The organism is Rhodoferax sp. TH121 (assembly GCF_002251855.1).
In the GTDB taxonomy this organism is placed as follows: domain Bacteria; phylum Pseudomonadota; class Gammaproteobacteria; order Burkholderiales; family Burkholderiaceae_C; genus Allorhodoferax.
In genome coordinates, this window is the sequence record NZ_NOXW01000022.1 from 227,234 (window position 1) to 452,198 (window position 224,965).

The window sequence follows — 224,965 nt, forward strand, 5'->3', positions numbered from 1 at the left end:
TTACTGGTCGCGTCCGGCCCATTCCACCAGCGCGTCGACCGCAGGGCGGGCCTCGTTGGCATTGGCGTGGTTGACGATGGCTACCAGCACATAGCGTTTGCCACTGGCCGCCAGCACGTAGCCTGCGCGTGCCACCACATTGCTCAGACTGCCGGTTTTCAGGTGTGCGCTGGTGCTGCCCTTGACACGGCGCAGCGTGCCGTCCACGCCAGAGATGGGCAGGGACGACATCAGCTCCGACATCACCGGCGACACATAGGCACTTTGCAGCATGCGGCCCAGAGCCTGCGCGGTGATGCGCTCCTGCCGTGACAGCCCCGAGCCGTTGTCCAGCACCGGGGGTTCTTCGTTGCCCAAGCGCTCGCGCCACCAGCGTTGCACCACGGCGCGGCTAGCGTCAAAGTTGCCGGGCGCCAAGTCCGGAGGAGCTGCGACTCCCGCGGGCGGCGGAACATAGGCGGCGCGGCCCAGGGTCAAAAACAGCTGTTGCGCCATCACGTTGTTGCTGAACTTGTTGATGTCCCGAATCACCTCGACCATGGGTACCGAGCTGCTCACAAACGCCGGTTTGCCGGCTGCCAGCGCGGCCGGCACGGTACCCAGGCGCACGCTGCCCTGCAGGCTGCCGCCCAGGCTCTCCCACAGGCCCAGCACAGCGCGCTGGGCATAGGTCTTGGGGTCGGCATAGGCCACCGGCCACAACTTCTCGCCACAGCTGGCCGGGTAGTTGCCGCCAAAGCGGATGCGCAGCGGGTCGGCAAAGTCGGCCTTGAGTGTTGCGCGGTAGTCGCCACAGTCCCCAGCACCCAGCGCCACGGTGGCGGGCAGGGCCACGCCAGCCAGCGGCGGGTCGTATTGCACTTGGGCCACCTGCGCCGCACGGTCGGGTGTGAACGTCATCACCACCGATTTGAAGTTGATCAGCAGCGCGTCCGGGGTGGCGTTGTAGGGGCGCAGCGGCTCCCCGTCAAACTGGGCGGGGTCCACCTCGGGCAGGTTGAAGGCGCTGCGGTCCAGCACGATGTCACCCGCAATTGTCTTGATTCCAAGGCCCTGCACGCGGCGCAGCAGCAGCCAAAGCCGCTCCAGCACCAGCTTGGGGTCCCCCTGGCCCTTGATGTAGAGGTTGCCTTGCAACACACCGTTGCGCACACTGCCCTCAGTGTAGACCGGCGTGGCCCACTGGTAGGCCGGGCCCAGCAGGTCCAATGCTGCGGTGGTGGTGACCAGCTTCATCACCGAGGCCGGGTTCATGGGCGTCTGCGCCCGGTGGGCCAGACGCGGGGTGGCCGCCGGGTTTTGTGCATCCACCACCAGAAAAGACACCGCGTCGCGCGGCACCTTGGCGCGGGCCAGGGCGGCGTCTACGTCGGGGGGGAGGGCTTGCGCGATGGCGGTGGTGCAGCTCAGCAGGCCGATGGCCAGGCTGTGCAGAAGGGTTCGGGTGGGCAGGAGCATGGCAGGATTATCCGGGTAACCCCGATAATCAGGGCTCGCCTCGTAGGCCGCCGTCTGCACATGCATGCGCAATTGCGGAAGGTCTTCGCTCCTAAATTGGGAGCTATTTACGCAGTATTGACGAGGGCTAGAGGCCCATTTCTCTTAAAAACATGAACCTGCTGGCCATTGATTCCGGAACCGAGCATCTGTCCATCGCGGTCTGCCGTGGTGCGGCGGTGTGGCAGTACGCCGGGGCGGGTGGTGCCCGCGCCTCCACCGACCTGATTGCTGGCGTGCTGGACCTGCTGGCCCAGGCCGAGCTGCCCATGGCATTGCTGGATGCGATGGCCTTTGGCTCCGGGCCAGGGTCGTTTACCGGCTTGCGCACCGCCTGCTCGGTGGTGCAGGGGCTGGCGTTTGGCGCCAACGTGCCGGTGTTGCCCATGGACTCGCTGCTGGCCGTGGCCGAGGACGCGCGCCAGTTGGCAGCGCCCGATACCGCCACCCTGCAAGTGTTGGCGCTGTTGGATGCACGCATGGACGAGGTGTACGCCGCGCACTATGCCTATGCCCACGGGCAGTGGCGCGTGTTGCAGCCCAGCGCGCTGGTGCGCCCCGAGCATGTGCAGCTGCCAGCGCCGGCTGCGGGCCTGGGCCCGCTGTTTGTGGCGGGCAATGTGTTTGCCGTGTATGCGGACCGCCTGCCTGCGGCCGTGCAGCAGGGCGGCACGGTGGTGCCGGCCCTGCCAACGGCCGCTGCCATGCTGCGCTTGGCGCCCGCCCTGTTGGCTGCGGGCCTGGCGATCGACGCGGCCCACGCCATGCCGAGCTACATCCGTGACAAGGTGGCCAAAACCACCGCCGAGCGCCTGGCTGAAAAAGCTGCGGCGGCATCTGCTGCCTGAGCCCCACGCCATGTCCTCCCTTCCACGCGCCCCCGAGGCTGTTTTTGAACCGCTGCTAGCCGACCGGCTGGACGAAGTCTTGCGCGTGGAACAGCGCGCCTACGCCCATCCCTGGAGTCACGCCAATTTTCTGGACGCGCTGCACAGCGGCTACCAGGCCCAGATGCTGGTGGCCGACGGTTATGTGCTGGGCTACTTTGTGGCCATGAAGGGCGTGGACGAAGTGCACCTGCTCAACATCACTGTGGCGCCGGAATTCCAGGGCCAGGGCTGGGCCCGCGTCATGCTGGACGCGCTCGCCGTGTGGGCGCGTGGCCAGGGCGTGCAGTGGCTGTGGCTGGAGGCGCGCGTGAGCAATGCGCGGGCCCTGCATGTGTACGAGCAGTACGGCTACCGCCGCGTGGGCCAGCGCAAAGCCTATTACCCTGCCGGCAACGGCCAGCGCGAAGACGCGGTGGTCATGAGCCTGCCCCTGTACCCTTGACGAGACCCGTTGTCCCATGGCCCTGACCCTTGACGAACGCCAACGCGCCATGCTGCTGGAGATGGGCGTGCGCGTCTGGTTGCCCGGCACCGTGTTTGAGACCGAGCCGCCTTCGGTGGCCGTGCAGGTTGCGGCGCCCGCGGTTGCCCAGCCGGCCCCTGCAGTGGCGCCCACGGCCCCAGCGGCCGTGCCCACGCCGGCCCCGGTGCGTGCGGTGCCGGTAGCCCGTGCGCCCGCCGTGACGGCCCGCACGGCAGGTACGCCGCTGGACCTGGGCACCCTGGACTGGGAGGCCCTGGCCGACACCGCCGCCAGCTGCCAGGCCTGTGGCTTGTGCGCCGGGCGCAAACACGCCACGCTGCAGCCGGCCCCCGGCCAGCGCGACTGGCTGGTGGTGGGCGACCCGCCCGAGGAAGACGAAGACCGCAGTGCCCAGGCCTTTGTGGAAAGCCCCGGCCTGCTGCTGGACAACATGCTCAAGGCTGTGGGTGCCAGCCGTAGTGGCACCGGTGCACAGGGCGCCTACGCCACCAATGTGGTGAAGTGCCGACCACCCCACGGGCAGATTCCGCAGGCGCCCGACCTGGCGCAGTGTGCCCAGTACCTGCAGCGTGAGATTGCGCTGGTGCAGCCCAAAGTCATCCTGGCTATGGGCCGCTTTGCCATCCAGACGCTACTTGCCGAACATGGCGCACTGGCCACCCAGCCGCTGGGCAAGCTGCGCGGCACGGTGTACCAGTACCAGGGCATCCCGGTCATCGTGACGTACCACCCCAAGCTGCTGCTGCGCAACAGCGCCGACAAGGCCAAGGCCTGGGCCGACTTGTGCCTGGCCATGGATGTAAAAGACGCCTCCGTAAAATAGCCCCCATGACTTTTCTAGACCAGCTGCGCACCGCCGAGCGCCAAAACGGTTCCTTGTTGTGCGTGGGCCTGGACCCTGAACCAAGCAAGTTCCCTACCCATCTCCAGGGCGATGCCAGCAAGATTTACGACTTCTGCGCAGCTATCGTCGATGCCACGGCTGACTTGGTGAACTCTTTCAAGCCGCAGATTGCCTACTTTGCCGCGCACCGTGCCGAAGACCAGCTTGAAAAACTGATGGCGCATATGCGCCGCACCGCGCCCCAGGTCCCCATCATCCTGGACGCCAAGCGTGGCGACATTGGCAGCACCGCCGAGCAGTACGCCAAGGAAGCCTTCGAGCGCTATGGCGCCGACGCGGTGACGCTCTCGCCCTTCATGGGGTTTGACTCGGTGGCCCCCTACCTGAAGTACCACGGCAAGGGCGCTTTCCTGTTGTGCCGCACCTCCAACCCCGGCGGCGATGACTTCCAGCCGCAGCCCCTGCGGGATGTGCCCGGCCAGCCACGCTTGTACGAGCACATTGCCACCCTGGCGCAGGGTCCCTGGAACCTGAACGGCCAGCTCGGGTTGGTGGTGGGCGCCACTTACCCGGCCGAGATTGAGCGCGTGCGCGCCCTTGCGCCCACGCTGCCGCTGCTGATTCCCGGGGTGGGGGCGCAGGGTGGGGACGCCACAGCCACGGTCAAGGCCGGTTGGAGGGCTGTCGACAGCCAAACCACGGGCCCGATCATCGTGAACTCTTCGCGCGCCATCCTCTACGCTTCCGCCGGTGCCGACTTTGCTGCGGCCGCCCGCCGGGAGGCGCTGCGTACGCGCGATCTGCTGCAAACTGCCACCCGCTAGGCATCGGACGACCGGCTGTCCCTGACAGCAGTAATTGTTTGTAAGGGCGCTGGGCAGCGCGTGGGGTGGGCGATAACCTTCGCGGCCTATCCACTCCACTTTGGAGATTCCCATGCGTGACACCGTGGACGAAGCCGAGCTCGCCACGCCCCCCCAAACCCGCAGTTCCCCGCAGGACTCTGCCGCCCTGACTGCTGTGGCTTTGGCCGCAGCGGCGGCCTTGGCGGCCTGCGGTGGTGGCGGTGGAGATGGCGGCGACACGACGGAGGCGCCCGTAGGCGGGCGCACCATTTCTTTGCGGGCTTTGCCTGCGGCCATTGCCCTGAGCGGTGCCAGCATCAGCGCGGAGCAGGCCTCGCGCTTTCTGCAGCAAGCCCAGTTTTCGGCCAGCGATGCCGACATCGCCCAGGTGCGCAACCAGGGCTATGCCGCTTGGATCGAAGGCCAGGTGGCCCTGAACTTTGGCACCCGTGGCTGGGACTGGCTCAACAGCCAAGGCTATGGGGACGCCAGCAACACCAACAACTATTACGACCAAAGCTACCCGGCCGACTACATGGTGTGGAACCAGTTGCTGGCCAGCAGCGACCCCATGCGCAAGCGCATTGGGCTGGCGCTCTCCGAGTTTTTTGTGGTGTCGCTGTCGGGCTTGGATTTCCGCTGGCGCAGCCACGCCATGGCGCACTACTGGGACACGCTGTGCGCCTACGCGTTTGGCAACTTCAGGGGGCTGCTGGAGGCCGTGACCCTGCATGTGGCGATGGGCTACTACCTCAATACCAAGGGCAACAAGAAAGAAAACAACTCTGGCCGCCAGCCCGATGAGAACTATGCCCGCGAGGTGATGCAGCTGTTCACCGTGGGCCTGCACCTGCTCAACCCCGATGGCACCCAGCAACTCGACGGCAACGGCAAGCCGCAAGACACCTACACCGCCAGCGACGTGAGCAATCTGGCGCGGGTGTTCACCGGCTACGACGTGGACATGAGCCAGAACGTGAACGTGACGGTGAATGGCAACACAGTGGGCAACACCGCATTTGCCCGCCTGCCCATGGTGCTGACGGCCAGCAACCATTCCACCTTGGCCGCCACTTTTCTGGGTACCACCATCCCGGCCAATACGCCGGGGGCAGCAGCGCTCAAGACGGCGCTCGACACGCTGTTTAACCACCAGAACACGGCACCCTTCTTCTGCAAGCAAATGATCCAGCGCCTGGTGACCAGCAACCCCAGCCCGGCCTACGTGGGGCGCGTAGCGGCTGTGTTTGCTGACAACGGGCAGGGCGTGCGCGGCGATCTTGCCTACGTGTTTGCCGCCATCCTTCTGGACGACGAGGCGCGCAATGCCACCGGCCTCAGCGCGCTGGAGTACGGCAAGTTGCGCGAGCCGATGTTGCGTTTGGCGCAATGGGGGCGCACCTTTGGGGTGGGCTCTGCCAGCGGAGCCTGGAAGATTGGGGACCTGAGCAACGCCGGGACCCAGCTCAGCCAAAGCCCCTTGCGCGCGCCCTCGGTGTTCAACTTCTTTCGCCCCGGTTATGTGCCGCCCAGCACCGCGCTGAGCAATGGTGTGGTAGCGCCGGAGTTCCAGTTGGTGACCGAAAGCAGCGTGGGGGGCTACCTCAACTACATGATGGGCGTCATCGACAACGGCTTCAACAGCCGCGACATCTACGCGGCCTATAGCACCGAGCTCACGCTGGTGCTTGACCCCGCCGCGCTGGTGCGCCGCCTCAACCTGCTGCTGTGCGCGGGCCAGCTCTCGGCCAGCACACAGACCGTCATCGTCAATGCTCTCTTGGGCGTCACTGTCAGTTCCAACAGCTCCGCCGCCCTCAAGCGTCAGCGCGTCTGTGCGGCAGTGCTGATGGTGATGGCCTGCCCCGAGTACCTGATCCAGAAGTAGAGGGCCCTATGTCCATGCTGCCACCCGAATTCCAGAGCCGACGTGCCTTTTTGCGCCGCAGCGGCCAGCTTGCGCTGAGCGGCACCGCGCTGCCTTTTGCGCTCAACCTGGCCGCCATTGGCGAGGCCGCCGCCTTCAACGCACCGGCCGGGGACTACAAGGCCCTGGTCTGCGTGTTTTTGTTTGGCGGCAATGACTACGCCAATACCGTCGTGGCCTACGACGACCCGAGCTACAACCAGTACAGCACCATCCGCGGTGGTGGCGCCGGGCAAACCGCTGGTGGCATTGCGCTGGCCAAGGCGGCGCTCACGCCCACGCGCCTGGTTCCTCTCACACCGCCGGTGGACACGCTGGGTGCCACGACCCGCGAGTACGCGCTGCACCCGGCCATGACCGGCTTGGCCAATCTGTTCAACACCGGCAAGGCGGCGGTGCAGCTCAATGTGGGGCCGCTGGTGGTGCCGCTCACGCGCGCCCAGTACAACAACAGCAACCGCACGCTCTACCCGCGCCCGCCGCAGCTGTTTTCGCACAACGACCAGCAGTCGCTGTGGCAGTCGTCCTCGCCCGAAGGTTCCAAAGTGGGCTGGGGCGGCAATATGGGGGATGTGGTGCTGCAAAACAGCCTCAACAGCAATTCGCTGTTCAGCTGCATGTCGGTGTCGGGCAACGCGGTCTTCCTCGCGGGGGACACGGCCTTGCAGTACCAGGTCAGCACCTCGGGCGCCATCAAAATCCGGCCTGCTACGGACACAACTGTCTACGGCTCGTCGTCGGTGCGCAGCACCATTGACAGCTTGATCCGCCAGTCCCGCACCCACAAGCTGGAGAACGAATACAACGTGGTGACGGCGCGGGCGCTGGCGGCTGAGGCCTCGGTGACGAATGCGCTGGCCTTGAGCCCGCCAGCCTTCGGAACCGCGCCCAATCTGCGCCCCTTCCAGGCCACTTTTGGCACGGATGCATTGTCGACCCAGCTGCAAATGGTGGCGCGCCTGATCAAGGGTCGCAATGTGCTGGGCGCGCGGCGCCAGGTGTTTTTTGTGTCCATGGGCGGCTTTGACCTGCACGACAACCTGGTCGCGCAGCAGGCCACCCTGATGGGCCGCCTGAGCACGGCCATGACGGCGTTTTATGAAGCAACCAACGAGATGGGCGTGGCCAACCAGGTGACGGCGTTCACTGCATCCGACTTTGGCCGCACCCTGGCCTCCAACGGCGATGGCTCGGACCACGGCTGGGGCAGTCACCACCTGGTGGTGGGTGGTGCGGTGAATGGACAGCGTTTCTACGGTGTGGCTCCGCCCATCAGCGTGAGCGATGCCAAGGACGCGGGCGGCAACTACCTGCCCGAGAACGCCTGGCATGTGGGCCAGGGCCGCTTGCTGCCACGCACCTCGGTCGACCAGTATGCGGCGACGCTGGCCAAGTGGTTTGGTGTGACGGACGCCGAGATGCCAGGCGTTTTGCCCAAGATCACGAACTTCGGCACGGCGGCCAGCCGGCCAGACTACCCGACCGATCTTGGGTTTATGCAATAAGTGCTATTGATTTAGTAGCTGTTAATGCATATTTCATAAGGGTTAGAGGCCTAAATGGTTTGATTTTCAGGCTGCGGGCTTGTCGATGCCCAGTTCGGCCAGTTCGGCATCGGTGAACACGCGGGAGCGGGTGTGGAAGGCCTTGCCCTCGGGCCCTTCGAGCGAGAAGGTGCCGCCGTGACCTTCGATCACGTCGATGATGAGTTGGGTGTGTTTCCAGTATTCGTACTGGGCTTTGCCGATGTAGAACGGACTGCCGCCGATGTCGCCCAAGTACACGTCACCGGCACCCATGGTGATTTCACCGGGCAGGTAGCAGTTGGCCGCGCTGTTGTCGCAGCAGCCTCCGCTTTGGTGGAACATCAATTCCGGGCCGTGTTTCGTTTTCAGGAAAGCCACCAGTTCCAGGGCGGCGGGGGTGGCTACTACTTTGTCGACCATGGTTTGTCTCCTTGTGGTCTGCGCAGGTGCTTGTTGTGCCGTTGCTTTGTTGGCGCTCGCAGCTTCGCAGACTGTGCGGGCAGCCGCCTCTTACTGAGGTACCAGAAATCGGTGTCTGCCCGCACAGTCTACGAAGCTGGTTCGTTGGCGCACCACTTTCCGCATACCAAAAGCCACGTGGATTCCCAAGGGGAGACCGCCGATTTCTGGTACTCCAGTATGAGGTGGTCGCCCCTTGGGGAGCCGCGTGGCGTCCCCTCCGACGAGAAGGGGCTCAATACACTGCTTAGAAGAACCCCAGCTTGTTCTCAGAGTAAGAAACCAGCAGGTTCTTCGTCTGCTGGTAGTGGTCCAGCATCATCTTGTGGGTCTCACGGCCGATGCCGGATTCCTTGTAGCCGCCAAACGCTGCGTGCGCAGGGTAGGCGTGGTAGCAGTTGGTCCACACACGGCCAGCTTTGATGGCGCGGCCCATGCGGTAGGCCACGTTGCCATTGCGGCTCCATACGCCAGCACCCAAACCGTACAGCGTGTCGTTGGCAATCGCCAGGGCTTCGGCTTCGTCCTTGAAGGTGGTCACAGCGAGCACAGGTCCGAAGATTTCTTCCTGGAAGATGCGCATCTTGTTGTGGCCCTTGAACAAGGTGGGCTGCACGTAGTAGCCGCCTTCCAGATCGCCGCCGAGGTGGGCTTGTCCGCCGCCGGCCAGCACTTGCGCGCCTTCCTGCTTGCCCAGGTCCAGGTAGCTCAGGATCTTGGTCAGCTGCTCTTTGGAGGCCTGCGCGCCCATCATGCTGTCGGTGTCCAGCGGGTTCATGTGCTTGATGGCGGCCACGCGCTTCAAGACGCGCTCCATGAACTTGTCATAGATGGATTCTTGAATCAGCGCGCGCGATGGGCAGGTGCAGACCTCGCCCTGGTTAAACGCGAACAGGACCAGGCCTTCGATGGCCTTGTCCAGGAATGCATCGTCCTTGTCCATGATGTCGGCGAAGAACACATTGGGGCTCTTGCCGCCCAGTTCCAGCGTGGCGGGAATCAGGTTGTTAGCGGCGGCCTGGGCGATTACGCGGCCGGTGGTGGTGGAGCCGGTGAAGGCGATCTTGGCGATGCGCTTGCTAGTGGCAAGCGGCATACCTGCTTCGCGGCCATAGCCGTTGACGATGTTGAGCACGCCGGGCGGCAGCAGGTCGGCAATCAGCTCGGCTAGGATGAGGATGGAGATGGGGGTGCTTTCGGCGGGCTTAAGCACCACACAGTTGCCGGCACCTAGCGCAGGCGCCAGTTTCCAGGCTGCCATCAGAATAGGGAAGTTCCACGGAATGATCTGCCCCACCACGCCCAGCGGCTCGTGGATGTGGTACGCCATGGTGTTCTCGTCAATCTCGCTGATGCCGCCTTCTTGTGCGCGCAGAGCACCTGCAAAGTAGCGGAAGTGGTCCACGGTGAGTGGGATGTCGGCGTTCAGTGTTTCGCGGATGGCTTTGCCGTTGTCCACCGTTTCGGCGTAGGCCAGCAACTCCAGGTTTTGCTCGATACGATCGGCAATTTTCAGCAGGATGTTGCTACGGGTGGCGGCGTCAGTCTTGCCCCATTTATCGGCCGCTGCGTGGGCAGCATCCAAGGCCAGTTCGATGTCTTCGGCCGTGGAGCGAGCTGCCTTGGTGTAGACCTTGCCACTGACCGGCGTGATCACATCAAAGTACTGGCCCTTGACCGGGGCGATCCACTTGCCCCCAATGAAGTTGTCGTATTGGGCTTTGTAGGAAATCTTGGCGCCTGCGGCGCCGGGTGCTGCGTAAATTGCCATGGTTGTCGTCCTCTTGTGGTTTGCTGCCTGCGTCGGGATGTCCGGCAGGTGCAGAGGTATCTCAAGACGCGTGCCATGTGGGCGCCGAAGGCAGGCCCTTGATTTCATTGGATTTGTTGCGCCGCAGCACCCTTGCGCAAGCTGTCCGCAAGCCAGGGCTGTCACGATTCTCCACAGTGACAGGTGTCACAAAATGGAACAGTTGGGCCTGCGCGGTGGTGTGTGCCATTGCCTCGCCCAACCAGCGCCCCCATACTGTGCCAAAGCGGGGCAACCACGACCCCGCGCAGGAGACAACGTGCGACAAACCTCCCCCGTGCTGGCCTTGCGACAGGCCCGCCAACAGCTGCTGGAAACCGGCCAATGCCCTGTGGGCGTGTTGGACGAACGCTTGGCCCGCTCTTGGCACCGCAGCCTGGCCGCAGGCCTGGCACCGACGGGCCGCGCTGCCACCGACCATGCAGGTAGCGCCAGTCTGCGCCAGGCGCTGGCCAATAGCCATGCCCTGCTGGCCCACTCGCGCCCGGTGATGGAATACGTGTTTGAGCAAGTGCGCCACAGCCAGAGCGTGGTGGTGCTGGCCGACCAGCACGGCATGCTCATGCACACGCTGGGCGATGTGAGTTTTGTCGGCAAGGCCGAGCGCGTGGCGCTGACCAGCGGTGCCTCCTGGCACGAAGCGCACCGTGGCACCAACGCTATTGGCACCGCGCTGGTGGAGCGCAGCGCGGTAGAGATCCATGGCGGCGAACATTTCCTGGAACGCAATGGTTTCCTGACCTGCGCAGCCTCGCCCATCCTGTCGGCCACGGGCGAACTCATGGGCGTGCTCGACATTTCTGGCGACCACCGCCATGGCCACGGCCACACCCTAGGCTTGGCCAGCACTGCGGCCCGCATGATCGAAAACCGGCTCATGCTAGCCACCTGCAAGCGCAACATTCGCCTGCACCTGCACGCTCAGCCCGAGGGCATTGGCAGCGTCGCTGAAGGCATCGTCGCGCTGTCGGACGATGGCTGGGTGGTGGGCGCCAACCGTGTAGGACTCGCGCTGCTGCGCTTGAATACCGGTGACATTGGCGCCACCCTGTTGGAGCGCGTGCTCGATGTGCGGATGGACGACTTGCTGTCTCGCCACAAGCGCCGCCCCCAGCAGGTGCAACAGCTGCGCCTGCACAACGGAGCGGTGCTGTTTGCGCACGTGCAGATGGACGCGTCCGCGCTGCAAGCAACCGGTCTGTCGTCACCAGCGCCTGCCCCTGCAAGTGATGCCCTGGCCGCACTGGACACGGGCGACGCCCGCTGGCGCAGCGCCGCCGACAAGGCACGCCGCGTGGTGGCCAAGCCCATTCCGGTGCTGATCCAGGGCGAGTCGGGCGTGGGCAAAGAGCTGTTTGCACGCGCCCTGCACGCCAGCGGCCCACGCCGTGCGGCACCGTTTGTGGCTATCAACTGCGGCGCGATTCCTGAGAGCCTGATCGAGTCCGAGCTGTTTGGCTACGTGGCTGGCGCCTTCACCGGCGCGCGCAAAGAGGGCAGCCTGGGCCGCCTGCGCGAGGCCGAGGGCGGTACGCTGTTTCTGGATGAGATTGGCGACATGCCGCTGCCGATGCAGACACGGCTGCTGCGCGTGCTGCAGGAGCGCACGGTGACGCCCGTGGGTGCGGGCAAGGCGGTGCCAGTGGACTTTGCGCTGGTCTGCGCTACGCACAGCAAGCTGGCCGAGGCGGCAGAGCGCGGCACGTTCCGCCAAGATCTGTACTACCGCATCAACGGCCTGACCGTCCAGCTGCCCGCGTTGCGCGAGCGCAGTGACTTTGCCGCGCTGACCGAGCGCTTGTTGGCGGACCTGAGCCCGGAGCGCGAGGTGCAACTGGCGCCCGAGCTGCTGGCGCGCCTGAGCACCCACGCCTGGCCCGGCAATCTGCGCCAATACGCCAGCGTGCTGCGCACCGCCTGTGCCATGCTGCTGGACGGCGAGGACACGCTGGACTGGGCGCACATGCCCGATGACCTGGTGGACGCGTTGCAGATGGGCGACGCCGTGAGGACGGTGCCCGTGGTGCCAGCTGTGGCCCAGGCCCCGCAAAGCCTGCAGGCGCTGGGCCACGCCGCCATCCAGCAGGCCCTGAAAGCTGCGCGCGGCAATGTGTCCCTGGCCGCACGTCAGCTCGGCATCAGCCGGCAGACGCTGTACCGCAAGCTGGGTGCTTCTGGGGTGAAAATTGCTATCAGATAAATAGCTATTGACGCATATTCCATAGGGTTGAAGGTCAATTCCATACATAAACTGGCCTATGGGGAAGCCTGAGGTCGGCGCGCCTTTATGATGGTTGCAGTTCAGCGCGCAGGCCCTTCTGGGAGGGAGGGGCTGCAGTTTTCGGCCCATCTGCGGCCTTTGAGGCGGCTTGCCGCCCGCATGCACCACAACAAGAGCTATGTACATCGGCATCGACCTTGGAACCACCAACAGCCTGGTAGCGGTTTTTCGCGACGGGCAGGCCCATTTGATCCCCAACGCCCACGGGCACGTTCTGACGCCCAGCGCAGTGAGCGTGGCCGACGATGGCACGCTGCTGGTGGGGCTGGCCGCCCGAGAGCGCCTGGCTAGCCACCCCCAGCAGACCGCAATGACTTTTAAGCGCTGGATGGGCACCGACAAGCTCACGCGCCTGGGCAGCAAGGATTACCGCGCCGAAGAGCTGTCGGCCATGGTGCTCAAGTCACTCAAGGCCGACGCCGAGGCCTACCTGGGCACCGAGGTGACAGAGGCGGTGGTGACGGTACCGGCCTATTTCAACGACGTGCAGCGCCGCGCCACCAAGCACGCGGCCGAGCTGGCTGGACTCAAGGTGGAACGCCTGCTGAACGAGCCCACCGCAGCCGGGCTGGCCTATGGCCTGCAAGAGCGGCAGGACCACAGCACCTTTCTGGTGTTTGACTTGGGCGGCGGCACCTTTGATGTGTCGGTGCTGGAGTACTTTGATGGCGTGGTGGAGGTGCGCTCCAGCGCGGGTGATACGCGTCTGGGCGGCGAAGACTTCGTGGCTGTGCTGGAGACTCTGTTCCTCGAGAAATGTGAGAACTTCTCCGAGCGCGACCGGGAGCAGATTCTCGCTTCCAAGGCGCTGTGGCGCGCGGCAGAGCAGGCCAAGCGCGACCTGACGGATGCCGACACGGTGGACATGCGTTTGCAGTGGAAGGACGCCGCCTTCACCCACACGGTGAGCCGTGCCGAATTTGAAGCCGCCAGCGACGAGCTGATCAAGCGCCTACGCCGCCCCATCGAGCGCGCGCTGAGCGATGCGCGCCTGGCACCCAACGAGTTGTCGGAGGTGGTGCTGGTGGGCGGTGCGTCCCGCATGCCGCTGGTGCGCCAGACGGTGACCAAACTCTTTCAGCGTTTGCCGCTGCGCACCATCAACCCCGACGAAACCATTGCGCGTGGCGCTGCCATTCAGGCTGCCCTGAAAGCGCGCGACGCAGCGCTGGAAGAGGTGGTGCTGACCGATGTCATGCCGTATTCGTTGGGGGTGATCATCAGCGAGTTCATCAATGGTCGGCGCTTCGGCGACCGCTTCTCGCCCATCATCGAGCGCAACACGCCAGTGCCCGTCTCACGTGTGCAGGGCTACAACACCATTAGCGACAACCAACGGCAAATCTTGTTTGACATCCGTCAGGGCGAATCGCCCATTGGCAGTGAAAACATGGCCTTGGGCGTGCTGGAAATCGATGTGCCGCCCAAGCCCGCTGGGCAGGTGAGCGTGAATGTGCGGATTTCTTACGATGCCAATGGCATGCTGGAAGTGGAGGTGAAGGACGAGCGCCAGCAGTTGATGGCTTCGACCATCATCCAGCCCGCCGGTGCCAGCATGGGGGCTGATGACATAGCCCAGGCGCTGGAACGCCTGCGCGTCCTCAAGCAGCACCCGCGCGACCAACAGGAAAACATCTACCTGCTGGAGCGCGCCAAGCGCCTGTACGAAGACCGCCTGGGCGAGCAGCGCCAGTGGCTGCAGCGCTGGATTGCGCAGTTTGAAATGTCGCTGGACACGCAGGATGCCAAGGAGGTGGCCCGCGCGCGCGACGAGTTCCGCGCGGCGCTGGACAATCTGGACAAAGGCTTTGTCTTCTGATGGCGCCTTGGGACACGCTGGGCATAGAACCCACCAACGATATCCGGGCCATCAAAAAGGCCTACTCCATCAAGCTCAAGACCACGCGTCCGGATGACGATGCGGCGGCCTACCAGCAGCTACGGGAGGCGTATGAGGCGGCGCAGCAATGGGCCCCGTTTATCGCCAGTTTGGAAGCGGAGGTGCTTGTCGAGGAACCAGCCGATCCCTTGCCCGAGGTGTTCCAGCCCGTGAAGGTGGATGTCTTGCCGGAGGTCGCTGACACTACGCCTCCCGCCGAGTCAGTCGCGCCTGCAGAGTCCGTTGCGCCAGTGATTTCCCCGGCGCCAATCCTGGACCCCGTGGCGTCTGCCGAGGAAGAGGCGTGGGTGCAGCCCCAGGGACCCACGGTGGAGCGCCTGGTGCAGACCTGTGCTGCCATCCTGGAGCAAGGGGGCGAGCGGCACTTGGTGCGCATGTGGCCCGGCCTGCAGCAGCAGATCGAAGACTTGCCGATTGCTGCGCACCAGGAGGCAAGCCGCAGCTTTGCTGCTTTTGCGGTGCAGCAAGATGTGCCGGTGGAGGTGTTGATTGCATTGACACGGTATTTCCAGTGGGGCTTGGACTACCGGGTGGATACTCAGCTGGGGCATGAACTGTCACTGGCACTGCAGTCAAGATTGCAGCAGGCGCATGTGTACGCGGCGCTGAACGGGCAGACCGACCCTGGCGATGCCTGGGCGTTGGCCTTGGCCAAGTTGTCCGACCAAGGGCGGATGGTGTGGCTGCGCCTGCTGGCCGTGTGTATGGACCACAGCACCCGGCAACGGGTTGCACAAACGTCGCCGCTGCGATTGCGTGCACTCGGCGCGTCCAAAAGCGCTGGCCACACTGCTGTGGTGGCAGCAGCATCAGGGGGAATTTGGCAGGCGTTGCTGTTTCTGGTGTTGTTCATCGTGGCAGCGCACGGACTCTTTGCGTTGTCAGGGTCATACATCAAACGTCAAGAGTGGCAATTCACTGGGGCTTGGGTCGCACTGTTGCTCGGAATTTATTCCTATCTTTACCGTGAAGTCCCCTATGTGGACTACTGGTGGCTACATCTGCGGCAAAAATTGCGTGCTAAGGGCTGGATTCTCGATGGTCTGGCCCTGGTGCCGTGGGCTGTAGCTGCGCTCCTGCCGCTTGTCGTGAGCCCAGAGAGTCTGGATTCGGTGGAAGTGCTAGTTCCCGTGTCGCTCGTTTACTTCGCGCTATGGCTGGTGGTGCCAACGGACGAGCAATCGTGGCGTAAGTTGTTCTTACCCACTTTCGTTTTGTTGCTGGTGGGTTTGTCAGGTTTTTTCCCCCAGTTGTCGCATGCCACGTTGCTTGGCATCGCGCTTGGATGGACTTTGGTTGCTCATGTTTTTCTGCGGCGATATTCCCCTGTGTTTGAGACGATCTACCAAGGTTTCGGAAAAATGGGTGTTTTGAAAGGGGTTTTGCGCGAACAGCCTTTACTCATTTTCGGCATCAAGTTCATTGGAGCTGCCTGGCTCCTGTATGTGTTGACGTGCTTGCCTGCTTTCCTGTTTCGGCTGTGCGCGCAGAGCGGTTTGTTGTTTGCGCAACTGGCCATGCTGGGTGGCGTTCTGTTCAGCGTTGCCCTTCACCCTACGTCGCCCGCATCGTGGTTGTTGGCAAGCACGTTGGCTGCTGTGTTTGCCATTCAGTCTATGCAGTGGGGCCTGCAAAAGTGCGCAGATTTTCTATTGTCCAAGCTAAAGAGCTGAGTAATTGCATCTGGAAGGTAGTGCAGTTCGCTACTAAATCAGTAGCTTCTTGCGTATGTTCCACGCAGGCTAGAGGCCTATTTGGCTTAAAAATTAGCCTCTGCACCCGGTTGAAAGCAGTGCCTTCAAATACCGCCCTGTGTGGCTCTCGGGGTTGGCCGCAATGTCCTCCGGCGTCCCTACCCCCACCACGGTGCCACCGCCCGCACCGCCCTCGGGGCCGATGTCGATGAGCCAGTCCGCGGTTTTGATCACGTCCAAGTTGTGTTCGATGATGACGATGGTGTTGCCCGCGTCGCGCAGCTGGTGCAAGACCTTGAGCAGCAGCGCAATGTCGGCAAAGTGCAGGCCCGTAGTCGGCTCGTCCAGGATGTAGAGCGTGCGGCCGGTGTCGCGCTTGCTCAGTTCCAGGGCCAACTTCACGCGCTGCGCTTCGCCGCCAGACAGCGTGGTGGCGGCTTGCCCGAGGCGGATGTAACTCAGGCCCACATCCAGTAGCGTCTGCAGCTTGCGCGCGATGGTGGGCACGGCTTGCAAAAACTCGTAGGCCGCTTCTACCGTCATGTCCAGAATCTGCGCTATGTTCTTGCCCTTGTACTGCACCTCCAGCGTCTCGCGGTTGTAGCGCTGGCCGGCGCACACGTCGCAGGGTACGTACACATCGGGCAAGAAGTGCATCTCCACCTTCACCATGCCGTCGCCCTGGCAGGCTTCGCAGCGGCCGCCGGCCACGTTGAAGCTGAAGCGGCCCGGGCCATAGCCACGCTCGCGCGCGGTGGGCACCTCGGCCATCAGTTCGCGGATGGGCGTGAACAGGCCGGTGTAAGTGGCGGGGTTGCTGCGCGGTGTTCGGCCGATGGGCGATTGGTCGACGTTGATGACCTTGTCGAAGTACTGGATGCCGTCAATGCTCTCGTGGGGCGCGGGTTCATCGTGTGCGCGGTAAAGCTGGCGCGCCACGGCGGCGTACAGCGTGTCGTTCACCAGCGTGCTCTTGCCCGAGCCGGACACGCCAGTCACGCATGTGAGTAGCCCCACAGGGAAATCCGCGTTCACGTTCTTCAGGTTGTGGCCGTTGGCACCGGTGATACGGATGGCCTGCATGTCCCCCTGGGTGGCGATGTGGTGCGCCTGGCGCTCGGCCCATGCCAGTGCGGCCTTGCTGGGCGCGCCCTTGCCACCCGCGGCCTTGGCTACGGGAGCCTTTTCGGGAACCACGGGCAGCCAGGGCGTGCGGCGCTTGGGCACGTCAATTTGTAGCGTCTTGGCGAGGTATTGGCCGGTCAGTGAGTCGGGGTGGGCTTTGACTTCATCAAACGTGCCTTGCGCAATCACGCGTCCGCCATGCACGCCCGCGCCCAGGCCCATGTCGATCACATGGTCGGCGGCGCGCATCATGTCCTCATCGTGCTCCACCACCAGCACGCTGTTGCCTATGTCGCGCAGGTGCTGCAGGGTGCCGATCAGGCGGTCGTTGTCGCGCTGGTGCAGGCCGATGCTGGGCTCGTCCAGCACATACATTACACCGGTCAGGCCGGAGCCGATTTGCGAGGCGAGGCGGATGCGCTGGCTCTCGCCGCCGGACAGTGTCTCGGCGCTGCGGTCCAGACTCAGGTAGTTTAGGCCCACGTCGTTCAAAAACTTCAGGCGCAGGCCAATCTCGCGGATCACCTTGGAGGCGATCTCGCCACGGGCGCCGCTAAGCTGCAGGCTGCTGAAATAGTCAAAGCTCTCGCGCAGGGTGACGTGGCTGATCTCGTAGATGGCGCGGGCCTGGTCGCCTTCGCCCACCTTCACGTGGCGCGCCTCTTTGCGCAGGCGCGAGCCCCCGCAGTCTGGGCAGGGCTGGGTGCTGCGCAGGCGGCCCAGGTCTTCGCGCACCAGGGCCGAATCCGTCTCGCGGTAGCGCCGTTGCATATTGGGGATGATCCCCTCGAAGGGATGTTTCTTGGTGACCTTCTTGCCCTGCTGTGCGCCCGAGTCCATCACGTAGCTGAACTTGATGTCTTCTTCGCCCGAGCCAAACAGGATGGCGTTCTGCACGTGCTCTGGCAGGCTTTCGAACGATGCGTCGATATCGAACTGGTAATGCTTGGACAGGCTCTCCAGCATGCTGAAGTAATAGCCATTGCGCCGGTCCCAGCCCTTGATGGCGCCGCTGGCCAGGCTCAACGTGGGGAAGGCGACCACGCGCGTAGGGTCGAAGAACTCGTGGTTGCCCAGTCCGTCGCAGGTGGGGCAGGCGCCCACGGGCGAGTTGAAGGAGAACAGGCGCGGCTCCAGCTCGGCAATCGAGTAGTTGCACACCGGGCAGGCGAATTTGGCGTTAAACAGGTGCTCGACCCCGGTGTCCATCTCCAGCGCAATCGCTCGGCCACCGGCCAGGCGCAACGCGGCTTCAAAGCTTTCGGCCAAGCGCTGCTTCAGGTCGGCGCGCACCTTGATGCGGTCCACCACTACGTCGATGTCGTGTTTTTCTGTCTTCTTCAGTTTGGGCAGGTTTTCCGCTTCGACGGCTTCGCCGTTGATGCGAAAGCGCACATAGCCTTGGGCCTGCATGTCGGCAAACACCTCCAGAAACTCACCCTTTTTCTCGCGCGCCACGGGAGCGAGGATCATCAGTTTGGTCTCTTCGGGCAGGGCCAGCACTGCGTCCACCATCTGGCTGACCGTCTGGCTTTGTAGCGGCAAGTTGTGGTCCGGGCAAAACGGGGTGCCCGCGCGGGCGAACAGCAGGCGCAGGTAGTCGTGGATTTCGGTCACCGTGCCCACGGTGGAGCGGGGGTTATGGCTGGTGGCTTTTTGCTCGATGCTGATGGCGGGCGACAGGCCCTCGATCATGTCCACATCGGGCTTGTCCATGAGCTGCAGGAACTGCCGTGCGTAAGTGGAAAGGCTCTCCACATAGCGGCGCTGGCCTTCGGCATACAGCGTGTCAAACGCCAGGCTGGACTTACCCGAGCCCGATAGCCCCGTGATCACCACCAGTTGGTTGCGCGGGATGTCCAGGTCGATGTTCTTGAGGTTGTGGGTGCGGGCGCCCCGCACGCTGATGTTCTGCTGCTGCAGGGCCCGGGCGAGGTACTTGCCGTCGTCAGTAGGAGAGTTCAAGGGTGTGGCCGCCAAAAGAGTAACCCGCCATGATAGACAATGTTGGGCTGCGGTGTCGCCTCCTGGTTTCTGCCGCCTTTACTGCCCGAGAGTGACTGCCGTGTCTGCCCCCTCTGTTCCCGATACCTCCATGACGCCGCTGGAGCGGCGCTCCAGCGCTTCGTTGGCGCTGATTTTTGCCCTGCGCATGCTGGGGCTGTTCCTGGTCCTGCCCGTCTTTGCCCTGGAGGCGCGCAAATACCCGGGTGGCGAAGACACGGCACTGGTGGGTATGGCCATGGGCATTTATGGCCTCACCCAGGGGCTGTTACAAATCCCGTTTGGCATCGCCTCAGATCGCTTTGGACGCAAACCTGTCATGGTGATGGGCTTGTTGGTGTTTGCAGCGGGCAGCGCCGTTGCTGCCTGGGCGCCCACACTCCAATGGCTGGTGGCGGGGCGCGCTTTGCAAGGAGCTGGTGCCATCTCTGCGGCGGTGACCGCCCTTTTGGCCGACCAGACCCGCGACGCTGTGCGTACCAAGGCTATGGCGCTGGTGGGTGCCAGTATTGGCCTGGTGTTTGCGGTGTCTCTGGTGCTATCTCCTTTGCTGGCGGCCTATGTGGGTTTGCATGGCCTGTTTGCCTTGACATCCCTGTTGGCCGTGGGAGGGATTGCGGTGGTTCTGTGGTGGGTGCCACCTGAACCGGCCCAGCAGGTGGACCAGGCGCGCGGAGGCTTGCTGGCCGTGTTGCGCCAGCCTGCGCTGTTGCGCCTGAACGTGGGGGTTTTTGTGCTGCACGCCGTCCAGTTGGCGATGTGGGTGGCCTTGCCGGGCCTGCTGGTGCAGGCCGGATTGGTGCGTGATTTGCACTGGCAGGTGTACCTGCCAGCGGTGCTGGCCTCGTTTGTAGTGATGGGCGCCGTCCTGTTCCCGCTGGAAAAACGTGGGTATTTGCGGGCCGTGTTTTTGGTTGCCATCGGATTGATCGGTCTGGTGCAACTGGTGCTACTTGTGCTGAGTGGGGCGGCACCGGGCATTTGGACGCTGGGGCTGCTGCTGCTGGTGTTCTTCTGCGGCTTCAATGTCCTGGAAGCGAGCCAGCCCAGTTTGGCGTCGCGGGTGGCTCCTGCTGCGTCGCGTGGTGCAGCGCTGGGGGTTTACAACACCTTGCAGTCCCTGGGATTTTTCACTGGCGGCGCTGTGGGGGGCTGGCTGGTGAAGTCAGCTGGGCCACAGGCCCTGTTTGGCGCCTGTGCGCTGGCGATGCTGGCCTGGCTGGTGGTGGCTTGGCCCATGCGGGCTCCGGCGGCTCGGGCAGCGGCATAATCTGCGATTAATCTGGAGAAAGTCCCATGGCATCCGTCAACAAAGTCATTCTGGTCGGCAATTGCGGCCGCGATCCCGAAATCCGCTACCTGCCTTCTGGTCAGGCGGTGGCGAACGTCAGCGTGGCCACCAGCAGCCGCCGCAAGGACAAGAACACCGGCGAATCCATTGAAGACACCCAGTGGCACCGCGTCACCTTTTATGACCGCTTGGCAGAGATTGCTGGCGAATACGTGAAGAAAGGTCGCCCGATTTACGTGGAAGGCCGCCTGAAGTACGGCAAATACACTGACCAGTCTGGCGTCGAGAAGAACACCGTCGACATTGTGGCCACTGAACTGCAGCTGCTGGGTGGACGTGAAGGCATGGGTGGCCCTGGTGGGGACGGCGATGAGGGCGGTGGTTACCAGCAAGCCCCTCGCCGCCCCGCGCCGCCGCCCCGCGCGGCAGCCCCTGCACCCGCACCGCGTCAGGCGCCCGCGCCGCGGCCCGCGAGTGGCTTTGACGATATGGATGACGACATTCCGTTCTGACGCGCAGCGGCAGCGAGCTCAGCCATCTTGAAGGGGCTGCGCCACACGCAAGAAAAAAGCGACTGGGTTCCAGTCGCTTTTTTCTCTTTGGGGCTTGCTGTCCCTAGAAGGTCCGGCCCTTGGTGACGGTTTCGCGCACGATCTTCCAGCTGTTTCCAACGCGGGTGAGGGATAGTGTTTTTTCTACGCTGTCGCGGTAGTCCACCGAGCCGTATTCTTGCTTGAACGACACTTCCGCGTTATTTGCGTCACAGGACAGTGGCTTGATATCGCTGATGGCAGCTTGGATGTCGCCCTGTTTGCCGATGCGTTTTTTGCGCAGGTTTTCCCATGCGTTGCGGCTCAGGCCCATAGCTGGGACAAAGTTGTCAGCGTAGTGGCCCAAATAGCTGCTCGCATCTTTGGAGTTCCAAGCAGCAAGCCAGGTTTGCACTGCGGAGGGGATCTGGGCGCAGGCCTGAGCCACGGGGTCCGGTTTGGGCGCTACAGGTGCTGGCGCTACAACCACCGGGGTTGGCTGCGGCTCCGGCGTTACCGGCTTCGGGCTTGCCATGGGCACGGGAGTTTTTTCAATCGAGGGTAGGGTGTGGCTGCTGCATTCCATCAGGTCGTCCTTGTCCTCGGTGCCGCCTGCCGTGCTGGGCAGATCGGTTGACAGCGGACGTAATTGCAGCGCTTGCAGCAGAGAGCCTGATGAGGCCAGTACCCGTGCATGGGAGAGTTGCAGGTCGTACTCGGCGTTGGCCAGCGCGCGTCGCGCTTGGTAATACTCGTTTTCGGTATCGAGCAGGTCCAGCAGCGAGCGTTGGCCGATGTCGAATTGCTGCTGGTAGGCGACGCGGGCTTTGGAGGTCGAGAGTTCGTGCTGTTGCAGTAGCTTGATTTGCGAACCCAGACGTACCGAGTCGTTGTAGGCAATCTGTCCGGTTTGCCAAGTGTCGCGACACGCCTTGTCGCGCAAGTCGAAGGCAACATTGAGTTTGGAGGCGTACTGCTTGATCTTGGCGATATCCGAGCCGCCACGGAACAGGTTGTAGCTGAGGACCAGCTCCATGACGGAATCGCGGTAGTCTCCACTGACGCCGCTTTGGTTGGTTTCGAAGCTTTGGCGGGCTCTGAACTCCAGAGTGGGGTAGAGCGGCGATTTGCGCTGGTTCATGTCAGCGCGGAAAGCTCGCAGGGTGGAGACTGAAGCCAGGAAGTCCGGGTTTTGGGCGACTGCGCCGCGCAGAAATTCGATACCCTGGGGCATGAAGCTGACCAAGGGTTGGGGGGGCGTTAGGCTCGAGGCCGGGATGTCACCAACCAAACGCTGGTAGCGGGCTGACACGTCATGCAGGTTGCTGACTTCGGTGATCCAGTTGGATTCCGCCAGCGCCATACGGCCTGAAGCTTGTTCCAGATCCACACGCCGGCCAACACCGGCTTGTACCTTCTGGTTGAGGCGTTCGTAGACTTCGCGGTGGGTCAGCAGGTTGTCTGCGGCCATCTCCACCAGCTCGCGGTAGCGGATCACGTCCAGGTAGGCGCGTGCCGTTTCCAGTCCAATCTGGTTGCTGGCAGATTGAAGTTCGTAGTAGCTCGCTTGTTGGGTATGACTTAGCCGGCGCACCTCGTTCAGGGTGGCGAAGCCGTCAAACAGGGTTTGGCGCAGCTGGATGCTGGCCCGGTTGGCATTGTAGGACTTCGCGCTGGCCAATGAGGGTTTGACCGTTTCATTGGTCGAGGTACCCGCTTCCAGGTCTATACGGGGTAACCAAGCACCTTCGGCGGATTTGCGTTCCTGCTGGGAGGCTTCGAAATTGTGGAAGCGGTATTTGACTTCGGGGTTCTGCAGAATCGCCCGTTCTACGGCGTCCTTGAGTGTGGAGGGGGATGCAGGGGCATTTGTCGTTTGGGCTTGGGCACTCCATGCGAGTGCAATAAGCGCAATGGCTTGGCTGATGGTGGTCAGTCTGGTCATGGATAGAAACTTCTTGGGTTCCAAGCGTGCCATGCTTGTGTGGAGACGGATGCGCTATGCTAATCTTTTGCTCAGCGCTAGTCTTAGGATTATCGTGGAGTCCCGCTTTTTGGGGCACTTGCCGACCTCCATTCAACCGCTGAAAACCCGGCCTAAATGCGATGAATGTCACGTAATCCGGATTTTTTTCAGCGAAGCACTGTCCCCCCATGACCGGCACCTCACGCGCACGCTTGGTATCTCTTGCTTCATTGCGCGGGATGCTGGCTGCTTGGTACTGTTGGGTGTTGGTGGTCGGTGTCGCCAGTGGCGCGGCAGACTTTGACCGGCTGCTTGCAAGTCTGACCCAACGCTGGGGCAGCGCACCTAGTGCAAAGTTCAATGCATGGCGGGCTCTCGTGCAGGCAGGCGCTGCAAGCTCTGATCTTGAACGGATCAAACGGGTAAATGGCTTTTTTAATCAGCAGTTGCAGTTTGCCGAAGACAGTGTGGTGTGGTCCCAGACCGACTATTGGGCCACGCCGATGGAGTCGATTGGACGTGGGGCGGGGGACTGTGAGGACTTCTCGATTGCCAAGTACTTCAGTTTGCTGCAGACGGGCGTAGCCCCCGAGAAGCTGCGTCTGATATACGTGCGCGCCAAAACTGGTAGTGCAGACGGTGCCCCGACGCAAGCCCATATGGTGCTGGCTTACTACGCGCAGCCTGATGCGGAGCCGTTGATCATGGACAACCTGATTCCAGACATTCGGCCCGCTTCGCGCCGGCCGGATCTGGTGCCGGTCTTCAGTTTCAACAGTGCTGGTGTGTTTGCAGGGATTGCCGGCGGCGAGTCTGCTGCGGCCGGTGGTACGGGGCGTTTGTCGCGTTGGGAAGATTTGCTGCGGCGTGCCAAAGCAGAAGGTTTTGACTAGGTCGTTGGCCTGAGGAGATAGTTATGTCGATGTACCGTCAGTTGTGGTTGGCCATTGTGGCCAGTATGTTGCTGGCCTTGGGCGGAAGTTTGTTGGCCTCATTGCTCAGCGCTCGCGGTTATCTGGAGTCGCAGTTGTCCATCAAAAATACAGACAACGCGACAGCTTTGGCTTTGTCCCTGAGCCAGGGCAACCCGGATGCTGTGATGGTCGATCTGGTGGTGGCATCCTTGTTTGACAGTGGCCACTACGAGCTGATTCGTATCAATGACCCTGCCGGGAAGACGATGACCGAACGGGTGAGCGACGCCAAAGACGCAGGAGCTCCCCTATGGTTTATTCGCCTGTTGCCGATTACCGCAACGCCAGGACAGGCTCAGATCAGCAGCGGTTGGAAGCAGTTTGGTACTGTGTCTTTGGTAAGCCATAGCCGGTTTGCCTACGGAGCTCTGTGGAAAAGCGCCTATGAAATGGTGCTGGCCTTGTCGGTTGCTGGTGTGGTGGGTGGTTGGCTGGGTTCCATGGTGTTGGGCCGTATTCGCAAGCCTTTGGATACTGTCATTGAGCAGGCCAAGGCTATTGCCCAGCGACGCTTTGTAACGGTGGAAGAGCCGCGGGTTCCCGAACTCCAGCAACTGGCACTTGCGATGAATGTGACAGTGGGACGTCTCAAGAGCATGTTTGAGGAGGAGGCGTCGCGACTGGAGGTGGTGCGGCAAGAGGCCAATTTTGACCCCCTGACGGGCCTGGCCAATCGCTCGCATTTCATGGCACGCCTCAGACAGTGCATCGACGCGGAAGATTCGGTCGGTGGATCGCTTGTGTTGGTGCGTTTGGCCAATCTGGCAGATATCAACCGTCGTCTGGGCCGCGTAGCGACCGATGATTTTCTGAAAACTGCCGGAGCTGTGATTGCCGCCTGTGCAGACAGTGTGCCCAGTGGGTCTGGCGCACGACTTAATGGAGCCGACTTTGCGGTGCTATTGCCTGCCGAGCGTGCAGCGTTGGCCGTGGCGCAGCATCTATTGCAGCAATTGGTGCGGGTTTCGGCACCTTTTGTGGATGGTCAGGCCTGTGCTTGGCTGGGTGTTGGTCAGTTTGTGCATGGAGACGACCTGGGGAGTCTGCTCGCACGCGTGGATTTGGCGTTGGCTACTGCGGAGGCGGGGCACGCAGACGGAGTGCGTGAGGCCCCGCAGGATGCCGCTGACGAAATGCCACGCACGGCAGAGCAGTGGGCGGTGATGATTTTGCGTGCGCTGGAGCATGGTTGGGTGCGACTGATATCCTTCCCTGTTATTAATGCGGAGGGCGGTTTGTCGCACCGTGAGTGTCCTCTGCGATTGATGTTTGATGAAAAAGGGGAGTGGCTCCCCGCGGGGCGGTTCCTGCCCGTTGCAGAACGCTTGAAACTGACGCCCGCTTTGGATCTTGCTGCAGTGCAGTTGGGTTTGAAAGAGCTTCGCGCCGAGCCACAGCTAAGTGGCTTGGCGATCAATCTGTCCGCCAGCTCGTTGCAGGATCCGCAGTTTGGATCACGGTTGCTGGCGTTGATCGATACGCACAAGGATGTGGCTGGGCGCTTGTGGCTAGAGGTCTCCGAAGCTGGTGCTTTGCAGCACCTGCCTGCCTTCAAGCCGCTTTGTACGGAGTTGAAAGAGCGTGGTTGCCGTATTGGGCTGGAGCATTACGGCGATCATTTCAGCCAGATCGGTCTCTTGCATGAATTGGGTTTGGATTACCTCAAGGTCGATGCCAGTTTTGTACGCGGGGTGGACTCCAATGCGGGCAACGCTGCGTTTCTCAAAGGGCTGTGCAGCATCGCCCACAATATTGGCCTGCAGGTACTGGCTGAAGGGGTTGCCACCAGTGCAGAGTTGACTGCACTGGTGGGTATCGGTTTTGATGGCGCGACCGGGCCTGCTGTGACGAACCCCGCATAACAGTACCAGCCCCCGCTACGGATTGCTTAGTCAGTAATAAGCTTTCCCTTTGATAACAGGTCTGCAACGATCTGTTGGTCGTTCGAGAAACTGCCGACTAAGTTGACGCCCTGTAGGGTAATAACTTGGTCTTGCTTGGACTCCTGGTAGCCGCCAGCAAACTGTCCGGCACTGCTAATGTGTGCAATGGTATTGCCACCCACGTATTCAAAGTGTAGGTAGTTTGCAAGGTTCCCAGTATCTAGTCCCGTGTGTGTTTCCGCGGTCAACAGGTCGCGCAAATCAAGGACGTCACCATTGCTGCTCACCGGAGCGGCGTCGAAACCAATGATGGTGTCAGATGCCGCCGCGGCTCCAGTGGTTCCTCGGTCTGACAGCTGCCACTTGAATGTGTCGACCATCCCATCACTCAACGCAGTGCTTCCTCCATAGAGGATATCGTTTCCTGCGCCGCCACTAATCAGGTCTGCGCCGGCATCTCCACGGATGGTGTCATTTCCTTCGTTGCCGCGCAGGTCATCGTTGCCTGTACCACCCTGAATGTCATCGTCACCAGTGCCGCCTTCCACATAGTCCTTGCCGCTGCCGCCAAGCAATATGTCGTTGCCCTCATTGCCGTACAGCTGGTCATCGTCGGCACCGCCGTCGATGGTGTCATTGCCTGTGCCGCCTTTGATAATGTCTCCCCCCGCCCCGCCATTAATTGTGTCGTTGCCTGCAAATCCTGACAACGCATCGTTGCCCGTCGTTCCATTTAGTGTGTCTGCGCCGACAGTTCCTTGAATTTCGTTGGTGACAATGTGCAGAGTCAGGCTAGAAGACGAGGAGTCTCCTTGATCGTCCGTCAGTGTGTAGCCGATAGTTTGATCTGGGATATTGGTCGCCGCGCTGTTCAAGTTGACTGCGTTGAAGCGCACGCCGTCAATCATGACGCTTGCATTGCTATTGGGTTCGATGCGAATGCTGCCAATACTGCTCCAGGTGCCGGGCAATGTGACATACCCTTCGCTCGTTATGGCGATTTGTCCCAATAGGTTGCCTGCAATGTCGTAGGCAGTTACGGCGACAGCTGTACCCGTGCCTAAGTTGCTATTGCCTGAATTGATGTTCAGTTGCAGATTGGTGACGCCTTGAGCGTAGGTTGCCCGGTTAAAGGTAATCACCAAAGTCTCGAGGTTGTCGAGTCTTTGGTTGGCGCCACCTCCGTTGACACCCACGCCAGGTGAGCCTCCGAAGTTAATAGTTCCATCTGGTGCATTGACGTTGCCTGTACGGGTTACGCCTTGCAGAGTTACACCTAGACCTGAAGGGTCTGTCTCAAATCCAATTGTCTGCTGTGCGCCGGTGCTGGGAGCAGTGGTTTGTGAAGTCGGTGGCGTGTATTTGTAGTATCCGTCACTGTGGAATACTAGGGTTGAACCGTCCGTTGAGCTGGTCCAGCTCAATTCATTGGCAACATTTACGCTATAGCTTCCCCCACCCAGCGTGCCTGAGCTTGGTGTTGTCAGGTTGAATGTGGCGCCGTTGAAGGTAATAGACGTCACTTTGGCATTGTCCACCATGTTATCCGCGCCCGCGCCCAGGTTAAATACCGTGACGGCTTGTCCGGCTCCATCGGTTCCCGTAGCCGTGACTACATTCCCCTCGAAGAAGGTGTTTTTGAGGAACAACGTGTCGCGGTCTGCATTGGCAATCGGACGACCATTGACAATCTTGATACTCTCTACTGCGCTCGCGGTGTCTCCATCACGGTCAATCACACTGAAGCCGATATCTATTTGATCACCGCTGGTTGCTGAACCTTGTGTGTAGTAAGAGTAGTCACCATTTTCGAAGTTGAAAACAAGCGTTCCCTTAGTGAATCCCAGCCCACTATTCAAGGTCAGCAAAGTTGCATTCAATGTCACCGTGGTGTGTACACCCGTACGATAAAACTCATCATAGGTAATTTGGTTGGTACCATTGAAAGTGAATCGTACGGTGGTGTCAGACAGAGTGTCCGTGTCGTTGCCATCGAGCAGAACGTCAATGTATTGAACATAGCCGCCGTCTGCCCCAATCTTCACATAAGGGTTGCCTCCAGTTGTTCCGACGTTGCCGCCAAAGCTGGGTGGGATGGTCGCGTTCAGGGCTTCCGACAGCTGATTCAGGTCGTTTACCAGAATTGCAGGATCCTTTGTATTGCTCTTATCTGCATCTATGTTGTGAATGCTGTCTAGTGGCGCGGTGTTGCTTATACCGCCGCCAATGCCGATGGCATAGGATTGAACTGACGGGTTATTCGCCAGAAATTGTGTGTAGCTAATAGGGTTGGCTGGTGCGTTTGTCTCTGTCGCAGGTGTCAAAGTGCCGCTTGCGCCCACACTCACAGTTGGAACTCCATCGGAAACAAAGTACGCAATATTGGTTTTGCTGGCGTCGATAGTGCCGAACATGTCCTGAATTTTGTACAAACCATCTTCATAGTTTGTCGAGCCTCCAGATGCGGGTATGGCGTTGATTGCCGCAATCGCATCTGCCTTGGAGGTCAGCAATGTAGTTCCCGCGGTGGCTGTCCCAGAAAAATATCCAACCTTTACCGTCACGTTAGCCGATTCATCGTAGTACTTGCTCACCATATCGATGAGTGCCTGTTTGGCCACCGCCAAGCGACTGGAAATGCTCGCATTTCCATCGGCGTCTACAACACGCACGGCACCGCCGTCGCCAGTGTTAATCATGCTGCCAGAAGTATCTAGCATCAATACCAGGTTGTAACTTGTCGCAGCTCCACTTTGCGGCACCTCCACGGTGTGAGATTGCACAGCTGGTACGTCATCCACAATGGTGACTCGCAAACTTGCGCTTCCACCAGTGCGTGTGTAGGTGAACTGCTCCACCAAATTCAATGGTGTTGCTCCTGAGGCGCTGTCGTTGTCTACGCGGTCTGTGAGTGTATAGGTGTAGCTGCCCGTGGTTCGGTCCACAACCAAAGTTCCGTACGCCGTAGTCGCTGTGTAGATGTTTCCTGAGAGTGTGACCGTACTCCCGGCGGGCCCTGTAATGGCAGTAATGTTTCCGCTCAACCCCACATCGTTGGTCCACAAACTACCGCTGGCGGTACTGGCTCCGGTACCACTGCCCGTGCTCAACGCCGATTCATTGACGATAGCCAAGTCGTCGCGTGCATTGAAGGCAGATAGATTGACCGATCCGGTACTGGTTTGGCCATCTTGGTCTGTCAGTGTGTAGCTGAACGAACCAGATCCTGCTGTGGTTGGGGTATAGGTGTAAGTCTGAGTCGCGGCGTTGTACGTTAGTCCTGTCGGTAGAGTTCCATTGGCCGTGATGGTTGCATTGTCGAGCAGCAGATCGTTGGCCATCAGATCTGCACGCGTAAAGGTAACTGTTTGCCCCACCAATGCCTGATAAACATCGTTGGTCGCGATCGGTGCTCCGTCGTTGATAGGTGAGACGGTGATGGTTGCTGTGGCCGTATTTCCGGAAACTAAGCCTGCGTTGTCCTTGCTTGTGTAGGTGAAGGCCGTTGAGCCGTTCCAATCCGAGGATGGCATGAAGTAAAAGGTCCGCGCATTTGCGCTGGCTGTGTAGTCGATACCCGTTCCTGCCAGTTGAGTCATTGCGGCATCGAGGTACAAACGACCGTTGACAGGCAGACTTGTAAGGGTGAATACGCCTATGGTTCCATCCACATCACTTCCCGTTACGGTAACAGGAATGGCTGTGTCCTCGTTTCCGTTGGCCGTGGCATTGTTCGTCACTGGGGCATCGTTGACAGGAATCACTGTTACCGTAGTGGTTGCCGCATTTGAGGTTGTGGTGCCATCTGTCACAACTGCGGTGATATTGCGAGGCGTTGTGCTCGGATTCTCTAGGGTGTTGGAGAACGTGATGGCCCGCAATGCGGCTTGGTAATTTGCCAGTGAACTTGAGCCTGTCAGCGTGATGACATTTCCGGTGACGGTTGCAGAGATTCCTGCGGTCAATACACCGACGGTCAGTACGTCACCTGCCTGTGCGTTGGTCAGCGTGATGGTTGCGCCTGTTATTGCGGTCGAGTCAGTATCTGTGATAACGACATCCGTGTCGGCTATTGCTACTGCAGAACCGCCTTCTGTGAATGTGGTGAGGTAGTTTGCCCCCGTTGTTGTGCTGTTGTTGTTGTCCAGATCCAAGGTTGGTACAGCATCATTGTTGAGGATGGAGCCGCTGCCGGTGTCGCCGGTGGAGACCAAGGGGTTGGAAGAGGAACCAGCGCCCAGGATGACAGTCTCGGTGGACTCGGTGAGAGCGTCATCGATGACGGCCACGCGGACCTGCACGGCGGTGCCGGCAGCGGGCAGGGTGATCTGGTTGGAAGCAGGCACGGCGACCCAGGCCGAGCCGTTGTAGTACTGCAGGTTGTTGTAGTCAACGCCATTGGTGGCGGAGCCAGCCAGACTCAGGGTGACGGTGGTGTTGGCCGCCACGGGAGTGGACAGACTGACGTCGTAGACCAAGAAATTGCCATTGGCCTCGGCCACGGAGGTGGCGTCGGAGATGACGACGTTGGCGGTGGTCGTGGTGGCGGCAGAGCTGGGCAGTGGCGAATCTTGTGCAGCGCCACCCAACGGGTCTTCTTGCAATTCTCCGTTCTGTGGGTCTGCGGCACGTTGAATGCCTAGAGCGGTCAGTTCTTCGCTGATGCGTACCAAGCGCACAAAACTGTGTGAATCACCGCCTTCTCCCCCTCCGAGTCCGGCTGCCGTAGCTTCCAGCTCTGAAGACAGGTCGCCAGTTCCCGTAGCTAAGGCGCGCGTAATTGCCTCTGCTCCGCTGTTGAGGTCTTTCAGTGCAGCTTCCGTGGGGTCTGTGGGCGAAGTGCCGAGCAAGTTTGCATCCAGCAACAGTTCACGGCCTGAGGTAATGCTCAGAGGCTGCCCATTGGGCAAGGCAAGCTCCAGCACGGATCCATCTTCTGTGGCGACGATTTGACCTTCTTGGACCTCGTCACCGAGTTTCAATGGGCGTCGGCTGCCATCCGCATTAACGATCCAAGCCTTGCCCTGCAGGATCACAACAACGCCACGTGCTTGGGCGGTAACTTGGTTGGCAGCCATACAAACTCCAGAATTCAGCGAATTGATATTCACTGACTCTAGGGCACTCGGGCTCGTCTGCCTATTGTCCTCAAGTACAGGTTGTGTGGATTTTTACTGGATTCCGTGAACCTTGAGGGTCAGTTGCAGGCGATCTGCGATGCCTAGTTTGTCAAAAACGGCGCTCAGGTGGGCTTTGACGGTTCTCTCTGATATGTCGCATTGGTTCGCAATATCCTGGTTGGAGGCCCCCTTGGCTGCTAGCAGGGCGACCTGCTTTTCGCGAGCGGTCAAGGTCAGCGCCCAAGCGTCAGTCGTCGGTGTTCGCGCGGCGACATGGTTTGCAGTCTGTATCAGCTTCTGCATTAAATTTGTGCCAATCCAGACATGCCCCACCCGTACGACTTGTTCTACTTGGCGTAACGTAGCGGCATCAGCGTAGGCGTGGCAATACCCGGCACAACCTGCATCCAGTGCTGCAACTGCTTCTGCGTCCTTGGGATTAGAGCTCGCGGCTACCACACGCACATGCGCATGCCGCAGAAGAGGTACCCAGTCGGGGTGATTCCATGCAGGTAACCTGGGTGTGGACAAGTCGATCCAAAGCAGCGCGGATTCCGTGAGGGTGTTTGGCGCAATGGCACTCAGCGCAGGGTAGGTAGAGCTTTTGTTACCTTTCAGCGCTTTTTTCCAGTGCGACAACAGTCCCACATCTTGGCTGAGAAACAGCCCTTTGGTAGTTCCGCTCATCGCTCAGTCAATGCTCGCGCCTTGGCACGTAGGATGGGTTTGAGCAAGTAGGACAGAACCGTTTTCTTGCCTGTCAAGATATCCACCTCTGCCACCATGCCGGGAATGATCGGCAGCTTTTGCTGGCCGATGGTATTGGACAGGGTGCGAACACGGACCACGAAGTAGGCATTGCCTTTATCATCGACTACGCTATCCGCACCGATTTGTTCCAAAGTGGCTTCCAATCCTCCGTAGACCGCAAAGTCGTAGGCAGTGAATTTCACGAGGGCTTTTTGGCCTGGCCGTAAGAACGCAATGTCGCGGGGCAAGACCTTTGCTTCCAGCAGCAACGCATCATCGGATGGCACCAGTTCGATGACATCTTTGCCAGGTTGGACAACTCCACCTACCGTGTTAACTTTGAGTTGCTTTACCGTGCCATTCACGGGTGAGCGGATTTCCGTTTGTTTAACCCGGTCTTCCAGCGCTGCGCTTCCTTCTGATAACGTGCTCAGTTTGGCATTCACTTCGCTGAGCTCCGAGCGGGCTACGTTACGGAATGTGAGTTCTATCTCCTGGATCTTGCGATTGGCCTCGGCGACAGCTGACTCTAGGCGCGGTATATCGGAGTTGGCACTGTCGCGCTCTCCACGGTAGCGGGCAACATCGCGTTCCAGCCGCAGCAGTTCTACGTCCGAGACTGCGCCGGTTCGGACCAAGGGGCGAGTCATATCCAGCTCTCGTGCGGTCAGGGTGTAGCTCTGTGCGGCTTGCTCTCGGCGGGCTCGCATCGAAACCAATTCCTGGCCGCGTTGCGTAGCTTGCTGACGTGCCACGCCAATCGTGGCATCCAACTCCGCACGGCGGGACTCGTAGAGTGCACGCTCTGCTTCCACAATGTCAGGCGCCTGCTGAACCACTTCCTCTGGCGGGCTAAAGCGGGAACTTTCTGCCAAGGCGCGCAAACGCGCTCCTTTGGCTAACAAAGCCAAGTACTGGGATTGGTTCTCGCGCAAAGACGACACCATGCGTGTGGGGTCGACTTTCAGCAGCAAGTCGCCTACTTTGACGGTCTGCCCTTCGCGCGCCAAGATCTCGGACACGATCCCGCCATCCATGCTTTGCAGTATCTGGATTTGGCGGGAAGGGATGACCTTGCCCTCGCCGCGGGTCACTTCATCCAGAACTGCAAATGCGGACCACAGCAAAAGCACTGCCAATGACGCCACGCTCAGCCAGATCACAATGCGTGCCCCCTGGGGAGTTTGCTCTGCGATGGCCCAGTCCGCGTTGGCATCAAAGTCGCCATCCTGTTCACTGTGCTTGCCGACCACGGCAAGCATGCAGCGGTCTATCCAGGACGAGCAGAATGCGTAAAAACGCTCCCACGCCATTTTCCAACGCGGTTTGTCTGAGGTGACCTGCTCAGCCATCATGCGGCCCTCCCGACACGGCCACTTTGCAGCGCTTCGACGACCTGGGCCTTAGGCCCGTCCGCCATGATTTGCCCGTTGTCAATCACGATCAGGCGATCAATCAACTCCAATAGGGAGGTCCGGTGAGTCACCAGTACCACGGTCTTGCCCATGGTGAAGCGCCGCAAGCGGGCTTTGAGAAGATCCTCGCTCTGGTGGTCCATGGCGCTGCTGGGCTCATCCAATAACAGGATGGGGGAGTCATTGAGCACTGCGCGCGCGATGCCGACGGCCTGGCGTTGTCCGCCTGACAATGATTCCCCGCGTTCGCCTATCGGCATGTCAAAGCCGCGGGGGTGGCGGTTGGCAAATTCGGTGACACCCGCGATCTCGGCGGCAGCAATCACATCCTGGTCCTCAGCAAACGGGGCACCCAGTGCAATATTTTCCTTCAGCGTGCCATAGAACAGGCTCACATCCTGGGATACAAACCCGGCAGCCCGGCGCAACTCGGCTGGGTCAATCTGCCGCGAGTCAATGCCATCAATCAAAATCGCTCCCTCGGTTGGCTGGTGCAAACCGAGGATCAGGCGCTGGATGGTGGACTTGCCAGAGCCCACGCGGCCAATGAAGGCCACTTTTTCTCCCGCATGGATTTTGAAGGACACCCGGCTCAGCACGGCCTGTTGCTGTCCTGGGTAGGTGAAGCTGACGTTCTTGAATTCGATGGTTCCCTGGAAACCTGTGCGATGCAAGAAAGCTGCGTCGTCCGCCCGTTCCGGTTGGGTTTGCATGTGGGTATCAACCGAGGCCAAGCCACTCTTGGCGCTGTGGTACTGCATGAGGAGTCCAGCTACCTGACCAAACGGCGCCATGGCGCGCCCCGCCAGCATGGATGCTGCGATGATTGCCCCCATGCTGATCTGGTTGGACATCAACAGGTAGACGCCGACAATGACCGTGGTGACCGACACCAGTTGTTGCAGCATTTGCGCAAAATTCAGGGTCCCACTGGACAACAGTTTCAGTTTGGCCCCGTGCTGCGCTAGAAATACTGTGGATTGCTCCCACTTGCGCTGGAAAGCGCTCTCCGCCACCATGAATTTGATGGTTTCAATGCCTACCAAGCTTTCTACCAATGTTGCGTTGCGCTGCGCGCTCGCACGCTGAGTGACTTCCACCAGTTCCTGCATTTTTTGCTGCACGACCAAGGAAGCCAGCAGCAGCAAAGCAATGCACACCAAGGGCGGGATGAGTAGCCATGGAGATATCCACGCAATCACCAGCAAAAACACCAGTACAAACGGCAGGTCGACCAGCGTAGTGATGGATGCCGATGCCACAAAATCGCGGACTGCCTCGAAAGCCCGCAGGTTGGCGGCAAAAGAGCCCACGGAAGCCGGGCGGTCGGCCATGCGCAGGCCCAGTACCCGCTCCATGATGCGGGACGACAGCGTCACATCGATGCGCTTGCCTGCGGTATCAAGAATGTGGGCGCGCAAGATGCGCAGCACCATGTCAAAGCCCATCATCAGCAGGACACCAATTGACAGGACCCACAGCGTCTCTTCCGCCCGGTTGGGTACCACGCGGTCGTAGACCGTCATGGAGAACATGGGCATGGCCAGCGCGAAGACGTTGATCAGCAGCGCCGCCAGCAGGCTGTCACGGTAGAGGCGCCAGTTTTGAAATACCACTCCCCAAAACCAGTGCCCTGACTTGACTTGGCCGGTTTGCGGGTTGCGCGGTTCAAACTTGAAGACCGGGCGCACAAAAAATACTACGCCTGCAAACAAGGCTTCCAGCTCAGCCTTGGGGAGTACATCACTCGATTCGCCCCCCTCAGGGAAGCGGACCCTGGCCTGGCCATCTTCCATCCACTCCAGCAGCAAGCACGCCTGCTTGTCTTTGAGCAACAAAATGGCCGGCAACAAGCCGGGGCGCAGGTCGGACAGTTCCCGGCGTGCCAGGCGTGCAGTCAGGCCCGCCCGCGCTGCGGCCCGTGGAAGTAGCGCGGGAGTGACCAGATTGCCCTCCAGTGGCAAACCGGCAGAGAGAGCTTCTTGGGTGGTTGCGATGCCAAAAAGTCGGGCAATCGCAACGACGCTGTCCAGCAAGGGATCGAAGTGAAGACTGCGCTCGCCCAATCGCCAAGCGGCGGGTTTGGCGGGCGTGTGTGGTGGAGTGGGTGGAGTCACCATGTGGTTAGAGAAGACGCTCGTCGCCACCCAGCAGATTCAATGCTCCGTGCATGCGGTTGCGCAGCCCCTTGCGCAGCATGAGCTTGCGCTGGGCAGCATCGGGAAGGTCCGTATGGCGGATGACGTTTTTCATGATGAGCGTATCAATCAAGTCTTCCAGCACGCGCACAAACTCTGCGTCCGCCTCATTGAATCCTGCGGTACCGCCTCTATTGCCCAGGAAGCGCTGGATGTCCGGATGTTCGTCGGCGAGCAATTCACCTCCCGGCCGTTCGTCACGAGCCAGTGAGGCAATGGATCCGTCGCTGTTGCGGAGTACATGGAACATGGACGTGGGCTTTCAAGTGGTCCCTAGCGAACTGTATGCAATCCGCCTCTCGGGAGATGTTAGCACCGGCTTCGATAGCGCAAATGCCAAATATGTCATGAAACCGCGGTTTTTCAGCTGGGGGTATTCGCTTCCGTATGGGGCAAGGACGTTGCAATCACACCCCCACCCAGGCACACGTCGCCGTCATACAGCACGGCGGATTGCCCGGGTGTCACAGCCCACTGAGGGGCCGCAAAATGGAGCGCAAACGATGATCCAGGTTCGGCTGCCAAGGTACATGGCGCATCTGCCTGGCGGTACCGTGTCTTGGCGGCCAAGAGGCCTGCGTCAGGTGGGTGTCCGGCGATCCAGCTGGCATCTTGCGCCAGCAGCTGGCTGGATTGCAGCCAAGGGTGGTCATGTCCTTGCACCACCCACAAGGTGTTGTTCTGCATGTCCTTGCGCGCGACAAACCAAGGGGCGTGGTCGCCGCTGCCGCGCTGCGCACCCTTGGCCTTGAGCCCGCCAATGCCCAGACCTTGGCGCTGGCCGAGGGTGTAGAAGGACAAGCCCACGTGCTCGCCAATGGTGTGCCCTTTGGCGTTTTTGATGGGACCGGACTCTTTGGAGATGTAGCGGTTCAGGAACTCGCGGAAGGGACGCTCGCCGATAAAGCAGATACCGGTGGAGTCCTTTTTCTTGGCGTTGGGCAGCCCGATCTCATCCGCAATCCGGCGTACCTCGGTCTTGTGCAGCTCGCCGACGGGAAACAGCGTCTTGGACAGCTGGGCCTGGTTCAGTCGGTGCAAAAAGTAGCTTTGGTCCTTGGCAGGGTCCAGGCCCTTGAGCAGCTCGTGCTTGCCGGTAGCGCCATTCAGCCGGACCCGGGCATAGTGCCCGGTGGCGATCTTCTCGGCCCCCAGGCGCATAGCGTGGTCCAGAAAGGCCTTGAACTTGATCTCGGCGTTGCAGAGGATGTCGGGGTTGGGCGTGCGGCCGGCCTGGTATTCACGCAGAAATTCGGCAAACACGCGGTCGCGGTAGTCGGCGGCAAAGTTGACGTGCTCGATTTCGATACCCAGTACGTCTGCGACAGCAGCGGCGTCGACGAAGTCGATGTTGGAGGAGCAGTACTCGCTGTCGTCGTCATCTTCCCAGTTTTTCATGAAGATGCCGACCACCTCGTGGCCCTGTTGTTTCAGTAGGTGGGCGGTGACGGCGGAATCCACCCCGCCACTCAATCCCACCACGATGCGTTGCTTGCTCATGCCCCTGATTTTACGGGGTGTGCCAGGCCTCGTGTTTTGGGGTGAAAATGACCTCTGTAGCCCGTGGATATTGCGCAATAAGCTCCTGTTTTTATAGCATTTTTTGCGGCTGCCAGAGACTGTCATCGGCGTAGACCAGCTCCAGCGGGTAGCGCTGACCGCGCAGGTAGTCCTCCATGCACCGCAGCACCAGCGGGCTGCGGTGGCGGTCTTGGCTGTTGCGCAGTTCATCGGCCGTCAGCCACACGGTGCGTTCAATGCCGGTGTCCAGCGTGCGGCCCGCGTCAAAGGCGCCCAGGGTGCCGGCGTAGGCAAAGCGCAGGTAGGTCACGTCTTCCAGCGCATCGGCGCGCTGACGCTGGAAGCGCGACAGGTACAGGCCTACGAGAAAGGTGGGCGTGAAGGCGTAGGCCGTTTCCTCTAATACCTCTCGGGAACAACCCTGAGCGGGGGATTCGCTGGGGTCCAGGTGGCCAGCCGGATTGTTCAGGCGCAGGCCTTCGGGGGTGTGTTCTTCCACGAGCAGAAAGCGGCCCTGCTGCTCTATGACAGCGGCCACGGTGACACTGGGTTTCCATCGTTGGGTCATGCCAGATTATGGGCATGGCGGGTTGGGCTGTTTTGCGCAGGCCCGCCGTGCCAGTGCCGCCGCGCAGGCGTTTGCGTGGAGAAATTCAGTTAAAGTTGCCGCCCAGTATCCTTTCGCGAAGCTTACCGCCGCGAAAACGCCCCCAGAGCCCGCCCACCCATTAGAGGAGTCGCTTGATGCAGACGAGTGTTGCCACGGAAAAAGGACAGCGTATTGGTATCCCCCGGGAGACGTTCCCGGGCGAAAAACGCGTGGCCACGGTGCCGGAGGCGGTGGAGAAGCTGATCAAGCTGGGCTTCAAGGTCAGTGTGGAGTCGGGCGCAGGCGCTTTGGCCAACTGTGACGACGACAGCTACCGCGCAGCGGGTGCGGAGGTGGTGGCCACGGCTGCCGAGCTGTGGGCGCAATCCGATATCGTCTTCAAAGTGCGTGGTCCTTCCGTTGCCGAAGTCGGCCTGCTGCGCGAAGGTGGCACGCTGATCAGCTTTATCTGGCCCGCGCAAAACCCTGAACTGCTGCAGCAACTGGCCGCCAAAAAGGCCACCGTACTGGCCATTGACGCGCTGCCCCGTACGCTAAGCCGCGCGCAGAAGATGGACGCGTTGACCTCCATGGCGGGTGTCAGTGGTTACCGCGCCGTGATTGAGGCGGCCAATGCCTTTGGTCGTTTCTTCAATGGCCAGATCACTGCCGCAGGCAAGGTGCCTCCCGCCAAGGTGTTCATCGCCGGTGCCGGTGTGGCTGGCTTGGCCGCTATCGGCACGGCTGCCAGCTTGGGCGCCATCGTGCGCGCCAATGACACGCGCGCTGAGGTCGCGGACCAGGTGGTCTCTCTGGGCGGTGAGTTCGTCAAGGTGGACTACGAGGAAGAGGGCGGCGGCGGCGGCGGCTATGCCAAGGTGATGTCCGAAGGTTTCCAAGCCGCGCAGCGCGCCATGTACGCGCAGCAGGCCAAAGAGGTGGACATCATCATCACCACCGCGCTGATTCCCGGCAAGCCAGCGCCCAAACTCATCACTGCCGAGATGGTGCGCAGCATGAAGCCCGGCAGCGTGATCGTCGACATGGCCGCCGAGCAGGGTGGGAACTGCGAGCTGACCGAGCCTGGTCAGGCCGTCGTGAAGCATGGTGTGACTATCGTGGGCTACACCGACCTGGCCTCACGTCTGGCCAAACAATCATCCACGTTGTACGCCACCAACCTGTTCCGTCTGGCCGAAGAACTGTGCAAGACCAAGGATGGCATCGTTAACGTCAATATGGAAGACGATGCCATCCGCGGCCTGACCGTCATCAAGGACGGTACCGTAACGTGGCCAGCCCCCGCGCCCAAGGCGCCGGCAGCCCCCGCAGCCGCCAAGGCAGCCGCGCCGGTGGTGGCGAAGAAGCCTGCACACGGGCACGGTGGCGCTGGCGAACCCATGTCAGCCAAGAGCCTGCTCGTTCTCATGGCTGTTGCGGCTGTGTTGTTCTGGGTGATCGGCAGCTACGCACCCGCAGCTTTCCTGGGCCACTTCACAGTGTTTGTGCTGGCCTGTTTTGTGGGGTACATGGTGGTGTGGAACGTCAAGCCCGCGCTGCACACGCCGCTGATGAGTGTGACCAATGCCATCAGCAGCATCATCGCCATCGGTGCGCTGGTGCAGGTGTCTCCGGTGGCCGGAGCTGTCGGTCGTCCTGATGGCCTGATCACCTGGTTGGCCGCCGCCGCCATCGTGCTAACCGCTATCAATATGTTTGGCGGCTTTGCCGTCACCCAGCGCATGCTGGCCATGTTCCGCAAGTAAGGAGACCTGAAGATGTCTGCAAGTTTGGCTACGGTCTCCTATATCGGCGCGACCATCCTGTTCATCCTGAGTCTGGGCGGCCTGTCCAACCAGTCCACCGCGCTGCGCGGCAATCTGTATGGCATGGTTGGCATGGCGCTGGCGGTGCTGGCCACGGTGTTCGGCCCCACGGTAACAGCCGCCGGCCTGCCCTGGATTGCCGGGGCCATGCTGCTCGGCGGCGGCGTGGGTCTGTACGCGGCCCGAACCGTGCAAATGACGCAGATGCCCGAGCTGGTGGCGCTGATGCACAGCATGGTGGGATTGGCTGCCTGTCTGGTCGGATTCGCGAGTTATGTCGATACGTCGGTTCAACACACTGGAGCCGAAAAAGTGATCCACGAAGTGGAGATCTACATCGGCATCCTGATCGGTGCGGTGACTTTCTCCGGTTCGCTGATCGCTTTTGGCAAACTCAACGGCAAGATTGGTGGCAAGCCCTTGCTGCTGCCGGCTCGCCATTTGCTGAACTTGGTAGGTTTGTTGGTGGTGATCTGGTTTGGACGCGAATTTGTGCAGGCTGGTTCGGTGGCCGAAGGCATGACGCCGCTGATCGTGATGACGGTGATTGCCCTGCTGTTTGGTGTGCACATGGTCATGGCCATTGGCGGCGCCGACATGCCTGTAGTGGTCTCCATGCTCAATAGCTATTCCGGCTGGGCCGCTGCAGCCACGGGCTTTATGTTGTCCAACGATTTGCTGATCGTCACCGGTGCGCTGGTGGGTTCCAGCGGCGCTATCCTGTCGTACATCATGTGCAACGCCATGAACCGCAGCTTCATCAGCGTGATTGCTGGCGGTTTTGGTAGCGCACCCGCAGCCCCCAAGGTGGACGGTGGCGCGGTGCACCCAGCCGGCGAGGTGGTGCCCGTGAACGCTGGCGAGACTGCGGAGCTGTTGCGCGAAGCCAAGAGCGTGATCATTGTGCCGGGCTACGGCATGGCGGTGGCGCAGGCCCAGCACACGGTGTTCGAAATCACCCGCACCCTGCGTGAAAAAGGCGTGAACGTGCGTTTTGGCATCCACCCCGTGGCAGGGCGCATGCCGGGCCATATGAACGTGCTGCTGGCCGAGGCCAAGGTGCCTTATGACATCGTGTTTGAGATGGAAGAAATCAACGACGATTTCCCTGACACCGATGTGGTGATGGTGATTGGCGCCAACGATATCGTGAACCCCTCTGCGCAGGACGATCCGGCCAGCCCGATTGCTGGCATGCCAGTGCTCGAGGTTTGGAAGGCCAAAACCTCGATCGTGATGAAGCGCAGCATGGCTTCGGGGTATGCGGGTGTGGACAACCCCCTGTTCTACAAAGAGAACAACCGCATGTTGTTTGGCGACGCCAAGAAAATGCTGGACGAGGTGCTGGGGGCGCTGAAGACCTGATGGCGGCTGCGTGCTGCGCAGCTAAGGGAAAGCACACGCCCGCGCTGCGCACGGCACGATGACAATGCTCGGCTGATTTCAAAAAATAGGATGGAGACAAAGACATGAGTGATCGCATTTGGCTAAGTAGCTACCCCAAGGGAGTACCAGCGGACATCAACCCTGCGATGTATCCCTCGCTGGTGGGCCTGATGGAAGAGAGCTTCCAGAAACATGCCGGCAAGGTGGCTTACAACTTCATGGGCAAGGACGTGACCTATGCCCAGACGGATAGCCTTAGCCAGGCGTTTGCAGCCTATCTGCAGGGCTTGGGATTGGTGAAGGGCGATCGTGTGGCGATCATGATGCCCAACGTGCCCCAGTACCCCGTAGCGGTAGCGGGTATTCTGCGTGCGGGTTTTGTGGTGGTGAATGTGAACCCCCTGTACACCGCCCGTGAGCTGGAGCACCAGCTCAAGGATTCCGGGGCGAAGGCGATTGTCATCATTGAGAACTTTGCCACCACCTTGGAAAAATGCATTGCTGCCACACCGGTCAAGCATGTGGTGCTGTGCTCCATGGGCGACCAGTTAGGTTTGCTCAAGGGGGCGCTGGTGAACTACGTGGTGCGCAACGTCAAGAAGATGGTGCCCGCCTACACGCTGGCAGGAGCAGTTCGATTCAACGAAGCCATTGCCCGTGGTACCAAGGCGCCCTTCAAGAAGCCGGATACCAAGGCGGATGATGTGGCGGTCTTGCAATACACCGGCGGCACTACCGGTGTGTCCAAAGGGGCGGTGCTGCTGCACCGCAACGTGATTGCCAATGCGTTGCAGGCAGAGGCCTGGTATGGGCCGGCCATGGCCAAGGTGCCTGCCGGGGTGCAGCCTACATCTGTCTGTGCGCTGCCGCTGTACCACATCTTTGCGTTCACGGTCGGCATGATGCTGTCCATGCGCACCGGCGGCAAGCTGATCCTCATCCCCAATCCACGCGATATTCCTGGTGTGCTCAAGGAGCTTGCCAAGCACACGATCCACAGCTTCCCGGCAGTCAATACCCTGTTCAACGGCTTGGCCAACCACCCCGACTTCAATACCGTGGACTGGAGTCATTTGAAGGTCTCGGTTGGCGGTGGCACTGCCGTGCAGAGCGCGGTGGCCAAGCTGTGGTTTGAAAAGACTGGCTGCCCGATTTGTGAAGGGTATGGCCTGAGCGAGACATCGCCGATCGCCAGCTGCAATCCGATCACCTCCAACGAATACACCGGCACCATCGGCATTCCCGTTTCCAGTACCTTCATGAAGCTGCTGGACGACGACGGTAACGAAGTGCCTGCTGGCCAGAGTGGTGAGATTGCGATCAAAGGACCGCAGGTGATGGCCGGCTACTGGCAGCGTCCCGACGAAACAGCAAAAGTCATGACCGCGGATGGCTTCTTCAAGTCCGGTGACATCGGTGTGGTGGACGAAAAGGGCTTCTTCAAGATCGTAGACCGCAAGAAGGACATGATTCTGGTCAGTGGCTTTAATGTGTTCCCCACCGAGCTGGAGGATGTCGTCGCCCAGATGCCGGGCGTGATGGAGTGCGCGTGTGTGGGGGTGGCTGACGCGAAGTCCGGCGAGGCTGTGAAGCTGGTCATTGTCAAGAAAGACCCCAACCTCAGCGAAGAGGATGTACGCAACTTCTGCAAGGAAAACCTCACGGGGTACAAGCAGCCCAAGGTGATCGAATTCCGGGCCGACTTGCCCAAGACGCCGGTGGGCAAGATCCTGCGTCGCGAGCTGCGCGACAAGTAACCCGCTCATGCCATCTGTCGCTACAGGCGCTTGGCGTGGAACAGAGAGCGGCCTGCGGGCCGCTTTTTTGTGCCTGCTACGCTAACCTCTTTTTGCTCTTTACACCCATGTCCCGTATCGTCGCTCCCATTGCCATCTTGAGTGCCCTTGCCGAAGAACAGTCCGGATTGCTGCAGCACATGCAGGGTGCGCGTGACGTGGTGTTGGCCGGGCGCACGGTGTGGGGCGGAGGCTTGTGGGGCCAGCCGGTGGTGCTGGCTTTGTCGCGCATTGGCAAGGTGGCGGCAGCCACCACCGCCACCGCGCTGATTGCCCATCTGGGTGTGAGCCGGGTCATTTTTACGGGCGTGGCTGGTGGTGTGGGTGACGGCGTGCAGGTGGGGGACGTGGTAGTGGGTACGTCCTATGTGCAGCACGATATGGACGCCTCGCCGCTGTTCCCGCGGTATGAGATTCCGCTGTACGACCAGGCGCTTTTTGCGGGCGATGCGGGCCTGTGTGGTGCCTTGCAGATGGCCAGCAACGCCGCACTGGCCCGCATCCGTCACCAGGGGCGCGCTCCTGTGGTCCACCATGGCCTGATTGCCAGTGGCGACCGATTTGTCAGTGGCGCCGCCGAAGTGGCGGGGCTGGTTGGCCAACTCCGGGCGGCGGGTTACACACCGTTGGCGGTGGAGATGGAGGGTGCTGCCGTGGCCCAGGTGTGTGCGGACTACGGCGTGCCGTTTGCCGCTGTGCGCACTATTTCTGATCGCGCGGACGACGCTGCCCACCAGGATTTCCGCACGTTTGTGCAAGAGGTGGCCAGTGTGTACGCCCTGGGTATTGTTGAAAATTTTCTCAAATCGCTATCAAAATAATAGCTGTTTACGCATATTCCATAAGGGATTGAGCCGCATTTGGCTTGTATTTACTTCAGCCAGCCACGCTTGCGGAAGTACCACATGGGGACCAGTGCGCTGGCCACCATCAGGGCCAGTGCGTAGGGGTAACCCAGCGACCAGTCCAGCTCGGGCATGTACTTGAAGTTCATGCCGTACAGGCTGGCAATCAGGGTGGGAGGCAGCAGAGCCACGCTGGCCACCGAGAAGATCTTGATGATCTTGTTCTGGTTGATATTGATGAAACCGACCGTGGCGTCCATCAAGAAGTTGATCTTGTCGAACAGGAACGCGGTGTGGGAGTCCAGCGAGTCGATGTCACGCAAAATTTGCCGCGCCTCTTCAAACTGCTCGGCGTTGAGCATCTTGCTGCGCATCATGAAGCTCACGGCGCGGCGCGTGTCCATCACGTTGCGGCGGATGCGGCCATTCATGTCTTCATGGCGCGCAATGGAGCCCAGCACCTCACCCGCCATGGCGTCGGTCACGTCCCCGGACAGCACCTGGCTGCTGACTTTTTCCAGCTCGTCGTAAATGCCTTCCAGTGTGTCGGCCGAGTATTCGGCGTCGGCGTCAAACAGCTTGAGCAGCACCTCTTTGGCGTCTTCGATCAGACCCGGTGCACGGCGCGCGCGCATGCGCAATAACCGGAACACAGGCACGTCTTCGTCGTGAATGGAGAAGAGTACACCCTTGCTCTTGAGGTTGGCGTTGACCAAGTTCAGGATGAAGGCGACGCGTACTGTGCGGGGCTCGTTGTCATCGGCCACCAAAAAGTCACTGCGGATGTGGACATCGCCGTTGTCTTCAGCATAGAAGCGCGCGGACTCTTCAATGTCCTCGTCCATCGCATCGTCCGGGATGGACAGGCCATAGTACTGTTTTACCCAGCGCTTTTCTTCCAGCGTGGGTGATTCAAGGTCCACCCAGATGGGCTGGAATTTGGAGAGCTCCTCCAGCGACTCGATTTCTTCCTGAAAGAGTCGACCGTTGGCGAGCGTAAAGATATTGAGCATGGCTCACTCCCGAGGTGTTGGTGTCTGCGGTGGGGGTTGGGTGCTTTCAACCCCGCTGCAGTGCTGGGAGTCGAAAGCTACCGACTGGGGTAGGTTTCCAAGGAGCTTTCTCCGAGAGTGACGTTGTACAAATTATCGCACCGAGAATGGGGTGGTAGAGTGTTCTCCCCTGCATTCCCATGCACTTCTTTTTGGTCTTGTCGCATGTCCACCGCTCTATCGCCGCGCCGCGAACTATGGCTCTTGATCACCCTCGCCGGGATCCAGTTCACCAACATCCTAGACTTCATGATCATGATGCCGCTGGGGCCTGCTCTGACGGCACTGTTCCAGATCAGTGATGCCCAATTTGGCATGCTGGTGTCGGCTTACACGCTCGCGGCAGGGGCCTCGGGTCTGGCGGCTTCCACTTATATCGACCGATTCGACCGCAAGCGCCTTTTGATGGTGTTGTACGGCTTGTTTGCCCTGTCTACATTAGCCTGTGGCTTGGCGCCGACTTACGGCAGCCTGATGGCGGCCCGTATTGCAGCCGGCATTTTTGGTGGCGTGCTCTCCGCCTTGAGCCAGACCATTGTGGGCGACGTGATTCCCTACGAACGCCGTGGACGCGCTATGGGGGTGGTGATGACTTCGTTTTCCGTGTCGACCGTGGCCGGTGTGCCTTTAGGCTTGTTTCTGGCGGCCCACTTTGGCTGGCACCTCCCCTTCATCCTGATTGCTGCGCTCAGTGTGGTGCTCATGGTATTTGCCCATCTTTCCATGCCATCGTTGAGCGACCATGTAGCGGCCCAAGTGCACAGCTCATCCTGGAGTCGTATCCGCGATGTGGTGGTAGACCGCAACCACCAGCAGGCGTTTGTCTTTTCGGCCTTGCTGATGTTCGCAGGGTTTACTGTCATACCCTACATCACCATTTACATGCAGGCCAATGTGGGCATGCGTGCAGACCAGGTCCCCTATATCTACCTGTGCGGTGGTGTGGCAACCCTGCTGACTGCACGCGTAATCGGGCGTCTGGCCGATGGGTGGGGCAAATTCAAGACTTTTCGGGTGATGGCCGCCATTGTGCTGCTGCCCATGCTGGCGATTACGCAGCTGGAGCAGGTTGCCATGGGGTGGGTGTTGCTGGTCTCCACGCTGTTTTTTGTGTGCATGAGCGGGCGCATGATCCCCGGTATGGCCATGCTCACCTCTGCAGCCAATCCTGCGTTGCGGGGTACCTTTATGACGCTGAACTCTGCAGTTCAGTCTGCGGCCATGGGGCTGGCCGCTTTGGTGGGGGGGTACATCATCAGTCGCGATTCCGCTGGACTGGTTCAAAACTATGGATGGGCTGCAATCGTGGGCGGGTGTGCGAGCTTGTTGACAATTGTGGTGGGCGCGCGTTTGCGGCTCCATCAAGCTGCTGTGCCAGTCTTCAAGTAAAGAGTCCCTGCATGTTGCAATGCATTACAAAAACCGATTGCAATCACTTTCAAACGGGCGCATAGTCGTTCTCAAGACGACCGCAAATAGGGTTCAGAAGTTTCGGATTTTTAGTGTGAGCGCCGACCACCGCAAGTGGAAGGCTTTGTCAACCCTGAGAGCAACTGGAGGCTATTTATGAATTTGACGATCAGCGGTCATCACCTTGAAGTTACCCCCGCACTGCGCAGTTATGTCACGACCAAGCTCGATCGCATCATGCGCCACTTTGACCAAGTGGTCGACGTCAAGGTACTACTCACCGTTGAGAAGCAAAAAGAGAAGGAGCGACGGCAGCGTGCCGAATGCAACATCCACGTCAAGGGCAGCGATATGTTTGCGGAAAGTGCCCATGCGGATTTGTATGCGGCCGTAGACGAGTTGGTCGACAAGCTGGATCGCCAGGTGGTTCGCCACAAAGACCGTTTGCAGAACCACCACCACGAGGCACCGAAGCGTTTGATGTGAGGTCCCGCGTAACTCCAAAGCGCTAGAGACAGCCACCCAAAAACCGCCCTTTCACGGGCGGTTTTTTTGTGTGCATAATTCGCTCCACACCATGAACCGACTCGCGTCCATCCTCTCCGCTTCGCAAGTTCTTGCGCAAGTCGATGTCACCAGCAAAAAGCGTGCTTTTGAAGAAGCCGGCCTGCTGTTTGAGAACCTCCACGGCCTGAGCCGTGCCTTGGTGACGGACAGCCTGTTTTCCCGGGAGCGCCTGGGTTCCACAGGTCTGGGCCATGGTGTGGCGATTCCCCATGGACGGATCAAGGGTCTCAAAGCCCCCATGGCAGCGGTGTTTCAGCTTGCCAAGCCGATTGGTTTTGACGCTCCGGACGATGTTCCGGTCAGCCTGCTCATTTTTCTGCTGGTGCCCGAGGCTGCAACGCAGAAACATCTCGAAATCCTGTCCGAAATCGCGGAGTTGCTCAGTGATGCGAGCTTGCGTGAGCAGCTCACGGTCTGTAGCGATTCCATGCAATTGCATGGCTTGATTGCAGGTTGGCAGTCGGCTCGTGCTGCCTGATTTTTCCAGCCGAGTCGCGTTGTGAAACCCACCGCGGTCAGTGCAGACGCCCTGTTCGAAGAATTTCGGGCCTATCTGCGCTGGGAGTGGGTGGCTGGCTTGGGAGCTTCCGAGCGTCGCTTTGATGAAGTCGCAATCAGCGCCGCCCGCTCTGGCGCAGACTTGGTCGGCTACCTGAACTATATCCACCCCTACCGCGTCCAGATACTCGGTGAGCGGGAAATCACCTATATCACCAATGCGACGCCCGAGGATTGTGCGCGCCGCATTGCGCGTATCGTGACGCTGGAGCCGCCCGTGCTGGTGCTGGCGGATGGGCAAGTGGCGCCCCAGGCCTTGCTGTCCATGTGTGAGCGGGCGCAGATCCCCATGTTCGCCACCAAAGAGTCGTCGGCCTTCGTGATCGATGTACTGCGCGCCTACCTCTCCAAGCATTTCGCGGAACGCATGTCCATGCATGGCGTATTCATGGACATTTTGGGATTGGGCGTGCTCATCACCGGAGAGTCTGGTCTGGGCAAGAGCGAGTTGGGTCTGGAGTTGATCTCTCGTGGCAACGGCTTGGTGGCCGATGACGCGGTAGATCTCTACCGCATTAACCAGACTACCATTGAGGGACGGTGCCCCGAGCTGCTGCAAAATCTGCTGGAAGTGCGCGGCATTGGCCTTTTGGACATTCGCGGCATTTTTGGTGAAACCGCAGTGCGCCGTCGCATGCGGCTCAAACTCATTGTGCATTTGGTGCGCCGCGAGACGCTGGAGCGCGAGTATGAGCGTATCCCCTACGAGCCACTGACCCAAGATGTGCTCGGTATACCCGTGCGCAAAGTGGTGATTCAGGTGGTCGCCGGTCGCAATATTGCGGTGCTGGTCGAAGCCGCTGTCCGCAATACCATCCTGCAGCTGCGCGGCATTGATACCTACCAAGAGTTTGTCGAGCGGCACCGCAAGGCGATGTCGGAAGGCTGATTCGGTCCGGTACCTCAGTTGGCAGGGCTATTGCGGTGGGGGCACTTGTCCTTGGTGCAGGTGGCGTACAAGCTCAGCGCATGGTCTGCAATGGTGAAGCCCTTGGCTTTTGCGACAGCATGCTGGCGTTTTTCGATTTCAGCGTCGTAAAACTCTTCCACTTTGCCGCAATCCAGGCACACCAGGTGGTCGTGGTGCTGGCCCTCGTTGAGCTCGTACACGGCCTTGCCACTCTCAAAATGGCTGCGGCTCAGAATGCTGGCTTGTTCGAACTGCGTCAATACCCGGTAGACGGTGGCCAAGCCGACGTCTGAGCGTTCTTGCAGTAAAACACGGAACACGTCTTCGGCTGTCATGTGGCGTTGCGTGCCACGCTGAAAAACTTCCAGGATTTTCAGGCGAGGAACGGTGGCTTTGAGGCCTGTATTTTTGAGTTCGTTGATGTTGCTCATGGCATTCTCCGGGCGCAGGCGCCAGTCTGGCTGGCGCAGGCCAACCGCTACAATCGAGTGATCATATCGTTCTTGACTTTTCATGCCCAACAACCTGCTACGCGGTTCACGTTTTCCCTTGGTGGTGGTGCTCTTGGCTGCATTGGCAGGATGCAGCACGCTCAGTAGCACCGGCGAAACGGTGGCCAAGGCCGCACAAAGCGTGCAGCCCTACAAGATTGATATCGTGCAGGGCAATGTGGTAACGCGTGAGCAACTCGCCGTGCTGCGCCCAGGTATGCCGCGCGCCATGGTGCAAGACGTTCTGGGGTCATCCTTGCTTGCGAGCGTGTTCCATGCCAATCGCTGGGACTATGTGTTCACCCTGAAGCGCCAGGGTGCGGAACCCCAGTCGCGCCGCGTGACCGTGTTCTTCACCAATGACGCATTGGAGCGCATCGAAGCGGATGAGCTCCCCAGCGAATCGGAGTTTGTGGCCACCCTGAAGTCTTCTTCCAACAAGGGGCCTTTGCCGGCCCTGACTGCGCCGGAGGACAAGCTGCAGAAATTCCCGGCGCCAGCCACACCTGACACCGCGACGACCCCAGCCACTACACCTGTGGCCTACCCGCCACTGGAGCCCGCAGGGCAATAACGTTTTTCTCTACAGGACAGGGACATGACCCACACCATCGCCATTGCTGGCGCTTCCGGCCGCATGGGCCAGATGTTGATTGATGCGGTACGTGCCGCAGACGATTGCCGCTTGGGCGGCGCGCTGGACATTGCCACTAGCCCTGCCTTGGGCCTGGACGCTGGGGCTTTCGCCGGTCAACCCACTGGCGTGCTGATTACTTCAGACTTGCACCAGGGGCTACGGGGGTGTGACGCGCTGATCGACTTCACCCGTCCAGAAGGCACCTTGGAACATCTGCGGGTATGCCGCGAATTGGGTGTGTCAGTGGTGATTGGTACTACCGGCTTTACCGACGCGCAGAAGGCCGAGATTGCAGAGGCGTCCAAAGACATTGCCATCATGATGGCCCCCAATATGAGTGTGGGCGTGAACGTCACCCTGAAGTTGCTGGAAATGGCGGCCAAGGCCTTGTCGACCGGATATGACATCGAGATCGTCGAAGCCCACCATCGCCACAAAGTGGATGCACCCTCGGGCACTGCCTTGAAGATGGGTGAGGTCATTGCCGACGCGCTGGGCCGTGATCTGAAAGAGTGCGCCGTTTACGAGCGGTATGGCGTGACCGGAGAGCGTGATCCCTCCAGCATCGGTTTTGCCACCATCCGCGGTGGCGACATCGTGGGCGATCACACCGTACTGTTCGCTGGCACCGGCGAACGCATTGAAATCAGCCACAAGTCCTCCAGCCGCGCCACCTACGCACAAGGCAGTTTGCGGGCTGTGCGCTTCCTGGCGGGACGCAAGTCGGGCTTGTTTGACATGTTCGATGTCTTGAACCTCAAATGAATACCAACCTGCTGTTTCAAGGTGACCCGCTCAGTACCACGGTGTCTGTGGTGCTGCTGGGCATGTCGGTATGCAGCTGGGTGGTGATTGTGTGGAAGGGCTGGTTGTTGCAGCGCGCTGTTCGTGACGTGGGGCGCAGTACGGCTGCATTCTGGCAGGCGCCCGACTGGGCGCAGGCCCAAACGGCGGTGCGTGCTTTCGATAGGGAGCTCTTGGTGATCCCATTGGTCGAAGCAACTCAGCAGTGTTTGCCAGGGACGCTGGGCGCCAGCGGTGATCGCTCCCAACAATTGACCCGTGTGTTGCGCGACGCCTTGCATGGTGTGCTGCGGCAGTTGCAGGCTGGTCAGGTGTTGCTGGCCACGGTCGGTTCCACCGCACCTTTTGTCGGTTTGCTGGGCACCGTTTGGGGCATTTACCACGCGCTCATGGGCATTGCCGGTTCAGGTCAGGTCAGCATCGACAAGATCTCTGGCCCCGTGGGGGAAGCCCTGATCATGACGGCTGCAGGCCTGGCGGTCGCCATTCCGGCGGTGCTGGGGTACAACATCCTGGGGCGTCTCATTGGCCGCATCGAGGCGGATCTCGAAGGCTTTGCGCGCGATCTGCGCGAATTGTTGGTGACGCAACCCCGATGAGCTTCGGTCGCCTGGAGCGCACGGCCAGCGCGCAACCCATGAGTGAAATCAACATGACGCCGTTGATCGATGTCATGTTGGTGTTGCTGGTGATCTTTATCATTACAGCACCACTCATGGTGAGCGCCGTCAAGGTGGAATTGCCCCAAACTGAGGGTGCCCAGGCTGCCGAAGCGCCTCAGTTTGTATCGCTGGCACTCGACAAGTCCGGTCAAGCCTACCTGGCGGACCAGCCGATTGCTTTGCCAGAACTTGCGGACGCCCTGCGTAAGTCTGCTGCCCAAAACCCGCTCACCGAAGTGCAATTGCGTGCGGACGCCTCCGTGCCTTATGGCCGGGTGGTTGAGGTTATGGGATTGGCGCATGCGGCTGGTCTGAGCCGCATCGGGTTTGTTGCCAATCCTGAGCCACCAGCAGCCACGCCCTAGGCGCCCAAAGTGGGGCGCCAGCGCAGCGCCTAAAATCGCCTTTCGCCCTTTCCATTGGCAGCCCGGCGCTGCCCATTCCCCATGCAAGACAAGTACCAGCACCTCGACGTAGAACAATCGGCCCAAGCGCATTGGTCGCAACCCCTGTGGAATGGCCAGAACGCTTACCGCGTGGCCGAAAACACGCTGGATGCCCAGGGCAAGCCCAAGAAAAAGTTCTACGCTTGTTCCATGCTGCCCTACCCCAGCGGCAAGCTGCACATGGGCCATGTGCGCAACTACACCATCAATGACATGTTGGCGCGGTATCTGCGCATGAATGGGCACAACGTGCTCATGCCCATGGGCTGGGATGCATTTGGTCTGCCCGCCGAAAACGCGGCGCTGAAGAATAAGGTGCCACCCGCGAAGTGGACTTTTGAGAACATCGCGTACATGAAGGGCCAGATGCAGGCCATGGGCCTCGCGATCGATTGGAGCCGCGAGGTGGCTACCTGTGACCCGCAGTACTACAAATGGAACCAGTGGCTGTTCCTGAAAATGCTGGAAAAAGGTATTGCCTACCGCAAGACCCAGGTGGTGAATTGGGACCCTGTGGACCAGACCGTGCTGGCCAACGAACAGGTGATTGACGGCAAGGGCTGGCGTACCGGCGCGGTGGTGGAGAAGCGCGAGATCCCCGGTTACTACCTCAAGATCACCGACTACGCGCAAGAGCTCTTGGACCACGTGCAGATGGGCAACGACAAGGCCACGCTGACCGGCTGGCCCGACCGCGTGCGCCTGATGCAGGAAAACTGGATTGGCAAGAGCGAAGGCGTGCGCTTTGCCTTCCCGCACGATATCAAGGATGCATCGGGTGCCTTGATTGGCGAAGGCCGCATGTACGTGTTCACCACCCGGGCCGACACCATCATGGGTGTGACCTTCTGTGCGGTGGCGCCTGAACATCCGCTGGCTGCCCACGCAGCGGCTGCCAACCCCAAGCTGACAGCGTTTATCGAGGAATGCAAAACCGGTGGCACCACCGAAGCCGAGCTGGCCACGCAAGAAAAGAAAGGTCAGCCTACAGGCTTGTTTGTCACGCATCCGCTGACTGGCGCGCAGGTTCCCGTGTGGGTCGGCAACTACGTGCTGATGGGCTATGGCGATGGCGCTGTGATGGGTGTGCCTGCGCACGACGAGCGTGACTTTGCATTTGCGCTCAAGTACGGCATCGAGATCAAACAGGTGGTGGCGGTGGACGGCGAGTCGTTCTCGACCAGCGCATGGGCCGATTCCTATGGCGACAAGCAACGTGGCGTGACCGTGAATTCTGGCAAGTACGACGGCCTGGCCTACAAGGCGGCCGTGGACGCCGTCGCCGCCGACCTGGCCGCCAAGGGCCTGGGCGAGAAGAAAACCACCTGGCGCCTGCGCGACTGGGGCGTGAGCCGCCAGCGTTATTGGGGTACGCCGATCCCCATCATCCACTGCGAGGAACACGGGGCGGTCCCGGTGCCAGAGAAAGATCTGCCCGTCGTGCTGCCGCAGGATTGCGTGCCCGATGGCTCCGGCAACCCGTTGCACAAGCACGAAGGTTTCCATGCCGGCGTGGTCTGCCCAGTGTGCGGCAAGTCCGCACGCCGCGAAACGGACACCATGGACACCTTTGTGGACTCATCCTGGTACTTCATGCGCTATTGCGACCCCACCAACGCCGAGAAGATGGTGGCTGGCGGTACGGACTACTGGATGCGGGACCAAAGTGCCGCTACCGGTGGCAGCGGCATGGACCAGTACATCGGCGGCATCGAGCACGCCATCCTGCACTTGCTGTACGCCCGCTTCTGGACCAAAGTGATGCGTGACCTGGGCCTGGTGAAGGTCGACGAGCCCTTCACCAAGCTGCTGACCCAGGGCATGGTGCTCAACCATATCTACTCCCGCAAAACCGCCAAGGGCGGCAAGGACTACTTCTGGCCGCACGACGTGGAGCATGTGCTGGACGGGGCTGGCAAGGTGGTGGGCGCCAAACTCAAGAACGAGGCAGAGAGTGGCGATGGCCTGCTGCCCGTGGGCACACCCATCGACTACGAGGGCGTGGGCACCATGTCCAAGTCCAAGAATAACGGTGTGGACCCGCAGGCGCTGATTGCCAAATACGGTGCTGACACGGCGCGCATCTACACCATGTTCACCGCGCCACCCGAAGCCACGCTAGAGTGGAACGATGCGGCCGTGGAAGGCAGCTACCGCTTCCTGCGTCGCGTCTGGAACTTTGGCTACAAGTTGTCTGCTATGGATTCCGTAGCTGCTCGCGCAAGTGTGGTGGGGGCTAGCAGCCTAAAAGATGTCGAATTTGGCAAGGAAGCCAAAGCGCTGCGCCTGGAAATGCACAGCGTGCTCAAGCAGGTGGACTTTGACTACCAGCGCATGCAGTACAACACCGTGGTGTCCGGTACCATGAAAATGATCAACGCGCTGGAGGGCTTCAAGGCCATGGACAGCGCAGGTGCCCAGGTGGCGCTGATCGAAGGCTTTGGCATCCTGTTGCGCTGCCTGTACCCCGCCACGCCGCATCTGGCGCATGCGCTCTGGTCCGAGCTTGGCTACGCGGGCACCTTGGGTGACTTGTTGGATGCCCCTTGGCCGCAGGTGGATGCTTCTGCCTTGGTGCAGGACGAGATCGAGCTAGTGCTGCAGGTCAATGGCAAGCTGCGGGGCGCGGTGCGGGTGCCTGCCGGTGCCAGCAAAGAAGCCATCGAGGCGGCAGCCCTGGCGAGTGAGGCTTTCATGAGCCACGCAGCCGGTGCCACGGCCAAAAAGGTCATCGTGGTGCCCGGCCGTTTGGTCAACGTGGTGATCTAAGGCCGTGATGCAGCGTCGCCACTTCTTCGCCCTTCCCGTAGTGGCTCTGCTTGCCAGTTGCGGCTTCAAGCTGCGTGGCCAGCAGACCTTTGCGTTTGATACCATTGCGGTCACGCCCGAGCGCGGTGGTGCGGTGGCGTCCGAACTGGCGCGTTACCTGGGTGGTGCGGTGCGCCCGTTGGTGCCGCCTGCGGGCGGTCAGCCACCCCAGGTGGTGGTGGACATCCTGCAAGAGCTGCGCGAGAAAACCGTGGTCGGTGTGAATGCTTCGGGCCAGGTGCGGGAATTCCAGTTGCGCATCCGTGTCAAATTCCGCATGCGCACGCCGCAGGGGCGCGACCTGATTGATGAGACCGAAATCATCCAGCAGCGCGACATCAGCTTCAACGAATCCGCTGTGTTGGCCAAGGAGGCTGAAGAAGCGCTGCTGTACCGCGACATGCAGTCCGACATCGTGCAGCAGTTGCTGCGCCGTATTGCCGCAGTTCAGACACTGGATTGAGCATGGCGCTGGATCGCGTGGACCAAACCCTGCTGGAGCTGCTGCAGCGTGATGGGCGCATGAGCGCCCAGGCCCTGTCCGAAGAGGTCAACCTTTCGGCCCGCGCTACGCTCAACCGTATCCGCAAGCTTGAAGACGACGGCCTGATCGCTGGCTACCGCGCGCTGCTGGCACGCAAGGCATTGGGTGAGCATGTGTCGGTGTTTGCCGAGATTGCACTCAAGGACCAGCGCCAGGCGACCGTGCAGCGCTTTGAAGCCGCCATGGTGGCCTGCCCTGAGGTGATTGCCTGCCATTTGGTCAGCGGCCGGTTTGACTATCTGGTGCGCCTGGCTTGCCGCGATCTGGCCCATTACCGCGACCTTACCAACACCTGGATCGACGACGTGGGGCTGGGCATCGACAAGGTGGTCACCAGTACCGAGCTGCAAACCGTCAAGGAATTTGCCGGATTTCCGCTCATGGTCCGAGAGGACGGTTAATTTTCAATAGGTGATTCCGAAACGGAATCGTTCGGTCGCCGGTTCGGCGCTTTGCGCGCTTAGCCTGCTGTGCTTCGACGCTTACAGCGCCCACCCTCTGTCTAAACTTCTTGGAATGCCGGGCTGCGGATTCCGCAGCGATGTCGGCGACCTGAGGAGAGGAGCATGACCCGCTATATCGACGTCCATGACATGCAGCAACTGGTGCGCCAGCACGGCTTGGCGCCCATGATGTCCGAGATGGCCCAGACCATCCGTGAAGACTTTCTGCGTTGGGAGGACTTTGACAAGTCCCCGCGCACCGCCAACCACAGCCGTGATGGTGTGATCGAACTCATGCCGGTGTCTGACAGCGCGCTCTACGCCTTCAAGTATGTCAACGGCCATCCCAAGAACCCGCTGCAGGGCCTGTCCACCGTCATGGCCTTTGGCGTGCTTGCCGATGTGGCGACTGGCTACCCTGAGTTGCTGAGCGAACTGACCATCACCACCGCGTTGCGCACGGCCGCTACTTCCGCCATGGCAGCCAAGGTCTTGGCTCGGCCTGATAGCAAGACCATGGCCCTGATTGGCAATGGCTCCCAAAGCGAATTCCAGGCGATTGCCTTCATGACCCAACTGGGTGTCACGACGCTACGCGTGTTCGATGTGGATGCGGCGGCCACCGACAAGCTGGCCGCCAACCTGCGTCCCTACACCGAGTCAGGCGCCCTGACAATTGTGCGCTGCACGTCTACGCGCGAAGCGGTGCGCGGTGCCGACATCGTCACCACCGTGACCGCTGACAAGACCAATGCCACCATCCTGACGGCCGACATGATTGAACCTGGCATGCACTTGAACGCCGTGGGTGGCGACTGCCCCGGCAAGACCGAGCTGCAGGCCGAAATACTGAACCATGCCAAGGTATTTGTGGAGTTCGAGCCTCAAACCCGCATCGAGGGCGAGCTGCAACAGATGCCGGCCGATTTTGTGACGCACGCTTTGTGGAAGGTGTTGGCTGGCACGGCAGTGGGGCGGGACAACGCTGCGCAGGTCACGCTGTTTGATTCGGTCGGCTTTGCGCTGGAAGACCTGTCCGCCCTGCGCTATGTGCATGCCCTGTCGCAAGAGCTCGGTGTGGGTAGCACCGTGCAACTGGTGCCCGATCTGCCGGACCCCAAGGACCTGTTCGCCTGCGCCATGGCCGCACGTCCCGTTCTGCGCAAAGCTGCATGAGCGCGCCAGTGTTGCATCTGGTCGGCGCCGCCGTGGGCGAGGGCGCCAGTGATGGCGGTTGCAAGTGGGGTGCTGCCGCCTTGCGCGAGCACGGCATCGTCAACGCACTGGCTGCCACGGGTCGTACCGTGACCTGGGGTGAGACCGTCACTGCCCAGCCGAAGCTGGCGGCCAGTCGTCTGGACGCCATCGAAGGTTTTTCCGAGCGCCTGGCGAGCACGGTGGCGCAGGTGCTGCGTCAGAACCAGCAGCCCTTGGTGCTGGGCGGCGACCATTCCTGCGCTGTAGGCACCTGGAGTGCGGTGGCTGAGCACCTGCGTCCCCGGGGCGCCTTGGGGCTGGTTTGGATCGATGCCCATCTGGACGCCCACACCCCCGACACCTCGGACAGCCAGGCGCCGCACGGCATGCCCGTGGCAGCGCTGCTCGGTTATGGGTCGGCGGGCCTGACGGACCTGTTTGGCTGGCGCCACAAGCTGCAGCCTGAACATCTGGTCATCATCGGCGCGCGCAGTTACGAGCCAGCAGAAAAGGCCTTGCTCGACAGCGTGGGTGTGCGCGTGATGTTCATGCCCGAGGTGCTGGAACGCGGTTTTGCGGCTTGTTTTGACGAGGCGCGAGCCCGCGTGCAAGCCGGTACGGCCGGTTGGGGCATCAGTTTTGATCTGGATGGCTTGGACCCCGGGGACGCGCCGGGTACTGGTACGCCGGTGGAGCAGGGCATACGCCTCGCTGATGCCCTGCAGGTGCTGACGGGGTGTAGCCACGACCCGCGCTTTGTAGCGTTGGAGCTGACCGAGTACAACCCCTTGCGCGACTTTGGCGGTCAAACCGCCCTAGCTGCCACGGAGTTGGTGTGCTCGGTGCTGGCGCCGCAGTCCCAGGCGCTGGAACTTGCAGCCTGATGGGCGGGGGCTGAGCAGGCTCGCGGGCTAAACTCAGGGCATGCAAGTCGCGGTCAACCAACTCCACAACCACCTGCAGCGCGGGCTTAAAAGCCTGTACACACTGCACGGCGACGAGCCGCTGCTGCAACAAGAGGCGCTGGATGCGATCCGCGCCCATGCCCGCGCCAATGGCTACACCGAACGCACTTCGCACACCGTGGCTGGCGCCCATTTCGACTGGAGTGAGGTGCTGGCGGCCGGCGGCTCGCTGAGCCTGTTTGCAGACAAGCAGATCGTGGAGATCCGCATTCCCAGCGGCAAGCCCGGCAAAGACGGCAGCGTCGCCCTGCAGCAGCTGGCCGAAGGTGCACCGGGCAATGACTCCACGCTCACCATCGTTTTGCTGCCGCGCCTGGACAAGATGACCAAGTCCACGGCCTGGTTTGCGGCCTTGGATGCGAACGGCATCACGCTCGAAGTCAGCCCCGTGGAGCGCGGCGCTCTGCCGCAATGGATTGCCCAGCGCCTGGGCGCCCAGGGCCAACGTGTGGCGGCGGGTGAAGAAGGCCAGCGCACGCTGCAGTTTTTTGCCGATCGTGTGGAAGGCAACCTGCTGGCCGCACACCAGGAAATCCAGAAGCTAGGCCTCTTGTATCCGGCCGACGCCAATGGTGGCGTGCTGACCTTCGAGCAGGTGGAGAGCGCCGTGCTCAATGTGGCACGCTACGACGTGTTCAAGCTGTCCGAGGCTGTGCTGGCCGGTCAAGCCCAGCGCGTGCAGCGCATGCTCGACGGACTGCAGGCCGAAGGCGAAGCCGAGGTGCTGGTGCACTACACGCTGGCCGAAGACATACGCGCCTTGAAGCGCGTGAAAGACGCCATGGCCCAGGGCCGCCCGCTGCCCATGGCGCTGCGCGAGAACCGCATCTGGGGTGTGAAAGAACGCCTGTTCGAGCGCGTGTTGCCCAAGTTGTCCGAATCCAAACTGGCCGAACTTCTGCAGTCCGCCCATCTGGTGGACGGCATCGTCAAAGGCCTCAAGCAAGCCGACTGGCCCACGACCGGTTGGCAGGCCTTGCACCGGCTGGCACTGCAGCTGTGTGCGCTGTGTGCTGGTTCTGGTAAACCCACTTTGCCGGCCTCGCGGCCCAACTGAGACGGCTTGCGGCCGGGTCAAGTCCTGCCGTTGAGCGTCCACAATGAAACTAGGGAGCCGAGGCTCCCTTGTTGTTGTGAGTGGCGAATGCGCTTACGCAGCTTTGGCCTTGCGGCGGCGTACCACGGCACCCATCAAGCCCAGACCGGCCAGCATCATGGCGTAAGTCTCAGCTTCGGGAACGGGGGACACCGAGCCGATAGGCAAGGAAGAGTAGCGAATGGTGCCGCCAGCCACCAGGTATTCTCCGTAGCCGTCGCCGTAGAAGGTGACGGTTTTGAATGTCTTGCTGGTGTCGATGCCTGCCACGAAATTAAGGAAGCCTTCGCCAGCTACAACTCCTGGGTTGTCTCCAGCGGTCAATGCAGTAGCGACCTTCAATACGGAGCCGCCGTCAAAGGCGATGTACAAAGAGGAAGGTGCGCAGCAGGTGGCCCAGTCACCGATTTCCAAACCAAAGGCGTTGATGGCGTTGGCGAAGGTGAAGGTCAAGCCCGAGCCAGAGAAATCGGAGTAGGACGGGTTAATTCCAATCGCGCTTCCAGACGGCAGGTAACCGGTGTCGATACTCCGGTAGTCGCCGGCGGTCGACGTGATGGTGAAGTCGGCAAAGGACCACGAAGTACCACCGCTGATGCCGGTCAAGCTCTGGGTTTTTACCGTGCCGCCGACGCCGGTCACGGTGGCGTCGAACGCTGCGGTGCCCGCTGCGATGGAGTTGTTGTAAATGTTCGGTGCCGCAAATGAAGCGGCGCTGGCCAGCGCGACCACGAAGGACGCGACGATTTTGTAAGCTTTCATGGAATCTCCCTTAAAACGCACCAAAAATGTGCTGCGTTATTCTCGAGATGCACTTCCGGGGCTTCAATAGTCCGTTCGGGCTATTCCTGTAAGCAAGTGTTTCAGCATGGTGCCCAAGCCTTGGTGGTGCGATCTGCGAAAATCCCGTCATGAACGCGTCCAACACCACTGAATACACCCTGGCCCTTGGTTCTCAAGCAAAAGTGGCATCGGCCCTGATGGCGCGTGCGCCAGCAGCTACTAAAAACGTAGCGCTTCGTGCTCTGGCCCGTCTACTGCGCGAGAACACCCAAGCCTTGCAGGTAGACAACGCCAAGGACATTGAGCGCGCCGTGGCCAACGGCCTGGCCGCGCCTATGGTGGATCGCCTCAAGCTCACCCCCAAGGTGCTGGAAACCTGCGCTGAAGGCTGCGAGCAGCTGGCCGCGATGGCGGACGTGATTGGTGAAATCATCGGCATGAAGCAGCAGCCCAGCGGTATCCGCGTGGGACAAATGCGGGTGCCCATCGGCGTGTTCGGCATGATTTTCGAGAGCCGCCCCAATGTGACCATCGAGGCGGCCAGTCTGTCGATCAAGAGTGGCAACGCCTGCATCCTGCGCGGTGGCTCGGAGGCGATCGACTCCAACAAGGCGCTGGCCCGGCTGGTGCAGCAAGCGTTGGTCGAGGCCGGCCTGCCCGCAGATGCGGTGCAACTGGTGCAGACCACGGACCGCGAGGTGGTGGGCCAGTTGATTGCCATGCCGCAGTTCGTGGACGTGATCATTCCGCGCGGCGGCAAGAGTCTCATCGAGCGCATTAGCCGCGATGCCAAGGTGCCTGTCATCAAGCACCTGGATGGCAATTGCCACACCTATGTGGACGACCCCTGTGACATCGCCATGGCGGTCAAGGTGGCCGACAACGCCAAGACCAACAAATACAGCCCTTGCAATGCCACCGAAGGTCTGCTGGTGGCGCGCGGCGCGGCGGCCCAGTTTTTGCCATTGATCGGCGCCGTCTATGCCGCCAAGGGCGTGGAAATGCGCTGCGACCCTGAAGCACTGGCTATTTTGGAGGCAAATATGCCTCTGGTCCCCGTAGATACTGCGCAAGCAGCTCCTGATTCAGGAGCAAAACTAGTGCCTGCCACCGAGCAGGACTGGTACGAGGAATACCTTGCCCCCATCGTCAGCGTGAAAGTGGTGGCGGGTGTGGACGAGGCGATTGCCCACATCAACCAGTACAGCAGCCACCACACCGACGCCATCCTCACCACCAACCATGTGCACGCCCAGAAGTTTTTGCGCGAGGTGGACTCGGCCAGCGTGATGGTGAATGCCAGCACCCGCTTTGCCGACGGGTTTGAGTATGGCCTGGGGGCTGAGATCGGCATTAGCACCGACAAATTCCACGCCCGCGGCCCGGTGGGCATTGAGGGGCTGACTTCACTCAAGTACGTGGTGCTGGGCGAAGGTGAAGTGCGCACCTGACGGGCGCGGGCAAAAGACGTTTTTGCGGTGAGGTGCAGGGAGGAGGGCTTGAAATCGGTGGGAACTTCTCCACCTGATGGAGCCCCCTAGAATGGCAAATCTCTCTTAGAAAGCGCCGCATGGTTCCGCATCTTGTCACCGCCCTCACGGGCCCCATCAATGAACTCGAACAGCGGGTTCTGGACTCCATGCCCGCGATCGAACGCTGGTTTCGCCTGGAGTGGATGGAGCACACCCCCCCCTTCTACACGGCAGTCGATGTGCGCAACGCCGGCTTCAAGTTGGCGCCGGTGGACACCAACTTTTACCCCAGCGGCTGGAACAACCTGACCCCCGCCATGCTGCCCTTGGCGGTGCAGGCCGCGCAGGCAGCGATTGAGAAGATCTGCCCTGAGGCCCGCAACCTGCTGATCGTGCCCGAGAACCATGCGCGCGGTACCTTCCACCTGAGTAATCTCGCCCAGATGCGCCGCATCTTCCACATGGCTGGGCTGAATGTGCGCATTGGCTCCATCAGCCCCGAGATCAAGAAAAGCACCACCATCGAGCTGCCGGGTGGGGAGTCCATCACGCTGGAGCCGGTCATCCGCACCAAAGGGCGCTTGGGAGTCAAAGATTTTGACCCCTGCACCATTTTGCTCAACAACGACCTGCGTGCCGGTGTGCCCGGCATTCTGGAAGAGGTGCACGAGCAGTACCTGTTGCCGCCTCTGCACGCCAGCTGGACCACACGGCGCAAGAGCACGCACTTCAAGGCTTACGAAGAAGTGGCCAAGCGTTTTGGCAAGCTCATTGGTGTGGACCCTTGGCTCATCAACCCCATGTTTGACAAGTACGGGGTGGTGGACTTGGTCACACCAGCGGGTATTGATGCCCTGGTGCAGCGCGTGGACGCCATGCTCACCAAGGTCAAGAAGAAGTACAAGGAATACGGCATCAAGGAGCGGCCCTTTGTGGTCATCAAGGCCGACAATCGCACCAGTGGCAACGCCATTCTCTCGGTGCGCGACACCAAGGACCTGGAGGCCAAGCTGCGCAAGATGGGCGCGGGTCTGGACGCCGCACCGGCACCGCTGGAGCTGATTCTGCAAGAAGGTGTGTTGACCAACGAGCGCGTGAACGACGCGGTGGCTGAGCCTGTGGTCTACCTGATGGACCGGTATGTGGTGGGGGGCTTCTACCGCATGCACGCTGAGCGTGGCGAAGACGAAAACCTCAGTGCGCCTGGTTCCGCCTACGTGCCACTGGCGTTTGCCGAGAGTACGCACTTACCTCAGCCTGGTGTGCGCCCGGGTGCAAGCGCCCCCAACCGCTTCTACATGTATGGCGTGATTGGCCGCTTGGCCATGCTGGCCGGCAGCTATGAGCTTGAAGCGACCGACCCCGACGCAGAACGCTACGACTGAGGCGCGTCAACCCAATAGGGGCACCAAGTTGCTGCGCTGCAACACGGCTTCAAATTCCGCGTAATTTGCAGATTTGGAGCTTGCAGGCTGAGGCGCCAGGAGCAAAATAGCGATCCCTTCAGGAATGGAACCCGGCGGCTCCTGCGCGCCGGGTGATCTCGTGTCAGCATCAAAATCGTCTCTTGCGGCGCTCACCCTGGGCGCCATCGGCGTTGTGTACGGCGACATTGGCACCAGCGTGCTGTACGCCATGAAAGAAGTGTTTGGCTCCGGTCACGTGCCTTTCACCCCCGACAACGTCTACGGCATCCTGTCGATCTTCTTCTGGACCCTCACGGTCATCGTCTCCATCAAGTATGTGGTACTGGTGTTACGGGCCGACAACCATGGCGAAGGTGGCCTGGTTGCCATGTTGGCGCTGGCCTCGCAGTCGGTGAAAGACCGGCCCGAGCTGCGTCGCGTGTTGCTCATCATCGGCATCTTCGGCACCTGCCTGTTTTACGGGGACGGGGTCATCACCCCTGCCATTTCGGTGCTCTCGGCCGTCGAAGGTCTGGAAGTCATTTCGCCCGCCTTCAAGCGCTATGTGATTCCCATCACCCTGGTCATCCTGTTTGGTCTGTTTGCAGTACAAAAGCGGGGTACTGCGGGGATTGGCAGATTTTTTGGCCCCATCACCGTCGTGTGGTTCGCGGCGCTTGCGCTGCTGGGCGTGAGCCACATCGTGGACCACCCGGAGATCTTGTGGGCCATCAGCCCGCACTATGCGCTGGGTTTTATGTGGAACAACCCCGGCACAACCTTCATCATCCTGGGGGCTGTGGTGCTGTGTGTCACGGGCGCCGAGGCGCTGTACGCCGACCTCGGGCACTTTGGCAAAAAACCAGTGCGCCTGGCCTGGTTTTCGGTGGTAATGCCAGCACTGGTGATCAACTACTTTGGCCAAGGCGCGCTGCTGCTGGCCAATCCCGCCGCCGTCAAAAACCCTTTCTACATGATGGCGCCCGATTGGGCCCTGCTGCCTTTGGTGGGCCTGGCCACCATGGCCACCGTGATTGCCTCGCAAGCACTGATCTCCGGGGCCTTTTCGGTCACCAAACAGGTCATTCAACTAGGCTACCTGCCACGCCTGCAAATTGAGCACACCAGTGTCAAAGACACCGGCCAGATTTACATGCCCTTTGTGAACTGGGGCCTGTTCGTGGCCATTGTGTTGGCGGTGGTGATGTTCAAGTCATCCAGCAACCTGGCGGCGGCCTACGGCATTGCCGTGTGTACCGACATGCTGATCACCACCATCCTCACCTTCTACGTCATCCGCCACGGCTGGAAGTACCCGCTGTGGCTCTGTATAGTGGCGACCGGCTTTTTCTTCATCGTTGACTTTGCGTTCTGGGCATCCAACCTGCTCAAGCTGTTTGACGGCGGTTGGTTCCCGTTGGCCATCGGAGGTGCGGTGTTCACGCTCATGATGACCTGGAAGGACGGCCGCCGGCTGCTCAATGACAAACTGCGTGCCGATGCTTTGGACTTGCCCAGCTTCCTGGAGGCGGTGTTTGTAAGCCCGCCTGCGCGCGTCGAGGGCACGGCGGTGTTCCTGACCTCCGAGATGGGCACCGTGCCCAACGCGCTGCTGCACAACCTCAAACATAACAAGGTGCTGCACACCAGCAACCTGTTTGTCACGGTGAAGAACCACGAGGTACCCTGGATCGGGCTGGACAAACGCTTGCAGATCGACTCGCTGGGCCATGATTGTTGGCAGGTAGTGATTAACTACGGTTTCAAAAATGACCCAGATGTGCCCAAGGCGCTGGAACAGATCAAGGGCCGTGGTTGCGACCTGGACGCCATGAGCACCAGCTATTTCCTGTCGCGCGACACCGTGGTTCCCACGCTGGGTGAGGGCATGGCGCCCTGGCGCGAGAAACTATTCGCGCAAATGCACCACAATGCCAGTGCGGCGGCGGACTTCCTCAACCTGCCGAACAACTCGGTGGTGGAGCTAGGCTCCAAGATCGAAATCTAAATCTCTCGGGGCCGCGCAGCGGCCCCACTTCATTCTGGCTGTCATGCGATTTTTCAAAGACCTGAGTCTCTCGGCCTTCACCGCTGGTTTTGTGGCTGTGTTGGTGGGCTTCACCAGTTCGGTGGCCATCGTGTTCCAGGCCGCACTGGCGCTGGGCGCCACACCGGCCATGGTGGCGTCGTGGATGTGGGCGCTGGGCATTGGCATGGGTCTGTGCTCCCTGGTCCCATCGCTCTGGTTGCGCAAGCCGGTCATGGTGGCCTGGAGCACGCCGGGTGCGGCGGTTCTGGCCACCGCCGCCACGGCCGGTGGTTTTGGCATGGCGGAGGGCGTGGGCGCTTTCATCCTGTGTGCCGTGCTCATCACCCTCGCGGGCGCCACGGGTTGGTTTGAGCGTGTGATGAACCGTATTCCGCTGGCGCTGGCCTCTGCCTTGCTGGCCGGGGTGCTGGCGCGCTTTGGTCTGTCGGGCTTTGCGGCTGCCCAGACGGCGCTGCCTTTGGTGGTGCTGATGCTGCTGACCTACCTGCTCGGCAAGCGCCTGGTGCCGCGCTATGCGGTGCCGCTGACCTTGTTGGTTGCTATTGTTTTCGTAGCTGCTCGCGCAGAATTCACGGGGCCTGAGATCCAGTTTGGCTTGACAATGCCGGTCTGGGTTACGCCCACTTTCTCCTTGGCGGCATTCATCAGCATGTCGCTGCCCCTGTTCGTGGTGACCATGGCCTCGCAAAACCTGCCCGGTGTGGCCGCCATCCAATCCGCAGGCTACGCCGACCGCCGCCAAGAGGGCGGCGACGCTGGCATCCCCATCTCCAAGGTCATCACCCTCACGGGGCTGGTCACGCTGGTGCTGGCGCCGTTTGGGGCATTCGCGCTCAACCTCAGCGCCATCACCGCCGCCATCTGCATGGGCCCTGAGGCCCACAGCAACCCGGCGCGGCGCTACACGGCGGCGGCTTCGTGCGGTGCCATCTATATCGTCATCGGCCTGTTTGGCGCGGCCATCACCGGCGTGCTCACCGCGTTTCCCAAAGAGCTGGTGGCCGCCATTGCGGGGCTGGCGCTCTTGGGCACCATTGGTGGTGCGCTGGCCGCTGCGCTCAAGGACGAGACCCACCGCGAAGCCGCGCTCATCACTTTTCTGGTCACGCTCAGCGGGGTCGTAATAGCCGGAGTCGGCTCAGCCTTTTGGGGAGTGGTCGCAGGTGGCGTTGCGCTTTTGGTGCAACACTACGGCCGCAAGCCCGCTGTTACTTGAGCGGCCCCTGACCGAGAAAGAACCCCATGGACATTCTGTTTGTTGCCGACCCGCTGGAATCCTTCAAGACCTACAAGGACACCACCTTCTCCATGATGCGCGAGGCGCAGAAGCGCGGTCACCGCATCATCGCCTGCGAACCCAAGCACCTGGTCTGGCAACGCGGTGGCGTGGTGCAGGCCGCCGTGCGTCGCATCACACTCACCGGGCAGGCAGACGCATGGTTTACCGAGGCCGAACCCGCCACCGTCGCGCTGAAGGACCTTGACGCCATCGTCATGCGTAAGGATCCGCCGTTTGACAGCGAATTCTTTTACGCCACCCACTTGCTTGAGCAGGCTGAGCGGGAAGGCGCCAAAGTGTTCAACAAGCCACGCGCCCTGCGCGACCACCCCGAGAAGTTGGCGATTCTGGAGTTCCCCGAGTTCATCGGCCCTACGCTGGTCACGCGCGACCCGGCCGCGGTGCGAGCCTTCCACGCCGAGCACCGCGACATCATCTTGAAGCCGCTGGACGGCATGGGCGGCATGGGCATCTTCCGCGTGAAGGACGACGGCCTGAACCTGGGCGGCATCATCGAGACGCTGAACAAGGACGGCGCTGAAACCATCATGGTGCAGAAGTTCCTGCCCGCCATCAAGGACGGCGACAAGCGCGTGCTGGTGATTGGCGGCAAACCGGTGCCCTACTGCCTGGCCCGCATTCCGCAGGGCGGCGAGGTGCGCGGCAACCTCGCGGCCGGTGGCAAGGGCGTAGCCCAGCCGCTCAGCGATAGTGACCGCCGCATTGCCGAAGCGCTGGGGCCTATCCTGGCCACACGCGGCTTGCTGCTGGTGGGGCTGGACGTGATTGGCGATTCGCTCACCGAGATCAACGTCACCAGCCCGACCTGCTTCCAGGAGATCAGCGACCAAACCGGTTTTGACGTGCCCGCCATGTTTGTGGATGCGCTCGAAGCCGCGGTGGCTGAAGGGCGCTAGTCAGCCCGCTCTTGGGGGCGCCCCCCCCCGCGGCAAAGTTCACACATTGCTGCTTTATTGCGGCAGATCAGGGTGTGCCTTGTGTTGTGTGCTTGCCAACGGCGCACAATGGCTCTGCGTGGTCCGCTGCCACGCTTGGAGCGGCGGCACGACACAACGGAGAGACATCCCATGACAACACGCATGCCCAATGCCACCCTGCTGGTCGCCGCTTTGTTGGCGGGTGCGGTCCACGCCCAGGTGCTGGGGACCATCACGGCATCCAGCACCACGGTGAAAGTCGGTGAGCCGGTCACCATCACCGCCAATATCGATGTGATCAACGCCAACTACTGTGGCTTTGTAGTCGGCTTTGGTGACGGCACGTTCAAAGACGCAGTTAGCGATGTGAGCACCCCGGTGCCGCTGGTCGTGACGCGCACCTATGACAAACCCGGCTCCTACCACGTGACCCTGGGCGGCAAAAATGTGCAAAACCACCCCAACTGCGGCGGCCCCGAGCGCGCAGTCGACATCACCGTCACCGGCGCTGCCAAAGCGGTAGCACCTGCCAAGCCGGGTGACGTGTGCGAAAAACCCTGGAAGCTGTCTGGCAAGTACAACGCCAAGACAGGCGCCTTCACCTGTGCCGCCAAGTCCGGGACGGCACTGCCGGCAGCCAAGCCCACATGCCGTGGGGACCTCAGCTACTTTGAAAATGTGAAAAAAGGCCAGTACGGCTGCAAGCCCTGAGGACGTCAGCCCGCCCGCGCTGCGGCAATTAGCCCCCTTGGGGGGCAGCGACCCGCACAGCGGCGGAGCGCGGGGGCATGTGTCGGGTCGCCTCTTCGGCTTCGCGCTGGGCCGCTGCCGCAGCAGCGGCGGCAATCAGCGTGGCCTTGCACATGGTGCGGGCCAAGGGCTGGCCGTCGGCAAAGGCGTGCAGCTCACCGGCCTCCATGGCCACCCATGCCTCGTTGGTGGTGAGCGGCTCTGTCACCACGATGACCAGCCGGTCCTCGGGGCCGTTCAGTTGCGACAGGTCCACCGTCACATCCTCGTCCTTAAGCTGTACTTCGCTGAAGGGGTGCTGGCGCACCACGTAGCAGAGCTTGGTGCTGGCGTGTGCCCACAGGGCCTGGCCGTTGCTTAGCAAAAAGTTGAAGGTGCCGTGTCGGGCGATCTTGGGCACCAGCTCCGACAGGGTGTGCGTCAATTCCTCGATGCTGGGCACCGTGGCGTGGGACTTGTTGAGCTCTTGCAGCAACCAGCAGAAGGCCAGCTCACTGTCGGTGGTTCCCACCGGCTTGAAGCTGCCGTGCAGCGGCGGGTTGAATTCTTTCAGGTCGCCGTTGTGGGCAAACACCCAGTAGCGGCCCCACAGCTCGCGGGTGAAGGGGTGGCAGTTCTCCAGCGTGACCGCCCCCACCGTGGCCTTGCGCACGTGGGCCACCACGTTGTGGCTCTTGATGGGGTAGGACTTGAGCATCTTCGCGATCGGCGAAGTCGATGCACTTTCCTTGTCCACAAAGTGCCGCGCCGCCTTGCCGGGCAGGTCGCCTTCGCTCTCAAAGAAGGCGATGCCCCAACCATCCGCATGGTGGTCGGTGCAGCCGCCGCGCTGCGAAAAGCCGGTGAAGCTCAGCGTCAGGCTGGCCGGCAAATGGCTGTTCATTCCAAGCAGTTGGCACATGGAAACAGTTTACTCCGGGGTGGTGGCAAGGGACGATGCGCCTTATGCGAAATCGGTGCGCGTTTATGCGCGTGGCTCGCTCCAGAACTTGCCGCCCGTGGCCCAGTTGTCGCGCTTCACGTCCACGATGATGATGTCCACCGCCTCGGGCGAGCAGCCCAAGGTTTCAACGGTGACGCGGGTCACTTCGTCCACGAGTTTTTTCTTTTGCTCTTGGGTACGGCCTTCCAGCAGTTCAACATGGTAGGTAGGCATGGGGCTCCTTGGTGTGGGGGGAAAGGGGCGCAGATTAGACTGCGGGAGTTTCCATTTTCCTCCGACTTCTCCCTTGCAACTTTTGTTCCCGCCTTCTGCGCGTGACCGTACCTCTTGGGTGCTGGCACTGGTGTTTGGTCTGCACGCCGTGCTGGGTGCCGTGATCGGCCTGTCGGTAGATGAGGCGCACTACCTGCTCTACGCCGTGCACCCTGCGCTGAGCTACTTTGACCACCCGCCGCTGGTGGGCTGGGTGCAGTGGCCCCTGGTGGCACTGGGTGCGCCCGTCGGCGTGTTGCGGCTGATTCCAGGCGTGTTGTGGCTGGCCACTGTGTGGGGCGTGTACCGCCTCACGCTGCGTTGGCTAGCAGGCCAGGCGCATGCGGCCCCGTCCGCGCTGGGCGCCGTGCTGGCCTTGGTGTTGGCGCCCCTGCTGCATGTGCTGGGCATCGGCTTGTTGCCTGACACCTTGCTCATGGCACTGACGGTGGCCTTGGTGCACCAGACCTGGACGCTGATGCAGCCCGGGGCCGCCGGGCGCACCGCGCCTTGGTTGGTACTGGGTTTGCTGCTGGGCCTGGCTGGCTTGGCGAAATACACCGCCGCGTTCACCGCTGTGGCGGTGGCGCTGTGCATCGTGGGAGCCCAAGGCTGGGGCGTGCTGCGTCGCCCGGCGTTGTGGGCCGCGGTGGGCGTTGCGGCCCTGTTGATCACTCCCGTGCTGGTGTGGAATGCGCAGAACCATTGGATCTCATTCACCTACCAGCTGGCCCACGGCAAAGGCAGTGTGTGGCAAGCCAGCCATGTGCTGCGTTTTGTGCTCACCCAGCTGTTGGCGTTTGGTCCCTTGCTGTGGTGTGCGGTGGTGGGCTGGCGCCAAGCCGACCGGCGGCTGCGGCCGCTGGCTTGGTTGTTTGTGATTCCTTTTGCCATCTTCACCTATATGGCCGGTGGCGGGACTGCGCTGCCGCACTGGACGGCCCCCTCCTGGGTGGCGTTGGCGCCATTTGCAGGCATGGGGCTGGTAGCGCTGTGGCGAGGAGCGACACGTTGGCTGCTGGCAGCACTGGGGCTGGCCCAGGCTTTGGCCTGTGCAGGGCTGTTGGGCCTGATGGCCAGCGCCGGTTGGCCGGTGGTGGCGGGGAGCGATGCGGCCGTGGCACCACAAGCCAACCCCTTTGCCGATTTGCATGGTTGGGATGTGGCAGGTGCGCGCGCTATTGAGTTGGCCCAACAGCAGGGGCTGCAGAGCGTGGCGGTGCAAAACTGGACGCTGGGCAGCCGCCTGGCTTGGTATGCGCGCCCGCTGCCGCTGCACGTGCTGGAGGATGGCGATTCGCAGTTCCAACTCTGGACCGGCGCACTGCCGCAGGGCGGCAATACCTTGCTGGTGGATTGGTCGTACATGGCCTACGACCCACCCCTGGGCGCCCAGGGCTTTGCCAGCTGCACCTTGCTGGACAGCCTGCCGGTCGCGCACTGGGGCCGGCCGTTGGCCCGCTTTCGCTTCCATGACTGCCGCGACTGGGCGGGCGCCACGCCGCAGCCACGGCTTACACTCGCGCCCTTGCCCTGAATCCCGTTTGCCATGCTGCCACCCGCTTCCACGCCCCACGCCCTGACCAGCCCCGTCAACGCCCGCACCTGGTGGTGGCCGCTGGTGGTGTTTGTGCTGGGCACTCCCTTGTGGTTGCAGCTGTGGGAGCCCCGCCTCTTCATCACCATCAACCAGTGGTGCGCGCCGCTGGCGGCCGAGTTCTGGACCGGCTTGTCCCTTTTGGGCAACGGCTGGGGGGTGCTGGCGGTTACTGCACCCTTGCTGGTGCTGGCCCCCCGTTTGATGGTGGCGTGGTTGTGTGCGGCGCCCTTTGCCGTGCTGTTTGCGCGCACCGGCAAGTTCTTCATTGAAAGCCCGCGCCCGGCAGCGGTGGTGGACAACACGCAGATGCGTGTGGTGGGCGAGCTGCTGCATAACGTCTCCATGCCCTCGGGCCACACGCTGACGGCGTTTGCCGTGGCCTCCGGCATCTACTTTGCGCTCAGCGCGGCCCAGCGCCGTCGCCATTGGTGGCTGTTGGTGCTGGCGGCTGGCGCCGGCCTGGCGCGCATTGCGGTGGGCGCGCATTGGCCGGGCGATGTAGCGGTGGGCGCCAGCCTGGGCCTGCTCTCGGGTTTGCTGGGGCACCAGATCTGGATCCGTTTGCCTGAGCGCCAGTTTGCGCCTTCGGGCTGGTGGTTGCGCATTGCCGCCGTGTTGGTGGCCTTGTCCGTCTACCACCTGCTCACCGAGGAGCTGGATTTTGCAGAAAACCACGTCGCCCAACAGGTGCTGGCGGTGGTGGCGGTGGGCAGCCTGCTGGCGTATGTCTGGCGTCTGTTGCGCGAAAGACTCAATGCAATATAGGCCTCTGACCGGCGTTAAATATGCGCGAGCAGCTATTGAATTGATAGCTATTTGATGCGCCGCAAGCCAATTCGATTTGTGGGGACATTGCAGTTTCTGCCATGATCCGCGCACCTTTAGGGGAGTAGCAATCCCGGCGCGCAGGTGTCGGGTTTGCATGTTTCGTCAGTACGTCGCGGGTGGTTTTACTGCCCCGGCCGGAACATGCAGAGGCGCCAACGGCGCTCTCCCGCAAGACCTACAGGGAATGTTCAACCATTTCTGGGTCTTGCATATGCAAACAATTGCACCGCTGTGGCTATGGGCCACTTTCGTCGGCATCGTTCTGGTGTCACTCTTCGTTGACTTCGTCGTGCTCAAAAAGCAGGGCGCGCACGACATTGGCGTCAAAGAGGCGCTCAACTGGTCCCTGATCTGGATCGCCTTGAGCTTCTTGTTCAACGGTTTGTTCTGGTGGGCGGTCAAAGACACGACTGGGTCGACCGAGCTGGCCAACACCAAATCGCTTGAATTCCTCACCGGCTACCTCATCGAGAAGTCGCTGGCCGTGGACAACATCTTCGTGTTCCTGATGATCTTCACCTACTTCGCAGTGCCCACGCACTACCAGAAGCGGGTGCTGATGATTGGCATCATTGGTGCCATCGTGTTGCGCACCATCATGATTCTGGTGGGTGGCTGGTTGCTGGCCGAGTTCCACTGGATCCTGTACGTGTTCGGTGCCTTCCTGATCCTCACCGGCGTGAAGATGTGGTGGGCTGCAGGCCAGGAACCCAGTCTGGACGACAACCCAGCCTTGAAGCTGCTGCGCAAGATCTTGCCCGTAAGCAAGAACTACGATGGTGAGAACTTCTGGACCGTGGAGAACGGCAAGAAGATCGCGACCCCCTTGTTCATGGTGATCTGCCTGGTGGCCCTGACGGATGTGATCTTTGCCGTGGACTCCATCCCCGCGATCTTCGCGATCACCAGTGACCCCTTCATTGTGCTGACCAGCAACGTGTTTGCGATCCTGGGTCTGCGTGCCATGTACTTCCTGCTGGCGGCAGTGGCCAACAAGTTCCACCTGTTGAACTACGGCCTGGCTGTGATCCTGGTGTTCATCGGTACCAAGATGTGCCTGATTGACATTTACAAGATTCCGGTGGGTGTGTCCCTCGGCGTGGTGGTGGGCATTCTGGCCGTCACCATGTGGCTGAGTGTGCGTTCCAGCAGCACGCGCAGCAGCGCTTGACCATGGACCCCATGCAAGCCCGGCGATTGCGGGCAGCGGCTGACGCGCTGGAAGACCAACCCTTGCGCTTGCAGCAGCTGTTCCGGCTGCATGGCCGGGGAGGGCCGGGAGCCTTGCTGGTGGTGCTGACCGTGCCGTGCCTGCTGCCCTTGCCGGGCGCAGGCACCCTGATGTCTCTGGGCCTTGCAGCGCTGGCGTGGATGATCTGGCGCTACTTTCCCCGGTTGGTCATGCCCCGCAGGGTGGGGCGGCTGCAGCTCTCGGCCCCCATGGCACGCCGGGCCCTGCACACCCTGGCCTGGCTCTACGAGCAGGCGGCGCGGGTGATGCGGGCCCGTTTGTGTTGGTGGGTGCAGCCCGGCCACCGCATCTGGCTGGCACCCTTGGTGGCTGCCATGGCCGGAGCCATTTTTCTGCCCATCCCGTTTGGCAATGTGGTACCTGCAGTGGCCCTGCTGTTGCTGGGCTTGGGGCTGGTGTTTGACGACGGCTTGGCCGTGTTGGCAGGTGCCATGCTCGGGGTGGTTTGGGTCCTGGCGCTGTTGGCCCTGGTGGTGGGCGGTGCCCAGTGGCTACCGGGCGTGTGGGAGGCCTGGCAGGCTTAGTCCCCGTGCCCGGCCAGGCGCAGCGCCAAGGTGCTGAGGGCCCGGTAGGCATCACCACTGGGCGCATCCCATGCGTGAACGACGGCGGCTTGCTGCTCAATTGCCGCCACATCACCGCGTGCTGCGGGCCCGGTCAGGGCGCCTGCCGGGCCCTGGCGCGTGATGTTCTCTACCGCATTTCGCAGCAGCTGAGTGCGCAGCTGCGGCAGCAGGTCCGGCGGCACGCCGCTGCGTACCCAGGCTGCTTCCGCCACGGACTGCAGCACGGGTAAAAAGTTGGTCGCAAACACCGCCGCGGCATGGTAGAGCACCTTGTCTTCTCCCGCCACCCGGAAGCAATGGCCACCAATGGCTTGGAAAGCGGCCTCCAGTGCCGCACACGCGTGGGCATCTCCTTCGAGGGCACAGGCGGTTCCCGCAAATTGCTGCACTGCCGCCTCGACCTCGGCAAAGCTCAGGATGCAATGTGCGCTGGCGGTGCGCCAACCCCTGTCGGCCAAGGGTTGCAAGCTGCCAGCGTTCTGGGCCCCGCTGCAATGGAAGACGATGGGGCTGTTTGCGTCACCAAGGTGGGCGGCCGCAAGGGTGGCGGCCACTGTGGCAATCCGTGCGTCTTGCACGGCCACCATCCACACATCGGCGGGGCGCATGTCGCCGAACCAAGCTACCGGTCGCCCGTGGCCCAGGGCCGCACACGCCGCCACAGCACTTTCCGGGTTGCTGGTCAGTACATCCTGAATCTCCAACACGCCATGCCGCGCCCACAAGGTGGCCAATGTGCGGCCGACACGGCCGGCACCTACCAGGTTCAAGGTTGTCACGCGCGCTTCACTCCAGGTACGGTTGGCGCCGCTACCATGGCGCCATGAAAAAAATTCTGGTTACAGGCGGCACCGGTGCCGTCGGCAAATACATTGTGGACGATCTGGTGCAGCACGGGTACACCGTGGGGGTGCTGGACTTGGCGCCCCCGGCGCGCAGCGATGTGACCCACCATGCCGTGGATGTGCTGCAGCTCGATGCCGTGCTGCAGGCCATGACCGGCTACGAAGCCGTCATGCATGTGGCGGGCATTCCGCACCCGCTCAACGACCCGGCCAAGCGCGTGTTCGATGTCAACGTGAACGGCACCTTCAATGTGCTCGAAGCGGCGGCCCAGCTGGGCATTGGCAAGGTGGTATTCACCTCCAGCGAATCGACCATGGGCTTTGCGTTCGCCACGCATCGGCTGGCGCCACTCACCATCCCCGTAGACGAAGCCCACCCTGCCCGCCCGCAAGACCCCTATGGCCTGAGCAAGGTGGTGAGCGAGCAGATCTGCAAGACCTACACCGAGCGCACCGGCATGCGCACGGTGTGCCTGCGCATGCCTTGGGTCTGGCTGCCCGACGATGCGCAGCGCCCCTTCTACCGGACGCTGGTGGCCGAGTACGCCAACTGGTACAAAAACCTTTGGACCTTTGTGGACGCGCGCGACGTGGCTACGGCCCACCGCCTGGCGCTGGAGGTGGAACTGGAGAACAAACACGAGGCCTTCTTCATCACCGGACCGCACAACTGGACCGGGCAGGATGGCCGCAAGCTGATGGCTGAGTTCTGGCCCGAGGTCACCGAATTCGCGCCCGGCTTCGCTGGCACGGCACCGCTGATCTCGCACGCCAGGGCGGCCAGACTCTTGGGTTACGCGCCCCAGTACGGTGTCAAGGACGTGCTGGGCTGAGCAAGTCGGGCGCGTGCCCATGCAAATGCGCCCGCGTGTACGGTGTGGTCCGGCCTGAGAGCCAGAGCGCCATGCGTACCTCCCAGCTGTGGGATGGCAGGTAGGTGGCCGACGGGGTGTGCAAGGAACCCAGCAGCAAGAACGGCGCCACGACAAGGGCCGGATGGCGCAGGTGCACGCGGCCAAGCGTTGCCAGCACCGCAGCCGCCACCATGCCGCCGAGTAGCCAGGCAGCCAGCACTTCGCTGGGGCTGTGCGCTCCCACTACCACCCTGGAAACTCCCACCGCAATCGCCAGACCCGCGCCCGCCACAGCACCCCACACCCCCAGGCCCGGCATGCAGCGCAGCAGCAGGGGCAACAGGGCCGCTGCCAGCAAGGTGTGGCCACTCACGCCGGTAAAGTCCCACGCGGCTACGCCCAGGCCCCAGCCATAAAAAGCCAGCTTGCTAAGCAAGGTGACGCTGACTGCGCCGCCCAGGGCCAGCACCAGCCATTGCAGCGTGCGGGTGTGACCGGTGCGCCACAGCCCCCACATCAGCAACAGGCAGGCGGGCAGTAGCAGGCTGGACGAGCCCAAGTGTGTGATGGTCCACCAGGCGCCTCCCACCAATCGTTCCAGGCTCATACGACCAGCGGGTCTTCCTGCATGGCTTCACATTGGTCGTCCAGCATCTGGATCTGGCCTTTCCAGTAGTCGCTGCTGCCAAACCAAGGAAAGTTGGCGGGAAAGGTCGGGTCGCTCCAGCGCCGGGCGAGCCAGGCGCTGTAGTGGATCAGGCGCAGGGTGCGCAGCGGCTCGATCAGCGCCAGCTCGGCGCGGTCGAACTCGCGGAACTGCTCGTAGCCGTCCACCAGCATGCCGAGTTGGCGCGTCTGCTGCTGCCGGTCGCCGCTGAGCAGCATCCACAGGTCTTGTACGGCGGGGCCGGTGCGGGCGTCGTCCAGGTCGACAAAGTGCGGGCCCGGGCCGGCCGCTGCTGTCGCGTCGGTGGGGGTCCAGAGGATGTTGCCGGGGTGGCAGTCGCCATGCAGGCGCAGCTGGCGTATTCCGCTGGAATTAGACTTGTTTTGGCCTGTTGCGCCCGCCATGTCTGCGCGAGCAGCTATCAAATCAATAGCATTTTGACAGGCGCTGCTCCAAGCGCTTTGCACGTCCATCGGTACCATGTTATTGGCCAGCAGCCACTGCATGGGTTCGATGGCAAAGGTCTGCACGTCCAGCGCCGGGCGGTGCACAAAGGGGTGCTTGGCGCCCACGGCGTGGATGCGCGCCAAAAAGCGGCCAATCCACTCCAGCACCTCGTCATCGTCCAGCTCCGGCGGGCGGCCGCCGCGCCGTGGGCTGACGCTGAACGCAAAGCCGCCAAAGTGGTGCAAGGTCTGGCCCTTCAACACGAGGGGCCCTACCGCCGGAATTTCATCGGCCATCAACTCAGCTGCAAAGTCGTGCTCCTCCTGGATCTGCGCATCGCTCCAGCGTTCTGGCCGGTAGAACTTGGCCACCACGGGCGCACCGTCTTCGAGCTGCACCTGGTACACGCGGTTTTCGTAGGAGGACAGGGCGGTCAGGCGGCCATCGCCGCGCAGGCCCACGCTGTCCAGTGCGTCCAGCACCAGGTCGGGGGTCAGGGATTCAAAGGGGTGAAGGGCGCTGCCCGTGGTGCTGTGCATACCCCGATTGTCGTCGGCAGACTTGCCCCTGCTGGGCAGGTGGCTTCCCCGGCTCAGCCCAGTGGGCCCAGGTCGTCGCCGTAAAGCGCGGTGGCCGGTGCTGCGGCACTGTCGGCGTCTGAGTCGGAGTAGCCTTTGGCAGGGGCCGGGCTGGCCTCGGTGCCCAGCTGTTCAAACGGCAGGTTTTGCTTGACCAGGATGACGGTACAGGGCGCGTCCATGGCCACCTTGATGGGCACGGTGGCGACAAAGCGCTGCGTTTTCAGGCCGTGCGTGGCGGCCCCCATGACGATGACGCTGACGTGGTTGCCGCGCGCGTAGTCCAGCAGGGCCTGGGCCACGTCGCCGCTCTCCAGCACGTGGCACGAGGTTTGGTGGCCCGGGTGGTCCAGCGGCTGGGCCCACTGGCGTAGCGCGGTCAGGTAGCGGCGGTGCACATTCGTTTCGCTGCGAGACTCATCTGATGCGCTGGTTTCGCTGCTGGAGATGACGGTGACGCAGGCCAGCCGCGCGCCGGGGCGAGTGCCCAGCGAACGGGCCACGGCCTGGCGCAGGCTGTACAGCGTGGTGTCACTCGCATCCTTGTGCGGCACGGCCACCATGACGATCGGGACTTCTTGCACCTGCTGGGCAGACGCCAGCGGGCTGGGCTGGTAGTGCATGCCCGCCGCCTTGAGCCAGCGCTTGAAGTGGGTGCGAAACGGCGTGCCCACGACATTGGTGCCCCGGTGGGTGACATGCACCTGTGTGGGGTGCATCAGGTCAAACGCGAGGTGGGCGGCCGAGGGGTAACGCTTGGCCGCCTCGGGCTCCAGGCAGCGCAGAACCACTTCTTGCAGCCAGGCCGGAATGTCCGGGCGCAGCTTGCGCGGTGGCGTGGGGTCCACCCAGAGGCGCTGGCGCAGGCCGGCCGCCGTTTGCGGCGCGCCAAAGGGCAGTTCGCCGGTGCACAGCTGGTAGAGCATCACCCCGATGGCAAACACATCACTGCGCGGGTCGCCACGCACCCCCACCACCTGCTCGGGGGCAATCCACCCCGGTGAGCCTACCGCCTTGCGCAGCTGTTCGGCCAGCAGGTCCGGGTAGTGCGCATGGCACGACAGGCCAAAGTCCAGCAACACGGCACTGCCGTCATCACGCAGCAACACGTTGGCGGGTTTCAGATCCAGGTGCACGGTGTTTTGCTGGTGCAGGGCATGGGCGGCACGGGCGGTGGCGGCGCCCAGCTGCGTGATGATCTCCACCGCCAGGGGCTGCGGGCCATCGAGCCAGTGTTGCAGCGTGTGGCCATGCACGTACTCCATCACCAAGTAGGGCGTGCGTTGCAGGTCGCCTGCGGCCACAAAGCGCGGGGTGTACTTGCCCTGTAGCACCTGCATGATCTGGCATTCCACCTCGAAGCTGACGATGTTTTCGGCCCCGTCGCCTGCGGTCATGCGGGGGATCTTCATGGCCATGGAAAAGCCGGGTCCGGGGCGGCCATCGGCGTACACCACGCGGTAAATATGGGCCATGCCTCCAGAGTGGATGCATTCCTCGATGGTGAATCCGTCCAGTGTCGCACCGGGCTCCAACAGCTTCATCGCCCTTCCTCCAGCCGGTGGGCAAAGAACTCGGGCAGGCCGGCGCGGCGGATGGCTGCGGCAGCACTGTAGTGGTCGTAGGGCACGCGGTGGAAGGTGAGCTGCGCACGTTCGGTGTCCAGCACGGTGTACATGGCCTGTGGGTTGCCGTCGCGTGGCTGCCCGACCGAGCCCACGGTGGCCAGCCACTGCCGATGTTTGGGCACCGGCACGGCTACGCCGGGCTGCGGGGTGAACAACATCAGCCCATCGGTGGCACCGCGGTAGTACAGGGTTTGCAGGTGCACATGGCCGCCAAACACATAGCGCACACCGGGCCACTCGCAGGCCGCGTTCAGGCTGGCGGCGGCGGCGCGCTGGTCGTACACATAGCGCCAGAGTTCCGGGCCATCGGCGCTGGCGTGCACCAGCAGCACCGTGTCCAGGTGGTGGGTGAAGGGCAGGCTGTCTATCCACAGGCGCTGGACGGGGCTGAGCTGTTGGTGGGTCCAGGTGGCGGTGCTGTCGCCCACGGTTTTGATGGTGGCTGGCGGGCGCACGGCCATGTCGTCGTGGTTGCCTTTGAGGACGATAGCGCCTTCTTCTGTCAGCAGCGACACGCGCTCCACCACCTCGGCCGGGTTGGCGCCGTAGCCCACCAGATCGCCCAGAAAGGCAAAGCGCTGCACCTGCTGCGCGCGGGCATGGGCGAGGCAGGCGTCCAACGCCTGGATATTGCCGTGAATGTCCGACAGCAAGGCCAGTCTCATCAGGTCTCCGAGTTCATGGTTGTGGGCCCGCCATCATGCGCGATACGCCTGACGACAAGTTTGCAGGCGTGGGTTTCCCGCGCTTTGACGAAGGTCAACTCCGCCGATGTTGCGGGTTTCAGAGCGACAGCATGTGGCCGGTGCGTGGGTTGCTATCGCCTGCCAGGAGGGCCACGTAGGCCGCCTGCACCGCCGCTGGCCCTGTGTGGTGCTGCACCTGCAACCACGGCGCTGGTGCCTGCTGCACCCGCGCCACAAAGGCCTGCCACGACTGTGCGAGTCGCCGGTTCAGCTCGGCACCGCCCCATTCGCTGCTGCGCTTCTTGATTTGGGCGGGCGCAAAAAACAGCGTGGGGCGGGGGCCAGGCAGGTCCTTGCCACTGCCCAGCTCGGCCACATGCGTGCCACCAATGGAGCTGCTGTAGACCAGTGCCGTGCAATGCGTGTGCAGCGCCTTGCGAAACGCCGCATTGCCCGCAAAGTCCACATAGATGGAGGGTGTGCCGGGTGCTACCTGGTCCAGCTGCGCATAGGTCAGAACACGGTGGTACACGCCCAGGCTTTGGCAGAACGCCACATTGCGCTCCGAGGTGAGGCCCACCACCTCGATGCCCGCCCGCTGCGCCAGCTGGAAAGCAGTGCCATAGGCCGTTTTGCTGGAAGCACTGGAGAGCAGGATGCAGGGCGTACCGATATCACCTGCGCCAAACCAGGCGTTGTCATCCAGAAAGTCGTCGATCAGCCAGGAGGTGATGAACAACGGCCGCAGCAAGGCCTGCAGGTCTTCGGTGTCGGCGGTGTAGAACGGATCGGTGGCGCAGCGGGTGTACTGGTTGTAGACCGCGTGCAGCGGCGCGCGGTGCGGCGCCACATCGGCCCAGCCCTGGGCGTGCACCTTGCCCGGGGTCAGGTCCACCGCGCTGGCCATAGGAAAGTAACCGTACACGCGCTCGCCCACTGGCACCTCCGGGTGGCGGCTTTGCAGCACGGTGGCAAATCCCCAGACTGGGATCTGGCCCCACTGCTCAACATCCGGCACGCCTTGCACCGGGAAAAACTGCCAATACTGCATGGCCTCGCCAAAGGCGGCGTAGGTGATGTTGTTGGAGGTGAGGGCAAAGCGGTCAATGTGTACCCGCACGGCGCCATCGGCCAGCGCTGGCAGCGGGTAGGTGTGCAGCAGGGTCTGGCCGAGCTGGGCTTTGCGGATGAGAAGGGAGGTGGTGTCCATGCGCGGCACCATAAGACAAAAGGCCAGCCCCGCCAAGCGGGACCGGCCTCCGAGGTGACAGGGCTGGGGGCCCTGCCCACGCTGCCGATTTAGACCACGGTGATGGTCACGTCGATGTTGCCGCGGGTGGCATTGGAGTAGGGGCACACCTGGTGGGCTTTGTCCACCAGCGCTTGTGCTGCGGCCTTGTCCATGCCGGGGATGGAGACTTCCAGTTGCACTTCGATACCGAAGCCCTGGGGGATCTGGCCAATGCCGACTGTAGCGTTGATGCTGGTGTCTGCAGGCAGGGCAATCTTTTGCGTGCCGGCCACAAACTTCATGGCGCCGATGAAGCAGGCGCTGTAGCCGGAGGCAAACAGTTGCTCGGGGTTCACGCCGTTGCCGGGGCCGCCCATTTCCTTGGGCACCGCCAGCTTGAGGTCCAGCAGACCATCGGAAGTGCGGGTCGTGCCATCGCGGCCGCCGGTGGACTTGGCGTGGGCTTGGTAAATCACTTTTTCGATCTTGTTGCTCATGGCGCTTCTTTCATAAAGTGCTGCGGGGTATTGCAGCGGGGTGGGTAATTCAATGTGGCGGTCAGTCGGTCAGTCGGCGGTGAGGCGCTGGCGCAAGGCCTGCACCTGCTGGGTCAGGTCCATCAGTTCGTCCAGCGGGCAGTCAGCTGCTGCCAACACGCAAGCTGGGATGCGGGCAGCCTGCACTTTCAGGGCGCGGCCCTTGGCGGTCAAAAACACCTCTACACGGCGCTCGTCAGCGGCACTGCGCTGTCGGCTCAACAGCTCGGCCTGCTCCATGCGCTTGAGCAGGGGGGTGAGCGTGCCGGAGTCAAGGTAAAGGCGCTCGCCCAGGGCCGAAACACTCAGGCCATCTTGCTCCCACAGCACCATCATCACCAGGTATTGCGGGTAGGTCAGTTGCAGTTCTTCCAGCAGCGGCTTGTAGAGCTTGGTCATGGCCAACGAGGTGGAATACAGCGCAAAGCACAACTGGTTGTCCAGACGCAGGGCAGCGTCGTTGGCAGAGGTGGTGCGTGGGTTCAGCATGGGATGAATTGTAGTCAACAATTTAATTGCGTGCAATATAAATTTACAAAATTCTTTTTAGGGATAGAACAAGGGTAAACCTCGGCTTGGCAGGCTAGTGGCCGATGGGGTAACGTTAACGTCACCCCGAAAGAGGAGGCCGTACGTGTTCGACTACATCATCATTGGCGCCGGCTCGGCTGGCTGTGTTTTGGCAGCCCGCCTGAGCGAAGACCCCGCCGTGACGGTGGCCCTGCTAGAAGCTGGCCCACCCGACAGCAGTGTGCTCATCCATTGCCCTGCGGGGCTCGCGGTGCTGGCCAAGAACGGCCAGGCCAACTGGAAGTTCGACACCACCGCGCAGCCCGGCCTGAACGGCCGGCGTGGCTACCAGCCGCGCGGCAAGGTGCTGGGTGGCTCCAGCTCGGTCAACGCGATGATCTATGTTCGTGGCCAAAAAGAGGACTACGACCACTGGGCTGCTGAGGGCAATCCCGGGTGGAGTTATAACGAGGTGCTGCCTTACTTCAAGAAGGCCGAAAATAACGCCCGGGGGGGCGACGCCTTCCATGGCCAGGGTGGCCCCCTGCATGTGCAGGACCTGACAAGCCCGAACCGACTGGGCACGGTATTTGTAGAGGCGGGGCGCCAGGCCGGCTATGCCGTGAACCCCGACTTCAATGGTGCCAGCCAAGAGGGGGTGGGCGTTTATCAGGTGACCCACAAAAACGGTGAGCGTTTTAGCGCCGCCAAGGGCTACCTCACCCCCAACCTCGGGCGGCCCAATCTGCATGTGTTTACCGGCGCGCACACCACGCGCATCCTGCTGGAGCACAAGCGCGCCGTGGGCGTGCAGTTTCTGCACGAGGGTGAAATGAAGGAGCTGCGCTGCAGCCGCGAGGTGCTTCTCAGTGCGGGAGCTCTGCAGTCGCCGCAAATCCTCATGCTCTCGGGCATAGGCCCGCACAAGCACTTGGTAGAGAACGGCATCGCCACGCTGCACGACCTGCCCGGCGTGGGGCAACACCTGCATGACCATATCGACATCGTGCAGCTGGTGAATGCACCGCAACTGACGGAGACATTTGGCGTGTCCTTCACTGGCATGGTGAATGCGCTGCGCGGCATCTTCGAATGGCGCAAGCAGCGCACCGGCATGCTCACCACCAACTTTGCCGAGGCCGGTGGCTTTATCAAGAGTCAGCCCGACGAGCGCACGCCTGACCTGCAGTTCCACTTTGCCATCGCCAAGCTGGTGAACCACGGCCGCACCACGGTGCTGGGCCACGGGTATTCTTGCCACGTCTGCCTGTTGCGCCCCCACAGCCGCGGCAGTGTCACGTTAGCAAGCAAGGACCCGTTTGCGGCGCCTGTGATCGACCCCAACTTCCTGGGCGAGCGTGACGACGTGGATCGTCTGGTGCGCGGCTTCAAGCTGATGCGCACCGTGTTGCAGCAAGCAGCGCTGACCGGCTTGGGCGGCAAGGAGGGGCCGAAGTCAGCCGCGGCCCGCAACGATTTTGAGATCGAACAATTCATCCGCGAGAACGCGGACACCGTCTACCACCCCGTCGGCAGCTGCCGCATGGGCCCAGGCCGCATGGACGTGGTGGACCACGAACTCCGCGTTCACGGCATCCAGGGCCTACGCGTCGTCGACGCCTCCATCATGCCCCGCATCGTCAGTGGCAACACCAATGCGCCGACCATCATGATTGCGGAGAAGGCGGCGGATTTGATCAAGGCAGTGCGGTGACTTGTCATCTGATTTGCTATTGATTTAGTAGCTGCTTGCGCAGTATTTACGGGGTATAGAGTTGGTTTATGTGCAAAAATCTTGCTGGCACTTGGTTCGCACACGGCGGGCGGCGTGGCCCGCCTTCTCCGGCTCGCGTCGCGGGCGCCCGTTTCTGGTGGGGTGGGCTTGCTGCGTTAACGCCCTAATCGGTGCGCTTGCTCTGTGGCAACCGCAAGTGCGGCCTGCGCCCGCAGGCCCCACCACCCGCCTAGGTGGTGGGCTGGGGTGCAATTTGGAACTTCGGTTTCAGATTGAAAGCGGACATGAATCTCGCCTGAGAAGCTAGGCTCTTCATCATTGCTTTCCATCCAATTTCATGAGAATTTGTAAGGCAATAGGGTCCCCCAAATCTGCAGCCTTTCGAAGCCAAAAGATGGATTTATTCTGATCTTTGGCTACCCCAAGGCCCTTTGCATACATGTAGCCCAGCGTCGTTTGAGACGAGGCATGTCTCGCATCTGCAGCAACCTGAAAAAGTGATATCGCCCGCTCGTAGTTAACTGGGACCCCTTCTCCGTTTTTATAAAGCAAACCTAGGTTGTGGTGGGCTCCGATATGACCGCCATCAACGGCCTGCTGGTAGTACCTTGCGGCTTCAGCATCATTTTTCTCAACGCCTCGCCCCCAGTAGTACATAAGCCCCAAGTTGTAGGCAGCGGTTTTATGCCCTTTTTTTGCGGCTTCACCGAACCACTTGGCGGCTTGGGTATCGTCTGGTGATACGCCATCACCGTCTTGCAGAATTTGCGCTAAATTGAACTGGGCATCCGAGTATCCCTGCTCTGCAGCCCGTCTAAACCAGACAGCCGCGACGGCATCGCTCTTGGGAACGAATTGACCTTCCATATGCATTAGGCCGAGCATGAATTGTGCGTGGGGTTCGTCGGCGCTAGCGAGCTCTTCAAACAAAGCGTAGGCTTGTTTGAAATCCTCTGGCCCGCCTTTTTTCCACGAATCCAATGCTTGTTGTCCCTTGGCCTGTATGGCTGTGTCTTGCAGCGCAGACACGGCCTGACTCGTCGACGGTACTGGTGCCTGCACAAGTCGGCGTATTTGAGGCACTGCATAAAGGCAGCTCAGCACCGTGAGCAGCAGCAATGGCCAACGCCAACGCGCTCGGCGCCACTGCGAATAGAGAGGTTCCCTAATGAAGTGCCAGCGTTTCAATCTCTTGTTGTGTTCCATAGTTGAATTTCGCCTCGTCACAATAGGGCGTTCTATGAATGTCGGCTTCTGCCGAAAACAGCCGTCACCTCACTTCGCAAACCGCTTGCGCGTAAGCGCCAGTGCCACCCAGAACGCACCAACGGCATACACCGCCAGCACCGCCAAATGTCGCAGGGCATCCGTCGGCCACTGGTCCATGAACAGAGGCCGCACCAGGGCTACTGCGTTGGACAGCGGCAGCCAGTCAGCCACCACGCGCACCACCACGGGCAACTGTTCGAGCGGGAAAAAGACGCCACTCAGGAACATCATGGGCGTGAGGAAAAGGGTGAAGTAGTAGGTAAAGAAGTCGTAGCCTTTGGCCAGCGCATTGAAGATGAGCGCGATGCAGCTGAAGGTGATGCCCACGCCGAACAGGATGGGCCAGGCCACCAGCAGCTTGGGGCTGTGGCTGATGCCCAGCGCGAGCATGACGCCCAGGATGGCGGTGACGGTGAACAGGGACTTGAAGGCAGCCCAGAGCATTTCGGCCAGCACCACGTTGTCCAGACTCACCGGGGCGTTCATGATGCCGTCCCAAGTCTTTTGCACATGCATGCGGCTGAAGGCGGAGTACAGCGCCTCAAACGAGGCGGCCTGCATGGCGCTCATGCAGATGGAGCCGCTGGCGAGGAACAGAATGTAGGGCACAGCCACGTTGCCGGCTGGGCCAGCTACATTGACCTCGCCCACCAGGGCGCCCATGCCATAGCCAAAGGCGACCAGCCACATGAGGGGTTCGGCAATATTGCCGACAAGGCTGGGAATGGCCAACTTGCGCCAGACTAGCAGGTTGCGCAGGAACACGGGCCAGAAGCGCAAGGACACCTCCGGCGCGCGCCAGATGGATTGGGGCTTGGGCTGAACGTAATTAGCGGTGGTCATGGGATCAACCTTCCTCGCGGATCTGGCGTCCGGTCAGTTTCAAAAACAAGTCTTCCAGATTGGCCGGACGGTGCAGGGTGCGCAGCTGCGGATGAGCGGCCAAGCCCTGCAGCAGGGCGCCGGCGTCTTGCGTGTAGAAAAACACGGTCTCGCCGCTTACCTCGATGCGCGCGGCCAGGTTGCGCAAGGGGCTGTCTACCAGAGCCAGCGCGCCAACGCCGAACACCTCAACAACGTCCGGCTCCAAATGCTGGGCGATCAGGTCGCGCGGGGTGCCCTCCGCAATCTTCTTTCCATGGTCCAACACTAGCAGGCGGTTGCACAGCCGCTCGGCTTCGTCCATGAAGTGGGTGGTCAGCAGGATGGACTTGCCTTGTTGCAGCAGTACCTGCAGGCGCTCCCACATCAGGTGGCGGGCTTGTGGGTCCAAGCCGGTAGTTGGCTCGTCCAGCAGCAGCAGCTTGGGATCGTTCACCAATGCACGTGCCAACGAGAGTCGCCGGCGCATGCCACCTGACAGCTCGCCGGGTTTGGCGTTGGCCTTGTGGGTCAGGGCGGCAAACTCCAGCAGCTGTGGAATACGCGCCTGGATGGCCGCGTCTTTCAGGCCGAAATAGCGGCCAAAGACCAGCAGGTTTTCGGCGCAGCTGAAGTCGGGGTCCAGTGTGTCGAACTGGGTGACCACGCCAAGCTGGGCCTTGATGGCCAGTGCGTCACGTGGCATTTCCAAGCCCAGCGCTTGGATGCTGCCTCCGTCGGGCACGGTGTGGCCCAGGCACATGCGGATAGTGGTCGTTTTGCCCGCGCCGTTAGGCCCGATCACACCCAGGCATTCGCCCGGCGCGATTTCGAAAGACAGGTCTTTGACCACCTCCGCGTCACCATAACGCTTGTGCAAGTGCTGCACTTCAAACAGTTTTGCATTCATGCGGCCATTGTGCCGCAGGGGTGTCTAGTCTGCCTGCAGCAGCCGGCCCCGGCCCTGCGCCTTGGCCTGGTACAGCGCGGTATCGGCGCGCACCATGAAGTCGGTGAGTTTCTGGTCGTTAGGCTTCAGCAAGGCCAGGCCGGCACTGTAGCCCACGCGCAGCGTGGGCTGCTGGATGCCTTCTTCCAACAGGGCCAGGCGCAGTCGTTGCTCCACGTGCAGGGCCGCGCGTTTGTCCGTCTGCGGTAGCAGCAGGGCAAACTCTTCGCCGCCAATGCGCGCTGCCAGATCGCTGCTGCGGCGGTTGGACTGCAGCACCTTGCCGACCATACGCAACACCTGGTCACCCACTTCGTGGCCCTGCGTGTCGTTGATGCGTTTGAAGTGGTCTAGGTCCAGCATGATCAGCGCCAGCGGGGTGCGGTGGCGTCGTGCCTGGTCGAACAGGGCGGGGGCCCGGTCATCCCAGCCATGGCGGTTGAGCAGACCGGTGAGGTTATCGGTAAACGCCTGTTCGCGCAGCTGGCCCTCAGCCTCTTCGCGCCAGGCCACGAGTACCGCCACGGTGGTCAGCACCAAAGCCAGATTGGCCGTGAGTTGTGCCGCCACGTTCACAGGGTGGGGCGCGTCGAAGGTGGGGTAAAGCTCGGGGTAAAACGCACCCAGTACGCCACGGGCCAGTGATGCGCAGGCGACTGCCCCGTAACACAGGGCCACCAGGGCACGCCAACGCAAGCTCGCTGGCTGGCGAGGCCCCAGTGCAGCCTGGGCCACGATGGTCAACTGGATTGCAAACAGCAGATTGGCATACCCCACGCGCAGGCTGTAGTTTTCAAAACTCAAGGCGTACCCGATGGGCATCAAGATCAGCAGGGCGAGCAGGGCGCGTTGGTTGCGGCGGGGCCCCAGCCAGGCTTGCAAGGCCAGGAACATCAGGTAATTGGCCACGGAGGCCATCACCATGGCCATCGTGGACAGCACGGGGTCCAGCCAGTGGCCAAAGGCAAAGCCCGAGGCGATGATGGCAACCCAGCCCAGTGTTTGGCTCAACAGGCTGAATTGGGCCAGGCGGGCGGCGCGGCTGATGCCCTGGCCCATGATCAGGAGCAGAGCGACGGAGACAGTGCTCAGGTTGAGCGCCGTCAGGACCAAAATGGTCAGGACATTGAGCTTCTCCATGCGTTTACTGGAAGGCCACCTCAGCAAAGCTGCGCAGCTTGCGGCTGTGCAACTGGTCTACCCCCTGGGCACGCAGCAGTTCCAGCGCGCGGATGCCGATGCGTAGGTGTTGGTCTACGCGCTCGCGGTAGAAGTGGTTGGCCATGCCAGGCAGCTTGATTTCGCCGTGCAGGGGCTTGTCACTCACACACAGCAAAGTGCCGTAGGGCACGCGGAAGCGGAAACCGTTGGCCGCAATGGTGGCGCTTTCCATGTCCAGCGCCACGGCGCGACTCTGGCTGAAGCGGCGCTGGGGTGTGTTGTCAGGCAGTAGTTCCCAGTTACGGTTGTCGGTGCTGGCCACGGTGCCCGTGCGCATGATGCTCTTGAGTGCGGCACCCTGGATTTGGGTGACATCGGCCACCGCCTGCTCCAGCGCCAGCTGAATTTCTGCCAGCGCCGGGATCGGCACCCACAGCGGCAGCTCTTCGTCCAACACATGGTCCTCGCGCACATAGCCGTGGGCCAGCACGTAGTCGCCCAGCTGCTGGCTGTTGCGCAGGCCCGCGCAGTGGCCCAGCATGATCCAGGCATGTGGGCGCAGCACCGCGATGTGGTCGGTGATGGTCTTGGCATTGGCCGGGCCCACGCCGATGTTGACCATGGTGATGCCGGCGTTGTCGGCGCGCACCAGGTGGTAGCCCGGCATTTGGGGCAGGCGCGGTGGCGCAGCGCCCAAGGCGTCAGTGGTCTGGGCGGGCAGCCCCACGCGGCGGGTGACCACATTGCCGGGCTCCACAAAGGCAACGTACTCGCTGTCGGGCTTGGCCATCTCGGCATGGCCCAGGCGCACGAATTCGTCGATATAGAACTGGTAATTGGTGAACAGCACAAAATTCTGGAAGTGCTCGGGCGCCGTGCCGGTGTAGTGGCGCAGCCGGTGCAGCGAATAGTCCACCCGCGGCGCGGTGAACAGCGACAGAGGTTGGGGCTCGCCAGCCTTGGGGCTGTAGGTGCCGTTGGCAATGCCGTCGTCCATGGCGGCCAGGTCGGGCAGGTCGAACACATCGCGCATCAGCGTGCGGCGTTCGGCGTTCATTTGGCCCTCCACGTGGTCGTGTTCGGCAAACGAGAAGTGAACCGGAATGGGCTGGCTGCTGGTGCCCACCTCCAGCTCCACGCCATGGTTTTGCAGCAGCAGGCGGAACTGTTCCAGGTAATAACTGCTGTAGAGGTCGGGGCGGGTCAGCGTGGTTTCAAACCGGCCGGGGCCAGCCACAAAGCCAAAGCTCAGGCGCGCTGCTTCGGAGCCCGGTTTGCGCGATACCGTATCGGTGTGGATGCGCACCAGCGGGTAGCAAGCGCGCACATGGCCTTGGCTGTCGTTGCCAGCCACAAACTGCTGCATGGCTTGGCGCAAATGCTGGATGCTGCTGTCGTAAATGCGCTGGACCTGGGCCAGCGCGGCGGCCGGTTCGGTAAAGCGGGCGGGAGCGATGAAAGGGGGCAAGCTGGGCATAGGGGTATTGTGCCGCGTGATTGTTTGCGCGGTATGCGGTAGAGTGCAGGCAAGACCACCACGAGGCGCACGGTGCCAGACCCGAAAGACTCCCGTTTTCACGAAACCGGCTTTCCCTCTTTGCAGTGGGAGGAGGATGATCTGCCAACGCGCCCCATGCCGTTTCATGAGCGACCGCTGCAAGCGCGCATTGACCATGAAATGGCCATCATTGCCGAGCACCACATCCGTATCGCCCTGGCCATAGAAAAGTTTTGGGGCCACCGCGACTGCGTGGAGTACCTGCAGACCCTGGTGCTGAGCGGTGGCTACAGCGACAGTACGCGCAACCGCGTGGGCTTCAAGCCCGAGGTACTGTCGGCCTTGATCAATCTGGCTTCGCTACACAAGGTGGAGTGAGCCCCCAGCGCGGGCGAGTCAGCCTGCGTTCCGTTCGGCGGCCGCTGCGCACGCAGCACAAATACAGGCTTTGCCACGGTCAAGTACCGGAATGCGGGCCAGCAGCTCTGTGCTGAAGGTCGCCTCGGTGCACCAGCAGGGTGGCCGTTTTTGGCCAGTGGCGCGTTCCAGTTCCATGGCGCATTGGTTCCCTTGCCCGCATAGCGGGCACACTTCAGGGTTGGTGGGGCGTGGCACGAGCATGGTGACCCAGTGTAGCCGTCGCAGCCCATTTTTTCTTGAAGGATGCATGCCGCCATGGCCGTAGAAATTGAACGCAAGTTTTTGGTAATGGGCCAGCCCTGGTTGCAGGTGCCTGGAGTGGTGTTTCGCCAGGGTTACCTGAATCGGGACAAGGCCCGCACGGTGCGCGTGCGCGTGGCGGGGGCGGTGGCCTATCTCACCATCAAAGGCGTGAGTGTGGGCGCAACCCGTGCCGAGTTTGAGTACCCCATTCCCCTGGCCGACGCCGAAGCCCTGCTGGCCCTGTGTGAGGGCCCCTTGATTGAGAAAACCCGCCATGTGCTGACCCACGCAGGCACTGTGTGGGAACTGGATGTGTTTGCCGGCGACAACGCCGGGCTGGTGGTGGCCGAGGTGGAGCTGCTGTCTGAAGACCAGGCGTTTGTGCGCCCCGGCTGGCTGGGCGCTGAGGTAACGCAGGACGCGCGCTACTTCAATTCCAGTTTGGCTGCACACCCCTATTGCCGCTGGTCCACCCCGTAGCGCGCATGCAACGAGGCTGCCAGCGTGGCCATCGGGGCTTGCCAGTCTGCCCCAGCGCTTTGCCGGTGTACGGCAAAGCCGGGGAACCAGGGCGAGGGGGAGCCTTCCTCTTGCCAACGGAATTCTGCGGGGGCCGGCACCAGCACATCCCCGCCGATGCCCAGCCCAGCGCACAGGTGCACATTGGTGTTGCTCACGCCCACCAGTCCGTCCAGGCACGACAAGAGGGCGAGCAGTTCGTCCAGATCCTGGTCGTACCCACTGGCGTCCAGCACCCGGTCTTCGCCCAGACGGGTTTGCACATGCGCCCACTCCTGGGGCTGTAGCTCCCGCTGCAAAACCACGACCTCCACGTCCAGCGTTGCAAGAACGTCCAGAATGCCATCCAGTGGAGCGGATTTTTGCAGCCAGCGTTGCGTGGCAAACCCCTGCGGCTGGGCTTGCGTGCCTGCGCGCCAGGCTAGCCCCAGCTTGCGGCGGGGGCTGGCCAAGAGCGGGTGTTGCTGCTGCAGGCGTGCACGCAGGGTGGCGTTGGCCTGTAGCGGCACGGCGGCGGGGTAATGGTTTGCCTGCGTGCCGCCCAAAGCCAGGGGCAGGTCACCGATCTGCAGCCTGAGGGGCGCGGGTGCCTCTGGGGGGGGCGTTTGAACGAGCGAGGCAAAGGCCGGCTGGCATAGAAGTGGTGCCAGTTTGGTGTTGCACAGCTGGTAGTGCACCCGTGCGCCAAGTGCGTGCAAGGCTGGCAGGAAACGCATGAAAAACAGCTCGTCGCCGATGCCTTGTTCTCCCTGCACCCATACTGTGTGGCCGTGCAAGTCGGCTGGCAGTGCTGGTGTGTGGGGTTGCCAATCCGCGATTGCACCTTCATGGGCATGGCGGTTGAAGCGCCAAGCGTAGTGTGGCCAGCCCTGCGCTAGCCGGCCCTGGCGAAGGTAGAGCAGGGCGAGGTTGTGGTGCGCTTCCACATGTGCGGGGTGCAATGTCAGGGTGGCGCGCAAGGCGGAGGCGGCTGCAGCCGTCTGACCGCACTGGGCCAGACAGCTGCCCAGGTTGTAGTGCAGGCGCACCGAATGCGGGTGGCGCTGGGCGGCTGCCTGCAAAAAGGACACGGCCTGCTCTGGCATGCCAGCCTGTTCGTAGAACACTCCCAGGTTGTAGGCCGCTTCTTCGTGACCCGGGTCCAGCATAAAGGCCTTGATGAGCTGCATCTCCGCCGCCGTGTGTTGCCCGGTGAGCTGCAGGGCGCGGCCCAAGGTCATCGCATGTTCGATGGCCAGTGCAGCGTCCGCACCCGGATTCAGGTCGTGCAGCAGGGCCACGCAATCCTCATAGCGGCCCAAGTGGAACAGGGATTCACCGGCCAGAAAGCGCCAGTACGCGTTTTGGGGCTGGGCCTGCAGCGCCGAGGCGTAGGCATCGAAGGCCTGGGCGAACTGGCCTTGCGCCAGCAAGTGGTCGCCCGCCAGTGCATGGTCCAGTCCGGGTGTGGCCTCAGCCATGGCGCTGTTGCGAGTAGTCGGCTAGCAGGCGCTCGCGATGCCACTCGGCGGCCATGGGATCATCGGCGTACTCGTGAAAGCAAGGCGTACCCAGCGTCCAGTGCAGCAGTTTGGCATCGGGGTTGGCGCCAAACTCCTGTGGTAGCCAATTCCATTCACGCGGCAGTGCGCCGATTTGCTCGTCCGCCAGCCATGTGAAGCGGTGCAGCTGCGCACCGGTGCCGTTTTCGACAAAGGCGGGGGTCACCACACGGTTGGCCGGGTGGCCGCAGTTCCACAGCACCACGCTGGACCAGTTCTTGCGCGGGTAGTCCTGGTTCTTGGAGCCGAGGTACTTGCCCTGGGCCTTGGTCTTGTAGTCATGCTGCACGCACATCACGGCCTTGCTCTCGTCGCGCAGGGCCCAGAGTTCGCTGATGTCGGTGCGCAGAACCATGTCACCGTCCATGAAGATCGCCCAGCCGCTGTAGTCGGTCAGGTGCGGGAGCAGAAAGCGGCTGTAGATGAACTGGTTGCTACCGTCGCCATGGGTCTCGCGGTAGTCGGGCAGGGTGTGCAGCGCCAGTGGCGTGATGGCCACGGGCTGCCGTGCGTGCCGCACGATGCTGTTGGCACACACGTGGTACGCCACGGCTTCGCGCGGGTCATAACCAATGAAGATCCGGATCATGCGCCATGCTAGGCCGGGGTGGCAGGCCTGAAGCGCAGAAAAGCACCGCTTTGCCCCGCCAAAAAGCGGGCGCTTCTTTGCAAAGAAGATACATGGCGCTGCTACGCTGGCTGCGGGCCGGCACCCTGCAGGCCATATGCAAAGGAGCGCGTGATGCAAGGAATCCACCGATCATTTCTGGTTGCCACCCTGGGCGGTCTGTGCCTGCTGGGCAGTGCCTTGGCCCAGCAGAACCCGCCGCCCAAACCGCCCGAGGGTCAAGGCAATGGACAAGGTGGTGAGCACCGGGGCCCGCCACCCGATGCGCTGGCCGCCTGCACATCGCTGGCCAGTGGCGCCGCCTGCACCATGACCACGCCCCAGGGCAGCATGAGCGGCACCTGCGGCGCCCCCGAAGGCAAACCGTTGGCCTGCCGCCCGGCGCGTCCGCCCCAAGGGCACGGCCAGGGCGACAGCGGCAACAAGTCCCCACCGCCACCCAAGCCCGCGAACTGAGTCTGCATCTAAGAGAAATTGGCTTCCAGCCCGCGTGGAATGTGCGCGAGCAGCTCCTGAATCAGGAGCGTTACACTGCGGGCCATGACTTCTTCTGTCCTGGCCCGCAGCCCTGCGGCGGAGTACACGCAGCGCATGAACCGGGTGCTGGACCATATCGACCGGCACCTGGACACTCCGCTGGAGCTGGCCGCGCTGGCAGAGGTGGCGCACTTCTCGGCCTTCCATTTCCACCGCATGTTTGCCGCCTGGATGGGCGAGACCCTGGGCGACTACGTGCGTCGCCGGCGCCTGGAAGTGGGGGCCTTGCACCTCGCCGCCAATGCCCGTGTCGGCGTGCTGCAGGTGGCTCAGAGCGTGGGCTTTGGCTCGGGCGAGGCGTTTGCCCGCGCCTTCAAGCTGCACTTTGGCTGCACGCCCACGGCCTGGCGCACCAACACTCCGCAGCGCTGGGCGCAAGAGTTGCAGCACGCGCGCCGCCTAGCGGAGCGCAATCTGGATCAGACGGAAGGCAAGCACGATCAGGCGGCAGATGCCGCTTCTGGCGACCATGCAGGCCTGTCCAACTCCAGGGAATTCGCCCTCATGCAAGTCACCATCACTCAGCTGCCCGCCGTGCGCGTGGCCTATATGCGCCACATCGGCCCCTACGGCCTGCCCATCAACCAGTTCTGGAGCCAGACCTTTGTGCCCTGGGCCAGCGCACAGGGCCTGCTGCCCGGTGCGTCTTGCTATGGCATCGGCCAGGACGACCCGCACATCACGCCCGCCGCCCAGTGTCGCTACGACGCCTGCGTGGCGGTGCCGGACGGCTTTGTCGCCAAGAGTCCGACCTCCATCACTACATTGCCCGGTGGCCGATACGCCGTGGCTTCATTCAAAGGGGCGGTGCCCCAGCTTACGCTGGCCTGGACCGAGCTACTGCGTGACTGGCTTCCCGCCAGCGGCATGCAACTGGACGGCCGCCCGGTGTTCGAGCACATGCCGCCCGACACACATTACGACTCGGCGACAGGGGTGTTCAGCTGCGAACTGTGCGTTCCAGTCAAAGCGCTGTAGCTGGCGACGCGCCGACTTATTCGTCTACCGGCACGTACAGGTCGGACTTCATCGCATCGATCACCACATTGGTGGTCATGCGGATGACCTGTGGCACCTCCGCCATCAGCCGGGCGGAGAGTGCGTCGTATTCCTTCACGCTTTTGCTCAGGATGACCATGACCAGATCGACCGCGCCGGTCACATAAAAAAGCTGTTGCACCTCGGGTTCTTTTTGTACCCAGGTGCGAATGCGGGGCAGGGCTTCGTAGTTGTCCTTGAGTTCAATGCCGGCAATGAACTGCATGCGTTGGCCCACCACTTGCGGGTCCACGATGGCCACCTCGGCCGTGATCACTTTCTCGGCCCGCAGCCTACGAAGGCGCCGTTGCACAGCTGATGCTGAGAGTCCAACTGCTTCGGCAATCACTTCGGCATTGACTTGGCAATCGCGTTGCACGAACTCCAGAATCTTGCGGTCAAAGGGGTCCAAAGGCGTTTCCATCGGTGCATTGTAGGCAGGACGGTGCGATGGCCTGCGGCGGCACCAAAGCCTTCGGCGATGCCGTTTTCCTGCGCGAAAAATGCTTATTACGCCGCCTGGCGTTATTTCTTTGCGGGAAACTTGAGTTTCCTTTGCGTCTTGAAAACGCAGTGTTGGTCGAACTTGGTGGCGTCTTGCGGTAATCGCCCGGATGGAGGAGCAAAGAATGAAGCGTTTGGTTGTAAAAGCCTTGTTGGGTGGCCTGTTCTTGGTGGCCGGCGTGGCCCATGCCCAGGATGTGGTTCGTATCGGCACCCTGTCCGACTACCCCCCCTTTGAGTACAAAGACGCATCCGGCCAACTCAAGGGCATGGAGATTGAGTTGGGTAACGTGATCTGCAAGCACATGCAAGCCAAGTGCGAGTACGTCACCATGGACTTTGATGCGCTGATCCCCGCACTCAAGGCCAAGAAGATCGATGCCGTGTTGGCCCAGATGTCCATTACCGACGAGCGCAAGAAGGTCGTGGACTTCACCGACCTGTTCACCCTGGCGCCCGTGCAGTACGTTGCCAAGGTAGGTTCCGGCATCACGGAGGACCCGGCCACACTGCGCGGCAAGACCGTGGGCGTGTACAGCGGCTCCAACAGCGAGACCTACTTTAAGAAGCGCCTACCCAAGGGCAAGTTCGGCATAGCCACCAAGTCTTACCCGAATCAGGACGCGATCTGGCTGGACCTGGAAGCCGGCCGCATTGCGGCCACGCTGACGGACACCACTGTCGCCTACGAGTGGCTGCAAAAAAGCGGCAATGCCAAGCGATTTGACTTCGCGGGCAAGCCGGTGAACGACGTAGAAATTTTCGGGGAAGGCACGGGCATTGCCGTACGCAAGGGCGACGCCCTGAAAGCCCGTTTTAATGTCGCTATCAAGAAGGTCCTGGCCGACGGCACCTTTGCAGCCGAAAACAAAAAGGTGTTCCCGTTTAGCATTGCGCCCAACAGCAAGTAATTGAGAGGCCGCTACCGCCCCGTGCGGGCGGTGGCTGCGCTTTTCCGGAGTCGCGATGGATGTTTTGCAGGCCTACATGGGCCAGCTGGTGCAAGGTGCGCTGATGACCGTGCAACTGGCCTGCGCCGCCCTGGTGTGCGGGCTGGTGTTGGGCTTGGTGCTGGCGGCTTGCCAGCTTAGCCGCCACGCCTGGCTGCGCTGTCCGGTGGCGATGCTGACCGGCGTGTTGCGCGGAGTGCCCGAGTTTCTGGTGGTGCTGGTGTGCTACTTCGGGCTTTCTAACCTTATCAACAACCACTTCGACAGCGCGTTTGACATCAGCCCGTTTTTTGCGGGCGTGGTGTCGCTGGCGCTGGTGTTGGGGGCCTATTCCTCCGAGGTGTTTCGCGGCAGCTTTGTGGCGCTGGAGCGCGGGCAGCTGGAAGCCGCCCGCTCGTTGGGCCTGAGCCCGGGGCAAACCTTCTTTCTGGTGCGCTTGCCACAAGCCTGGCGCATTGCCATTCCCAGCCTGGGCAATCTCTGGCAATCCCTGCTCAAAGACACCTCGCTGGTGTCGGTGGTGGGTCTGGAAGACTTGCTGAAAAAGTCCAACATGGCGGCGCAGGCTTCGCACCAGCCGTTCCTGTTTTTGATGACAGCTGCCCTCATGTATTTCTGCTTGCTGGCCATATCCGAACCCTTGCTCTCCGCACTGGAGCGCCGGGCGCAGCGACCCTACCAGGCCCACCGCAGCTAGCCATGGATTCCTGGTTTACCGACACGCTCGTCCTGCTGCAGGACAACCGAACCGAACTGTGGGAAGGCCTGGTTCTTACCCTGAAGCTATGGCTGGCCTCAGGGGTTGGGGGCTTGGTACTGGCGCTCGGCTTGGCGCTGGGCGCCACCCATGGCGGGGCGGTCATCAAGCGCTTGGTGCGCTTTTACAGCGCGGCCCTGCGGGGCACGCCGCTGTTGGTGCAGATGTTCCTGCTGTACTACGGGCTCAGCCAGTTTGAAGGGGTGCGGGCGTCTGCGGCCTGGGTGGTGCTGGAGGATGCGTTTTACTGCGGTCTCATCGCACTCACGCTCAACATTGCCGCTTACATGGCCGAAGATATCCGCGCCGGCATCTTGGCGGTGCCCTTGGGGCAGCAGGAAGCAGCCCGCGCTTTCGGCATGCGTACCGGCACCCTGCTGCGCCGCATCGTGCTGCCGCAGGCACTGCGCATTGCCACTCCAGCCCTGGGCAACGAAGCGGTGTCCCTGCTCAAGGCGACTGCGCTGGTCAGCACCATCACCGTCTTGGACCTCACTGGCGTAGCCCGCCGCATGTCCACCGAGTCCTACACCACCGACGCGCTGGTGCTGGCGGGGGTGGTCTACGGCGTGTTGACTTTGTTGATAACGGCCGGTGTGCATTATCTGGAGCGTCACCGCAAAAGCCACACCGCCTGAGCTGCTTGTCCGCATGGAGGTCAGGCAAATTGCCGCCACCACGCATGTGCTTTGTCTAAGCTCATCCACGTTTTTTGAATGGTCCCCATGATGCTGAATCCCCTGGAAAGTTTTCTCGTACACGACCGCCTTATGGTGCTGGACGGCGCCTTGGCTACTGAGCTGGAGCGCCGTGGCGCCAACTTGAACGACGCGTTGTGGTCCGCGAAGCTGCTGATCGAGCAACCCGCGCTCATACGCGCGGTGCATGCGGACTACTTTGCCGCTGGTGCCGATGTGGCCACCACTGCCAGCTACCAGGCTACCTATGAGGCCTTTACCCTCCGTGGCATGAGCCGGGCGCAGGCTGCTGACCTGATGCGCCTGTCGGTCACCTTGGCCTGCGAGGCGCGCGATGCGTTCTGGGCCCAGCCAGCCAACCGCGTGGGGCGCTTGCGCCCGCTGGTGGCCGCGTCGGTAGGCCCGTATGGCGCCATGCTGGCGGATGGCTCGGAGTACCGCGGCAACTACGGCCTGGGCCGTGCCGCACTGGCCGACTTCCACCGCGAACGCATGCAAGTGCTTTCTACCTCGGGCGCCGACCTGCTGGCCTGCGAGACGATTCCCTGCCTGGACGAAGCCTTGGCGATTGCCGATGTGCTCGCAGAACATAACAGCATCAGCGCGTGGATCAGTTTCTCTTGCAAAGACGGCGAGCACAACGTGCAGGGCGAGCGTTTGGCTGACTGCGTGGCCGCGCTGGAGGCTTACACGCACATCGTGGCCATCGGCGTGAACTGCACGGCGCCAGAGCATGTGGCCAGCCTCGTCGAACAGGCCAAAGTCCGCACAACCAAGCCGGTGCTGGTGTACCCGAACTCCGGTGAGCACTACGACGCCGAGGGCAAGGTCTGGACCGGTGCTTGCAACCCGGCGAATGCTTACGCGGAAATGGCTGCGCGCTGGCAAGCCAAAGGGGCCCGGATGATTGGTGGTTGCTGCCGGACTGGCCCGGACGACATTCGCGCGGTGCGCCACATGGCAGCAGCCTAACAATTTAGGCGCCATATGGGGGCTTAGAGTCCGTGGAATATGCGTAGATAGCTATTAAAATAGTAGCGTTTTCGCGCTTCTTTGAAGCCTATTGCGCTACCGGTGGCAGCGACATCACCCACTGCGCCATCTGTCGCGCTGGCGCCTCGCTGAGTTGCGGTTGGCGGGGCATCAGGGCTCGGCCCCACTCACCGGCGCCACTGTTACGGATCTTGGCACTCAAGTATTCCGCCGCATTCGGGTGGCCCTGGTAGCGCGCTGACACTTGCTTGAACGCGGGGCCGACATAAGGCCTATCCACACCGTGGCAGCGCATGCAGTTTGCGGCGTTGACGGCTGACTTTCCGGCTGCCAGAGCGGCAGGGGTATTCGTAGAAGCCGCAGCCACTATGGTGCTGGTGCTCGCCGTAGACAGGTCTGAATTTTGAATCGCTTTGCCTTCGCTGCTGCCAGCTTGAAGTGTGCGCCAGTCCACCGTCAGCATGCCCGCAACGAATATCACCTAAGCCACAATGAGTGCAGCGGCAAGCCAGCGTGGCCTGTGAGTTGGGGTGTGATCGTCAGCGTGCATGTGCGGTCTATCAAAACAAGATGACCGAGTGTCGTGCCAATGGCATCACTATGTCTGATAGCGGGCTCTGTCAAGAAGCTGCGCCGCACCCCGAGCCTCATCCGCACGCTTTTTTGACGTCGTCGCGGGTTTTCAATGCCGCCGCGAGAAGCATCTCGCGCGTACCATCCGGAATGTCCGGGTTTTTTTGCCGCATTTTCGCGATTTTGCTATCGAGCTCTGCCATTTCGCTTGCGGACGGGCATGGCTCCCCGCGGTATGTACGCCCCGAGCTGCTTCCCGTGTTGAGTGTGGGAGTCTTGGGGCTCTCATTGTTCGTGGGCGCTGTCGATTCAGCGACTGTGGACGGTGTCCCTGATGTGATGCGTAGAGCGGTCGACTGGTCGTCGAGCGGACAGGGGTGTTGCTGAAAAGTGATGCGTTTGTGGCGGTCAACACATTTGAACTGGGCTTGGGCTGCGGAGGCGCAAGCGAGTGCCATCAAAATTCCTGCAATTCGAGTGCTGCTGGGACGGGTTATGAGCATGTCAAATTAATGAAAATGGAGATAGTTGAAATTATCTTTCCCTTCCACTGGTCTCATGTATTGGTCCACGTTTGTTTTTTATTTTTTGCGCCGCGCCATCTCTGTCCTTTTCGTGGCGGGATGTGTGGTGCTGGCGATGCCTGCAACAGCAGCGCCACCTTCGAACCAGCTTTCAGCCCGGCATTTGCAGGGGCAATGGTGCTTGATGGAATTGCATGGCAACGGCATTCGCGTTCCTGAAAACATCGAATTGCAACTCATGTCTGGCGGTCGCTACCGGTGGAAGGATGGGAGCTTTGTGACAGATGGCCGGTGGGAAGTGACCCAAACAGCGCTGGTCTTGTCGTTGGCTGGTTACTTGCCCGCGAAATTGGTGGGGCCCAATGGTCTGCGGTTGGAGCCGCCCAAAGCTGTGTGGCATTTGCGGCGTGGCAAGTGTCCCGCTGAGGGCATCTCCCAGCAAGACATCGTGGCGCTTCATGCTGCTGCCGGTCGCGCTGACTTGCCCGCAGCACAGAACTTGTTGGGCCGCGGCGTAAGCCCGGACATGCAGGATTTTGTCAGCGGCGACACAGCGCTCATTCTGGCGGCGAAGTTTTGCAAGCCGTCAATGGTCCACTACTTTTTGGAGTACGGCGCTAACAAGTTGGTTCGCAATCTCGAGGGACTTACCGCCCTTGACTATGCGGTTGGTAACGTCTCCCACCGTGCATGCCCTAGCGTGAAAGACATGTTGCTCTGATTTGGGCCGTGCATAACGGCATCCGAGGGTGCCGTTATGCAAAAGCGTCTGCTTACGCCGCCGCCTTCACCTTCAAGCGCCACGCATGCAGCAGCGGCTCGGTGTAGCCACTAGGCTGCGCCAATCCCTTGTACACCAGCTCAGTCGCTGCCTGGTAGGCCGCACCCTTGAAGTTGCCCGCCATGGGGGTGTAGAGCTTGTCGCCGGCGTTTTGCTTGTCCACCTTGGCGGCCATGCGTTGGAAAGTTTCTTCGACCTGGGCCTTGGTGACCACGCCGTGGTGCAACCAGTTGGCCATGTGCTGGCTGCTGATGCGCAGGGTGGCGCGGTCTTCCATGAGGCCGATGTCGTTGATGTCGGGCACCTTGGAGCAGCCAACGCCCTGGTCGACCCAGCGCACCACGTAGCCCAGAATGCCTTGGGCGTTGTTGTCCAGCTCGGCTTGCTTCTCGGCGTCTGTCCAGTTCGGCGTGGCCGTCACCGGGATTTGCAGCAGCTTGTCCAGAATGCCGGGGCGGGCCTTCTCGTAGTGGGTCTTTTCCAGTTCCTTTTGCACGTCGCTCACCAGCAGCTGGTGGTAGTGCAGGGCGTGCAGGGTGGCGCCGGTGGGGCTGGGCACCCAGGCGGTGTTGGCACCGGCCTTGGGGTGACCGATTTTCTGTTCCATCATGGCCTTCATCAGGTCGGGCATGGCCCACATGCCCTTGCCGATTTGCGCCTTGCCGCGCAGGCCGGAGGACAAGCCCACCAGCACGTTGTTCTTCTCGTACGCAGCAATCCATGCGCTGCTCTTCATGTCCGCCTTGCGGATCATGGGCCCGGCTTGCATGGCGGTGTGCATCTCGTCGCCGGTGCGGTCCAGGAAGCCGGTGTTGATGAAGGCCACGCGGCTTTGCGCGGCGGCAATGCAGGCCTTCAGGTTCACGCTGGTGCGGCGCTCTTCGTCCATGATGCCCAGCTTGACCGTGCTGTCCGGCAGGCCCAGCATCTGTTCCACGCGGGTGAACAGCTCGGCGGCAAACGCCACTTCTGCGGGGCCGTGCATCTTGGGTTTGACGATATAGACCGAGCCCTTGCGCGAGTTGCGGATGGTGTCTTTCTTGGTCTTCTTGAGGTCATGCAAGGCGATGGTGGTAGTGACCACCGCGTCCATGATGCCTTCGGGGATTTCTTGCGTCGTGCCGTCGGCCGCGGTGTAGGTGATGGCCGGGTTGGTCATCAGGTGGCCCACGTTGCGCACAAACATGAGGCTGCGGCCGTGCAGCTTCACTTCCTTCTTGCCGTCGGGTGCGGTGTACACGCGATCGCCGTTCAGGCCACGGGTCAGCGTCTTGCCTCCCTTGTCAAAGCTCTCGACCAAAGTGCCCTGCAGAATGCCCAACCAGTTGCCGTAGGCCAGCACCTTGTCTTCAGCATCCACCACGGCCACGGAGTCTTCCAGGTCCAGAATGGTGGAGAGCGCGGCTTCGACGACGAGGTCGCTCACACCTGCTGGGTCAGTCTTACCGATGGGCGTAGCGCGGTTGATGATGATGTCCAAGTGCAAGCCGTTGTGGATCACCAGCACGCTGGAAGGAGCTTTGGCAGCGCCTTGGAAGCCGACAAACTGGGCCTTGTCGGCCAGCTTGGAGGTGGAACCGTCCTTCAGGGTGACGACCAAGTCACCGCCCTTGATGGCGTAACCGGTGGAGCCTACGTGCGAGCCTTTTTTGAGCGGGGCGCAGCGGTCCAGCACGTGGCGTGCGTATTCAATGACCTTCTTGCCGCGCTTGGGGTTGTAACCTTTGGGGCCGACTTTTTCGCAGCCCTTGTCTTCGCTGATCACATCCGTGCCATACAGCGCGTCATACAGGCTGCCCCAGCGGGCGTTGGCGGCGTTCAGCGCATAGCGGGCGTTCAGCACGGGCACCACCAGCTGCGGTCCGGCTTGCGTGGCCAGCTCGGCATCCACATTTTTAGTGGTGATCTTTACCTTCTTGGGGCTTTCAACCAGGTAGCCGATTTTGTCCAAGAATGCCTTGTAGGCGGGCATGTTGGTAATAGGGCCGGGGTTGGCCTTGTGCCAAGTGTCCAGCTCGGTTTGCAGGCGGTCGCGCTCGGCCAGCAGGGCGATGTTCTTGGGAGCCAGGTCGGCCACGATGGCGTCAAAGCCTTTCCAGAACGCCTCAGGCGCAATGCCGGTACCGGGCAGTACTTTCTGTTCGATGAACTGGTGCAGGCTGGTGGCCACCTGCAGGCGGTGCGCGCTGGTGCGAGGGGTAGACGGTGCGTTGGACATGAATGATGCCTTTCGAGATAAAGAGAAAAGGGGTGCCGGCGCCATAGGCCTGAAGCTAGGGATGTACTGTATTCCATCCTTTGTGAGTCACTATATGGAAGAATATCAATCTATTTGTGACAATTTCAAAGGTAGTCCATGTCCATACGCCATCTCGTTCTGCTGAAGTTCAAAGCCTCCGTCACCTCGGCCGAGATCCGGGGCATTGAAGCCGGATTTGTGGATTTGCGCAGCAAGATCAGTGCCGTGCAAAGCTTGGAGTGGGGCACCAACAACAGCCCCGAAGGCCTGGCCAAGGGTTTCACCCACTGCTTTAACCTCACGTTTGCGGACGATGCCGCCCGCGCCGTCTACCTGCCGCACCCGGACCATCTGGCGTTTGTGGAGATTCTGAAACCCACACTGGACGATGTGCTGGTGCTGGACTACGCGGTGTAAGCGCCCATGAGCGAAGCCACAACCTTGCCGCTGGCCGGCATCCGCGTCGTCGAATTTACCCACATGGTCATGGGCCCCACCTGCGGCATGACGCTGGGCGACTTGGGGGCCGAGGTCATCAAGGTGGAGCCGCTGGCCGGCGACAGCACCCGCAAGTTGCTGGGCAGTGGCGCGGGCTTTTACCCGCTGTTCAACCGCAACAAGAAAAGCATTGCGGTAGACCTCAAAAGCCCGCAGGGCCGAGAGATTGTGCTCAAGCTCATCGCCGCGGCCGACATCGTGAGCGAGAACTTCAAGACCGAGACCATGCAAAAGCTGGGCTTGGACTACGCCTCTCTGAGCAAGCTGGACCCGCGCCTCATCTACGTGAGCCACAAAGGCTTTTTGCCCGGCCCCTACGACCACCGCACCGCGCTGGACGAGGTGGTGCAGATGATGGGCGGCCTGGCCTACATGACCGGCCGCCCCGGCGACCCACTGCGCGCGGGCAGTAGCGTGAACGACATCATGGGTGGCATCTTTGGCGCCGTGGGCGCCATGGCCGCGCTGATGCAGCGCCAGCAGACCGGCAAGGGGCAGGAGGTGCAGAGCGCGCTGTTCGAGAACAACATCTTCCTCGTGGCGCAGCACATGCTGCAGTTCGCCGTCACCGGCAAGGCCGCCGCGCCCATGCCCGAGCGCATTTCGCCCTGGGGCATTTACGACGTGTTCAGCGTCAAGGATGGCGAGCAGATCTTCCTGGCCGTGGTGGGCGACGGGCAGTGGAAAACCTTTTGCGAGGCCTTTGGCTACGCTGACCTGTATGCCAACCCAAGCGTGGCCAAGAACAACGACCGCGTCTTGGCGCGCAGCTGGCTCATCCCCGAGCTGCGTCAGCGCCTGGCGCAGTTCAGCCGGACCGAGTTGAGCGAACGCTTCGAAAAAGTCGGCCTGCCGTTTGCGCCCATCACCGACCCGCAGCACCTGTTTGACGACCCGCACCTGCAGGCCACCGGCGGCCTGGCGCCCATGGAATTGCCTGACGGTCGCCAGACCCAGGTGCCTCTGCTGCCGCTGACGCTGGGCGGCGAACGCCTGGGCCTGCGCCTGGACCCGCCCAAGCTGGGCGAGCACACCGACGCGTTGCTGCGGAGTCTGGGCTACTCCGGGGCCGACGTGGCGGCCCTGCATTCGGAAGGTGTGGTGCTATGAAAATAGGAGCTGCTTGCGCAGATTTCACGAGCGCCAAAGGGCTGAAGGCGAGGGTGTTTTGCTCCGTGTCCCCCGCCCGCTGCGCGGGCTCCTCCTTGACCTACGTAAAACGCACTCCCCTTCAGCCCCGGACGCGCTAGTGATGGACAAACTCAAGCAACTCGAATCCTTTGTCTCGGTCGCCACCCGTGGCAGCTTGACCGCTGCTGCGAATGCGGAAGGTGTCGCCCCTGCCATCATGGGCCGGCGCCTCGACGGGCTGGAAGAGCGCCTGGGCGTGAAGCTGCTGATCCGCACCACGCGCCGTATCACCCTCACCCACGAGGGCAGTGCGTTTTTGGAAGACTGCCAGCGCATCATTGCCGACGTGGCCAACGCCGAGGCCAGTGTGAGTGCCGGTGGGGTGAAAGCCGCGGGGCATTTGCGCATCACTGCGCCCGCGGGTTTTGGCCGACGCCATGTGGCGCCGCTGGTGCCCAAGTTTCGCGCGCTGCACCCCGAGGTGACGGTGTCACTGAACCTGAGTGACCGGGTGGTCGATATTGCGGGGGAGGGCTTTGACTGCGCAGTGCGCGTGGGCGACATGCCCGATTCATCCCTCGTGAGCGTGCGCATGGCCGATAACCGCCGCTTGTGCGTGGCTACACCAGCCTACCTCAAGCGATTTGGGACGCCGCAGACGCCGGCCGATCTGGCGCGTTTTGACTGCCTCACCCTGTCCAGCGATGCTTCCCAGACGCGGGGCTGGGCGTTCAAGCTGCCGGCTGATGCCAAAGGCGGCAAGGGCGGCAAGGGGGGCGAGGTGATCTACCTCAAGCCTGCCGGCCCGCTGGACTGCAGCGACGGCCAGGTGTTGCACGACTGGTGCCTGGCGGGCCTTGGCATTGCCTGGCGCAGCACCTGGGAGGTGGAGGCAGAGATTGCAGCGGGCCAACTGGTGGCTGTGCTGGAGGACTACGCCGCCCCGCCCAACGGCATTTACGCCGTATTTCCCCAGCGCAAGCACCTGCCGCTGCGCGTGCGCCTGTGGATCGACTTCATCAAGGAACGCTACGGGGCTGCCGGGTACTGGAAGTCGCTATAAAAACAGGAGCTGCTTGCGCAGTATCCATCAGTGCTGGAGGCTGATTTGGCTATGAATCGGCTCCAGTGAAATCTCCACCCGGTTGCGTCCGTTGCGTTTGGCCAGGTACATGGCGGCGTCGGCGCGGCGCAGCACGCTAGCCTTGCTCTCGCGGGAGCCCAGCACGGCGGCGCCGAAGCTGGCTGTGAGTCGGATGTCTGTGTCGTGGGCACGCAGTGGGGTCGCTTCCAGTGCCATGCGCATGCGGTTGGCCGCTTCGCGCGCGCCCGTGAGGTGGGTGCCGGGCATGAGCACCATGAACTCTTCGCCGCCAAAGCGGCCCAGTGCGTCTACGGTGCGCAGGCGGCTTTGCACGACATCCACCACATGGCACAGTGCGCGATCGCCAGTTTCGTGGCCGTGGCGGTCGTTGATGTCCTTGAAATGGTCCAGGTCAAAAAAAACGCAAGCCACGGGCTCACCGGTGCGGTGCGTGCGCTCCAGCTCGATGCTCAGGCGCTCCTCCATCGAGGCGCGATTCAGGCAGCCCGTCAGGTGGTCCTGCTCGGCCAGGCTGCGAAAGCGTTTGACCAGGCGCCCGGCGGTAAGGCCCGCCATGGTGATATTCATGGCCATGACGATGATGGTCAGCATCCACAAAAATGGGGTGAAGTGGGGGACTTGCACAAAGCCCTCCGTCGGTGGCGGCGGGCCTTCTGCCAGCACCAGCACCACGCGCGCCAGCATGGCCACCGTGGCCAGCAGAAACGGCCCGCTGATAGCCCACCGCACCGTGGCCGAGAACTGGTCGTTGCGCAGCCCGCGGTAACAGTCCCAGAAGCAACTGAACGTGAGTGCGGCTACCGTGAGCGAAAACACGATGGCGCGCACCATGTAGGAACTGCCGTCCGGGGGCACCTGCAGGGTGATGACCATCGCCAGCAGGATGGGGCTGATGCGGCGCGCCAGCGTGGGCAGCTCGTCCAGCCGTACCAGGTAAACAATGCCGCTGTGGAAGGCCGCCAGCCCCATGAATACCAGCCACTCCACGCCCTGGTAGTGCACATAGCTGGGGGTGCCTGTGCGTTGCACCAGAAGTGCCACGGTGCCGGCAAACAGCAGGTTGGCCACGCAGAACCGGAGGGTGGCTTTGGGGGCCATTTTCATGGCCCCACCGATGACGCCCCAGGAGAAGGCCCACATGGCAGTGAGCACTATGTCCATGTAGAACAACGTGATGTCGACCTGTCCCAAAACGGTTCCCCAAGGTGTTGGCTGGCGGCAGTCATTGCTGTGCCGGTGGCTAGGGTCAGTGTAACCCTGTGTGGGGGGGCATTTCAGGCGCAAAAGCGCAGGCCACGATGTCCGAGCTGGCAGTCTAGGGTCGGGTGATTACGCTGCGCAGTGTCTGGCCGCTCGGCTGGGAAAAGGTCAGGCCCATGGCGTGCACTTGCCAGCCTGGGCTACCGGTCCAGATCCGATAGCCCGGCAGGATGCAGTCGCTGGTTCGGGTTTCACCGGCCTCGGGCGGGCTGCCCAGCATCTGGGTGTAGGGGGCCGCGTCGGGGCGGTGCAAGACCAGGTAGGCCCGCGTGCGCGGTATGGGGGCAATGGGGTCCACACCGTCGGGACGAAAGCCAATGCTAAAAGCCGGTGCTGTGCTGCTGGCGGCGGCCATATCTGGCGTGAACTCGGCATGCGCTGCCGCGCCGTTGGACTGCGCCCAGTGCAGGCGCAGGTAGGGCGGAGCTTCGCCCGCCGACCACATCAGGTGCAGGTCATTGCCGTTGGTGCAGTAGCTGGGGTGTGCAGCGGAGCGGTCGGTAGGCCATTGGCCGCCCTGGCGTTGCTCCACCCGCAGCAGTCGGGTATCGGGTGCCCCCATCAGGGTCTGGGTGTAAATCCGCCCCACGCCTGCAACCTCGTAGGCTTGCACTGGCTGCACGCTGTGCGCAAGGGGTGGGTTGTTGGCGGGCACTTCGCGTCGCATGCCAATCTCGCGGCTTGCGGCCAGCAGCGGTCCCTGCGCAGCAAAAAACGCGGTTCCCGGAATGGCCAGGATCAGCAGCCCGCTGACGGCCAGCGCCAGACTCTCTGGCGCGGACAGACGCGGCCGCACCCAGCGCCCGGCCAGCGCATGGCTGCCAAACCACAGCAGTGGCGCGGCGGTAAACAAGGCCAGGTAAAACACGGCCAAGCCTTCCATGCCACTGACGGACCGCGCTGGCAACACCAGTGCGGCCACCACCAGCGGGGCTGTGATCGCAGAGCTCAAGCGCACGGCCAGCCAGCTGCCTACGCGGCCCGAGCGGGCGAAGAAACGGCTTTCCAACCACAGCAGCAAGAGCACCAGCGCAGCTAGGCCTGCGCCTATCCGCAGCCAGTTGGCCTTGTCGTCTGGTGGGAGTGCCGCCAGTGTGGCCAGTGTCTGTTGCCAATCCATGGGGCAATCCTAGCGTTTGCGGTCGTATTTGCGCCAGTACTGGAACTCGTCCTCGTGCACTTCCAGATCCACCTCGGCCACGCGGGCCTGCAAGCGTTCCTGCACATCGGCGACAGCCTGGTTGTAGACCAACGGCCCCACCTCTTCCAGAAAGAAACCCAGCAGTCCACCCGCCGCCACGTTGCCGATGGGCTCGTCCATGTACTCGCGGAAGTAGCGTTCGATGGAGGCGATGGCCTGCTGGCGTGCTTCTTTGGAAATCTCAATCGCCATGGCGGAATCCTGTTGCTATCAAAAAAGAAGCTGTTTGCGCAGTATCCACGAGGTCTGGGGGGCTAAAAAGCTTGAAATCTCAAGCCCCACCGAACTCCCGACCCAGCTCGCCAGCGCGGGTCTGCGCGGCAAACAGGGCTTTGGCAAACAGCGCCTTCATGCCGCTTTCGTCCATGCTGGTGATGGCGGCATAGGTGGTGCCCCCCTTGGACGTGACCTTGGCGCGCAGGGTCTCGGGGGAGTCAGTGGACGCGTGGGCCAGCTCGCCGGCGCCGATAAAAGTGGCAACCGCCAGCTTGTAGGCCTGATCGCGGTCCAGGCCCATCTGGGCGCCGGCCTCGGTCATGGCTTCCATGAAATAGAACATATAGGCCGGGCCCGAGCCGCTGATGGCAGTAACGGCGTCCAGCTGCGCTTCAGCCGTCAGCCACACCGTGGCGCCGGTGGTGGCGATCACCTCGTTGGCCCAGTCTTTGTCGGCCTGGGTGACGGCGGGGCGGGCATACAGCGCGGTGATGCCTTTGCCGATGAGTGCAGGCGTGTTGGGCATGGTGCGGATGATGCGCTGGCTGCCCAGCCAGGCGGCAATGCTGTCACTGGGAATGCCGGCGGCCACGCTCAGGTGCAGGGCGCCGGTGTTGTGCGCGGCCACCGCAGCGGCGGCGTCCTTGAAGGTTTGCGGCTTCACGGCCCAGACGATGAGGTCTGCCGTGGCCAGAAAGGCACCGGCCTCGGCCTGCGCGGTGATGCCGAAATCGGCCTGCAGGCGCGCACGCGCTTCGTCCCAGGGCTCCACCACGTCAATCTGGCTGGCCGCAAAGCCCTGGCGGATCAGCCCGCCGATGATGGCGCTGGCCATATTGCCGCCGCCTATGAATGCAATGCGCTTGCCCATGGTGTTGTGTCCTCTGTAGATGTCGTTGAGCGCCAGAGTCTAGCCAAAGCCCCGGCCGCAAGCCGACAAAGGGCTTACAGCGTGGTCTGGCGCACCGCGTGTTCCCACTGCGCCATGCGCTCCTTGGCACGCTCGGGCGCCATGGTGGGCAGAAAGCGGCGTTCGGCCTTCCACAGGTCGGTCAGCTCGTCGGTGCTGCGGTAAGCGCCCGTGGTCAGCCCGGCCAGGTAGGCCGCGCCCAGGGCGGTGGTCTCAGTCACGGCGGGTCGCACCACGGGAATGCCCAAAAGGTCGGCCTGGAACTGCATCAGTAAATCGTTCACGCACGCACCACCGTCCACACGCAGCTCGGACACCTGCGCGCCGCGCGCCCGCACGGCGTCGCGGCTCATGGCCTGGAGTAACGCCGCGCTCTGGAATGCTATGCTTTCGAGAGCGGCTCGCGCAATGTGGGCGAGGGTGGAGCCGCGGGTGAGGCCTGTAATGGAGCCGCGTGCATCGGGTTTCCAGTAGGGGGCGCCCAGGCCGGTGAAGGCGGGCACGACTATCACGCCGCCTGCGTCGGGCACGCTTTGCGCCAGGCTTTGCACCTCGCCACTGCCCTGGATGGCGTGCAGTCCGTCGCGCAGCCACTGCACCACGGCGCCCCCCACAAACACGCTACCTTCCAGCGCGAATTCGGGTTGGGCAGTCGTCTGCGCTGCACTGGTGGTGATGAGGCCGTTGTGCGAGGTCTGGAAGCTGTGGCCGGTGTGCATGAGCATGAAGCAGCCCGTGCCGTAGGTGTTCTTCACCATGCCGGCTTTGAAGCAGGCTTGGCCGAACAGCGCGCTCTGCTGGTCACCCGCCACGCCGCCAATGGGGATGGTGCCGCCCAGCAGCTCGGGCGCCACTTCGCCAAACAGCGAGGCGGAGGGCTGCACGGCAGGCATCAGGCTGGCCGGAATGTCCAGCGCGGCCAACAGGTCTTCGTCCCACAGATTGGTGTGCACGTTGAAAAGCATGGTGCGGGAGGCATTGCTCACGTCGGTCACATGCACGCGGCCCTCGGTCAGTTGCCAGATCAGCCAGCTGTCGATGGTGCCAAAGGCCAGCTCGCCGTTGGCGGCCTGCGCGCGTGCGCCGGGCACGTGGTCCAGCAGCCACTTGAGCTTGGTGCCCGAGAAATAGGCGTCCACCAGCAGCCCGGTCTTGTCGCGGATGGTGTCGGCCAGACCCTTGGCACGCAGCTCGGCGCAGGTGGGTTCGGCGCGGCGGTCCTGCCAGACGATGGCGTGGTGGATGGGCTGGCCAGTCTTGCGGTTCCACACCACGGTGGTCTCGCGCTGGTTGGTAATGCCCACGGCTTTTACTTGTGCGGCAGTGATGCCGGCTTTGGCCAGCGCCTCACGCGCCGTGGCGAGCTGGATGCGCCAGATCTCCAGCGCGTCGTGCTCCACCCAGCCGGGCTGGGGGTAGATCTGGGTCAGTTCCTTCTGCGCCATGGCCACGATGCCGCCTTCGGGCGTGAACACGATGCTGCGCGAGCTGGAAGTGCCCTGGTCAAGGGCAAGCAGGTAGGTGGGCTGGGACATGGCGGTCTCCGGAATGGGGCGGGGTTAGTGGGCAATGTGCAGCTGCACGCCGGCGTCGGCCAGCAGCTGGGGAAAGGGGTCGGGAGGGGCGGCGTCGGTAAACAAGCGGTCCACCTGCGAGAGCTGGCCCACCTCCACCATGGCGGGGCGGTTGAACTTGCTGGCGTCGGCGGCCATCCAGACCTCACGGGCGTGCGACAGGATGGTTTGCGCCACCTTGACTTCGCGGTAGTCATAGTCGCGCAGGGTGCCATCGGCTTCGATGCCGGAGATACCCATCACGGCCAGGTCCACCTTGAACTGGCGGATGAAGTCGACCGCCGCTTCTCCCACCACGCCCTGGTCACGCCCGCGCACCACGCCGCCGGTGACGATGACCTCGGTTCTGGGGTTGGCGCTGAGGATGCGGGCCACGTTCAGGTTATTGGTGATGACGCGCAGCCCGCTGTGTTCGGACAGCGCATGGGCCACGGCCTCGGTGGTGGTGCCGATGTTGAGGATCAGCGAACAGCCATTGGGCACGGCGGCGGCCACGGCACGCGCAATGCGCGACTTGCCCTCGGCGTTCAGGCTCTCGCGCTGCTGGTGGGCAATGTTCTCCGTGGTGGAGCTGGGCACGCGCACGCCGCCGTGGAAGCGCGCTAGCAGGCCTTCATCCGCCAGGCGCTGCACGTCACGGCGCACGGTCTGCAGCGTCACCTGCAAGTGTTCGGCCAGTTGCTCCACCGACACCGATCCCCGTGCCTGAACCAAGGAGAGCAGGGTGAGCTGGCGGGGATTGGGTTGCATGGTGGCGGCCGTGTTGCAAAAGTAGTCGGACTATAAGCGAAGAAAAACGCGTTGAAAAGTGACAAAACGAATCAAAAGGAATAATATCGAGCATTCTTTCGATCGGTAATTGCCATGCCCTCTGTTGCTACCCCCTTACCCACCCGCCGTGAAGACCTGATGGCCCGTTTGGCGCAGGACCACACCTATGACCTGGCCGTGGTGGGCGGCGGTGCCACCGGTTTGGGCGTGGCCCTGGATGCCGCAGCCCGCGGCCTGCGTGTGGTGCTGGTTGATTCGCATGACTTTGCCAAAGGCACCTCGTCGCGGGCGACCAAGCTGGTGCACGGGGGGGTGCGCTACTTGGCCCAGGGCAATATCTCGCTGGTGCGCGAGGCCCTGCACGAGCGCACCACGCTGCTGAACAATGCCCCGCACCTGGCGCAGCCCCTGGCCTTTGTGATGCCTTCATACCAGTGGTGGGAAACCCCTTTCTATGGGGCTGGCTTGGTGGCCTATGACGCACTGGCTGGCAAGGCCGGGCTGGGGCGGACCGAGTTTTTGGGGCGGAACGCTGCGCTCAAACTCTTGCCCACGGCGCAACCGCAAGGCCTCAAGGGCGGGGTGAAGTACTGGGATGGCCAGTTCAACGACGCGCGGCTGGCCTTGGCTTTGGCCCGCACTGCTGCCACCAAGGGCGCGCTGCTGGTGAATTACTGCCGGGCGACAGACCTCACTTATATAGATGGCAAGGTGCAGGGGCTGCTGTGTGAAGACACGCTGACTGGCCAGCAATACCCGGTCAAGGCGCGCTGCGTGGTCAATGCCACGGGGGTGTGGGTGGACGAGTTGCGACAAAAGGATGGCGATGCAAACGCCGCCGACGGCCGCCAACCCACCAAGCCCATGGTGGCGCCCAGCCAGGGAGTCCATATCGTGGTGGATCGGGAGTTTCTGGGGGGCGATACGGCTTTGATGGTGCCCAAGACTGCGGATGGCCGGGTGCTGTTTGCAGTGCCCTGGCTGGGCAAGGTCATTTTGGGCACGACGGACACGCCGCGCCATGATCTGGCGCGAGAGCCGCTGGCTTTTGAAGAAGAAATCGAATTTATCCTGTCCGAATCGGCCCGCTATCTGCGCAGAGCTCCAACCCGGGCCGACGTTCGCAGCGTCTGGGTGGGATTGCGTCCCCTGGTCAAGCCGCAGGATGACGACGGCAACAGCACCAAAGGCATTAGCCGTGAACACACGGTGCTGGTCAGCCGCAGCGGCCTGGTGACGGTGACGGGTGGGAAATGGACCACCTACCGGGCGATGGCCGAAGACGTTCTTGAAAAATGTGCAGAAAAACAGCTGCTGCCCCGACGCTCAGCGGGTGTCACAGTGCATTTGAAGCTCGTGGGCGCCACTTCATGGTCTGGGGCTTCTCAGTCCGTGAGTCTGCCCCCTGGCTTGCCGAGTTACGGCGATGAGCAGGATGTGGTTGGTGGGATGCCGGGTAGCGAGGTCGAGTTGGCACCCGGGTTGACTGAGGGCATGGTGCGTTTTGCAGCCCGCTATGAATATGCGGTGACCGTGGAAGATGTTTTGGCTCGTAGGTCACGCCTCTTGTTTCTGGATGCCGCATTGGCACAGACACTTGCCCCAAGGGTGGGCGCAATCTTGCAAGAAGAGACCGGCTTACCGCCCCTCCCGGAGGAATTTACCGCATTGGCGCAACAATATTTGCTTTCTTAAGCAAAAAAGCTATTGACGAAGCATGGCGGGGCAGGCACAATCGTGGGCTTCGCTTGAAAAAGTATGAAGGTTCTGCCCAAATGAAAGCAGCATGAGTGGTTCGTGTTGCCGACAGCGGGCCCAAGACTGACTGGTTGATGGTGTATGCCGCAGTGGCACATGCAATCTTCTGGTGCAAGTTGGGAATATTGAAATGATCCAAACTGAATCTCGATTGGAAGTTGCCGACAACACCGGCGCTAAGTCCGTCCTGTGCATCAAGGTGCTGGGTGGTTCTAAGCGTCGCTATGCGTCTGTGGGCGACATCATCAAAGTTAGCATCAAAGAAGCCGCTCCCCGTGGCCGCGTCAAAAAAGGCGAGGTTTACAGTGCAGTGGTGGTACGTACTGCCAAGGGCATCCGCCGTGGCGACGGTTCTTTGGTGAAATTCGACGGCAACGCTGCAGTGTTGCTCAACGCCAAGTTGGAGCCTATCGGCACCCGCATCTTTGGACCAGTGACCCGCGAACTGCGCACTGAAAAGTTCATGAAGATCGTGTCCTTGGCTCCTGAAGTTTTGTAAGGACCCGCCATGAACAAGATTCGCAAAGGCGACGAAGTCATCGTTATCGCAGGTCGCGATAAGGGTAAGCGCGGAGTTATCTCCTTGCGCAAAGACGATTCCCATGTGGTAGTCGAGGGTATCAACTTGGTGAAGAAGCACACCAAGCCAAACCCCATGAAGGGCACCACGGGCGGCATCGTTGAAAAGACCATGCCCATCCATCAGTCCAATGTGGCCATTTTCAATGCGGCTACCGGCAAGGCTGATCGTGTTGGTATCAAAGTGCTGGCTGACGGCAAACGCGTTCGCGTTTACAAGTCCAGCGGCGAAGAAATCAAGGTGGCATAACCATGGCACGTCTCCAACAACACTATCGCGAAAAAGTGGCGCCTGAGCTGACAGCCAAGTTTGGCTACACCTCGCCCATGCAAGTGCCCCGTTTGACCAAAATCACCCTGAACATGGGTGTGAGCGAAGCGGTTGCCGACAAGAAGGTCATGGACAACGCCGTGAGCGACCTGACCAAGATCGCGGGCCAGAAGCCTGTTGTGACCAAATCCAAGAAAGCTATCGCTGGATTCAAGATCCGTGAAGGCCAGGCGATTGGTTGCATGGTGACCCTGCGCGGCGTTCAGATGTATGAATTCCTGGATCGTTTCGTGACCGTGGCTTTGCCTCGAGTGCGCGACTTCCGTGGTATTTCTGGTCGTGCGTTTGATGGCCGTGGTAACTACAACATCGGCGTCAAAGAGCAGATCATTTTCCCTGAGATTGAATATGACAAGGTCGATGCCTTGCGCGGCCTCAATATCAGCATCACCACAACGGCCAAAACCGACGAAGAGTGCAAGGCGCTGCTCGCTGGTTTCCGCTTTCCGTTCAAGAACTGAGGTCACCTATGGCAAAAATGGCTTTAATCCAACGCGAGCTCAAGCGTGATCAGCTGGCTGCCAAGTACGCGAAAAAATACGCGGAACTGAAGGCGATCGCTGGTGATGCAAAACGCTCTGACGAGGAGCGTGCTGAGGCCCGTTTGGGTCTGCAGAAGCTGCCTCGCAATGCAAACCCCACACGCCAGCGCAACCGCTGCTCCATTACGGGTCGTCCCCGTGGAACGTTCCAGCACTTCGGTCTGGCACGTGCGAAGATTCGTGAAATGGCCTTTGCTGGTGAAATCCCCGGCATTGTCAAGGCTAGCTGGTAAGCGATAGGAGAACTGAACATGAGTATGAGTGATCCCATCGCCGATCTGTTGACACGCATCCGCAATGCACAGATGGTTGCAAAAACAACCGTGTCTGTGCCCTCCTCCAAAGTGAAGGTTGCGATTGCCCAAGTGTTGAAAGACGAAGGCTACATTGACGGTTTCAAAATTTCCACCGAAGGTGGAAAGGCCGAACTGGAAATCGCCCTGAAGTATTACGCCGGTCGCCCTGTGATCGAGCGTATTGAGCGTGTGAGCCGCCCTGGCCTGCGCGTATACCGTGGCAGCGAAGCAATCCCCCAGGTCCAAAACGGCCTTGGCGTTGCCATCGTGACCACCCCCAAGGGTGTTATGACTGATCGCAAAGCGCGTGCCTCCGGTGTTGGTGGCGAAGTGCTGTGCTACGTCGCTTAACACTACATTGAGGAGTAAGAAACAATGTCCCGTGTAGGCAAACTTCCTGTCGCCATTCCCGCAGGTGTTGAAGTATCCATCAAGGCTGATCAAATCAGTGTGAAGGGTACCGGCGGCACGCTGCAACTGGCTCAAAACAGCCTGGTGAATATCGCTAACGACGCTGGCAAGCTGAGCTTCCAGCCCGCCAACGAATCCCGTGAAGCTGACGCAATGACTGGCACGTTCCGTCAATTGGTCAACAACATGGTGGTTGGTGTGACCAAGGGTTTTGAGCGCAAGCTGACCCTGATTGGTGTGGGTTACAAGGCGCAAGCTTCTGGCAACAAATTGAACTTGGCTGTGGGTTACTCCCACCCCGTCAATTTGGATATGCCTGCTGGCATTACCGTGGCAACGCCCACGCCCACTGAAATCTTGATCAAGGGTGCAGACCGCCAACGTGTTGGTCAGATTGCAGCTGAGATTCGTGCGATTCGTCCTCCCGAGCCTTACAAGGGCAAGGGCATCCGTTATGCGGATGAAAAGGTGACGATCAAAGAAACCAAGAAGAAATAAGGAGCTGCAACATGTTGACCAAAAAAGAGCAGCGTCTTCGCAGAGCCCGTCAAACCCGCATTCGCATTGCAACGCAAGGCGTGGCGCGTTTGACAGTGACACGCACCAACTTGCACATCTACGCCAGTGTTATCTCCGGCGACGGCGGCAAGGTTCTGGCCAGTGCATCCACTGCGGAAGCAGAAGTGCGCAAAGCCCTGGGTACAGTTGGCAAAGGCGGCAACGTCGCTGCAGCCCAGATCATTGGCAAGCGCGTGGCTGAAAAAGCCAAGGCCGCTGGCGTCGAAAAGGTTGCGTTTGATCGCTCCGGTTTCGCCTACCACGGTCGCGTCAAGGCGCTGGCAGATGCAGCGCGTGAAGCTGGCTTGCAGTTCTAAGCAGATCGGAAATAAAGATGGCTAAAGTTCAAGCAAAAATGCAAGGTAAGGCCGAGGGTCCAGAAGACGGTCTGCGCGAGAAGATGATCGCGATCAATCGCGTCACCAAAGTGGTGAAGGGCGGCCGTATTCTCGGTTTCGCTGCTTTGACCGTAGTGGGTGATGGTGATGGTCGCATCGGCATGGGTAAAGGTAAATCCAAGGAAGTTCCGGCAGCAGTGCAGAAGGCTATGGAAGAAGCCCGCCGCAACATGCTCAAGGTTTCCTTGAAAAACGGCACCATCCATCACAAGGTGATGGGTCATCACGGCGCTGCCAGTGTCATGATGGCACCGGCCCCGAAAGGTACCGGCATCATTGCTGGCGGCCCCATGCGCGCAGTGTTTGAGGTGGTTGGTATTACGGACATCGTGGCGAAGAGCCATGGTTCTTCCAACCCTTACAACATGGTTCGCGCCACTTTGGATGCCCTGTCTGTGTCTACGACGCCGTCGGAAGTTGCAGCCAAGCGCGGCAAGACGGTTGAAGAACTCTTCGCCTAATCGAGGAATTCATAATGACAACACAACAAACTGTGAAAATCCAATTGGTGCGTAGCCCGATTGGTACGAAAGAGTCGCATCGCGCTACCGTACGCGGTCTGGGTCTGCGCAAGCTCAATAGCGTCAGCGAACTGCAGGATACCCCTGCTGTGCGCGGCATGATCAACAAGATCGCCTATTTGGTGAAGGTGCTCTAAGGATTCATGATGGAACTCAATAACATCAAGCCTGCAGCTGGTGCAAAGCACGCCAAGCGTCGTGTGGGTCGCGGCATCGGTTCTGGTCTGGGTAAGACTGCTGGTCGCGGTCACAAGGGTCAGAAGTCCCGTTCCGGTGGTTACCACAAGGTTGGTTTTGAAGGCGGTCAGATGCCTATGCATCGCCGATTGCCCAAGCGCGGTTTCAAATCGCACTTGCTGCAATTCAATGCAGAGATCACCCTGACTTCTTTGGAGGCATTGGGCTTGTCTGAAGTGGATCTGCTGGCTCTGAAGCAAGCTGGTCTGGTGGGTCAGTTGGCCAAGGTTGTGAAGGTTGTCAATACCGGGGCAATTGCCAAGGCTGTGAAGCTGAATGGTATTGGTGCCACTGCTGGCGCCAAGGCTGCTATCGAAGCAGCTGGCGGAAGCGTCGCATAAGTTGGCTTAGGCGAAAGTTAGCACGTGGCAACAAGCGCAGCTCAAACAGCAAAGACAGGTAAGTTCGGCGATCTGCGTCGTCGGCTTGTCTTTTTGCTGCTCGCTCTAGTGGTTTACCGCTTGGGCGCACACATACCAGTTCCAGGTATTGATCCTGCACAGCTACAGCAGTTGTTCAATGGTCAGCAAGGTGGCATATTGAGTCTGTTCAATATGTTCTCTGGTGGTGCGCTCTCTCGCTTCACGATCTTCGCTCTGGGGATCATGCCGTATATCTCGGCATCCATCGTGATGCAGCTGTTGACTTACGTCTTGCCGGCCTTTGAGCAATTGAAGAAGGAAGGCGAAGCAGGTCGTCGCAAAATCACACAGTACACCCGCTACGGGACTCTGGGGTTGGCATTGTTCCAATCCTTGGGAATCGCAATGGCGTTGGAGGCTTCTGCCGGTTTGGTCATTGCGCCTGGTTTCGGGTTCCGCATGACAACAGTAGTGACGCTGACTGCCGGCACCATGTTTCTGATGTGGTTGGGGGAGCAAATTACCGAGCGTGGTTTGGGGAACGGAATTTCCATTCTGATTTTCGGCGGTATTGCGGCAGGTTTGCCAAGCGCTGTGGGTGGTTTGCTGGAATTGGTGCGTACAGGCTCCATGAGTATCATCGTAGCTTTGCTGATCGTCGCCCTTGTGGTGTTGGTCACTTACTTTGTTGTGTTTGTGGAGCGAGGGCAGCGGAAGATCCTGGTGAATTACGCTCGTCGTCAGGTGGGCAACAAGGTATACGGTGGGCAATCGTCTCACTTGCCCTTGAAGCTGAACATGGCTGGAGTGATCCCTCCTATCTTTGCTTCATCCATCATCCTGTTGCCGGCGACAATTGCAAACTGGTTTAGCTCTGGCGATTCCATGCGCTGGCTGAAAGACATCTCTAGCACACTGAGCCCAGGGCAACCTGTGTATGTGATGTTGTATGCGGCTGCAATTGTGTTTTTCTGCTTTTTCTATACGGCTCTGGTTTTCAACAGCCGAGAAACAGCAGATAACCTAAAGAAAAGCGGTGCGTTCATTCCTGGTATCCGTCCAGGTGACCAAACTGCTCGCTACATTGACAAGATTTTGTTGCGTTTGACTTTGGCTGGTGCGATTTACATTACTTTTGTGTGTTTGTTGCCCGAGTTCCTGATCCTCAAATACAACGTTCCTTTCTACTTCGGTGGAACTTCCTTGTTAATTATTGTTGTTGTGACAATGGATTTCATGGCCCAAGTACAGAACTACATGATGTCGCAGCAATATGAGTCATTGCTCAAGAAGGCAAATTTCAAAGCCTCTTGATAAGGCAATCGACATAGAGGTGATGGTGGGTTGTCCATGGCAACTCAATATAGTTAGAGCGCAGGTTCCGCGCGAATCAAAGTCGGAACGGAGCGAAGAGTTTTAGGAGAGAAAAATGAAAGTTTCGGCTTCGGTCAAGAAAATTTGCCGCAACTGCAAAATTATCCGTCGCAAAGGCGTTGTGCGCGTGATCTGTACAGATCCACGTCACAAACAGCGTCAGGGTTAATTGCAAGAGTTTTAGAGGACGAAAATGGCACGTATCGCTGGCATCAACATTCCGCCGCATCAGCATTCTGAAATTGGCTTGACAGCCATTTTTGGTATCGGTCGCACTCGCGCTCGCAAGATCTGCGAAGCTTGCGGCATTGCTTACTCCAAAAAAGTCAAAGACTTGACTGATAGTGATTTGGAGAAAATTCGCGATCAAATCGCTCAGTTTACAATTGAGGGTGATTTGCGTCGTGAAACAACCATGAACATCAAGCGTTTGATGGATATTGGTTGCTACCGCGGCTTCCGCCACCGCCGTGGCTTGCCCATGCGTGGTCAGCGCACCCGCACGAATGCACGTACCCGCAAAGGCCCGCGTAAGGCTGCTGCGTCCTTGAAGAAATAATTGGGATAAACCAACATGGCAAAAGCTCCCTCCAACAGCGCAGCACAGCGCGTTCGCAAGAAAGTCCGCAAAAACGTTGCGGATGGCATAGCGCATGTGCACGCTTCGTTCAACAACACCATCATTACGATCACAGATCGCCAAGGCAATGCTCTGTCTTGGGCTTCGTCTGGTGGTCAGGGTTTCAAGGGTTCGCGTAAATCCACTCCTTTTGCCGCTCAAGTGGCATCCGAAGTGGCTGGTCGCGCAGCTCTGGAACAAGGTATCAAGAATCTGGACGTCGAGATCAAGGGCCCCGGTCCTGGCCGCGAATCCTCGGTTCGTGCCTTGGCAGCACTGGGCATCCGCATCAACATGATCGCTGATGTGACTCCTGTGCCGCACAATGGTTGCCGCCCTCAAAAGCGTCGCCGCATCTAATTTTTAACAAGCCCACCGCCGTCAACTTTCGTTGACGGCTCCCGCATTTTTATGCGGAAGATGACATAGAAGGAAGTTCAAGTGGCACGCTATCTCGGCCCCAAGGCCAAACTCTCCCGCCGTGAAGGCACGGACCTGTTCCTGAAGAGCGCACGACGCTCTATCGGTGACAAAGCAAAATTCGATTCCAAGCCAGGTCAGCATGGACGCACTTCGGGTGCCCGTACTTCTGATTACGGTTTGCAGTTGCGCGAGAAGCAAAAAGTCAAGCGTATGTACGGCGTTCTCGAACGTCAGTTCCGTCGCTATTTTGCTGAAGCTGATCGCCGCAAGGGCAATACTGGTGCGAACTTGATGTCCTTGCTGGAGTCCCGTTTGGACAACGTCGTGTATCGGATGGGCTTCGGTTCAACACGCGCTGAGGCTCGCCAGCTGGTGTCTCACAAAGCGATCACTGTAAACGGCAGCGCTGTGAACATTCCGTCTTACATGGTTAAGTCCGGTGACGTGATTGCAGTTCGCGAAAAGTCCAAAAAGCAAAATCGTATTGTTGAAGCCCTGCAACTGGCCCAACAGGTCGGTATGCCAGCTTGGGTTGAAGTCAGCATTGAAAAAGCCGAAGGTACCTTCAAGTCGGTTCCCGACCGTGATCAGTTCGGCGCAGACATCAACGAATCGTTGATCGTCGAACTGTATTCGCGCTAATAGCATCTGAGTCGTTGAAATCGTTCCTATGTCGCGGGGCACCGCGATATAGGTGCTTCACCAGCCTTACTGACGTAACGAGTCGGGGGTATTGAGAGGAAGTTTGAATGCAAAATAGTTTGCTGAAGCCCAAGTCCATTAGCGTTGAACAGACAGGTGTCAATCGCGCCAAAGTTGCATTAGAGCCGTTTGAGCGTGGCTACGGCCACACATTGGGCAACGCCTTGCGCCGCGTGCTGTTGTCCTCCATGCCTGGATTTGCAGCAACCGAAGTGACCATTGCGGGCGTACTGCATGAGTACTCTTCGATTGACGGTGTGCAAGAAGATGTTGTGAATATTCTCTTGAACCTCAAGGGTGTGGTGTTCAAGCTTCACAACCGCGAAGAAGTGACTTTGAGCCTGCGCAAGGATTCTGAAGGCGTTGTCACTGCAGCTGACATTCAGACGCCCCACGATGTCGAGATCATCAACCCCGAGCATGTCATCGCTACGCTGTCCCATGGCGGCAAGTTGGACATGCAAATCAAGGTTGAAAAAGGTCGCGGTTACGTTCCGGGTAGTATGCGTCGTTACGCGGATGAGCCCAATAAGTCGATTGGCCGCATTGTTTTGGATGCGTCGTTTTCACCGGTCAAGCGCGTGAGCTACACCGTGGAAAGTGCCCGCGTGGAGCAGCGCACCGATTTGGACAAGTTGGTCGTCGAGATTGAAACCAACGGGGCATTGTCCGCAGAAGATGCCGTGCGCGCCTCCGCCAAAATTCTGGTTGAACAACTGGCCGTGTTTGCACAGCTGGAAGGCAGCGAGTTGGCTGCATTTGATTCGCCTGCACCGCGCGGCAACACGCAGTTCGATCCCATCTTGCTGCGTCCCGTGGATGAGCTGGAGTTGACAGTGCGTTCCGCTAACTGCCTGAAAGCAGAAAATATCTATTACATCGGTGATCTGATCCAGCGCACCGAGAATGAGCTGCTGAAGACACCTAACTTGGGTCGCAAGTCGCTCAACGAAATCAAGGAAGTGTTGGCCTCTCGCGGCTTGACTTTGGGAATGAAGCTGGAAAGCTGGCCTCCCGCATCCTTGGAAAAGCGCTAATACGCGCTTCCACTAAAAGCGTTAACTTGAATTGGACCCCTTCTGGGGTTCCGTGCCACGGGCAGTACCTAATACGGCTGCCTGTCTAATAACTGAAGGAAACTACCATGCGCCACGGACACGGACTACGTAAACTTAACCGCACAAGCTCGCACCGCTTGGCAATGCTTCGCAACATGATGAATTCGTTGATCGAACACGAAGTCATCAAGACTACGGTCCCAAAGGCCAAGGAGCTGCGCCGCGTTGTTGAGCCCATGATCACTTTGGCCAAAGAAGCCACTGTGGCAAACCGCCGCTTGGCATTTGACCGTCTGCGTGACCGCGACAGCGTCACCAAGCTGTTCGATGTGCTGGGACCCCGGTTCAAGGCTCGTCCTGGTGGCTATACCCGCATCTTGAAGATGGGCTTCCGCGTTGGGGACAATGCGCCCATGGCCTTGGTTGAGTTGGTGGATCGTGCTGAAGAAGTTTCTCAAACTTCTGATGCAACCCAAGCGTAATAGGTTATAATTTATGTCTTGACGCGGAGTGGAGCAGCCTGGTAGCTCGTTGGGCTCATAACCCAAAGGTCGTTAGTTCAAATCTAGCCTCCGCAACCAATAGATACGTGGGATTCCACGACAGCAAAGGCTCACTTCTGTGAGCCTTTTTTGTTTTTGGCCCAAGTTTGGCCCATCCCTGGCCCAATCTTGGCCCACCGAAAATTAGCACTTAGCGTTGTGACTATTGGGTGTTGGCCCAAACACAATGAAAAGAGCGGATTCAAAAGGTCATGCGAAATAGCCTACGCATACAAGCGTCGGTTCTGCAGCGGAGGTGGTCGCTCAGCAATTGACTATGGGGACCAGCAATGGGCCAGTTGCGGTCCTCGACCAATGACGGCTTTGAAGCTCCATGGCGTCTAGTGAATCCGGGGCGATTCAATCGTGGCCCATGCTTCGCATAGTCAGTACGCGCTCCAGCATTGATCGCTGTGTCGACGATGTGGGCTGAATCCTTTAATTCTTCATACCCATGGAGCGGGTAACGCGCAATAATGTTCGCAAAGACAGCTTTGCCAGCTGCAGCAGTATGGGGGCTCGACCCATGCGTTCACTACTCATGCAGGACCATCCATGAACATCTCGCCCTTAACAGAGAAAAAACACTCGGTCGCAGGCCAAAGTGCCAGTGGTCGCTTGGAGTTGCTACTGTTCCGCTTGGGGCAGGCACGTGACTCTAAACAGCGCGAGCTGTTTGGTATCAACGTGTTCAAGGTCCGCGAAATCGTAGTAGCGCCACACATTACCTCGATTGTGAATGCGCCGCCCCATGCCCTCGGTCTTGCGAATGTGCGTGGTCAGTTGATTCCTGTGATTGACCTGCCTGGACTCGCGGCATGCGACCCGCAAACCAATACCCAGATTGTTCTGGTTACAGAGTTCGCGCGTACAACGCAGGCCTTCTTGGTTGACGAGGTTGTTGAGATTGTGCAATTGGAATGGCGTCATTTGCTTGCTGCGGACAGCAGCAGCTCTATGCTGCTGTCCGGTGTTGCACGCATTGATGGTGATACGCCCGACTCACGATTGGCGCAGGTGCTGGATGTCGAGCAGATACTGCGCGATGTCTTGCCCGGTGGGAACAACAATTCAGATAAAAACGCCAGTCTCGCCAAACTCCGCTTGCCAGAGGGCTCGGTGATACTGGCAGCGGAGGACTCTGCGGTCGCACGCATGCTGGTTGAAGAAAGCCTCAAAGCGATGGGTGTGCAATTCGTGGCACTCAAAAATGGACGAGAAGCCTGGGATCGTTTGATCAGTTTGCAATCCGAAGCTTTAGCGCAAGGTAAACGTGCACGTGACAAGGTCGCACTGGTATTGACGGATTTGGAAATGCCCGAAATGGATGGGTTTACGCTGACACGCAATATCAAGCAGGATGCCCGCTTCGCGGGCATACCTGTGATTGTTTATTCGTCGTTGACAGGTACCGCCAGCGAAGGCCACGCAAGCAGCGTGGGTGCGGATGCGTATGTTGCCAAGTTTGAGCCGCACGAGTTGGCCGACTCCATTGCCAAGACTCTGGCAGAACGGCATCTGCTCCCCTAGAGCTTGCCATCATCTCGGTGGGTTGCCTCGCTTGATTGCAATGGCGCAATCAAACGAGGAGTCACGTTGATAGATGCAGGAATCCGAGCTCCAGGAGTAACGACACAACTTTTGGTGTCAAATCCCAGTGCAAGGAAAAACTGTTGACGATGAGGTGGGGGAGGATGGGCAGCTTTAAAGGGCTGCGCATAAAAAATGGAGCGGGAAAAGAGTCTCGAACTCTCGACCTCAACCTTGGCAAGGTTGCGCTCTACCAACTGAGCTATTCCCGCATTTAGAAGAGAGATTGTAGCTCGGATTTGATGCCAATTATTCTTGGCGGCGAATAAAGTCTCGGGTGGCGTCGTGAGTTCGTCTCTCTACAATCCAGCTCCCCTGCAATACACCGCTACCCCATGGACATCGTTGTCAACGAATCATTGAAAGCTTACATCGACCCACTCACGGAGGATGAGCATGCGGCGCTGGAACGCAGCATTCTGGCTGAGGGCTGCCGTGACGCATTGGTGTTATGGGGCAATGTATTGGTGGACGGGCACAACCGCTATGGCATCTGTCTGCGGCATGGCTTGCCTTATCAAACTGTACAGAACACCCTATTCCAGTCCTTGGAGGACGTGCATCTCTGGATGATTGATCAACATCTGGGTCGACGCAGTGTGTCCGATTTCCAGCGAGGTGTGCTGGCATTGCGCAAAAGAGAAATTCTTGCGGAGCGCCGACAGCAATCGGCCAATGTGGAGAGTGCATTGGCGCCTGATACGGTACCTGACGCGGGCGTTGTATCCAATATGGTGGTGCCCGATACGATGAAAACCCGAGAGGACATCGCCAAGGCGGCCCGCTTGAGCAGCAGCCAGGTGGTCATGATTGAGAAGATCCAGAAACAGGCGGCTCCTGAGTTGGTCGCAGCAGTCAAAGCAGGTGCAATCTCCATCAATGCGGCGGCGGCTGTCGCCACGCTACCCGCGCAAGAACAAGTGGCCGCAGCAACTGCAGGCAAAGATCAGCTCAAACAGGCCGCCAAACGGGTGCGGGAAGCTAGGCGATCCGCGCGCGAACAGATCGCCATGCAGGCAAGCCCCGATAGCGCGGATTCCGCCGTGTCGCCGCTGATGGCCTTGCAGCAGCGCGTCGCAGCTCTGGAGGCAGAAAACGCCGACTTGCGCCAGCAACTGGCCGCTTTACAAGCTGTATAGGGCCGCCAGAAAAGAGAGTGCGTTGAAACTGCAAAAGTCAGAGGTTTTAGGTACCGGTTATTGCAAAATGCTATATCAAAGTGAGCCGAATCGCGATTGCACAAGTACGGTTTAGGCGCGATATTGCGGGCAGTGTGAAATGAAAAACTTCTAGGAGACAACACATGAAAAAACGTCACTTTTTGCATGCCACAGCGCTGGTAGGCTTTGCCTTGGCGGGCTCCGGCGTAATAGCCCAAGACAATGTCTTCAAGATCGGCTTGGTATTGCCCATGACCGGCCAGCAGGCCACCACTGGCCGCCAAATTGAAGCCGCCGCCAAGCTGTACATGGCGCAAAACGGCGACACCGTCGCGGGCAAAAAAATCCAGCTCATCATCAAGGATGACACCAGCATTCCTGATGTGACCAAACGCATGGCACAAGAGTTGGTGGTCAACGATAAAGTGAACGTGCTGGCTGGTATGGGCATTACGCCCTCGGCGCTGGCAACAGCAACCATTGCAACGCAATCCAAAACCCCCTTGGTGGTCATGGCGGCTGCCACCTCCAGCATCACCGAAGCTTCGCCCTACATCGTGCGCACCAGCTTCACGCTGCCCCAAGCGGCCGTGGCGATCGCGGATTGGGCGCCCAAGAACGGGATCAAAAAAGTTGTGACGCTGGTGTCTGACTATGGTCCCGGCATCGATGCAGAGCGCTTCTTTAAGGACCGCTTGACCTTTAATGGCGGCACCATCGTGGAATCCCTGCGCGTGCCCATGCGCAACCCTGACTTTGCGCCCTTCCTGCAGAAAGTGCGTGACCTGAAGCCGGATGCACTGTTTGTGTTTGTGCCCTCTGGCGCAGGTGCTGCAGTGATGAAGCAGTTCTTGGAGCGTGGCATGGACAAGGCCGGTATCAAGCTGATTGGTCCCGGCGACATCACCGATGACGACCAATTGAACGACATGGGCGACGGCGCTTTGGGTGTCGTCACCTCGCACCACTACTCGGCAGCCCATCCCTCGGCGCTGAACAAGAAGTTTGTCGAATCTTTCAAGAAGGCCAACAACAACCTGCGTCCCAACTTCATGGCCGTGGGTGGCTACGACGGCATGCGCGTGATTTACGAAGCCCTCAAGGCCACCAAGGGCGCTGGCGGCGGTGATGCGCTGCTGGCAGCCATGAAAGGCCAAATTTTTGAGAGCCCGCGCGGCCCCATTTTCATCGATGCACAAACCCGAGACATCGTGCAAAACATTTACCTGCGCAAGGTCGAAAAGAAGGACGGCCAGCTCTACAACATCGAGTTCGATGTCATCAAGGATGTGAAAGATCCCGGCAAAAACCGCTAACCCGGAATGTGACCGCATACCCTGGCGGTAGCAACCCAAGCAGGCAAAAAAGCGATGGCCCGTCCCTCGCTTTTTTGTTGCCCAAAACTTGCCCTGGGGGCCTGGAATAACCAGCGACTGACAAACTATGTTGACCATACTTTTTGACGGCATCGCCTATGGCATGCTGCTGTTCATCCTCGCCGTAGGCTTGGCAGTGACCATGGGTCTGATGAACTTCATCAACCTCGCACACGGCGCCTTTGCCATGGTGGGCGGCTACATCACGGTGCTGCTGATGCAGCGCCTGGGCGTACCTTTCCTCTTGTGCCTGCCAGCGGCTTTTATTGGCGCAGCCTTGTTGGGTGGACTGTTGGAGCGCACGCTGTATCGTCCGCTGTACCACAAACCCCACCTGGACCAGGTCTTGTTCTCCATCGGCCTGACCTTCATGGCCGTGGCCAGTGTGGACTACTTTGTCGGCTCCACGCAGCAAATCGTGCAACTGCCTGAGTGGCTCAAGGGCCGTACCGAACTCGGTGAGGGCGCCTGGATGCTGGGCATGGGCCACTACCGCCTTTTCATCATCGCCGTGTGCGCAGCCCTCACGATTGCCCTGCAGTACATCCTGACACGGACGCGATTTGGCAGCCGCCTGCGCGCCTCCGTGGATGACCAGCGTGTGGCTGCCGGTCTGGGAATCAACGTTAACGCTGTCTTCCTGTCTACTTTCGCCGTGGGTTCTGGCTTGGCGGGCTTGGGCGGTGCGCTCGGGGCCGATGTGCTTGGCATGGATCCCACCTTTCCCCTCAAATTCATGATTTACTTTTTGATCGTGGTCGCCGTGGGCGGCACCTCCAGCATCACAGGCCCCTTGCTGGCCGCCCTGTTGCTGGGCATTGCCGACGTGGCCGGCAAGTACTACATCCCCAAGCTGGGCGCCTTCATCGTCTACAGCCTGATTATTGTGATCTTGGTGTGGCGCCCGCAAGGCCTGTTTGTGCGCAAAGGGGGCAAAGCATGAGCGCCGATTCCAAACCCAATATCTTGCTTGCCGCGCGCCGCTGGCGCTGGTGGGAGGTCGTGCTGTGGGCCGCGGCCCTGGCATCGCCATGGGCCTTGTCGGGCCATGCACTCATCATCAACGAGATTGCCATCGTCGCGCTGTTTGCGCTCTCGTTAGACCTCATCTTGGGCTACACCGGCATCGTCTCGCTGGGCCACGCGGCCTTCTTTGGCATGGGCGCCTACTCGGCAGCTCTGTTTGCCAAACACATTAACCCGGACCCACTGGTTGGTATGGCTGTGGGTATCGGTACGGCCACCGTGCTGGGCGCCATATGCAGCGTCACTATCCAGCGTGGCACCGACCTCACGCGTCTCATGGTGACTCTGGGCGTGGGCCTGATCCTCATGGAGCTGGCCAACAAGCTCGACTGGCTCACCGGTGGTGCCGATGGACTGCAGGGTGTGATGATGGGGCCGGTGTTAGGCCGCTTTGAGTTTGACCTGTATGGCCAGGTGGCTGCGTGGTATTCCATCAGTATCTTGTTGCTCGTGTTTGTGCTGGCACGCCGCTTTGTCGGCTCGCCTTTTGGTGCCACGCTCAAGGCCATTCGTGACAACCGTTTGCGTGCCATGGCCATTGGCATTCCAGTGGCCAGCCGCCTGGCGGTGGCTTACACCGTGGCCGCTGCCGCAGCAGGCGCCGCCGGCGCGCTCTTGGCGCAGACCACGGGCTTCGCCTCGCTCGATGTGTTCGAGTTCCACCGCTCGGCCGACGTCATGCTGGTGCTGGTGATTGGCGGCGTGGGCTGGTTGTATGGCGGGGTCGCAGGAGCCTTGATCTTTAAGCTCATGCAAGATTTCATCTCCAGCATCACCCCGCAGTATTGGACCTTCTGGATCGGCCTGTTCTTGGTGGTGCTGGTGCTGGTCGGCCGTGAACGCTTGGTGCGCCCATGGACCTGGTTCGGTTCCAAGAAGAACAAGACGGGAGGTGCCGCATGAGCAGCCCCACGAAGAATAACGCTGTGCAAACTGTCCTCAGCGCCCAAGGCCTGGTGATGAAGTTTGGCGGCATCACGGCCACCAACAACGTTACGTTGGACCTGCACAAGGGTGCCCGCCACGCGCTGATCGGCCCCAACGGCGCGGGCAAGACCACGCTCATCAACTTGTTGACCGGCGTGTTGCAGCCCACCGAGGGCAAGATCATTCTGGAAGGCCAAGACATCACCGACCTGGCGCCGCACCAACGCGTACGCCGTGGCATGGTGCGCACCTTCCAGATCAACCAGCTGTTTGACACCTTGACCTCGATGGAAACCTTGGCCATGGTGGTCAGCCAGCACACCGGGCTGGGCAGCAAGTGGTGGCAGGCGCTCGGCAGCAACCGCCGCGTGATTGAGCGCTGCGAACAGCTGCTGGAGCAGTTCCACCTGACCGAGGTGATGGCGCAGGAAACGCGGGTGCTGGCCTATGGCAAACGCCGCCTGCTGGAAATCGCGATTGCGCTGGCTTGCGAGCCACGCGTGCTGCTGCTGGACGAACCCGTGGCCGGCGTGCCGGCGGGCGAACGCGAAGAGCTGCTGCAAACCGTGGCTGCCCTGCCGGCCGATGTATCCATCCTTTTGATTGAACATGACATGGATCTGGTCTTCAGCTTTGCCAAACGCATGACGGTGCTGGTCAACGGCACGGTGCTGACCGAAGGCGACCCCGAACAGATTGCCAACGACCCGCAAGTCAAGGCGGTGTACCTCGGCCACGCCGAAGGTGAGGAGGCCCACGCATGACCGAGCTGCTCAAAGTCTCAAATCTGAGCGCAGGCTACGGCGAAGCCGTGGTGCTGCATGGCGTGTCCGTCAGCATCAACGAAGGCGAAACCCTGGCGCTGCTGGGCCGCAACGGCACCGGCAAGACCACTTTCATGAACACCTTGGCTGGTGCCACGCGCCAGCATGGCGGCAGCATCACGCTGGGTGGCGCAGTCCTGCACAAGTTGCCGCAGCACGAGCGTGCGGCCGCCGGCATTGGCTGGGTGCCGCAGGAGCGCAACATCTTCAAGTCGCTCACGGTGGACGAAAACCTCACCGCGGTGGCGCGCCCGGCCCGCGCCGGCCGCAAGGCCGCGATGTGGACGCCCGAGCGTGTGTACGAGCTGTTCCCCCGTCTGGCCGAACGCAAGACCAACCTGGGCACCCAGCTCTCCGGTGGCGAGCAGCAGATGCTGGCCGTGGGCCGCGCGCTCGTACTCAACCCCACCCTGTTGCTGCTGGACGAGCCCTGCGAAGGATTGGCGCCCATCATCGTGCAGGAGCTGTTGCGCGCCATCCGCCGGATCACCCGCGACGAAGGCTTATCGGCCATCATCGTGGAGCAGCACCCGCAGGCGATTTTGGCGATCAGCGATACGGCGGCCGTGCTGGACCGGGGCACCGTGGTGCACAGCGGCACGGCGCAAAGCCTGCGCGAGCAACCCGAGCTGCTGGACAAGTTGCTGGGCGTTGCACGTTGATTATTTTGCTATTCATTTGATAGCTTTTTGCGCATATTCCATGAGGGCTAGAGGCCAATTTCATATGAAAAACCTGAACCGACGCACTGTTTCACTGAGCTTGGCCCTGTTGGCCGGCACCGTGGGGGCATTGCCCGTCTGGGCCGATACCTTTCCTAGCAAGCCCATCCGCATCGTTGTGCCCTTTGGCGCTGGTGGTGTGGCCGACCTCACCGCACGCACCGTGGCACAAAAGCTCTCCGAGTCGCTAGGGCAGCCGGTGGTGATTGACAACAAGCCGGGTGCTGGCGGCGTGGGTGCGGGGGAGGCCGTGGCCAAGGCCGACTCCGATGGCCACACGCTCTTGCTGATGTCCAATGGCACCGCAGTGAGCGCCAGCCTGTTCAAGAGCCTGCCGTTTGACGCACAGCGTGACTTTGCGCCGGTCTCTACGCTGGGCTACTTTGATTTGGCGGTGCTGGCCGCCCCCAACGCACCCTACAAAACCATGGCCGACCTGCTGGCCTACGCCAAGGCCAACCCCGGCAAGCTCAATGTGGGTACGGTCAACATCGGCAGCACGCAGAACCTGGCGGCCGAGCTGCTCAAGACCCGTGCGGGGGTGGACTTTCTCATCGTGCCCTTCAACGGCACGCCAGCGGTCACCACTGCGTTGCGCGGCGGGCAGATCGATGTGGCTGTGGAAATCCTCGGCCCCATGATGGGTCAGGTCACTTCCAAGGCGGTGCGTCCGCTGGCCGTGCTGAGCGACACGCGCGCCAGCCAGATCCCCGATGTACCTACGCTCATGCAGAGCGGTGTGAAGGACTTCGACGTGTCGTCCTGGAATGCCCTCGCAGCCCCTGCCAAGACCCCCAAAGACGTGATTGCCCGCCTGAACAAGGAAGTGCAGGCCGCGCTGAACCACCCCGACGTGAAGAAAAAACTCTACGAACTGAACGTGGAAGCGCGCGGTTCCACCCCCGAGAAATTGGCTGAGCTGCTGGCTACTGAGACCAAACGCTGGGCCGAGGTGATTGCCAAGGCCGGCGTGCCCAAACTCTAAGGAGCCGCGCCATGGCCTTGCCACTGCAACATCTGGGGTTGGTGGGTTATGGCGAGGTGGGGCGCATCTTCAGCGCCGGCCTGCGCAGCCATGTCGCCTCCTGCAGTGTCTGGGACCTGAAGTTTGCCGACTTCGTGACGGGCGCTGCGGTCCAGGCCACGCAGGCCGGGGTTCTGGCCCAGGCCTCCCTGGCTGCGCTGTGCGCGCAGAGCGACTTCATCATCTCCGCTGTCACTGCTTCCAACACCCTGGCAGTGGCCGAAGCGGCAGCACCGCACCTGCGCCCCGGCACCGTGTTTCTGGACCTCAACTCCGCATCGCCGGGTACCAAGCAACAGGCGGCCGCGTTGATTGAGGCGGCGGGTGGCCGCTATGTGGAGGCGGGCGTCATGACTTCGGTGCCGCCCTACGGCATCCAGGTGCCCATGCTGTTGGGCGGGGCGTTGGCGGCCGAGCTGGCGGAGCAACTGAACGCATGGGGCATGGATGCCAAAGTGGTGTCGGCCGATATTGGCGTGGCTTCGGCCATCAAGATGTGCCGCAGCGTGATGATCAAGGGACTGGAGGCGCTGGTGATCGAGAGCTACGCGACCGCCCGCGCCTATGGGGTGGAAGACCATGTACTGCCCACGCTGGCCGAGACATTCCCCAGTATTGACTGGGAAAAACAGGGGGGCTATTTCTTCAGCCGCGTGGTGCAACACGGGCAGCGCCGCGCCGAAGAAATGCGCGAATCGGCGCGCACCGTCGTCGAAGCCGGCTTCGCCCCCACCATGGCCAGTGCCATTGCCGACAAGCAGCAATGGGTGGCCGACCAGGCGCGTGCCGGTGTGTTGGCCCATGTGGGCACGAACGCACCCTGGCAGGTGTACGCTGATGCCCTGCTGGCCGCGCGCAAGGACTGACACCCGCGCCTTTTCCTGTTCTGATCGTTTAAGTTCCCATGCTCGACATTCTGGCCATCACCGGCCCTATTTACCTGTGCATTGCCATGGGCTACCTCTGTACCCGCATGGGCGTGTTCAGCAAGCCTGACTTGCGCGTGCTGGGCAAGTTTGTGCTCAACCTGGCCTTGCCCGCGCTGCTGTTCAACGCCATTGCCCAGCGTCCACTGCGCGATGTCATGCACTTTGATTACCTTCTGGCCTATGGCCTGGGCTCGTGCGTGATGATTCTGGGCGCGTATCTGTGGGCGCGGTATGTGAACCGCAGCACGGGCAGCTACCGTGCTTTCTTTGCCATGGGTACGGCCTGCTCCAACAGCGGCTACATGGGCTACCCCGTGGTACAGCTGGTGCTGGGCAGCGTGGCGCCGGTGGCGCTGGCACTCAACATGCTGTTTGAAAACCTCATCAAGCTGCCCGTGTTGCTGACCCTGGCCGACAACGCCGATGCTGGCGGCCACCGCCCTTGGGGAACCGTGTTGCGTGACATTGCCCAAGGCTGGGTGCGTACGCCCATGCTGGTGGTGATTCCGCTCGCGTTGCTGGTGTCGGTGATGGGCTGGAGCTTGCCCGGCCCGCTGGCGCGCACCATCACCCTGTTCTCACAGGTCACTACCGGCCTGGCCCTGTTTGTGATTGGCGGTGCGCTGGTGGGTTTGCAGCTCCAGGGCAAACGCCGGCTGGTGGGGCACATTACCGTAGGTAAGCTGGTGCTGCATCCCTTGTGTGTGTTCTTCGCGTTCACCTTTGTGGTGCCGATTTCCGACCCGCAGCTGCGCACCGCCGCGCTGCTGTTTGCTGCCATGCCCATGTTGGGGGTCTACCCCATTCTCGCGCTGAAGTACGGCCACGAAGAGGTGAGTGCGGCCACCTTGCTGGCCGCCACCATCGGATCGTTTTTCACCCTCAACGCCTTGTTGTGGGTGCTGAAGCACTATCCCCTGTAGGCTCGCGCGCTCAGTCTGCCTTCACCCGCCCGCCGCTGATCACCGGCTTCCAGCGGGCAATTTCGGTGGCTATCAGTTTGCCGAAGTTGGCCGGGGTGTCGGGCGTGGCGATGGCACCTTCGGCGTTCAGGCGGTTCTTGAGTTCTGCGGAGTTCAGGGACTGGTTGATCTGGGCATTGAGCTTGGCCACGATGTCAGCGGGTGTGCCTGCCGGTGCGACTACGCCGTACCACTGGTCCGCCTCAAAGCCGGGGTAGCCACTTTCGGCCACCGTGGGCAGGTCGGGCAGAGCGTCCATGCGCTTGGGGCTGGAGACGGCCAGCGCGCGCAGCTGCCCGTTCTTGATTTGGCTGAGCACCGCGGGTGCGCCAGTGAACAGCAGCTGCGTCTGCCCGCCGACGAGGTCCGTCACTGCGGGGGCCGTGCCGCGGTAGGGAATGTGCAAAAGCGAGGTGCCGGTTTGCAGCTTGAAGTATTCGGTGGCCAGGTTGGCCGCGCTGCCGTTACCGCCAGACCCGTAGTTCATTTGCCCCGGTTTGGACTTGGCCAGCGCCACCAGCTCTTTCACGGTTTTGACCGGCACGCTGGGGTGCACCACCAGCACATTGGGCACCCGTGCCACCCAAGCCACGGGGGCAAAACTCTTGATCGGATCGTAGGGCAGGTTGGGGTAGAGCGAGGGGTTCACCGCCAGCGTGCCAATGTGGCCCATGAGCAGGGTGTAGCCGTCGGCCGGAGCCTTGGCCACTTTGTCGGCCCCAATGGCGCCACCCGCGCCCGGCACATTCTCCACCACCACCGACTGGCCCCAGGCCTCGGTAAGCTTTTGGCCAATCGCGCGCGCCAGGATATCGGTCGAGCCACCGGGGGTGAAGGGGACGACCAGGCGTATGGTTTTGCCGGGATACGTGCCAGCACCCTGCGCCGAGGCGCTTTGGGCATAAAAAAGGCCGCTAGCCCCTATGGTTATTGCGCAAGCAGCTATGAATTTGTGAGTGATTTTGGGCATGGCACGGTCTTCTGTTGTTGTGGGTTTGGCCCGCAGTGTGTCTGGGTAGCCCACCCAGGGGCAAGTTGGCCGCAGCCATAGCAGCTATGCCAAAAAGCGCAGGACCTGCCCTAGCGGTGGATGGCCTTGAGCACCACCTGGCTCACCACATCCATGGCCTTGCGCTGGGTTTGTGTGGTGGGGCGGCGAGAAGACCACACCAGCATCAGTTGGCTCATGATGCGCGGGCTGTGGATGGACTGCACGGTGAAGGTGTCAGGGTTGTCGAAATTGCTCAACGTATAGCCGGGCAGCACGGCGTGGCCCATGCCTTCTTTCACCAGGTTCAGGATAGCGTTGAGGCCGTCAACCTCCAGCATGACCTCCGGTCGGCGGCCAATGGCCATCATCTCGCCCTCGATCAGGATGCGGAAGGCATTGGGCCGGCTGGGCAAGATCAGCGGCAGCTCGGCCACGTCCTTGAGGCTGATGGCCGGCGCAGGCTTGGCAGCTTTGCTTTTACCGGTGGTTTGCGGGTTGTGCGAGATCAACGACAACTCGTCTTCGTCCAGCGTGCTCATTTCCAGTTCGCTGCTCTGGCCGGGGTTGTAGAGCACGGCCATGTCCAGGTTGCCCAGGCGCAGGCCTTCGTGCATCTGCACCGAAAAGCCCTCGGTCAGCGTGAGCTGCGCCTGCGGCAGGTGCTCACGGAAGGCCAGCACCAGCGGCACGGTAATGAGCTTGGACAAGCTGGGCGGCAGGCCGATGGAGACACGCCCGGCCAGCGCGCCGCGCGCCGCACCCAGCTCCTCGCGCGTGAGCTGCACCTGGTGCAGGATGCCGCGCCCGTGCTCCAGCAGCAGCTTGCCTGCCTCGGTGGGCACGGCACCGCGGCCGTTGCGCGTGAGCAGGTTTTGCCGCAGCTCCACTTCCAGAAGGCGGATCTGGCGGCTCAGAGCGGGCTGGGCCACGTCCAGCGAGATGGATGCACGGGTAAAACTGCCCATTTCGGCCACGCGCACAAAGTATTCAAGCTGTTTCAGGTCCATGGGCTGGCTCCAAATGGGAAAGTCGCATCGGCGAATAGCTGCGGCTGGATTATGCCAATTTGAGATAGCTGCTAGTGCCCCCCTTGCCTTATCAAATGGCAGCCCGCCGACCAGAATACCGAGCATGTCCAACACCGTTCCCACTGCTCCCGTGGCTCTGAAGTGCATCTCGTCCATGGCCACACGCCTGCTGCTCAACGCGCTCGCGGCGGACTTCACCGCCCAGTCCGGCCAGGCGGTGGCCATCGAGTCTGTGGGCGGTGTGGACGCGGCCAAGCGCGTGCAAGCTGGTGAGGTGTTTGACGCGGTGTTTCTGGCCTCCGACGCCATCGACAAACTGATTGCCGCCGGCCATTTGCAAGGCGGCCGTGTGGACCTGGTGCAATCCGGTGTGGCCGTGGCCGTGCCGGCGGGTGCGCCACAACCCGATATTTCCTCAGAAGACGCGGTGCGCGCCGCCGTGCTCGCTGCGCCCACGCTGGGCTATTCCACTGGCCCCAGCGGTGTGGCGCTGGTCAAGCTGTTTGAGCGCTGGGGCATTGCCGAATCCGTGCAAAGCCGCATCGTGCAGGCGCCGCCTGGCGTGCCCGTGGGCGCACTGGTGGCGCGCGGCGAAGTGGCGTTGGGCTTTCAGCAACTCAGCGAGCTCATCCATGTGGAGGGCATCACCATCGTGGGCCCGCTGCCCCCCGCCATCCAGATCACCACCACCTTCTCGGCCGGCGTGGGCAGCCATTCTGCCCAGCCCGACGCCGTGCGGGCCCTGCTGGCCTTCATGGCCTCACCCCAGGCCGCCGCCGCCAAGCAGCGCGAAGGCATGCAGCCCGCCTGAGCCCGCCCCCTTCCAAAAGAACTCCAGGAGACACCCGTGAAGAAGCCCCTGATCATTGACTGCCACGGCCACTACACCACCGCGCCCAAAGCGCTGGAAAACTGGCGCAACGCCCAGATTGCCAACCTGGCCACGCCCGAGCTGGGCCCCAAGGTTGCGGACCTGAAGATCAGCGATGACGAGCTGATTGAGACCATCGAGAGCAACCAGCTGCGCCTGATGAAAGAGCGCGGCTCGGACCTCACCATCTTCAGCCCGCGCGCCAGCTTCATGGCCCACCACATCGGTGACTTCAACACCAGCGCCACCTGGGCCGCCATCTGCAACGAGCTGTGCTTCCGCGTGAGCCAGCTGTTCCCGGATAACTTCATCCCTGCTGCCATGCTGCCGCAAAGCCCCGGTGTGGACCCCGCCACGTGCATTCCCGAGCTGGTGAAGTGCGTGGAGCAATACGGCAACGTGGGCATCAACCTGAACCCGGACCCCAGCGGCGGTCACTGGAATTCGCCTCCGCTGAGCGATAAGCATTGGTTCCCCATTTACGAGAAGATGGTGGAGTACGACATCCCCGCGATGATCCACGTGAGCACGAGCTGCAACGCCTGCTTCCACACCACCGGCGCCCATTACCTGAACGCCGACACCACGGCCTTCATGCAGTGCCTGACCAGCGATCTGTTCAAGCAGTTCCCCACGCTCAAGTTCCTGATTCCCCATGGCGGTGGTGCCGTGCCTTACCACTGGGGGCGTTTCCGTGGCTTGGCGCAGGAGCTGAAGAAGCCGCTGCTGGAGGAGCATTTGCTCAACAACATTTACTTCGACACCTGCGTGTACCACCAGCCCGGCATCGACTTGCTCAACACCGTGATTCCGGTGAAGAACGTGTTGTTCGCGTCCGAGATGATCGGTGCGGTGCGCGGGATTGATCCGCAGACGGGTAACTATTACGACGACACGAAGCGCTACATCGAGGCGTCGAAGATTTTGAGCAACGAAGACCGCTTCCAGATTTACGAAGGCAATGCGCGGCGCGTGTTTCCGCGGCTGGATGCGGCGTTGAAGGCCAAAGGGCGTTGATTTTTTGGGGTTGTGGGGGCTCGGAGTGGCTATGCGTTTTGCTGCGTGTCCCCCGCCCGCGTTGCGGGCTCCTCCTTTACCTCCGCAAAACGCATAGCCACCCCGAGCCTCGCCGACGTGCTTGGTTTTGGGAGAGTGAAAACAAGCTTCTTCGCAGCGGTGGAGTAGGGGTGAGTGCCGCAGCGAAGTCAAGGAGGAGCCCGCTGGAGCGGGCGGGGGACATGAGCGGAGGTACTCACCCCTACTCCACTGCGGGCTCAGAAGAAGAGCCCATAAAAGATTTAGGAGAAATGAATATGTATGAACTAGGTGTCGTCTACAGAAATATCACCCGCGCAGACCGTGCTGCCGCTGACGGTCTTGCCGCACTGGGCTCTGCCACCGTGCACGAAGCCATGGGCCGCGTGGGCTTGCTCAAGCCCTATATGCGCCCCATCCAAAGTGGCGTGCAGGTGTCCGGCACCGCAGTGACCGTGCTTCTGCAACCCGGTGACAACTGGATGATGCATGTGGCCGCCGAGCAGATTCAGCCCGGCGATATCGTGGTGGCCACGGTGACTGCGGAGTGCACCGACGGTTTTTTTGGCGACCTGTTGGCTACCAGCTTCCAGGCCCGTGGCGCCCGCGCGCTCATCATTGACGGCGGTGTGCGCGACGTGAAAGAACTGCAGCGCATGGGTTTTCCGGTGTGGAGCAAGGCCATCAGCAGCAAAGGCACCATCAAGGCCACCTTGGGCTCGGTCAACATTCCCATCGTCTGCGCCGGCATGCTGGTGACACCGGGTGACGTGATCGTGGCGGACGACGACGGCGTGGTCTGCGTGCCCGCTGCGCGCGCTGCTGCTACCCTGGAAGCCGCGCAGAAGCGCGAGAGCTTTGAGGGCGAAAAACGCGCCAAACTGGCCGCAGGCGTGCTGGGGTTGGACATGTACAAGATGCGCGAGCCCTTGGCTGCCGCCGGCTTGAAGTACATCGATTGAGGGCCGACCATGAGCAAATCCACTTCCGGTGACTTCACCAAGACCGCTGGCTGGCTTGACTGGTACACCGGTCCTGCCAAACCCCGCTTCCAACTGCCTGCAGGCGCTGTGGACGCGCACTGCCATGTGTTCGGACCCGGTGCCGAGTTCCCCTACGCGCCTGAGCGCAAGTACACGCCGTGCGACGCCTCCAAGCTCCAGTTGTTTGCCCTGCGCGACCACCTGGGTTTTGAGAAGAACGTCATCGTGCAGGCCACCTGCCACGGCGCTGACAACCGTGCCATGGTGGACGCCTTGCTGAGCAGCAATGGCAAGGCCCGTGGTGTGGCGACGGTGAAGCGCAGCGTGACCGACGAAGAAATCCAGTCCATGCACGACGCCGGTGTGCGCGGCGTGCGCTTCAACTTCGTCAAGCGCTTGGTGGACTTCACGCCCAAAGACGAACTGATGGAGATTGCCGGCCGCATCGCCAAGTGGGGCTGGCATGTGGTGATCTACTTCGAGGCGGTGGACCTGCCCGAGCTATGGGACTTCTTCACTGCGCTGCCCACCACCGTGGTGGTAGACCACATGGGCCGCCCGGATGTGTCGCTGCCCGTGGATGGTCCGCAATTCGCACTGTTCGAGAAGTTCATGCGCGAGCACAGCAATGTGTGGAGCAAGGTGAGCTGCCCGGAGCGCCTGAGCGTCAGCGGCCCCAAGGCCCTGAACGGCGAACAGAACGCTTACCGGGACGTGATTCCTTTTGCCAAGCGCATCGTGGAGCAATTCCCCGACCGCGTGCTCTGGGGTACCGACTGGCCGCACCCCAACCTGAAGGACCACATGCCCGATGACGGCCTGCTGGTGGACTTCATACCGCACATTGCGCCCACCACTGAGTTGCAGCGCAAGCTGCTGGTCGACAACCCCAACCGCCTGTATTGGCCTGAAACTCTGAAAGACTGATATGGCCCTCGACAAACCCTACCAGGACATCCCCGGCACCATCATTTTTGATGCCGAGCAGAGCCGCAAAGGCTACTGGCTCAACCAGTTCTGCATGAGCCTCATGAAGCCCGAGAACCGCACTCGTTTTAAGGCGGACCAGCGTGCCTACCTGAACGAATGGCCCATGAGCGAAGAGCAGCGTCAGTCGGTGATCGACATGGACTTGAACCGCGCCATGCAGCTGGGCGGCAATATTTACTTCTTGGCCAAGATCGGCTCCACCCACGGCCTGAGCTTTCAGCAGATGGCCGGCAGCATGACCGGCATGACCGAAGTGGAGTACCGCGCCATGATGATGGCCGGCGGCCGCTCTGCCGAAGGCAACCGCTACATCGGTGAGGACGGCGACGCCCAGGCCCACCGCCAACCCCAAGGCCAACATCACGCAGCTGGCGTCAAGAAAGACTGAACCCCATGGCCAAAATTACCGCCTCTGTATTCACATCCCACGTGCCGGCCATCGGCGCCGCCATGGATCTGGGAAAAACCCACGAAGACTACTGGAAACCGCTTTTTGCGGGCTACGACTTCTCCAAACAATGGATGAAGGACAACAAGCCTGATGTGATCTTCCTGGTCTTTAACGACCACGCGACGGCCTTCAGCCTGGACCTGATTCCCACTTTCGCCATCGGCACTGCAGCCGAATACACCCCTGCGGACGAGGGCTTTGGCCCCCGCCCGGTGCCCAAGGTGCAGGGGCATCCTTTGCTGGCTTCACACATTGCCCACTCGGTCATCCAGCAGGACTTTGACTTAACAATAGTCAACAAGATGGATGTGGACCACGGCCTGACCGTGCCGTTGAGCCTGATGTGTGGCGAGAAAGACCCTGTCAAGGACGCTTGGCCCTGCCCGGTGATTCCATTTGCCGTGAATGTGGTGCAGTACCCCGTGCCTAGCGGCCAGCGCTGCTTCAACCTGGGCAAGGCGATCCGCAAGGCGGTGGAGAGCTATGACGAAGACCTGAACGTGCACATTTGGGGCACCGGTGGCATGAGCCACCAGCTGCAAGGTGCGCGCGCCGGCCTGATCAACCGCGAATGGGACAACGCCTGGCTGGATCAGATGATCGCCGACCCGGCTGCTTGTGCTGCCACGCCCCACATCGACTATGTGCGCGAGGCTGGCAGCGAAGGCATTGAGCTGGTGATGTGGCTGATTGCCCGCGGCGCCATGTCGGACGTACCCTACGATGCTACAGATTTGGAAGCTGCTCGCGCACATTCTGTGAGGGTTGCACACCGTTTTTACCATGTACCTGCCAGCAATACTGCGGTAGGCCACCTGATTCTGGAGAACAACTAATGTCTAAAACGATCAAGGTCGCACTGGCCGGCGCAGGTGCCTTCGGCGTCAAGCATCTGGATGGCATCAAAAACATCGAGGGTGTGGAAGTCATCTCCCTCATCGGCCGTGAGCTCGACAAAACCAAAGAGGTCGCTGCCAAGTACGGCGTAGGCCATGTGACTACTGAACTGTCCGAGAGCCTGGCCCTGCCCGAGCTGGACGCCGTCATCCTCTGCACCCCTACACAGATGCACGCCGAGCAAACGCTGGCTTGTTTGAAAGCCGGTAAGCACGTGCAAGTGGAAATTCCCTTGGCTGATAGCTGGGCGGGCGCTGATGCCGTGGTGGCCGAGCAAAAGAAGACCGGTCTGGTGGCCATGTGCGGCCATACCCGCCGCTTCAACCCCAGCCACCAGTATGTGAACCAGCAGATCACGGCAGGCAAGTTCAACATCCAGCAAATGGATGTGCAGACCTACTTCTTCCGTCGCACCAATACCAACGCGCTAGGCCAAGCCCGAAGCTGGACCGACCACCTGCTCTGGCACCACGCCGCCCACACCGTGGACCTGTTCGCCTACCAGGCCAACAGCCCCATCGTGCAGGCCAACGCCATCCAGGGCCCCATCCACCCGGTGCTGGGCATCGCCATGGACATGAGCATTCAGCTGCGCGCGGCCAACGGCGCCATCTGCACGCTCTCCTTGAGCTTCAACAACGACGGCCCCCTGGGCACTTACTTCCGCTACATCGGCGACACGGCGACCTACATCGCCCGTTACGATGACCTGTTCACCGGCAAGGAAGAAAAGATCGACGTGAGCAATGTGGCTGTCAGCATGAACGGCATCGAGTTGCAGGACCGCGAATTCTTCGCCGCTATCCGCGAGGGCCGCGAGCCCAACTCCAGCGTCGGCCGCGTGCTGGATTGCTACCGCGTGCTGCACCAGCTGGAGCAGCAATTGGCGCTGCAGAAGTAAAGCGCAGACCTACAATGCAACGCCATGCGGACGCCGGTCCGCGTGGCGTTTTTTATTGAGGTGTGCGCATGGCTTTCCCCTTGGACCCCGACACGGTTTCGCATGGCATCCAGTTGTCGGTCGCCCCAGTGTTTTTGCTCACTGCGGTGTCCGGCATGATTGCGGCCGTAGCAGGCCGGTTGGCGCGCATCATCGACCGGGCCCGTACGGTGGAGCAGTACATCAAGCACCAAGCCCACCCGGAGGATACGGACGCCAACTATGCAGAACTGGCTGAATTGCGGACCCGCGGGCTGCTTGCCAATAGCTGCATTGCGTTGCTCACGCTGTGCGGCATCCTCATCGGGATCACCATCATGGTCCTGTTCCTCGGCGAGACTATCGACTTCCCGGGCCTGCGCATTTCCATCTTCACGTTCTTGGGGGGCGTGGGGTGTTTTTTGCTGGCGTTGTTGTGCTTCATGGCGGAGACCCTGATTGCCACGCGGCTGCTGAACTTTGCGCGGAAGAAGGCTTAGGTTCTTTAACACCCACTCCCCCAGCCCCTCGCCCCGTCGGCGAGGGGAGCCTTTTAGCAGCCATATCTTGCTGTTTTGCGCCGGCTGCGCGGCTACTTGAGGGGCTTTAAGGCGGCTACTTCACACCACGGCCTGCGCCTGCGTTGGGGGTGACCTCGAAGAGGTGGAGTAGTCAACGCTGGCGGCTGCGCCCGCCAGTGGTTCCGCGCCAACACCCTTGCGATGACTACAACCGCTGGCTCTGGTAGTGGCATACCCATCCGTTCGCGACCTCCCCTTGTAAGGCCTTGACCGGAGAAAAACTCCAAAATCGGCTGTTGAAAGCTCCCCTCGCCGACGGGGCGAGGGGCTGGGGGAGTGGGTGTCCGAAAAAGCGGTGCAACTGTTTAAAAGAGAACCGCGAGAAAAGGCTGAGTCTCAGACCCGCACCACTTCTACCGCACAGTCATAAAACGTGGGCGCCCGGCCCATGTCGGTCAGGCGTTGGCTGGTCAGTTCGTTCACATTGGTGCCGTCGCGCCCCAGCTTGCGCCACCAGATGCCCAAGCCGTTCACCACGCCGGGGCGGGCGCGTTCGCAGACGCGCGCCACGCATTCGTGGGTGCCGCGGCCGTTGAAGACGCGCACCACATCGCCGTCGGCAATCTGGCGTGCTGCGGCATCGCTGGCGTGCATTTCAACCAAGGGCTCACCCTCAATGCTGCGCAGGCTCTGCACATTGACAAAGGTGGAGTTGAGGAAGTTGCGCGCGGGTGGCGAGATCATGGCTAGCGGATAGCGCGGGTCAGCGCCGGCCGGCTCAAAGTTGGGCACATGGTTGGGCAGACCATCGTCGCCACGCGCCGCCAGGCGCGCACTGAAGAACTCGCATTTGCCGCTGGGTGTGGGAAAGCCACCGTCGGCAAAGGGTGCCTCGGGCACGGGCAGGGGCGCATGGCCCCGAGTCAGCAGCAGGTCAAAGTCCACCTGGTCGCCAAAGGCAGTGCGGCACAGGCTCTCGTCGCTCTCGGCAAACACGGGGTCGGTGTAGCCCATGTGATGCGCTAGGTCTCGGAAGATTTGCGCATTGCTGCGCGCCTGGCCTAGCGGGGCAATGGAGGGGCGGTTGAGCAGAATGTCGGTGTGGCCGTAGCTGCTGTGCACGTCCCAGTGCTCCAGCTGCGTGGTGGCGGGCAGCACATAGTCGGCGTAGTCGGCGGTGTCGGTCTGGAAGTGCTCCAGCACCACGGTGAACAGGTCGTCACGCGCAAAGCCTTGCACCACTTTTGCCGATTCGGGCGCCACGGCGACCGGGTTGCTGTTGTAGACGATGAGGGCTTCGATGGCGGGCCCGAACTCCGGACTGGCCGGGCGCAGCAGGTCGTCACCGATGGTGCTCATATTGATGGTGCGCGGCGTGCGCCCGGCCAACAGCTCAGGGCGCTCCAGCGCTGCGGCCTGCACCGGCACATAGCCCGAGCTGGAGAGCAACACGCCCCCGGCGCGCTGGCGCCAGGCGCCTACCAAGGCTGGCAGGCAGGCGATGGCGCGCACGGCATTGCCTCCGCCGCGGACACGTTGCAGCCCATAGTTCATGCGGATGGCCGTGGCTTGGCCCGCGCGTGCCGATTGACCATAGTCCCGCGCCAAGCCCTGAACTTCTTCTACGGTGATGCCACAGACCTCAGCAGTGCGTTCGGGCGTCCATTCCAGCGCGCGGGTACGCAGTGCGTCCCAGCCCAGGGTGTGGCGGGCGATGTAGTCGTGGTCTAACCAGTCGTTGACGATTAGCTCGTGCATGAGGCCCAAGGCCAGCGCGGCATCGGTGCCGGGTAGCAGGGCGATGTGCTGGTGGCATTTCTCTGCGGTTTCGGAGCGTCGCGGGTCGATACAGATGACCTTGGCCCCATTGCGTTTGGCAGTCTGCACATGGCGCCAGAAGTGCACGCTGCTCGCAATCGCGTTGCTGCCCCAGATCAGGATGAGCTGCGACTCGGCAAAGAACTCCACGCGCATGCCGACTTTGTGGCCCAGGGTCTGTGTCAGGGCCTCAGCGCCGGCGGAGGCACAAATGGTGCGGTCCAGGCGGGCGGCGCCCAGCTGGTTGAAAAAGCGTGCGGCCATGCCTTCGCCCTGCACCCGGCCCATGGTGCCGGCGTAGCTGTAAGGCTGGATGGCCTGCGGATCGCGTGCGGCGATGGCCTGCAGGCGTGCGGCAATGTCGCTCAGCGCCTCGTCCCAGGTGACTTGTTCAAATTGGCCGCTTCCTTTGGGACCTGTGCGGCGCAGCGGGTGCAGCATACGTTCGGGGTGGTAGCTGCGTTCGGTGTAGCGGGACACCTTGGTGCACAACGCACCGGCGGTGGCGGGATGCTCGGCATTACCTTGCACCTTGACGGCGATGCCGTCACGTACGGTGATCACCATGGAGCAGGTGTCGGGGCAGTCGTGGGGGCAGGCGCCCAGCACTTTGTGTTCGTTGGTGGAAACAGAAATCTCAGGGCTCATGGCGCTACTTTAGCGACTCCAGCCCCGCCCCGTTGCATGGGCGGTGCACAATCCACTTCCTTGCTGGAGTTCTCCCCATGAAACTGCTGGATCCCATCGTCGCCAATACCCCCCAGATTGCCGCTTTGCGCCGTGATCTGCATGCCCACCCCGAGCTGTGTTTCGAGGAAGTGCGTACCGCCGACCTGGTGGCTGCCAAACTGACCGAGTGGGGTATCCCCATCCACCGTGGCCTGGGTACCACGGGCGTGGTGGGCATCGTCAAGGCGGGTAGCTCGGGGCGCGCGATTGCGCTGCGTGCCGACATGGATGCCCTGCCCATGCAGGAGTTCAACACCTTCGCCCATGCCAGTCAGCACCCTGGCAAGATGCACGCCTGTGGCCATGACGGCCACACGGCCATGCTGCTGGGTGCCGCGCACTACCTGGCCCAGCACCGCCACTTTGATGGCACGGTGTATCTCGTGTTCCAGCCGGCTGAAGAGGGCGGTGGCGGAGCCCGCGAGATGATCAAGGACGGGCTGTTTGAGCAGTTTCCGGTAGAGGCCGTCTTTGGCATGCACAACTGGCCCAATATGCCCGCCGGCACCATGGCGGCCAGCGCAGGGCCGGTGATGGCGTCCAGCAACGAGTTCAAGATCACCATCACTGGTAAGGGTGGCCACGCTGCCATGCCGCACAACGCCATCGACCCTGTGGTGGTGGCCTGCCAGATGGTGCAGGGCTTCCAGACCATCATCAGCCGCAACAAAAAACCGATCGATGCGGGCGTAATCTCGGTCACCATGATTCACGCGGGTGAAGCCACCAACGTCATCCCGGATCACTGCGAGATTCAGGGCACGGTGCGCACCTTCACTATCGAGGTGCTGGACATGATTGAGCAGCGCATGCGAGATCTGGCGCAGCACACCAGTGCAGCCTTTGGCACCCAGTGCCAATTCGAGTTTGTACGTAACTACCCGCCCACCATCAACAGCGCGAAAGAGGCTGACTTTGCCCGCAAGGTGATGGCCGAAATCGTCGGAGAGGACAAAGTGCTGGCCCAAGAGCCCACCATGGGGGCCGAAGACTTTGCCTACATGCTGCAGGCCAAGCCCGGTTGCTACAGTTTCATCGCCAATGGGGATGGCACCCACCGGGAAATGGGCCATGGTGGTGGGCCTTGCATGTTGCACAACCCGAGCTACGATTTCAATGACGCCCTGTTGCCTTTGGGCGCGACCTACTGGGTGCGATTGGCTGAGCAATGGCTCGCGCCGCAAGCGTGAACTCAGTATGATGGCCTGAAATGTAACGGGAGGTAAGTGTGACCTATTGGAGTGAACTCAGTCCCCGGGAGCATCCCAGTGGGCTGCCCCGTGCGACCCCGCGGCAGCTCCACTCGGGCGAAACCCGCTATACCTTCGTCCACGACGACCTGGAGATTGATGACCCTTCGCTGGACCTGAGTGGGCGGCATTTCGCCTCGCCGCGCGAGTATGGCTTTAGCATTCGCGGCTTTCTGGGTGGTAAAACCGCCTGGGCGCGGGATTTTGCCAATGGCACCATGTTGGTCGTGAATGCGGATGGCCAGTCCCACGTCTTGTCACCCCGTGGCCCCGCGCGGGTGTTGTTCGTGGCCCGCGATGGCACGGTGCTGCAGGACAGCGGGCTCGCATCACGTGCACCGCAGCGCGCGCCTGATGTTGCAACGGTGCGCCTGACCTTGACCGCCACCGTCGATTTGCAAGGCGAATCACCTGAGGCGGCGCGGGCCCTGTTGATGCGCATGGTAGACCGTGCTGTGTTGGCAGGTGCCTTGCCCGGGGAGCCCGATGTGCGCGTGCTGGAGCATGGGTTTGAGGGCAGCACGGTCTTGCCTGCCGACAGCAGCCCCAGTTCCACCCATACAGACTTTTCCCAGTTGCTGGACCTCTGACGCCTGTGGCGCAGGCTCAGGTCTGCAGTGCAGGCTGGTAACGGCCCAAGGCCATCTGCAGCAGCCCGTCAAAGATCAGGTTGTCTACTAGTTCAAACGGTCGGGTCATGCTGGGTGCCATCTTCCAGCCCGCCCCGCCTGTCATGATGCACTTGGGCTCCACGCCGCAGTGTGCGCTCACATGTTGCACCATGCGCTCCACTGCACCAGCGATGGCGTAGGTGCCACCGCTGGTCAGTGCGTCGCTGGTGTTCGTAGGAAATTCGCGTACCTCGCCCGTGGGCACGTGCAGGCCAGCGGTGCCGGATTCGAGCGCGCGCAGCATGATGCCGTGGCCCGGCAAGATCAGTCCGCCTAGGAACTTGCCTTCGGCATCAATCGCTTCCACCGTGACGGCCGTACCTACCATCACCACGACCATGGGGCGTGTGGGGCCTTGGGCGCGCATGCGGTGATAAGCGCCAATCATGGCAACCCAGCGGTCAGCACCTAAGCGGGTGGGGTGGTCGTAACCATTGCGCAAGCCCGCTTCGCTTTCGCTGGACACGACCCATTGCGGCGCTACGTCCCAGGCATCCATCTGCTCTTGCACGCGGCGTTTGACGGCGTCACCCGCCACCACACAACCCAGCACATGGCGCGGAGCCCGCAGGCTGCGCCAAGCGCCGTCCGCCAGTTTGTCGATGTTTTCCAGAAACTCGGCACCCTGGGCCAGCAGGGCGGCGCCCGGCTGCGGGCTAGCGTATTGGGCCCATTTAAGGCGAGTGTTGCCGATGTCCAGCGCAAGAAAGGTCATGGTCTTGTTCTTGTGAAGATGTCTCTGGGCGGTATTGTGCGGGTTTCAGCCCTGCCGCCAGGGCAGGCCGCGCAGGCGCCAGCCGCCGCGGTGACCACGCTGGGCGTTGGCATCGGGGTCACCCTCAAAGCCTTCAAGGATGTTGTACGCCTGCAGGCCCAGTTCGGTGGCGCGCTTGGCAGCGGCAATCGAGCGCACACCGCTGCGACATAGCAAGAGCACTTTCCGGCCTGCGGGCACGGCGGCCAGCAGGGCGGTATCGAACTGCGAGTTCATGGCCATGCCGGGCCACTGCTTCCAGGCGAGGGCCACAGCCCCGGGCACAAAGCCCACCCACTCACGCTCGGCATCGGTGCGTACATCCACCAAGACCGCTTCGCCAGCCTGCCACCAGGCAAATGCCAGCTCCGCACTCACATCTCCCGCGTAGCCAATGGCGGCCTGTGCCGCAGTGGCGCCAGCGCTGCCCGCGTCGTGCCGCACACCCGAACTCAAGTTGGCCGGCACCGCCTCGTCCATGCGGCGCGGGCGGGGAAGGTTCAGGCTCTCCATGATGGCGATGAACTCGCTCTGGGTCTTGCCCGCGATACGGGCATTGCCCATCTTTTCGGTGCCAATAGTGCTGCGGGTGCGGCCCTGGTAGTCATGGCCGGGCCAGACGGTCGTGGCATCGGGCAGGACAAACAGCACTTGGGTGATGCTGCGGTACAAGTCTTCGGCGCTGCCCGATTGAAAATCGGTGCGGCCGCAGCCGCCAATCAGCAGCGTGTCGCCTGTGAAAACATGGTCGCGCCAGGTGAAGCTCATGCTGCCGCTGGTATGGCCCGGGGTGTGCAGCGCGCGGATGGATTCGGCACCGAAGTCCAAGGTGTCGCCATCGTTCAACTGCACGGCAGCGGTGCCAATGCCACAACCTGCCGGCGCGGCAGTTTGGGCTCCCGTGTGTTCGGCCAGCAGTGCTGCGCTGGTGATGTGGTCCGCATGGGCGTGCGTCTCAACGGCCCAGCGCAGCGTGAGACCGTACTGGCGCAGCGTGGTCAGGTCGCGCTCCAGTTGCTCATCCACCGGATCTACGATCAGCGCGTCGCGGCTGGTTTCGTCAAACAGGATATAGGTGTAGGTACTGGACGCCGGGTCGAAGAGCTGAATGGGTTGCATGGCGGGGCAGGTCCGTGGACAGGTAACAAGGCGTAACACACGCCTTGCCACTGTACTGGATTTGTCAGGCCCTACGCCATGCGGCAGGTCAAGCGCCAGCGGGCTCGCTCAGGGCGGTCCATTTCTGGGTGCTGCCTGCGGAGGCCAGCACCTTTTCGATGAAATGCACCCCGCGTGCACCGTCTTCCACGCGCGGGTAGTCGGCGGCCAATGGGTCCGCGGTCACACCCTGCAAGCGTGCGCGAATGTCGGCGACCACCCCCAAGTAGACGTTGGCAAAGGCCTCGATAAAGCCCTCGGGGTGACCTGAGGGCAGGCGCGACGCGCGCAGGGCCGATTCGCACAAACCCGCTGAGGCGCGCGTCAGCGTGCGTGCCGGTCCGTCCAGTGGTGCGTGTAGCAGCTGGTTGGGGTTTTCCTGGCACCAGACCAGGCTGCCGGTGGTGCCGCTCACGCGCAGGCGCAGGTCGTTCTCGCTGCCGGTGCAGATTTGTGAGGCGATGAGCACGCCGCGTGCGCCGCCGGAGAGGCGCAGCAGCATGTTGCCGTCGTCGTCTAACGTACGGCCCGCGCCCATGGCGCTGAGGTCGGCGCAGAGGGATTCAATCGTCAGCCCGGTCACGGTGCTCAGCAGGTTTTCTGCGTGGGAGCCAATGTCTCCCATGGCGCCCGCTGCACCACTGAGCGCCGGGTCCACGCGCCAGGCAGCCTGCTTGCTGCCCGTGGCCTCTGCCGCGGTGGCCAGCCAGCCCTGGTGGTACTCCACCACCACCTTGCGCACCGTGCCAATGGCGCCGCTCTGCACCATGTGGCGCATCTGGCGCACCAGCGGGTAGCCGGTGTAGTTGTAGGTCACGCCAAACACCGTGCCCTGCTTGCGGACGGCTTCGACAAGGGCCTGTGCCTGCGTACCGGTATGCACCAGCGGCTTGTCGCAGACCACATGGAAGCCCGCTTCCACAAAGGCCTGGGCCACCGGGTAGTGCACATGGTTAGGCGTGACGATGGAGACAAAGTCGATGCGTTCCTCGGGCGGGCGCTTCAGCTCGTCGGCTAGCAGATCCTGCCAGTTGCCGTGGTTGCGGTCGTCCGCCAGGAACAGGTCACGGCCCGATGCGCGTGCCTTCTCCGGGCTGCTGGAGAGGGCGCCGGCCACCAGTTCGATCTGGCCGTCCAGCGCGGCGGCCTTGCGGTGCACGGCGCCGATGAAGGCGTCGCGCCCGCCGCCCACCATGGCGTAGCGCAGACGGCGCGGGGGATGGCTCTGGGTCATGTGGCTTGCTGGTCTTTGGCGAATACGGCGTCAAACGCGCCGACGGCCGGTTTGAAATCGAGGCGTTTGCAGAAGGCGGCGCTCTCGGTGGCACCGTGCTCGCGGTCCATGCGGCTGTCTTCCCACTCCACGCTCAGGGGGCCTTGGTAGCCCACGTCGTTGAGGGCGACGATGATGGATTCGAAATCAATCATGCCGCGACCCACACTGCGGAAGTCCCAAGTACGGCGGGCATCGCCAAAGCTGGTGTGGCCGCCAAAGGTGCCCACGGTGCCGTCGCCCTTACCCCACCAGGCATCTTTCATGTGCGCGTTGAAGATGCGCGGGCCAAAGGTGCGGATGAAGCGGATGTAGTCCACCCCCTGGTAGGCCAGGTGGCTGGGGTCGAAGTTGAAGCCGAAGCGCGGGTGCTGGTTCACTGCGGCCAGCGCGCGTTCGCTGGTGGCGATGTCAAACGCAATCTCGGTGGGGTGCACCTCCAGCGCAAAGTTCACGTCCACCTTGTCGAACACATCGAGGATGGGTGTGAAGCGCGCGCCAAAGTCGGCGAAGCCCGCATCCCAGTAGGCCTGGCTGGTGGGCGGGAAGGCGTAGATTGAGTGCCAGATGGAGGAGCCGGTGAAGCCGGTCACGGTCTTCACGCCAAACTTCCTGGCGGCGCGGGCGGTGTCCTGTAGTTCGGCGGCCGCGCGACGGCGCACGCCTTCGGGATTGCCATCGCCCCACACATGGGCGGGCAGGATGGACTGGTGGCGCTCGTCAATGCGGTCACACACAGCTTGGCCTACCAAGTGGTTGCCGATGGCTAGGCACTGCAGGCCGTGGCTGGCCAGTAGTGCACGCTTGTCTTGGATATAGGTGGCAGAGGCCAGCGCCTCCTGCACATTGAAATGGTCGCCCCAGCAGGCGAGCTCCAGGCCGTCGTAGCCCATGCGTTTGGCCATCGGGGCCAATTCGGCCAGCGGCAGGTCGGCCCATTGGCCGGTGAACAAGGTGACAGGTCTTGCCATGGAGACACTCCAAAGGAAAAGGGAGAGGGGACCTGTGGCTGAGCGCTATTGTTTTAATAGCTGCTTGCGCATATTCAATGGGCGCCACAGGCCTTTTTCTTATAAATCTACAGCTGGCTTAGAACGGAGAGTCCGGGAAGTAGAAGTTCTTGGCCGTGTCCTTGGTGATCAGCACCGACGGAATGATGGTGGTGGCGGGCAGCTTGGCGCCCTTGAGGCGGGCTTCGGCGGTCATCTTCACGGCGTCGTAGATGAACTTGGGCGAATACGACACGTTGGCCTGGATACGGGCATCGCTGCCGTCCATCAGGGTCTTGATGGAACCCTTGGCACCGGCACCGCCGAACACCAGCTTGATGTCGGTGCGCTTGGCCTGGTCAATGGCTTTGAGCACGCCGACCGACATGTCGTCGTCAGCCGCCCAGACGGCGTCGATCTGCGGGAAGCGGGTGAGGTAGTCCTGCATGACCTTGAACGCATCATCGCGGTTCCAGTTGCCGTACTTGGCGTCCAGCACCTTGATGCCGGGGAAGGCTTTCAGACCTGCATTGAAGGCATCGTTGCGCTCGTTGTCCACGTTGGACGCAATGCCGCGCAGTACCACTACGTTGCCCTTGCCGCCCAGCGCCTTGCCTATGTAGGCCGCCGGTACTTCACCGAAGGTGGTGTTGTTGGGGGCCACGTAAGCGTCCTGTGCGCTGGTGTCGGTCAGGCCGCGGTCCACCACGGTCACGTACACGCCCTTGCCCTTGAGCTGGGCCACGGGCTTGGTCAGGGCTGCGGATTCAAAGGGCAGCACCACCAAGGCGTTGATCTTGTTCACGGTCAGCAAGTCCTGCAGTTGGTTGGCCTGTTCGGGCGAGCCGCTGGCGGTTTTGACGATGACTTGCAGGCCGGGGTTGGCCTTCTCCAACTCGGCCTTGGCCTGGTTGGCCCAGAACACCACGCCCGCCATGAAGCTGTGGGTGGCGGCCGGGATGGACACGCCCAGTACCACCTTCTCGGCGGCGAAGCTGGGAGCACCTCCCAGCGTAGCCAGGGCCACGGCGGTCAGTGCGAGTCTGCGGGTGATTTTTTTCATTTCAGTTGTCTCCGATTGCAGGTTGAGAAAAACAGCGCTTGCTGTGGTTGGGGGAAAACGTAGGACGTCCGCCGCCGGGCCGTCCCAAGGCGGGCAGCGCCCCCCTGGGGGGCAGCGACCCGCGTAGCGGTGGAGCGTGGGGGCCTCATCTTTTCGAGCGCTGAAGAAAAGCGACGGCGATGATCACGAAGCCCTGCACCGCAGCATTCAGGTACACGCTGATGATGCTGGTGAGGTTCAGGATGTTGCTAATGACGGACAGCAGCACCGCGCCCACCACCGTGCCGGTGATGGTGCCCGCGCCGCCCTTGAGAGCGGTGCCGCCCACAATGACCGCGGCAATGGCTTCCAGCTCCCAGAGCAGGCCGGTCGTGGGCGAGGCCGAACCCAGGCGCGGCACATACAGCAGCGTGGCAATACCGACGCATACGCCCAGCAACACGTAGGTGAGCAGCTTGACGCGGTCCACATCCACGGCGGCATAGCGCGCCACCTGTTCGTTGGAGCCTATGGCCTGCACATAGCGGCCGTAGGTGGTGCGATTGAGCACCAGGCTGCCGACCAGCGCCACGGCCAGGAACACCCACACCGGGATGGGGATGCCCAGCAGGCTGCCGTAGTAAACCGGGCTGTAGACATCGGTGAGGTCGTTGTCCAGCGTGATGGCGCCGCCGTTGGAGAAGTAGGTGAGGTAGGCGCGGAAGATGCCCAGCGTGCCCAAGGTCACGATGAAGGGCTCGATGCGCCCCTTGGTGATGAGCAGGCCGTGTACCAGGCCAAACACGGCGCCCAGCACAATGGCCAGCAGCATCCCCAGTGCTACGGTGCCCACCAGCGAGCCCAGCAGCGGCGAGAGCCAGTTCATCGCCAGGATGACGGCACCCGCGATCAGCGCGGCCATGGAGCCCACCGACAGGTCGATACCGCCGGAGACGATGACGAAGCACATGCCTACGGCAATGATGCCGATGAAGGCTGTGCGGGTGAGAACGTTGGTGATGTTGTCCAGTGTGGCGAAGTTGCCGTTGAGCAGCGTGCCCGCAATGCACAGCAGCACCAGGCCGATCACCGGGCCCATGCCGTGCAGCTTGCCAAGCCAGTGGCTGGCCGCGCCGGTGGTGGCGGTTTTAGTGGGTTCCATAGTGCGTTCCGGTTGCATGGGCGATGAGCTCCTCTTCGCTGAGTTGTTGGGATTCCAGCGTCGCCTGCAGGCGACCGGCGCGCATGACGGCGACGCGGTGGCACAGGCCAATGAGCTCCATGAGCTCGCTGGAGATGACGATCACGGCCAGCCCTTGTGCGGCCAGCTGCTGGATCAAAAGATAGATGTCGCGCTTGGCACCCACGTCCACGCCGCGCGTGGGTTCGTCCAACACCACGACCTTGGGGCCGGGGTGCAGCACCTTGGCCAGTGCCACCTTCTGCTGGTTGCCGCCCGACAGGCTGGAGGCCTTGATCTGCAGGCTGCCGGTGCGGATACCGAACTCGGTCACGGCCTTCGCCAGGGCCTGCTCTTCCTGGGCGCTTTGCAGCCAGGGCGTGGCATAGCGCTCCAGCGCCATCAGGGTGAGGTTCTCGCGCAGGCCGAAATGCACATGCAGGCCCTTGCCCTTGCGGTCTTCGCTGAGGTAGGTCAGGCCCAGGCGCACGGCGTCGCGCGGGTTGCGGATGGTGCGGGGCTGGCCGTCCATCTCCACCGTACCAGCGCTGCGCGGGCGCAGGCCCAGAATGCCTTCAAACAGCTCGGTACGGCCGGCGCCCACCAGGCCCGCAAAGCCCAGAATCTCGCCGGGCCGCACGGCAAAGCTCACGTCCTGCGCCCAGCCGGGCACGCTGAAGCCTTGCACGCGCAGGGCCGGTGTGGCGTCGGCGGGCGGCATGCTCTTGGGCGGGTAGAGGTCGGCCAGTTCGCGGCCCACCATGAGGTTGGCCATTTGCTGGCGGGTCAGCGTGGCGGTGGGTTGCTGGGCCACGCAGCGGCCGTCGCGCATCACCACCACCTGGTCGGTCATGCGCTCCACCTCGTCGAGCTTGTGCGAGATATAGACCAGGGTTACGCCTTCGCTTTTGAGCTGGCGCATCAGTCCAAATAGGCGTTCGGTTTCGGTGGGGGTGAGCGTGGCAGTGGGCTCGTCCATGATGAGCAGGCGCGCCTTGCGCAAGAGGGCGCGCGCAATTTCCACGAGCTGCTTTTCGGCCACGATGAGGTCTTTGACGCGCGTGTTCACATCGGCGGCCAGGCCCACCTGGGCCAGCGCCTGGCGCGCCTCGGCACGCATAGCCTCGTCGTCCAGCAGCAGCTGGCCCCAGCCGCGTTTTTTCTCGTGGCCCAAAAACAGGTTCTGCGCAATCGTCAGATCTTCTGCCAGGCTGAATTCCTGGTGGATCAGCACGATGCCTTGGGCCTCGGCATCGCGGGAGCTTGCAAAGGCCTGGGGTTCGCCATTGAGCAGCAGGCTGCCGCCCGTGGCCTGTTCAAAACCGGCCAGGATTTTCATCAGCGTGGATTTGCCCGCGCCGTTTTCCCCCAGCAGGCCCAGCACCTGGCCCGTGGGCAGGTGAAAGTCCACGCCGTGCAGCACCTGCACCGGGCCGAATGACTTGGTGGTGCCGCGGAACTCGATATTCAGACTCATGCTGCGGCCTTTCGGTGTTTCAGGGTTTCCTGCATGGCCAACACGCCTGCGCCTACCACGCCCGCGCGCTCAGCCAGCGGGGTGTACTGGATCTCCAGATGCCGTGTGGACAGCGCCAGGGAGCGTTGGTAGACGCTTTGTCGCACCGAGGCCAGCAGCTGCGGCCCTGTGCGCGTAAGCCCGCCGCCTATGAACACATGCGAGGGATTGAAGAAATTCACTACCGAGGCCAGCATCTGCCCGATGCGGTTGCCTGATTCCTGGATGATGCGGTTGGCGGCGGCGTCGCCATTGCGGCTGGCCTGGCCTACCAGTTCGGGGGTAATTACGCCGTTGGCTTCTAGTGAGGCGGCCAGCAGCGGGCTCTCGCCCGAGGTGGCGGCTTCGGTGGCAGACCGCACGATGGCGGGAGCCGCAGCCATCACCTCCACACAGCCCAGCTTGCCGCAATGGCAGCGCGGGCCGTCCACGTCCACACAGATATGACCCACATCGCCGGCAGATCCATTGGCGCCACGGTAGACCTCGCCGTGGCAGACGATGCCGCAGCCAATGCCGGTGCCGACCTTGATGACCAGGAAGTTCTGCAATCCACCCTGCAAGCGCCACAGCTCGCCCAGCGCCATCAGGTTCACATCGTTGTCCACAAACACCGGAGCGCTGTATTCCTCGCGCAGGTAGTCACGAATGGAGAAGCTGTCCCACTCGGGCATTAGCGGCGGGTTGACCAACTGGGCGCTCTCGAAATCCACCGGGCCCGGTACGCCCAGACCAATCGCAATGACTCGCTTGGGCGTTACACCGCACTGGGTGAGCAGCTGGCGCAACAGCACACGCAGCCGCGCCAGCACTACGCCGGGGCCGCTGCGCACATCGGCCACTTCGGTGTGGCGGGCCAAGACGGTCAGGTCGGGGCGCAGCACGGCCACGTCCAGACTGGTGGCGCCCAGGTCCACGCCGATGAGAACGCCCAGCTCAGGGCTGAGTTTGATGGTTTCAGGGCGCCGACCGCCGGTGGAGCCACGCAAGCCGCTTTCCTCCAGCAGGCCCACGTCCAGCAGGCCTGCAATCAGGCTATTGGTCTTGCTCTTGGAAAACTCCAAGCGGTCGGACAAGGCGAAGCGCGAGCTGCCTTCCGACCAGAAGATGGCCTGCAGCAAAGCGGTCTCGTCCAAAGACAAATCGTCCCAGGGTGCCAAAGTCTGTCTCCTGTATTTTTTTGGGTTCCGCCCACCGTCTGGCTCGGGGGGGTGGCGGAATCCTAGGGGGGGTGCTTTAGCCAGACAAGATCGAACTTAGACCATATTCAGGTCAAAGTCATGCGGTTTTAGACCGGGTAAATGCGTAAGCCCGCGTTGGGTTGGATGGTTTACAGTTGACGTTTACGTAAACGTCAATCTGGCCATTTCAGGCCTCTTTCTTCTTGCGAGTGCCCCATGACTGATTTGTCCGCCGACTTCAAGGCCTTGGCCAACTACCGCCCCACCCACAAGGTGCGTTTTGTCACGGCGGCCAGCTTGTTTGACGGTCACGACGCCGCCATCAACATCATGCGTCGCATCCTCCAGGGCATGGGCGCAGAGGTCATCCACCTGGGCCATAACCGCAGCGTGGACGAGGTGGTAACCGCCGCTTTGCAGGAAGACGTACAAGGCATCGCCATCAGCTCCTACCAGGGGGGCCACGTGGAGTACTTCAAGTACATGGTGGACCTGCTCAAAGCCCGGGGCGGCGCGCACATCCAGGTGTTTGGCGGTGGCGGTGGCGTGATCGTGCCAGCCGAAATCCGCGAGTTGCATGCCTATGGCGTGGCCAGAATCTACAGCCCAGAAGACGGCCAGCGCATGGGCTTGCAGGGGATGATTGGCGAGATGGTGATGCGCTGCGACAAGGACATCACCAAGCTGGCGCCCACCGATCTTTCTGCTATCCAGGGCCATACGGAAGCCAGCTGGCGCGCACTGGCCCAGCTGCTGACCGCCATCGAAGGATCCAAGCTCAATTCGGTCCTAGCCCAGGAGATACGTGCGCAAGCAGCTACTAAAAAGATAGCAACCATCGGCATCACCGGTACCGGTGGCGCCGGCAAGTCCAGCCTGACCGACGAGTTGATCCGCCGGCTGCGGCTGGACCAGAACGACAGTCTGCGCGTGGCCGTCATCTCCATCGACCCCTCACGCCGCAAGAGTGGGGGAGCGCTGCTGGGCGACCGCATCCGCATGAATGCCATCAGCCCCTGGCAGCAAGGCAGTCGAGTGTTCATGCGCTCGCTGGCAACTCGCGACTTCGGGTCTGAGATTAGCGCCGCCCTGCCGGACGTGATTGCTGCCTGCAAGGTCGCGGGTTTCGACTTGGTGGTGGTGGAGACCTCGGGCATTGGCCAGGGCGACGCGGCCATCGTGCCCCACGTGGACGTGCCGCTGTATGTGATGACACCCGAGTTCGGTGCCGCCAGCCAGTTGGAGAAAATCGACATGCTCGACTTCGCCGAGTTCGTCGCCATCAACAAATTCGACCGCAAGGGTGCTAGCGATGCGCTGCGCGACGTGGCCAAGCAGGTACAGCGCAACAAGGAAGCTTGGACCACACCTACCGAGCAGATGCCGGTGTTTGGCACCATGGCTGCCCGCTTCAACGACGACGGCGTGACCGCGCTGTACCAAGCGTTGGCGCCGCGTTTGCAGGCGCTTGGCGTTCCACTGAAAGAAGGCAGTCTGCCCAAGGTGGCCGTGCGCCACAGCAGCAACCAGACCCCCGTAGTGCCGGCCGCGCGCACGCGCTACCTGGCCGAGATCAGCGATACCGTGCGCGGCTACAAAAAACGGGCTCGCGAGCAGGCCAAACTGGCTCGCGAAATTCAGCAGCTGCGTGAAAGCGGCCGCATGCTTTTGGAGGCCAACCCGGATAAGGTTCGTGCAGTCTCTGCCGTGCAAGACCTGGCCACCCAGCGCGAGGAGCGCATGGGCGCGGCCGAGCGCAAACTGCTGGCCCAGTGGCCCGAAATGCAAAAGGCCTATGCGGGCGATGACTACGTGGTGAAGATTCGTGACAAGGAAATCCGCACCGCACTCACCACCAGATCCTTGAGCGGCACCACCATCCGCAAGGTGGCCCTGCCGCAGTATGTGGACCATGGTGAAATTCTGAAGTGGCTCATGCTGGACAACGTGCCCGGCAGCTATCCCTATACCGCTGGCACCTTTGCCTTCAAACGCGAAGGCGAAGACCCGACCCGCATGTTCGCAGGTGAGGGCGATTCTTTCCGCACCAACCGCCGCTTCAAGCTGCTGTCAGAAGGCATGCCGGCCAAGCGCCTGTCCACCGCCTTCGACTCGGTCACGTTGTACGGAAACGACCCCGACCCGCGACCCGATATCTACGGCAAGGTGGGCAACAGCGGCGTGTCTATTGCCACGCTGGACGACATGAAGGTGCTGTACGGTGGGTTTGACTTATGCAACCCCAGCACCAGCGTGTCCATGACCATCAACGGACCGGCGCCCAGCATCCTGGCCATGTTCATGAACACGGCCATTGACCAGAACCTGGAAAAGTTCAAGGCCGACAACGGTCGCGAGCCCACCGAGACCGAAACCGCCAAGATCAAGGAGTGGGTGCTGGCCAATGTGCGCGGCACGGTGCAGGCCGACATCCTGAAAGAAGACCAGGGCCAGAACACCTGCATCTTCAGCACCGAGTTTTCCCTGAAGGTGATGGGTGACATTGCCGAGTACTTTGTGCACCACGACGTACGCAATTTCTACAGCGTGTCCATCAGCGGTTACCACATTGCCGAGGCGGGGGCCAACCCCATCAGCCAGTTGGCGTTCACCTTGTCCAACGGCTTCACCTTTGTGGAGGCGTACCTGGCGCGTGGCATGCACATCGATGACTTCGCGCCCAACCTGAGCTTTTTCTTTAGCAACGGCATGGACCCCGAATACACCGTGATGGGCCGCGTGGCGCGCCGCATCTGGGCCGTGGCCATGAAGGAGAAGTACGGTGCGAATGAACGCAGCCAGAAACTCAAGTACCACATCCAGACCAGCGGCCGCAGCCTGCACGCACAGGAAATCCAGTTCAACGACATCCGCACCACGTTGCAGGCGCTGATTGCCATCTACGACAACTGCAATAGCCTGCACACCAATGCCTTCGACGAAGCTATCACCACGCCCACCGAAGACTCGGTGCGCCGCGCCATGGCCATTCAACTCATCATCAACCGGGAGTGGGGCCTGGCCAAAAACGAGAACCCCAACCAGGGCGCCTTCATCATCGAAGAGCTGACCGAGCTGGTGGAAGAAGCGGTGCTGGCCGAGTTTGAGCGCATTGCCGAACGGGGCGGCGTGTTGGGTGCGATGGAAACCGGCTATCAGCGCGGCAAGATCCAGGACGAGTCCATGCACTACGAGATGCTCAAGCACACCGGCGAGCTACCCATCATCGGCGTCAACACCTTCCGCAACCCGCATGGCGACGCCGTGCTGGAAAAGCTCGAACTGGCGCGCAGCACCGACGACGAAAAGCAGAGCCAGCTCAAACGGCTGGCAGACTTCCACGCACGCCATGCAGAAGTGGCCCCTTCCATGCTCAAGAGGTTGCAGCAGGCCGTGATCGATAACCGGAACGTGTTTGATGTGCTGATGGACGCCGTGCGCGTCTGCTCGCTGGGTCAAATCACCAGCGCGCTGTTCGAAGTGGGTGGGCAGTACCGCCGCAATATGTAGAAGCGGCCCGCGCCAACTTGGTGCGTTTATTGCTTGGCGTGTTCCTTCGTTGGGAAGGACGCCGGATGCTGTCAAAAATTCCGTTGTGGCTGGGCCGCTTGAGTGTGGGGCGCAAGCTCACCCTGATTTACCTGCTGGACCTGACTGCTGTGATCTATGTCTCGGGGATTTTGATCCACGAGAAGTACCTGGCCATTGACTTTGCCCGCAAGGAGATTGTGGGTGCCCACTACGCCGAGGTGGTACGCCGCAACCTGATGGGCGCCTTTCGGGTGCCGCCACCCACTCCACGGTCCGCGGCGTTTGCCGATGACCTGAAGGCGCTGGAGGCCATCCGTGACGCCCACGACACGCAGCTGCACACCACCGAGGCGTCGCAGCGGCTCTCGACCCTGTTGCAAACCCCTTCCAGCAAGGCCAACAAGACCGCCTTGTTGGCCCAGGGGCGGGATTTGCTCACCATTGTGGGCAACCAGTCCAACCTGATCCTGGACCCGGACCTAGACAGCTATTACGTCATGTCGCTCACGGTGCTGCGCTTTCCCGAGCTCTTGCAGGTGCTGTACGACACGCGCGACTTCATGCAGCACTGGGGCCAGACCTCGCAGGGGCAGCAACCCAGTGCTCAGTTGCTCACCCTGGTGGGGCGGCTCGATGCGGTGCTGCAGGGCATGGAATCGGACTACGAGCAGGCCTGGCTGGCCGGTTCACCCCAGCTCAAAGCAGGGCTGGGCGCCACGCGCACAGCCCTGCAGCAGCGGGCCCATGCCTTTTCGCGCACCGTGCAGGCCGCCTCGACGGACGGCTTGAGCGCCCAGGAGGCCGTGGCGCTGGATCAAGACTACCAGGCCGCATTGGCTGGACTGGATGAGGCTTGGCGCGTGGGGCTGGAGCAGATGCAGCAGCTGCTGGACGCGCGGGTGGATGGTCTGTTCCAGCGCATGTGGTTGCACCTGGGCACGGCGCTGCTATTGTTGGGCTGCATTCTGAGCCTGGTCTACCTGGTGGCCAGCCAGATCGCGCGGCCGCTGCAGGCGCTGGCGCGCGTGGCCGACAAGGTGCGCAAGACGGCGGACTACACGCACCGCGCCAGCTGGCATAGCCGCGACGAGATTGGCCAGTTGTTCACCGCCTTCAACGGCATGCTGGCCCAGCTGGACCGTGACCGCCTGGCCCAGCAGGAGTTAGCAGCCAGCGCACGTGCTGCGGAGGCCCAGCTGGAATTGGTGGAGGCTTTCCCTATCCCCATGGTGGTGACTTCAGTGCCGGACCATGAGGTGCTGCATGCCAACGCCCCGGCCCAACCTTGGTTGGGCGGGCTCACGCTGGACCCTTGGCGCGTGGGACTGGACGCCAGCGTGCGCAGCCGCTTCTTCCAGCGCTTGTCGGACTTCGGGATAGTGGACGAGTTCGAGGTGCGCTGGCTCGGGGGCACGGCCCCCTCGTGGGCGGTGTTGTCGGCCCGGCGGCTCAAGTTCCAGGGGCGTGATGCCATCCTCACAGCGTTTGCGCCCATCAACAAGCTCAAGGTCATGGAGCAGCGCCTGGAGCTGTGGGCCAAGGTGTTCGAGGCATCCAGCGAGAGCATCATCATCATGGACGAGGCGCGCAAAATCATCAGCGTGAACCGCGCCTTCTGCCGCAGCACGGCCTATGACTTTTACGAGGTGATAGGCCAGGACCTGGCCTATGTGACAGACAGTCCGCAGGACATGCTCTGGTCTGAGCTGGAGGACAAGGACGCCTGGCAGGGCGAGGTGCGGATCCGCAAGCAGTCGGGCGAAAGCTACCCCGCCTGGCTCATGGTCTCTGCGGTGCACAAGAACGCCACCAGCGGCGAGGTGGTCAACTACATCGGCATCTCCATCGACATCACTGACCGCAAGGCCAAGGAGGAGCGTATTCGCTTCCTGGCCCAGCACGATGTGTTGACCGAGCTGCCCAATCGCTCGCTGTGCCAACAGCGCCTGGCCGAGGCGCTGGCGCAAGCCCGGCACACCGGCGAGCAGGTCGCGGTGCTGTTCATTGACCTGGATCGCTTCAAGTTTATCAACGATACGCTGGGCCACCATATAGGTGACGGCTTACTGCGTACCGTGGCGCGCCGCCTCACTGCTGCGGTGCGCGTGGACGACACCGTCAGTCGCCTGGGCGGAGACGAGTTTGTGGTGATCCTGCGCCATGTGGCCCACCGTGAAGAGCTGGCAGCCATGGTGAACCAGCGCCTCATCCCCGCACTGCGCCAAAGTGCCACCGTGGAGGGGCACAACTTGGCTGTCTCCTGCAGCGTGGGCGTCGCCCTGTACCCCGAGGACGCCACGGAGCAGGACGAACTGATGCGCCGCGCCGATGCAGCCATGTACGAGGCCAAAGCCGCAGGGCGTGACATGGCGCGCTTCTTTTCGCCCGAAACGGACCAGCGCGTGCAGGCCCGCCAGACCATGGAAGCCCAGCTTCGCCAGGCGCTCGACAACGAGGAGTTCAGCCTGCACTTCCAGCCACGCCTGAATGCGCGCACACGCCGTGTGCAAGGTGCTGAGGCCTTGCTGCGCTGGAACAACCCTTTGCTGGGCCAAGTGGCGCCCAGCCACTTCATTCACTTGGCCGAGGAGACAGGGCTCATCAAGCCCATCGGACTGTGGGTGCTGCGTGAGGCCTGCGCCCAGTGGGTGGCGCTGCAGGCCCAGGGTCTGTGCAAGGGCATGGAGCTGTCGGTCAACCTGTCGGTAGCCCAGCTGGCTGACCCGGAGTTGGTGGAGCAGTTGCGCGGTGTGTTGCAGGCCTCGGGTCTGGAGCCTCACCTGCTGGAGCTAGAGCTGACCGAATCTACGCTGATGGACAATCCGGTGGCCGCGCAGGCACAGGTGCGTGCGCTCAAAGGACTGGGCGTGCAGATTGCCATCGATGACTTTGGCACCGGCTATTCCAGCCTGGCCTACCTCAAGCGCTTCGAGATCGACAAGCTCAAGGTCGACCAGTCCTTTGTCTACGGCATGCTCGACGACAGCGCCGACGCGGCCATCGTGCACGCCGTGATTGCGCTGGGCCACACCCTGGGTCTCAAGGTTGTGGCCGAGGGGGTGGAGAACCTGCCCACCGCCCAAACCCTCACGGCGCTGGGCTGCGACGAGCTGCAGGGCTACTGCTTCAGCCGCCCGCTCCCCGTGGACGACTGGGTGGCCTGGCTGCAGGCCCAGGACGAGCGGCCCGAGCGTCGACGCGCACGCTGACGTTTGCTATTGAATCAATAGCTGGCGGCGCATATTCCACCGGGGCTAGGTGCCAATTCGGCTTCGATTTCAGCTGCGCAGGCGTTCGACCAGCCACTGGGCCATGGGACTGTTGCGGTCCTCCAGGCCGTGGATCACCGTGAAGTGGTCGGCCCCTGGCACGGCGCGCAGCTCGGTCGGGTTGCCCAGAGCTTGTGCCGCCGCGTGGTAGCTGGCGGCCTGGCGTGCAAATTCGGTGCTCTCGGCACCACCCCAGGTCACCCAGGTGGGCGTGGGGCACGCCCGCACATTCGCCGCCGGAGAGTAGTGGCGAATGGTGCCCTCATCGAGCTGGATCATGGGCTGCAGGTAGCTGTAGCGCAGCGGCTCCAGCTCGTGCAGGCCGCTGATCAGGAGCGCGGCCTTGAGCGGGTCGCGCGGCAGGCCGTAGTCGCTGTCCCAGGCGGTTTGCAGGCACATGGCGCTCAGGTGGCCGCCGGCCGAGTGGCCGCCCACGGCCACGCGTGTGGGGTCGCCGCCGTACTGGGCGATGTTGCGCAGCGTCCAAGCCACGGCCGCACGGCACTGGCGCGTAATCTCGGGGATGGTGACAACGGGGCACAGCGCGTAGTTCACCACTACGGTGGTGATGCCCAGCGGCTGCAGGCCCAGGGCTACGCCGCTGAACTCCTTGGATGACAGGGCGCGCCAGTAGCCGCCGTGGATAAAGACGAACACCGGCGCGTTGGGTGTGTCGGCGGGAAAGATGTCCAGCGATTCGTGCACGGTGGGGCCAAAGGCAATGTCCAGGTGGTGTTTGAGCGTGCTGCGGGCCTGTTGGGCGGCGGCTGCGAAGTGTTTGCCTGGCGCGCTGGCATCGGCCAGCGCGAGGGAGGGGTTGTACTGCGCATCAATCTGCGCCTGGGTGTCAAAGTCGCGGTAGAGCTTGGGCATGGTCGTAAAGGGTAGTGGTGGGAGGCAGTCTATAGCGGTGAGCACATCCGGTCTCAGGGAAAGTCTCTAGATGGCTGGCCCTCAAAGATACTTTACTTTTAAACTATTAATCACTAAAGTACCTCCGAGGCCCCTGCAAGGGCCACGTTTTCGCAACGCAAGGAGATGTGATGAAGATCGTGTGCATTGGCGGTGGCCCTTCCGGCCTGTACTTCGCGTTGCTGATGAAGCAGGCCCAGCCCGCGCACGACATCACCGTGGTGGAGCGCAACAAGCCCTACGACACCTTTGGCTGGGGCGTGGTGTTCTCGGATGCCACCATGGACAACATGCGCATCCACGACCCCCAGACGGCGGCGGAGATCCAGCACGCGTTCAATCACTGGGACGACATCGAGCTCGAAATCAAGGGCCAGCGCATCCGCTCGGGCGGCCACGGGTTTGTAGGCATTGGCCGCAAGAAGCTGCTCAACATCCTGCAAGCGCGCTGTGAGGAACTGGGCGTCAATCTGGTGTTCGAAACCGATGTGCAGGGTGACGAGGACTACCCCGACGCCGACCTCATCATCGCTAGCGACGGTATCAACTCGCGCATCCGCACCAAATACCAGGATGTCTTCAAGCCCGACATCGTGGTGCGTCCCAACCGCTACATCTGGCTGGGCACGCACAAGCTGTTCGACGCCTTCACCTTCGCCTTCGAGAAGACTGAACACGGCTGGTTCCAGTCCCACATCTACAAGTTCGACGAGAACACCACCACCTTCATCGTCGAGTGCCCTGAGCACGTCTGGCTGGCGCACGGCCTGGACAAGGCCGACCAAGACCAGAGCATTGCGTTTTGCGAGCAGCTGTTCGCCAAAACCCTGGGCGGTGCCAAGCTCATGACCAATGCGCGCCACCTGCGTGGCTCGGCGTGGCTGAACTTCCAGCGCGTCACGTGCGCGCAGTGGCACACCTTCAACGGCAACAGCCATGTGGTGCTGATGGGCGATGCGGTGCACACAGCCCACTTCGCCATCGGCTCGGGCACCAAGCTGGCGATTGAAGACGCCATCGTGTTGGCCAATCTGTTTCGCGCCCAGGGCCAGACGGCCGACAAGATTCCTGCCGTGCTCCAGCAGTACCAGGCCGAGCGCAACATCGACGTGCTGCGTCTGCAGAACGCCGCCTGGAACGCCATGGAGTGGTTCGAGGTGTGTGGCGAGCGCTACTGCGACCAGCTCGAAGGCCCGCAGTTCATGTATTCCATGCTCACCCGCAGCCAGCGCATCAGTCACGAAAACCTGCGCCTGCGCGATGCGCAGTGGCTGGGTGGCTTTGAACGCTGGTTTGCCGAGCAGGCGGGCATGGCCTTGCCGCCGGGACAGCCGGCGCCCCCGCCCATGTTCACCCCCTACAGCCTGCGTGGTACTACGCTAAAGAACCGTATCGTGGTCTCGCCCATGGCGCAGTACTCGGCCGTGGACGGCGTGCCCTCGGACTACCACCTGGTTCACCTGGGGGCGCGTGCCATGGGCGGCGCTGGCCTGGTGTTTGCCGAGATGGCCTGCGTCTCTGCGGAGGGGCGCATTACCCCTGGCTGCCCCGGCCTTTATACGCCCGAGCAGCAAGCGGGCTGGGCGCGTATTGTGGAGTGGATTCATGCGCACACTGACGCCAAGTTTGCGCTGCAAATCGGCCACGCCGGTGCCAAGGCTTCGACCTGTGTGCCCTGGCAGGGCGGCGGCATTGACCAACCCTTGCCCAGCGGTAATTGGCCGCTGCTGGCGGCCTCCAGCTACCAGTACATCGAGGGCGTGAGCCAATCGGCAAAGGCCATGTCGCGCGCCGACATGGACATGGTCACCGCCCAGTTTGTCGCCGCTACGCGCATGGCTGCCGAGGTGGGCGCTGACTGGCTGGAGCTGCACTGCGCCCACGGCTACCTGCTGTCAAGCTTCATTTCGCCGCTGACCAACACGCGTACGGACGAATACGGTGGCAGCCTGGAGAACCGCTTGCGCTACCCGCTGGAAGTGTTTGCTGCCGTGCGCGCCGCTTGGCCGGCAGACAGGCCCATCTCGGTGCGCATCTCGGCCCACGACTGGGTGGAGGGCGGCATTACGCCGGCGGATGCCGTGGACATTGCCAAGGCCTTCAAGGCCGCAGGCGCCGACATGATCGACTGCTCGTCAGGCCAGGTCAGCAAGAAGGAAAAGCCGGTCTACGGCCGCATGTTTCAGACGCCGTTTGCCGACCGTATTCGCCAGGAGGCCGGCATTCCTACCATCGCCGTAGGAGCGATCAGCGAGGCCGACCATGCCAATAGCATTCTTGCGGCGGGCCGTGCCGACTTGTGTGCCGTAGCCCGCCCGCACCTGGCCAACCCGGCCTGGACGCTGACCGAAGCCGCCAAGATAGGTTACTCCCAGCAAGCCTGGCCCAAGCCCTACCGCGCCGGCAAGCAGCAGATGGAAGCCAACTTCGCCCGTGAGAAAGCGCAGGCTGCGATAGCCGCATCACCGGCGCGCGCGGCTGAAGCCTGAGCGACAACAACATGGCAGCCACAGACACCGCACCCCGCCACGCCCTTGTCACTGGGGGCGGCAGCGGCATAGGCGCAGCCATCGCACAGGCTTTGGTTGCCGCTGGCATGCGCGTCACCATCACCGGGCGTCGCCCGGAAGTGTTGCAGGCGCTGGCGGCCCGCTATCCGGGACAGATGCAGGCCGTGGTGGCTGACGTCACGGATGAAGCGGCGATTGCGCAGGCCTTTGCCCGGGCCAAGGCCGGCTTCGGGCCGGTGCAGGTGCTGGTAAACAACGCCGGCCAGGCACACAGCGCGCCCTTTCTCAAGACCGATGCGGCGCTGTGGCAGCAGATGCTTTCGGTCAATCTGACCGGGACATTTCTCTGCACCCAGGCCGCCTTGCCCGACATGCTGGCCGCCAAGTGGGGCCGCATCATCAATGTGGCCAGCACCGCGGGCCTGGTCGGCTATGCCTATGTGGCTGCCTATGTGGCCGCCAAGCATGGCGTGGTCGGTTTGACACGGGCGCTGGCCCTGGAGGTGGCGAAGAAAGGCATCACGGTCAACGCCGTGTGCCCCGGCTACACCGAGACTGACATCCTGCGCGAGAGCATTGCCAACGTGGTGGCCAAAACCGGGCGCAGCGTGGACGAAGCGCGCGCCGAATTTGCATCGGGTAACCCACAGGGGCGCATCGTGCAACCCGAGGAAGTGGCCGATACCGTGCTGTGGCTCAGTGGCACGGGTGCCGCTTCGGTCACCGGCCAATCCATCGCCGTGAGCGGCGGTGAAGTGATGCACTGAGAGACGCATGAAAAAAGACACCAGCCTGGAATTGCTCAACGCGGCCGACGAGTTGGGTTTTGAGGCGCGCAGCGCCACAGGCGACCACGCGGCCCTCAAGCTGTGGTTGCGCATGCTCTCCTGCACCAACCAGATCGAGGCCGAAATCCGCCGCCGCCTGCGGGTGCAGTTCGACACCAGCCTGCCGCGCTTTGACTACCTGGCACAGCTCTACCGCGAGCCCGAAGGCCTGCGCATGAAGGAACTTTCCAGTCACCTGATGGTGACGGGCGCCAACGTGACCGGCATTACCGATGAACTGGAGCGCGATGGCCTGGTGGTGCGCTCCAGCAGCCCGACCGACCGCCGCTCCTGGATCGTGCGGCTCACCCCCAAGGGGCGTTCGCATTTTGAAACCATGGCAGAAGCGCATGAGCAGTGGATTCTGGAGCTGTTCGCCTGCCTGGGCGCACCTGCGCTGGCGCAGCTCTACCAGCAGCTGGGCAGCCTGCGTGTGCATGTGTTGGACAAGCAGTCCTCGGCACTGGGTGGCGCACCCTTTGCCAAATCTTGATTTCCCCCACCGCGAGTGACCCATGAGCATCCACACTTCCACCACCATTGACCCCGCGCTGCTCGCGGGTAACCGCAAGCCGCTGGCGGGCTACCAGGCCCGTCACTTTGCATGGTCCTGCCAAGACGGCGTGGCCACCATCACGCTGAACCGCCCCGAACGCAAGAACCCGCTGACCTTTGATTCGTATGCCGAACTGCGCGATCAGTTTGGCCAGCTGCGCTACGCCACTGATGTGCATGTGGTGGTGCTCCACGGTGCAGGCAATAACTTTTGTTCGGGTGGCGATGTGCATGAAATCATCGGTCCGCTGATCCAGCTGGCCATGCCGGAGTTGCTGATGTTCACGCGCATGACGGGCGACCTGGTCAAAGCCATGCGCGCTTGTCCGCAGCCCATCATTGCCGCCATCGACGGCATCTGTGCGGGTGCCGGTGCGATCATGGCCATGGCATCGGACCTGCGTTTGGGCACCGTGCGCAGCAAGACGGCATTTCTGTTCAATCGTGTGGGCTTGGCTGGTTGCGACATGGGCGCCTGCGCCATGCTGCCGCGCATCATCGGCCAGGGCCGCGCCAGCGACTGGTTGTACAGCGGTCGCTCCATCGGTGGCGAAGAGGCCGAGCGCAGCGGTTTCCTCAACCGCCTGGTAGCGCCCGAGCAATTGCTGGACGACGCACAGAGTTGGGCGCGCGACATCGCAGCTGGCCCAACCTTTGCTAATGGCTTGACCAAGACCATGCTGCACCAGGAATGGAATATGTCGGTGGACCAGGCGATTGAAGCCGAAGCCCAGACCCAGGCGCTTTGCATGATGACGGAAGACTTCAACCGGGCGTACCAGGCCTTTGTGGCCAAGCAAAAACCGGTGTTTCACGGCAATTGAACGAGAATCTCCATGAGCGACAGCACCTACCTCCAGTGGCCTTTTTTTGAAGCGCACCATGCCGAGCTGGCCCACACGCTCGATGCGTGGGCGGCCGCGCACGTGGCACACAGCCATGGCCCTGATGTGGACGCCGAGTGCCGCACCTTGGTGCGCCAGCTGGGGCAGGGTGGTTGGTTGCGCCATGCGGTGGGCGGTAAGGCCTACGGTGGTGCCGGCGATGCCATCGACACCCGCAGCATCTGCCTGATCCGTGAAACGCTGGGGCGTCACTCCGGCTTGGCTGACTTCGCCTTTGCCATGCAGGGTCTGGGCTCCGGAGCCATCAGCCTGGCCGGTACCGATGCACAGAAGAAAGCCTACCTGCCGCGTGTAGCGGCCGGCGAGGCGATTGCCGCCTTTGCGCTCTCCGAGCCAGAGGCCGGCTCAGATGTGGCGGCCATGCAGTGCAGCGCCCGTATCGACGGAGACTACGCGGTCCTGCAGGGCAGCAAGACCTGGATTTCCAACGGTGGCATCGCCGACTTCTACGTGGTTTTTGCCCGCACCGGTGAGGCCGAAGGTGCGCGTGGCATCAGTGCTTTTATCGTCGATGCGGACACGCCCGGTTTTAGCGTCAGCGAACGCATCCATGTAATGGCGCCGCACCCACTGGGCACGCTGCAGTTTGACAACTGCCGCATCCCGCTTACGCAGCGCGTGGGTGGTGCGGGCGAAGGCTTCAAGGTGGCCATGCGCACGCTCGATGTGTTCCGTACCTCGGTTGCGGCCGCTGCCTTGGGCTTTGCGCGCCGTGCGCTGGAAGAGGCACTACAGCGCGCCACCACACGCAAGATGTTCAAGCAGACGCTGGCCGACTTTCAGCTGACCCAAGCCAAGCTGGCCCAGATGGCCACCACCATCGAAAGCTCGGCTTTGCTGGTGTACCGCGCCGCCTGGCAGCGGGACCAAGGGCGTACGGTGACCAAGGAAGCCGCCATGGCCAAGATGGTCAGCACCGAAGGTGCGCAGCAGGTCATCGATGCAGCCGTGCAACTCTGGGGTGGCATGGGCGTGGTGTCGGAGGTGCCGGTGGAGCGCCTGTACCGCGAGATCCGCGCCCTGCGCATCTACGAGGGGGCGACCGAGGTGCAGCAACTGATCATTGCCCGCGAGTTGCTCAAAGAAGTGGGCCACCCGGCTTCCCCGAAGTAAGCCCGCATCACCCAGGTTGCCACTGCCTCTCCCAGGAAGACGTCCATGCCCACCGCCCACATCGACACCTTTGCACGCGACCACCTGCCCCCAGTGGAACAGCAGCCAGACTTTCTGTTCACCTTGCCAGAGCTGCAATTCCCGGAGCAGCTCAACTGCGCCACCGAGCTGCTGGACCGGCATGTGAGGGAAGGGCATGGCGACCGAGCCTGTGTGCGCGGTCCCCGGGAACAATGGACCTACCGTGACCTATGGGAGCGCGCCAACCGCATTGCACATGTGCTGGTGCAGGACATGGGGCTGGTGCCTGGCAACCGCGTGCTGCTGCATGCGCCCAACACGCCCATGATGGTGGCCTGCTGGTTCGGCATCGTGAAGGCCGGCGGCATTGTGGTGGCGACCATGCCGCTGCTGCGCGCCAAGGAGCTCAAACCGATTCTGGAGATTGGCCAGATCAGCCATGCTTTGTGTGATGCCAGCCTGGTGGAGGAAGTGCAGGGGGCAGCCCAGGCCGTACCCGGGTTGCGCGAAATTCGCTGCTTCAATGCCGCGGGCAGTGAGACGCTGGAAGCCGCCATGCAGGCGTATGCGCCGCTGTTTGATAACGTCGACACGGCGGCTGATGACACCTGCCTGATTGGCTTCACGAGCGGCACCACCGGCATTCCCAAGGCCACCATGCACTTCCATCGCGATGTGATGGCCATCTGTGCCTGCTGGCCGCGTTCGGTGCTCAGGGCGACTGCGGATGACGTATTCATCGGCAGCCCGCCCTTGGGTTTCACCTTCGGCTTGGGCGGTCTGGTGTTGTTTCCCATGTCGATTGGTGCATCTACGGTCTTGCTGGAAAAAGCCGGGCCGCCGCAGCTGCTCGATGGCATTCGTGACTTTGGCGCTACGGTGGTATTCACCGCCCCCACGTCCTACCGCACGCTGGCTGCGCGTGGTGAGGAGTTGCGTGCCACGCGGCTGCGCAAATGTGTGTCTGCCGGTGAAGCCTTGCCCGCGTCCACCCGCACGCTGTGGCGTGAAGCCACTGGTATTGAGCTCATTGATGGCATTGGTGCCACAGAAATGCTGCACATCTTCATCTCGGCCGACGAGCAGAGTGCCCGTGCCGGTGCTACCGGCAAGGTAGTGCCGGGCTATGAGGCCTGTGTTGTGGACGATGACGGTCGCCCGCTGCCGCCCGGCACGGTGGGCAAGCTCGCGGTGCGCGGCCCCACGGGCTGCCGCTACCTGAATGATGCGCGCCAGCAGGCCTATGTCAAGAATGGTTGGAACCTGACGGGCGACGCCTATCTGATGGATGAGGACGGCTATTTCATCTACCAGTCGCGCACCGATGACATGATTATCTCGGCCGGCTACAACATCGCGGCACCCGAGGTGGAGGAGGGCCTGATGCTGCACCCCGCCGTGCTGGAGTGTGCGGTGATTGGCGTGCCCGACGCAGAGCGCGGGCAGATCGTCAAAGCCTTTGTGGTTCTGCGGCCCGGACACACTGAGGACGCCGCGATGGTCAAGACCTTGCAGGACTTTGTGAAGAAGACGATTGCCCCCTACAAATACCCGCGGGCGATTGAATTCTTCGAAAAACTGCCGCGCACCCAGTCTGGCAAGCTGCAGCGCTTTCGTTTACGTGAATCTTGAGGTCAGAATAGTTGGTCAGCTTGACGTTTTCTTTTCAACACAGAAAGGCACCCATGTCTCTTGTATCTATGCATTCCTTACGCGGCACCCTGCTTGCTGTTTGTGCGGCGACGGCGTTGACGGCCATGGCACAGCCCGCTGAGCCGGTCAAAGTCGGCCTGCTCAGCACGCTTTCCGGCCCCGGTGCCGGCTTGGGGGTGGACATTCGGGACGGTTTCCAGCTCGCCGTCAAGCTGGCTGGCAACAAGCTCGGCGGCCGCCCTGCCGAGGTGGTGGTGGCCGATGACCAGGCCAGCCCGGATGTGGGGCGCCAGACCGCAGACCGTCTGGTCAAGCGCGACAAAGTCGATTTCATGACCGGTATCGTGTTTTCCAACGTCATGCTGGCCGTGGGTGCGCCCACCTTTGCGGCCCAGACCTTCTATGTGAGCGCCAATGCCGGCCCCTCGCAGTACGCGGGTGAGCAGTGCAACCCCTACTTCTTCAGCGCTTCGTACCAGAACGACAACATGCACGAAGCCGCCGGACAGGTGGTGCAGGACAAGGGCTTCAAGCGTGTGGCCCTGATTGCCCCCAACTACCCCGCTGGCAAAGATGCCTTGACCGGCTTCAAGCGATTCTTCAAGGGTGAGGTTGCCTCTGAATCGCTGCCTGCCCTGAACCAGCTGAATTTCGGTACCGAACTGTCCCAGCTGCGTGCTTCCAAGGCGGATGCGGTATACATCTTCCTGCCTGGGGGCATGGGCATCAACTTCATCAAGCAGTTTGTGGCCGCAGGCCTGTCCAAAGACATGACGCTGTTTGGCCCCGGCTTCTCGGGTGACGAAGACGTGATCAAGGCGGTGGGGGAGCCCATGCTCGGCATGTTCAACACCAGCCAATGGGCGCATGACATGGACAATGCGGCCAACAAAAAGTTCGTTGCCGAGTTTGAGAAAGAGTACGGACGTTTGCCCACGCTGTACGCAGCCCAGGGGTATGACGCTGCACAGCTCATCAATGCAGCGGTGCGTGACACCAAGGGCAAACTGGATGACAAGGCCGCCGTGCGCAAGGCACTGGAAGCTGCCAAATTTGATTCGGTGCGTGGCGCCTTCAAGTTCAACACCAACCACTTCCCGATCCAGGACTACTACCTGCGCGTCATCACCAAAGACAGCAAAGGCCGTGTGACCAACCGTTTGATGGGCTCGGTGCTGAAGAAGCATGCGGATGCCTACGTGGCGCAGTGCAAGATGCCCGCCTGACACCCTAGCGCAAAGAGCCACGCCCCATGGATTCCATTCTCTTGCTGGAGCAGGCCTTCAATGGCCTGCAGTTTGGGTTGATGCTGTTCTTGCTGGCTGCCGGGTTGACCCTGGTGTTCGGCATCATGGACATGATCAACCTTGCCCACGGATCGCTGTACATGGTGGGCGCCTACCTGATTGCGGCCATCACAGCGGCGACTGGCAGCTATTGGTGGGGTCTTGCGGGCGGCGTCTTGGGGGCCGGGGTGTTTGGCGCGGTGCTGGAACTGAGCATCTTGCGCCACTTTTACCAGCGTGACCACCTCTCCCAGGTGCTGGGCACTTTTGCCATATTGTTGATGTGCAACGAGGGTGTGCGTCTCATCTGGGGGGCACAACCAGTTCCCCTCAATACGCCAGAGAGCCTGTCGGGCCCTGTCGAGTTGCTGCCCGGCTTCTTCTACTCGTCATTCAGCCTGTTCATCATCGCTGTGGGTTTGTTGGTGGCCCTGCTGATGTACCTCTTGATCACGCGCACCCGGTTGGGCATGCAGGTGCGCGCGGGTGCTGCCAACCGCGAGATGGCCATGGTCATGGGCGTCAATGTGTCTCGCCTGTTCACTGCCATCTTCGCTCTGGGAGCTGCGTTGTGTGGTGTGGCGGGTGGCATGCTGGGTCCCGTGCTGGCCGTGCAGGTTGGCATGGGGGAGAGCATTCTGATCGTGGCCTTTGTGGTCATCGTGATCGGGGGGATCGGCTCCATCCGTGGCGCTTTTCTGGGGGCTCTGATCGTGGGAGTGATCGATACGGCAGGGCGGACTTTCATGCCACTGTTGTTCACCCGACTCATGTCGCCGGAGGCTGCCGCCAACGCTGCACCCGCCGTTGCCTCCATCCTCATTTACCTGCTGATGGCTACTGTCTTGTTTTTCAAGCCCCGTGGCTTGTTCCCCACCCATGGCTAACCCTGCTCCGTCCAGCATCCTGGACCATTCCCTGCACGTCCGCTGGTCATTGCCATTGTTGGCATTGCTGGTGGCTTTCCCCAGTATTGCAGTTGCCACAGGCGGTGATTTCTACATCACCCTGGCCAGCCGCATCCTGATCTTTGCGCTGGCAGCCACCAGCCTGAATCTCATCCTCGGCTTTGGCGGCATGGTCAGTTTTGGACATGCGGCCTTTATCGGCCTGGGGGCTTACACGGTGGCCATAGGCATGCAAGAGGGCCTCAGCAGCGCCTGGCTGGCCTGGCCCCTGGCCATGGCGGTGAGTGCCTTGTGTGCCTTGGTCATTGGCGCTATCAGCCTGCGCACCCAGGGCGTGTACTTCATCATGATCACCTTGGCATTTGCCCAGATGCTGTACTTTCTGGTGGTGTCGCTCAAGGCGTATGGGGGCGATGACGGATTGACCATGGCGGCCCGCTCGGTACTCGCGCCGGGTATCGACCTCGGTGTGGATCGTCACTTCTACTATGTGACCTTGGCGCTGGTGGCCAGTGCACTGGTGTTGGTGGCGCGCCTGCTCAATGCACGCTTTGGCCACACGCTGCAGGCCATTCGCGAGAACGAAGGGCGCATGACCGCCATAGGTTTCCCGGTCTACCGCTACAAGCTGGTGGCCTTTACGTTGGCCGGTGCCTTGGCGGGCCTTGCTGGTGCGCTCATGGCCAACCTGGGGGGGTTCGTGAGTCCTTCGCTGATGCAATGGAGCCAGTCGGGCATGCTCATGATCATGGTGATCTTGGGTGGCGTGGGTTATTTGTATGGCGGCTTTGTCGGAGCGGTGTTCTTCTTGCTGCTCGAAGAGCTGCTCAGCCACTACACCATCCATTGGCAGTTGGGGCTGGGGGCGGTGCTTTTGCTGGTTGTGTTGGTGGCCCCCAATGGCCTGGCCAGCCTTGTCGCGCGCCGCAAAGGAGCGGTTCATGGCTGAAGTCCTCTTGCACATCGACAAGCTGGTCAAACGCTTTGGTGGCTTGGTCGCCACCAACCAGGCTGAGTTGAAGGTGGAGCGTGGAAGCATCCATGCCTTGATCGGCCCCAACGGTGCCGGCAAGACCACCTTGATCCACCAGATTTCCGGTGCCCTGCAGCCTGACGCCGGTGCAGTCCACTTCGGTGGAAACAACATTACCCGCATGCCCATGCACCAGCGCGCACTGCAGGGCCTGGTGCGCTCTTACCAGATCACTAGCATCTTCAAGAAGCTTTCTGTACTGGACAACCTCGCCATGGCGGTGCAGGCGCGCAGTGGCGGCAGCATGCATTTCTGGATGCCCGCTCGCAAAGAAGCCGCCCGGTATGCCGAAGCAGCGGCTGTCGCAGAACGCATTGGGCTGGGTGCCAAGCTGCAATCCCTGGCGGGGGCACTGTCGCACGGGCAGCAGCGCCAGCTGGAACTCGGTTTGGCCTTGGCGTTGCAGCCCCAGCTGCTGCTGTTGGACGAGCCCATGGCTGGCATGGGGCCAGATGAATCGGAGAACATGGTCACGCTGCTGCAAAGCCTGCGCGGCGAGCACACCATCCTCTTGGTGGAACACGACATGGATGCCGTGTTCCGCCTGGCGGATCGCATCTCGACCCTGGTGTTCGGACGTGTCATCGCCACCGGCACCGCCCAAGAAATCAAGGACAACCCGGAGGTCAGACAGGCCTACCTGGGGGACGACGCGGCCCAGGCCGCTGAGCACTGACGCACGACGGGACACACTTGTGGACACATTGCTCGAAATTGACGATCTACAGACCGCATACGGCAGCAGCCAGGTCTTGTTTGGTGTGGGCTTCTCCATGCAGGCCGGTGCTGTGGCCACTTTGCTGGGACGCAATGGCATGGGGAAGACCACCACCGTGCGCTCCATTGTGGGCTTGACGCGGCCAGGTGCGGGCTCCATCCGCTTTTTGGGGGAGCGTGTGGATGGCATGCGCCCCGACCGGATTGCCCGCATGGGCATGGCCGTGGTGCCCGAGGGGCGCATGATATTTGCCACGCTGTCCGTGCAGGAAAATCTGCTGGCTTTTGCAGGCAACCGCTGCCGCAGCCAGGAGCCTTGGACGCTGGAGCGTGTGTACCACCTCTTTCCGCGCCTGAAAGAGCGGGCGCGCAATATGGGCAATCAACTGTCGGGCGGTGAGCAGCAAATGCTGGCTATTGGCAGGGCATTGATGACCAATCCGCACTTACTGATCCTGGACGAAGCCACCGAAGGGCTGGCGCCGCTGATCCGCGAGGACATCTGGCATTGTCTGGCCACGCTCAAGGCCGCTGGCCAGAGCATTCTGGTGATCGACAAATACGTACAGCGCCTCGTCGCGCTGGCAGACCACCACACCATCCTGGAGCGCGGGCGCGTGGTGTGGCGGGGCGACTCTGCCACCTTGGCCGCACAGCCTGACATCTGGCACCGCTACATCGGAGTCTGAACGTGAGTGCGCAACAGACACACGCCGGTGCAGAGCCGACATTCACCATCCAACGCATGGTGCGATTTTCGGATTGCGATCCGGCAGGCATGGTGTTTTATCCCCAGTATTTCGTCATGCTCAATGCCTTGGTGGAAGACTGGTTCAGCCATGGCCTGCAGGTCAACTACGCCGAATTTCTTGGCACCCGGCAACTGGGCTTGCCCATGGCGTCCCTGCAATGTGATTTCAAAGCCCCCAGCCGCATGGGAGAGACGATTGCTTTGGCCTTGCGTCTTCGCAAGGTCGGCAAACGCTCTCTGACGCTGGACGTTGAGTGCACAGGAATGGAAACCCCGCCCGTCTTGCGCTGGCGCGCCCAGGCCGTCATCGTGACCACCGCACTGGCACACGACCGCTCGATTCCGATACCCGACGATGTGCTCCAAGGCATCGCGCGGTGGCAACAACTACAAGGAGACTCAACATGACCCAGATTCTTCAACCGGCCCACTGGGCCCGTCCGCGTGGCTACTCCAATGGCGTCATGGCACGCGGGCAAATGGTCTTTGTGGCCGGCATGATCGGCTGGGATGCGCAGTGTGTGTTTCACACCGATGACCTGGCGGGGCAGGTACGCCAAGCGCTCACCAATGTGGTGGAGGTGCTGCGCGAAGCCGGCGCCAAGCCGGAGCACATCACCCGCATGACTTGGTATGTGACCGACAAACGCGAATACGTGGCCGCCTACCCCGAGATTGGCCGGGCCTTCCGCGAAATCATCGGCAGCTTCAATGCCGCCATGACGGCGGTGCAGGTGCAGGCGCTGGTGGAAGACCGCGCCAAGGTGGAGATCGAAGTCACGGCCGTGATCCCGGACTGAGCATGCTCAACGCCTACCTGTACGACGGCGCCCGCACCGCCTTTGGTCGCCATGCCGGCGCTTTGTCCTCTGTGCGCCCGGATGATCTGGCCGCCCATTTGCTGCGCACCCTGGCCGAGCGCTCGCCCATGGCGCGCGAAGCTGACGATGTGATCCTCGGCTGTACCTGCCAGGCGGGGGAAGACAGCCGCAACATCGCGCGCCATGCTGCGCTGCTGGCAGGCCTGGGGCCGCAGGTACCAGGGCAGACCGTCAACCGCCTGTGTGGCAGCGGCCTGGCTGCGCTGGTAGATGGCGCACGTGCCATCTCGGTGGGCGAGGGCAATGTGATGCTGGTGGGCGGCGTGGAGAGCATGAGCCGCGCCCCCTTTGTCATGGCCAAGGCCGAGTCGCCCTACAGCCGCGACCTGCGCGTGGCCGACTCCACCATTGGCGCGCGTTTTCCCAACCCGCTGCTTGAGCAGGCCTTTGGCCGCCACACCATGCCCGAGACGGCCGATGCTGTGGCCGCCGAGCTGGGCCTGAGCCGCGAGGACTGCGATGCCTACGCCTTGCAGTCGCAGCAGCGTTTTGCCGCCGCGCAGACGGCGGGCATGTTTGCACCCGAGATTGCCCCCATCGAGGTGCCGCAAGGTCGCAAGGCGCCACCGCTGTCGTTTGCGGTGGACGAACACCCACGTGCCGACACCACGTTGGCTTCGCTGGAGAAGCTCAAACCCTTGTTTGCCGGTGGTGTGACCACGGCAGGCAATGCTTCCGGCATCAATGACGGTGCTGCCGCGCTACTGCTGGGCAGTCGCGCCGCTGGCGAGCGCCATGGCCAGGCGCCGCTGGCGCGTGTGTTGTCAGCTGCCGTGGTGGGCGTGGAGCCCCGCCTGATGGGGCTGGGCCCGGTGGGTGCCATCGAGCTCGCGCTGGCGCGTGCTGGCATCAGCTTGGCACAGGTCGATCTGCTGGAAATCAACGAAGCCTTTGCGGCGCAGGTGCTGGGCTGCCTGCACCGACTAGGCTTGCAGGCCAACGATACACGCGTCAACCCGAATGGCGGCGCGATTGCGGTGGGCCACCCGCTGGGTGCCTCCGGCACCCGCCTGGCCCTGAGCGCCGCCCACGAGTTACGCAGGCGCCAAGGGCGCTACGCCGTGGTGAGCCTCTGCATCGGCGTGGGCCAGGGTATTGCGGTGGTGCTGGAGCGCGCCTGACCCCGCCACCTCCCTTATTAATTCACGAACCCTACACGAAGGAAACCCCATGGCCTCCAACAACACATTCCAATGGAACGACGCGTTGCTGCTCGACAGCCAGCTCACCGACGACGAACGCCAGGTGCGGGACGCCGCCCACAGCTACTGCCAGGAGCGCCTGCTGCCGCGCGTCCAAGACAACTTCCGCCACGAGAAAACCGACGCCAGCATCTTCCGCGAGATGGGCGAGTTGGGCCTGCTGGGCGCCACGATTCCTGAGCAATATGGCGGCGCTGGCCTCAATTACGTCTGCTACGGCCTGGTGGCCCGCGAAGTGGAGCGCGTGGACTCGGGCTACCGCTCCATGATGAGTGTGCAGTCGTCCTTGGTGATGGTGCCTATCAATGAATTTGGCACTGAGGCGCAGAAGCAAAAGTACCTTCCCAAGCTGGCCACAGGCGAGTGGATTGGCTGCTTCGGCCTGACCGAGCCCAACCACGGCTCCGACCCCGGCAGCATGATCACACGCGCCAAGGCCGTGCCCGGTGGCTACAGCCTCTCGGGCGCCAAGATGTGGATCACCAACAGCCCGATTGCCGATGTGTTCGTGGTCTGGGCCAAGGACGATGGCGGCAAGATCCGCGGCTTTATCTTGGAGAAGGGCTGGAAAGGCCTGAGCGCCCCCGCCATCCACGGCAAGGTGGGCCTGCGCGCCAGCATTACCGGTGAGATCGTCATGGACGAGGTGTTCTGCCCCGAAGAAAACGCCTTCCCTGACGTGCGCGGCCTCAAGGGGCCGTTCACTTGCCTCAACAGTGCGCGCTACGGCATCGCCTGGGGTGCGCTGGGTGCGGCGGAGGATTGCTACACGCGGGCGCGCCAGTACACCATGGACCGCAAGCAATTCGACAAGCCGCTGGCGGCCAACCAGCTGATCCAGAAAAAGCTGGCCGACATGCTGACCGAGATTTCATTGGGGCTGCAAGGCTGCCTGCAAGTGGGCCGCCTCAAAGACAGCGGGCAGGCTGCTGTGGAGATGACGTCCATCATCAAGCGCAACAGCTGTGGCAAGGCCTTGGACATTGCGCGCCTGGCGCGCGACATGATGGGCGGCAACGGCATCAGCGACGAGTTTGGCGTCGCCCGCCACCTGGTGAACCTGGAGGTGGTGAACACCTACGAGGGAACGCATGACATCCATGCACTGATCCTGGGCCGTGCCATCACCGGCATCGCGGCGTTCTGACAGGCCCCGGGGTGTGCGTGTGCGGGCGGTGGCACGCACCGCATCAGTTCAGCAGGTAGCTGTCGGCCTGGTCTTCAAAGTCTTCGGCGTCGATAGCGGCGTCGTAGGCCGCGCGCGCGGCAATGGCTTCCTTGGTGTAGGGGATCAGTGGTTTGTCCAGCGGGCGCAGCTTGTGGCGACGCAGGCCACGCAGTTGCTGGGAGCGTTCCATGGTCTGCAAGACCAGCTCGGGCTCCATCATCAGGCTGAAGGGGTTGAGGGCGGCAGTGGTGTTTTTCATGGCAGTTCTCCGGTAAGCAACACGCCAGGCAAAGACTCTGGCGCTTGGATGAACTGTAGTCACGCCCCCGGGGAACTGGAGTCCGACACGCGCTGTAAGTCGTGTAGGAAAAAGCCTTACAACAACCGCGCTCGCACGCTCTTGCCCTTGACGCGTCCGGCGTTGAGCTTGGCGCAGGCGTCCTTGGCGATATTGCGGTCCACCGCCACAAAGCTACAGAACTCGGTGACCTGAATCTTGCCAATCTGCTCGCGGGTGTAGGCGGGGCCCCCTTCGGTGCTGGTCAGTGCGCCCAGCACATCGCCGGGGCGGATCTTTTCTTTGCGGCCGCCAGCAATCTGCACGGTCACCATGGGGGGCAGCAAACGCCCGCTACCCGTGGCAGTGAGCTCCTCGCGCTTGAACCAGACCGAGGCAGCGTTCTGGTACTGCTCAATCTTGCCCACAGCCCCCATCTCGTTCATGGTGGCCAGGCTCACGGCCAGGCCCGACTGCCCCGCGCGCCCGGTACGGCCAATGCGATGCACATGCACTTCAGGGTCCGGCGTGATGTCCACGTTGATCACCAGGTCCAGCTCCTTCACATCCAACCCGCGCGAGGCCACATCGGTGGCCACCAGCACCGAGCAGCTGCGGTTGGCAAACTGCGCCAGCACCTGGTCACGGTCGCGCTGTTCCAGGTCGCCATGCAGGGCCTGGGCCACAAAGCCCTGGGCTTGCAGCAACGTCACCAAGTCATTGCACTGGGCCTTGGTGTTGCAGAACGCGATGGTGCTGGTGGGGCGGAAGTGGTTGACCAGCAGGCTCACCGTTTCCAGTTTGTTGCTGCGCTCCACCTCGTAAAAGCGCTGCTCGATGGTGCTTTCTGCGACGGGCGCCTTGACGGTGATTTGCTGCGGGTCGCGCATGAACTGCTTGGCCAGCTTCTCAATGCCCTCGGGGTAGGTGGCCGAGAACAGCAGGGTCTGGCGTTCCTTGGGTGTTTGTTTCACCACCGTGGCAATGTCGTCAAAGAAGCCCATGTCCAGCATGCGGTCGGCTTCGTCCAGTACCAGCGTGTTCAGGTTTTCCAGCGACAGGTATTCACGCTCCAGCAAGTCCATGATGCGGCCTGGCGTGCCCACCACAATGTGCGCGCCATTCTCCAAGCTGGCACGCTGGCCACGTGTGGCCACACCACCGCACAGCGTCACCACTTTGATGTTTTCTTCGGCCCGCGCCAGGCGGCGAATTTCCACCGTCACCTGGTCCGCCAGCTCGCGCGTGGGGCACAGCACCATGGCCTGCACGGCAAACCAGCGCGGGTTCAGCTTGGCCAGGAGCGCCAGCGCAAAGGCCGCCGTCTTGCCGCTGCCGGTTTTGGCCTGGGCAATCAGGTCTTGGCCGGCCAGTGCCACGGGCAGGCTGGCAGCCTGGATGGGCGTCATGGACTCGTAGCCCAGTTGTTGCAGGTTGGCCAGGGTGGCGGGGGAGAGGGGGAGAGAGGAGAAAGCAGTCATGCCCCGATTATCGGCGGCTGGGGTTAGTCATGGTTGGCTGGCGCGCCTAGATGCTATGGTTTTAGTAGCTGTTTGCGCATATTCCACGGGGGCTAGAGGTTTGTTTTATATGTAAATGCCTCTTGCTGGGTCTTGGCTTGCGCACGGCGGGCGGCGTGGCCCGCGTTCTCCGGCTCGCGTCGCGGGTGGCTGTATCTGGTGGGTTGGGGTTACTGCGTTAACGCCGTGGCTGGCGCGCATGCGCTGTGGCAACCGCGAGTGCGGCCTGCGCCCGCGGGCCCCACCACCCGCCTGGGTTAGTGGGCTTGGATGCGATTTGGAACTTCGTCTTTAGGCTGAATGCAGTCATCCAATCCAACTGTGGGCGCGAACAAAGTCTAGGGTTTGCTTAGTGGGTCATGGGACGAATGCTAGGCAAAACCAGCTGATATGTTTGCCTGCCTTCCACGACACCGCCTTGATTGGCAGTACCTGTATAAGAGTAACTTGCAATATCAAAAGTCAATCGACCTCGTGCAGCATTAACCCCCCAAAGATTACCCCACCCATTGCCAGAAATCACATTCCCGACTTCTGGCAGAAGGACCCTCGTAACATCAATCACCTCACCGGCATAACTGAATCGATGAATGATTAGACTATCTCTGTCAGACCGAGCTATTGCATAAATCGTCCCTGCATCGCAAGTGACAGTCTGTAATTGCGTTCCAGCCGCTGCAAATGTCTTAACTTTCTCGGGAATAGGAATTCTTCGTTTATCTAAAGTGACTAGTGTGAAGCCTTTTAAATTCCTCTTCCCATCTTGTTCATCGTATTCGTATTTACGGATTTGGTAAATCCATTGAACTATTTCTTTGCACGCTGCTGACAGATATCCACTTCCAGTCCACTCCCCCATACCAGCACGGTACTCGGAAGCTGATATTGGTTCAGACGCTGTTACCGTTCTTGCAATTGATGCAGTAACGGACTGTGCTGAAACTTGCGCAGCGAAACTACTTTCAATAGCAGCCTCAAAGTGGGCGTCAGGAGGTGGAGCTTTTGGCGCTAGGCGACAATCACCAAATTGACGTGAAAACCGAGCTTCGTAAGAAGCATACCAGTCGCCATAGGTTCTTGGTATTTTTCTAGGTAGAACTCCCCCAGACTGACCTTCTGCCTCGGCAATGAGCCGCGCAACTTTTTCTGTACTGAAATGAGCCCCTTCCCATCCACTCCAAACAGAGTGAATGGAAATGTTTGCGTCCACGATTTCTGGCGGAACGGTTTCTACTGAAACCGGCTTCCATTGAAAGCCTGTATAGCTAAGGTATATGAATGGTAATTCCGGACATCCATAGGTCTGGGCGGTTTCCTTATTCGGTCGTCCACGAATGACCAAAAATGGGACACTGCCAACAAAATCCAAAATTACCGGGGAGAAATAACGCAGTCCTTCCCAAGAAATTCGTTCGTTGGTATCTGGGTGACGAAATTCTAGTCGATAGGTATCTAAAGAGCTTTTTCGAAAGTCAAAATATCCAGGCCATGGCATCGAGGCGTCAATTCGATTTGTTGCACTTAACTTAACTTCGACAATTCTTCCATCTCGAAGTTGAACATCTTCAATCCAATCTACTTTATCGAGCGCACTCGCCTGTGCGGATACAAAACATAGCAAAAAGGCAATCAACCATTCGGCATACCGAAGGGTGGACTGGAATGAAAAAAAAGGCGAAAAGTCATTAATCAACACCTCTGTAGTGAATGAATTGGGTGGTCGAAAAGCCTTCGAGCATTGATTCTTGCGATGTGCTCCAGTGGCTCCGCATTTGAATGACAGCTTTCGCCGCATTGTGTCCATTTGCTGTTCACCTGAACATCCCCTGTTCGGGTGATTCTTCCCGTGCCCCATTTTTCAGATACGCCACGTCAGGCAGGTAGCCCGTGTACCCGGGCGCAGGCCCCACTCGCGCTTGCCACAGAGCAAGTGTGCCAACCACGGTGTTGATGCAGGACCCTTTGCCAACAAAAACAGCCGCCCGCGACGAGGCCGGAGAACGGGTGCACGGGCTGCATGCCCCCCCAAACCCGTAGCCCCAAAGGGGAGTCCGCGGGGAAGCCCCAAACCCCAGCCTTCCCTAAAATGCAAGCATCGCCACCGACATGCAAGCCCATGAAGCTCAAACTCCCCAGCCTCCTGCTCACCGCCCTCTTGCTCGCCAGCTGCGGCACCACCATGGTCAACCCGGTGACCGGGCAGGCCGAGCGTTCGGTGATGAGCGAAGAGGACGAAGTGGCCGAGGGGGCCAAGGCGCATGCGGAGGTGTTGAAGGAATACGGCGCCTACAACAACGCCGCGGTGCAGCGTTATGTGAATAACCTGGGCCAGGCGCTGGCGGCGCAAAGCCACCGCAACCAGCTGCAGTGGCACTTCACCGTGCTCGATAGCCCCGAGATCAACGCCTTTGCGCTGCCCGGTGGCTATGTGTACGTGACGCGCGGCATCATGGCCTATATGGACAGCGAGGCCGATCTGGCGGGCGTGATTGGGCATGAGATTGGCCACGTGACGGCCCGCCATGGTGCGCAGCGCGCCACGCGCCAGCAAAACGCCGGACTGGGTGTTTTGGCCGCCAGCGTGCTGGGTGCAGTGCTGGAGAGCCAGGGCTTTGGCGGCGCTGGGCAGCTAGCCAGCCAGGCCTCGCAAAGTGTGGCGGCGGGCTACATCGCGTCGTATGGGCGCGAGCAGGAGTTGCAGGCAGATGGGCTGGGTGCCGAGTACCTCTCGCGCACGCGCTACGACCCGCGCAACATGGTGGACGTGATCAACGTGCTGAAGAACCAGGAGCGTTTTGCCGCCGACCAGGCCAAGGCAGAAGGCCGCCCGGTGCCCAGTGGCAGTGATTGGCTGGCCTCGCACCCCAGCAACGACCAGCGCTTGCAGTCCATCACGGCGCTAGCCGCGCAGTACAAAAACCAGGCGGGCTACAACGACGAAGGGCGAGAGCGCTACCTCAAGCTCATCAGCGGCATGACCTTTGGCGACAGCCCGGCCCAAGGCCTGACGCGCGGGCGCAACTTTTATCACGAGCCCCTGGGCATTGCGCTCACCGCGCCCACGGGCTGGTACATCCAGAACGACGCGGACCAGCTTGCCCTGCTGAACACCGCACGCGACGCGGCCGTGGTGGTGCGCGTGGCGCCAGCGCAAGCGGGCAAGACACACACAGAGGTGATTCGCTCTCTGCTCAAGCCCACGCAGGGCCGCACGGAGGCCACTACGCTCAACGGGCTGCAGGCCACGCGGTTTGCTGGCGCGCGCACCGCCAGCAATGGCCAGACGCAGGCGCTGGAGGCCACGGTGATTACCGGCCCGGGCAACACCATGTATCTGCTGCAAACCAGTGCCAAAGATGCCAACGCCTTGCAGCGCGCCCGCGCCCAGGTGCGCGAGGTGGAGGGCAGCTTCCGCGCCCTTACGGCCCAAGACCGTGCCGCGGCACGGCCCTGGGGCATCAAGACGGTGGCCTACCCCAAGGGCGGGTTTGCCGAGTTGGCCAAAAACTCCCCCATTGCGCGGCCCGAGCAGCAGTTGCGCCTGATCAACGGCTACTACGGGGGCGGTGAGCCCAAGCTGGGGCAGTTGGTCAAAGTGGTGGATTCTCTTTAATTGCTATTAAAACAGGAGCTGCTCGCGCAATAAGCGTGGGCGCTAGAGGCCAATTTCATGCATAAACTGCACATTTCCACCCAGTTCGACTCCGGCGCCATTGAGGTGGTGCAACTGGACCGGGCCGACGATATCCAGCTGCGCATCCGCAAGGACAGCGCGGCGGACTTTGCCCAGTGGTTCCACTTTTGCCTGCATGGGGCGGCTTTTCAGCCGGTGACGCTGCGCTTCTTGAATGCAGGTGATAGCGCTTACCCCAAGGGCTGGGACGGCTATCAGGTGGTGGCCAGCTACGACCGCCAGGAGTGGACGCGCATCGACACGCAGTTTGATGGCCAAGAGATGACCGCGCGTCTCACGCCCATGGCGCAGGCGGTGTACTTTGCCTACTTCGAGCCCTATTCCTATGAGCAGCACCTGGACTTGCTGGCCTCGGCCGCCACCTCGCACTGGGTCACGCAGCAACGACTGGGCAGCACGGTGCAGGGCCGCGACATGACGCTGCTGCGCATCACCGACGAGGCGGGCACCACCCCCATCGAGCAGAAAAAGAAGGTCTGGATGATTGCGCGCCAGCACCCCGGCGAGACCATGGCCGAATGGTTTGTGGAGGGTTTTCTGGAACGCCTGCTGGATGCCGACGATGCCGTGGCCCGTGTGCTGCGCGACCGCTGTGTCTTCTATGTGGTGCCGCACATGAACCCGGACGGCGCGGTGCTGGGCAACCTGCGCACCAACGCCGCCGGCGCCAACCTGAACCGCGAATGGGCAGAGCCAACGGCGGAGCGCTCGCCCGAGGTGCTGCTGGTGCGCCAAGCCATGCTCGACATTGGCGTGGACCTGAACCTGGATATTCACGGCGACGAGGGTCTGCCCTACAACTTTGTGGTGGGCTCCGAGGGAACGCCGGGTTACAGCCCGCGCATTGCCGCGCTGGAGGACGCGTTCAAGGTGGCTTGGGCCGCCAGCTGCCCCGACTTCCAGGACCGCCACAACTACGGCAAGACGGCGCCCGGCCAAGCCAATTTGACATTGGCCACCAACTGGATTGCCCAGCAGTTTGGCTGCCTGGCCTTCACCATCGAGATGCCGTTCAAAGACAACGCCGACCTGCCCGACCCCCTGGTGGGCTGGAGCGGCGAGCGCTCCAAGAAACTCGGCGCCAGCGTGCTGCAGCCGCTGCTGCAGTGGAGTGCTTAGGCGGCTTTGACCGCCTTGCGCTTGCGCGCCACTGCCCCTACCAGCCCCAGCCCAGCCAGCAGCAGGGCGTAGGTTTCGGGTTCGGGGACAGCGGAGATGGGGGGGATGTAGCTATTTGCTTCACGGATGCGTGTGATATCGATACCAAAATTCACGCGTCCGGACTCGGTTCCCTGTCCGAGCCCATAGTGCGTGAAAAAGAAGGCGCTAGCGTTACTGCTGCGAGAAAACCTGCTTAGGTCAGAAGGGCTGATCTCATTGGGTCCCAGCATGTCCGGCGAAGCAAAGAGTCCGGCACCGCCGGCGAACAAAGAGAAAGATATCGATACGGAGGTCGCGATCGGGATGCCGCCGATCACGGTGCCCGCACCTGGCAGGGTGCTGCTGACCTGGGTGTTCAATGCAGCCGACTGAACAAACCCGGTTCGAAGGCCGTAAAGATCGAAGCCAACGCCAAATTGGTCATTGGCCAGGTCTACGTAGCAATCAAAAGCCAAGTTCACGCAGGAGTTGTTGATCGCGGAGAAGGAGAACCCGTTTGAAGCGGCCGACGTGCTGCGGACCGCATGGGTGTAGCGGCCCTTGTCCAACGCGGGGTCTGTATCTGGGGTGCTGAAGTCCAAATCGAACGACAGCGAAAACGCTTGCCCGTCTAGCGCATCGACGATGCTGCTGCGCGTGGTCGTATTGCCGGACCCCTCGTTCAAGGTGCGGATCGTGCCTTCAACGTTGAAGTGGCGAATGGTTTCGGCCATGGCGGGTGCGCACAACGTCACAGCCACAATGCCTGACACAACAGCTTTTTGAATGGCGGACATGGACATAGGTTTTCCTTTGGTTGGTGTTCTTACTTGAGTACTGCGTTAGCCGAAGCCACGGACTCCTTGGCCACGCTCTCCAGCAGTTTTTGAATGTCGCCAAATCCTCCGATGGCGTTCAGGTCCTGAAAGTCGCCCCAGCGCAGGGCGGCCGGAATGTCTTTGTAAATTTCTCGCGGTGCGGCGAAGCAGGCCACGGGCACACTGCCGCTCTCGCCAGGCAAGAGCTTGAAGCCTTGTTGGCCAGGCAATAGCAAGGGCTTTGTTGGTTCCACCATCGGATCATCGACAAAGCGGTTGGGGAAGATGCGCTGCAGTTTTCCGCCCGCGGTTTGTGCATAGCAATACACATAGGCTGGCGCGGTGGTTTGAACAGCGAATGACAGTCCTTCATTGGCCCCGCCGGGTGCGGGTGCAATCTTCAGCCCAATCCGTGCCGCTTCTGGGCTGGCCGCAGGCGGCGCGGCGGCGACATCACGAAATGGCTGCGCCGGTGGGGGTGGGAACGGGCTGCTCAAGAAACGGGTAAAGAAGGGCAGATCCACTAGCGCCTTGTCGCCCATGCCTGTGGCAGACCGGTAGGCCGATACCGCTTGCAGCAGAGCGGGGGTCACATTGCCGTTGGCCGGACCGTCAAAGTAGCCGCGGTTGCGCAGCTGGGTTTGAAAGTAGGCGGTGAGTTCGCCACCCCGCTCCATGCCAATGAACCAGTCTTCAATCTCGTTGGCAATCTCGGGGTTGCGGGCATCGGTATTGAGGCAACTCCAATACGGCAGCTTGAGCAAGCGCCCAAACAGCTCCACCGACGACAGCTCCACCATGTTGCGCAGGGCCTGCGCGGTCCCGTCCGAGCGTTGCAGCGAGGTGCTGAAGTTAATGCCCACCTTCGTGAAGGTGGCCTGCGCGTCCAGGGCGTCTCCTTCTTTGGTGATGGTGGTGAGGTTTTTGGAAACCACACCCGGGATCAAGGATAGGCGGGCTGTATCGGCCATCGCCACATCCAGCCCCATCACATTGAATTGCTTGCTGGTGGAGGCGCCGGCCCCAAACAAGCTGCCAAACGAGAATCCACCATCGGTCTGGCGCTTGATGACGCCCTCATCGAGCTGGGAAATCGAGCCGCGCAGATTGAAACGCGGCACCACCGCAAAAGCGCTGCGCTTCTGTGCGTTGGCCATGAAGGCCACGGCATTGTTGGCATCTTGCCCAAAGACGATCACTTCAATGGCCCGGCTACGCCGGCTCTGTTCCGAGATGGCGGACATCATCATGTCGCGCGTGCCAGCGCTGACTTTCTTGGTCGCGTCAGACAGGTCTTCCAGCACCACACTGACATCGCGTACCGCATAGTCTATGTAGAGCTTGTCCATGCAGCGCATGGTGTCTGAGAAGTTGGTCACATTGCGTTGCAGCGCGCCGGTGGGCGACTTCAAGGCCGTCTGGGCATCCGCCGCTTTGGGCGGCAAGGGTGCGCAGGCGGTGACAACGAGCGTTGCCAATAGAACTAAACGTGACTGGGTCATGGTGGTTGTGTGTTGCTTAGCGGCAGTTGTTGCCCGCCTGGATGATGTCGCCGGTGACGATGACCGTGGTTTCGCGGCGGGCAGAGGTCCCGATCTTTTTGTCATCTTCAAACACGTTGCCGATGGCAATGGTGCAGCCGTCACCCAAGGTCTTGATCGCTGAGCCTGTAGAGCTGGGCTCACCGTCAGCGAGCTTGGCGCTCGCGCGTTCGGCGGCGCGCGCTGCCTGCTCGCTTTTGGCCCGGGCAATGCGTGCGTTGATGTTGTCGCCTATCTCGGCGGAGCCAGCTTGGGCCGATGTGATGGCCGCAAATAAAACTGTAACGCCCAGAGTGAATTGGATTCGACAAGTGCGCATTTCAACGTCCCTCGACGCCGCCGACGATCACTGTTTGCCGTTGGCTGCTACCACTGGTTTGCTGGTTGATGTCTCCGCTGATTTGGACATCAGTCGCAACTCTTCCGCTGGAGGTCCCGCGCACACTGCCCAGGTTAATAGTCTGCGTGATGTCGTCGCCGGCTGCAGCACTTTGGGTTAGGCGGCCGCTCACCAAAGCTTTCGTACTCACCACTGCACTCGTCTCTTGACTACTACCAACGCTGATGGTTTGTGTGATTCTTTCTCCAGACTTCGCTTCTTGGGAGATGGCGTTCGTGGTGAAGGCTTCAGTGGTCACTTGGTTGCCAGAGCGCTCTACAGTCCCAATTGCAATCTTCTGATTGGAGTTCGCTGTGTTTCTCTGAACTTGAGAGATCGTTCCTGAACTACCCGCTGAAGTGGCAGTATTGCCCCTGGAGTCCACCACGCTGCCTATTTGAATGGTCTGGGTTGAATCCGAGGCCGCTCCTGCGTCCTGGGTAGCCGTGCCATTCAGCGTTGCATTTGTTCTCGCATTGGTCGGACTGCCGCCAATGACGCTTCCGACGTCCAGGGTCTGGGTCTGGTTGTTTGTCGTGGTCTTGACTTGATTGACGGCTGCATTGATGGTGCCATTGGTAGACACTTGTCCTGCAGCATCTACACGATTCACGGCACCTGCGGTGATCGACTGAATGCCGCCAGATGAGCTCCGTTGGTCTTGTGTGATGCTTCCATTGATCAAGCCACGCGTGTTGATGCTGGAAGCCTGGCTGCCGCTGATGTTTGCTACACCAACGGACTGTCCACCACCATTGAACTCGCCGATTCTTCCTCCACCACCATCGCTAATTTGGGTCACGCCGGGGCCGCTGATCGTGCCATTGGTGTTTGCGGAGCCGACACTGGAGCCCGTCAAACTTCCAACTCCGATAGTTTGCTGGTTGCTGCCTGCTCCTCGTTGAATTTGACTAACCGGTGCCGTAACTACGCCTGTTAGCGAAACATTTCCACCACTAGTTGCATCATTCTGGCCCGCAATAGAGAGGGTTTGGCTTGCTGATCGGATGGTATTGCTTGACTGCGTAACGTTACCGGTGAGTGTGCCGCGGGTGGTTAAGTTCGAAATGCCCGGGCCGGAGGAGGCTGTCGCTTGGGTTGGCGTAGCGTTGCGATCAGCCGAGTTCTTTTCTGGAAACTCCACGGTGTCGGTTTTCCCGTCGGTCGCAGCAGTTTGCTGCGCCAGTACCGGGGAAATCGGCAAGCTGAAGAGTGCCACCAAAGCAAAGCAAGAACAAGGTTTGTTCATTTCAATGTCTCCTTAGAAGTTGTTCGTTGAACCTGTTGTGATGGCTGTCGCTCTCCGTTCGCTGTTGGTCCCGGGGCTTCTACATTGGGTGGAAGTGGCCATGCCCAAGTCATCGTTCTTGCCATGTGCACAGTAGAGGTGAGCGAACGAGATTCAACGACCGTCAGTAGCTTCCAGTCGTTGCGGATACCTTGGCAGCACCCCCCACGGTGTGCCACACGCCGCCGCTGCCTTCGCCATTGCGGTCACCGGGTTTGGTGTCGCCCACAAAGTAGTACAGCGGCTTTCCTTTGACGGCCCACTGCTTGGCACCGTTGCTGTCGATCAGCGTGAAGTCGCCTGCGGGCGCCGCACCCTCTTTGGCTACAAATGCAGGCCAAGCCGTCAGGCAGCCGCCACTGCAGTTGCTCTTGCCGGGCGTGTCTTTGTCAAAGATGTACACCGTGCGGCCCGCTGCGTCGGCCAGCACGCCGTCGCGTACGACAGGTTGGGCCTGTGCGGTGGCGGTTAGCACAGTGAGAAGGGCGAGGGAGAGGAAGTGTTTGGTCATGGGTTGTCTCTTCCGATGGCGATATTCACACGGCTGCCTTGGCACTGCGGCGTCGCACCACGGCTCCCATCAGCCCCAACCCGGCCAACAGCATGGCGTAGGTTTCGGGTTCGGGGACTGGCGCCAAGGCTGCCGAATACACCACGTTGTCCATGGCGTAGCTGCTCATGCAACAGCCCGCACCCTCGAAGACGATGCGGTTGAACGCCTGGGTGGATGTGAAGCCGATGAATCGCAAGGTGCCGCCTGCCGTGGTGGGCGGCAGGTATTCGCCCACGTGGCTGTACGAGCCATAGCCGGCAAGGCTATTCGCGTCGACGCTGATGAGGGAATAGGGCCTGTTGGTGGGGTTGATTCCTGCGAACCATGCACCGAATGCCATCAGCCCTTGGTCAAACTGAAAATCACCCCATCCACCATAGTCTGTGTTGAGATGCAGGTTGGTACTGCCATCGGTGTAATAGGTCTGGCTCGGTGCGTCCAACGTGAAATGACCGCGCGCTGTAAAGGCACCGAAATCCAGGTTGTTGGCCGACACGTCTGCGGTATAGCCATTGAAGTTGGTGCTCTGAACTGCGCCGGTAGCCGCCAAAAAGCTGGTTGGGTCTGTGTACACCGTGAAGCTGGCGCTTGCCGGCAACGCTGCGAGTGCGAGGGTGCCGGCCAATGCGGCATGGCCCAAAGCCTTGCGCCGGCTAGTCCGGGGTTGACCGGGCGCATTGAAGACCGTGGTCCAACGTGGGTTGCGGATATGCATAGAAAACTCCCTGAAGTGTGGGTGGTGTGCCCGGTGGCGAAGTTCGAAAACTTCAAGGGAGAGGCTAAAACTCCAAGGGGCAAGCCGCAATGCGTCTGAGTGCGTAGGCGGCAGCAGTTTTCTACGCAGTTCTGCGTAGAAAACACTGCTTTGGCACCGGCATTAGTCCGTCCAGACTACGCTGTCATCCACCGCATAGAGCTTGCAGGCGGTCTTGGCGGTTTGGGCGCAGCGCTCCAGGCTGCGCTGGATGACGTTGTCACCCGAGAAGAACGCCCATTCACCTTTGGGGCCGATAGCCATGGCGCGGGGCAGGTCGGTGGTCAGGAAGCGGAGGTAGCCGCTGTCCTTGACGTCTTGCTTCACTTTGGGGAGTTTGCTGGCGTCATCGATAGCGGCATATCCGCTGGCAGGCGGGGCCCCCGCAGCTTTGGGGGGCGCGATGCCCAGCTTGGCGACGAACTGGTCCAGCACCGGGCGCCACAGCGGCAGGCCCTTGGACAGCAGGCTGTGCCCGTCGGTGCTGACGGGGCCGAAGGCCGCAAACTCTGCCTTGCCACCCGCGCTGGTGTAGGCCTCGTGCCACTTGCGTGGAATGTCGGCGCCCCAGAACAGATCGTTCTCGGCATACAGCCACAGCATGGGGGTGCTGCCACCATTGGCCTTACCGGCCTTCTCAAAAGTGTTGGCCAAGCGGTGGTAGCCGCAAGGATTGGCTTTCCGGTTCACGGGGTCTCCGCCGCCGCCGCCGGCGAAGTTGATGCCAGCGATGACAGATGGATGCTTGGCACCCATGGCCACCACGGTGGCAAAGCCGCCCATGGATTGACCCATCACCAGCACCTTGTTGGGCAGTACCCAAGGCTGCTTGGTGGCAAAGTCAATCGCTGCCAAGGTTTGTACATTGGTAGCCGCAGCGGCCACGTCGTAGTTCTTCTTGTCACAGTCGCCCGTGAACTCAGGGTCCACCGCCATGCCGCTGTCCCCATAGCCCACGCGGGTGGGTACAAACACCGCCACACCGCGCCGTGTCCAGTAGCGCGCCACATCGGTGTAGCGGTAGCGCGCCGGTGTGGCGCGCTGGGTGCCGTCGCGGCCATGCTGCATGACGACGGCAGGAAAGGGACCGTCACCCGGCGGCTTGAAGTGGGTAAGCACCATCTCACCTTGGTGCGGTCCGCCGTACAGGGGCTGCACGGTCACAGGCAGTTTGACGACGGTTTCAAACAGCTCGGCCACCAGCGCAGGAGGCGCGGGGCCGTCTTCGGGGGCTGCGGGTGCTTGTGCCCAGGCGTGGGCACATAGCATGAGGCTCACACATACAAGGCGATGCATCATGGCAGTGGTGGCGGCTTAGTAGCTGAAACTTTCCTGGCCCGCAAAGGGCGGGCGGCGGCCCACCAGGGCTTCGAGCATGGTGAGTTCGTGGTCGCGGTGGTTGATGACCGGGGCAGCCTTCAGCAAGGGCGCTGATGCGTCCATGCCCACAAAAAAAGGCGAGTCGTGGTAACGGGTGGTCACGGTTCGCGCCTGGCTTGGGTCCGCAGCCGGTGTCAGGTCGGCGGTGCCGTAGCAGAGGCAAAAGTAGGTTTGGGTGTCGGTGGTTTCAATGTAGCAGGCCGTGCCGCGGATGCCGGCCGTCATGGTGGGCATGACGATGCGCTTGTTGCCCGGGCCAAACACCGCAAGCACCTTGCCAGTGACCAGTCGCAGAATGCCGGTGACCCCCTCGCTGGCGAACTGCACTTGGCTGTCTTCACGCATGAGGTAGGCGTTGTTGCCCATCACGTACACCACTTCGCTGGCTTTGCCGGTGGTAATTGTGTCGCCCGTCAGCACCAGCTGGCCTTCCTTGGCAGGGCTGCCATTGATCTGCACAGAGCCTTTGAGCCTTCGGATGCCAGGCGCCAGCGGATGTGTGCCCATGGCCATCAGTTGCACCATGTAGGAGGACAGGCTGGCAGCGCCCAGAGCCTGAAGAATGCTGCGACGGTGAGACATGGGGTGCTTTCCTGGAGTGGGGCGCGTGCGGTGGCAACGTCGCGGAGCTTCAGGCGATGCTACCCACAAACAAGTCCGGCGCGCAATACGCACTCGGGCGTAGGCCGGGCCGATGGTTTGCGCGGTAGGGCCTGTGGCCGTTTACAGCGGTCCTGGTACCGTGTTGCCGCCCTCAGCCCGTATGGCGTAGGCCGCCATTTCGGCGCTGTTGCGCAGGCCCAGTTTGCTGCGGATGTTCTCGCGGTGTTTGCGGGCAGTGGCTTCGCTGATGCCCAGCTTGGCACCCATCTCCTTGCTGGTCAGGCCTTCGCCCACCAGTTTCAGGATCACGGTTTCACTGTGGGTGAGTTTGGTCTCAGGCCCGGGCGCCGCAGGTTCCTGGATAAACAGGGCCGCAATTTCGTTGCTGACGTACCGTCGTCCCTGGGCAATGCGCCGGATGGCCTGCAGCAATTCGTGGCTGCTTTCATTTTTGGGCACGTACCCCGCAGCACCCAGTGCCAGCGCAGCCCGCACCGATGCCGCGTCCATGCGGGCTGTCACCACCAGGGTGCGGGTGGGGCATTGGGCTGTGCGCAACGCCTGCATGACGGCCAGGCCATCCAGCTGGGGCAGACCCAAGTCCAGCAGCAATACGTCGGGTTGCAGCTCCTGCACCAGGGCAAGCGCCTGCGCGCCATCGCGTGCAATCCCCGCGCACTGCAGGTCCGCCTGCGTGCCCAATAGCAACTCCAGGGCATCGGCGAGCAGGGCATGGTCTTCGGCAATGAGCACTTGAATGGATGGCATAGTCGCGCATTATGGAGTTGTAGAGTCTGCCCCATGCCCACGAAGAGCGAACGCACCCCCCTCGCGCAGTATGAACAGCGCGCATTTGCCCACTACTTTGTCTTCGACCTGCATTTCCCCCTGGCGGCGGTAAGTTTTTTGACCGTTGTGTGCGCGTGGCTGATGCATGGGCATGTGCCCAATGCCCTGCTTGCTGCGTGGGTGGGCTTTGCCGTGGTGGCGAACTTGGCGCGGGAGCTGTACATGTGGCACTCGCGCCCCCACATGGAAGAGCCATATCGCCAGGCCACCGTGCTGCAGGTCTATACCTGGTCGTCCCTGGCGTCCGGGCTGACATGGGGCGCGTTTGGCGCGATGTATATCGACACCCATCAACCCACGGCGCAGTTGCTGGTAGGGTCCATTTTTGCAGGGCTGATTGGTGTGGCCGTCACGCCCTTGGCGGTTCATCTTCCTGCGTTCTATGCATTCGTGCTTCCCATCCTCCTGCCTTATTTGTGGATCATGGTGCAAGCGGGGGGAACAGAGCAACTGCTGCTGGCCGGCATGACCGTGGTGTTCCTGAGCGTTATTTCCAGGTATGCCCATGACTCCCATCGCATGCACCGCGAGACTGTGCGCCTGCGCTTCGAAAACCAGCAGCTGATTGCCGACCTCGGGGAACGCAAGGTCGCGGCAGAGGGGGCATCCCAGACCAAATCGCTGTTTTTGGCCGGAGTCAGCCACGACCTGAAGCAACCCATTCGCGCCATGGGCCTGTACCTGGGGGTGTTGCAACACACCGAACCCGCAGCCCACTCTGCGGCCTTGTCCAATGTGGTTCCCAAAATGGAAAAGGCGTTGTCCGAATTGCACGGGCAGGTGTCCCGCTTGTTGGAGCTCTCACGCTTGGAGTCCGGGGCCCTGCAATTGCGCATGGAACAGGTGGCCCTGCAATCGGTATTTGCGGATTTGCACGGATTGTTTAGCGAGCAGGCGCGCAGCAAAGGCATCCGTTTGCATTTCGCCGACATCAGCCAGCGCCGCCATGTGACCGTGTGGACCGACCGGCGTTTGCTCGAGTCCATTCTGCAGAACCTGGTCAGCAATGCCCTCAAGCACACACCATCCGGGGCCGTGTATGTGGGTACTCGTTGGCGCATGGACTACCCCGCAGGCCGCCAGCTCTGCATGGAGGTGCGCGACAGTGGCACGGGCATTGCCAGCCATCTGCAGCCCCAATTGTTTGAGGCCTACCGCAGTTTTGACGACCGGCAGGCCAGCGAAAGCCATGGCTTGGGCCTGGCGATTGCCAAGGCCCAGGCCACCTATCTGGGTTGCGATATCCGCTTGCGATCCGAAGAGGGGAAAGGCTCGACCTTTACCTTGTGCGGGCTCGCACAGGCCCCGTTCTGAGGCACGGGTTTACTTGCCGTTGATGCCCAGCAGTTCCACCTCGAACAGCAGCGTGGCATTGGGCGGGATCACGCCGCCGGCACCGCGCTCTCCATAGGCGATTTGCGGTGGGCAGGTGAGCTTGGCTTTGCCACCCAGCTTCATGCGCTGCACGCCTTCGGTCCAACAGGCGATCACGCGGTTGAGCGGGAACTCGGCGGGCTCGCCGCGCTTGTAGGAGCTGTCGAACTCCTTGCCGTCCGGCAAGGTGCCGCGGTAGTGCACCTTCACGGTGTCGGTGGCCTTGGGGCTGGCGCCGCTGCCTTCTTTCAGGGGGCGGTAGACCAGCCCCGTGCTGCTGACCACGGCGCCCTCTTCTTTGGCGGAAGCGGTGGTGGTGGCGTTCTGTGCCCAGCTGCTGGCACAGGCCAGGGCCAGGGTGAGGGCGGTAATGCGAGAAAAGGTTGGCATGGTGGAGTGCTCGGACATAGGAGCCTTGGATTGTCGCAGCCGTTTGGCCGTGGTCCAATCCTGCCATGCCAGCGTTGACAGATTCCAGTTCGATTCACCCACAGTACCACGGCATGGGGGCGGTGGCCCACAGCCTTTCCGAGCAATTGCGCGCAGTTCACAGCCTGATCAGCGCACGTTACACCTTCATCGATCGCGTTGCGGTGGTGCTCTACGACCCTGCCACCGATTTGCTCAAGACTTTTGTCAGCAGCAACAAAGACGACACCTTGCTCAAGCAGTACGAAGTGCCACTGAGTGATGTGCCTTCGCTGGCTGAACTGGCTCGCACCCGACAGCACCGCCTGGTGGGTGATATTGCGGAGACGTTCCGTTCCAACAGTCTGCACACCAGCTGGCTGAAGGCGCAAGACTATCGCTCCAGCTACACCACACCCGTCTACCAAGACGGTGCCTTGGCCGCGTTCCTGTTTTACGACTCCAAGGAAGCGCAGGCATTTGACGAGGACGCGGCGCGGTTTTTGGATCTTTTCTCCGACCTGATCGCGCAGCTCTACCTGCTGCAAAAGCGCTTGGTGCACGGTCTGGTGGGCACGATCCAGGTGGCGGTGGATCTGGCCCGCATTCGCGATTTTGAAACCGGCCAGCACCTGGAGCGCATTGCGTACTACTCACGCATCATGGCGCGTGCGCTGGCCGACAAGTACGGGCTGACGGATGAATTCATCGAGTACCTGCAGCTCTTTGCGTCCTTGCATGACATTGGCAAGGTCGGCATCCCGGACCACATCCTGCTCAAGCCCGGGCGGCTGGATGCGCAGGAGTATGAAGTCATCAAGCGCCATGTCACCCTTGGCGAAGGCATCATCGACCGCATTGCCCGTGATATGGGCATGCAAGACAGTTTGCCCGCCCGCATCATGCGCAACATCGTGGCCACCCACCACGAGCGCGGTGATGGCTCTGGGTACCCGCGCGGGCTCACCATGGAGGAAATTCCTCTGGAAGGCCGCATTGTGGCAGTGGCTGATGTGTACGACGCACTGACCAACCGGCGCACCTACAAAGATTCATGGGATGACGCCGCAGTAGCCCAAGAACTGCAACGCGAGGTTGATGCTGGCCAGCTGGACGGCGACTGTGTGGCCGCCCTGATGGCTGCCCGTGAGGCCCGCGCCGCCATCAAGCTGCGCTTTGCAGACCAGCGCCAGGCCTGAGTCGGTGTGGCTCATGCGTCCGGCCATGCGAGTGCTAGTGAACTCCAAACATCGTCGAAGGTTGGCTGTGGCGCCTTCCCGGAGGGCGCTCTTACTGGGTTTTTGTGTGGCACTGGGGGTGGGCATGGCTGGCGCGGAGTTGCCGTCCCCCGCGTTGCAAGCTGGGCGTGTCGTGCTGGTGCGCCATGCCCAAGCGCCCGGTGTCGGCGATCCCGCCGGTTTTGACTTGCGCGATTGCCGGACCCAACGCAATTTGAGCGAAGAAGGTCGGCAGCAAGCACTGCGCATGGGCGAGTTCTTCCGGCAGCAGCGCGTGCCGGTGGACGCGGTGTGGTCCTCGCAGTGGTGCCGCACACGCGAAACCGCTGACCTGGCATTTCCCGGACAACGGGTAGACCAAGCCGCGTTCAATTCCTTCTTCGGGGAGCCCGATAGCGCCCCGGTTCAAACCCGCGAAGCCTGGGCGCTGCTGGATGGCTGGCAAGGCAGCGGTTTGCTGGTTGTGGTGACCCACCAGGTCAACATCACAGCCCTGACAGGTGTGGTTCCGGCTTCCGCAGAGGCTGTGGTAATGGCGCGGCAGGCTGGCCGGTGGGCCGTCGTCGGGCGTCTTACCCCCTGAAGTGGATGCGTTCTCGGTGCCGCCGCGTGCTCACGGCAGTGGGCTTGCCAGCTGGCGCTCCAGCCGGGCACGGAAAGGCTGGACCAGATACGACGGCAGCCACCGCTCGTAGGAGTCCAGTAGGGTATTGTCCTTGCGCATGGACAAGGCCAGCCGGTTCAAGTCTTCAAAACTGCGATCGGTTTGCGCGCTCTTGGTGCAGCTGAAGCGCCCGGCCAGCAGATCGCTATTGCCGGCAATGGGGTAGAAGTGCAAGTTGGCAACGGGGCTGTCATAGAACGCAGCTTCCCCTGGGTAGGAGAGCGTGTAGTCAAACCGTTTTTTCTTCAGCATGCCAATCAGCGATTTGGTGGAGTTGTCCTGGTGGACCGTAAACACCTGGCGCGCACCGGACTGCAACAGAGGCCCGAGCATGCTATCGATCTTGGCCCCATAGGTTCTCTGTCCTGCCACCCCGATGCGCAGCTCTGTGGTGCGCAGCAGATCGTGCAGGCGCAACTCTCCATCAGGGTTCACGAAGCGGCTGAACAGTCCTTTGTCTTGCAGCCTGGCCACCACGCCGACCGGGTACACATAGCCATAGGGTACGGTGAAGCGTAAGAACTCTTCACGCTCCGGGGTGTGGGCTGCCATGGCGGTGCAATACGGTCCACCGCTTTGCGCCAGAAACAGTACCCGAGGCCAGGGGAGCACCTCTTCTGCAAACTGGTGCTGGGGCAGCTTGTTCCGCACCTGTTGCAGCAGTTTGTCCATATAGCCCTTTTGCGCCGGGCTGGCCCCTGGCATGGCCAACGGCGGGAAGTCGGAACTTAGCCAGGTGATGTTCTCTGCCTGCACCGGCGTGAGCGCAAGCCATCCACCCATCAAGCATCCGATTGCCCAATGTCGCGTATTCATAGAGGTACCACAGTTCATGTCCACGTAGATGGCGAGCATAGTCCAGCGAGTCAGGGTGGTGGACGTCGCGCGCCGGATGCGCCGGTACAAAAAAGCCCCAAACGCCAGGTGGCGGTGGGGCTCATTCTGATGGTTGCTACAAATTTAATAGCTTTTTACGCAGTATCCATAGGGGTTTTCGGTCAATTTGATGCCTATTTCGCCTCTGCCATCACACCAGCAGGGCATTCACCCGCTTCACATACGCGGCAGGGTCGGCCGGCAGGCCGCCTTCGGCCAACAGGGCCTGGTCAAACAGGATGTGGGCCAAGTCGTGGAAGTGCACACTGCCATCGAGCTTTTTCACCAGCGCGTGGTCGGCGTTCACCTCCAGCACGGGTTTCACATCGGGTGCGGCCTGGCCGGCTTGCTTGAGCATGCGGGCCAACTGGGTGCTCATACCGTCATCTTGCACCACCAGGCATGCCGGGCTGTCGACCAGGCGGGTGGTCACGCGCACGTCATCGGCCTTCTCCTTGAGTGCTTCCTTGAGCTTGGCCAGCACGGGCTTGAAAGCTTCGGCGGCCTCTTCGGCGGCCTTCTTCTCGGCTTCGTCTTGCAGCTTACCCAGGTCCACGGCGCCCTTGGCCACGCTTTGCAGCGGTGTGCCGTCAAAGTCGTGCAGGTAGCTCAGGGCCCACTCGTCCACGCGGTCGGTCATCAGCAACACTTCGATGCCCTTCTTCTTGAAGACCTCGAGTTGCGGGCTGTTCTTGGCGGCGGCCAGCGTGTCGGCTGTGATGTAGTAGATCGCTTCTTGACCTTCCTTCATGCGGGCCTTGTAGTCGGCCAGGCTCACGCTCACGGTGTCACTGGTGCTGCTGGCAAAGCGCAGCAGCTTGGCGATGCGTTCCTTGTTGCTGAAGTCCTCGCCCAAGCCTTCCTTGAGTACGGCACCGAACTCGGCATAGAACTTGGTGTACTTGCCCGCGTTGGCGTCTTGTTCTGCCTTTTCTTCGGCGCTGAGCACGTCGGTCACGCCATCGGCGCCAGCTTCAGGCACTTTGTCTTGCTTCGCCAGGGTTTCCAGCATGGAGAGCACGCGCTTGGTGTTGCCTTCGCGGATGGCCTTCACATCGCGGCTTTCCTGCAGCAGCTCGCGGCTCACGTTCAGGGGCAGGTCAGCGCTATCGACCACGCCCTTGATGAAGCGCAGGTAGCCGGGCAGCAGGGCTTCGGCATCGTCCATGATGAAGACGCGCTTCACATACAGCTTCAGACCGCCCTTGCGGTCGCGGTTGTACAGGTCCATGGGCGCTTTGCCGGGCACATACAGCAGCTGGGTGTATTCGGTACTGCCTTCCACGCGGTTGTGCGTGTGGGCCAAGGGCGCCTCGAAGTCGTGGCTGATCTGCTTGTAGAAGTCGTCATACTGCTCTTGCGTAACGTCCTTCTTGGCGCGGCTCCAGATGGCATTGGCCTTGTTGACGGTTTCCCACTCGCCAGTCTTGACCATGCCACCGGGCTGGCGGCCGCCGTTCTCGTCGCTGGGGTTGATCAACTCGCCGTCTTTCCACTCTTCCTTTTCCATCATGATGGGCAGGCTGATGTGGTCGGAGTACTTGCTGATGATGCCCTTGACCTTCCAGGTCTGCAGGTAGTCGGATGCGTCCTCGCGCAGGTGCAGGATGACGCTGGTGCCGCGCGCTTCACGGGTGATGCTCTCTACTTCGAACGCGCCGCCACCGCTGGCGCCGCCATCGCTCACCCAGCGCACCGCTTCATCCGCCTTGAGGCCAGCGCGGCGGGATTCGACGGTGATCTTGTCGGCCACGATGAAGCCGGAGTAGAAGCCCACGCCAAACTGGCCAATGAGGTTGCTATCGGCCTTCTGGTCGCCTGTGAGTTTGCTCACAAAGTCTTTGGTGCCGCTCTTTGCAATCGTGCCCAGGTTGTCGATAGCTTCTTGCTGTGACAAGCCGATGCCGTTGTCGGTGATGGTGAGCGTCTTGGCGTCCTTGTCGAAAGTGACCTTGACCTTGAGTTCAGGGTCGTTCTCGTACAGGCCGCTGTTGTTGATGGCCTCAAAGCGCAGCTTGTCGCAGGCGTCGGATGCGTTGGAGATCAGCTCGCGCAGGAAGATTTCCTTGTTGGAGTACAGCGAGTGCGTCACCAGGTGCAGCAGCTGGGCCACTTCGGCCTGGAAATTCATGGTTTGCTTGGTCATAAGTCAGTCTCTGAGTCTCAAAAAACGATGTGCACCGCCAGACATGGCGCCTGCGGCGCGGGCAACCCGCAATTATGGGCGAGGGGCTGGGTTTCAAGAGCGCAGCATTCTGGCTACATTGACGCCATGCAGACCGCCAACGCCATTGCCTCCTTGCCCAATCTGGGCCCCAAGTCCCAGCAGATGCTGGCGCGTGCGGGTATTCACACGCTGGCCGATCTGAAGGCGCTGGGCGCGGTGGCGGCCTATGTGCGGATCAAGCGTTCCGGTGCGCATGTCAGCCTGAATCTGTTGTGGGCCCTGGAAGGAGCGATTTCCGGCCTGCATTGGCAAGACGTTGCCCGGGACCACCGCACCAGCCTGCTGCTGGCGCTGGAGGATTGCGAGCGGAGTTCCCGCTTGGCTAAAGAAGAGTAGCGCCGAGGGGCTTGCGCGTACCCCTTCCCCTGCGTGAGCGTTCGCGCTACATTGCAAAAAAGCCTCAGGGAAGCCCAACGCATGAAACCGCAACCGCCCCTGCCGCCCTCCGACAAGCGGGCGGCCACACCCTCCCAAACTCCCAAGCCATACGACGGTTTGCTGGACCCTTTGCCAGTGCCTGAGGTTTCCGAGAGTGACACCGATACCGCATGGGGCTTGTGGGAGGCCAGCGTGGGTGGGCTGCTGCAGGACGGAAAAGCGGCGCCGGAGGCGCCCCCGCAGGGCTATGAACCCACCCAGCCCGCAGGGCTGGATGGGGAACCGATCCCCAAAAACAAAGTTTAGTCAGCGGGCGTGTGCGGCGCCAGCCAGGCCAGCAACTGCGCCGCCACTTCGGGCCGGTGCAGCAACTCCATGTGGTTCATGCGGTAGGCAATGCACTGGCTGGGTTTGGCAAACACCAGCCTGCGTTTCGCGTCGTCATGCTGGCCCAGCGCGCTGCGCAGCGGCACCAGGCCATCGCCCAGCAGCCGGTCGGCCAGGGCGCCGCGCCGGCTGGCGGTGGTGGCGGCCACGGTGTAGCAGGCCACGCCCTCGGGCAGCGGCACGGGCACCCGGCGGTCCGGTCCCTTTTGGAAGCGGTCGCGGCCCTGCCAGTCTTCTGGGCTGACATGGCCATAGCGCAGGTCGGTAATGCCGGCACTGCGCAGCTGCCCCAGCTTGGCAAAGGGGCGCGCGTAGGGTGTGGCGCCCAAAACCACGTCCACCCAGTTGCCCGCGCGTTCCAGCGGTGCGCCGTGGTGCGGCGTGCCCAGAAAGATGATGTTTTTAAGCGCCTGCCGCCACGCTGCGGCGGGCACGGACTGCAGCACCGCGCTGCGCGTGACCAGCCCGCCCATGCTATGCGCCAGCACCGTGATTTCTGTCACCGGCACGGGCCAATGGGCCACCAACTGGGCCAGCTCCGCCGCCAGGTGCGCACCGTTGTCGGAGGTGTGCAGGCCGGTGTTGTAGCGCACATTGACCGGGGTGTAGCCCAGCGCGGCCAGGGCGGTGGCGTGGCTGCGCATCTCGCCGCCAGCGGTGGTGTGCGTCCACTGCAAGTCGTTCATGCACAGGCCGTGGATGACGACCAGCAGCTTGCCGCCCACGGTGGTGTTGGCTGGCAGCGTGGACGGGGTGGCCCAGTCCAGGCGCTGGCCCGCGTGGCGCAGCTGCATGCGCGTGGCCAGCGGGTTGCCGCTGGCGGCCAGGCGGTCGCCCAGCACGCCGTTGAGCGCAGCCAGCACCGCCTCGCGCTGCGGGGTGTCGGGCGCTTGCGCATCCGCCGCGTCCAGCAGTGGCTGCAACCGGGTCAGGATGGCATCGGCACCGCTGCCTACCAGTTGGGTCACACCCTGCACGGTTTGGTAAATGAGCCCGGTCAGCCCGCGTGTGGTGCCCTCAGCCTTGCCGCCGGGCACGCCCAGGCTGCCCCAGACCGACTGGTGCACCCCCTCGGCCATGCGGGCCACGCCGCGGGTGGCCTGGGTGGCCAACTGCACCACGCCGCGCAAGTCAGCCGCGCGGAAGTGCTGCAAGGCCTTGGGGCGCGAGGGCAGGGGCATGGATGCTTTTGGAAAGACGTTAGAACTTTTCGTGCGGCTGCAAATAGCGCCACTGGCCCACCGGCAGGTTGCCCAGCATGACCTTGCCCACGCGCACGCGCTTGAGGCCCACCACGCGCAGGCCCACCAACTCGCACATGCGGCGGATCTGGCGCTTCTTGCCCTCGGTCAGCACAAAGCGCAGCTGCTCGGGGTTTTGCCACTCCACCTTGGCGGGTTTGAGCGGCTGGTCGTCCAAGCGCAGGCCGTGGCGCAGCAGTTGGAGTTTGTCCGCCGGAAAGACGGACTGCACATCGCTGGTGACGGGGTCGTCATCGTCCAGGCGGATTAGCTGTTGCGCCTTGCCACCGTAGGTGGCTGCAGGCGAGTTGGCAGCGGCGGGATTGGCGACGCCGGTGTAGGCCACGCGCACCAGATATTCCTTCTCCATCACCGAGTCTTCGCCAATCAGTTGGCGGGCCACGCGGCCGTCCTGCGTCAGCACCAAGAGGCCGGTGGAGTCAATGTCCAGGCGGCCGGCCGGCACCAAGCTCTTGAGCTGGCTGCCGTGGAAGAAGAAGCGCGCGTTGTCGTCGGCCCAGCGGTTTTGCGGCTGGATCAGCTTGATGGCGGGCTCGTGACCGTCTTCGGCTTGGCCACTGACGATGCCGATGGGCTTGTGCAGCAGGATGGTGACCTGGTTGGCCTGTTGGCCTTGGGCCTGCTTGTCGATTTCGATGCGCACGCCGGGCAGCACTTGCATGCCCATCTCAGCTACTTTGCCGTTCACCTTCACCCAGCCCTTGGCGATCCAGTCGTCGGCCTCGCGGCGCGAGGCCAGGCCCAGCTCGGCCATGCGCTTGTTCAGGCGCACCGTGCCGCCCGCGCCCTGGGCGGCGGTGTTGGTCTGGCCGGCCGGAATGGCGCGGTTGCCGGAGGGGCGGGCGGGCGGTGGCGCACGGCGCACACCCGCCGGGCTGGCGGCGGCGCTGGGCGGCGCGGGCGCGCGGCGCAGGGTGGGGCGGGGAGGAGTCTGGTCGGTCATGGTTGCTATATTTTTAGGAGCTGCTTGCGCATATTTTACGAGGGCTGGGTGCCAATTTAGCACTTAATTGCAAGTTCTCCCGCCGGCCCCGCAGCGCCTCAGCCCAAGGGTGCCTGGGGCGCGGCCACCCGCAAAATCGCGGCGCTGAGCGCCACCGGCTGGCAGAAATACGCCGAGTGGCTGGCCTCAATGTGCTGCACCGACGCGCAGGGCGACTGCGCCACCATGCGGCGTTGCAGCGCGGGGGTGATGGCGCAGTCCTGCGTCAGTTCGATGTAATGCCGCGGTATGCGGCCGTAGCGCTTGTCCGTCAGCCGCAGCCGGGTCAGCGCGGGCAAAGAGGGTTCGGGCGTCAGCAGGCTCTGCGCCAGCGCCACATCCGCTGCATCGCAGTCAGCATACAGCGTGGCCTGCCGCGCGGCCGGCGGCAGCGCATCGGTCAGCGTGCTGCGGCTGATCTGGATGTGGCGGCGCACCAGGGAGTCTTTGTCTTGGCGAAAGTAGTCCGCTACCCGCTCACCATCCCGCAGCAAATAGGCCGCCAGGTACACACAGCCCGCCACCTTGTCGGACCGCATCTCGGCCACGGTAGACGCCACAATGCCACCCCGGCTGTGCGCCACCAGCAGCGCGGGTTCTGGCAGCGTGTCCAGCAGGTTGCATACGGCACGTGCCATGTGGTGAAGCGTGGTGCGTCCGCGCAGCCAGCGCCACTGCGTACCGTGCGCTGGCAAGTCCGGCACCAGCACCCGGTGCCCAGCGGCTTCCAGCCGCGGCACCACCTTGTGCCAGCACCACGCGCCATGCCAGCTGCCATGCAAAAGAACCATGTCCATGTGTCACTCCCCTTGTGTGCGCGGCCGAGATGGCGCGCTGGGGGGAACGGTACGGTGGATGTGAAGCGCTGTCTGGCCGCATTCGGACATGTGTATGCGCGGGTGCAGCGGCTAGAGCCATGCATGGCGGCGCTTGCGCAAAACATCTTGTCTGAAACGCTTACGCCGCTGCGCCTGGGGCGGGAGTGAGGGGTGCCGGGGGAGAATACATCGCTTGCGCACGGCCGCCGGCGTGGCGCGCGTTCTCCGGCTCACCTTGTGGGCGGCTGCTTTTGGTGTGCTGGCTCTGTGGCAACCGCAAATGAAGCCTGCGTCCGCGGCACCCACCACTGGCCTTGTGTTCAACGCATGCGTTCGGCATGAGAGTCAGATTCAGGCTGAACGCGGACTTCCGACTTGTTCCGAAGCAGTCGTTGCGCCCGTGTGGGCCGACCAGTCATGTTTCATTGGACCGTATAGAACGCAGAGCCTCGCGAGCGGACACCGCGACACTCGAATTGCCGGACTCAACCATCTCAATGAGAATCTCTTTCTCGATTGAGATCGAGCTCTCCCCAAGGATATAGGCCAGATGTACTTGCCGCATCACAGGCCACGACTGCCATTGGTGGCGGATCTGCGAAAGAAGCATGGCTGGGCTCAGGTCTATAAGTGCGCGAGCATCGCAGCTGCCTACATCTGCCCAGTAGTCAGCATCTGGTAGGTCTAGCAAATTTATGAGTCGCTCAAGCATTGAAGGAATTCCTTAATTGCCCCCAAGGAATGCTCTATTGAAGTAAATTGGCATAAGAACTTGCAGAGCCGCCAACAAGCCGAAAGCACTTACCATTAACGTTACGGTCTTGCAATGAATGGGTTGGAACGGCAGTATCAGTAACCCGAGCACAGATATCAGAAGAAATCCGTGAGCGGCTACGAAGGAACCAAAAAAGAAACCGTAGTAAAGCAAGGCGGCAAAGGCAACCCATTGGGAGTTCAATTCGCTCCCCACAGCGCTCATGATCAGCATTGATAGGGAAATAACGGTGCCCAAGAGCACTGTGCCTCCGACAATCCAGCCAAAAACTGACCGCTGAAGTACAACTGTCCAAGAGTGCTCGGCGGAACTCATGCTATTGAATCTGAAGAAGAGACGACCAGATTGCGTTGCGGCGAAACCGTTTTGTGTCGTTGTACGGCGGCAACCAACACCTTATGGTAGCGAGGATTGGCAATCCTCGATTCGGGTGACTTGACTAACGTTGGCTTCCGCCCCGCAAAACGGACTATTGGGTAGGTGGTCTGGGTGTCCGGGCGCAGGCCAAAACTTGCGGTTGCCGCAGAGACCGCGCGCCAAACAACGCGTTAACGCAACAACGCGGGCCCACCAAAAGCAGCCGCCCGCAACAAGGCCGGAGAACGGATGCCCGGGCCGCCTGCCCCGCCCACACGGTGGCGCGAAACCTCCAGTAAACCAATCAAAGCACTATAAAAACAATAGCTGCTCGCGCAGATTCCATAAGCGCTAAGACGCAATTTGACGTGTAAACACCCGTGACCGAAGTGCCTGCAGGTCCAGCACCCGCAGGCCCCCATATTCCACGCGAATGAAGTTCTGCGCTTCCAGTGCGTTTAGCGCTTCGTTCACGCGTTGGCGTGACAGGCCCACCAGGTAGGCCAGCTCCTGCTGGGTGATGCGCAGCACTTCGCCCACGCCAGGGTAGAGCACGGGGTTGAAGAGGGAGGCGAGGCTGCGTGCGACGCGGATGTCGGGGTTGGTCATGCGGTCGATCTCGCGCGCGGCGATGAACTGGCCCAGGCGTTCGTTGAGCTGGTTCATCACAAAGCGGTTGAAGCCAATCGAGTGGTCCAGCAGCCAGTGGAAGGTGTCTACATGCAGGCCGGCCACATGGCTCTTGCGCAGGGCCTGGATGTTGTAGCGGTAGGGCTCGCGCTTGAGGGCCGTGCCTTCGCCAAACCAGCCGCCCGGTGGCACGCCGGTGAAGGTCATGGTTTGGCCCTCGGCGTTGTCGCTGCTCATCTTCAACAAGCCATCCACCACGCCAAACCAATAGGTCACCGGGCGGCCCATGCGGCACAGGTATTCGCCGGGTGCGGCCTCGGCAATGCGCAGGTCGTCTATAGCACGCTGACGCTCGTCGGGCAGCAGCAATTGCAGCCAGGGAATGGCGGCCAACTCGGCCTCGGTGAGCGGGCGGCGGCGCTGGTGCAGGCTGGGGTCGGCGGTCATGGGCAGGCCTTGTAAGTTGCCAATAAGTGAAGGGAAAACACCTACCGAGAAATGCGCAAATTGTCATTCAAACGACAACTTGGCGTCAAATGCAGTCCTACCATTCGCCCCATACCAAAGCCCATGGGCGCATGCCTTGGGCCATAACGAGGTGACACGCAATGGGTACGCACACGACATTTCCGCAGCTGCTGCTGCAGCACGCCAGCCAGCGCCCGCAGGCGCCGGCCATGCGTGAGAAGGAGTATGGAATTTGGCAGGCGCTCACTTGGGGCGACTTGGTGCAGATGGTGGAGCAGATTGCCGCCGGCCTGCACCAAGCGGGGCTGCGCCGTGGTGACCACATGGTGGTGGTGGGCGCCAACCGACCCCGCCTGTACGCCACCATGCTGGCAGCCCAAAGTCTGGGTGCCATTCCCATTCCGCTGTACCAAGATGCGGCGGCGCCCGAGTGTGTGTTCCCCATCAACAACGCCGAAGTGCGCTTCGCGTTTGCCGAAGACCAAGAGCAGGTCGACAAGTTGCTGGAAGTGCGGGAGCAGTGCCCGCAGTTGGCCCATATCTACTTTGATGACCCGCGTGGTCTGCGCAACTACGATGAGCCCGGCCTGGCCGCGCTGGACGAACTGCAGGCTGCCGGCAAGGCGTTTGTAGCGCTGCACACCGGGTTCTTCAAAGACGAAGTGGCGAAGATTGCACACACCGATGTGGCTGCGATGTTCTTTACTTCCGGCACCACGGGCAACCCCAAAGGTGTGGTGCACACCCACGACTCGCTGTTGAACCGTGCCCGTGCCGGGGCCGAGTTCGACCGCCTGACCAGCGACGAAGATGTGTTGGCCTACATGCCCCCGGCGTGGATTGGACAAAACATCTTCAGCTACGCGCAGTGGCTGTCGTGCGGCTATGTGGTGAACTGCCCGGAAAGCAGCGCAACCGCCAGCATTGACCTGAAAGAAATCGGCCCCACCTACTACTTTGCGCCGCCCCGCGTGTTCGAGGGCATGCTCACCACGGTGATGATCCGCATGGAGGATGCGGGTGCAATCAAGCGCAAGATGTTCCATTACTTCATGGGTGTGGCCCGGAAGGTGGGGCCCGCGCTAATGGACGGTCTGCCTGTGTCTGCGGGTGATCGCGCCCTGTACGCGCTGGGCAATGTGCTGGTGTATGGCCCGTTGCGCAACACCCTGGGCTTCAGTCGGGTGCGCGTCGCTTACACGGCGGGCGAGGCCATTGGCCCCGACCTGTTTACTTTCTACCGCTCCATTGGCATCAACCTCAAGCAGCTCTACGGTTCCACCGAGACCGCCGTGTTCGTCTGCCTGCAGCCCGACAACCAGGCCCGCGCCGACACCGTGGGCGTGCCCTGCGAAGGGGTGGAGATCAAGGTCGCGGACAACGGCGAGATTCTGGTCAAGTCGCCCGGCCTGCTCAAGGAGTACTACAAGAACCCCGCTGCCACGGCCGAAGTGTTGACCACCGACGGCTGGTACCACACCAGCGATGCTGGCTTTATTGATGCGCACGGTCATCTCAAGATCATCGACCGTGTCAAGGATGTGGGCCGCATCAAGGGCGGTGCCTTCGACGCCGCCATGTTTGCCCCCAAGTACGTGGAGAACAAGCTCAAGTTCTTCCAGCACATCAAGGAAGTGGTGGCCTATGGCGATGGCCGCGAAAAAGTGTGCGTGTTCATCAATATCGACTTTGATGCTGTGGGCAACTGGGCCGAACGGCGCAACCTGCCGTACGCCGGCTACACCGACCTGGCGCAAAAGCCCGAGGTCTACCAGCTCATCAAGGAGTGTGTGGAGAAGGTGAACGCCGACTTGAGCGCGGACGCGCTGCTGGCGGGTAGCCAGGTCAGCCGTTTTCTGGTGTTGCACAAGGAGCTGGACGCCGATGACGGTGAACTGACCCGAACCAACAAGGTGCGCCGCGGCTTTATTGCCGAGAAGTACCAAGTGCTGGTGGACGCGCTGTACGAAGGCAAGACCAGCCAGTTCATCGAAACCCAGGTGAAGTTTGAAGATGGGCGGACCGGCAGCGTGAGCGCCACGCTGAAGATCGACGACGCCAAGACATTCGCACCCGTGAAGGCAGCGGCATGAGCGCCGCGCAGGGCCGCCCCAAGCAAGCTCGCACCGCAGTGCGCAGCACGGAGGTTATGTAGTGAGCAAGAAAATCGGTGACGTCATCCTCGATGTCAAAAACATCTCCCTGCGTTTTGGCGGCGTGAAGGCGCTGACCGACATCAGCTTCGATGTGCGTGAGCACGAGATCCGCGCCATCATCGGCCCCAACGGTGCGGGCAAGAGCTCCATGCTCAACTGCATCAACGGCGTGTATGCACCGCAGGACGGTGCCATCACCTTCCGTGGCCAGTCCTTCAAACACATGGACAGCCACCAGGTTGCCACCATGGGCATAGGCCGTACCTTCCAGAACCTGGCCTTGTTCAAGGGCATGAGCGTGCTCGACAACATCATGTCCGGGCGCAACCTCAAGATCAAAAGCAACATCCTGCTCCAAGCCCTGCGCTGGGGACCGGCCGAGCGCGAAGAGATCCAGCACCGCGAGTACGTGGAGCACATCATCGACTTTCTGGAGATCCAGGCCTACCGCAAGACGCCTGTGGGCCAGCTGCCCTACGGCCTGCAAAAGCGCGTGGACCTGGGGCGCGCCCTGGCCATGGAGCCGCAGGTGCTGCTGCTGGACGAGCCCATGGCTGGCATGAACGTGGAAGAGAAGCAGGACATGTGCCGCTTTGTGCTGGACGTGAACGACGAATTCGGCACCACGGTGGTCTTGATCGAGCACGACATGGGCGTGGTGATGGACATCAGCGACCGGGTGGTGGTGCTGGACTATGGCAAGAAGATTGGCGATGGCACACCCGATGACGTCCGCAACAACCCGGACGTGATCAGCGCCTACCTCGGCACCAGCCACTAAGGATTTCTCACTATGGCTTTCTTTCTCGAAACTTTACTTGGCGGCCTGATGGCGGGCATGCTGTATTCGCTGGTGGCGCTGGGTTTTGTGCTGATCTTCAAGGCATCAGGTGTCTTCAACTTTGCGCAGGGTGCCATGGTGCTGTTTGCGGCTTTGGCCATGGCGCGCTTTGCAGAATGGATTCCGCTGCACCTGGGTATCAGCGACCCTATCGCCGCCAATGTCTTGGCTTTTGTGGGGGCGGGCGTGGTCATGTTTGTGGTGGCCTGGATCATCGAACGCCTGGTGCTGCGCCACCTGGTCAACCAGGAAGGCACCACACTGCTGATGGCCACACTGGGCATCACCTATTTCATGGAAGGCCTGGGCCAAACCATCTTTGGCAGCAACATTTACAAGATCGACATTGGCATGCCCAAGGACCCGGTGATGATTTTGGAGAGCGCGTTTGAGGGCGGCATCCTGATCAACAAGGAAGACTTTTATGCCGCTCTGATCGCCGCCGCGCTGGTGGCGCTGCTCAGCGTCTTCTTCCAGAAAACCGCAACGGGCCGTGCCCTGCGCGCTGTGGCAGATGACCACCAGGCGGCACAAAGCATTGGTATTCCGCTCAACCGCATCTGGGTCATCGTCTGGTGTGTGGCGGGTGTGGTGGCGCTGGTGGCCGGCATGATCTGGGGCAGCAAGCTGGGGGTGCAGTTTTCGCTGACCACTGTGGCCTTGCGTGCCTTGCCCGTGGTGATTTTGGGCGGCCTGACATCTGTGCCCGGCGCCATTGTGGGCGGCTTGATCATCGGCGTGGGCGAGAAGCTCTCCGAGGTGTACCTCGGTCCCTATGTGGGTGGCGGTATCGAAATCTGGTTCGCCTATGTGTTGGCGCTTGGCTTCCTGCTGATCCGCCCCCAGGGCCTGTTCGGCGAAAAAATCATCGACCGCGTGTAAGGGGACGACATGTTTTATAGAGAAAACGGCCAATTCAAAACCACGTACCGCGCGGACCAGCAGATTTTCCCCATCGCGCAGGACCGCATGGCCATCTTGGCCCTGCTGGTGGTGGGCTTTGCCGCAGTGCCCTTGCTGGCCAGTGACTACATGTTTCGCGCCATCCTGATCCCCTTCCTCATCTTCTCGCTGGCGGCCGTTGGCGTGAACATCTTGGTGGGGTTTTGCGGGCAGATTTCGCTGGGGTCAGGCGCCTTCATGGCGGTGGGGGCGTATGCGGCCTACAACTTCTTCGTGCGCATTGACGGCATGCCGCTGATCGTGGCTCTGTTGCTGGGCGGGGTGTGCTCCATGCTGTTTGGCATGGTGTTTGGCTTGCCCAGCTTGCGGGTCAAGGGGCTATATCTGGCAGTGGCCACGCTGGCGGCGCAGTTTTTTGCAGATTGGATGTTCCTGCGGATTCAATGGTTTACGAACCATTCCCCGTCAGGTTCGGTCTCGGTATCCAACCTGCAGGTGTTTGGCCTGTCGTTGGAAAGCCCGGTGGCCAAGTACCTGTTTTGCCTCACCTTGCTGGCCATCATTGCCTTGTTGGCCAAAAACCTGGTGCGCGGGGCGGTGGGGCGGGAGTGGATGGCCATCCGCGACATGGATGTGGCGGCCGCGGTGATTGGCATTCGCCCCATGTACGCCAAGCTCAGCGCGTTTGCGGTCAGCTCCTTCATTGTGGGCGTGGCCGGTGCATTGTGGGGCTTTATCTACCTGGGTGCCTGGGAGCCAGCGGCCTTCTCGGTGGACCAGTCCTTCCGTCTGCTGTTCATGGTGATTATTGGCGGCATGGGTTCCATCATGGGCAGCTTCTTTGGTGCTGCCTTTATTGTGGTGCTGCCTATTTTTCTGAGCCAGGTTTTGCCCGTGTTGGCCAGCCTGTTCGGGATCGAGATTTCCACCGCTGGCATTTCCCATGCTGAGCTGATGATCTTTGGCGGCCTGATTGTGTGGTTCCTGATTGTGGAGCCGCATGGTCTGGCCAAGCTGTGGTCGATTGGAAAACAGAAATTGCGTTTGTGGCCTTTCCCTCACTAAGACAGAAAAGCCTGGTTCCGCGTTCCCCCGTGCTTCAACACTTAATTACAGGAGAGACAAATGAAGCTTTCTAAACTCGTTCTCGCAACCGTCGCGCTGGCCTCCGGGCTGGCGGCTGGCCAAGCCATCGCCCAGGCCAAGGAGCAGTTCATTCCGGTGCTGTCCTACCGCACCGGGCCCTACGCGCCCAACGGCGTGCCATGGGCCAACGGCTATGTGGACTACATCAAGCTCACCAATGCGCGCGGTGGCATCAATGGCGTGAAGTTCAGTTTTGAAGAGTGCGAAACCGGCTACGACACGGCGCGTAGTGTGGAGTGCTACGAACGCCTCAAGGGCAAGGGTGCTTCCTTTGTGCAGCCCCTGTCCACCGGCGCCACCTTTGCGATTACCGAAAAAGCCCCTGCCGACAAGATCCCTGTTGTGACGGTGGGCTATGGCCGTAGCGAGAGTGCGGACGGCTCGGTGTTCAAGTGGAACTTCCCGATCGCCGGCACCTACTGGGTTGCCGCCGACGCCATCATGCAAGCCATCGCCAAGAAGGAAGGCGGCTTTGACAAGCTCAAGGGCAAGAAGATTTCGCTGGTCTACCACGACAGCCCTTTCGGCAAAGAACCCATCCCGTTGCTGCAAGAGCGCGCGGCCATGCATGGCTTCAACCTGACGCTGCTGCCCGTGACGGCACCTGGCGTGGAGCAAAAAGCCACCTGGCTGCAAGTGCGCCAGAACCGCCCGGACTACGTTGTGTTGTGGGGCTGGGGCATCATGAACAGCACCGCCATCAAAGAAGCGCAAGCCACCGGCTACCCGCGCGAAAAGATGTATGGCGTGTGGTGGGCGGGTGCCGAGCCGGATGTGAAAGACGTGGCTGATGGCGCCAAGGGCTACAACGCCGTGACCATGCAGCACGGTGCCGAACCCAACTCCAAGTTGGTGAAGGACGTGATGGCCATGGTGCACGGCAAAGGCCAGGGCACCGGACCCAAGGAAGAGGTGGGTCAGGTGCTTTATATGCGCGGAGCCATGAGCGCGATGCTCGCGATTGAAGGTGTGCGTGCAGCGCAAGACCGCTTTGGCAAGGGCAAGGTCATGACCGGCGAGCAAGTGCGTTGGGGCCTGGAGAACCTGAACCTGACCCAGCCCAAGCTGGATGCTTTGGGCTTTGCCGGTGTGATGCGCCCCATCAGTACCTCCTGTGTGGACCACATGGGTGCGTCGTGGGCCCGTATCCACACCTGGGATGGCAAGGCTTGGCAGTTCACCTCCGACTGGTTGCAGGGTGATGAGCAAATCATCAAACCTTTGGTCAAGACCACTGCCGCCAAATACGCTGCCGAGAAGAAGCTGACTGCCCGCACCCCAGCGGACTGCCAATCCTGATTTGCGAAGCAAGTCAGGTTGGCTTTGCCTGTATTGACGGCATCCACCCCAACCCCTTCCGCCAAGCGGGAGGGGCAGCAGCCCTCACGGGCCGCCAATCGACAGGCTTGCTGCGCAGGTCTGTCGATTGGTAAAGGCAACGATCTATGGACACTAAAAACATCGTTCTCAACGTGAATGGCATCGAGGTCATTTACAACCACGTCATCCTGGTGCTCAAGGGGGTGTCGCTGCAGGTGCCGGAGGGTGGCATCGTCGCCATCCTCGGCGGCAACGGGGCGGGCAAGACCACCACGCTGCGCGCGGTGAGCAACCTGCTGGCCGGTGAGCGCGGTGCGGTGACCAAGGGCAGTATCGAACTGCGCGGTGAGCGCATCGAGAACCTGAGCCCGGCCGACCTGGTGCAGCGGGGCGTGGTGCAGGTGATGGAAGGCCGCCACTGCTTTGCCCACCTGACGATTGAAGAAAACCTGTTGACCGGAGGCTACACACGCAAGAGCAAGGCCGAGGTGGCGGCCAACCTGGAGAAGGTCTACACCTATTTCCCGCGCCTCAAGACCCGCCGTGCTAGCCAGGCGGCCTACACCTCGGGCGGCGAGCAACAGATGTGTGCCATCGGCCGGGCGCTGATGGCCAACCCCAGCATGGTGTTATTGGACGAGCCTTCGATGGGCCTGGCGCCACAGATTGTGGAGGAAGTGTTTGAGATTGTGAAAGACCTCAATGCCAAAGAGAAGGTCACCTTCCTGCTGGCGGAGCAGAACACGAATATGGCGCTCAAGTACGCCGACTACGGTTACATCATGGAGAGTGGCCGCGTGGTGATGGACGGCGCCGCCGAGGACCTGCGCAGCAATGAGGACGTGAAAGAGTTCTACCTGGGCGTGGGTGGTGGCGAGCGCAAGAGCTTCAAGGATGTGAAGAGCTACAAGCGCCGCAAGCGCTGGCTGGCTTGATTTTGCTATCAACTTTATAGCTGTTAACGCATGTTTCACGCGGGCTGTAGCCCTAAAACACCCTTAAAGCCCCTCGGCAGCCCACCATGACACGCACCTACGACGCCCTGGAAACCCGATCCCCCGCTGAGCGCGAAGCCGCGTTGATGGCGGCCCTGCCCGCGCAAGTGGCACATGCCCAGCGCAGCGCTCCGGCCTTTGCCCGCATTCTGGCGGGGGTGGATGCCAGCCATGTGGTCGACCGTGCCGCTTTGGCTAAGTTGCCGGTCACGCGCAAAACTGAGTTGCAGGCGCTGCAGCAGGCGGCACGCGAGCAGGGCGGCAATGTGTTTGGCGGCTTCAGCGCGCTGGGCTTTGGTGCGGCCATGCCGCGGGTGTTTGCCAGCCCTGGCCCGATCTATGAGCCCGAAGGCACCACCAAAGACTACTGGCGCATGGCCCGTGCGATGTATGCAGCCGGATTTCGGTCCGGCGAACTGATCCACAACAGCTTCAGCTACCACTTTGTACCTGCAGGCTCCATGATGGAGACTGGCGCCCACGCTTTGGGTTGCACGGTTTTCCCCGGCGGCACCGGCCAGACCGAGCAGCAGGTGCTGGCGATGCGCGAGCTGCAGCCTGCGGGCTACATCGGCACACCCAGTTTCCTCAAGATCATTCTGGAGAAAGCCTTGGAAATGGGGGTGAGCATTCCGAGCGTCACCAAAGCCATGTTTGGTGGCGAGGCGTTTCCGCCGTCTCTGCGCGACTGGTTTATGGAACGTGGGGTGGACGGCTACCAGTGCTACGCCACGGCCGACTTGGGACTCATTGCCTACGAGACCACTGCCCGAGAAGGCTTGGTGCTAGACGAAGGTGTGATCGTGGAGATCGTGCGCCCCGGCACCGGCGATCCGGTGGCTGACGGTGAGGTGGGTGAGGTCGTGGTGACCACCATGGGCTCAGGCTATCCCTTGGTGCGGTTTGGCACGGGTGATCTGTCGGCCGTGCTGGCGGGGCCCTGTCCCACGGGCCGCACCAACACCCGTATCAAGGGCTGGATGGGCCGGGCCGACCAGACCACCAAGGTGCGTGGCATGTTTGTGCACGCCAAGCAGGTGGACGAAATTGCCAAGCGCTTCGCCGAGGTGCTGCGCGCGCGGCTGGTGGTGAGCGGAGAGATGGCCAGCGATGCCATGGCGCTGCATATCGAAGTGCAGGGCAGCCCGGAGGGGCTGGCCAGCCGGGTGGGCGACGCCATCCGCGACGTGACCAAATTGCGTGGCGATGTGGTGCTGGTGGCGCCAGGCAGTTTGCCCAACGACGGCAAGGTGATTGAGGATGCACGCAGCTACCGCTAACGCGACGTGCTCCCCGCTTTCAAGGGCTAGGGTTTTCCCGAGCTGTTGAACACCACAGTTACCAAGCCACCTGGGCCCGGATACTCTTCGCGCGGCCTGTTAGGAATCGGAATTTTTTAACCCCTGGCGCGCTAGGTGCTTTTTGCATGGCAGCGCATTGCGGGGCACGCTAGACTGTTCACATTAACTAGGAGACTGACCCATGAAAAAACTGCTCGTCGTTGCGGCTGCTTTGGCTGCTGTTGGTGCCCACGCACAAGACTATCCGGCTAAGCCTATCTCTTTTGTAGTGCCCTTCGCCGCCGGCGGCCCCACCGACCGCGTGGCCCGTGACCTGGCGGAAGCCATGCGCAAGCCGCTGGGTGGCGTGAGCATCATCATTGACAACGTGGCTGGCGCAGGCAGCTCCATCGGCACCAACAAGGTCGCCAAGGCTGCGCCTGATGGTTACACCTTGCTGGTGAACCACATTGCCATGGGCACCATGCCCTCTTTGCTGCGCAACATGCCTTTCAAGGTGGAGTCGGACTTCGAGTACGTAGGCATGATCAACGACGTTCCCATGACCCTGATCGGCCGCCCCACGCTGCCCGCCCAGAACTACAAAGACCTGAGCGGCTGGATTGCCCAGAACAAGGGCAAGATCAACCTGGGTAACGCCGGTATCGGCTCTGCGTCCCACCTCTGCGGTCTGTTGTTCCAGAACGCTGTGGCTACGGACATGACCACCGTTCCCTACAAGGGCACTGCGCCCGCCATGACCGACCTGATGGGCGGCCAGATCGACCTGATGTGTGACCAGACCACCAACACCACACAACAGATTGAAGGCAAGAAAGTGATTGCTTATGCGGTCACCACGTCCAAGCCCCTGACCACGCCCGCCCTCAAGAGCCTGCCCACCTTGCAGGACTCCGGCTTGAAGGGGTTTGAAGTGACCATCTGGCACGGCATCTATGCCCCCAAGGGCACACCGGCTGACGTGTTGGCCAAGCTCAATGCCGCCTTGAAGACCGCCCTGAAAGACCCCGACTTCATCAAGAAGCAGGAAGCCCTGGGTGCCGTGGTGATCACCGACAAGCGTGTGGAGCCTGCAGAGCACAAGAAGTTTGTGGCTGCTGAAATTGCCAAGTGGAGCCCCGTGATCAAGGCCGCTGGTGTCTACGCCGACTAAGCTTGCCAATCTGTGCCCCGTGAGGGGCTGAGACTCCCCTTCGTCTGGTGGTGCCTAGGTGCCCCAGACGATTTCTTTTTGTGCCTTCAGGCTGCGTTGCAGCATGTCCAGCAAGGGCATGGCGCGCTGGCGCAGCGAGATACCCGGGGTGTGGGCGTCTGCACCGTGCGCTTGCGCTTCCAGTGCGGCCTGGGCCCGCTGGGCTTCTTCTTGTGCAATGGCGGCCTCCAGCGCCGCCTTTGCAGCAGGCATATCTTCTGGCAGGAGGATGCCTTTGGCGGGTACACCTTCCTCGAACTTGCCCCAGATCTGCAGGATCTGGCGACCATTGGGTTCGAGCATGATGACGTCGCTGGTGACTTTGGACTTGAACTTGTAGAGCATGGCGTTGGACTCCGGTTTTATGGTGCAATGTGCCCACTCTTTTACCCCAAATACATTTCACCTAGGAGCAGCACCGTGGCAGACCTTCACATTCTTCGCGAACACACCCTGGGCCTGGCAGGCGCCCGCAAGATTGCTTTTGAATGGGCGGAGCAAGTGGAGCAAGAGTTCGACATGGAGTGTGTGTATGCCGAGGGCAAGACTGAGGACGAAGTGAGCTTCAAGCGCTCGGGAGTCAACGGGACCCTCTTGGTGACCAAGGACCAGTTTGAGCTGAACGCCAAGCTGGGTTTTTTGCTGGGCGTTTTCAAAGACAAGATTGAGGCCGAGATTGTCAAGAACCTGGACCAGCTGCTGGTTCCCAAGAGCGCCAAGCCCACTGCGGCGGCGAAAAAAAAGTAGCGCCAGGCGCTACTTTTTTGATAGCTGCTTACGCAGCAAATACGAGGGCAGGGGCCTGATTTAGCTCAAAGATTCGATCAGGTCGATGTACTGCTGCATCGCGTCGTCGCTGCTGGTGCCCTTGAAACCATTCCAAGCGTCCCACTTGGCGCGGCCCACCATATCGGCGAAGCCGGGCTTCTTTTCGGCGTTGTCACCGGCGGTGGCTTGTTTGTAGAGCGCGTAAATCTTGAGCAGGGTGCCGTTGTCAGGGCGTTCGCTCAGGTTTTTGGAATTTGCAACGGCGGCTTCAAAAGCGGCTTTCAGGTCGGCCATGGTGTTCTCCATTGATGGTTACCCGCGTATCTTAAGGGGCGTTTTCACTGCAGAATAGGCAAGCGCCCCCAACCCCTGTTTAGCCCGGAGAATCCATGGTCACCCGAGTTCTTGCCAAAGATGTTGCCCAGAAGGCCAAACGCCGCGTTGCGGCCACCGTGGCCCCGGTGGGGCCGGTCGCCAAAAAGGCAAGCCGCCAGGCCCAGAAAGCCGCACGGGTCGTCCAAAAGAATGTGACCAAGGCCGTGGCGGGGTCGTTGGGCCTGAACGGCGAGCGCATGAGCAAGGTGGACACTGCGTGGTTGCGCATGGACTCTGCGGCCAACCTGATGATGATTGTGGGTGTGTGGGTGATCCACCCCAAGCTCAAACTGGCCGACCTGCAGCAGCGCATTGAGGAGCGTTTGCTCAAGTACCCGCGCTTTGTGCAGTGTGCTGTGGAAGACGCGGCCGGTGCTACTTGGGTGAAAGACGCGGCCTTCGACATTCGCAACCACCTGGTGACTGAGACCTTGCCCAAGAAACCAGCCGGTCGTGAGCAAGAAGCACTGCAGGACCGCCTGGCCCAGCTCACGATGGAGCCGTTGGACAAGCGGCACCCGCTGTGGCAAATCCACTTGGTGGAGGACTACAAAGGGGGCTCAGCGATGATGGTGCGCATCCACCATTGCATTGCGGATGGCATTGCGCTGATTTCGGTGACGCAGTCGCTGGTGGACGGTGGTGCGCCGCCGCCCCAGCGCAGCCCGCGCCAGGCTCGTGCCGATGGATTGGAAGGGGCTGAAGAGTGGATTGCCAATGCCTTGCTCAAACCCTTTACCAGCATGACGGTGAAGGCGCTGGGTGCGGCTGGCGAGGGCGCGGCCCGCTCCATGGGCCTGCTCATGGAGCCGCAAAAAGGCATGGAGCAGGGTATGCACCACTCGGTGGATGCCGCCAAGATGGCCTACCAGGTGGTGGCCGATCTGGCCTCGCTGGCCTTGATGCCGGATGACTCGCCCACCCGCCTCAAGGGCCTGCCGGGCAATCGCAAGCGCGTGGCCTGGTGCCCGCCGATTCCGCTGGAAGAGGTGAAGGCCGTTGGCAAGGCACTCAATTGCTCGATCAACGATGTGCTGTTGAGCTGTGTGGCTGGCGCCATCGGCGAGTACCTGAAGGAGCAGGGCGAGGCGGTGGCTGGCAAGGAGATTCGCGCCATGGTGCCGGTGAACCTGCGCCCCATGGAGCAGGCCTACAAGCTGGGCAACCAGTTTGGCTTGGCGCCGCTGGTGCTGCCCATTGGCGTGGAAAACCCGGTGGAGCGGGTCTACGAAGTACGCAACCGCATGCGCGGGCTTAAGGGCAGCATGCAGCCACTGCTGGCCTTCGGTCTGCTGGCGGTGGCGGGCCTGCTCATCAAGCCCGCGCAGGATGCGCTGCTGAACCTGTTTTCGAAGAAGACCACCGCGGTGATGACCAATGTGCCCGGGCCACGCGAGAAGCTCAAGATTTGTGGCTCCACCATTGAAGAGACGCTGTTCTGGGTGCCGCAAAGTGGTTCGGTGGGGCTGGGTGTTTCCATACTGAGTTATGGCGGCGGTGTGCAGTTTGGCGTGGTGTCAGACGCCAAGCTGTGCCCGGACCCGCAGCAAATCATCGACCAGTTCGAGCCCGAGTTTGCCAAGCTCTCCATGCTCACGCTGATGCTGCCCTGGGGCGAATAAGCCCCCAGCGGGCGGCGGCCGGGCTCAGGCGCTGAGTTCGGCCAACACGCGGGCCACGCCCAGATGCTCCATGGCATCCATGGGGGGCACGCTGGCCGCCTCTTCATAGAGGCGCTGCGCCTCTGCCAAGCGCGCGTCGCCATCCAGCATCAGCAAGCCTTTGGCGTACTCCGTGAGCGCGATGGCCGCTTGCGGAATGCGCGTCAGGCCTTCGGCAAACAAAGTGAGTGCCGTTTCGCGTTTGGCGCCATAGGTGAGTTGCCCGATCAGGGGCCCCACCTTGTCAATGACTTCGGCATGGAAGGCGGCCAGCGCAATGTAGGCATCGGCGTGCTCGGGTTGCAGCGCCAAGGTGGTTTCAAACGCGGCTTTTACCTTGGCTCCCATGCCTTTGGCCAAGGCTTTGGCCACGCTCACGCCCTGGCTATAGCGTCCCAGTGCGTAGCCGTGCAGGTAGTGGAGGTTGGCGCAGGTTGGTGTATGTGCGGCCAGGGCTTCGCACCGTTTGGCCACGTCCATGAACAGGTCCAGGCGCGCTTTTTCACCCACCTCCAGGTAGTCCGCATAGATCAGCCGGGCCTTGTTGGCAACCACAGCGCCTGTTGCACCCAGGGCATCGCCCGCCTGTGCCGCCGCTTGGAACTCGCCCCGGTGGTACAGCACCCAGGCTTCCAGAACGCGCGGGTCGGTGGGCAGGGGCTCCTGGTCCCCGCGGTGCAAGACTGCCCACTGGGTACGCACGCCTGCCGCATCGAACGCATGCTGTTCGGCGTAGGGGAAGGCGGTCCAGGTCGTCATGCAGAGTCAGGGGCTGGTATAGGCCCCAGCCAGGGTGAGCAGGTGGGTGCGCTGCTGGGGCTCTAGGTAGGGCACCAGCAGGTTGAGCACGTGGTGCGCACCGCGCATGAGGGCGGCCTGGGCGCTGGCGGGTTCCAGCGCGTTGCGGGGGTCACGCACGTACTCAAAGCTCAGCCAGTAGGTCAGCACGACCACCATGCTGGTGGCGGTGGGCTCCATCTCGCGGGCGTCCATGCGCAGTGCGCCAGAGCGCGCCATGCTCTCCAGCAGCGCGCGGATGGAGCGTGTCTTGTTCTTGAGCACGCTCTGGAAGTGGGTCTCCAGGCGGCGGTTCTTGCTGAGCAAGTCGTTGAGGTCGCGGTACAGAAAGCGGTACTGCCAGATCAGCTCGAAGAGGGTGTGCATGAAGAACCAGGCATCCTCCACATCGCGCACGTTGTCACTGGCGTTGAGCACTTCGTTGAGGGAGCGCTCGTAGCGGTCAAACAGCGAGTTGATGAGCTCGTCTTTGGCCGGATAGTGGTAGTAGAGGTTGCCGGGGCTGATGCCCAGTTCGGCAGAAATTAGCGTGGTGGAGACGTTGGGTTCACCAAAGCGGTTGAACAGCTCCAGAGTGACTTCCAGAATCCGTTCAGCGGTGCGGCGAGGGGCTTTTTTGACCATCGGGTACCTTCAGTGCAGAGCCTTGGCAGTGGTAGTGGCAGTGGCAGTGGCAGTGGCAGTGGCAGTGGCAGTGGCAGTGGCAGTGGCAGTGGCAGTGGCAGTGGCAGTGGCAGTGGCAGTGGCAGTGGCAGTGGCAGTGGCAGTGGCAGTGGCAGTGGCAGTGGCAGTGGCAGTGGCAGTGGCAGTGGCAGTGGCAGTGGCAGTGGCAGTGGCAGTGGCAGTGGCAGTGGCAGTGGCAGTGGCAGTGGCAGTGGCAGTGGCAGTGGCAGTGGCAGTGGCAGTGGCAGTGGCAGTGGCAGTGGCAGTGGCAGTGGCAGTGGCAGTGGCAGTGGCAGTGGCAGTGGCAGTGGCAGTGGCAGTGGCAGTGGCAGTGGCAGTGGCAGTGGCAGTGGCAGTGGCAGTGGCAGTGGCAGTGGCAGTGGCAGTGGCAGTGGCAGTGGCAGTGGCAGTGGCAGTGGCAGTGGCAGTGGCAGTGGCAGTGGCAGTGGCAGTGGCAGTGGCAGTGGCAGTGGCAGTGGCAGTGGCAGTGGCAGTGGCAGTGGCAGTGGCAGTGGCAGTGGCAGTGGCAGTGGCGGGGGGGGGCACCAGATGGCCCAAGTCATCCATCAGCTCTTGCAGCGATGCCATGGCACGCCCCAACTCGGTAGGCGGCTTCTTGGGCACACACAGGTGGCGTTTGGGATCGTTGAGCGCTTCGTGGTTCAGGCTGATGCCGTGCCGTGCCAGTTTGGCCGACAGGCTGGTTTTGCGGGAGCGCAGCATTTGGCGGGTTTGTTGGTAGGCGTGCTCGGCCAGGTGGCGGCGCTGTGCGTAGCTGAAGGTGTTGGCCAGATACAGCTCGGGGTCGCGGTGGTCGGGCTCAATCCAGAGGATGTCGGTAGCGGGGTAGGCGTGTTCGTAGTGCTTCATGCCCAGTTCCATGCGTGAGTGGATCATGGAACGGAAGGTCTGGCTCAGCACCGCGGGCAGGCCGCCATCGGCAATGCGGGGGATCTTGCGCTTTTCTGGGGGCATGCCGCGCTGCATGAGCATGTCAGCTTGTGGGGTGGTGGCATCAAAGGGCACCAGCGGGTTCAGGCAGATCATCAGGTCCACACCCTCGTCCAGCGCGACCGAAGCGTGCATGGTCTTTTTGAGTGCGCCGTCCACGTAGTACTGGTCCTCGATTTCGACCGGCGGAAACAGCCCCGGCAAGGCCGAGCTGGCCTGCACGGCCTTGGAAATGGGGATGTGGTCGAAGCCGGGGCGTCCGAAGGGGGCGGCCTCGCCACTGTCGAGGTTAGTGGCCACCAGCGTGAGCCGGGTTTTGAGCTGGCGAAAATCATTGGTGCGGCCAGGCTGGCTGAACAAGCGTGCCAACTGGGTGTCCACTTGGGCATTGGAGAATACCCCCGTGGGCAAGCCGGGGCTCAGGCGCTCCAGCGCCCGCAGCAGGGTGCTGCGCCCACTGAGTAGATGCCAAGCGCTTTGCAGTGCCAGCCCTGGAAGCATGATGCCCCGCCGGACAAACTCGCCATAGGCCGGCTCCATCAGCCAAGAGGGGTCGAAGGTGTCCGAGGGCGCGCTGTCGTTTTCGATGAAGGATGCACACATGTCCCGTGGTGTCAGGCCGTTGGCCAAGGCCGCTGCAATAAAGCCGCCAGCCGACACACCGATGTAGTGGTGCAGTCGGTTGAAGTTCAGGCCCTGCAACGATTCCTCCAGCGCACACATGGCGCCCACTTCATAAATCGCTCCCAAGGGACCGCCTCCGGCCAGCGCTAGCGCAATCTTTGGGGCAGCTTTTTTCTGTGCGGTCATGGTCTTAAAGTGTAGATGCGAGTGCACTCTGTTTTTGTTGCGTTGCAGCAGTTGTGATGGCGCGCAAAAAAGGGCGCCGAAGCGCCCTGGTTGCTAGGGTTCCAGCACTGGCATCAGGCCGGTGTTGCAGGTGTTTCTGCTGCCGCTGGCGCGGCCGGCTTGGGCGTGGTGCGCTTGGTTGCTGCCTTTTTCGCTGGGGCTGGAGCTTTCTTTGCGGGGGCTTTCACGGCTTTTTTGGCAGCGGGTGCTGTGGATTTCTTGGTGGCGGATTTCTTGGCAGGCTGTGCCGCAGGCGCTTTGGTCACAGTCGGTGCTTTGGCGGACAGTTTTTGCACGGCTTTGTTCAGCTCGTCAATCCGGGCAATCAGCGCTGTAACGTCTTTGGCGGAAGGAACGCCCAGCTTGTTCAGGGCCTTGGCCACGCGTTCTTCAAAGATGTTCTCCAGTTTGTCCCACTGGCCTGAGGCTTTGGTGGAGATGTCAGTGGCCATGGTGGACATCTTGGACGTGGCTTCAGAGATCTTCTCTTCTGCAGCGGCCTGTGTCTTTCGCTGGATGCTCACCCCTTCCTTGACCAAGGATTCAAAGGCCTTGCTGCCCTCGGCCTGTGCGCGGGTGAATGCACCCAAGCCCGCCTGCCAGATTTGCTGGGCAGAGTCTTTGACAGAGCCGGAGAGGTGGATGCCAGCGGCCTTGGCGGGCTTGGTTTTTTGTAGTTTCTTGACCATGGGTGCTCCTGAGTGTGTGCGGGGTGAATAACTTTAGCCGAGACTCTAAGCGCAGTGGCGCCCCCTGTGTAGGTGGGCCTAACTAACAGCGCGTACTTGCGGGTTTACGATGAACGGGATGGCTTGTAAAGTCGGCCAAAATGATTTGATTATTTGGAGCATGTATGCAGTACTTTGTGACGGGAGCCACAGGCTTTATTGGCAAGCGCCTTGTAAAAAAACTGCTGGAGCGCAAGGGCGCCGTAGTCCACTTTCTGATCCGCAAGGAGAGTGAGGACAAGGTTGCCGGCTTGCGCGAATTCTGGGGTTTGAAGGATGCCAAAGGCGCTGCACGTGCTGTGCCGGTGTTTGGTGACCTGACCTCCAAAAAGCTGGGTGTTGCCGGAGATGCGGTGAAGGCCTTGAAGGGCAACGTCGACCACTTCTACCACTTGGCCGCGGTGTACGACTTGGGAGCAGACGAGGAAAGCCAAATCGCTGTCAATATCGAAGGTACGCGCAACACCATCGAGTTTGCCAAGGCGATTGATGCGGGGCATTTCCACCACGTGTCGTCGATTGCGGCGGCGGGCTTGTACGAGGGTGTCTTCCGCGAGGACATGTTTGACGAGGCCGAGAATTACGACCACCCCTATTTCATGACCAAGCACGAGAGCGAAAAAATCGTGCGCAAGGATTGCAAGGTGCCTTGGTCGGTCTACCGCCCCGCCATGGTCGTGGGGGACAGCCAGACCGGCGAGATGGACAAGATCGATGGCCCGTATTACTTCTTCAAGCTGATCCAGCGCATGCGGCAGCTGCTGCCGCCCTGGATGCCCGGTATTGGCCTGGAAGGAGGTCGCATCAACATCGTGCCAGTTGATTTTGTGGTGGACGCGCTGGACGCCATCAGTCATAAGGCCGGCATTGCCAAAAAGTGCTTCCACCTGGTGGACCCGGTGGGCTACCGCGTTGGCGACGTGCTGGACATCTTCAGCAAGGCTGCGCATGCGCCCAAGATGAATGTGTTTGTGAATGCGGCCCTGCTGGGATTCATTCCTCGCAGCGTGACCAAGAGTCTGATGGCATTGGCCCCGGTGCGGCGCGTACGCAACGCGGTCATGAAAGACCTGGGTTTGCCCGAGGACATGTTCACGTTCATTAACTACCCCACACGCTTTGACTGCCGTGACGCTCAGGCCATGCTCAAGGGCAGTGGGGTGGAGTGTCCCAACCTCAAGGACTATGCCTGGCGCCTGTGGGATTACTGGGAGCGGCATCTCGATCCCGATTTGCACATCGATCGGTCCCTGCGCGGTACCGTGGGTGGAAAAGTCGTACTGATTACCGGCGGATCCTCTGGTATCGGCTTGGCGGCTGCACACAAGTTTGCCGAGGCGGGCGCTACCACCATTATTTGTGGTCGCGATGTCGATAAGCTGGAAGAGGCCTGCAAAGAAGCCAAAGCCAAGGGCTACAACTTTGTCGCGTACCCGGCCGATATTGCCGACATGGCCGACTGCGACCGGTTCGTTCAGCTATTGATCGAGAACCACGGTGGCGTGGACTTCCTCATTAACAACGCTGGCCGCTCGATCCGCCGCGCCATCGAGTCCAGCTACGATCGCTTCCATGACTATGAGCGCACCATGCAGCTCAATTACTTTGGATGCCTGCGTGTGACCATGGGTTTGCTGCCCGGTATGGTGGCCAAGAAGAAGGGCCATGTGGTCAATATCAGCTCTATCGGTGTGCTGACCAATGCGCCGCGCTTCAGCGCCTACGTGGCTTCCAAGGCCGCCCTGGATGCCTGGACCCGTTGCGCATCGAGCGAGTTTGCCGACCAAGGCATCAGCTTCACCACGATCAACATGCCACTCGTGCGCACGCCGATGATCGCGCCCACCAATATCTACAACAACGTGCCTACTCTTTCCCCCGAGCAGGCGGCCGACATGGTGGCCGACGCCTGCATCAGCAAGCCGGTGCGCATTGCCACCCGCCTAGGCATCACCGGGCAGGTGCTGCATGCCTTGGTGCCTCGCATCGCCCAGATCGCGATGAACACCAGTTTCCGCATGTTCCCGGATTCATCCGCAGCCAAAGGCGCAAAGCCGGGAGAGAAGCAGAAGCTCTCGCCGGAGGCGATTGCGATGCAGCAGATGATGCGGGGGATTCACTTTTAATCTGGATGGCATGGCACAATCTGATACGTTCTTTCACGCCATCTTCTTAGTCGCCATCGTCGATTTCAAGTCTATGGGGGATCATAGTAACTTTAGGTGACAAAGATTTGAAGGTTTTATTCGTCTTCGGGACCCGCCCAGAGGCCATTAAGATGGCGCCTCTGGTCATCGCTTTGCAGAAAAATGTGCAATTTGAAGTTCGTGTGTGTGTCACTGGACAGCATCGTGAGATGCTTGACCAAGTATTGAATTTATTTGCAATAAATCCGTGCTTTGATTTGAAGGTAATGAAGACGGGGCAAGATCTGACGGATATTACTGTTTCCATATTGATTGGCTTGAAGGGGGTGCTATCGCAGTACAAACCAGATGTCGTTCTTGTTCATGGTGACACGGCAACCACCTTTGCTGCATCTTTGGCGGCGTACTATCAGCAAATTCCGGTCGGGCATGTTGAGGCGGGACTGCGTACTGGGGATTTGTACTCCCCTTGGCCTGAAGAGGCTAATAGAAAACTGACAGGTGTGCTGTCAAATCTGCACTTCGCCCCGACGGAGGTTTCGCGGCAGAATCTACTACGTGAAGGTGTCCCGGCAGAGTGTATTTTTGTTACGGGTAACACGGTTATCGATGCATTGTTGGAGGTGGTTGCCCGATTAGAGCAAGATGAGGTGATGCTGAAAGAGTTGGGTGCGAAGTTCTCTTTTTTGCGGGACAGTGCCCGCGTGGTGCTAGTGACCGGGCACCGACGAGAGAGCTTTGGCGGAGGTTTCGAGCGCATTTGCCAGGCGCTGGCGCGAACAGCATCTGCTTTTCCAGATGTTGATTTCGTCTATCCCGTGCACCTCAATCCCAATGTGCGTGAACCTGTAAATCGTTTGCTTGCAAATATCGACAATGTTCACCTGATCGAGCCCTTGGACTACCTGCCCTTCGTGTACCTTATGAGCCGATCTTTCATTATTTTGACGGATTCAGGCGGTATCCAGGAAGAAGCACCCTCGTTGGGAAAACCGGTGCTTGTAATGCGTGATACGACGGAGCGTCCAGAGGCTGTTCAAGCGGGCACAGTCAAGTTGGTCGGGACCGATGTGGATGTAATTGTGGGCTCTGTCGCAGAATTGCTGACCGATTCGGATGCTTACCTACGCATGAGCGTTGCTCACAATCCCTATGGTGATGGATCCGCCTGCCAGAGAATTATTGATGCCCTGTTGCAGCATTCTGCGAATCGCACGGCTAATCACTGAGAAAAGTTTGCGAGTGTGCGAATCATGAGTTTTGAAACAATTTCCATTATTGGTTTGGGTTATATAGGCTTGCCCACAGCAGCGGTTATTGCCAGCCGGAAGAGGCAGGTAATTGGAGTCGACGTAAATCAGAGAGCGGTCGATACTGTTAATCGCGGCCAGGTTCACATTGTGGAACCTGAATTGGATGTTGTCGTACTCGCCGCAGTCTCAGGTGGCTATTTGCGTGCGACTACAAAACCAGAGCCTGCGGATGCTTTTTTGATCGCAGTACCTACGCCTTTTAAAGAAGAGTACCAGCCTGACCTCGACTACATTGAGTCCGCCAGCAGGGCGATTGCGCCTGTCCTCAAGAGGGGCGACTTGGTGATTCTTGAGTCTACTTCGCCGGTTGGCGCGACGGAACAGATGGCTGAGTGGCTGGCGCAAGCGCGACCAGATCTGACCTTCCCCCAGTCCCATGGGGAGGCTTCAGATATCCGCGTGGCGCATTGTCCGGAGCGCGTGTTGCCCGGGCATGTGCTACGAGAGCTGGTGCAGAATGACCGGGTCATCGGGGGCATGACGCCCAAATGCTCCGAGGTCGCGGCGAGCTTGTACAAAACCTTTGTCGAAGGGGCCTGCGTCATTACCGACGCTCGGACTGCCGAGATGTGTAAGCTTACGGAGAACAGCTTTCGGGACGTAAACATCGCTTTCGCCAATGAGCTTTCCATCATATGCGACAAGCTCGGAATTAATGTCTGGGAGCTTATTCGGCTTGCCAACCGTCATCCGCGCGTCAATATCCTTCAGCCAGGGCCTGGTGTAGGGGGGCATTGCATCGCAGTGGATCCCTGGTTTATCGTAAGCAAGACGCCGAATGAGGCGCGACTGATTCGAGCGGCGCGGGGTGTGAACGATAGCAAGCCCGCTTGGGTTCTGGACAAGGTCAAGGGCGCCATCGCTGCGTACTTGCAGGCGCAGCCGGGGAAGACGGCGCGCGATGTGACGATCGCGTGCTTCGGGCTGGCGTTCAAGCCAGACATTGACGATCTGCGCGAGAGTCCGGCTCTTGAAATCACTCGTAGCCTAGCATTGAATCACCCAGGTAGCGTATGGGCGGTCGAGCCGCATATTGATGCGCTGCCAGAGTCTTTGGAGCATTGCAAACTGAAGTCGCTGGATGAGGCTCTTGCGAAGGCTGACATCTTCCTTTTGTTGGTGGACCATAAGGCTTTCAAGGAGGTGGCAGCTGAACGGTTTAGGCGGGCTGCTTTCGTGGACACGAGAGGTATTTGGGCGTGACGATAAGCATTGACACGGCGAAAATCGCTGTCATTGGTCTGGGCTATGTCGGTTTGCCGTTGGCAGTGGAGTTTGGCAAACGGCGGTCTGTGCTGGGTTTCGATATCAATGCGGCGCGTATCGC

212 protein-coding genes, 2 tRNA genes and 2 pseudogenes (1 of these 216 only partly in view) are annotated in these 224,965 nt (G+C 61.5%); 133 read left to right on the top strand and 83 right to left on the bottom strand.

Annotation, left to right across the window (positions count from 1 at the left end; translation table 11 throughout):
- Complete coding sequence (gene dacB, locus CHU94_RS15425; RefSeq protein ID WP_094482773.1) at positions 1-1,458, bottom strand: D-alanyl-D-alanine carboxypeptidase/D-alanyl-D-alanine-endopeptidase; 1,458 nt, start codon at positions 1,456-1,458, stop codon at positions 1-3.
- A 152-nt stretch (positions 1,459-1,610) separates the two neighbouring features.
- Here dacB and tsaB point away from each other — a divergent pair, with 152 nt between their 5' ends.
- The 6 genes from tsaB (at position 1,611) to CHU94_RS15455 (ending at position 7,992) form a co-directional block, all read left to right on the top strand.
- Complete coding sequence (gene tsaB / locus CHU94_RS15430; protein ID WP_094481504.1) at positions 1,611-2,345, top strand: tRNA (adenosine(37)-N6)-threonylcarbamoyltransferase complex dimerization subunit type 1 TsaB; 735 nt, start codon at positions 1,611-1,613, stop codon at positions 2,343-2,345.
- A gap of 10 nt (positions 2,346-2,355) precedes the next feature.
- A complete protein-coding gene (rimI, locus tag CHU94_RS15435) occupies positions 2,356-2,829 on the top strand; it encodes a ribosomal protein S18-alanine N-acetyltransferase (RefSeq protein WP_094481506.1) in 474 nt (157 codons plus the stop codon).
- 16 nt (positions 2,830-2,845) lie between these two features.
- Positions 2,846-3,694 carry a uracil-DNA glycosylase gene (locus tag CHU94_RS15440; protein ID WP_094481508.1) on the top strand — a complete coding sequence of 283 codons (849 nt, stop codon included), beginning with the start codon at positions 2,846-2,848 and terminating at the stop codon, positions 3,692-3,694.
- 5 nt (positions 3,695-3,699) lie between these two features.
- Positions 3,700-4,539, top strand: coding sequence for an orotidine-5'-phosphate decarboxylase (gene pyrF / locus CHU94_RS15445; RefSeq protein ID WP_094481510.1), 840 nt, complete (start codon positions 3,700-3,702; stop codon positions 4,537-4,539).
- Positions 4,540-4,651: 112 nt separating this feature from the next.
- Positions 4,652-6,448 carry a DUF1800 family protein gene (locus CHU94_RS15450; protein WP_094481512.1) on the top strand — a complete coding sequence of 599 codons (1,797 nt, stop codon included), beginning with the start codon at positions 4,652-4,654 and terminating at the stop codon, positions 6,446-6,448.
- A gap of 8 nt (positions 6,449-6,456) precedes the next feature.
- Positions 6,457-7,992: a DUF1501 domain-containing protein gene (locus CHU94_RS15455; protein WP_094481514.1), complete on the top strand. Its 1,536-nt coding sequence runs from the start codon at positions 6,457-6,459 to the stop codon at positions 7,990-7,992.
- A 66-nt stretch (positions 7,993-8,058) separates the two neighbouring features.
- Here CHU94_RS15455 and CHU94_RS15460 read toward each other — a convergent pair whose 3' ends face one another.
- Positions 8,059-8,433 carry a DUF779 domain-containing protein gene (locus CHU94_RS15460; RefSeq protein WP_094481516.1) on the bottom strand — a complete coding sequence of 125 codons (375 nt, stop codon included), beginning with the start codon at positions 8,431-8,433 and terminating at the stop codon, positions 8,059-8,061.
- Between the two features lie 286 nt (positions 8,434-8,719).
- Positions 8,720-10,243, bottom strand: a complete 1,524-nt coding sequence (locus tag CHU94_RS15465) for an aldehyde dehydrogenase family protein (RefSeq protein ID WP_094481518.1) — start codon at positions 10,241-10,243, stop codon at positions 8,720-8,722.
- A 298-nt stretch (positions 10,244-10,541) separates the two neighbouring features.
- Between CHU94_RS15465 and CHU94_RS15470 the strand changes: the two genes are divergently transcribed.
- The 3 genes from CHU94_RS15470 (at position 10,542) to CHU94_RS15480 (ending at position 16,136) form a co-directional block, all read left to right on the top strand.
- The gene (locus tag CHU94_RS15470; protein ID WP_094482775.1) at positions 10,542-12,482 is read left to right on the top strand and encodes a sigma-54-dependent Fis family transcriptional regulator; all 1,941 of its coding nucleotides are present in this window, start codon (positions 10,542-10,544) and stop codon (positions 12,480-12,482) included.
- A 199-nt stretch (positions 12,483-12,681) separates the two neighbouring features.
- A complete protein-coding gene (locus CHU94_RS15475; protein WP_094481520.1) occupies positions 12,682-14,382 on the top strand; it encodes an Hsp70 family protein in 1,701 nt (566 codons plus the stop codon).
- Positions 14,382-16,136 (top strand): J domain-containing protein, encoded by a 1,755-nt coding sequence (locus CHU94_RS15480; protein ID WP_094481522.1) that lies wholly within the window; start codon positions 14,382-14,384, stop codon positions 16,134-16,136. The genes CHU94_RS15475 and CHU94_RS15480 overlap by 1 nt, the downstream gene beginning before the upstream one ends.
- Before the next feature lie 93 nt (positions 16,137-16,229).
- On the opposite strand, the gene uvrA is transcribed toward CHU94_RS15480, so the two are convergent.
- Positions 16,230-19,247 carry an excinuclease ABC subunit UvrA gene (uvrA, locus tag CHU94_RS15485; RefSeq protein ID WP_141211476.1) on the bottom strand — a complete coding sequence of 1,006 codons (3,018 nt, stop codon included), beginning with the start codon at positions 19,245-19,247 and terminating at the stop codon, positions 16,230-16,232.
- Positions 19,248-19,377: 130 nt separating this feature from the next.
- Here uvrA and CHU94_RS15490 point away from each other — a divergent pair, with 130 nt between their 5' ends.
- Positions 19,378-20,556: an MFS transporter gene (locus tag CHU94_RS15490; RefSeq protein ID WP_094481524.1), complete on the top strand. Its 1,179-nt coding sequence runs from the start codon at positions 19,378-19,380 to the stop codon at positions 20,554-20,556.
- A 26-nt stretch (positions 20,557-20,582) separates the two neighbouring features.
- Complete coding sequence (gene ssb, locus CHU94_RS15495) at positions 20,583-21,089, top strand: single-stranded DNA-binding protein (RefSeq protein ID WP_094481526.1); 507 nt, start codon at positions 20,583-20,585, stop codon at positions 21,087-21,089.
- A 103-nt stretch (positions 21,090-21,192) separates the two neighbouring features.
- Here ssb and CHU94_RS15500 read toward each other — a convergent pair whose 3' ends face one another.
- A complete protein-coding gene (locus CHU94_RS15500; protein WP_176452054.1) occupies positions 21,193-23,052 on the bottom strand; it encodes a TolC family outer membrane protein in 1,860 nt (619 codons plus the stop codon).
- 209 nt (positions 23,053-23,261) lie between these two features.
- Between CHU94_RS15500 and CHU94_RS15505 the strand changes: the two genes are divergently transcribed.
- Both CHU94_RS15505 and CHU94_RS15510 read left to right on the top strand, forming a co-directional pair.
- A complete protein-coding gene (locus CHU94_RS15505; protein ID WP_255033992.1) occupies positions 23,262-23,966 on the top strand; it encodes a transglutaminase-like cysteine peptidase in 705 nt (234 codons plus the stop codon).
- A 23-nt stretch (positions 23,967-23,989) separates the two neighbouring features.
- A complete protein-coding gene (locus CHU94_RS15510) occupies positions 23,990-25,909 on the top strand; it encodes an EAL domain-containing protein (protein WP_094481532.1) in 1,920 nt (639 codons plus the stop codon).
- 26 nt (positions 25,910-25,935) lie between these two features.
- Here the strand turns inward: CHU94_RS15510 and CHU94_RS15515 are convergent, their stop codons facing one another.
- The 7 genes from CHU94_RS15515 to CHU94_RS15545 all read right to left on the bottom strand — a co-directional run bounded on the left by CHU94_RS15515 (position 25,936) and on the right by CHU94_RS15545 (position 37,502).
- Positions 25,936-31,008 (bottom strand): retention module-containing protein, encoded by a 5,073-nt coding sequence (locus CHU94_RS15515; protein WP_094481534.1) that lies wholly within the window; start codon positions 31,006-31,008, stop codon positions 25,936-25,938.
- 93 nt (positions 31,009-31,101) lie between these two features.
- Entirely contained in the window at positions 31,102-31,737 is a 636-nt protein-coding gene (locus tag CHU94_RS15520) for a response regulator transcription factor (protein WP_094481536.1), read from the bottom strand.
- Positions 31,734-33,062, bottom strand: coding sequence for an HlyD family type I secretion periplasmic adaptor subunit (locus CHU94_RS15525; RefSeq protein WP_255033993.1), 1,329 nt, complete (start codon positions 33,060-33,062; stop codon positions 31,734-31,736). Before CHU94_RS15525 ends, CHU94_RS15520 begins: the two co-directional genes overlap by 4 nt.
- An 89-nt stretch (positions 33,063-33,151) precedes the next feature.
- Positions 33,152-35,335: a type I secretion system permease/ATPase gene (locus CHU94_RS15530; RefSeq protein WP_094481538.1), complete on the bottom strand. Its 2,184-nt coding sequence runs from the start codon at positions 35,333-35,335 to the stop codon at positions 33,152-33,154.
- Between the two features lie 4 nt (positions 35,336-35,339).
- Positions 35,340-35,663: a hypothetical protein gene (locus CHU94_RS15535; protein ID WP_094481540.1), complete on the bottom strand. Its 324-nt coding sequence runs from the start codon at positions 35,661-35,663 to the stop codon at positions 35,340-35,342.
- A 113-nt stretch (positions 35,664-35,776) separates the two neighbouring features.
- Positions 35,777-36,913 carry a tRNA 2-thiouridine(34) synthase MnmA gene (mnmA, locus tag CHU94_RS15540; protein WP_094481542.1) on the bottom strand — a complete coding sequence of 379 codons (1,137 nt, stop codon included), beginning with the start codon at positions 36,911-36,913 and terminating at the stop codon, positions 35,777-35,779.
- A gap of 91 nt (positions 36,914-37,004) precedes the next feature.
- The gene (locus tag CHU94_RS15545) at positions 37,005-37,502 is read right to left on the bottom strand and encodes an NUDIX hydrolase (RefSeq protein WP_094481544.1); all 498 of its coding nucleotides are present in this window, start codon (positions 37,500-37,502) and stop codon (positions 37,005-37,007) included.
- Positions 37,503-37,678: 176 nt separating this feature from the next.
- Here CHU94_RS15545 and CHU94_RS15550 point away from each other — a divergent pair, with 176 nt between their 5' ends.
- The 4 genes from CHU94_RS15550 to CHU94_RS15565 all read left to right on the top strand — a co-directional run bounded on the left by CHU94_RS15550 (position 37,679) and on the right by CHU94_RS15565 (position 43,352).
- Positions 37,679-39,289 carry a Re/Si-specific NAD(P)(+) transhydrogenase subunit alpha gene (locus CHU94_RS15550; protein ID WP_094481546.1) on the top strand — a complete coding sequence of 537 codons (1,611 nt, stop codon included), beginning with the start codon at positions 37,679-37,681 and terminating at the stop codon, positions 39,287-39,289.
- Between the two features lie 12 nt (positions 39,290-39,301).
- Complete coding sequence (gene pntB / locus CHU94_RS15555; protein WP_094481548.1) at positions 39,302-40,714, top strand: Re/Si-specific NAD(P)(+) transhydrogenase subunit beta; 1,413 nt, start codon at positions 39,302-39,304, stop codon at positions 40,712-40,714.
- A 104-nt stretch (positions 40,715-40,818) separates the two neighbouring features.
- Positions 40,819-42,492 (top strand): long-chain-fatty-acid--CoA ligase, encoded by a 1,674-nt coding sequence (locus CHU94_RS15560; protein ID WP_094481550.1) that lies wholly within the window; start codon positions 40,819-40,821, stop codon positions 42,490-42,492.
- Between the two features lie 107 nt (positions 42,493-42,599).
- On the top strand, positions 42,600-43,352 hold the full coding sequence (locus CHU94_RS15565; protein WP_094481552.1) for a 5'-methylthioadenosine/adenosylhomocysteine nucleosidase: 753 nt from the start codon (positions 42,600-42,602) through the stop codon (positions 43,350-43,352).
- A gap of 50 nt (positions 43,353-43,402) precedes the next feature.
- On the opposite strand, the gene corA is transcribed toward CHU94_RS15565, so the two are convergent.
- Positions 43,403-44,389 carry a magnesium/cobalt transporter CorA gene (corA, locus tag CHU94_RS15570; protein WP_094481554.1) on the bottom strand — a complete coding sequence of 329 codons (987 nt, stop codon included), beginning with the start codon at positions 44,387-44,389 and terminating at the stop codon, positions 43,403-43,405.
- A gap of 204 nt (positions 44,390-44,593) precedes the next feature.
- Here corA and CHU94_RS15575 point away from each other — a divergent pair, with 204 nt between their 5' ends.
- The 4 genes from CHU94_RS15575 (at position 44,594) to hprK (ending at position 47,852) form a co-directional block, all read left to right on the top strand.
- Positions 44,594-45,817, top strand: coding sequence for an MFS transporter (locus CHU94_RS15575; protein ID WP_094481556.1), 1,224 nt, complete (start codon positions 44,594-44,596; stop codon positions 45,815-45,817).
- 177 nt (positions 45,818-45,994) lie between these two features.
- Positions 45,995-46,324: a ribosome-associated translation inhibitor RaiA gene (raiA, locus tag CHU94_RS15580; RefSeq protein WP_094481558.1), complete on the top strand. Its 330-nt coding sequence runs from the start codon at positions 45,995-45,997 to the stop codon at positions 46,322-46,324.
- Positions 46,325-46,415: 91 nt separating this feature from the next.
- On the top strand, positions 46,416-46,883 hold the full coding sequence (locus CHU94_RS15585; RefSeq protein ID WP_094481560.1) for a PTS sugar transporter subunit IIA: 468 nt from the start codon (positions 46,416-46,418) through the stop codon (positions 46,881-46,883).
- 21 nt (positions 46,884-46,904) lie between these two features.
- Positions 46,905-47,852 (top strand): HPr(Ser) kinase/phosphatase, encoded by a 948-nt coding sequence (gene hprK / locus CHU94_RS15590; RefSeq protein WP_094481562.1) that lies wholly within the window; start codon positions 46,905-46,907, stop codon positions 47,850-47,852.
- Between the two features lie 14 nt (positions 47,853-47,866).
- Here the strand turns inward: hprK and fur are convergent, their stop codons facing one another.
- Positions 47,867-48,304, bottom strand: coding sequence for a ferric iron uptake transcriptional regulator (gene fur / locus CHU94_RS15595; protein WP_094482781.1), 438 nt, complete (start codon positions 48,302-48,304; stop codon positions 47,867-47,869).
- 82 nt (positions 48,305-48,386) lie between these two features.
- Here fur and CHU94_RS15600 point away from each other — a divergent pair, with 82 nt between their 5' ends.
- The 10 genes from CHU94_RS15600 to holA all read left to right on the top strand — a co-directional run bounded on the left by CHU94_RS15600 (position 48,387) and on the right by holA (position 57,927).
- The gene (locus tag CHU94_RS15600; RefSeq protein WP_094481563.1) at positions 48,387-48,938 is read left to right on the top strand and encodes an outer membrane protein assembly factor BamE; all 552 of its coding nucleotides are present in this window, start codon (positions 48,387-48,389) and stop codon (positions 48,936-48,938) included.
- A 24-nt stretch (positions 48,939-48,962) separates the two neighbouring features.
- Positions 48,963-49,766, top strand: coding sequence for a 4-hydroxy-tetrahydrodipicolinate reductase (gene dapB / locus CHU94_RS15605; protein ID WP_094481565.1), 804 nt, complete (start codon positions 48,963-48,965; stop codon positions 49,764-49,766).
- Positions 49,763-50,404, top strand: coding sequence for a MotA/TolQ/ExbB proton channel family protein (locus CHU94_RS15610; RefSeq protein ID WP_094481567.1), 642 nt, complete (start codon positions 49,763-49,765; stop codon positions 50,402-50,404). Before dapB ends, CHU94_RS15610 begins: the two co-directional genes overlap by 4 nt.
- Positions 50,401-50,832, top strand: coding sequence for a biopolymer transporter ExbD (locus CHU94_RS15615; RefSeq protein WP_094481569.1), 432 nt, complete (start codon positions 50,401-50,403; stop codon positions 50,830-50,832). The genes CHU94_RS15610 and CHU94_RS15615 overlap by 4 nt, the downstream gene beginning before the upstream one ends.
- Positions 50,833-50,913: 81 nt before the next feature.
- Complete coding sequence (gene leuS / locus CHU94_RS15620) at positions 50,914-53,682, top strand: leucine--tRNA ligase (protein ID WP_094481571.1); 2,769 nt, start codon at positions 50,914-50,916, stop codon at positions 53,680-53,682.
- 7 nt (positions 53,683-53,689) lie between these two features.
- Entirely contained in the window at positions 53,690-54,184 is a 495-nt protein-coding gene (lptE, locus tag CHU94_RS15625) for an LPS assembly lipoprotein LptE (protein ID WP_094481573.1), read from the top strand.
- 2 nt (positions 54,185-54,186) lie between these two features.
- On the top strand, positions 54,187-54,666 hold the full coding sequence (locus CHU94_RS15630; protein ID WP_094481575.1) for an Lrp/AsnC family transcriptional regulator: 480 nt from the start codon (positions 54,187-54,189) through the stop codon (positions 54,664-54,666).
- A gap of 165 nt (positions 54,667-54,831) precedes the next feature.
- On the top strand, positions 54,832-55,884 hold the full coding sequence (locus CHU94_RS15635) for an ornithine cyclodeaminase (RefSeq protein ID WP_094481577.1): 1,053 nt from the start codon (positions 54,832-54,834) through the stop codon (positions 55,882-55,884).
- A complete protein-coding gene (locus CHU94_RS15640) occupies positions 55,881-56,789 on the top strand; it encodes an arginase (RefSeq protein ID WP_094481579.1) in 909 nt (302 codons plus the stop codon). Before CHU94_RS15635 ends, CHU94_RS15640 begins: the two co-directional genes overlap by 4 nt.
- A gap of 40 nt (positions 56,790-56,829) precedes the next feature.
- Complete coding sequence (gene holA / locus CHU94_RS15645) at positions 56,830-57,927, top strand: DNA polymerase III subunit delta (protein ID WP_094481581.1); 1,098 nt, start codon at positions 56,830-56,832, stop codon at positions 57,925-57,927.
- A gap of 93 nt (positions 57,928-58,020) precedes the next feature.
- Here holA and CHU94_RS15650 read toward each other — a convergent pair whose 3' ends face one another.
- Positions 58,021-58,728 (bottom strand): PEP-CTERM sorting domain-containing protein, encoded by a 708-nt coding sequence (locus CHU94_RS15650; protein ID WP_094481583.1) that lies wholly within the window; start codon positions 58,726-58,728, stop codon positions 58,021-58,023.
- Positions 58,729-58,877: 149 nt separating this feature from the next.
- Here CHU94_RS15650 and CHU94_RS15655 point away from each other — a divergent pair, with 149 nt between their 5' ends.
- The 6 genes from CHU94_RS15655 (at position 58,878) to CHU94_RS15680 (ending at position 66,605) form a co-directional block, all read left to right on the top strand.
- Complete coding sequence (locus tag CHU94_RS15655) at positions 58,878-60,200, top strand: glutamate-5-semialdehyde dehydrogenase (RefSeq protein WP_094481585.1); 1,323 nt, start codon at positions 58,878-58,880, stop codon at positions 60,198-60,200.
- A gap of 119 nt (positions 60,201-60,319) precedes the next feature.
- Entirely contained in the window at positions 60,320-61,606 is a 1,287-nt protein-coding gene (gene gshA / locus CHU94_RS15660; RefSeq protein WP_094481587.1) for a glutamate--cysteine ligase, read from the top strand.
- A gap of 160 nt (positions 61,607-61,766) precedes the next feature.
- Entirely contained in the window at positions 61,767-63,635 is a 1,869-nt protein-coding gene (locus CHU94_RS15665; protein WP_094482783.1) for a potassium transporter Kup, read from the top strand.
- Between the two features lie 43 nt (positions 63,636-63,678).
- On the top strand, positions 63,679-64,893 hold the full coding sequence (locus CHU94_RS15670) for a benzoate/H(+) symporter BenE family transporter (RefSeq protein ID WP_094481589.1): 1,215 nt from the start codon (positions 63,679-63,681) through the stop codon (positions 64,891-64,893).
- A gap of 26 nt (positions 64,894-64,919) precedes the next feature.
- On the top strand, positions 64,920-65,873 hold the full coding sequence (gshB, locus tag CHU94_RS15675; protein WP_094481591.1) for a glutathione synthase: 954 nt from the start codon (positions 64,920-64,922) through the stop codon (positions 65,871-65,873).
- Between the two features lie 171 nt (positions 65,874-66,044).
- Positions 66,045-66,605, top strand: a complete 561-nt coding sequence (locus CHU94_RS15680) for a PKD domain-containing protein (RefSeq protein WP_141211477.1) — start codon at positions 66,045-66,047, stop codon at positions 66,603-66,605.
- Between the two features lie 28 nt (positions 66,606-66,633).
- On the opposite strand, the gene CHU94_RS15685 is transcribed toward CHU94_RS15680, so the two are convergent.
- Positions 66,634-67,545: a class II glutamine amidotransferase gene (locus tag CHU94_RS15685; RefSeq protein ID WP_094481595.1), complete on the bottom strand. Its 912-nt coding sequence runs from the start codon at positions 67,543-67,545 to the stop codon at positions 66,634-66,636.
- A gap of 63 nt (positions 67,546-67,608) precedes the next feature.
- Positions 67,609-67,800 (bottom strand): 4-oxalocrotonate tautomerase, encoded by a 192-nt coding sequence (locus CHU94_RS15690; protein ID WP_094481597.1) that lies wholly within the window; start codon positions 67,798-67,800, stop codon positions 67,609-67,611.
- Between the two features lie 73 nt (positions 67,801-67,873).
- Here CHU94_RS15690 and CHU94_RS15695 point away from each other — a divergent pair, with 73 nt between their 5' ends.
- The 4 genes from CHU94_RS15695 to CHU94_RS15710 all read left to right on the top strand — a co-directional run bounded on the left by CHU94_RS15695 (position 67,874) and on the right by CHU94_RS15710 (position 72,043).
- Positions 67,874-69,376 carry a glycosyltransferase family 39 protein gene (locus CHU94_RS15695; protein ID WP_176452055.1) on the top strand — a complete coding sequence of 501 codons (1,503 nt, stop codon included), beginning with the start codon at positions 67,874-67,876 and terminating at the stop codon, positions 69,374-69,376.
- Between the two features lie 12 nt (positions 69,377-69,388).
- Complete coding sequence (locus CHU94_RS15700; RefSeq protein ID WP_094481601.1) at positions 69,389-70,204, top strand: phosphatase PAP2 family protein; 816 nt, start codon at positions 69,389-69,391, stop codon at positions 70,202-70,204.
- 274 nt (positions 70,205-70,478) lie between these two features.
- Complete coding sequence (locus CHU94_RS15705; protein ID WP_094481603.1) at positions 70,479-71,438, top strand: TerC family protein; 960 nt, start codon at positions 70,479-70,481, stop codon at positions 71,436-71,438.
- 2 nt (positions 71,439-71,440) lie between these two features.
- Positions 71,441-72,043 carry an exopolysaccharide biosynthesis protein gene (locus CHU94_RS15710; RefSeq protein WP_094481605.1) on the top strand — a complete coding sequence of 201 codons (603 nt, stop codon included), beginning with the start codon at positions 71,441-71,443 and terminating at the stop codon, positions 72,041-72,043.
- Here the strand turns inward: CHU94_RS15710 and CHU94_RS15715 are convergent.
- Positions 72,040-72,864, bottom strand: a complete 825-nt coding sequence (locus CHU94_RS15715; protein WP_094482785.1) for a Rossmann-like and DUF2520 domain-containing protein — start codon at positions 72,862-72,864, stop codon at positions 72,040-72,042. The genes CHU94_RS15710 and CHU94_RS15715 overlap by 4 nt on opposite strands.
- Positions 72,865-72,908: 44 nt before the next feature.
- On the opposite strand from CHU94_RS15715, the gene CHU94_RS15720 reads away from it, so the two are divergent.
- The gene (locus tag CHU94_RS15720; RefSeq protein ID WP_176452056.1) at positions 72,909-73,763 is read left to right on the top strand and encodes an NAD(P)-dependent oxidoreductase; all 855 of its coding nucleotides are present in this window, start codon (positions 72,909-72,911) and stop codon (positions 73,761-73,763) included.
- Here the strand turns inward: CHU94_RS15720 and CHU94_RS15725 are convergent.
- The 7 genes from CHU94_RS15725 to CHU94_RS15755 form a co-directional block, all read right to left on the bottom strand.
- Positions 73,744-74,391: a phosphatase PAP2 family protein gene (locus tag CHU94_RS15725; protein ID WP_094481609.1), complete on the bottom strand. Its 648-nt coding sequence runs from the start codon at positions 74,389-74,391 to the stop codon at positions 73,744-73,746. The two genes, CHU94_RS15720 and CHU94_RS15725, sit on opposite strands and share 20 nt — an antisense overlap.
- A complete protein-coding gene (locus tag CHU94_RS15730) occupies positions 74,388-75,437 on the bottom strand; it encodes a serine/threonine protein kinase (protein ID WP_094481611.1) in 1,050 nt (349 codons plus the stop codon). Before CHU94_RS15730 ends, CHU94_RS15725 begins: the two co-directional genes overlap by 4 nt.
- 53 nt (positions 75,438-75,490) lie before the next feature.
- Entirely contained in the window at positions 75,491-77,020 is a 1,530-nt protein-coding gene (locus CHU94_RS15735; protein WP_094481613.1) for a bifunctional serine/threonine-protein kinase/universal stress protein, read from the bottom strand.
- A complete protein-coding gene (locus tag CHU94_RS15740) occupies positions 77,017-77,769 on the bottom strand; it encodes a metallophosphoesterase (RefSeq protein WP_094481615.1) in 753 nt (250 codons plus the stop codon). Before CHU94_RS15740 ends, CHU94_RS15735 begins: the two co-directional genes overlap by 4 nt.
- Positions 77,770-77,887: 118 nt before the next feature.
- Positions 77,888-79,000 (bottom strand): DUF2855 family protein, encoded by a 1,113-nt coding sequence (locus CHU94_RS15745; protein WP_094482787.1) that lies wholly within the window; start codon positions 78,998-79,000, stop codon positions 77,888-77,890.
- Between the two features lie 89 nt (positions 79,001-79,089).
- Positions 79,090-79,518 carry an organic hydroperoxide resistance protein gene (locus tag CHU94_RS15750; RefSeq protein WP_094481617.1) on the bottom strand — a complete coding sequence of 143 codons (429 nt, stop codon included), beginning with the start codon at positions 79,516-79,518 and terminating at the stop codon, positions 79,090-79,092.
- Between the two features lie 69 nt (positions 79,519-79,587).
- Complete coding sequence (locus CHU94_RS15755) at positions 79,588-80,046, bottom strand: MarR family winged helix-turn-helix transcriptional regulator (protein WP_094481619.1); 459 nt, start codon at positions 80,044-80,046, stop codon at positions 79,588-79,590.
- A gap of 145 nt (positions 80,047-80,191) precedes the next feature.
- Between CHU94_RS15755 and CHU94_RS15760 the strand changes: the two genes are divergently transcribed.
- Complete coding sequence (locus tag CHU94_RS15760; RefSeq protein WP_094481621.1) at positions 80,192-81,781, top strand: GMC family oxidoreductase; 1,590 nt, start codon at positions 80,192-80,194, stop codon at positions 81,779-81,781.
- Positions 81,782-82,117: 336 nt separating this feature from the next.
- Here CHU94_RS15760 and CHU94_RS15765 read toward each other — a convergent pair whose 3' ends face one another.
- The 5 genes from CHU94_RS15765 to CHU94_RS15785 form a co-directional block, all read right to left on the bottom strand.
- On the bottom strand, positions 82,118-82,831 hold the full coding sequence (locus CHU94_RS15765) for a tetratricopeptide repeat protein (protein WP_176452057.1): 714 nt from the start codon (positions 82,829-82,831) through the stop codon (positions 82,118-82,120).
- Positions 82,832-83,077: 246 nt separating this feature from the next.
- On the bottom strand, positions 83,078-83,914 hold the full coding sequence (locus CHU94_RS15770; protein ID WP_094481625.1) for an ABC transporter permease: 837 nt from the start codon (positions 83,912-83,914) through the stop codon (positions 83,078-83,080).
- A gap of 4 nt (positions 83,915-83,918) precedes the next feature.
- Positions 83,919-84,842 carry an ATP-binding cassette domain-containing protein gene (locus CHU94_RS15775; protein ID WP_094481627.1) on the bottom strand — a complete coding sequence of 308 codons (924 nt, stop codon included), beginning with the start codon at positions 84,840-84,842 and terminating at the stop codon, positions 83,919-83,921.
- Positions 84,843-84,866: 24 nt separating this feature from the next.
- On the bottom strand, positions 84,867-86,021 hold the full coding sequence (locus CHU94_RS15780) for a GGDEF domain-containing protein (RefSeq protein ID WP_094481629.1): 1,155 nt from the start codon (positions 86,019-86,021) through the stop codon (positions 84,867-84,869).
- Between the two features lie 4 nt (positions 86,022-86,025).
- The gene (locus CHU94_RS15785) at positions 86,026-87,519 is read right to left on the bottom strand and encodes an AMP nucleosidase (protein ID WP_094481631.1); all 1,494 of its coding nucleotides are present in this window, start codon (positions 87,517-87,519) and stop codon (positions 86,026-86,028) included.
- Positions 87,520-87,591: 72 nt separating this feature from the next.
- Here CHU94_RS15785 and CHU94_RS15790 point away from each other — a divergent pair, with 72 nt between their 5' ends.
- Entirely contained in the window at positions 87,592-87,918 is a 327-nt protein-coding gene (locus CHU94_RS15790; protein WP_141211478.1) for a hypothetical protein, read from the top strand.
- Positions 87,919-87,936: 18 nt separating this feature from the next.
- Here the strand turns inward: CHU94_RS15790 and CHU94_RS15795 are convergent, their stop codons facing one another.
- On the bottom strand, positions 87,937-88,209 hold the full coding sequence (locus CHU94_RS15795; RefSeq protein ID WP_369597401.1) for a cysteine-rich CWC family protein: 273 nt from the start codon (positions 88,207-88,209) through the stop codon (positions 87,937-87,939).
- Positions 88,210-88,215: 6 nt separating this feature from the next.
- Between CHU94_RS15795 and CHU94_RS15800 the strand changes: the two genes are divergently transcribed.
- Positions 88,216-88,683 (top strand): CYTH domain-containing protein, encoded by a 468-nt coding sequence (locus CHU94_RS15800; RefSeq protein WP_094482789.1) that lies wholly within the window; start codon positions 88,216-88,218, stop codon positions 88,681-88,683.
- Here CHU94_RS15800 and CHU94_RS15805 read toward each other — a convergent pair.
- Both CHU94_RS15805 and CHU94_RS15810 read right to left on the bottom strand, forming a co-directional pair.
- Positions 88,659-90,182: a tetratricopeptide repeat protein gene (locus CHU94_RS15805; RefSeq protein ID WP_094481637.1), complete on the bottom strand. Its 1,524-nt coding sequence runs from the start codon at positions 90,180-90,182 to the stop codon at positions 88,659-88,661. The genes CHU94_RS15800 and CHU94_RS15805 overlap by 25 nt on opposite strands.
- Complete coding sequence (locus CHU94_RS15810; protein ID WP_094481639.1) at positions 90,175-90,852, bottom strand: glycosyltransferase; 678 nt, start codon at positions 90,850-90,852, stop codon at positions 90,175-90,177. Before CHU94_RS15810 ends, CHU94_RS15805 begins: the two co-directional genes overlap by 8 nt.
- 153 nt (positions 90,853-91,005) lie before the next feature.
- Between CHU94_RS15810 and CHU94_RS15815 the strand changes: the two genes are divergently transcribed.
- The gene (locus CHU94_RS15815) at positions 91,006-91,347 is read left to right on the top strand and encodes a hypothetical protein (RefSeq protein WP_094481641.1); all 342 of its coding nucleotides are present in this window, start codon (positions 91,006-91,008) and stop codon (positions 91,345-91,347) included.
- Positions 91,348-91,431: 84 nt separating this feature from the next.
- On the top strand, positions 91,432-92,406 hold the full coding sequence (locus CHU94_RS15820) for a GyrI-like domain-containing protein (protein ID WP_217901324.1): 975 nt from the start codon (positions 91,432-91,434) through the stop codon (positions 92,404-92,406).
- 16 nt (positions 92,407-92,422) lie between these two features.
- Here the strand turns inward: CHU94_RS15820 and CHU94_RS15825 are convergent, their stop codons facing one another.
- The gene (locus CHU94_RS15825; RefSeq protein ID WP_094481643.1) at positions 92,423-92,890 is read right to left on the bottom strand and encodes an Lrp/AsnC family transcriptional regulator; all 468 of its coding nucleotides are present in this window, start codon (positions 92,888-92,890) and stop codon (positions 92,423-92,425) included.
- A 26-nt stretch (positions 92,891-92,916) separates the two neighbouring features.
- Between CHU94_RS15825 and CHU94_RS19300 the strand changes: the two genes are divergently transcribed.
- The 5 genes from CHU94_RS19300 to mmuM all read left to right on the top strand — a co-directional run bounded on the left by CHU94_RS19300 (position 92,917) and on the right by mmuM (position 96,347).
- Positions 92,917-93,072 (top strand): hypothetical protein, encoded by a 156-nt coding sequence (locus CHU94_RS19300; protein ID WP_176452058.1) that lies wholly within the window; start codon positions 92,917-92,919, stop codon positions 93,070-93,072.
- A 23-nt stretch (positions 93,073-93,095) separates the two neighbouring features.
- Positions 93,096-93,881 carry a transporter substrate-binding domain-containing protein gene (locus CHU94_RS15830; protein ID WP_094481645.1) on the top strand — a complete coding sequence of 262 codons (786 nt, stop codon included), beginning with the start codon at positions 93,096-93,098 and terminating at the stop codon, positions 93,879-93,881.
- A gap of 55 nt (positions 93,882-93,936) precedes the next feature.
- Positions 93,937-94,617 carry an ABC transporter permease gene (locus CHU94_RS15835; RefSeq protein WP_094481647.1) on the top strand — a complete coding sequence of 227 codons (681 nt, stop codon included), beginning with the start codon at positions 93,937-93,939 and terminating at the stop codon, positions 94,615-94,617.
- Positions 94,618-94,619: 2 nt separating this feature from the next.
- Positions 94,620-95,315 (top strand): ABC transporter permease, encoded by a 696-nt coding sequence (locus tag CHU94_RS15840; protein ID WP_094481649.1) that lies wholly within the window; start codon positions 94,620-94,622, stop codon positions 95,313-95,315.
- Between the two features lie 87 nt (positions 95,316-95,402).
- Complete coding sequence (gene mmuM, locus CHU94_RS15845) at positions 95,403-96,347, top strand: homocysteine S-methyltransferase (protein WP_255034000.1); 945 nt, start codon at positions 95,403-95,405, stop codon at positions 96,345-96,347.
- Between the two features lie 88 nt (positions 96,348-96,435).
- Here the strand turns inward: mmuM and CHU94_RS15850 are convergent, their stop codons facing one another.
- The 3 genes and pseudogenes from CHU94_RS15850 to CHU94_RS19700 all read right to left on the bottom strand — a co-directional run.
- A complete protein-coding gene (locus tag CHU94_RS15850; protein ID WP_255034001.1) occupies positions 96,436-96,831 on the bottom strand; it encodes a c-type cytochrome in 396 nt (131 codons plus the stop codon).
- 184 nt (positions 96,832-97,015) lie between these two features.
- Positions 97,016-97,144 (bottom strand): hypothetical protein, encoded by a 129-nt coding sequence (locus tag CHU94_RS19555; RefSeq protein ID WP_255034002.1) that lies wholly within the window; start codon positions 97,142-97,144, stop codon positions 97,016-97,018.
- A gap of 105 nt (positions 97,145-97,249) precedes the next feature.
- Positions 97,250-97,444: pseudogene (locus CHU94_RS19700) on the bottom strand (DUF4124 domain-containing protein); the annotation flags it as partial.
- A 55-nt stretch (positions 97,445-97,499) separates the two neighbouring features.
- Here CHU94_RS19700 and CHU94_RS15860 point away from each other — a divergent pair.
- A complete protein-coding gene (locus tag CHU94_RS15860; protein WP_094481655.1) occupies positions 97,500-98,186 on the top strand; it encodes an ankyrin repeat domain-containing protein in 687 nt (228 codons plus the stop codon).
- 52 nt (positions 98,187-98,238) lie between these two features.
- Here the strand turns inward: CHU94_RS15860 and CHU94_RS15865 are convergent, their stop codons facing one another.
- Complete coding sequence (locus CHU94_RS15865) at positions 98,239-100,464, bottom strand: malate synthase G (RefSeq protein WP_094481657.1); 2,226 nt, start codon at positions 100,462-100,464, stop codon at positions 98,239-98,241.
- Positions 100,465-100,602: 138 nt separating this feature from the next.
- Here CHU94_RS15865 and CHU94_RS15870 point away from each other — a divergent pair, with 138 nt between their 5' ends.
- The 3 genes from CHU94_RS15870 (at position 100,603) to CHU94_RS15880 (ending at position 103,177) form a co-directional block, all read left to right on the top strand.
- Complete coding sequence (locus CHU94_RS15870) at positions 100,603-100,902, top strand: Dabb family protein (RefSeq protein ID WP_094481659.1); 300 nt, start codon at positions 100,603-100,605, stop codon at positions 100,900-100,902.
- A 6-nt stretch (positions 100,903-100,908) separates the two neighbouring features.
- Positions 100,909-102,093 carry a CaiB/BaiF CoA-transferase family protein gene (locus CHU94_RS15875; RefSeq protein ID WP_094481661.1) on the top strand — a complete coding sequence of 395 codons (1,185 nt, stop codon included), beginning with the start codon at positions 100,909-100,911 and terminating at the stop codon, positions 102,091-102,093.
- A gap of 142 nt (positions 102,094-102,235) precedes the next feature.
- A complete protein-coding gene (locus tag CHU94_RS15880; RefSeq protein WP_094481663.1) occupies positions 102,236-103,177 on the top strand; it encodes a LysR family transcriptional regulator in 942 nt (313 codons plus the stop codon).
- A gap of 27 nt (positions 103,178-103,204) precedes the next feature.
- On the opposite strand, the gene CHU94_RS15885 is transcribed toward CHU94_RS15880, so the two are convergent.
- From CHU94_RS15885 to CHU94_RS15910, 6 genes are all read right to left on the bottom strand, one after another.
- The gene (locus tag CHU94_RS15885; protein WP_141211479.1) at positions 103,205-104,410 is read right to left on the bottom strand and encodes a GGDEF domain-containing protein; all 1,206 of its coding nucleotides are present in this window, start codon (positions 104,408-104,410) and stop codon (positions 103,205-103,207) included.
- A 124-nt stretch (positions 104,411-104,534) separates the two neighbouring features.
- Positions 104,535-105,599 carry a hypothetical protein gene (locus CHU94_RS15890; RefSeq protein WP_094481667.1) on the bottom strand — a complete coding sequence of 355 codons (1,065 nt, stop codon included), beginning with the start codon at positions 105,597-105,599 and terminating at the stop codon, positions 104,535-104,537.
- Between the two features lie 9 nt (positions 105,600-105,608).
- The gene (locus tag CHU94_RS15895; RefSeq protein WP_094481669.1) at positions 105,609-105,872 is read right to left on the bottom strand and encodes a DUF2164 domain-containing protein; all 264 of its coding nucleotides are present in this window, start codon (positions 105,870-105,872) and stop codon (positions 105,609-105,611) included.
- Between the two features lie 79 nt (positions 105,873-105,951).
- On the bottom strand, positions 105,952-106,767 hold the full coding sequence (gene proC / locus CHU94_RS15900) for a pyrroline-5-carboxylate reductase (protein WP_094481671.1): 816 nt from the start codon (positions 106,765-106,767) through the stop codon (positions 105,952-105,954).
- A gap of 74 nt (positions 106,768-106,841) precedes the next feature.
- The gene (glpK, locus tag CHU94_RS15905; RefSeq protein ID WP_094481673.1) at positions 106,842-108,341 is read right to left on the bottom strand and encodes a glycerol kinase GlpK; all 1,500 of its coding nucleotides are present in this window, start codon (positions 108,339-108,341) and stop codon (positions 106,842-106,844) included.
- A gap of 24 nt (positions 108,342-108,365) precedes the next feature.
- Positions 108,366-109,130, bottom strand: a complete 765-nt coding sequence (locus CHU94_RS15910) for a DeoR/GlpR family DNA-binding transcription regulator (protein WP_094481675.1) — start codon at positions 109,128-109,130, stop codon at positions 108,366-108,368.
- 114 nt (positions 109,131-109,244) lie between these two features.
- On the opposite strand from CHU94_RS15910, the gene CHU94_RS15915 reads away from it, so the two are divergent.
- The 20 genes from CHU94_RS15915 to CHU94_RS16010 all read left to right on the top strand — a co-directional run bounded on the left by CHU94_RS15915 (position 109,245) and on the right by CHU94_RS16010 (position 121,392).
- Positions 109,245-110,846: a glycerol-3-phosphate dehydrogenase/oxidase gene (locus CHU94_RS15915; protein WP_094481677.1), complete on the top strand. Its 1,602-nt coding sequence runs from the start codon at positions 109,245-109,247 to the stop codon at positions 110,844-110,846.
- A 193-nt stretch (positions 110,847-111,039) separates the two neighbouring features.
- Positions 111,040-111,408: a 50S ribosomal protein L14 gene (gene rplN, locus CHU94_RS15920; RefSeq protein WP_007861702.1), complete on the top strand. Its 369-nt coding sequence runs from the start codon at positions 111,040-111,042 to the stop codon at positions 111,406-111,408.
- 9 nt (positions 111,409-111,417) lie between these two features.
- Complete coding sequence (rplX, locus tag CHU94_RS15925) at positions 111,418-111,738, top strand: 50S ribosomal protein L24 (RefSeq protein ID WP_094481679.1); 321 nt, start codon at positions 111,418-111,420, stop codon at positions 111,736-111,738.
- Positions 111,739-111,740: 2 nt separating this feature from the next.
- Positions 111,741-112,280, top strand: a complete 540-nt coding sequence (gene rplE / locus CHU94_RS15930) for a 50S ribosomal protein L5 (RefSeq protein WP_094481681.1) — start codon at positions 111,741-111,743, stop codon at positions 112,278-112,280.
- 8 nt (positions 112,281-112,288) lie between these two features.
- The gene (rpsN, locus tag CHU94_RS15935) at positions 112,289-112,594 is read left to right on the top strand and encodes a 30S ribosomal protein S14 (protein ID WP_094481683.1); all 306 of its coding nucleotides are present in this window, start codon (positions 112,289-112,291) and stop codon (positions 112,592-112,594) included.
- Positions 112,595-112,612: 18 nt separating this feature from the next.
- Positions 112,613-113,008, top strand: a complete 396-nt coding sequence (gene rpsH, locus CHU94_RS15940; RefSeq protein ID WP_094481685.1) for a 30S ribosomal protein S8 — start codon at positions 112,613-112,615, stop codon at positions 113,006-113,008.
- A gap of 24 nt (positions 113,009-113,032) precedes the next feature.
- On the top strand, positions 113,033-113,566 hold the full coding sequence (gene rplF, locus CHU94_RS15945) for a 50S ribosomal protein L6 (protein ID WP_094481687.1): 534 nt from the start codon (positions 113,033-113,035) through the stop codon (positions 113,564-113,566).
- Between the two features lie 11 nt (positions 113,567-113,577).
- Positions 113,578-113,943 (top strand): 50S ribosomal protein L18, encoded by a 366-nt coding sequence (gene rplR / locus CHU94_RS15950; RefSeq protein WP_094481689.1) that lies wholly within the window; start codon positions 113,578-113,580, stop codon positions 113,941-113,943.
- 17 nt (positions 113,944-113,960) lie between these two features.
- Positions 113,961-114,485 carry a 30S ribosomal protein S5 gene (rpsE, locus tag CHU94_RS15955; protein WP_094481691.1) on the top strand — a complete coding sequence of 175 codons (525 nt, stop codon included), beginning with the start codon at positions 113,961-113,963 and terminating at the stop codon, positions 114,483-114,485.
- Positions 114,486-114,499: 14 nt separating this feature from the next.
- The gene (gene rpmD / locus CHU94_RS15960) at positions 114,500-114,682 is read left to right on the top strand and encodes a 50S ribosomal protein L30 (protein ID WP_094481693.1); all 183 of its coding nucleotides are present in this window, start codon (positions 114,500-114,502) and stop codon (positions 114,680-114,682) included.
- Positions 114,683-114,691: 9 nt separating this feature from the next.
- The gene (rplO, locus tag CHU94_RS15965; RefSeq protein ID WP_094482793.1) at positions 114,692-115,123 is read left to right on the top strand and encodes a 50S ribosomal protein L15; all 432 of its coding nucleotides are present in this window, start codon (positions 114,692-114,694) and stop codon (positions 115,121-115,123) included.
- Between the two features lie 24 nt (positions 115,124-115,147).
- Positions 115,148-116,458: a preprotein translocase subunit SecY gene (gene secY / locus CHU94_RS15970; RefSeq protein ID WP_094481695.1), complete on the top strand. Its 1,311-nt coding sequence runs from the start codon at positions 115,148-115,150 to the stop codon at positions 116,456-116,458.
- Positions 116,459-116,573: 115 nt separating this feature from the next.
- Positions 116,574-116,687, top strand: a complete 114-nt coding sequence (rpmJ, locus tag CHU94_RS15975) for a 50S ribosomal protein L36 (RefSeq protein ID WP_012348927.1) — start codon at positions 116,574-116,576, stop codon at positions 116,685-116,687.
- A gap of 24 nt (positions 116,688-116,711) precedes the next feature.
- Positions 116,712-117,077, top strand: a complete 366-nt coding sequence (rpsM, locus tag CHU94_RS15980; protein WP_087496073.1) for a 30S ribosomal protein S13 — start codon at positions 116,712-116,714, stop codon at positions 117,075-117,077.
- A gap of 15 nt (positions 117,078-117,092) precedes the next feature.
- On the top strand, positions 117,093-117,497 hold the full coding sequence (gene rpsK, locus CHU94_RS15985) for a 30S ribosomal protein S11 (RefSeq protein WP_094481697.1): 405 nt from the start codon (positions 117,093-117,095) through the stop codon (positions 117,495-117,497).
- Between the two features lie 81 nt (positions 117,498-117,578).
- Positions 117,579-118,202 carry a 30S ribosomal protein S4 gene (gene rpsD / locus CHU94_RS15990; RefSeq protein ID WP_094481699.1) on the top strand — a complete coding sequence of 208 codons (624 nt, stop codon included), beginning with the start codon at positions 117,579-117,581 and terminating at the stop codon, positions 118,200-118,202.
- A 107-nt stretch (positions 118,203-118,309) separates the two neighbouring features.
- The gene (gene rpoA / locus CHU94_RS15995) at positions 118,310-119,299 is read left to right on the top strand and encodes a DNA-directed RNA polymerase subunit alpha (protein WP_094481701.1); all 990 of its coding nucleotides are present in this window, start codon (positions 118,310-118,312) and stop codon (positions 119,297-119,299) included.
- 107 nt (positions 119,300-119,406) lie between these two features.
- Positions 119,407-119,802 (top strand): 50S ribosomal protein L17, encoded by a 396-nt coding sequence (gene rplQ / locus CHU94_RS16000; RefSeq protein ID WP_094481703.1) that lies wholly within the window; start codon positions 119,407-119,409, stop codon positions 119,800-119,802.
- Between the two features lie 22 nt (positions 119,803-119,824).
- Positions 119,825-119,901: transfer RNA gene (locus CHU94_RS16005), tRNA-Met, on the top strand.
- A gap of 516 nt (positions 119,902-120,417) precedes the next feature.
- The gene (locus CHU94_RS16010) at positions 120,418-121,392 is read left to right on the top strand and encodes a chemotaxis protein (RefSeq protein WP_094481705.1); all 975 of its coding nucleotides are present in this window, start codon (positions 120,418-120,420) and stop codon (positions 121,390-121,392) included.
- A gap of 196 nt (positions 121,393-121,588) precedes the next feature.
- Here CHU94_RS16010 and CHU94_RS16015 read toward each other — a convergent pair.
- Positions 121,589-121,664, bottom strand: a tRNA-Gly gene (locus CHU94_RS16015).
- A gap of 123 nt (positions 121,665-121,787) precedes the next feature.
- Here CHU94_RS16015 and CHU94_RS16020 point away from each other — a divergent pair.
- From CHU94_RS16020 to CHU94_RS16060, 9 genes are all read left to right on the top strand, one after another.
- Positions 121,788-122,591, top strand: coding sequence for a plasmid replication/partition related protein (locus CHU94_RS16020; RefSeq protein ID WP_094481707.1), 804 nt, complete (start codon positions 121,788-121,790; stop codon positions 122,589-122,591).
- A 164-nt stretch (positions 122,592-122,755) separates the two neighbouring features.
- Entirely contained in the window at positions 122,756-123,928 is a 1,173-nt protein-coding gene (locus tag CHU94_RS16025; RefSeq protein WP_094481709.1) for an ABC transporter substrate-binding protein, read from the top strand.
- Between the two features lie 127 nt (positions 123,929-124,055).
- Positions 124,056-124,931, top strand: a complete 876-nt coding sequence (locus CHU94_RS16030; RefSeq protein ID WP_094481711.1) for a branched-chain amino acid ABC transporter permease — start codon at positions 124,056-124,058, stop codon at positions 124,929-124,931.
- Entirely contained in the window at positions 124,928-125,917 is a 990-nt protein-coding gene (locus tag CHU94_RS16035) for a branched-chain amino acid ABC transporter permease (RefSeq protein ID WP_094481713.1), read from the top strand. Before CHU94_RS16030 ends, CHU94_RS16035 begins: the two co-directional genes overlap by 4 nt.
- The gene (locus CHU94_RS16040; protein ID WP_094481715.1) at positions 125,914-126,705 is read left to right on the top strand and encodes an ABC transporter ATP-binding protein; all 792 of its coding nucleotides are present in this window, start codon (positions 125,914-125,916) and stop codon (positions 126,703-126,705) included. Before CHU94_RS16035 ends, CHU94_RS16040 begins: the two co-directional genes overlap by 4 nt.
- Complete coding sequence (locus CHU94_RS16045; RefSeq protein ID WP_094481717.1) at positions 126,702-127,427, top strand: ABC transporter ATP-binding protein; 726 nt, start codon at positions 126,702-126,704, stop codon at positions 127,425-127,427. The genes CHU94_RS16040 and CHU94_RS16045 overlap by 4 nt, the downstream gene beginning before the upstream one ends.
- Positions 127,428-127,491: 64 nt before the next feature.
- Complete coding sequence (locus CHU94_RS16050) at positions 127,492-128,472, top strand: tripartite tricarboxylate transporter substrate binding protein (protein WP_094481719.1); 981 nt, start codon at positions 127,492-127,494, stop codon at positions 128,470-128,472.
- A gap of 17 nt (positions 128,473-128,489) precedes the next feature.
- Positions 128,490-129,377 carry an NAD(P)-dependent oxidoreductase gene (locus CHU94_RS16055; RefSeq protein ID WP_094482795.1) on the top strand — a complete coding sequence of 296 codons (888 nt, stop codon included), beginning with the start codon at positions 128,490-128,492 and terminating at the stop codon, positions 129,375-129,377.
- 38 nt (positions 129,378-129,415) lie between these two features.
- Complete coding sequence (locus tag CHU94_RS16060; RefSeq protein ID WP_094481721.1) at positions 129,416-130,363, top strand: AEC family transporter; 948 nt, start codon at positions 129,416-129,418, stop codon at positions 130,361-130,363.
- Between the two features lie 10 nt (positions 130,364-130,373).
- Here the strand turns inward: CHU94_RS16060 and CHU94_RS16065 are convergent, their stop codons facing one another.
- Positions 130,374-131,372 carry a tripartite tricarboxylate transporter substrate binding protein gene (locus CHU94_RS16065; RefSeq protein ID WP_094482797.1) on the bottom strand — a complete coding sequence of 333 codons (999 nt, stop codon included), beginning with the start codon at positions 131,370-131,372 and terminating at the stop codon, positions 130,374-130,376.
- 110 nt (positions 131,373-131,482) lie between these two features.
- The gene (locus CHU94_RS16070) at positions 131,483-132,400 is read right to left on the bottom strand and encodes a LysR family transcriptional regulator (protein WP_094481723.1); all 918 of its coding nucleotides are present in this window, start codon (positions 132,398-132,400) and stop codon (positions 131,483-131,485) included.
- 124 nt (positions 132,401-132,524) lie between these two features.
- Between CHU94_RS16070 and CHU94_RS16075 the strand changes: the two genes are divergently transcribed.
- The 8 genes from CHU94_RS16075 to CHU94_RS16110 all read left to right on the top strand — a co-directional run bounded on the left by CHU94_RS16075 (position 132,525) and on the right by CHU94_RS16110 (position 139,067).
- Positions 132,525-133,232 (top strand): substrate-binding domain-containing protein, encoded by a 708-nt coding sequence (locus CHU94_RS16075; RefSeq protein WP_255034003.1) that lies wholly within the window; start codon positions 132,525-132,527, stop codon positions 133,230-133,232.
- Between the two features lie 48 nt (positions 133,233-133,280).
- Positions 133,281-134,309, top strand: coding sequence for an amidohydrolase family protein (locus CHU94_RS16080; protein ID WP_094482801.1), 1,029 nt, complete (start codon positions 133,281-133,283; stop codon positions 134,307-134,309).
- Between the two features lie 296 nt (positions 134,310-134,605).
- The gene (gene ligK, locus CHU94_RS16085) at positions 134,606-135,289 is read left to right on the top strand and encodes a 4-carboxy-4-hydroxy-2-oxoadipate aldolase/oxaloacetate decarboxylase (RefSeq protein WP_094481725.1); all 684 of its coding nucleotides are present in this window, start codon (positions 134,606-134,608) and stop codon (positions 135,287-135,289) included.
- Between the two features lie 9 nt (positions 135,290-135,298).
- The gene (locus CHU94_RS16090; protein ID WP_094481727.1) at positions 135,299-136,237 is read left to right on the top strand and encodes an amidohydrolase family protein; all 939 of its coding nucleotides are present in this window, start codon (positions 135,299-135,301) and stop codon (positions 136,235-136,237) included.
- Between the two features lies 1 nt (position 136,238).
- The gene (ligA, locus tag CHU94_RS16095; RefSeq protein WP_094481729.1) at positions 136,239-136,688 is read left to right on the top strand and encodes a protocatechuate 4,5-dioxygenase subunit alpha; all 450 of its coding nucleotides are present in this window, start codon (positions 136,239-136,241) and stop codon (positions 136,686-136,688) included.
- A gap of 5 nt (positions 136,689-136,693) precedes the next feature.
- Positions 136,694-137,587: a class III extradiol dioxygenase subunit beta gene (locus CHU94_RS16100; protein WP_094481731.1), complete on the top strand. Its 894-nt coding sequence runs from the start codon at positions 136,694-136,696 to the stop codon at positions 137,585-137,587.
- Positions 137,587-138,549 (top strand): Gfo/Idh/MocA family oxidoreductase, encoded by a 963-nt coding sequence (locus CHU94_RS16105; protein WP_094481733.1) that lies wholly within the window; start codon positions 137,587-137,589, stop codon positions 138,547-138,549. Before CHU94_RS16100 ends, CHU94_RS16105 begins: the two co-directional genes overlap by 1 nt.
- A 68-nt stretch (positions 138,550-138,617) precedes the next feature.
- Positions 138,618-139,067 (top strand): DUF2721 domain-containing protein, encoded by a 450-nt coding sequence (locus tag CHU94_RS16110; RefSeq protein ID WP_094481735.1) that lies wholly within the window; start codon positions 138,618-138,620, stop codon positions 139,065-139,067.
- A gap of 417 nt (positions 139,068-139,484) precedes the next feature.
- Here CHU94_RS16110 and CHU94_RS16115 read toward each other — a convergent pair whose 3' ends face one another.
- Positions 139,485-141,554: a molybdopterin-dependent oxidoreductase gene (locus CHU94_RS16115; RefSeq protein WP_094481737.1), complete on the bottom strand. Its 2,070-nt coding sequence runs from the start codon at positions 141,552-141,554 to the stop codon at positions 139,485-139,487.
- A gap of 77 nt (positions 141,555-141,631) precedes the next feature.
- Between CHU94_RS16115 and CHU94_RS16120 the strand changes: the two genes are divergently transcribed.
- Both CHU94_RS16120 and CHU94_RS16125 read left to right on the top strand, forming a co-directional pair.
- Complete coding sequence (locus CHU94_RS16120) at positions 141,632-142,825, top strand: M20 aminoacylase family protein (protein ID WP_094481739.1); 1,194 nt, start codon at positions 141,632-141,634, stop codon at positions 142,823-142,825.
- A 38-nt stretch (positions 142,826-142,863) separates the two neighbouring features.
- Positions 142,864-143,475: a hypothetical protein gene (locus tag CHU94_RS16125; RefSeq protein ID WP_094481741.1), complete on the top strand. Its 612-nt coding sequence runs from the start codon at positions 142,864-142,866 to the stop codon at positions 143,473-143,475.
- Positions 143,476-143,491: 16 nt separating this feature from the next.
- Here the strand turns inward: CHU94_RS16125 and CHU94_RS16130 are convergent, their stop codons facing one another.
- The 9 genes and pseudogenes from CHU94_RS16130 to CHU94_RS16165 form a co-directional block, all read right to left on the bottom strand.
- Entirely contained in the window at positions 143,492-144,271 is a 780-nt protein-coding gene (locus tag CHU94_RS16130; RefSeq protein WP_094481743.1) for a type III pantothenate kinase, read from the bottom strand.
- Positions 144,272-144,316: 45 nt separating this feature from the next.
- Positions 144,317-144,754 carry a rhodanese-like domain-containing protein gene (locus CHU94_RS19560; protein WP_255034042.1) on the bottom strand — a complete coding sequence of 146 codons (438 nt, stop codon included), beginning with the start codon at positions 144,752-144,754 and terminating at the stop codon, positions 144,317-144,319.
- Positions 144,755-144,928: 174 nt separating this feature from the next.
- A pseudogene (locus CHU94_RS19565) lies at positions 144,929-145,429 on the bottom strand (MBL fold metallo-hydrolase); the annotation flags it as partial.
- 88 nt (positions 145,430-145,517) lie between these two features.
- Positions 145,518-146,702 carry a Gfo/Idh/MocA family protein gene (locus CHU94_RS16140; protein WP_094481747.1) on the bottom strand — a complete coding sequence of 395 codons (1,185 nt, stop codon included), beginning with the start codon at positions 146,700-146,702 and terminating at the stop codon, positions 145,518-145,520.
- The gene (locus CHU94_RS16145; protein ID WP_094481749.1) at positions 146,699-147,712 is read right to left on the bottom strand and encodes a sugar phosphate isomerase/epimerase; all 1,014 of its coding nucleotides are present in this window, start codon (positions 147,710-147,712) and stop codon (positions 146,699-146,701) included. Before CHU94_RS16145 ends, CHU94_RS16140 begins: the two co-directional genes overlap by 4 nt.
- A gap of 118 nt (positions 147,713-147,830) precedes the next feature.
- Positions 147,831-148,793 carry a substrate-binding domain-containing protein gene (locus CHU94_RS16150; protein ID WP_094481751.1) on the bottom strand — a complete coding sequence of 321 codons (963 nt, stop codon included), beginning with the start codon at positions 148,791-148,793 and terminating at the stop codon, positions 147,831-147,833.
- Between the two features lie 145 nt (positions 148,794-148,938).
- Positions 148,939-149,934 carry an ABC transporter permease gene (locus CHU94_RS16155; protein WP_094481753.1) on the bottom strand — a complete coding sequence of 332 codons (996 nt, stop codon included), beginning with the start codon at positions 149,932-149,934 and terminating at the stop codon, positions 148,939-148,941.
- Positions 149,921-151,429: a sugar ABC transporter ATP-binding protein gene (locus CHU94_RS16160; protein WP_094481755.1), complete on the bottom strand. Its 1,509-nt coding sequence runs from the start codon at positions 151,427-151,429 to the stop codon at positions 149,921-149,923. The genes CHU94_RS16155 and CHU94_RS16160 overlap by 14 nt, the downstream gene beginning before the upstream one ends.
- Positions 151,426-152,628, bottom strand: coding sequence for an ROK family protein (locus tag CHU94_RS16165; protein ID WP_094481757.1), 1,203 nt, complete (start codon positions 152,626-152,628; stop codon positions 151,426-151,428). Before CHU94_RS16165 ends, CHU94_RS16160 begins: the two co-directional genes overlap by 4 nt.
- 237 nt (positions 152,629-152,865) lie before the next feature.
- Here CHU94_RS16165 and icmF point away from each other — a divergent pair, with 237 nt between their 5' ends.
- Both icmF and CHU94_RS16175 read left to right on the top strand, forming a co-directional pair.
- Positions 152,866-156,159, top strand: coding sequence for a fused isobutyryl-CoA mutase/GTPase IcmF (icmF, locus tag CHU94_RS16170; RefSeq protein WP_094481759.1), 3,294 nt, complete (start codon positions 152,866-152,868; stop codon positions 156,157-156,159).
- Between the two features lie 65 nt (positions 156,160-156,224).
- Positions 156,225-159,389, top strand: coding sequence for an EAL domain-containing protein (locus CHU94_RS16175; RefSeq protein ID WP_094481761.1), 3,165 nt, complete (start codon positions 156,225-156,227; stop codon positions 159,387-159,389).
- A gap of 69 nt (positions 159,390-159,458) precedes the next feature.
- Here the strand turns inward: CHU94_RS16175 and CHU94_RS16180 are convergent, their stop codons facing one another.
- Positions 159,459-160,322: an alpha/beta hydrolase gene (locus CHU94_RS16180; RefSeq protein WP_094481763.1), complete on the bottom strand. Its 864-nt coding sequence runs from the start codon at positions 160,320-160,322 to the stop codon at positions 159,459-159,461.
- Positions 160,323-160,492: 170 nt separating this feature from the next.
- On the opposite strand from CHU94_RS16180, the gene CHU94_RS16185 reads away from it, so the two are divergent.
- From CHU94_RS16185 to CHU94_RS16255, 15 genes are read left to right on the top strand one after another with little or no spacing between them, the layout of a single operon-like run.
- Positions 160,493-162,850: a bifunctional salicylyl-CoA 5-hydroxylase/oxidoreductase gene (locus tag CHU94_RS16185; RefSeq protein WP_094481765.1), complete on the top strand. Its 2,358-nt coding sequence runs from the start codon at positions 160,493-160,495 to the stop codon at positions 162,848-162,850.
- Positions 162,851-162,861: 11 nt separating this feature from the next.
- Positions 162,862-163,638 (top strand): SDR family NAD(P)-dependent oxidoreductase, encoded by a 777-nt coding sequence (locus CHU94_RS16190; RefSeq protein WP_094481767.1) that lies wholly within the window; start codon positions 162,862-162,864, stop codon positions 163,636-163,638.
- Between the two features lie 7 nt (positions 163,639-163,645).
- Positions 163,646-164,191, top strand: coding sequence for a MarR family winged helix-turn-helix transcriptional regulator (locus CHU94_RS16195; protein WP_094481769.1), 546 nt, complete (start codon positions 163,646-163,648; stop codon positions 164,189-164,191).
- Positions 164,192-164,213: 22 nt separating this feature from the next.
- Positions 164,214-165,077: an enoyl-CoA hydratase family protein gene (locus CHU94_RS16200; protein ID WP_094481771.1), complete on the top strand. Its 864-nt coding sequence runs from the start codon at positions 164,214-164,216 to the stop codon at positions 165,075-165,077.
- Positions 165,078-165,089: 12 nt separating this feature from the next.
- Entirely contained in the window at positions 165,090-166,271 is a 1,182-nt protein-coding gene (locus CHU94_RS16205; RefSeq protein WP_094481773.1) for an acyl-CoA dehydrogenase family protein, read from the top strand.
- A gap of 45 nt (positions 166,272-166,316) precedes the next feature.
- Positions 166,317-167,924 (top strand): AMP-binding protein, encoded by a 1,608-nt coding sequence (locus CHU94_RS16210; protein WP_094481775.1) that lies wholly within the window; start codon positions 166,317-166,319, stop codon positions 167,922-167,924.
- 53 nt (positions 167,925-167,977) lie between these two features.
- The gene (locus CHU94_RS16215) at positions 167,978-169,171 is read left to right on the top strand and encodes an ABC transporter substrate-binding protein (protein WP_094481777.1); all 1,194 of its coding nucleotides are present in this window, start codon (positions 167,978-167,980) and stop codon (positions 169,169-169,171) included.
- A gap of 26 nt (positions 169,172-169,197) precedes the next feature.
- On the top strand, positions 169,198-170,118 hold the full coding sequence (locus tag CHU94_RS16220; RefSeq protein ID WP_094481779.1) for a branched-chain amino acid ABC transporter permease: 921 nt from the start codon (positions 169,198-169,200) through the stop codon (positions 170,116-170,118).
- Complete coding sequence (locus CHU94_RS16225) at positions 170,111-171,088, top strand: branched-chain amino acid ABC transporter permease (RefSeq protein WP_094481781.1); 978 nt, start codon at positions 170,111-170,113, stop codon at positions 171,086-171,088. The genes CHU94_RS16220 and CHU94_RS16225 overlap by 8 nt, the downstream gene beginning before the upstream one ends.
- On the top strand, positions 171,081-171,848 hold the full coding sequence (locus tag CHU94_RS16230; protein ID WP_094482803.1) for an ABC transporter ATP-binding protein: 768 nt from the start codon (positions 171,081-171,083) through the stop codon (positions 171,846-171,848). The genes CHU94_RS16225 and CHU94_RS16230 overlap by 8 nt, the downstream gene beginning before the upstream one ends.
- A gap of 19 nt (positions 171,849-171,867) precedes the next feature.
- The gene (locus CHU94_RS16235) at positions 171,868-172,578 is read left to right on the top strand and encodes an ABC transporter ATP-binding protein (protein ID WP_094481783.1); all 711 of its coding nucleotides are present in this window, start codon (positions 171,868-171,870) and stop codon (positions 172,576-172,578) included.
- 2 nt (positions 172,579-172,580) lie between these two features.
- Positions 172,581-173,048, top strand: coding sequence for a thioesterase family protein (locus CHU94_RS16240; RefSeq protein ID WP_255034004.1), 468 nt, complete (start codon positions 172,581-172,583; stop codon positions 173,046-173,048).
- A complete protein-coding gene (locus CHU94_RS16245) occupies positions 173,045-173,440 on the top strand; it encodes a RidA family protein (protein ID WP_094481785.1) in 396 nt (131 codons plus the stop codon). Before CHU94_RS16240 ends, CHU94_RS16245 begins: the two co-directional genes overlap by 4 nt.
- Positions 173,441-173,442: 2 nt before the next feature.
- Positions 173,443-174,642, top strand: coding sequence for a 3-oxoadipyl-CoA thiolase (locus tag CHU94_RS16250; protein WP_094481787.1), 1,200 nt, complete (start codon positions 173,443-173,445; stop codon positions 174,640-174,642).
- A 49-nt stretch (positions 174,643-174,691) separates the two neighbouring features.
- On the top strand, positions 174,692-175,870 hold the full coding sequence (locus tag CHU94_RS16255; protein ID WP_094481789.1) for an acyl-CoA dehydrogenase: 1,179 nt from the start codon (positions 174,692-174,694) through the stop codon (positions 175,868-175,870).
- 43 nt (positions 175,871-175,913) lie between these two features.
- Here CHU94_RS16255 and CHU94_RS16260 read toward each other — a convergent pair whose 3' ends face one another.
- From CHU94_RS16260 to CHU94_RS19115, 3 genes are all read right to left on the bottom strand, one after another.
- Positions 175,914-176,150, bottom strand: a complete 237-nt coding sequence (locus CHU94_RS16260; RefSeq protein ID WP_094481791.1) for a hypothetical protein — start codon at positions 176,148-176,150, stop codon at positions 175,914-175,916.
- A 116-nt stretch (positions 176,151-176,266) separates the two neighbouring features.
- The gene (gene dbpA / locus CHU94_RS16265; protein ID WP_094481793.1) at positions 176,267-177,649 is read right to left on the bottom strand and encodes an ATP-dependent RNA helicase DbpA; all 1,383 of its coding nucleotides are present in this window, start codon (positions 177,647-177,649) and stop codon (positions 176,267-176,269) included.
- A gap of 388 nt (positions 177,650-178,037) precedes the next feature.
- Positions 178,038-179,381, bottom strand: coding sequence for a hypothetical protein (locus CHU94_RS19115; protein WP_217901326.1), 1,344 nt, complete (start codon positions 179,379-179,381; stop codon positions 178,038-178,040).
- 423 nt (positions 179,382-179,804) lie between these two features.
- On the opposite strand from CHU94_RS19115, the gene CHU94_RS16270 reads away from it, so the two are divergent.
- Both CHU94_RS16270 and CHU94_RS16275 read left to right on the top strand, forming a co-directional pair.
- Positions 179,805-181,301 (top strand): M48 family metalloprotease, encoded by a 1,497-nt coding sequence (locus tag CHU94_RS16270; RefSeq protein WP_094481795.1) that lies wholly within the window; start codon positions 179,805-179,807, stop codon positions 181,299-181,301.
- Positions 181,302-181,358: 57 nt separating this feature from the next.
- Positions 181,359-182,501 (top strand): M14-type cytosolic carboxypeptidase, encoded by a 1,143-nt coding sequence (locus CHU94_RS16275; protein ID WP_094481797.1) that lies wholly within the window; start codon positions 181,359-181,361, stop codon positions 182,499-182,501.
- On the opposite strand, the gene CHU94_RS19570 is transcribed toward CHU94_RS16275, so the two are convergent.
- The 9 genes from CHU94_RS19570 to CHU94_RS16320 form a co-directional block, all read right to left on the bottom strand.
- Complete coding sequence (locus CHU94_RS19570) at positions 182,498-183,319, bottom strand: PEP-CTERM sorting domain-containing protein (RefSeq protein ID WP_255034005.1); 822 nt, start codon at positions 183,317-183,319, stop codon at positions 182,498-182,500. The genes CHU94_RS16275 and CHU94_RS19570 overlap by 4 nt on opposite strands.
- A 29-nt stretch (positions 183,320-183,348) precedes the next feature.
- A complete protein-coding gene (locus tag CHU94_RS16285; RefSeq protein WP_176452060.1) occupies positions 183,349-184,842 on the bottom strand; it encodes a DUF4384 domain-containing protein in 1,494 nt (497 codons plus the stop codon).
- A 16-nt stretch (positions 184,843-184,858) separates the two neighbouring features.
- Complete coding sequence (locus tag CHU94_RS16290; RefSeq protein ID WP_094481803.1) at positions 184,859-185,200, bottom strand: hypothetical protein; 342 nt, start codon at positions 185,198-185,200, stop codon at positions 184,859-184,861.
- A gap of 1 nt (position 185,201) precedes the next feature.
- Complete coding sequence (locus CHU94_RS16295) at positions 185,202-186,509, bottom strand: hypothetical protein (RefSeq protein ID WP_141211481.1); 1,308 nt, start codon at positions 186,507-186,509, stop codon at positions 185,202-185,204.
- 163 nt (positions 186,510-186,672) lie between these two features.
- Positions 186,673-187,059, bottom strand: coding sequence for a hypothetical protein (locus CHU94_RS16300; RefSeq protein ID WP_094481807.1), 387 nt, complete (start codon positions 187,057-187,059; stop codon positions 186,673-186,675).
- A gap of 25 nt (positions 187,060-187,084) precedes the next feature.
- Positions 187,085-187,816, bottom strand: a complete 732-nt coding sequence (locus tag CHU94_RS19575; protein ID WP_255034006.1) for a PEP-CTERM sorting domain-containing protein — start codon at positions 187,814-187,816, stop codon at positions 187,085-187,087.
- Positions 187,817-187,978: 162 nt separating this feature from the next.
- Positions 187,979-189,151, bottom strand: a complete 1,173-nt coding sequence (locus tag CHU94_RS16310; protein WP_217901327.1) for a dienelactone hydrolase family protein — start codon at positions 189,149-189,151, stop codon at positions 187,979-187,981.
- An 18-nt stretch (positions 189,152-189,169) separates the two neighbouring features.
- The gene (locus CHU94_RS16315; protein WP_094481811.1) at positions 189,170-189,817 is read right to left on the bottom strand and encodes a FecR family protein; all 648 of its coding nucleotides are present in this window, start codon (positions 189,815-189,817) and stop codon (positions 189,170-189,172) included.
- A 141-nt stretch (positions 189,818-189,958) separates the two neighbouring features.
- Positions 189,959-190,606: a response regulator transcription factor gene (locus CHU94_RS16320; protein WP_094482809.1), complete on the bottom strand. Its 648-nt coding sequence runs from the start codon at positions 190,604-190,606 to the stop codon at positions 189,959-189,961.
- 33 nt (positions 190,607-190,639) lie between these two features.
- Between CHU94_RS16320 and CHU94_RS16325 the strand changes: the two genes are divergently transcribed.
- Positions 190,640-192,001 carry a HAMP domain-containing sensor histidine kinase gene (locus tag CHU94_RS16325; RefSeq protein WP_176452061.1) on the top strand — a complete coding sequence of 454 codons (1,362 nt, stop codon included), beginning with the start codon at positions 190,640-190,642 and terminating at the stop codon, positions 191,999-192,001.
- A 9-nt stretch (positions 192,002-192,010) separates the two neighbouring features.
- On the opposite strand, the gene CHU94_RS16330 is transcribed toward CHU94_RS16325, so the two are convergent.
- The gene (locus tag CHU94_RS16330) at positions 192,011-192,451 is read right to left on the bottom strand and encodes an FKBP-type peptidyl-prolyl cis-trans isomerase (RefSeq protein WP_094482811.1); all 441 of its coding nucleotides are present in this window, start codon (positions 192,449-192,451) and stop codon (positions 192,011-192,013) included.
- A gap of 65 nt (positions 192,452-192,516) precedes the next feature.
- Here CHU94_RS16330 and CHU94_RS16335 point away from each other — a divergent pair, with 65 nt between their 5' ends.
- Both CHU94_RS16335 and CHU94_RS16340 read left to right on the top strand, forming a co-directional pair.
- A complete protein-coding gene (locus tag CHU94_RS16335) occupies positions 192,517-193,668 on the top strand; it encodes an HD domain-containing phosphohydrolase (RefSeq protein WP_217901328.1) in 1,152 nt (383 codons plus the stop codon).
- Between the two features lie 106 nt (positions 193,669-193,774).
- On the top strand, positions 193,775-194,290 hold the full coding sequence (locus CHU94_RS16340) for a histidine phosphatase family protein (protein ID WP_217901329.1): 516 nt from the start codon (positions 193,775-193,777) through the stop codon (positions 194,288-194,290).
- Positions 194,291-194,320: 30 nt separating this feature from the next.
- Here CHU94_RS16340 and CHU94_RS16345 read toward each other — a convergent pair whose 3' ends face one another.
- Both CHU94_RS16345 and htpG read right to left on the bottom strand, forming a co-directional pair.
- Positions 194,321-195,154, bottom strand: a complete 834-nt coding sequence (locus CHU94_RS16345) for a transporter substrate-binding domain-containing protein (protein ID WP_094481819.1) — start codon at positions 195,152-195,154, stop codon at positions 194,321-194,323.
- Between the two features lie 244 nt (positions 195,155-195,398).
- Positions 195,399-197,393, bottom strand: a complete 1,995-nt coding sequence (htpG, locus tag CHU94_RS16350) for a molecular chaperone HtpG (RefSeq protein ID WP_094481821.1) — start codon at positions 197,391-197,393, stop codon at positions 195,399-195,401.
- 126 nt (positions 197,394-197,519) lie between these two features.
- On the opposite strand from htpG, the gene CHU94_RS16355 reads away from it, so the two are divergent.
- A complete protein-coding gene (locus CHU94_RS16355; RefSeq protein ID WP_094481823.1) occupies positions 197,520-197,810 on the top strand; it encodes a TfoX/Sxy family protein in 291 nt (96 codons plus the stop codon).
- A gap of 81 nt (positions 197,811-197,891) precedes the next feature.
- Positions 197,892-198,158, top strand: a complete 267-nt coding sequence (locus CHU94_RS16360) for a hypothetical protein (RefSeq protein WP_094481825.1) — start codon at positions 197,892-197,894, stop codon at positions 198,156-198,158.
- Here the strand turns inward: CHU94_RS16360 and CHU94_RS16365 are convergent.
- The 4 genes from CHU94_RS16365 to CHU94_RS16390 form a co-directional block, all read right to left on the bottom strand.
- Entirely contained in the window at positions 198,155-199,420 is a 1,266-nt protein-coding gene (locus CHU94_RS16365) for a triacylglycerol lipase (RefSeq protein ID WP_094481827.1), read from the bottom strand. The genes CHU94_RS16360 and CHU94_RS16365 overlap by 4 nt on opposite strands.
- 19 nt (positions 199,421-199,439) lie before the next feature.
- Positions 199,440-200,444, bottom strand: coding sequence for a pseudouridine synthase (locus tag CHU94_RS16370; protein ID WP_094481829.1), 1,005 nt, complete (start codon positions 200,442-200,444; stop codon positions 199,440-199,442).
- Positions 200,445-200,542: 98 nt separating this feature from the next.
- A complete protein-coding gene (locus tag CHU94_RS16375; protein ID WP_094481830.1) occupies positions 200,543-201,280 on the bottom strand; it encodes an alpha/beta fold hydrolase in 738 nt (245 codons plus the stop codon).
- A gap of 1,504 nt (positions 201,281-202,784) precedes the next feature.
- The gene (locus CHU94_RS16390; RefSeq protein WP_094481836.1) at positions 202,785-203,510 is read right to left on the bottom strand and encodes a Crp/Fnr family transcriptional regulator; all 726 of its coding nucleotides are present in this window, start codon (positions 203,508-203,510) and stop codon (positions 202,785-202,787) included.
- Positions 203,511-203,671: 161 nt separating this feature from the next.
- Between CHU94_RS16390 and CHU94_RS16395 the strand changes: the two genes are divergently transcribed.
- From CHU94_RS16395 to CHU94_RS16430, 8 genes are all read left to right on the top strand, one after another.
- Complete coding sequence (locus CHU94_RS16395) at positions 203,672-205,624, top strand: long-chain fatty acid--CoA ligase (RefSeq protein ID WP_094481838.1); 1,953 nt, start codon at positions 203,672-203,674, stop codon at positions 205,622-205,624.
- A 61-nt stretch (positions 205,625-205,685) separates the two neighbouring features.
- Positions 205,686-206,468, top strand: coding sequence for an ABC transporter ATP-binding protein (locus CHU94_RS16400; protein ID WP_094481840.1), 783 nt, complete (start codon positions 205,686-205,688; stop codon positions 206,466-206,468).
- Positions 206,469-206,480: 12 nt separating this feature from the next.
- Positions 206,481-207,410, top strand: coding sequence for a branched-chain amino acid ABC transporter permease (locus tag CHU94_RS16405; RefSeq protein WP_094481842.1), 930 nt, complete (start codon positions 206,481-206,483; stop codon positions 207,408-207,410).
- A gap of 9 nt (positions 207,411-207,419) precedes the next feature.
- Complete coding sequence (locus CHU94_RS16410) at positions 207,420-208,496, top strand: branched-chain amino acid ABC transporter permease (protein ID WP_094481844.1); 1,077 nt, start codon at positions 207,420-207,422, stop codon at positions 208,494-208,496.
- Positions 208,497-208,556: 60 nt separating this feature from the next.
- Positions 208,557-209,876, top strand: coding sequence for an ABC transporter substrate-binding protein (locus CHU94_RS16415; RefSeq protein ID WP_094481846.1), 1,320 nt, complete (start codon positions 208,557-208,559; stop codon positions 209,874-209,876).
- A 146-nt stretch (positions 209,877-210,022) separates the two neighbouring features.
- Complete coding sequence (locus CHU94_RS16420) at positions 210,023-210,832, top strand: ABC transporter ATP-binding protein (protein ID WP_094481848.1); 810 nt, start codon at positions 210,023-210,025, stop codon at positions 210,830-210,832.
- Between the two features lie 86 nt (positions 210,833-210,918).
- The gene (locus tag CHU94_RS16425) at positions 210,919-212,172 is read left to right on the top strand and encodes a phenylacetate--CoA ligase family protein (protein WP_094481850.1); all 1,254 of its coding nucleotides are present in this window, start codon (positions 210,919-210,921) and stop codon (positions 212,170-212,172) included.
- Between the two features lie 202 nt (positions 212,173-212,374).
- Positions 212,375-213,346 carry a tripartite tricarboxylate transporter substrate-binding protein gene (locus tag CHU94_RS16430; RefSeq protein ID WP_094481852.1) on the top strand — a complete coding sequence of 324 codons (972 nt, stop codon included), beginning with the start codon at positions 212,375-212,377 and terminating at the stop codon, positions 213,344-213,346.
- 54 nt (positions 213,347-213,400) lie between these two features.
- Here CHU94_RS16430 and CHU94_RS16435 read toward each other — a convergent pair whose 3' ends face one another.
- Positions 213,401-213,730, bottom strand: a complete 330-nt coding sequence (locus CHU94_RS16435; protein ID WP_094481854.1) for a DUF1840 domain-containing protein — start codon at positions 213,728-213,730, stop codon at positions 213,401-213,403.
- 75 nt (positions 213,731-213,805) lie between these two features.
- Between CHU94_RS16435 and CHU94_RS16440 the strand changes: the two genes are divergently transcribed.
- The gene (locus CHU94_RS16440) at positions 213,806-214,132 is read left to right on the top strand and encodes a polyhydroxyalkanoic acid system family protein (RefSeq protein ID WP_094481856.1); all 327 of its coding nucleotides are present in this window, start codon (positions 213,806-213,808) and stop codon (positions 214,130-214,132) included.
- A 60-nt stretch (positions 214,133-214,192) separates the two neighbouring features.
- Here CHU94_RS16440 and CHU94_RS16445 read toward each other — a convergent pair whose 3' ends face one another.
- A complete protein-coding gene (locus tag CHU94_RS16445) occupies positions 214,193-214,447 on the bottom strand; it encodes an acyl-CoA-binding protein (RefSeq protein ID WP_094482813.1) in 255 nt (84 codons plus the stop codon).
- Between the two features lie 95 nt (positions 214,448-214,542).
- Between CHU94_RS16445 and CHU94_RS16450 the strand changes: the two genes are divergently transcribed.
- Positions 214,543-216,150, top strand: a complete 1,608-nt coding sequence (locus CHU94_RS16450; protein WP_094481858.1) for a wax ester/triacylglycerol synthase family O-acyltransferase — start codon at positions 214,543-214,545, stop codon at positions 216,148-216,150.
- A gap of 24 nt (positions 216,151-216,174) precedes the next feature.
- On the opposite strand, the gene CHU94_RS16455 is transcribed toward CHU94_RS16450, so the two are convergent.
- The 4 genes from CHU94_RS16455 to CHU94_RS16470 all read right to left on the bottom strand — a co-directional run bounded on the left by CHU94_RS16455 (position 216,175) and on the right by CHU94_RS16470 (position 220,139).
- Positions 216,175-216,948, bottom strand: a complete 774-nt coding sequence (locus CHU94_RS16455) for a hypothetical protein (RefSeq protein WP_094481860.1) — start codon at positions 216,946-216,948, stop codon at positions 216,175-216,177.
- Between the two features lie 6 nt (positions 216,949-216,954).
- Positions 216,955-217,611 carry a TetR/AcrR family transcriptional regulator gene (locus CHU94_RS16460; RefSeq protein ID WP_094481862.1) on the bottom strand — a complete coding sequence of 219 codons (657 nt, stop codon included), beginning with the start codon at positions 217,609-217,611 and terminating at the stop codon, positions 216,955-216,957.
- Positions 217,612-217,620: 9 nt separating this feature from the next.
- A complete protein-coding gene (locus tag CHU94_RS16465; RefSeq protein WP_094481864.1) occupies positions 217,621-219,411 on the bottom strand; it encodes a patatin-like phospholipase family protein in 1,791 nt (596 codons plus the stop codon).
- Between the two features lie 113 nt (positions 219,412-219,524).
- Positions 219,525-220,139 (bottom strand): phasin family protein, encoded by a 615-nt coding sequence (locus CHU94_RS16470; RefSeq protein WP_094481866.1) that lies wholly within the window; start codon positions 220,137-220,139, stop codon positions 219,525-219,527.
- Between the two features lie 164 nt (positions 220,140-220,303).
- On the opposite strand from CHU94_RS16470, the gene CHU94_RS16475 reads away from it, so the two are divergent.
- The 4 genes from CHU94_RS16475 to CHU94_RS16490 all read left to right on the top strand — a co-directional run.
- Complete coding sequence (locus CHU94_RS16475; protein WP_094481868.1) at positions 220,304-222,304, top strand: SDR family oxidoreductase; 2,001 nt, start codon at positions 220,304-220,306, stop codon at positions 222,302-222,304.
- A 107-nt stretch (positions 222,305-222,411) separates the two neighbouring features.
- Positions 222,412-223,554: a non-hydrolyzing UDP-N-acetylglucosamine 2-epimerase gene (gene wecB, locus CHU94_RS16480; protein WP_094481870.1), complete on the top strand. Its 1,143-nt coding sequence runs from the start codon at positions 222,412-222,414 to the stop codon at positions 223,552-223,554.
- 24 nt (positions 223,555-223,578) lie between these two features.
- On the top strand, positions 223,579-224,841 hold the full coding sequence (wecC, locus tag CHU94_RS16485) for a UDP-N-acetyl-D-mannosamine dehydrogenase (protein ID WP_094481872.1): 1,263 nt from the start codon (positions 223,579-223,581) through the stop codon (positions 224,839-224,841).
- Positions 224,842-224,843: 2 nt separating this feature from the next.
- Positions 224,844-224,965, top strand: the 5' portion of a protein-coding gene (locus CHU94_RS16490; protein WP_094482815.1) for a nucleotide sugar dehydrogenase. Its footprint extends 1,174 nt past the window's final position; the window shows 122 of its 1,296 coding nt (coding positions 1-122); its start codon is at positions 224,844-224,846; its stop codon lies off the right edge, out of view.

What these genes read in the sequence shown, in the direction of transcription:
- rplN (WP_007861702.1), top strand. Translation starts at nt 111,040, where the DNA reads ATGATCCAAACTGAATCTCGATTGGAAGTTGCCGACAACACCGGCGCT.
- CHU94_RS15815 (WP_094481641.1), top strand. Translation starts at nt 91,006, where the DNA reads ATGCAAGGAATCCACCGATCATTTCTGGTTGCCACCCTGGGCGGTCTG.
- CHU94_RS16105 (WP_094481733.1), top strand. Translation starts at nt 137,587, where the DNA reads ATGTCTAAAACGATCAAGGTCGCACTGGCCGGCGCAGGTGCCTTCGGC.
- CHU94_RS15780 (WP_094481629.1), bottom strand. Translation starts at nt 86,021, where the DNA reads ATGGAGAAGCTCAATGTCCTGACCATTTTGGTCCTGACGGCGCTCAAC.
- ligK (WP_094481725.1), top strand. Translation starts at nt 134,606, where the DNA reads ATGTATGAACTAGGTGTCGTCTACAGAAATATCACCCGCGCAGACCGT.
- CHU94_RS16435 (WP_094481854.1), bottom strand. Translation starts at nt 213,730, where the DNA reads ATGCTCTACAAGTTCAAGTCCAAAGTCACCAGCGACGTCATCATGCTC.
- CHU94_RS15685 (WP_094481595.1), bottom strand. Translation starts at nt 67,545, where the DNA reads ATGTGCCAACTGCTTGGAATGAACAGCCATTTGCCGGCCAGCCTGACG.
- ssb (WP_094481526.1), top strand. Translation starts at nt 20,583, where the DNA reads ATGGCATCCGTCAACAAAGTCATTCTGGTCGGCAATTGCGGCCGCGAT.
- icmF (WP_094481759.1), top strand. Translation starts at nt 152,866, where the DNA reads ATGACTGATTTGTCCGCCGACTTCAAGGCCTTGGCCAACTACCGCCCC.
- CHU94_RS15750 (WP_094481617.1), bottom strand. Translation starts at nt 79,518, where the DNA reads ATGAGCAACAAGATCGAAAAAGTGATTTACCAAGCCCACGCCAAGTCC.
- rplF (WP_094481687.1), top strand. Translation starts at nt 113,033, where the DNA reads ATGTCCCGTGTAGGCAAACTTCCTGTCGCCATTCCCGCAGGTGTTGAA.
- CHU94_RS16425 (WP_094481850.1), top strand. Translation starts at nt 210,919, where the DNA reads ATGACACGCACCTACGACGCCCTGGAAACCCGATCCCCCGCTGAGCGC.
- CHU94_RS16145 (WP_094481749.1), bottom strand. Translation starts at nt 147,712, where the DNA reads ATGGCAAGACCTGTCACCTTGTTCACCGGCCAATGGGCCGACCTGCCG.
- CHU94_RS15630 (WP_094481575.1), top strand. Translation starts at nt 54,187, where the DNA reads ATGGCGCTGGATCGCGTGGACCAAACCCTGCTGGAGCTGCTGCAGCGT.
- CHU94_RS15475 (WP_094481520.1), top strand. Translation starts at nt 12,682, where the DNA reads ATGTACATCGGCATCGACCTTGGAACCACCAACAGCCTGGTAGCGGTT.
- CHU94_RS16390 (WP_094481836.1), bottom strand. Translation starts at nt 203,510, where the DNA reads ATGACCGCCGACCCCAGCCTGCACCAGCGCCGCCGCCCGCTCACCGAG.
- CHU94_RS15880 (WP_094481663.1), top strand. Translation starts at nt 102,236, where the DNA reads ATGGACAAACTCAAGCAACTCGAATCCTTTGTCTCGGTCGCCACCCGT.
- CHU94_RS15545 (WP_094481544.1), bottom strand. Translation starts at nt 37,502, where the DNA reads ATGACCCAACGATGGAAACCCAGTGTCACCGTGGCCGCTGTCATAGAG.
- CHU94_RS15600 (WP_094481563.1), top strand. Translation starts at nt 48,387, where the DNA reads ATGCCCAACAACCTGCTACGCGGTTCACGTTTTCCCTTGGTGGTGGTG.
- CHU94_RS16345 (WP_094481819.1), bottom strand. Translation starts at nt 195,154, where the DNA reads ATGGGTGGATGGCTTGCGCTCACGCCGGTGCAGGCAGAGAACATCACC.
- CHU94_RS19570 (WP_255034005.1), bottom strand. Translation starts at nt 183,319, where the DNA reads ATGTCCGCCATTCAAAAAGCTGTTGTGTCAGGCATTGTGGCTGTGACG.
- CHU94_RS16370 (WP_094481829.1), bottom strand. Translation starts at nt 200,444, where the DNA reads ATGACCGACCAGACTCCTCCCCGCCCCACCCTGCGCCGCGCGCCCGCG.
- rpmD (WP_094481693.1), top strand. Translation starts at nt 114,500, where the DNA reads ATGACAACACAACAAACTGTGAAAATCCAATTGGTGCGTAGCCCGATT.
- rpmJ (WP_012348927.1), top strand. Translation starts at nt 116,574, where the DNA reads ATGAAAGTTTCGGCTTCGGTCAAGAAAATTTGCCGCAACTGCAAAATT.
- CHU94_RS15500 (WP_176452054.1), bottom strand. Translation starts at nt 23,052, where the DNA reads ATGACCAGACTGACCACCATCAGCCAAGCCATTGCGCTTATTGCACTC.
- CHU94_RS15730 (WP_094481611.1), bottom strand. Translation starts at nt 75,437, where the DNA reads ATGCACAGCACCACGGGCAGCGCCCTTCACCCCTTTGAATCCCTGACC.
- CHU94_RS16375 (WP_094481830.1), bottom strand. Translation starts at nt 201,280, where the DNA reads ATGGACATGGTTCTTTTGCATGGCAGCTGGCATGGCGCGTGGTGCTGG.
- rplQ (WP_094481703.1), top strand. Translation starts at nt 119,407, where the DNA reads ATGCGCCACGGACACGGACTACGTAAACTTAACCGCACAAGCTCGCAC.
- CHU94_RS16210 (WP_094481775.1), top strand. Translation starts at nt 166,317, where the DNA reads ATGCCCACCGCCCACATCGACACCTTTGCACGCGACCACCTGCCCCCA.
- CHU94_RS16035 (WP_094481713.1), top strand. Translation starts at nt 124,928, where the DNA reads ATGAGCGCCGATTCCAAACCCAATATCTTGCTTGCCGCGCGCCGCTGG.
- CHU94_RS16120 (WP_094481739.1), top strand. Translation starts at nt 141,632, where the DNA reads ATGAAACTGCTGGATCCCATCGTCGCCAATACCCCCCAGATTGCCGCT.
- CHU94_RS16245 (WP_094481785.1), top strand. Translation starts at nt 173,045, where the DNA reads ATGACCCAGATTCTTCAACCGGCCCACTGGGCCCGTCCGCGTGGCTAC.
- CHU94_RS16225 (WP_094481781.1), top strand. Translation starts at nt 170,111, where the DNA reads ATGGCTAACCCTGCTCCGTCCAGCATCCTGGACCATTCCCTGCACGTC.
- CHU94_RS15615 (WP_094481569.1), top strand. Translation starts at nt 50,401, where the DNA reads ATGAGCTTCGGTCGCCTGGAGCGCACGGCCAGCGCGCAACCCATGAGT.
- CHU94_RS15520 (WP_094481536.1), bottom strand. Translation starts at nt 31,737, where the DNA reads ATGAGCGGAACTACCAAAGGGCTGTTTCTCAGCCAAGATGTGGGACTG.
- CHU94_RS16470 (WP_094481866.1), bottom strand. Translation starts at nt 220,139, where the DNA reads ATGGTCAAGAAACTACAAAAAACCAAGCCCGCCAAGGCCGCTGGCATC.
- CHU94_RS16445 (WP_094482813.1), bottom strand. Translation starts at nt 214,447, where the DNA reads ATGGCCGACCTGAAAGCCGCTTTTGAAGCCGCCGTTGCAAATTCCAAA.
- dapB (WP_094481565.1), top strand. Translation starts at nt 48,963, where the DNA reads ATGACCCACACCATCGCCATTGCTGGCGCTTCCGGCCGCATGGGCCAG.
- CHU94_RS15825 (WP_094481643.1), bottom strand. Translation starts at nt 92,890, where the DNA reads ATGGAAACGCCTTTGGACCCCTTTGACCGCAAGATTCTGGAGTTCGTG.
- CHU94_RS16140 (WP_094481747.1), bottom strand. Translation starts at nt 146,702, where the DNA reads ATGACCCAGAGCCATCCCCCGCGCCGTCTGCGCTACGCCATGGTGGGC.
- CHU94_RS19300 (WP_176452058.1), top strand. Translation starts at nt 92,917, where the DNA reads ATGGCCTGCGGCGGCACCAAAGCCTTCGGCGATGCCGTTTTCCTGCGC.
- CHU94_RS15705 (WP_094481603.1), top strand. Translation starts at nt 70,479, where the DNA reads ATGCAAACAATTGCACCGCTGTGGCTATGGGCCACTTTCGTCGGCATC.
- CHU94_RS16220 (WP_094481779.1), top strand. Translation starts at nt 169,198, where the DNA reads ATGGATTCCATTCTCTTGCTGGAGCAGGCCTTCAATGGCCTGCAGTTT.
- CHU94_RS15450 (WP_094481512.1), top strand. Translation starts at nt 4,652, where the DNA reads ATGCGTGACACCGTGGACGAAGCCGAGCTCGCCACGCCCCCCCAAACC.
- CHU94_RS16325 (WP_176452061.1), top strand. Translation starts at nt 190,640, where the DNA reads ATGCCCACGAAGAGCGAACGCACCCCCCTCGCGCAGTATGAACAGCGC.
- CHU94_RS15585 (WP_094481560.1), top strand. Translation starts at nt 46,416, where the DNA reads ATGAACCGACTCGCGTCCATCCTCTCCGCTTCGCAAGTTCTTGCGCAA.
- fur (WP_094482781.1), bottom strand. Translation starts at nt 48,304, where the DNA reads ATGAGCAACATCAACGAACTCAAAAATACAGGCCTCAAAGCCACCGTT.
- CHU94_RS16150 (WP_094481751.1), bottom strand. Translation starts at nt 148,793, where the DNA reads ATGAAAAAAATCACCCGCAGACTCGCACTGACCGCCGTGGCCCTGGCT.
- CHU94_RS15510 (WP_094481532.1), top strand. Translation starts at nt 23,990, where the DNA reads ATGTCGATGTACCGTCAGTTGTGGTTGGCCATTGTGGCCAGTATGTTG.
- CHU94_RS15530 (WP_094481538.1), bottom strand. Translation starts at nt 35,335, where the DNA reads ATGGTGACTCCACCCACTCCACCACACACGCCCGCCAAACCCGCCGCT.
- CHU94_RS15680 (WP_141211477.1), top strand. Translation starts at nt 66,045, where the DNA reads ATGACAACACGCATGCCCAATGCCACCCTGCTGGTCGCCGCTTTGTTG.
- rpsH (WP_094481685.1), top strand. Translation starts at nt 112,613, where the DNA reads ATGAGTATGAGTGATCCCATCGCCGATCTGTTGACACGCATCCGCAAT.
- CHU94_RS15870 (WP_094481659.1), top strand. Translation starts at nt 100,603, where the DNA reads ATGTCCATACGCCATCTCGTTCTGCTGAAGTTCAAAGCCTCCGTCACC.
- CHU94_RS16160 (WP_094481755.1), bottom strand. Translation starts at nt 151,429, where the DNA reads ATGAGTCTGAATATCGAGTTCCGCGGCACCACCAAGTCATTCGGCCCG.
- CHU94_RS15505 (WP_255033992.1), top strand. Translation starts at nt 23,262, where the DNA reads ATGACCGGCACCTCACGCGCACGCTTGGTATCTCTTGCTTCATTGCGC.
- CHU94_RS16060 (WP_094481721.1), top strand. Translation starts at nt 129,416, where the DNA reads ATGCTCGACATTCTGGCCATCACCGGCCCTATTTACCTGTGCATTGCC.
- rimI (WP_094481506.1), top strand. Translation starts at nt 2,356, where the DNA reads ATGTCCTCCCTTCCACGCGCCCCCGAGGCTGTTTTTGAACCGCTGCTA.
- CHU94_RS16175 (WP_094481761.1), top strand. Translation starts at nt 156,225, where the DNA reads ATGCTGTCAAAAATTCCGTTGTGGCTGGGCCGCTTGAGTGTGGGGCGC.
- gshB (WP_094481591.1), top strand. Translation starts at nt 64,920, where the DNA reads ATGGACATTCTGTTTGTTGCCGACCCGCTGGAATCCTTCAAGACCTAC.
- CHU94_RS15895 (WP_094481669.1), bottom strand. Translation starts at nt 105,872, where the DNA reads ATGGCGATTGAGATTTCCAAAGAAGCACGCCAGCAGGCCATCGCCTCC.
- CHU94_RS15655 (WP_094481585.1), top strand. Translation starts at nt 58,878, where the DNA reads ATGAACGCGTCCAACACCACTGAATACACCCTGGCCCTTGGTTCTCAA.
- corA (WP_094481554.1), bottom strand. Translation starts at nt 44,389, where the DNA reads ATGCTCAATATCTTTACGCTCGCCAACGGTCGACTCTTTCAGGAAGAA.
- rpsK (WP_094481697.1), top strand. Translation starts at nt 117,093, where the DNA reads ATGGCAAAAGCTCCCTCCAACAGCGCAGCACAGCGCGTTCGCAAGAAA.
- rpsE (WP_094481691.1), top strand. Translation starts at nt 113,961, where the DNA reads ATGGCTAAAGTTCAAGCAAAAATGCAAGGTAAGGCCGAGGGTCCAGAA.
- CHU94_RS16310 (WP_217901327.1), bottom strand. Translation starts at nt 189,151, where the DNA reads ATGCATCGCCTTGTATGTGTGAGCCTCATGCTATGTGCCCACGCCTGG.
- CHU94_RS15745 (WP_094482787.1), bottom strand. Translation starts at nt 79,000, where the DNA reads ATGGACACCACCTCCCTTCTCATCCGCAAAGCCCAGCTCGGCCAGACC.
- CHU94_RS15890 (WP_094481667.1), bottom strand. Translation starts at nt 105,599, where the DNA reads ATGGATTGGCAACAGACACTGGCCACACTGGCGGCACTCCCACCAGAC.
- CHU94_RS16100 (WP_094481731.1), top strand. Translation starts at nt 136,694, where the DNA reads ATGGCCAAAATTACCGCCTCTGTATTCACATCCCACGTGCCGGCCATC.
- rpoA (WP_094481701.1), top strand. Translation starts at nt 118,310, where the DNA reads ATGCAAAATAGTTTGCTGAAGCCCAAGTCCATTAGCGTTGAACAGACA.
- CHU94_RS15800 (WP_094482789.1), top strand. Translation starts at nt 88,216, where the DNA reads ATGGCCGTAGAAATTGAACGCAAGTTTTTGGTAATGGGCCAGCCCTGG.
- CHU94_RS15770 (WP_094481625.1), bottom strand. Translation starts at nt 83,914, where the DNA reads ATGACCACCGCTAATTACGTTCAGCCCAAGCCCCAATCCATCTGGCGC.
- CHU94_RS15820 (WP_217901324.1), top strand. Translation starts at nt 91,432, where the DNA reads ATGACTTCTTCTGTCCTGGCCCGCAGCCCTGCGGCGGAGTACACGCAG.
- CHU94_RS16255 (WP_094481789.1), top strand. Translation starts at nt 174,692, where the DNA reads ATGGCCTCCAACAACACATTCCAATGGAACGACGCGTTGCTGCTCGAC.
- CHU94_RS15740 (WP_094481615.1), bottom strand. Translation starts at nt 77,769, where the DNA reads ATGAGACTGGCCTTGCTGTCGGACATTCACGGCAATATCCAGGCGTTG.
- CHU94_RS16300 (WP_094481807.1), bottom strand. Translation starts at nt 187,059, where the DNA reads ATGACCAAACACTTCCTCTCCCTCGCCCTTCTCACTGTGCTAACCGCC.
- CHU94_RS16290 (WP_094481803.1), bottom strand. Translation starts at nt 185,200, where the DNA reads ATGCGCACTTGTCGAATCCAATTCACTCTGGGCGTTACAGTTTTATTT.
- CHU94_RS15830 (WP_094481645.1), top strand. Translation starts at nt 93,096, where the DNA reads ATGAAGCGTTTGGTTGTAAAAGCCTTGTTGGGTGGCCTGTTCTTGGTG.
- CHU94_RS16110 (WP_094481735.1), top strand. Translation starts at nt 138,618, where the DNA reads ATGGCTTTCCCCTTGGACCCCGACACGGTTTCGCATGGCATCCAGTTG.
- mmuM (WP_255034000.1), top strand. Translation starts at nt 95,403, where the DNA reads ATGATGCTGAATCCCCTGGAAAGTTTTCTCGTACACGACCGCCTTATG.
- gshA (WP_094481587.1), top strand. Translation starts at nt 60,320, where the DNA reads ATGGTTCCGCATCTTGTCACCGCCCTCACGGGCCCCATCAATGAACTC.
- CHU94_RS15670 (WP_094481589.1), top strand. Translation starts at nt 63,679, where the DNA reads ATGCGATTTTTCAAAGACCTGAGTCTCTCGGCCTTCACCGCTGGTTTT.
- CHU94_RS15610 (WP_094481567.1), top strand. Translation starts at nt 49,763, where the DNA reads ATGAATACCAACCTGCTGTTTCAAGGTGACCCGCTCAGTACCACGGTG.
- CHU94_RS15515 (WP_094481534.1), bottom strand. Translation starts at nt 31,008, where the DNA reads ATGGCTGCCAACCAAGTTACCGCCCAAGCACGTGGCGTTGTTGTGATC.
- proC (WP_094481671.1), bottom strand. Translation starts at nt 106,767, where the DNA reads ATGGGCAAGCGCATTGCATTCATAGGCGGCGGCAATATGGCCAGCGCC.
- CHU94_RS16230 (WP_094482803.1), top strand. Translation starts at nt 171,081, where the DNA reads ATGGCTGAAGTCCTCTTGCACATCGACAAGCTGGTCAAACGCTTTGGT.
- CHU94_RS16115 (WP_094481737.1), bottom strand. Translation starts at nt 141,554, where the DNA reads ATGAGCCCTGAGATTTCTGTTTCCACCAACGAACACAAAGTGCTGGGC.
- pntB (WP_094481548.1), top strand. Translation starts at nt 39,302, where the DNA reads ATGTCTGCAAGTTTGGCTACGGTCTCCTATATCGGCGCGACCATCCTG.
- CHU94_RS15480 (WP_094481522.1), top strand. Translation starts at nt 14,382, where the DNA reads ATGGCGCCTTGGGACACGCTGGGCATAGAACCCACCAACGATATCCGG.
- rpsM (WP_087496073.1), top strand. Translation starts at nt 116,712, where the DNA reads ATGGCACGTATCGCTGGCATCAACATTCCGCCGCATCAGCATTCTGAA.
- rplO (WP_094482793.1), top strand. Translation starts at nt 114,692, where the DNA reads ATGGAACTCAATAACATCAAGCCTGCAGCTGGTGCAAAGCACGCCAAG.
- CHU94_RS16185 (WP_094481765.1), top strand. Translation starts at nt 160,493, where the DNA reads ATGAAGATCGTGTGCATTGGCGGTGGCCCTTCCGGCCTGTACTTCGCG.
- wecC (WP_094481872.1), top strand. Translation starts at nt 223,579, where the DNA reads ATGAGTTTTGAAACAATTTCCATTATTGGTTTGGGTTATATAGGCTTG.
- CHU94_RS16270 (WP_094481795.1), top strand. Translation starts at nt 179,805, where the DNA reads ATGAAGCTCAAACTCCCCAGCCTCCTGCTCACCGCCCTCTTGCTCGCC.
- CHU94_RS15710 (WP_094481605.1), top strand. Translation starts at nt 71,441, where the DNA reads ATGGACCCCATGCAAGCCCGGCGATTGCGGGCAGCGGCTGACGCGCTG.
- CHU94_RS16455 (WP_094481860.1), bottom strand. Translation starts at nt 216,948, where the DNA reads ATGACGACCTGGACCGCCTTCCCCTACGCCGAACAGCATGCGTTCGAT.
- CHU94_RS15915 (WP_094481677.1), top strand. Translation starts at nt 109,245, where the DNA reads ATGCCCTCTGTTGCTACCCCCTTACCCACCCGCCGTGAAGACCTGATG.
- glpK (WP_094481673.1), bottom strand. Translation starts at nt 108,341, where the DNA reads ATGTCCCAGCCCACCTACCTGCTTGCCCTTGACCAGGGCACTTCCAGC.
- CHU94_RS15850 (WP_255034001.1), bottom strand. Translation starts at nt 96,831, where the DNA reads ATGCTGACGGTGGACTGGCGCACACTTCAAGCTGGCAGCAGCGAAGGC.
- CHU94_RS15640 (WP_094481579.1), top strand. Translation starts at nt 55,881, where the DNA reads ATGAGCGCGCCAGTGTTGCATCTGGTCGGCGCCGCCGTGGGCGAGGGC.
- CHU94_RS15565 (WP_094481552.1), top strand. Translation starts at nt 42,600, where the DNA reads ATGTCCCGTATCGTCGCTCCCATTGCCATCTTGAGTGCCCTTGCCGAA.
- CHU94_RS16050 (WP_094481719.1), top strand. Translation starts at nt 127,492, where the DNA reads ATGAAAAACCTGAACCGACGCACTGTTTCACTGAGCTTGGCCCTGTTG.
- rplE (WP_094481681.1), top strand. Translation starts at nt 111,741, where the DNA reads ATGGCACGTCTCCAACAACACTATCGCGAAAAAGTGGCGCCTGAGCTG.
- CHU94_RS16475 (WP_094481868.1), top strand. Translation starts at nt 220,304, where the DNA reads ATGCAGTACTTTGTGACGGGAGCCACAGGCTTTATTGGCAAGCGCCTT.
- CHU94_RS15440 (WP_094481508.1), top strand. Translation starts at nt 2,846, where the DNA reads ATGGCCCTGACCCTTGACGAACGCCAACGCGCCATGCTGCTGGAGATG.
- CHU94_RS15805 (WP_094481637.1), bottom strand. Translation starts at nt 90,182, where the DNA reads ATGGCTGAGGCCACACCCGGACTGGACCATGCACTGGCGGGCGACCAC.
- CHU94_RS15460 (WP_094481516.1), bottom strand. Translation starts at nt 8,433, where the DNA reads ATGGTCGACAAAGTAGTAGCCACCCCCGCCGCCCTGGAACTGGTGGCT.
- CHU94_RS15525 (WP_255033993.1), bottom strand. Translation starts at nt 33,062, where the DNA reads ATGCTTGCCGTGGTCGGCAAGCACAGTGAACAGGATGGCGACTTTGAT.
- CHU94_RS16430 (WP_094481852.1), top strand. Translation starts at nt 212,375, where the DNA reads ATGAAAAAACTGCTCGTCGTTGCGGCTGCTTTGGCTGCTGTTGGTGCC.
- tsaB (WP_094481504.1), top strand. Translation starts at nt 1,611, where the DNA reads ATGAACCTGCTGGCCATTGATTCCGGAACCGAGCATCTGTCCATCGCG.
- rpsN (WP_094481683.1), top strand. Translation starts at nt 112,289, where the DNA reads ATGGCAAAAATGGCTTTAATCCAACGCGAGCTCAAGCGTGATCAGCTG.
- CHU94_RS16420 (WP_094481848.1), top strand. Translation starts at nt 210,023, where the DNA reads ATGGACACTAAAAACATCGTTCTCAACGTGAATGGCATCGAGGTCATT.
- CHU94_RS16315 (WP_094481811.1), bottom strand. Translation starts at nt 189,817, where the DNA reads ATGTCTCACCGTCGCAGCATTCTTCAGGCTCTGGGCGCTGCCAGCCTG.
- CHU94_RS16045 (WP_094481717.1), top strand. Translation starts at nt 126,702, where the DNA reads ATGACCGAGCTGCTCAAAGTCTCAAATCTGAGCGCAGGCTACGGCGAA.
- dbpA (WP_094481793.1), bottom strand. Translation starts at nt 177,649, where the DNA reads ATGACTGCTTTCTCCTCTCTCCCCCTCTCCCCCGCCACCCTGGCCAAC.
- CHU94_RS19555 (WP_255034002.1), bottom strand. Translation starts at nt 97,144, where the DNA reads ATGGCAGAGCTCGATAGCAAAATCGCGAAAATGCGGCAAAAAAACCCG.
- CHU94_RS15865 (WP_094481657.1), bottom strand. Translation starts at nt 100,464, where the DNA reads ATGTCCAACGCACCGTCTACCCCTCGCACCAGCGCGCACCGCCTGCAG.
- mnmA (WP_094481542.1), bottom strand. Translation starts at nt 36,913, where the DNA reads ATGAGCAAGCAACGCATCGTGGTGGGATTGAGTGGCGGGGTGGATTCC.
- CHU94_RS16285 (WP_176452060.1), bottom strand. Translation starts at nt 184,842, where the DNA reads ATGACCCAGTCACGTTTAGTTCTATTGGCAACGCTCGTTGTCACCGCC.
- rplR (WP_094481689.1), top strand. Translation starts at nt 113,578, where the DNA reads ATGTTGACCAAAAAAGAGCAGCGTCTTCGCAGAGCCCGTCAAACCCGC.
- CHU94_RS16395 (WP_094481838.1), top strand. Translation starts at nt 203,672, where the DNA reads ATGGGTACGCACACGACATTTCCGCAGCTGCTGCTGCAGCACGCCAGC.
- CHU94_RS16250 (WP_094481787.1), top strand. Translation starts at nt 173,443, where the DNA reads ATGCTCAACGCCTACCTGTACGACGGCGCCCGCACCGCCTTTGGTCGC.
- CHU94_RS15860 (WP_094481655.1), top strand. Translation starts at nt 97,500, where the DNA reads ATGTATTGGTCCACGTTTGTTTTTTATTTTTTGCGCCGCGCCATCTCT.
- CHU94_RS16090 (WP_094481727.1), top strand. Translation starts at nt 135,299, where the DNA reads ATGAGCAAATCCACTTCCGGTGACTTCACCAAGACCGCTGGCTGGCTT.
- CHU94_RS15575 (WP_094481556.1), top strand. Translation starts at nt 44,594, where the DNA reads ATGTCCACCGCTCTATCGCCGCGCCGCGAACTATGGCTCTTGATCACC.
- CHU94_RS16295 (WP_141211481.1), bottom strand. Translation starts at nt 186,509, where the DNA reads ATGAACAAACCTTGTTCTTGCTTTGCTTTGGTGGCACTCTTCAGCTTG.
- CHU94_RS15490 (WP_094481524.1), top strand. Translation starts at nt 19,378, where the DNA reads ATGACGCCGCTGGAGCGGCGCTCCAGCGCTTCGTTGGCGCTGATTTTT.
- CHU94_RS16215 (WP_094481777.1), top strand. Translation starts at nt 167,978, where the DNA reads ATGTCTCTTGTATCTATGCATTCCTTACGCGGCACCCTGCTTGCTGTT.
- CHU94_RS15700 (WP_094481601.1), top strand. Translation starts at nt 69,389, where the DNA reads ATGCTGCCACCCGCTTCCACGCCCCACGCCCTGACCAGCCCCGTCAAC.
- CHU94_RS16415 (WP_094481846.1), top strand. Translation starts at nt 208,557, where the DNA reads ATGAAGCTTTCTAAACTCGTTCTCGCAACCGTCGCGCTGGCCTCCGGG.
- CHU94_RS15725 (WP_094481609.1), bottom strand. Translation starts at nt 74,391, where the DNA reads ATGAGCCTGGAACGATTGGTGGGAGGCGCCTGGTGGACCATCACACAC.
- CHU94_RS15455 (WP_094481514.1), top strand. Translation starts at nt 6,457, where the DNA reads ATGTCCATGCTGCCACCCGAATTCCAGAGCCGACGTGCCTTTTTGCGC.
- pyrF (WP_094481510.1), top strand. Translation starts at nt 3,700, where the DNA reads ATGACTTTTCTAGACCAGCTGCGCACCGCCGAGCGCCAAAACGGTTCC.
- CHU94_RS16010 (WP_094481705.1), top strand. Translation starts at nt 120,418, where the DNA reads ATGAACATCTCGCCCTTAACAGAGAAAAAACACTCGGTCGCAGGCCAA.
- CHU94_RS16460 (WP_094481862.1), bottom strand. Translation starts at nt 217,611, where the DNA reads ATGGTCAAAAAAGCCCCTCGCCGCACCGCTGAACGGATTCTGGAAGTC.
- CHU94_RS15755 (WP_094481619.1), bottom strand. Translation starts at nt 80,046, where the DNA reads ATGCTGAACCCACGCACCACCTCTGCCAACGACGCTGCCCTGCGTCTG.
- CHU94_RS15775 (WP_094481627.1), bottom strand. Translation starts at nt 84,842, where the DNA reads ATGAATGCAAAACTGTTTGAAGTGCAGCACTTGCACAAGCGTTATGGT.
- CHU94_RS19575 (WP_255034006.1), bottom strand. Translation starts at nt 187,816, where the DNA reads ATGCATATCCGCAACCCACGTTGGACCACGGTCTTCAATGCGCCCGGT.
- CHU94_RS16040 (WP_094481715.1), top strand. Translation starts at nt 125,914, where the DNA reads ATGAGCAGCCCCACGAAGAATAACGCTGTGCAAACTGTCCTCAGCGCC.
- CHU94_RS16360 (WP_094481825.1), top strand. Translation starts at nt 197,892, where the DNA reads ATGAAACCGCAACCGCCCCTGCCGCCCTCCGACAAGCGGGCGGCCACA.
- CHU94_RS15810 (WP_094481639.1), bottom strand. Translation starts at nt 90,852, where the DNA reads ATGATCCGGATCTTCATTGGTTATGACCCGCGCGAAGCCGTGGCGTAC.
- CHU94_RS15785 (WP_094481631.1), bottom strand. Translation starts at nt 87,519, where the DNA reads ATGCCCAGCTTGCCCCCTTTCATCGCTCCCGCCCGCTTTACCGAACCG.
- CHU94_RS16155 (WP_094481753.1), bottom strand. Translation starts at nt 149,934, where the DNA reads ATGGAACCCACTAAAACCGCCACCACCGGCGCGGCCAGCCACTGGCTT.
- CHU94_RS16195 (WP_094481769.1), top strand. Translation starts at nt 163,646, where the DNA reads ATGAAAAAAGACACCAGCCTGGAATTGCTCAACGCGGCCGACGAGTTG.
- CHU94_RS16410 (WP_094481844.1), top strand. Translation starts at nt 207,420, where the DNA reads ATGTTTTATAGAGAAAACGGCCAATTCAAAACCACGTACCGCGCGGAC.
- CHU94_RS16450 (WP_094481858.1), top strand. Translation starts at nt 214,543, where the DNA reads ATGGTCACCCGAGTTCTTGCCAAAGATGTTGCCCAGAAGGCCAAACGC.
- CHU94_RS16405 (WP_094481842.1), top strand. Translation starts at nt 206,481, where the DNA reads ATGGCTTTCTTTCTCGAAACTTTACTTGGCGGCCTGATGGCGGGCATG.
- CHU94_RS15795 (WP_369597401.1), bottom strand. Translation starts at nt 88,209, where the DNA reads ATGCATCCTTCAAGAAAAAATGGGCTGCGACGGCTACACTGGGTCACC.
- CHU94_RS15635 (WP_094481577.1), top strand. Translation starts at nt 54,832, where the DNA reads ATGACCCGCTATATCGACGTCCATGACATGCAGCAACTGGTGCGCCAG.
- leuS (WP_094481571.1), top strand. Translation starts at nt 50,914, where the DNA reads ATGCAAGACAAGTACCAGCACCTCGACGTAGAACAATCGGCCCAAGCG.
- CHU94_RS16030 (WP_094481711.1), top strand. Translation starts at nt 124,056, where the DNA reads ATGTTGACCATACTTTTTGACGGCATCGCCTATGGCATGCTGCTGTTC.
- dacB (WP_094482773.1), bottom strand. Translation starts at nt 1,458, where the DNA reads ATGCTCCTGCCCACCCGAACCCTTCTGCACAGCCTGGCCATCGGCCTG.
- CHU94_RS16320 (WP_094482809.1), bottom strand. Translation starts at nt 190,606, where the DNA reads ATGCCATCCATTCAAGTGCTCATTGCCGAAGACCATGCCCTGCTCGCC.
- CHU94_RS16075 (WP_255034003.1), top strand. Translation starts at nt 132,525, where the DNA reads ATGTCCAACACCGTTCCCACTGCTCCCGTGGCTCTGAAGTGCATCTCG.
- CHU94_RS16205 (WP_094481773.1), top strand. Translation starts at nt 165,090, where the DNA reads ATGAGCGACAGCACCTACCTCCAGTGGCCTTTTTTTGAAGCGCACCAT.
- lptE (WP_094481573.1), top strand. Translation starts at nt 53,690, where the DNA reads ATGCAGCGTCGCCACTTCTTCGCCCTTCCCGTAGTGGCTCTGCTTGCC.
- CHU94_RS16130 (WP_094481743.1), bottom strand. Translation starts at nt 144,271, where the DNA reads ATGACCTTTCTTGCGCTGGACATCGGCAACACTCGCCTTAAATGGGCC.
- CHU94_RS16260 (WP_094481791.1), bottom strand. Translation starts at nt 176,150, where the DNA reads ATGAAAAACACCACTGCCGCCCTCAACCCCTTCAGCCTGATGATGGAG.
- raiA (WP_094481558.1), top strand. Translation starts at nt 45,995, where the DNA reads ATGAATTTGACGATCAGCGGTCATCACCTTGAAGTTACCCCCGCACTG.
- CHU94_RS16180 (WP_094481763.1), bottom strand. Translation starts at nt 160,322, where the DNA reads ATGCCCAAGCTCTACCGCGACTTTGACACCCAGGCGCAGATTGATGCG.
- CHU94_RS16020 (WP_094481707.1), top strand. Translation starts at nt 121,788, where the DNA reads ATGGACATCGTTGTCAACGAATCATTGAAAGCTTACATCGACCCACTC.
- CHU94_RS15650 (WP_094481583.1), bottom strand. Translation starts at nt 58,728, where the DNA reads ATGAAAGCTTACAAAATCGTCGCGTCCTTCGTGGTCGCGCTGGCCAGC.
- CHU94_RS16335 (WP_217901328.1), top strand. Translation starts at nt 192,517, where the DNA reads ATGCCAGCGTTGACAGATTCCAGTTCGATTCACCCACAGTACCACGGC.
- CHU94_RS16355 (WP_094481823.1), top strand. Translation starts at nt 197,520, where the DNA reads ATGCAGACCGCCAACGCCATTGCCTCCTTGCCCAATCTGGGCCCCAAG.
- CHU94_RS15735 (WP_094481613.1), bottom strand. Translation starts at nt 77,020, where the DNA reads ATGAAGCTGTTGGAGCCCGGTGCGACACTGGACGGATTCACCATCGAG.
- CHU94_RS15535 (WP_094481540.1), bottom strand. Translation starts at nt 35,663, where the DNA reads ATGTTCCATGTACTCCGCAACAGCGACGGATCCATTGCCTCACTGGCT.
- CHU94_RS15840 (WP_094481649.1), top strand. Translation starts at nt 94,620, where the DNA reads ATGGATTCCTGGTTTACCGACACGCTCGTCCTGCTGCAGGACAACCGA.
- CHU94_RS16200 (WP_094481771.1), top strand. Translation starts at nt 164,214, where the DNA reads ATGAGCATCCACACTTCCACCACCATTGACCCCGCGCTGCTCGCGGGT.
- CHU94_RS16465 (WP_094481864.1), bottom strand. Translation starts at nt 219,411, where the DNA reads ATGACCGCACAGAAAAAAGCTGCCCCAAAGATTGCGCTAGCGCTGGCC.
- CHU94_RS15465 (WP_094481518.1), bottom strand. Translation starts at nt 10,243, where the DNA reads ATGGCAATTTACGCAGCACCCGGCGCCGCAGGCGCCAAGATTTCCTAC.
- CHU94_RS15690 (WP_094481597.1), bottom strand. Translation starts at nt 67,800, where the DNA reads ATGCCTACCTACCATGTTGAACTGCTGGAAGGCCGTACCCAAGAGCAA.
- CHU94_RS16025 (WP_094481709.1), top strand. Translation starts at nt 122,756, where the DNA reads ATGAAAAAACGTCACTTTTTGCATGCCACAGCGCTGGTAGGCTTTGCC.
- rplX (WP_094481679.1), top strand. Translation starts at nt 111,418, where the DNA reads ATGAACAAGATTCGCAAAGGCGACGAAGTCATCGTTATCGCAGGTCGC.
- CHU94_RS16330 (WP_094482811.1), bottom strand. Translation starts at nt 192,451, where the DNA reads ATGCCAACCTTTTCTCGCATTACCGCCCTCACCCTGGCCCTGGCCTGT.
- CHU94_RS15835 (WP_094481647.1), top strand. Translation starts at nt 93,937, where the DNA reads ATGGATGTTTTGCAGGCCTACATGGGCCAGCTGGTGCAAGGTGCGCTG.
- CHU94_RS15910 (WP_094481675.1), bottom strand. Translation starts at nt 109,130, where the DNA reads ATGCAACCCAATCCCCGCCAGCTCACCCTGCTCTCCTTGGTTCAGGCA.
- ligA (WP_094481729.1), top strand. Translation starts at nt 136,239, where the DNA reads ATGGCCCTCGACAAACCCTACCAGGACATCCCCGGCACCATCATTTTT.
- htpG (WP_094481821.1), bottom strand. Translation starts at nt 197,393, where the DNA reads ATGACCAAGCAAACCATGAATTTCCAGGCCGAAGTGGCCCAGCTGCTG.
- holA (WP_094481581.1), top strand. Translation starts at nt 56,830, where the DNA reads ATGCAAGTCGCGGTCAACCAACTCCACAACCACCTGCAGCGCGGGCTT.
- CHU94_RS15720 (WP_176452056.1), top strand. Translation starts at nt 72,909, where the DNA reads ATGAAAAAAATTCTGGTTACAGGCGGCACCGGTGCCGTCGGCAAATAC.
- CHU94_RS16190 (WP_094481767.1), top strand. Translation starts at nt 162,862, where the DNA reads ATGGCAGCCACAGACACCGCACCCCGCCACGCCCTTGTCACTGGGGGC.
- CHU94_RS15875 (WP_094481661.1), top strand. Translation starts at nt 100,909, where the DNA reads ATGAGCGAAGCCACAACCTTGCCGCTGGCCGGCATCCGCGTCGTCGAA.
- CHU94_RS16365 (WP_094481827.1), bottom strand. Translation starts at nt 199,420, where the DNA reads ATGCCCCTGCCCTCGCGCCCCAAGGCCTTGCAGCACTTCCGCGCGGCT.
- CHU94_RS16070 (WP_094481723.1), bottom strand. Translation starts at nt 132,400, where the DNA reads ATGGACCTGAAACAGCTTGAATACTTTGTGCGCGTGGCCGAAATGGGC.
- CHU94_RS16065 (WP_094482797.1), bottom strand. Translation starts at nt 131,372, where the DNA reads ATGCCCAAAATCACTCACAAATTCATAGCTGCTTGCGCAATAACCATA.
- CHU94_RS16275 (WP_094481797.1), top strand. Translation starts at nt 181,359, where the DNA reads ATGCATAAACTGCACATTTCCACCCAGTTCGACTCCGGCGCCATTGAG.
- CHU94_RS15550 (WP_094481546.1), top strand. Translation starts at nt 37,679, where the DNA reads ATGCAGACGAGTGTTGCCACGGAAAAAGGACAGCGTATTGGTATCCCC.
- CHU94_RS15560 (WP_094481550.1), top strand. Translation starts at nt 40,819, where the DNA reads ATGAGTGATCGCATTTGGCTAAGTAGCTACCCCAAGGGAGTACCAGCG.